214 protein-coding genes, 3 tRNA genes, 1 other RNA gene and 1 pseudogene (2 of these 219 only partly in view) are annotated in these 230,686 nt (G+C 53.1%); 65 read left to right on the top strand and 154 right to left on the bottom strand.

Translation table 11 applies throughout. From position 1 onward, the window contains the following. Nucleotides 1-1,120, bottom strand: the 5' portion of a protein-coding gene (locus ARCH_RS03875; protein WP_013169993.1) for a DNA gyrase/topoisomerase IV subunit B. Its footprint begins 986 nt before the window's first position; 1,120 of the gene's 2,106 nt are visible here — the first part of the coding sequence; the start codon lies at nucleotides 1,118-1,120; its stop codon lies beyond the left edge, outside the window. A gap of 86 nt (nucleotides 1,121-1,206) precedes the next feature. Continuing rightward, on the bottom strand, nucleotides 1,207-1,410 hold the full coding sequence (locus ARCH_RS03870; RefSeq protein ID WP_013169992.1) for a DUF7455 domain-containing protein: 204 nt from the start codon (nucleotides 1,408-1,410) through the stop codon (nucleotides 1,207-1,209). A gap of 88 nt (nucleotides 1,411-1,498) precedes the next feature. Here ARCH_RS03870 and ARCH_RS03865 point away from each other — a divergent pair, with 88 nt between their 5' ends. Beyond that, a complete protein-coding gene (locus ARCH_RS03865; RefSeq protein ID WP_013169991.1) occupies nucleotides 1,499-2,101 on the top strand; it encodes a 3'-5' exonuclease in 603 nt (200 codons plus the stop codon). 39 nt (nucleotides 2,102-2,140) lie between these two features. On the opposite strand, the gene ARCH_RS03860 is transcribed toward ARCH_RS03865, so the two are convergent. The 3 genes from ARCH_RS03860 to ARCH_RS03850 form a co-directional block, all read right to left on the bottom strand. After that, on the bottom strand, nucleotides 2,141-3,673 hold the full coding sequence (locus ARCH_RS03860) for an RNA polymerase sigma factor (RefSeq protein ID WP_013169990.1): 1,533 nt from the start codon (nucleotides 3,671-3,673) through the stop codon (nucleotides 2,141-2,143). Nucleotides 3,674-3,827: 154 nt separating this feature from the next. Further along, a complete protein-coding gene (locus ARCH_RS03855) occupies nucleotides 3,828-4,226 on the bottom strand; it encodes a hypothetical protein (RefSeq protein WP_013169989.1) in 399 nt (132 codons plus the stop codon). A 78-nt stretch (nucleotides 4,227-4,304) separates the two neighbouring features. Continuing rightward, nucleotides 4,305-5,366: a DUF4192 family protein gene (locus ARCH_RS03850; protein ID WP_013169988.1), complete on the bottom strand. Its 1,062-nt coding sequence runs from the start codon at nucleotides 5,364-5,366 to the stop codon at nucleotides 4,305-4,307. 107 nt (nucleotides 5,367-5,473) lie between these two features. Here ARCH_RS03850 and ARCH_RS03845 point away from each other — a divergent pair, with 107 nt between their 5' ends. After that, nucleotides 5,474-6,526, top strand: a complete 1,053-nt coding sequence (locus ARCH_RS03845; RefSeq protein WP_013169987.1) for a polyprenyl synthetase family protein — start codon at nucleotides 5,474-5,476, stop codon at nucleotides 6,524-6,526. On the opposite strand, the gene ARCH_RS03840 is transcribed toward ARCH_RS03845, so the two are convergent. Then, entirely contained in the window at nucleotides 6,523-6,885 is a 363-nt protein-coding gene (locus tag ARCH_RS03840; protein WP_013169986.1) for an Rv2175c family DNA-binding protein, read from the bottom strand. The genes ARCH_RS03845 and ARCH_RS03840 overlap by 4 nt on opposite strands. Before the next feature lie 132 nt (nucleotides 6,886-7,017). On the opposite strand from ARCH_RS03840, the gene ARCH_RS03835 reads away from it, so the two are divergent. Both ARCH_RS03835 and pknB read left to right on the top strand, forming a co-directional pair. Further along, complete coding sequence (locus ARCH_RS03835) at nucleotides 7,018-8,031, top strand: lytic transglycosylase (protein WP_013169985.1); 1,014 nt, start codon at nucleotides 7,018-7,020, stop codon at nucleotides 8,029-8,031. An 80-nt stretch (nucleotides 8,032-8,111) separates the two neighbouring features. Next, complete coding sequence (pknB, locus tag ARCH_RS03830) at nucleotides 8,112-10,037, top strand: Stk1 family PASTA domain-containing Ser/Thr kinase (RefSeq protein ID WP_013169984.1); 1,926 nt, start codon at nucleotides 8,112-8,114, stop codon at nucleotides 10,035-10,037. Between the two features lie 2 nt (nucleotides 10,038-10,039). Here pknB and ARCH_RS03825 read toward each other — a convergent pair whose 3' ends face one another. Next, entirely contained in the window at nucleotides 10,040-11,305 is a 1,266-nt protein-coding gene (locus ARCH_RS03825; protein ID WP_013169983.1) for a 3-deoxy-7-phosphoheptulonate synthase, read from the bottom strand. 137 nt (nucleotides 11,306-11,442) lie between these two features. Then, nucleotides 11,443-12,663 carry a pyrophosphate--fructose-6-phosphate 1-phosphotransferase gene (locus tag ARCH_RS03820; protein WP_013169982.1) on the bottom strand — a complete coding sequence of 407 codons (1,221 nt, stop codon included), beginning with the start codon at nucleotides 12,661-12,663 and terminating at the stop codon, nucleotides 11,443-11,445. Nucleotides 12,664-12,761: 98 nt separating this feature from the next. Here ARCH_RS03820 and ARCH_RS03815 point away from each other — a divergent pair, with 98 nt between their 5' ends. Next, complete coding sequence (locus ARCH_RS03815; protein WP_013169981.1) at nucleotides 12,762-13,127, top strand: hypothetical protein; 366 nt, start codon at nucleotides 12,762-12,764, stop codon at nucleotides 13,125-13,127. A gap of 44 nt (nucleotides 13,128-13,171) precedes the next feature. Next, nucleotides 13,172-14,965, top strand: a complete 1,794-nt coding sequence (locus ARCH_RS03810) for a DEDD exonuclease domain-containing protein (RefSeq protein WP_013169980.1) — start codon at nucleotides 13,172-13,174, stop codon at nucleotides 14,963-14,965. On the opposite strand, the gene ARCH_RS03805 is transcribed toward ARCH_RS03810, so the two are convergent. Further along, nucleotides 14,966-15,361 carry a response regulator transcription factor gene (locus ARCH_RS03805; protein ID WP_013169979.1) on the bottom strand — a complete coding sequence of 132 codons (396 nt, stop codon included), beginning with the start codon at nucleotides 15,359-15,361 and terminating at the stop codon, nucleotides 14,966-14,968. Nucleotides 15,362-15,584: 223 nt separating this feature from the next. On the opposite strand from ARCH_RS03805, the gene ARCH_RS03800 reads away from it, so the two are divergent. Further along, nucleotides 15,585-16,202, top strand: a complete 618-nt coding sequence (locus ARCH_RS03800; protein ID WP_013169978.1) for a superoxide dismutase — start codon at nucleotides 15,585-15,587, stop codon at nucleotides 16,200-16,202. Nucleotides 16,203-16,264: 62 nt separating this feature from the next. Here ARCH_RS03800 and ARCH_RS09325 read toward each other — a convergent pair whose 3' ends face one another. From ARCH_RS09325 to ARCH_RS03780, 4 genes are all read right to left on the bottom strand, one after another. Continuing rightward, entirely contained in the window at nucleotides 16,265-17,191 is a 927-nt protein-coding gene (locus tag ARCH_RS09325) for an FKBP-type peptidyl-prolyl cis-trans isomerase (RefSeq protein ID WP_013169977.1), read from the bottom strand. 58 nt (nucleotides 17,192-17,249) lie between these two features. Further along, complete coding sequence (erpA, locus tag ARCH_RS03790; protein WP_013169976.1) at nucleotides 17,250-17,591, bottom strand: iron-sulfur cluster insertion protein ErpA; 342 nt, start codon at nucleotides 17,589-17,591, stop codon at nucleotides 17,250-17,252. 69 nt (nucleotides 17,592-17,660) lie between these two features. Next, the gene (locus ARCH_RS03785) at nucleotides 17,661-18,734 is read right to left on the bottom strand and encodes a hypothetical protein (RefSeq protein WP_041640353.1); all 1,074 of its coding nucleotides are present in this window, start codon (nucleotides 18,732-18,734) and stop codon (nucleotides 17,661-17,663) included. Then, a complete protein-coding gene (locus ARCH_RS03780) occupies nucleotides 18,735-20,066 on the bottom strand; it encodes a dipeptidase (RefSeq protein ID WP_197712414.1) in 1,332 nt (443 codons plus the stop codon). It lies immediately after the preceding gene. An 89-nt stretch (nucleotides 20,067-20,155) separates the two neighbouring features. On the opposite strand from ARCH_RS03780, the gene ARCH_RS03775 reads away from it, so the two are divergent. The 6 genes from ARCH_RS03775 (at nucleotide 20,156) to ARCH_RS03750 (ending at nucleotide 26,464) form a co-directional block, all read left to right on the top strand. Continuing rightward, nucleotides 20,156-20,824: a DUF3043 domain-containing protein gene (locus ARCH_RS03775; protein ID WP_013169973.1), complete on the top strand. Its 669-nt coding sequence runs from the start codon at nucleotides 20,156-20,158 to the stop codon at nucleotides 20,822-20,824. Nucleotides 20,825-20,895: 71 nt separating this feature from the next. Beyond that, a complete protein-coding gene (locus ARCH_RS03770; protein ID WP_170121750.1) occupies nucleotides 20,896-22,320 on the top strand; it encodes a leucyl aminopeptidase in 1,425 nt (474 codons plus the stop codon). A gap of 410 nt (nucleotides 22,321-22,730) precedes the next feature. Next, on the top strand, nucleotides 22,731-23,645 hold the full coding sequence (locus ARCH_RS03765; RefSeq protein WP_041640352.1) for an ABC transporter substrate-binding protein: 915 nt from the start codon (nucleotides 22,731-22,733) through the stop codon (nucleotides 23,643-23,645). A gap of 24 nt (nucleotides 23,646-23,669) precedes the next feature. Beyond that, nucleotides 23,670-24,677 (top strand): FecCD family ABC transporter permease, encoded by a 1,008-nt coding sequence (locus tag ARCH_RS03760; RefSeq protein WP_197712415.1) that lies wholly within the window; start codon nucleotides 23,670-23,672, stop codon nucleotides 24,675-24,677. A gap of 3 nt (nucleotides 24,678-24,680) precedes the next feature. Next, nucleotides 24,681-25,658, top strand: a complete 978-nt coding sequence (locus ARCH_RS03755) for a FecCD family ABC transporter permease (RefSeq protein WP_013169969.1) — start codon at nucleotides 24,681-24,683, stop codon at nucleotides 25,656-25,658. Next, nucleotides 25,655-26,464, top strand: a complete 810-nt coding sequence (locus ARCH_RS03750; RefSeq protein WP_197712416.1) for an ABC transporter ATP-binding protein — start codon at nucleotides 25,655-25,657, stop codon at nucleotides 26,462-26,464. The genes ARCH_RS03755 and ARCH_RS03750 overlap by 4 nt, the downstream gene beginning before the upstream one ends. A 3-nt stretch (nucleotides 26,465-26,467) precedes the next feature. Here ARCH_RS03750 and ARCH_RS03745 read toward each other — a convergent pair whose 3' ends face one another. Further along, nucleotides 26,468-26,770 (bottom strand): hypothetical protein, encoded by a 303-nt coding sequence (locus ARCH_RS03745; RefSeq protein WP_013169967.1) that lies wholly within the window; start codon nucleotides 26,768-26,770, stop codon nucleotides 26,468-26,470. A gap of 192 nt (nucleotides 26,771-26,962) precedes the next feature. On the opposite strand from ARCH_RS03745, the gene lpdA reads away from it, so the two are divergent. The 5 genes from lpdA to glnA all read left to right on the top strand — a co-directional run bounded on the left by lpdA (nucleotide 26,963) and on the right by glnA (nucleotide 33,888). Further along, entirely contained in the window at nucleotides 26,963-28,339 is a 1,377-nt protein-coding gene (gene lpdA / locus ARCH_RS03740; protein WP_013169966.1) for a dihydrolipoyl dehydrogenase, read from the top strand. 17 nt (nucleotides 28,340-28,356) lie between these two features. Continuing rightward, a complete protein-coding gene (gene sucB / locus ARCH_RS03735) occupies nucleotides 28,357-30,051 on the top strand; it encodes a 2-oxoglutarate dehydrogenase, E2 component, dihydrolipoamide succinyltransferase (RefSeq protein ID WP_013169965.1) in 1,695 nt (564 codons plus the stop codon). 245 nt (nucleotides 30,052-30,296) lie between these two features. Further along, on the top strand, nucleotides 30,297-31,562 hold the full coding sequence (locus tag ARCH_RS03730) for an MFS transporter (RefSeq protein WP_013169964.1): 1,266 nt from the start codon (nucleotides 30,297-30,299) through the stop codon (nucleotides 31,560-31,562). Nucleotides 31,563-31,634: 72 nt separating this feature from the next. Beyond that, the gene (locus ARCH_RS03725; RefSeq protein WP_013169963.1) at nucleotides 31,635-32,345 is read left to right on the top strand and encodes a DUF4191 domain-containing protein; all 711 of its coding nucleotides are present in this window, start codon (nucleotides 31,635-31,637) and stop codon (nucleotides 32,343-32,345) included. 115 nt (nucleotides 32,346-32,460) lie between these two features. After that, entirely contained in the window at nucleotides 32,461-33,888 is a 1,428-nt protein-coding gene (glnA, locus tag ARCH_RS03720) for a type I glutamate--ammonia ligase (protein WP_013169962.1), read from the top strand. Between the two features lie 61 nt (nucleotides 33,889-33,949). On the opposite strand, the gene ARCH_RS03715 is transcribed toward glnA, so the two are convergent. The 3 genes from ARCH_RS03715 to ARCH_RS03705 are packed head-to-tail and all read right to left on the bottom strand — an operon-like array spanning nucleotide 33,950 to nucleotide 38,713. Then, entirely contained in the window at nucleotides 33,950-34,552 is a 603-nt protein-coding gene (locus ARCH_RS03715) for a histidine phosphatase family protein (RefSeq protein ID WP_013169961.1), read from the bottom strand. A gap of 19 nt (nucleotides 34,553-34,571) precedes the next feature. Then, nucleotides 34,572-37,385 carry a bifunctional [glutamine synthetase] adenylyltransferase/[glutamine synthetase]-adenylyl-L-tyrosine phosphorylase gene (locus ARCH_RS03710; RefSeq protein ID WP_013169960.1) on the bottom strand — a complete coding sequence of 938 codons (2,814 nt, stop codon included), beginning with the start codon at nucleotides 37,383-37,385 and terminating at the stop codon, nucleotides 34,572-34,574. Then, nucleotides 37,385-38,713: a glutamine synthetase family protein gene (locus tag ARCH_RS03705; protein ID WP_013169959.1), complete on the bottom strand. Its 1,329-nt coding sequence runs from the start codon at nucleotides 38,711-38,713 to the stop codon at nucleotides 37,385-37,387. Before ARCH_RS03705 ends, ARCH_RS03710 begins: the two co-directional genes overlap by 1 nt. Nucleotides 38,714-38,830: 117 nt before the next feature. Between ARCH_RS03705 and panB the strand changes: the two genes are divergently transcribed. Genes panB through ppgK form a run of 3 tightly spaced genes read left to right on the top strand, consistent with a single transcriptional unit; the run spans nucleotide 38,831 to nucleotide 41,329 of the window. After that, nucleotides 38,831-39,631, top strand: coding sequence for a 3-methyl-2-oxobutanoate hydroxymethyltransferase (gene panB / locus ARCH_RS03700; protein ID WP_013169958.1), 801 nt, complete (start codon nucleotides 38,831-38,833; stop codon nucleotides 39,629-39,631). Between the two features lie 9 nt (nucleotides 39,632-39,640). Beyond that, on the top strand, nucleotides 39,641-40,522 hold the full coding sequence (gene map, locus ARCH_RS03695) for a type I methionyl aminopeptidase (protein ID WP_013169957.1): 882 nt from the start codon (nucleotides 39,641-39,643) through the stop codon (nucleotides 40,520-40,522). 36 nt (nucleotides 40,523-40,558) lie between these two features. Beyond that, the gene (gene ppgK / locus ARCH_RS03690) at nucleotides 40,559-41,329 is read left to right on the top strand and encodes a polyphosphate--glucose phosphotransferase (protein ID WP_013169956.1); all 771 of its coding nucleotides are present in this window, start codon (nucleotides 40,559-40,561) and stop codon (nucleotides 41,327-41,329) included. Nucleotides 41,330-41,583: 254 nt separating this feature from the next. Here the strand turns inward: ppgK and rnpB are convergent. Further along, an RNA gene (rnpB, locus tag ARCH_RS09525) (RNase P RNA component class A) lies at nucleotides 41,584-41,935 on the bottom strand. Between the two features lie 42 nt (nucleotides 41,936-41,977). On the opposite strand from rnpB, the gene ARCH_RS03685 reads away from it, so the two are divergent. Further along, entirely contained in the window at nucleotides 41,978-42,751 is a 774-nt protein-coding gene (locus ARCH_RS03685) for a YaaA family protein (RefSeq protein ID WP_013169955.1), read from the top strand. Here the strand turns inward: ARCH_RS03685 and ARCH_RS03680 are convergent. From ARCH_RS03680 to ARCH_RS03670, 3 genes are all read right to left on the bottom strand, one after another. After that, complete coding sequence (locus ARCH_RS03680) at nucleotides 42,723-43,469, bottom strand: zinc ribbon domain-containing protein (RefSeq protein WP_013169954.1); 747 nt, start codon at nucleotides 43,467-43,469, stop codon at nucleotides 42,723-42,725. The two genes, ARCH_RS03685 and ARCH_RS03680, sit on opposite strands and share 29 nt — an antisense overlap. Before the next feature lie 15 nt (nucleotides 43,470-43,484). Continuing rightward, nucleotides 43,485-44,282, bottom strand: a complete 798-nt coding sequence (locus tag ARCH_RS03675) for a Nif3-like dinuclear metal center hexameric protein (protein ID WP_013169953.1) — start codon at nucleotides 44,280-44,282, stop codon at nucleotides 43,485-43,487. A 104-nt stretch (nucleotides 44,283-44,386) separates the two neighbouring features. Beyond that, nucleotides 44,387-47,134, bottom strand: a complete 2,748-nt coding sequence (locus ARCH_RS03670) for a family 20 glycosylhydrolase (RefSeq protein ID WP_013169952.1) — start codon at nucleotides 47,132-47,134, stop codon at nucleotides 44,387-44,389. Between the two features lie 564 nt (nucleotides 47,135-47,698). Between ARCH_RS03670 and ARCH_RS03665 the strand changes: the two genes are divergently transcribed. Beyond that, nucleotides 47,699-47,920 carry an NAD(P)H-dependent oxidoreductase gene (locus ARCH_RS03665; RefSeq protein WP_049765816.1) on the top strand — a complete coding sequence of 74 codons (222 nt, stop codon included), beginning with the start codon at nucleotides 47,699-47,701 and terminating at the stop codon, nucleotides 47,918-47,920. Between the two features lie 188 nt (nucleotides 47,921-48,108). Here ARCH_RS03665 and ARCH_RS03660 read toward each other — a convergent pair. After that, nucleotides 48,109-48,181 (bottom strand) — tRNA-Val (locus ARCH_RS03660). 44 nt (nucleotides 48,182-48,225) lie between these two features. Continuing rightward, complete coding sequence (locus ARCH_RS03655; protein WP_013169950.1) at nucleotides 48,226-48,639, bottom strand: DUF3052 domain-containing protein; 414 nt, start codon at nucleotides 48,637-48,639, stop codon at nucleotides 48,226-48,228. 290 nt (nucleotides 48,640-48,929) lie between these two features. Between ARCH_RS03655 and aceE the strand changes: the two genes are divergently transcribed. From aceE to ARCH_RS03640, 3 genes are all read left to right on the top strand, one after another. Continuing rightward, on the top strand, nucleotides 48,930-51,683 hold the full coding sequence (gene aceE / locus ARCH_RS03650; RefSeq protein ID WP_013169949.1) for a pyruvate dehydrogenase (acetyl-transferring), homodimeric type: 2,754 nt from the start codon (nucleotides 48,930-48,932) through the stop codon (nucleotides 51,681-51,683). Nucleotides 51,684-51,814: 131 nt separating this feature from the next. After that, nucleotides 51,815-53,569: an ABC transporter ATP-binding protein gene (locus ARCH_RS03645; RefSeq protein ID WP_081440753.1), complete on the top strand. Its 1,755-nt coding sequence runs from the start codon at nucleotides 51,815-51,817 to the stop codon at nucleotides 53,567-53,569. After that, on the top strand, nucleotides 53,566-55,368 hold the full coding sequence (locus tag ARCH_RS03640) for an ABC transporter ATP-binding protein (RefSeq protein WP_231957956.1): 1,803 nt from the start codon (nucleotides 53,566-53,568) through the stop codon (nucleotides 55,366-55,368). Before ARCH_RS03645 ends, ARCH_RS03640 begins: the two co-directional genes overlap by 4 nt. Here the strand turns inward: ARCH_RS03640 and ARCH_RS03635 are convergent. From ARCH_RS03635 to ARCH_RS03625, 3 genes are read right to left on the bottom strand one after another with little or no spacing between them, the layout of a single operon-like run. Beyond that, nucleotides 55,346-56,059, bottom strand: coding sequence for an HAD hydrolase-like protein (locus ARCH_RS03635; protein WP_013169946.1), 714 nt, complete (start codon nucleotides 56,057-56,059; stop codon nucleotides 55,346-55,348). The genes ARCH_RS03640 and ARCH_RS03635 overlap by 23 nt on opposite strands. 14 nt (nucleotides 56,060-56,073) lie before the next feature. Further along, nucleotides 56,074-56,700, bottom strand: coding sequence for an L-threonylcarbamoyladenylate synthase (locus ARCH_RS03630; RefSeq protein ID WP_013169945.1), 627 nt, complete (start codon nucleotides 56,698-56,700; stop codon nucleotides 56,074-56,076). Between the two features lie 33 nt (nucleotides 56,701-56,733). Beyond that, nucleotides 56,734-57,336 (bottom strand): hypothetical protein, encoded by a 603-nt coding sequence (locus ARCH_RS03625; RefSeq protein WP_013169944.1) that lies wholly within the window; start codon nucleotides 57,334-57,336, stop codon nucleotides 56,734-56,736. Nucleotides 57,337-57,390: 54 nt separating this feature from the next. Between ARCH_RS03625 and ARCH_RS03620 the strand changes: the two genes are divergently transcribed. Continuing rightward, nucleotides 57,391-57,717, top strand: a complete 327-nt coding sequence (locus ARCH_RS03620) for a hypothetical protein (RefSeq protein WP_013169943.1) — start codon at nucleotides 57,391-57,393, stop codon at nucleotides 57,715-57,717. 4 nt (nucleotides 57,718-57,721) lie between these two features. Here the strand turns inward: ARCH_RS03620 and ARCH_RS03615 are convergent, their stop codons facing one another. Together ARCH_RS03615 and ARCH_RS03610 are read right to left on the bottom strand one after the other, a co-directional pair. Continuing rightward, a complete protein-coding gene (locus ARCH_RS03615; RefSeq protein WP_013169942.1) occupies nucleotides 57,722-58,228 on the bottom strand; it encodes a DUF3145 domain-containing protein in 507 nt (168 codons plus the stop codon). 118 nt (nucleotides 58,229-58,346) lie between these two features. After that, the gene (locus ARCH_RS03610; RefSeq protein WP_013169941.1) at nucleotides 58,347-59,288 is read right to left on the bottom strand and encodes a TIGR01777 family oxidoreductase; all 942 of its coding nucleotides are present in this window, start codon (nucleotides 59,286-59,288) and stop codon (nucleotides 58,347-58,349) included. 207 nt (nucleotides 59,289-59,495) lie between these two features. On the opposite strand from ARCH_RS03610, the gene ARCH_RS03605 reads away from it, so the two are divergent. Next, complete coding sequence (locus tag ARCH_RS03605) at nucleotides 59,496-60,236, top strand: CDP-alcohol phosphatidyltransferase family protein (RefSeq protein ID WP_013169940.1); 741 nt, start codon at nucleotides 59,496-59,498, stop codon at nucleotides 60,234-60,236. 448 nt (nucleotides 60,237-60,684) lie between these two features. Here the strand turns inward: ARCH_RS03605 and ARCH_RS09320 are convergent, their stop codons facing one another. The 9 genes from ARCH_RS09320 to dnaG all read right to left on the bottom strand — a co-directional run bounded on the left by ARCH_RS09320 (nucleotide 60,685) and on the right by dnaG (nucleotide 67,688). Continuing rightward, on the bottom strand, nucleotides 60,685-62,301 hold the full coding sequence (locus tag ARCH_RS09320; RefSeq protein WP_013169938.1) for a cutinase family protein: 1,617 nt from the start codon (nucleotides 62,299-62,301) through the stop codon (nucleotides 60,685-60,687). 107 nt (nucleotides 62,302-62,408) lie between these two features. Beyond that, nucleotides 62,409-62,852: a hypothetical protein gene (locus ARCH_RS03595; protein ID WP_013169937.1), complete on the bottom strand. Its 444-nt coding sequence runs from the start codon at nucleotides 62,850-62,852 to the stop codon at nucleotides 62,409-62,411. Between the two features lie 82 nt (nucleotides 62,853-62,934). Next, nucleotides 62,935-63,006: transfer RNA gene (locus ARCH_RS03590), tRNA-Asn, on the bottom strand. A 119-nt stretch (nucleotides 63,007-63,125) separates the two neighbouring features. Next, nucleotides 63,126-63,644 (bottom strand): hypothetical protein, encoded by a 519-nt coding sequence (locus ARCH_RS03585; protein WP_013169936.1) that lies wholly within the window; start codon nucleotides 63,642-63,644, stop codon nucleotides 63,126-63,128. Beyond that, nucleotides 63,625-63,879, bottom strand: coding sequence for a hypothetical protein (locus ARCH_RS03580; protein WP_013169935.1), 255 nt, complete (start codon nucleotides 63,877-63,879; stop codon nucleotides 63,625-63,627). Before ARCH_RS03580 ends, ARCH_RS03585 begins: the two co-directional genes overlap by 20 nt. 9 nt (nucleotides 63,880-63,888) lie before the next feature. Beyond that, the gene (locus ARCH_RS03575; protein WP_013169934.1) at nucleotides 63,889-64,662 is read right to left on the bottom strand and encodes a PKD domain-containing protein; all 774 of its coding nucleotides are present in this window, start codon (nucleotides 64,660-64,662) and stop codon (nucleotides 63,889-63,891) included. A 2-nt stretch (nucleotides 64,663-64,664) separates the two neighbouring features. Further along, entirely contained in the window at nucleotides 64,665-65,240 is a 576-nt protein-coding gene (locus ARCH_RS03570; protein WP_013169933.1) for a DUF6318 family protein, read from the bottom strand. A gap of 360 nt (nucleotides 65,241-65,600) precedes the next feature. After that, a tRNA-Ile gene (locus ARCH_RS03565) sits at nucleotides 65,601-65,674 on the bottom strand. A 52-nt stretch (nucleotides 65,675-65,726) separates the two neighbouring features. Further along, nucleotides 65,727-67,688 carry a DNA primase gene (dnaG, locus tag ARCH_RS03560; protein ID WP_041640347.1) on the bottom strand — a complete coding sequence of 654 codons (1,962 nt, stop codon included), beginning with the start codon at nucleotides 67,686-67,688 and terminating at the stop codon, nucleotides 65,727-65,729. 86 nt (nucleotides 67,689-67,774) lie between these two features. On the opposite strand from dnaG, the gene ARCH_RS03555 reads away from it, so the two are divergent. After that, the gene (locus ARCH_RS03555) at nucleotides 67,775-68,122 is read left to right on the top strand and encodes a rhodanese-like domain-containing protein (protein WP_013169931.1); all 348 of its coding nucleotides are present in this window, start codon (nucleotides 67,775-67,777) and stop codon (nucleotides 68,120-68,122) included. 79 nt (nucleotides 68,123-68,201) lie between these two features. Here the strand turns inward: ARCH_RS03555 and ARCH_RS03550 are convergent, their stop codons facing one another. The 4 genes from ARCH_RS03550 to ARCH_RS03535 all read right to left on the bottom strand — a co-directional run bounded on the left by ARCH_RS03550 (nucleotide 68,202) and on the right by ARCH_RS03535 (nucleotide 74,079). After that, nucleotides 68,202-69,860: an ABC transporter permease subunit gene (locus ARCH_RS03550; protein ID WP_013169930.1), complete on the bottom strand. Its 1,659-nt coding sequence runs from the start codon at nucleotides 69,858-69,860 to the stop codon at nucleotides 68,202-68,204. A 10-nt stretch (nucleotides 69,861-69,870) separates the two neighbouring features. Further along, the gene (locus tag ARCH_RS03545) at nucleotides 69,871-71,379 is read right to left on the bottom strand and encodes a sugar ABC transporter ATP-binding protein (RefSeq protein WP_013169929.1); all 1,509 of its coding nucleotides are present in this window, start codon (nucleotides 71,377-71,379) and stop codon (nucleotides 69,871-69,873) included. 90 nt (nucleotides 71,380-71,469) lie between these two features. After that, the gene (locus ARCH_RS03540) at nucleotides 71,470-72,702 is read right to left on the bottom strand and encodes a substrate-binding domain-containing protein (RefSeq protein WP_013169928.1); all 1,233 of its coding nucleotides are present in this window, start codon (nucleotides 72,700-72,702) and stop codon (nucleotides 71,470-71,472) included. Nucleotides 72,703-72,828: 126 nt separating this feature from the next. After that, a complete protein-coding gene (locus ARCH_RS03535) occupies nucleotides 72,829-74,079 on the bottom strand; it encodes a deoxyguanosinetriphosphate triphosphohydrolase (protein ID WP_013169927.1) in 1,251 nt (416 codons plus the stop codon). A 36-nt stretch (nucleotides 74,080-74,115) separates the two neighbouring features. Here ARCH_RS03535 and ARCH_RS03530 point away from each other — a divergent pair, with 36 nt between their 5' ends. Then, on the top strand, nucleotides 74,116-75,126 hold the full coding sequence (locus ARCH_RS03530; protein ID WP_013169926.1) for a hypothetical protein: 1,011 nt from the start codon (nucleotides 74,116-74,118) through the stop codon (nucleotides 75,124-75,126). A 41-nt stretch (nucleotides 75,127-75,167) separates the two neighbouring features. Here the strand turns inward: ARCH_RS03530 and dusB are convergent, their stop codons facing one another. The 3 genes from dusB to ARCH_RS03515 are packed head-to-tail and all read right to left on the bottom strand — an operon-like array spanning nucleotide 75,168 to nucleotide 78,984. Continuing rightward, nucleotides 75,168-76,391, bottom strand: a complete 1,224-nt coding sequence (dusB, locus tag ARCH_RS03525) for a tRNA dihydrouridine synthase DusB (RefSeq protein ID WP_013169925.1) — start codon at nucleotides 76,389-76,391, stop codon at nucleotides 75,168-75,170. Further along, nucleotides 76,392-77,600 carry a YibE/F family protein gene (locus tag ARCH_RS03520; RefSeq protein ID WP_013169924.1) on the bottom strand — a complete coding sequence of 403 codons (1,209 nt, stop codon included), beginning with the start codon at nucleotides 77,598-77,600 and terminating at the stop codon, nucleotides 76,392-76,394. Next, nucleotides 77,590-78,984, bottom strand: coding sequence for a glycine--tRNA ligase (locus ARCH_RS03515; protein WP_013169923.1), 1,395 nt, complete (start codon nucleotides 78,982-78,984; stop codon nucleotides 77,590-77,592). The genes ARCH_RS03520 and ARCH_RS03515 overlap by 11 nt, the downstream gene beginning before the upstream one ends. A gap of 160 nt (nucleotides 78,985-79,144) precedes the next feature. On the opposite strand from ARCH_RS03515, the gene ARCH_RS03510 reads away from it, so the two are divergent. The 6 genes from ARCH_RS03510 to ARCH_RS03485 are packed head-to-tail and all read left to right on the top strand — an operon-like array spanning nucleotide 79,145 to nucleotide 83,235. Next, complete coding sequence (locus ARCH_RS03510; RefSeq protein WP_013169922.1) at nucleotides 79,145-80,362, top strand: metal ABC transporter substrate-binding protein; 1,218 nt, start codon at nucleotides 79,145-79,147, stop codon at nucleotides 80,360-80,362. Between the two features lie 4 nt (nucleotides 80,363-80,366). Then, a complete protein-coding gene (locus ARCH_RS03505) occupies nucleotides 80,367-81,086 on the top strand; it encodes a metal ABC transporter ATP-binding protein (protein WP_013169921.1) in 720 nt (239 codons plus the stop codon). Continuing rightward, nucleotides 81,079-81,945, top strand: a complete 867-nt coding sequence (locus ARCH_RS03500; RefSeq protein ID WP_013169920.1) for a metal ABC transporter permease — start codon at nucleotides 81,079-81,081, stop codon at nucleotides 81,943-81,945. Before ARCH_RS03505 ends, ARCH_RS03500 begins: the two co-directional genes overlap by 8 nt. A gap of 40 nt (nucleotides 81,946-81,985) precedes the next feature. After that, nucleotides 81,986-82,384 (top strand): Fur family transcriptional regulator, encoded by a 399-nt coding sequence (locus ARCH_RS03495; RefSeq protein WP_013169919.1) that lies wholly within the window; start codon nucleotides 81,986-81,988, stop codon nucleotides 82,382-82,384. Next, nucleotides 82,385-83,011: a DedA family protein gene (locus ARCH_RS03490; RefSeq protein WP_013169918.1), complete on the top strand. Its 627-nt coding sequence runs from the start codon at nucleotides 82,385-82,387 to the stop codon at nucleotides 83,009-83,011. It begins immediately after the preceding gene. Next, nucleotides 83,008-83,235, top strand: a complete 228-nt coding sequence (locus tag ARCH_RS03485) for an RNA-binding S4 domain-containing protein (protein ID WP_013169917.1) — start codon at nucleotides 83,008-83,010, stop codon at nucleotides 83,233-83,235. The genes ARCH_RS03490 and ARCH_RS03485 overlap by 4 nt, the downstream gene beginning before the upstream one ends. Before the next feature lie 65 nt (nucleotides 83,236-83,300). Here the strand turns inward: ARCH_RS03485 and dnaE are convergent, their stop codons facing one another. The 23 genes from dnaE to dinB form a co-directional block, all read right to left on the bottom strand. Beyond that, nucleotides 83,301-86,849, bottom strand: a complete 3,549-nt coding sequence (gene dnaE, locus ARCH_RS03480) for a DNA polymerase III subunit alpha (protein ID WP_013169916.1) — start codon at nucleotides 86,847-86,849, stop codon at nucleotides 83,301-83,303. A 55-nt stretch (nucleotides 86,850-86,904) separates the two neighbouring features. Next, nucleotides 86,905-87,093 carry a GNAT family N-acetyltransferase gene (locus tag ARCH_RS03475; protein ID WP_049765814.1) on the bottom strand — a complete coding sequence of 63 codons (189 nt, stop codon included), beginning with the start codon at nucleotides 87,091-87,093 and terminating at the stop codon, nucleotides 86,905-86,907. A gap of 51 nt (nucleotides 87,094-87,144) precedes the next feature. Next, nucleotides 87,145-88,065, bottom strand: coding sequence for an RluA family pseudouridine synthase (locus ARCH_RS03470; RefSeq protein ID WP_013169915.1), 921 nt, complete (start codon nucleotides 88,063-88,065; stop codon nucleotides 87,145-87,147). Then, nucleotides 88,065-88,553, bottom strand: a complete 489-nt coding sequence (gene lspA / locus ARCH_RS03465; RefSeq protein ID WP_113722526.1) for a signal peptidase II — start codon at nucleotides 88,551-88,553, stop codon at nucleotides 88,065-88,067. The genes ARCH_RS03470 and lspA overlap by 1 nt, the downstream gene beginning before the upstream one ends. 84 nt (nucleotides 88,554-88,637) lie before the next feature. Continuing rightward, nucleotides 88,638-89,216, bottom strand: a complete 579-nt coding sequence (locus ARCH_RS03460) for a DivIVA domain-containing protein (protein WP_013169913.1) — start codon at nucleotides 89,214-89,216, stop codon at nucleotides 88,638-88,640. A gap of 171 nt (nucleotides 89,217-89,387) precedes the next feature. Then, nucleotides 89,388-89,681: a YggT family protein gene (locus ARCH_RS03455; RefSeq protein ID WP_013169912.1), complete on the bottom strand. Its 294-nt coding sequence runs from the start codon at nucleotides 89,679-89,681 to the stop codon at nucleotides 89,388-89,390. A 2-nt stretch (nucleotides 89,682-89,683) separates the two neighbouring features. Then, nucleotides 89,684-90,094, bottom strand: a complete 411-nt coding sequence (locus ARCH_RS03450; RefSeq protein WP_013169911.1) for a cell division protein SepF — start codon at nucleotides 90,092-90,094, stop codon at nucleotides 89,684-89,686. 57 nt (nucleotides 90,095-90,151) lie between these two features. Next, complete coding sequence (locus ARCH_RS03445; protein ID WP_013169910.1) at nucleotides 90,152-90,922, bottom strand: polyphenol oxidase family protein; 771 nt, start codon at nucleotides 90,920-90,922, stop codon at nucleotides 90,152-90,154. 83 nt (nucleotides 90,923-91,005) lie between these two features. Then, on the bottom strand, nucleotides 91,006-92,223 hold the full coding sequence (gene ftsZ, locus ARCH_RS03440; protein WP_013169909.1) for a cell division protein FtsZ: 1,218 nt from the start codon (nucleotides 92,221-92,223) through the stop codon (nucleotides 91,006-91,008). A 119-nt stretch (nucleotides 92,224-92,342) separates the two neighbouring features. Beyond that, a complete protein-coding gene (locus ARCH_RS03435; protein ID WP_013169908.1) occupies nucleotides 92,343-93,320 on the bottom strand; it encodes a cell division protein FtsQ/DivIB in 978 nt (325 codons plus the stop codon). Further along, complete coding sequence (gene murC / locus ARCH_RS03430) at nucleotides 93,317-94,669, bottom strand: UDP-N-acetylmuramate--L-alanine ligase (protein ID WP_013169907.1); 1,353 nt, start codon at nucleotides 94,667-94,669, stop codon at nucleotides 93,317-93,319. Before murC ends, ARCH_RS03435 begins: the two co-directional genes overlap by 4 nt. Further along, complete coding sequence (gene murG, locus ARCH_RS03425) at nucleotides 94,669-95,775, bottom strand: undecaprenyldiphospho-muramoylpentapeptide beta-N-acetylglucosaminyltransferase (protein ID WP_013169906.1); 1,107 nt, start codon at nucleotides 95,773-95,775, stop codon at nucleotides 94,669-94,671. The genes murC and murG overlap by 1 nt, the downstream gene beginning before the upstream one ends. Continuing rightward, on the bottom strand, nucleotides 95,775-97,004 hold the full coding sequence (locus ARCH_RS03420; protein WP_013169905.1) for an FtsW/RodA/SpoVE family cell cycle protein: 1,230 nt from the start codon (nucleotides 97,002-97,004) through the stop codon (nucleotides 95,775-95,777). Before ARCH_RS03420 ends, murG begins: the two co-directional genes overlap by 1 nt. Before the next feature lie 2 nt (nucleotides 97,005-97,006). Continuing rightward, on the bottom strand, nucleotides 97,007-98,488 hold the full coding sequence (murD, locus tag ARCH_RS03415; protein WP_013169904.1) for a UDP-N-acetylmuramoyl-L-alanine--D-glutamate ligase: 1,482 nt from the start codon (nucleotides 98,486-98,488) through the stop codon (nucleotides 97,007-97,009). Next, on the bottom strand, nucleotides 98,485-99,570 hold the full coding sequence (gene mraY, locus ARCH_RS03410) for a phospho-N-acetylmuramoyl-pentapeptide-transferase (protein ID WP_013169903.1): 1,086 nt from the start codon (nucleotides 99,568-99,570) through the stop codon (nucleotides 98,485-98,487). The genes murD and mraY overlap by 4 nt, the downstream gene beginning before the upstream one ends. Further along, nucleotides 99,571-100,974 (bottom strand): UDP-N-acetylmuramoyl-tripeptide--D-alanyl-D-alanine ligase, encoded by a 1,404-nt coding sequence (locus ARCH_RS03405; protein ID WP_223804419.1) that lies wholly within the window; start codon nucleotides 100,972-100,974, stop codon nucleotides 99,571-99,573. A gap of 12 nt (nucleotides 100,975-100,986) precedes the next feature. Further along, nucleotides 100,987-102,465: a UDP-N-acetylmuramoyl-L-alanyl-D-glutamate--2,6-diaminopimelate ligase gene (locus ARCH_RS03400; RefSeq protein ID WP_013169901.1), complete on the bottom strand. Its 1,479-nt coding sequence runs from the start codon at nucleotides 102,463-102,465 to the stop codon at nucleotides 100,987-100,989. After that, a complete protein-coding gene (locus tag ARCH_RS03395) occupies nucleotides 102,462-104,279 on the bottom strand; it encodes a peptidoglycan D,D-transpeptidase FtsI family protein (protein WP_111724908.1) in 1,818 nt (605 codons plus the stop codon). The genes ARCH_RS03400 and ARCH_RS03395 overlap by 4 nt, the downstream gene beginning before the upstream one ends. An 88-nt stretch (nucleotides 104,280-104,367) precedes the next feature. Then, nucleotides 104,368-104,766 (bottom strand): hypothetical protein, encoded by a 399-nt coding sequence (locus ARCH_RS03390; RefSeq protein ID WP_013169899.1) that lies wholly within the window; start codon nucleotides 104,764-104,766, stop codon nucleotides 104,368-104,370. Continuing rightward, nucleotides 104,763-105,773 carry a 16S rRNA (cytosine(1402)-N(4))-methyltransferase RsmH gene (gene rsmH / locus ARCH_RS03385; RefSeq protein ID WP_013169898.1) on the bottom strand — a complete coding sequence of 337 codons (1,011 nt, stop codon included), beginning with the start codon at nucleotides 105,771-105,773 and terminating at the stop codon, nucleotides 104,763-104,765. The genes ARCH_RS03390 and rsmH overlap by 4 nt, the downstream gene beginning before the upstream one ends. A gap of 114 nt (nucleotides 105,774-105,887) precedes the next feature. Beyond that, nucleotides 105,888-106,319 (bottom strand): division/cell wall cluster transcriptional repressor MraZ, encoded by a 432-nt coding sequence (gene mraZ, locus ARCH_RS03380; RefSeq protein ID WP_013169897.1) that lies wholly within the window; start codon nucleotides 106,317-106,319, stop codon nucleotides 105,888-105,890. Nucleotides 106,320-106,794: 475 nt separating this feature from the next. Then, entirely contained in the window at nucleotides 106,795-107,190 is a 396-nt protein-coding gene (locus ARCH_RS03375) for a DUF3040 domain-containing protein (protein WP_013169896.1), read from the bottom strand. Between the two features lie 62 nt (nucleotides 107,191-107,252). Continuing rightward, complete coding sequence (dinB, locus tag ARCH_RS03370) at nucleotides 107,253-108,479, bottom strand: DNA polymerase IV (RefSeq protein ID WP_013169895.1); 1,227 nt, start codon at nucleotides 108,477-108,479, stop codon at nucleotides 107,253-107,255. Between the two features lie 60 nt (nucleotides 108,480-108,539). Between dinB and ARCH_RS03365 the strand changes: the two genes are divergently transcribed. Then, a complete protein-coding gene (locus ARCH_RS03365; RefSeq protein WP_013169894.1) occupies nucleotides 108,540-109,361 on the top strand; it encodes a spermidine synthase in 822 nt (273 codons plus the stop codon). Here ARCH_RS03365 and ARCH_RS03360 read toward each other — a convergent pair. Then, complete coding sequence (locus ARCH_RS03360) at nucleotides 109,358-110,380, bottom strand: PAC2 family protein (RefSeq protein ID WP_013169893.1); 1,023 nt, start codon at nucleotides 110,378-110,380, stop codon at nucleotides 109,358-109,360. The two genes, ARCH_RS03365 and ARCH_RS03360, sit on opposite strands and share 4 nt — an antisense overlap. Before the next feature lie 157 nt (nucleotides 110,381-110,537). On the opposite strand from ARCH_RS03360, the gene ARCH_RS03355 reads away from it, so the two are divergent. Next, entirely contained in the window at nucleotides 110,538-112,793 is a 2,256-nt protein-coding gene (locus ARCH_RS03355; protein WP_013169892.1) for a HelD family protein, read from the top strand. A 97-nt stretch (nucleotides 112,794-112,890) separates the two neighbouring features. Next, the gene (locus tag ARCH_RS03350; RefSeq protein ID WP_013169891.1) at nucleotides 112,891-114,930 is read left to right on the top strand and encodes an AMP-binding protein; all 2,040 of its coding nucleotides are present in this window, start codon (nucleotides 112,891-112,893) and stop codon (nucleotides 114,928-114,930) included. A gap of 93 nt (nucleotides 114,931-115,023) precedes the next feature. On the opposite strand, the gene nrdR is transcribed toward ARCH_RS03350, so the two are convergent. Together nrdR and ARCH_RS10100 are read right to left on the bottom strand one after the other, a co-directional pair. Beyond that, nucleotides 115,024-115,500 (bottom strand): transcriptional regulator NrdR, encoded by a 477-nt coding sequence (nrdR, locus tag ARCH_RS03345; RefSeq protein WP_041640342.1) that lies wholly within the window; start codon nucleotides 115,498-115,500, stop codon nucleotides 115,024-115,026. Between the two features lie 52 nt (nucleotides 115,501-115,552). Beyond that, the gene (locus ARCH_RS10100) at nucleotides 115,553-115,798 is read right to left on the bottom strand and encodes a LysM peptidoglycan-binding domain-containing protein (protein WP_187286517.1); all 246 of its coding nucleotides are present in this window, start codon (nucleotides 115,796-115,798) and stop codon (nucleotides 115,553-115,555) included. Nucleotides 115,799-116,299: 501 nt separating this feature from the next. On the opposite strand from ARCH_RS10100, the gene lexA reads away from it, so the two are divergent. Then, entirely contained in the window at nucleotides 116,300-117,088 is a 789-nt protein-coding gene (gene lexA / locus ARCH_RS03335) for a transcriptional repressor LexA (RefSeq protein WP_013169888.1), read from the top strand. 9 nt (nucleotides 117,089-117,097) lie between these two features. Here the strand turns inward: lexA and ARCH_RS03330 are convergent, their stop codons facing one another. Beyond that, nucleotides 117,098-119,041 (bottom strand): ATP-dependent DNA helicase, encoded by a 1,944-nt coding sequence (locus tag ARCH_RS03330; protein ID WP_013169887.1) that lies wholly within the window; start codon nucleotides 119,039-119,041, stop codon nucleotides 117,098-117,100. After that, complete coding sequence (gene hflX / locus ARCH_RS03325; protein ID WP_013169886.1) at nucleotides 119,034-120,614, bottom strand: GTPase HflX; 1,581 nt, start codon at nucleotides 120,612-120,614, stop codon at nucleotides 119,034-119,036. Before hflX ends, ARCH_RS03330 begins: the two co-directional genes overlap by 8 nt. A 29-nt stretch (nucleotides 120,615-120,643) precedes the next feature. Here hflX and ARCH_RS03320 point away from each other — a divergent pair, with 29 nt between their 5' ends. Then, nucleotides 120,644-121,276 carry a class I SAM-dependent methyltransferase gene (locus ARCH_RS03320; RefSeq protein WP_013169885.1) on the top strand — a complete coding sequence of 211 codons (633 nt, stop codon included), beginning with the start codon at nucleotides 120,644-120,646 and terminating at the stop codon, nucleotides 121,274-121,276. Here ARCH_RS03320 and miaA read toward each other — a convergent pair. The 9 genes from miaA to ARCH_RS03280 all read right to left on the bottom strand — a co-directional run bounded on the left by miaA (nucleotide 121,248) and on the right by ARCH_RS03280 (nucleotide 130,314). Next, nucleotides 121,248-122,195 carry a tRNA (adenosine(37)-N6)-dimethylallyltransferase MiaA gene (miaA, locus tag ARCH_RS03315; protein ID WP_013169884.1) on the bottom strand — a complete coding sequence of 316 codons (948 nt, stop codon included), beginning with the start codon at nucleotides 122,193-122,195 and terminating at the stop codon, nucleotides 121,248-121,250. The genes ARCH_RS03320 and miaA overlap by 29 nt on opposite strands. After that, nucleotides 122,196-123,740, bottom strand: a complete 1,545-nt coding sequence (miaB, locus tag ARCH_RS03310) for a tRNA (N6-isopentenyl adenosine(37)-C2)-methylthiotransferase MiaB (protein ID WP_013169883.1) — start codon at nucleotides 123,738-123,740, stop codon at nucleotides 122,196-122,198. It abuts the gene before it with no gap. 96 nt (nucleotides 123,741-123,836) lie between these two features. Further along, nucleotides 123,837-124,424: a regulatory protein RecX gene (locus ARCH_RS03305; RefSeq protein ID WP_013169882.1), complete on the bottom strand. Its 588-nt coding sequence runs from the start codon at nucleotides 124,422-124,424 to the stop codon at nucleotides 123,837-123,839. A gap of 88 nt (nucleotides 124,425-124,512) precedes the next feature. Continuing rightward, nucleotides 124,513-125,559 (bottom strand): recombinase RecA, encoded by a 1,047-nt coding sequence (gene recA / locus ARCH_RS03300; protein ID WP_013169881.1) that lies wholly within the window; start codon nucleotides 125,557-125,559, stop codon nucleotides 124,513-124,515. A gap of 301 nt (nucleotides 125,560-125,860) precedes the next feature. Beyond that, nucleotides 125,861-126,088 carry a DUF3046 domain-containing protein gene (locus ARCH_RS10460; protein WP_013169880.1) on the bottom strand — a complete coding sequence of 76 codons (228 nt, stop codon included), beginning with the start codon at nucleotides 126,086-126,088 and terminating at the stop codon, nucleotides 125,861-125,863. Nucleotides 126,089-126,090: 2 nt separating this feature from the next. Further along, nucleotides 126,091-126,444, bottom strand: coding sequence for a helix-turn-helix domain-containing protein (locus ARCH_RS03295; protein ID WP_223804438.1), 354 nt, complete (start codon nucleotides 126,442-126,444; stop codon nucleotides 126,091-126,093). A gap of 195 nt (nucleotides 126,445-126,639) precedes the next feature. Further along, a complete protein-coding gene (locus ARCH_RS03290) occupies nucleotides 126,640-127,119 on the bottom strand; it encodes a CinA family protein (protein ID WP_013169878.1) in 480 nt (159 codons plus the stop codon). Between the two features lie 6 nt (nucleotides 127,120-127,125). Continuing rightward, nucleotides 127,126-127,734, bottom strand: coding sequence for a CDP-diacylglycerol--glycerol-3-phosphate 3-phosphatidyltransferase (pgsA, locus tag ARCH_RS03285; RefSeq protein WP_041640341.1), 609 nt, complete (start codon nucleotides 127,732-127,734; stop codon nucleotides 127,126-127,128). 48 nt (nucleotides 127,735-127,782) lie between these two features. Further along, entirely contained in the window at nucleotides 127,783-130,314 is a 2,532-nt protein-coding gene (locus ARCH_RS03280; protein WP_013169876.1) for an FtsK/SpoIIIE family DNA translocase, read from the bottom strand. Nucleotides 130,315-130,448: 134 nt separating this feature from the next. Between ARCH_RS03280 and ARCH_RS03275 the strand changes: the two genes are divergently transcribed. The 6 genes from ARCH_RS03275 (at nucleotide 130,449) to ARCH_RS03250 (ending at nucleotide 137,494) form a co-directional block, all read left to right on the top strand. Beyond that, nucleotides 130,449-131,357 (top strand): 2-hydroxyacid dehydrogenase, encoded by a 909-nt coding sequence (locus tag ARCH_RS03275; protein ID WP_013169875.1) that lies wholly within the window; start codon nucleotides 130,449-130,451, stop codon nucleotides 131,355-131,357. 98 nt (nucleotides 131,358-131,455) lie between these two features. Then, on the top strand, nucleotides 131,456-132,229 hold the full coding sequence (locus ARCH_RS03270; RefSeq protein ID WP_013169874.1) for a sensor histidine kinase: 774 nt from the start codon (nucleotides 131,456-131,458) through the stop codon (nucleotides 132,227-132,229). Nucleotides 132,230-132,247: 18 nt separating this feature from the next. Beyond that, the gene (locus ARCH_RS03265) at nucleotides 132,248-132,934 is read left to right on the top strand and encodes a response regulator (RefSeq protein ID WP_013169873.1); all 687 of its coding nucleotides are present in this window, start codon (nucleotides 132,248-132,250) and stop codon (nucleotides 132,932-132,934) included. Between the two features lie 467 nt (nucleotides 132,935-133,401). After that, nucleotides 133,402-134,454, top strand: a complete 1,053-nt coding sequence (locus ARCH_RS03260) for an ABC transporter substrate-binding protein (protein ID WP_013169872.1) — start codon at nucleotides 133,402-133,404, stop codon at nucleotides 134,452-134,454. 33 nt (nucleotides 134,455-134,487) lie between these two features. Further along, nucleotides 134,488-136,278, top strand: coding sequence for an ABC transporter permease (locus ARCH_RS03255; RefSeq protein ID WP_013169871.1), 1,791 nt, complete (start codon nucleotides 134,488-134,490; stop codon nucleotides 136,276-136,278). Nucleotides 136,279-136,369: 91 nt separating this feature from the next. Further along, nucleotides 136,370-137,494 carry an ABC transporter ATP-binding protein gene (locus ARCH_RS03250; protein WP_013169870.1) on the top strand — a complete coding sequence of 375 codons (1,125 nt, stop codon included), beginning with the start codon at nucleotides 136,370-136,372 and terminating at the stop codon, nucleotides 137,492-137,494. A 154-nt stretch (nucleotides 137,495-137,648) separates the two neighbouring features. Here the strand turns inward: ARCH_RS03250 and ARCH_RS03245 are convergent, their stop codons facing one another. After that, on the bottom strand, nucleotides 137,649-139,322 hold the full coding sequence (locus ARCH_RS03245) for a ribonuclease J (protein WP_013169869.1): 1,674 nt from the start codon (nucleotides 139,320-139,322) through the stop codon (nucleotides 137,649-137,651). Nucleotides 139,323-139,410: 88 nt separating this feature from the next. Between ARCH_RS03245 and ARCH_RS03240 the strand changes: the two genes are divergently transcribed. Continuing rightward, a complete protein-coding gene (locus ARCH_RS03240; RefSeq protein WP_013169868.1) occupies nucleotides 139,411-139,992 on the top strand; it encodes a hypothetical protein in 582 nt (193 codons plus the stop codon). Between the two features lie 168 nt (nucleotides 139,993-140,160). On the opposite strand, the gene ARCH_RS03235 is transcribed toward ARCH_RS03240, so the two are convergent. From ARCH_RS03235 to ARCH_RS03105, 28 genes are all read right to left on the bottom strand, one after another. After that, nucleotides 140,161-141,192 carry a M16 family metallopeptidase gene (locus ARCH_RS03235; RefSeq protein ID WP_138975085.1) on the bottom strand — a complete coding sequence of 344 codons (1,032 nt, stop codon included), beginning with the start codon at nucleotides 141,190-141,192 and terminating at the stop codon, nucleotides 140,161-140,163. Then, the gene (locus ARCH_RS09900; protein WP_138975084.1) at nucleotides 141,189-141,482 is read right to left on the bottom strand and encodes an insulinase family protein; all 294 of its coding nucleotides are present in this window, start codon (nucleotides 141,480-141,482) and stop codon (nucleotides 141,189-141,191) included. Before ARCH_RS09900 ends, ARCH_RS03235 begins: the two co-directional genes overlap by 4 nt. Nucleotides 141,483-141,517: 35 nt before the next feature. Then, a complete protein-coding gene (locus tag ARCH_RS03230; protein ID WP_013169867.1) occupies nucleotides 141,518-142,723 on the bottom strand; it encodes an MFS transporter in 1,206 nt (401 codons plus the stop codon). A 122-nt stretch (nucleotides 142,724-142,845) separates the two neighbouring features. Next, nucleotides 142,846-145,227 (bottom strand): polyribonucleotide nucleotidyltransferase, encoded by a 2,382-nt coding sequence (locus tag ARCH_RS03225; protein WP_041640339.1) that lies wholly within the window; start codon nucleotides 145,225-145,227, stop codon nucleotides 142,846-142,848. A gap of 310 nt (nucleotides 145,228-145,537) precedes the next feature. Next, nucleotides 145,538-145,807: a 30S ribosomal protein S15 gene (gene rpsO / locus ARCH_RS03220; RefSeq protein WP_013169865.1), complete on the bottom strand. Its 270-nt coding sequence runs from the start codon at nucleotides 145,805-145,807 to the stop codon at nucleotides 145,538-145,540. Nucleotides 145,808-145,973: 166 nt separating this feature from the next. Further along, nucleotides 145,974-146,753, bottom strand: coding sequence for a heme ABC transporter ATP-binding protein (locus ARCH_RS03215; RefSeq protein ID WP_013169864.1), 780 nt, complete (start codon nucleotides 146,751-146,753; stop codon nucleotides 145,974-145,976). Then, nucleotides 146,750-147,814, bottom strand: a complete 1,065-nt coding sequence (locus ARCH_RS03210; RefSeq protein WP_013169863.1) for a FecCD family ABC transporter permease — start codon at nucleotides 147,812-147,814, stop codon at nucleotides 146,750-146,752. The genes ARCH_RS03215 and ARCH_RS03210 overlap by 4 nt, the downstream gene beginning before the upstream one ends. Nucleotides 147,815-147,817: 3 nt before the next feature. Next, a complete protein-coding gene (locus ARCH_RS03205) occupies nucleotides 147,818-148,894 on the bottom strand; it encodes a heme/hemin ABC transporter substrate-binding protein (RefSeq protein WP_013169862.1) in 1,077 nt (358 codons plus the stop codon). 93 nt (nucleotides 148,895-148,987) lie between these two features. Continuing rightward, a complete protein-coding gene (locus tag ARCH_RS09315) occupies nucleotides 148,988-152,122 on the bottom strand; it encodes an HtaA domain-containing protein (RefSeq protein WP_013169861.1) in 3,135 nt (1,044 codons plus the stop codon). Between the two features lie 789 nt (nucleotides 152,123-152,911). Continuing rightward, on the bottom strand, nucleotides 152,912-153,076 hold the full coding sequence (locus ARCH_RS10095) for an ABC transporter family protein (RefSeq protein WP_013169860.1): 165 nt from the start codon (nucleotides 153,074-153,076) through the stop codon (nucleotides 152,912-152,914). Between the two features lie 24 nt (nucleotides 153,077-153,100). Continuing rightward, nucleotides 153,101-154,096 (bottom strand): bifunctional riboflavin kinase/FAD synthetase, encoded by a 996-nt coding sequence (locus ARCH_RS03190; RefSeq protein ID WP_013169859.1) that lies wholly within the window; start codon nucleotides 154,094-154,096, stop codon nucleotides 153,101-153,103. A gap of 3 nt (nucleotides 154,097-154,099) precedes the next feature. Then, nucleotides 154,100-154,282: a hypothetical protein gene (locus ARCH_RS03185; protein ID WP_041640337.1), complete on the bottom strand. Its 183-nt coding sequence runs from the start codon at nucleotides 154,280-154,282 to the stop codon at nucleotides 154,100-154,102. Between the two features lie 181 nt (nucleotides 154,283-154,463). Continuing rightward, a complete protein-coding gene (locus ARCH_RS03180) occupies nucleotides 154,464-155,687 on the bottom strand; it encodes an ABC transporter permease (protein WP_041640336.1) in 1,224 nt (407 codons plus the stop codon). 16 nt (nucleotides 155,688-155,703) lie between these two features. Then, nucleotides 155,704-156,369, bottom strand: a complete 666-nt coding sequence (locus ARCH_RS03175; protein WP_013169857.1) for an ABC transporter ATP-binding protein — start codon at nucleotides 156,367-156,369, stop codon at nucleotides 155,704-155,706. Continuing rightward, on the bottom strand, nucleotides 156,366-157,493 hold the full coding sequence (locus ARCH_RS03170; RefSeq protein WP_187286516.1) for a peptidoglycan-binding protein: 1,128 nt from the start codon (nucleotides 157,491-157,493) through the stop codon (nucleotides 156,366-156,368). The genes ARCH_RS03175 and ARCH_RS03170 overlap by 4 nt, the downstream gene beginning before the upstream one ends. Before the next feature lie 116 nt (nucleotides 157,494-157,609). Continuing rightward, nucleotides 157,610-158,557 (bottom strand): hypothetical protein, encoded by a 948-nt coding sequence (locus tag ARCH_RS03165; RefSeq protein WP_013169855.1) that lies wholly within the window; start codon nucleotides 158,555-158,557, stop codon nucleotides 157,610-157,612. A 30-nt stretch (nucleotides 158,558-158,587) separates the two neighbouring features. Continuing rightward, entirely contained in the window at nucleotides 158,588-158,980 is a 393-nt protein-coding gene (locus ARCH_RS03160; protein WP_261974474.1) for a peptidase inhibitor family I36 protein, read from the bottom strand. Between the two features lie 150 nt (nucleotides 158,981-159,130). Next, the gene (locus ARCH_RS03155; RefSeq protein WP_013169853.1) at nucleotides 159,131-160,096 is read right to left on the bottom strand and encodes a hypothetical protein; all 966 of its coding nucleotides are present in this window, start codon (nucleotides 160,094-160,096) and stop codon (nucleotides 159,131-159,133) included. Between the two features lie 8 nt (nucleotides 160,097-160,104). Further along, a complete protein-coding gene (locus ARCH_RS03150) occupies nucleotides 160,105-160,530 on the bottom strand; it encodes a peptidase inhibitor family I36 protein (RefSeq protein WP_013169852.1) in 426 nt (141 codons plus the stop codon). A 113-nt stretch (nucleotides 160,531-160,643) separates the two neighbouring features. Continuing rightward, nucleotides 160,644-161,096 (bottom strand): hypothetical protein, encoded by a 453-nt coding sequence (locus ARCH_RS03145; RefSeq protein WP_041640333.1) that lies wholly within the window; start codon nucleotides 161,094-161,096, stop codon nucleotides 160,644-160,646. Next, nucleotides 161,096-161,590, bottom strand: coding sequence for a hypothetical protein (locus ARCH_RS03140; protein WP_138975072.1), 495 nt, complete (start codon nucleotides 161,588-161,590; stop codon nucleotides 161,096-161,098). Before ARCH_RS03140 ends, ARCH_RS03145 begins: the two co-directional genes overlap by 1 nt. A 161-nt stretch (nucleotides 161,591-161,751) precedes the next feature. After that, on the bottom strand, nucleotides 161,752-163,635 hold the full coding sequence (locus ARCH_RS03135; protein WP_013169851.1) for an HAD family acid phosphatase: 1,884 nt from the start codon (nucleotides 163,633-163,635) through the stop codon (nucleotides 161,752-161,754). 164 nt (nucleotides 163,636-163,799) lie between these two features. Next, entirely contained in the window at nucleotides 163,800-164,780 is a 981-nt protein-coding gene (gene truB / locus ARCH_RS03130) for a tRNA pseudouridine(55) synthase TruB (protein WP_013169850.1), read from the bottom strand. Nucleotides 164,781-164,825: 45 nt separating this feature from the next. After that, on the bottom strand, nucleotides 164,826-165,314 hold the full coding sequence (gene rbfA / locus ARCH_RS03125; protein ID WP_013169849.1) for a 30S ribosome-binding factor RbfA: 489 nt from the start codon (nucleotides 165,312-165,314) through the stop codon (nucleotides 164,826-164,828). A 16-nt stretch (nucleotides 165,315-165,330) separates the two neighbouring features. Beyond that, complete coding sequence (infB, locus tag ARCH_RS03120) at nucleotides 165,331-168,246, bottom strand: translation initiation factor IF-2 (RefSeq protein WP_013169848.1); 2,916 nt, start codon at nucleotides 168,244-168,246, stop codon at nucleotides 165,331-165,333. 114 nt (nucleotides 168,247-168,360) lie between these two features. Continuing rightward, on the bottom strand, nucleotides 168,361-168,684 hold the full coding sequence (locus tag ARCH_RS03115) for a YlxR family protein (RefSeq protein ID WP_111724911.1): 324 nt from the start codon (nucleotides 168,682-168,684) through the stop codon (nucleotides 168,361-168,363). A gap of 95 nt (nucleotides 168,685-168,779) precedes the next feature. Beyond that, nucleotides 168,780-169,757 (bottom strand): transcription termination factor NusA, encoded by a 978-nt coding sequence (gene nusA, locus ARCH_RS03110; protein WP_013169846.1) that lies wholly within the window; start codon nucleotides 169,755-169,757, stop codon nucleotides 168,780-168,782. After that, nucleotides 169,757-170,227 carry a ribosome maturation factor RimP gene (locus ARCH_RS03105; RefSeq protein WP_013169845.1) on the bottom strand — a complete coding sequence of 157 codons (471 nt, stop codon included), beginning with the start codon at nucleotides 170,225-170,227 and terminating at the stop codon, nucleotides 169,757-169,759. Before ARCH_RS03105 ends, nusA begins: the two co-directional genes overlap by 1 nt. A 103-nt stretch (nucleotides 170,228-170,330) precedes the next feature. On the opposite strand from ARCH_RS03105, the gene ARCH_RS03100 reads away from it, so the two are divergent. Then, nucleotides 170,331-171,206: a hypothetical protein gene (locus ARCH_RS03100; RefSeq protein ID WP_013169844.1), complete on the top strand. Its 876-nt coding sequence runs from the start codon at nucleotides 170,331-170,333 to the stop codon at nucleotides 171,204-171,206. Nucleotides 171,207-171,473: 267 nt separating this feature from the next. Here the strand turns inward: ARCH_RS03100 and ARCH_RS03095 are convergent, their stop codons facing one another. The 11 genes from ARCH_RS03095 to ARCH_RS03045 form a co-directional block, all read right to left on the bottom strand. Continuing rightward, entirely contained in the window at nucleotides 171,474-173,261 is a 1,788-nt protein-coding gene (locus tag ARCH_RS03095; protein WP_013169843.1) for a proline--tRNA ligase, read from the bottom strand. A 96-nt stretch (nucleotides 173,262-173,357) separates the two neighbouring features. Continuing rightward, on the bottom strand, nucleotides 173,358-174,209 hold the full coding sequence (locus tag ARCH_RS03090; protein WP_013169842.1) for a GNAT family N-acetyltransferase: 852 nt from the start codon (nucleotides 174,207-174,209) through the stop codon (nucleotides 173,358-173,360). Between the two features lies 1 nt (nucleotide 174,210). After that, nucleotides 174,211-175,371 (bottom strand): flavodoxin-dependent (E)-4-hydroxy-3-methylbut-2-enyl-diphosphate synthase, encoded by a 1,161-nt coding sequence (ispG, locus tag ARCH_RS03085; RefSeq protein WP_013169841.1) that lies wholly within the window; start codon nucleotides 175,369-175,371, stop codon nucleotides 174,211-174,213. Between the two features lie 29 nt (nucleotides 175,372-175,400). Next, nucleotides 175,401-176,642: a M50 family metallopeptidase gene (locus ARCH_RS03080; protein WP_013169840.1), complete on the bottom strand. Its 1,242-nt coding sequence runs from the start codon at nucleotides 176,640-176,642 to the stop codon at nucleotides 175,401-175,403. Between the two features lie 15 nt (nucleotides 176,643-176,657). Further along, nucleotides 176,658-177,881 (bottom strand): 1-deoxy-D-xylulose-5-phosphate reductoisomerase, encoded by a 1,224-nt coding sequence (gene dxr / locus ARCH_RS03075; RefSeq protein WP_013169839.1) that lies wholly within the window; start codon nucleotides 177,879-177,881, stop codon nucleotides 176,658-176,660. Beyond that, the gene (locus tag ARCH_RS03070) at nucleotides 177,881-178,432 is read right to left on the bottom strand and encodes a DivIVA domain-containing protein (protein WP_013169838.1); all 552 of its coding nucleotides are present in this window, start codon (nucleotides 178,430-178,432) and stop codon (nucleotides 177,881-177,883) included. The genes dxr and ARCH_RS03070 overlap by 1 nt, the downstream gene beginning before the upstream one ends. Beyond that, nucleotides 178,432-179,712 carry a 23S rRNA (adenine(2503)-C(2))-methyltransferase RlmN gene (rlmN, locus tag ARCH_RS03065; RefSeq protein ID WP_013169837.1) on the bottom strand — a complete coding sequence of 427 codons (1,281 nt, stop codon included), beginning with the start codon at nucleotides 179,710-179,712 and terminating at the stop codon, nucleotides 178,432-178,434. The genes ARCH_RS03070 and rlmN overlap by 1 nt, the downstream gene beginning before the upstream one ends. 37 nt (nucleotides 179,713-179,749) lie before the next feature. Beyond that, nucleotides 179,750-180,643, bottom strand: coding sequence for a phosphatidate cytidylyltransferase (locus ARCH_RS03060; RefSeq protein ID WP_013169836.1), 894 nt, complete (start codon nucleotides 180,641-180,643; stop codon nucleotides 179,750-179,752). A 2-nt stretch (nucleotides 180,644-180,645) separates the two neighbouring features. Then, nucleotides 180,646-181,203, bottom strand: a complete 558-nt coding sequence (gene frr / locus ARCH_RS03055; protein ID WP_013169835.1) for a ribosome recycling factor — start codon at nucleotides 181,201-181,203, stop codon at nucleotides 180,646-180,648. 9 nt (nucleotides 181,204-181,212) lie between these two features. Further along, on the bottom strand, nucleotides 181,213-181,953 hold the full coding sequence (gene pyrH, locus ARCH_RS03050; protein WP_013169834.1) for a UMP kinase: 741 nt from the start codon (nucleotides 181,951-181,953) through the stop codon (nucleotides 181,213-181,215). A 36-nt stretch (nucleotides 181,954-181,989) separates the two neighbouring features. After that, on the bottom strand, nucleotides 181,990-182,373 hold the full coding sequence (locus tag ARCH_RS03045; RefSeq protein ID WP_013169833.1) for an RNA-binding S4 domain-containing protein: 384 nt from the start codon (nucleotides 182,371-182,373) through the stop codon (nucleotides 181,990-181,992). Nucleotides 182,374-182,562: 189 nt separating this feature from the next. Between ARCH_RS03045 and ARCH_RS09895 the strand changes: the two genes are divergently transcribed. The 4 genes and pseudogenes from ARCH_RS09895 to ARCH_RS10455 all read left to right on the top strand — a co-directional run bounded on the left by ARCH_RS09895 (nucleotide 182,563) and on the right by ARCH_RS10455 (nucleotide 184,354). After that, nucleotides 182,563-183,150 carry a site-specific integrase gene (locus tag ARCH_RS09895; RefSeq protein WP_138975066.1) on the top strand — a complete coding sequence of 196 codons (588 nt, stop codon included), beginning with the start codon at nucleotides 182,563-182,565 and terminating at the stop codon, nucleotides 183,148-183,150. Nucleotides 183,151-183,173: 23 nt separating this feature from the next. Further along, nucleotides 183,174-183,503 (top strand): transposase, encoded by a 330-nt coding sequence (locus ARCH_RS03040; protein WP_081440746.1) that lies wholly within the window; start codon nucleotides 183,174-183,176, stop codon nucleotides 183,501-183,503. Between the two features lie 155 nt (nucleotides 183,504-183,658). Continuing rightward, a complete protein-coding gene (locus tag ARCH_RS09890) occupies nucleotides 183,659-184,120 on the top strand; it encodes a DDE-type integrase/transposase/recombinase (protein ID WP_138975065.1) in 462 nt (153 codons plus the stop codon). Between the two features lie 6 nt (nucleotides 184,121-184,126). Continuing rightward, a pseudogene (locus tag ARCH_RS10455) lies at nucleotides 184,127-184,354 on the top strand (integrase core domain-containing protein). Between the two features lie 122 nt (nucleotides 184,355-184,476). On the opposite strand, the gene ARCH_RS09875 reads toward ARCH_RS10455, so the two are convergent. The 3 genes from ARCH_RS09875 to ARCH_RS03020 form a co-directional block, all read right to left on the bottom strand. Further along, the gene (locus ARCH_RS09875; protein ID WP_138975064.1) at nucleotides 184,477-184,734 is read right to left on the bottom strand and encodes a hypothetical protein; all 258 of its coding nucleotides are present in this window, start codon (nucleotides 184,732-184,734) and stop codon (nucleotides 184,477-184,479) included. A gap of 238 nt (nucleotides 184,735-184,972) precedes the next feature. Further along, nucleotides 184,973-185,596: a hypothetical protein gene (locus ARCH_RS03025; protein WP_145961617.1), complete on the bottom strand. Its 624-nt coding sequence runs from the start codon at nucleotides 185,594-185,596 to the stop codon at nucleotides 184,973-184,975. Between the two features lie 238 nt (nucleotides 185,597-185,834). Beyond that, a complete protein-coding gene (locus ARCH_RS03020; protein WP_013169830.1) occupies nucleotides 185,835-186,179 on the bottom strand; it encodes a hypothetical protein in 345 nt (114 codons plus the stop codon). 173 nt (nucleotides 186,180-186,352) lie between these two features. On the opposite strand from ARCH_RS03020, the gene ARCH_RS03015 reads away from it, so the two are divergent. Continuing rightward, complete coding sequence (locus ARCH_RS03015) at nucleotides 186,353-186,658, top strand: hypothetical protein (RefSeq protein WP_041640329.1); 306 nt, start codon at nucleotides 186,353-186,355, stop codon at nucleotides 186,656-186,658. 47 nt (nucleotides 186,659-186,705) lie between these two features. Here the strand turns inward: ARCH_RS03015 and ARCH_RS03010 are convergent, their stop codons facing one another. Next, nucleotides 186,706-186,951: a MerR family transcriptional regulator gene (locus tag ARCH_RS03010; RefSeq protein WP_041640328.1), complete on the bottom strand. Its 246-nt coding sequence runs from the start codon at nucleotides 186,949-186,951 to the stop codon at nucleotides 186,706-186,708. A 145-nt stretch (nucleotides 186,952-187,096) separates the two neighbouring features. Here ARCH_RS03010 and ARCH_RS03005 point away from each other — a divergent pair, with 145 nt between their 5' ends. The 3 genes from ARCH_RS03005 to ARCH_RS02995 all read left to right on the top strand — a co-directional run bounded on the left by ARCH_RS03005 (nucleotide 187,097) and on the right by ARCH_RS02995 (nucleotide 190,610). Then, entirely contained in the window at nucleotides 187,097-187,435 is a 339-nt protein-coding gene (locus ARCH_RS03005; protein ID WP_181461391.1) for a helix-turn-helix domain-containing protein, read from the top strand. 32 nt (nucleotides 187,436-187,467) lie between these two features. Then, nucleotides 187,468-189,009, top strand: a complete 1,542-nt coding sequence (locus ARCH_RS03000; protein ID WP_013169827.1) for an MFS transporter — start codon at nucleotides 187,468-187,470, stop codon at nucleotides 189,007-189,009. A gap of 173 nt (nucleotides 189,010-189,182) precedes the next feature. Next, complete coding sequence (locus ARCH_RS02995; protein ID WP_013169826.1) at nucleotides 189,183-190,610, top strand: amino acid permease; 1,428 nt, start codon at nucleotides 189,183-189,185, stop codon at nucleotides 190,608-190,610. Nucleotides 190,611-190,990: 380 nt separating this feature from the next. On the opposite strand, the gene ARCH_RS02990 is transcribed toward ARCH_RS02995, so the two are convergent. The 6 genes from ARCH_RS02990 to rpsB form a co-directional block, all read right to left on the bottom strand. Further along, nucleotides 190,991-191,293, bottom strand: coding sequence for a ferredoxin family protein (locus ARCH_RS02990; protein WP_013169825.1), 303 nt, complete (start codon nucleotides 191,291-191,293; stop codon nucleotides 190,991-190,993). Continuing rightward, nucleotides 191,293-192,594, bottom strand: coding sequence for an FAD-dependent oxidoreductase (locus tag ARCH_RS02985; protein ID WP_013169824.1), 1,302 nt, complete (start codon nucleotides 192,592-192,594; stop codon nucleotides 191,293-191,295). The genes ARCH_RS02990 and ARCH_RS02985 overlap by 1 nt, the downstream gene beginning before the upstream one ends. 9 nt (nucleotides 192,595-192,603) lie before the next feature. Continuing rightward, nucleotides 192,604-193,488 (bottom strand): electron transfer flavoprotein subunit alpha/FixB family protein, encoded by an 885-nt coding sequence (locus ARCH_RS02980; protein WP_013169823.1) that lies wholly within the window; start codon nucleotides 193,486-193,488, stop codon nucleotides 192,604-192,606. Nucleotides 193,489-193,502: 14 nt separating this feature from the next. Beyond that, nucleotides 193,503-194,264 carry an electron transfer flavoprotein subunit beta/FixA family protein gene (locus tag ARCH_RS02975; protein WP_013169822.1) on the bottom strand — a complete coding sequence of 254 codons (762 nt, stop codon included), beginning with the start codon at nucleotides 194,262-194,264 and terminating at the stop codon, nucleotides 193,503-193,505. Between the two features lie 230 nt (nucleotides 194,265-194,494). Further along, the gene (tsf, locus tag ARCH_RS02970) at nucleotides 194,495-195,361 is read right to left on the bottom strand and encodes a translation elongation factor Ts (protein WP_013169821.1); all 867 of its coding nucleotides are present in this window, start codon (nucleotides 195,359-195,361) and stop codon (nucleotides 194,495-194,497) included. A 30-nt stretch (nucleotides 195,362-195,391) separates the two neighbouring features. Then, entirely contained in the window at nucleotides 195,392-196,207 is an 816-nt protein-coding gene (gene rpsB / locus ARCH_RS02965; protein WP_013169820.1) for a 30S ribosomal protein S2, read from the bottom strand. A 331-nt stretch (nucleotides 196,208-196,538) separates the two neighbouring features. Here rpsB and ARCH_RS02960 point away from each other — a divergent pair, with 331 nt between their 5' ends. Next, on the top strand, nucleotides 196,539-197,108 hold the full coding sequence (locus ARCH_RS02960) for a M23 family metallopeptidase (protein ID WP_049765812.1): 570 nt from the start codon (nucleotides 196,539-196,541) through the stop codon (nucleotides 197,106-197,108). Nucleotides 197,109-197,212: 104 nt separating this feature from the next. Here the strand turns inward: ARCH_RS02960 and ARCH_RS02955 are convergent, their stop codons facing one another. The 14 genes from ARCH_RS02955 to rpsP all read right to left on the bottom strand — a co-directional run bounded on the left by ARCH_RS02955 (nucleotide 197,213) and on the right by rpsP (nucleotide 209,131). After that, nucleotides 197,213-197,752, bottom strand: coding sequence for a hypothetical protein (locus tag ARCH_RS02955; RefSeq protein WP_013169818.1), 540 nt, complete (start codon nucleotides 197,750-197,752; stop codon nucleotides 197,213-197,215). A 22-nt stretch (nucleotides 197,753-197,774) separates the two neighbouring features. Further along, on the bottom strand, nucleotides 197,775-199,697 hold the full coding sequence (locus tag ARCH_RS02950; protein ID WP_013169817.1) for a S8 family serine peptidase: 1,923 nt from the start codon (nucleotides 199,695-199,697) through the stop codon (nucleotides 197,775-197,777). Nucleotides 199,698-199,953: 256 nt separating this feature from the next. Further along, the gene (locus tag ARCH_RS02945) at nucleotides 199,954-200,895 is read right to left on the bottom strand and encodes a tyrosine recombinase XerC (RefSeq protein ID WP_013169816.1); all 942 of its coding nucleotides are present in this window, start codon (nucleotides 200,893-200,895) and stop codon (nucleotides 199,954-199,956) included. Beyond that, nucleotides 200,892-202,046, bottom strand: coding sequence for a DNA-processing protein DprA (dprA, locus tag ARCH_RS02940; protein ID WP_013169815.1), 1,155 nt, complete (start codon nucleotides 202,044-202,046; stop codon nucleotides 200,892-200,894). Before dprA ends, ARCH_RS02945 begins: the two co-directional genes overlap by 4 nt. Then, nucleotides 202,046-203,560: a YifB family Mg chelatase-like AAA ATPase gene (locus tag ARCH_RS02935; protein WP_013169814.1), complete on the bottom strand. Its 1,515-nt coding sequence runs from the start codon at nucleotides 203,558-203,560 to the stop codon at nucleotides 202,046-202,048. Before ARCH_RS02935 ends, dprA begins: the two co-directional genes overlap by 1 nt. Then, complete coding sequence (locus ARCH_RS02930) at nucleotides 203,557-203,928, bottom strand: YraN family protein (RefSeq protein WP_013169813.1); 372 nt, start codon at nucleotides 203,926-203,928, stop codon at nucleotides 203,557-203,559. The genes ARCH_RS02935 and ARCH_RS02930 overlap by 4 nt, the downstream gene beginning before the upstream one ends. Before the next feature lie 114 nt (nucleotides 203,929-204,042). Then, nucleotides 204,043-204,354, bottom strand: a complete 312-nt coding sequence (locus tag ARCH_RS02925) for a DUF2469 domain-containing protein (RefSeq protein ID WP_013169812.1) — start codon at nucleotides 204,352-204,354, stop codon at nucleotides 204,043-204,045. Nucleotides 204,355-204,366: 12 nt separating this feature from the next. Beyond that, nucleotides 204,367-205,041 carry a ribonuclease HII gene (locus tag ARCH_RS02920; RefSeq protein WP_013169811.1) on the bottom strand — a complete coding sequence of 225 codons (675 nt, stop codon included), beginning with the start codon at nucleotides 205,039-205,041 and terminating at the stop codon, nucleotides 204,367-204,369. Between the two features lie 6 nt (nucleotides 205,042-205,047). Further along, a complete protein-coding gene (gene lepB, locus ARCH_RS02915) occupies nucleotides 205,048-205,878 on the bottom strand; it encodes a signal peptidase I (RefSeq protein ID WP_013169810.1) in 831 nt (276 codons plus the stop codon). A 188-nt stretch (nucleotides 205,879-206,066) separates the two neighbouring features. Further along, nucleotides 206,067-206,420, bottom strand: a complete 354-nt coding sequence (gene rplS / locus ARCH_RS02910; protein WP_013169809.1) for a 50S ribosomal protein L19 — start codon at nucleotides 206,418-206,420, stop codon at nucleotides 206,067-206,069. Between the two features lie 131 nt (nucleotides 206,421-206,551). Then, a complete protein-coding gene (trmD, locus tag ARCH_RS02905; protein ID WP_013169808.1) occupies nucleotides 206,552-207,862 on the bottom strand; it encodes a tRNA (guanosine(37)-N1)-methyltransferase TrmD in 1,311 nt (436 codons plus the stop codon). Between the two features lies 1 nt (nucleotide 207,863). Continuing rightward, complete coding sequence (rimM, locus tag ARCH_RS02900) at nucleotides 207,864-208,397, bottom strand: ribosome maturation factor RimM (RefSeq protein WP_013169807.1); 534 nt, start codon at nucleotides 208,395-208,397, stop codon at nucleotides 207,864-207,866. 66 nt (nucleotides 208,398-208,463) lie between these two features. Then, a complete protein-coding gene (locus ARCH_RS02895) occupies nucleotides 208,464-208,700 on the bottom strand; it encodes an RNA-binding protein (RefSeq protein ID WP_013169806.1) in 237 nt (78 codons plus the stop codon). Continuing rightward, entirely contained in the window at nucleotides 208,700-209,131 is a 432-nt protein-coding gene (rpsP, locus tag ARCH_RS02890) for a 30S ribosomal protein S16 (protein ID WP_013169805.1), read from the bottom strand. The genes ARCH_RS02895 and rpsP overlap by 1 nt, the downstream gene beginning before the upstream one ends. Nucleotides 209,132-209,425: 294 nt before the next feature. Here rpsP and ARCH_RS02885 point away from each other — a divergent pair, with 294 nt between their 5' ends. The 5 genes from ARCH_RS02885 to ARCH_RS02870 all read left to right on the top strand — a co-directional run bounded on the left by ARCH_RS02885 (nucleotide 209,426) and on the right by ARCH_RS02870 (nucleotide 213,533). After that, nucleotides 209,426-210,370 (top strand): cation diffusion facilitator family transporter, encoded by a 945-nt coding sequence (locus tag ARCH_RS02885; RefSeq protein ID WP_013169804.1) that lies wholly within the window; start codon nucleotides 209,426-209,428, stop codon nucleotides 210,368-210,370. A 966-nt stretch (nucleotides 210,371-211,336) separates the two neighbouring features. After that, entirely contained in the window at nucleotides 211,337-211,645 is a 309-nt protein-coding gene (locus ARCH_RS10450; RefSeq protein WP_389400987.1) for a hypothetical protein, read from the top strand. Between the two features lie 153 nt (nucleotides 211,646-211,798). Then, a complete protein-coding gene (locus tag ARCH_RS10445) occupies nucleotides 211,799-212,032 on the top strand; it encodes an integrase core domain-containing protein (RefSeq protein WP_081440744.1) in 234 nt (77 codons plus the stop codon). A 551-nt stretch (nucleotides 212,033-212,583) separates the two neighbouring features. Continuing rightward, entirely contained in the window at nucleotides 212,584-213,144 is a 561-nt protein-coding gene (locus ARCH_RS09310; RefSeq protein WP_013169802.1) for a phospholipase A(2), read from the top strand. Continuing rightward, nucleotides 213,144-213,533 (top strand): hypothetical protein, encoded by a 390-nt coding sequence (locus ARCH_RS02870; protein WP_013169801.1) that lies wholly within the window; start codon nucleotides 213,144-213,146, stop codon nucleotides 213,531-213,533. Before ARCH_RS09310 ends, ARCH_RS02870 begins: the two co-directional genes overlap by 1 nt. Before the next feature lie 100 nt (nucleotides 213,534-213,633). Here ARCH_RS02870 and ARCH_RS02865 read toward each other — a convergent pair whose 3' ends face one another. The 9 genes from ARCH_RS02865 to ileS form a co-directional block, all read right to left on the bottom strand. Next, complete coding sequence (locus ARCH_RS02865) at nucleotides 213,634-214,665, bottom strand: amidohydrolase family protein (RefSeq protein WP_049765809.1); 1,032 nt, start codon at nucleotides 214,663-214,665, stop codon at nucleotides 213,634-213,636. A gap of 57 nt (nucleotides 214,666-214,722) precedes the next feature. After that, a complete protein-coding gene (ffh, locus tag ARCH_RS02860; RefSeq protein WP_013169799.1) occupies nucleotides 214,723-216,264 on the bottom strand; it encodes a signal recognition particle protein in 1,542 nt (513 codons plus the stop codon). A 51-nt stretch (nucleotides 216,265-216,315) separates the two neighbouring features. After that, a complete protein-coding gene (gene ftsY / locus ARCH_RS02855) occupies nucleotides 216,316-217,503 on the bottom strand; it encodes a signal recognition particle-docking protein FtsY (protein ID WP_013169798.1) in 1,188 nt (395 codons plus the stop codon). 46 nt (nucleotides 217,504-217,549) lie between these two features. Beyond that, nucleotides 217,550-217,888 carry a hypothetical protein gene (locus tag ARCH_RS02850; RefSeq protein ID WP_013169797.1) on the bottom strand — a complete coding sequence of 113 codons (339 nt, stop codon included), beginning with the start codon at nucleotides 217,886-217,888 and terminating at the stop codon, nucleotides 217,550-217,552. A 63-nt stretch (nucleotides 217,889-217,951) separates the two neighbouring features. After that, nucleotides 217,952-221,506, bottom strand: coding sequence for a chromosome segregation protein SMC (gene smc, locus ARCH_RS02845; protein ID WP_013169796.1), 3,555 nt, complete (start codon nucleotides 221,504-221,506; stop codon nucleotides 217,952-217,954). Nucleotides 221,507-221,511: 5 nt separating this feature from the next. Then, nucleotides 221,512-222,108, bottom strand: a complete 597-nt coding sequence (gene dhaL, locus ARCH_RS02840; RefSeq protein ID WP_041640715.1) for a dihydroxyacetone kinase subunit DhaL — start codon at nucleotides 222,106-222,108, stop codon at nucleotides 221,512-221,514. An 11-nt stretch (nucleotides 222,109-222,119) separates the two neighbouring features. Beyond that, nucleotides 222,120-222,536 carry a nucleoside-diphosphate kinase gene (ndk, locus tag ARCH_RS02835; RefSeq protein WP_013169794.1) on the bottom strand — a complete coding sequence of 139 codons (417 nt, stop codon included), beginning with the start codon at nucleotides 222,534-222,536 and terminating at the stop codon, nucleotides 222,120-222,122. Beyond that, the gene (locus ARCH_RS02830) at nucleotides 222,536-224,053 is read right to left on the bottom strand and encodes a bifunctional folylpolyglutamate synthase/dihydrofolate synthase (RefSeq protein ID WP_013169793.1); all 1,518 of its coding nucleotides are present in this window, start codon (nucleotides 224,051-224,053) and stop codon (nucleotides 222,536-222,538) included. Before ARCH_RS02830 ends, ndk begins: the two co-directional genes overlap by 1 nt. Next, nucleotides 224,054-227,233 (bottom strand): isoleucine--tRNA ligase, encoded by a 3,180-nt coding sequence (ileS, locus tag ARCH_RS02825; protein ID WP_013169792.1) that lies wholly within the window; start codon nucleotides 227,231-227,233, stop codon nucleotides 224,054-224,056. Between the two features lie 578 nt (nucleotides 227,234-227,811). Here ileS and ARCH_RS02820 point away from each other — a divergent pair. Beyond that, entirely contained in the window at nucleotides 227,812-229,515 is a 1,704-nt protein-coding gene (locus ARCH_RS02820) for an ABC transporter ATP-binding protein/permease (RefSeq protein ID WP_013169791.1), read from the top strand. Next, nucleotides 229,512-230,686, top strand: the 5' portion of a protein-coding gene (locus ARCH_RS02815; protein WP_013169790.1) for an amino acid ABC transporter ATP-binding/permease protein. The gene runs 499 nt beyond the window's last position; only the first 1,175 of its 1,674 coding nucleotides appear in the window; it begins with the start codon at nucleotides 229,512-229,514; its stop codon lies beyond the right edge, outside the window. Before ARCH_RS02820 ends, ARCH_RS02815 begins: the two co-directional genes overlap by 4 nt.

Raw genomic sequence — 230,686 nt, 5'->3', positions numbered from 1 at the left:
CGGCGACGACGGCGCTCAGGCCGGCAAGAATATCGTCTTTTTCAATACGTGGATCGCGAGCCGTGACCTTCAACTGACGTGATTTTTGATCTATCGCGGTACGAAGAACTTTCACCAAACCTTGTTCAAAACCGGTAACGTGGGTTCCACCCTTCGGCGTGGCAATGATGTTGACGAACGATTCTTCAATCGTTTCGTAGCCGCTACCCCATCGCAATGCAATATCAACAACACATGTGCGTTCGACGTCGGACGCCTTCAGGTGGCCGCTCTTCTTATCGAGAACCTGAACGGTTTCAGTAAACGTACCTTCACCTGTGAGATGCATCGTAGATGTCACGGCCGGATCGGAGGCAAGGAAATCGACGAAATCGACCACACCACCGTTGTACGTAAACTCTTCTTCAACTGGTTCTTCCCCACGCAAATCGCTCACGCGAATAGTTAGCCCAGGAACCAAGAAGGCTTTTTCACGCACGCGTTCAATTAACGCATCGTAGGAGAACTGCGAATCTGACGGGAAAATCTGTGGATCGTACCAGTACCGCACGCGAGTACCAGTGGTTTTCTTCGCAACTTTTCCAGTGATACGAAGTGGGGATTCATCCAATGCTGGCTTAAACGTAGCATCCGGGCTTGGGTTACCCGAATCGTCAAACATGCCAGGTTCACCGCGCTGGAACGAAATTTCGTGAACCTTACCGTTACGCTTCACGGCCACATCGAGGCGTTGCGAAAGCGCGTTCACCACCGACGCACCCACGCCGTGCAAACCGCCCGACGACGAATACGAACCGCCCCCGAATTTACCGCCCGCGTGCAACTTTGTGTACACGACTTCTACGCCAGAAGCGCCAGTTCCGGGAACTTCATCTACTGGAATGCCACGGCCATCGTCACTCACTTCAACGGACGTATCTGGATGCAACGTAATCGAAATAGATGTTGCAAAGCCTTCGGTTGCTTCATCAACCGCATTATCGATAATTTCCCAGGCACAGTGCATGAGCCCGCGAGAATCAGTAGATCCAATGTACATTCCCGGGCGTTTACGGACTGCTTCAAGCCCTTCAAGAACCGAGAGGTGGCGGGCTGTGTATTCTTCTTTGGTCTGTGGCACGTCTTATATTTTACCGGTTCTTCCGGAAGATAGAGGGGAAGGGACGTGCGAGGTTAATCGCACGTCCCTTCCTTTTAAGGCTTACGTTATCGGGCAACCATCTCAGTTTCGTCAATAACCGATAGTGCCACTTCACTAATCTTGGAGCTGAACTTCCGTGCGTGATGAGCACAGAACATGAGCTGCCCCGCTTCCATATCAACACGGACGTACGCTTGCGCCCCGCAGGCATCGCATCGGTCAGCAGCAGTAAATGTTGATCGTGTTGTTTCTTCAGTTAGCGTTGTCATGACTATTATTTTGTCAGACTTCTTGGCTTTGGGTACACAACTTTCGCGTCCGGCAAAATAACCGTAGTGTTAACGCCAGGAGGAGAGTATGACGTATGCAGTAGTAGATGTGGAAACCACCGGGCTTGATCTAGCAACTGATCGGATTATTGAGATCGGTATTGTTCTTTTATCTGATTCTTTGGAGCAATCTGGTTATTTTCATTCTCTCATCGATCCGCAGCGTAGTATCACCGCACAACACATCCACCATATTTCATCAGCCATGGTGGCAGATGCCCCTTCATTCGCTCTGGTTGCTGAGCGTGTGGCTAAGGTGCTTGACGGCCAGATTATCGTGGCTCATAATGCTCCGTTTGATCTGGGATTTCTTAATGCCGAATTCGCGCGTGCTCAAGCAGGAATATCAATCGATCGAGCGAATGCAGTCTGCACACTCGATCAATCACGTATTTACTGCCCAGAAGGTAGCCACTCCCTGATTGGACTAGCTGCCCGCCTGGGAATTGAAACTCCTGTGGCACACCGTGCTCTAGCCGATGCCCTCACATGTACTGAACTTTTCCGCCACTATCATGCATGCGAATCTCGGGGGCACAGGTGCGTTGATCACGCAGTGAACCGACACGGTGATGTGGTGACTCCATGCGAGTGGGTGTGGGCACGCCCTTGGCATGCCCACACCCACTGATGCTTTTATATGCGGCAGATGCGTGTTCTGCCGCGTGTATTAATCGAGGTAATCGCGCAACACCTGTGAACGGGACGGGTGGCGAAGTTTCGACATGGTCTTAGATTCGATCTGGCGGATACGTTCACGAGTAACACCGTAAACCTTGCCGATTTCATCTAGAGTCTTTGGCTGGCCGTCAGTTAGGCCAAAGCGCATGGATACCACGCCCGCTTCACGTTCAGAGAGCGTATCGAGCACCTGGTGGAGCTGTTCTTGAAGCAAGGTGAAGCCAACTGCATCTGCTGGCACAACTGCTTCCGAATCTTCAATAAGATCACCGAATTCAGAATCGCCATCTTCACCGAGCGGGGTGTGTAAGGAAATTGGTTCACGGCCATATTTTTGAACTTCGATAACCTTTTCTTCGGTCATATCAAGTTCGTGTGCCAGTTCTTCAACCGTAGGTTCACGGCCAAGATCCTGGAGCATCTGACGTTGAACACGAGCCAACTTGTTGATGACTTCAACCATATGAACAGGAATACGGATCGTACGCGCCTGATCTGCCATAGCGCGGGTAATTGCCTGGCGAATCCACCATGTCGCGTATGTAGAGAACTTGTAGCCCTTGGCGTAATCAAACTTTTCAACTGCACGGACAAGACCCAAGTTCCCTTCCTGGATCAGATCCAAGAAAAGCATGCCACGGCCGGTGTAACGCTTAGCGAGCGAGACAACCAAACGAAGGTTTGCTTCCAGTAGGTGGTTCTTTGCTTTGTGTCCATCGCGGGAAATGATTTCCAGTTCGCGGCGCTTGCGAGGATCGTCAATCGTGGTTGTTTCCAGAATGTGTTGTGCGAAGAGGCCAGCTTCAATTCGCTTGGCAAGTTCAACTTCCTCTTCTGCGTTCAACAGTGCAACTTTACCGATCTGCTTCAAGTAGTCTTTAACAGGATCTGCGGTTGCACCGGCAACGTGGACGCGCTGAACAGGTTCATCAGTATCATCCGAATCGCGCACGATAAACGCACCCGAACGCTTAGCGGTAGTTTCTTTAACCGCTTCATGTTCTTCATCGGCTTCATCCGCACTGCCTTCTGATTCATCATCGTCAGATTCATCATCAGGATCTTCATCAGAATCATCTAGATCATCGCCATCCAGATCGACATCTTCTTCATCGTCTAATGAATCTGGTTCATCTGGCGATTCAAGAGTTTCATCAAGATCTTCGGCGCTATCTTCAGGTGTGGCTTTATCCCCATCCGCATCGGCAGCCTTTGCTGGTTTGGTAGCTGCTGGAGCGGCAACCTTCGACGTGGCAACTTTAGGAGTCGCTGGTTTAGTAGCTGCACGCTTAGTTTTCGTAGCAGGTTCTTTAACGCTTTCTTCGCGTGTGCTTTGCGCGCCTGCCACAGCAGCCACGTGCTTCATAATTGCATCAATGTAGGCAGCCTTAACCGCTTTGGATGGTAATGATAGACCAAGCTTCTTAGCAACCGTTTTAAGTTCAGACACTCGATACTTAGCGAGCTCGGAAGCGTCAGTGAGCGGCCTAAGATTTTCAGAGGGACGAGAAGAAGCAGCCACGTGGTACCTTTCATATTGAGGCAAAAGCCAATAAGCCCTTACATTATAGCCCGAACGTCACCTATAATCCGCATTGGGCACACTAACAGAACGTTAACAATGGCCGTTTTATTCCATAAAATCGTGATTTAACAAGAGAATTCTGCCAAAAATCCTAGGAATTGTTGGCTGTATCTCTCATCACGAGCACTTCGCATGGAGCATCAACAAGCAACTTTTGAACCTGATGCCCAAGTTGGTATGAACCGTGATGCGGTTTTGGAGCCAGTGAAATAATGATGATCGATGCCTCAGATTCGATGGCAGTTTCCCGGATTTTTGTTGCTAAATCAGCATTATCGAGTCGGGTAACGATACGAAAAGCGACGTCCTTTTCATCAAGAAGATCAGTGAGGTGATCGATTTCATCATCAATGTCATCTTGTGTTGTGGTATCGAGTGACGTTGAGAGCAGTACAACTACAGGTACGTCATGACTTTCGGCGAACGCTATTCCCCGATTGATAATCTGACTACAGCGATTTCCTTGGACGATCGGTACCACTACGCTCATCTTCGAACTCCTACAGGTTCAGCGTGGACAAAAGTTCTTCAGTGCCGAATTTACCCTTTTATCCTCACATTTCACAATTTACTCCTCACTGCTCATCCAAGGCGGCATGATTCTTCCGGCAAGAATGGCGTTCATAAGCCGTGACAATCGATATTCTGAATCAGAGGACAGCGCTATCTGCATTGCTGCCGCCGCCATTTGAGTTCTACCGATCCACCAATACACATACGATATTGCCGCGTAGGCGCACGGGGAATCGTCTGCCGAAAAACTTGCACACGCGTTTAAGATAGTGATCGCTTGATAGGCGCGCTGTGGCAGTTCGGGAGTCATAGGGGCGTTGCGCATGAGGGAGAAACAATCATCCCATTCCACGGCTTCGTGCAGATCAATCCCTGTGATAGCCCAGAGCAAGATCCGGTCCCGGATCTTCGGATCGTACAAACTAGCGTTGAGTTTCCCGATCCGAGCCCGTCCCCCTAAGAAATCAACGGCGGTCCCAGGCGTAAGTGCTTGTGGGTGTTCGCGCAGTTTTTCTATCGTGTTATGCCATAGCCTTCCTGCTCGCAGGAGATCAGGCATATCACGTAAGCGTTTTTCCACAGCGATGCTCGCTTCCCGCCTGCGTAATGCTGTTCTCCCCCAAATCCCTTCAAGGAGAGGTTTATCTTCGAGCATGAGTTGGCAGGCAAAGGGGCTTTCGCGTAGGGCTTGGTAGGAAAATCCTTCACCGATCGGAGTATCATCTTCAGGTTCCATCAGCACTCCCCACCGGTTGTAATCCGTATAGAGTGGAAGGGATAGCCGGATATCTGACTCCGCTTGCTGTAGCCATCCCCTCACATGTTGGATGATCTGTGTGGTGATTTCGGCAGGAGCGCCAAACGGGATATCCGGCCCATTGAATTGATTAACTGCAATGAGGTCTGCTTGGAGATCAACGATAAATTCATCAAGGTCTTGGTAGATCTCATGAGGTATGGCAGTTTCCAGATCGATCCGCGCCAGTGCGCACACCGCAAACCCTTCTGCTTCGCGAGCAAGTGCTGTAACTACCACATTGTTACGAGGTTCTTCTCCTAGGATATGAGGGATGAGGACGAATAATTCTGCCGGGTGTTGTATTGAGTAATGTTTCATAGAATCCAGTCAAGCAGGTTCGTTAGGGCTCGCGTGCCGGGGAATAAAAACCTGTGGATAGTCGAAATATTGGCGATACTTGTGGACAACCCGGTAGGCTCGTTCTCATGGGTTATTCTGATTTCCGCCACGCTGTATCCTCACGTCTTACCGATGTGCTTTCTGTGGTCCCACCGTTTAGTGAAACTGCCCGGGATTCTGAGTTGTTCCAGGAGTTCATTGCTCCAGCAGTTGCGTTGAGTTCGGGTGGGAAGCGCACGCGCGCTTTATGTGTGGCTGGCGGTTTTGAAGCGATTTCCCGCCAGACTCAGGATCTTCCGCTTCATGCTGCGGTTGCGGTTGAGTTGTATCAGGCATCGGCTCTCGTTCACGATGACATCATTGATGACGCCGAAACCCGCCGCGGCATTCCCGCTCCTCATCGTTTGTTTGCGGCGCAGCATGAGCAGTTGGGTTTTATTGGCGAGGCTGCTTTGTTTGGTCAGCATTCGGGCGTGTTGCTTGGGGACTATTTGTTATCCTGTGGCGGGGAAGAGTTTGCGAAGCAGGATGCGCCTGATGGCGCGTTTCGCCGTGCGTTTGCGCTATTTAACGAGATGGCATCTGAGACCGCGTTTGGCCAGTATATGGATATGCGCGCAGAATTTACTCCGTTGAGTAACGATGCCGATTGTGCAGTTGACGATGCGTTTTTGGTTTTGTTGCACAAATCGGCACGGTATTCGATTGAGTTGCCTGTGTTGATTGGCGTAGCACTTGCCGGAGGGGACGACGACGCGGCGGCACGCCTCACGCTCTTTACCCGTCCACTTGGGGAAGCATTCCAATTGCGGGATGATGAGCTGGGTATTTTTGGCGATCCTGCCGTAACGGGTAAGCCTGCCGGTAGCGATATTTCTGAAGGGAAACGCACAGTGTTGTTAGCATTGACGCGGCAAATGTGTACTCAGGCAGAACGAACGTTCATTGATCAACGGCTGGGTAACGCCGTAAGCGATACTGATCTGGCTGAGATTCAGGCGATCATGAGATCTTCGGGTGCATTTGAACGCCATGAAACGTTTATTAGAGACCGTGAAGATCGGGCACGTGAGCATATGCCTGAGCACGCGACGATCTTGCGGGATCTCGCGTGCTCATTAGCGGAACGTAGATTTTAGAAGGCTAAGCCAATGATGACACGTCGAACGGCGTGCGTTTTTCCGTCTCTCAACGCGTGAAGAGGGGCGCATTCGAGTTCTTCATCGTGACGAAGAAGCCATGCAAGAGATTCGTCAGAAGAAAAGCCAGCATCTTGGAGTGCGATAAGCGTGCCGTGGAGTGACGGCAAAATTTTCGCTTCTCCATCTTTTACGATGATTTGGCCGCCGTTAATCGCCCATGCATTATTTTCACCACGGCGAATCGCAACGAGGCGATGATCAGCTACAGCTGTACGCACATCACGTTGGCGTAAGTTAAGGATGTCTGCAATTTCAGGAATGGATAACCATTCGTCATACCCAGGTTCTTTAATCACGTGGCGATACTAGCCCACAAAATTGCGAAATAACTGGCGACACGCTCATTTATCCACTAGTCTCATTTATAACAATTTTATCAAATTCACCATCAGTAACATCTTGCACAGATGGACGATGCGGAGGGCTTTATGTCAAAGTGGATGTCGCGTTCTAACGCTGCACTCGCAACAGCAACTGCTGTCTCACTCCTCGCGCCTGCAGCAGCTAGTGCTGCACCGCAAACCACTCACCACGCCATACCACAAGGCCTGATGATGTCGTACCAGGTTCGCCCAGGCGATACCGTTTGGGGCATCTCTCAGCGCACTGGTATTCCAATTCCAGACATTATTCGCGTGAATAACCTCGGGCCAACGGCGTTGATCCGAATTGGCCAACGCCTACAATTACCTGCACAAACGCCAGTGGTTCGCGATACGCCACAGGTCAACACACCAGCTCCGGTTCCAGCACCAGCACCAGCCCCAGAGGCAGCCTCTTCCCAGTATGTAGTTCAGGCTGGCGATACCTTGAGTGCGATCGCGGCTCGTTTCAACACCACGGTTTCTGCTATTGCGGATAGTAACGGAATTTCTAACCCGAACCTTCTATTCCCTGGCCAAGTGCTCAACCTAAGTGGCGCAGCCACTGCTCCTACCCCAGCACCTGCAAAGGAACGCTTAGTTGACAACAACTTCCCTGGATACACCTACGCGGATGATGTTGTAGATGCGGCAAACAACAACAAGCATTCGTTGATAACAAAGGAACTTCCTTCACGCGCAGAAGTCCAGCGCATGGTACGCGAAACCGCAGTACAGATGGGCGTAGATCCCCGCCTTGCTCTTGCCCACGCTTACATCGAATCTGGATTTGATGCGAGTGCAGTTTCTCCTGCCAACGCTATCGGTATTATGCAAGTTATCCCATCCTCAGGCGAATGGGCTGGCACACTGGTAGGCCGAAACCTTGATCTGCTCAACCCACAAGATAACATCGTTGCAGGTATCGCAATTATCCGCTACCTCCACAATGCTGCAGATAATTTTGACGATGCAGTTGCAGGCTACTACCAAGGCCTAGGTGGCGTGCAAATGTATGGCATGCGCCCAGATACAGTTGCCTACGTTGCCAAGATCAAGGCCGCAATGAACCGGTTCTAAGATCATTCCCACACCGACACGCAAAAGCCGACCACCAATGTGGTCGGCTTTTGCCATTATTGTGCGATATTCTGGAGGATGTGAATCTAGATCCACTCATAAACACAGTTATCGATGAACGCTACGCCATTACGTCTCGCTTAGCTCGAGGAGGCATGGCGAGTGTCTATCGCGCCCACGATAAACGTCTAGAACGCGATGTGGCTGTAAAAATCATTCACTCACATCTAGCCGAACAACCAGATTTTGTGGATCGTTTTATTCGCGAAGCTCGATCAGCAGCTAAATTGGCGAGTCAACACGTTGTCAATGTCTACGATCAAGGCGTGGCACACACTCCGCTCGGCGATCTCCCATACCTGGTCATGCAACTCATCGATGGTCCAGATCTACGCTCCCAGCTGAACCTCAACGGATCTCTCCCTCTTGGCACAGCTTTATCTCTGACACGTCAGGTCCTTTTGGCCTTGGCAACCGCTCACCGAGCAGATGTCATCCACCGTGATGTGAAGCCAGAAAACATTCTGCTTTCAGCACCGCTTTCCGCTACATCAGTACTCGCCCCTGCCCACGTCCAAGCACAAGTCGCCGATTTTGGTTTAGCACGTGTAGCATCAAGCTCCACGCAAACATCCACAGTGCTTGGAACCGTAGCCTACGTCGCGCCAGAACTCGTCACTTCGGGAACATCCTCCCCAGCAGCAGATATCTATGCGACTGGCATCATGCTCTACGAACTCATTGCAGGTTCACTCCCATTCACCGGCGAAACCCCACTTGCAATCGCCTACCAGCATGTGAATAACGATATTCCACAGCTCAGTGATCTCGCAGAATGGATACCAGCCGGAATCGATTCCCTCATCCGGCTATTCACCGCAAAAGATCCACAGAAACGCCCACAAAATGGCGATTCTGCGTTAGCAGCATTAGATGACATCGTCGAATCGATTCCTGAAGATCTCCTTATTCGCCGTATTCCCGTCTTCCCACCCCAACAAGCTGTCGCAACGCCACACACTACTCAACTACTCGATAGTAAACAGCCACCGGTATACGGAACTCAAAAAATCGATACTCTCCCCCAGGCAACGCAAGTTCACGCGCAAAAACAGCCCCGCCGCCGTCGTTGGCCAATCGTTCTTACACTACTCATGGCGCTCGCCGTTATCGCAGGAAGTATCGGATGGTATTTTCTCTACGGTCCGGGCCTGCGCATAACAATCGCAAACGTTACCGGCCTCTCCGTACAAGACGCCCAGAAAACCCTAGAAAAACAAGGTTTCTCCGTGGTAACCAACCACGAATTTTCAGATACGGTGGATAAAGACCGCATCATCACAACAAAACCCGAAGCGGGAACGCGAATCCACCCAGATTCACGCGTCACAATCGTGGTATCAGACGGAATCAAACGCCTCACCGTACCAACCCTCACCGGGCTCAGTGCAGAAGACGCCGTACAAACCCTCAAAAAAGTGGGCTTCTCAAACACATCCCACACATCCGAATACTCAGACACCGTGGAAAAGAACATCGTAATCTCACAAAACCCTAACGCCAAAACTTCGTTGCCACACAACGCAAAAATTTCGTACGTGATCTCGAAAGGGCGCGCACCAGTAAAGGTGCCAGACCTCTCGCAAGTGACGCGTGACCAGCTCGAAGCAACAGTCAGCGAAACTGGACTCAAACTCGTCATCACCGAAGAATTCTCCGATACGGTAGCTGAAGGTAAAGTGATCTCCCAAACGCCAAAAGCCAACGCGGATGCTCACAGACTCGACGAACTGCACGTCACAATCTCGCGCGGGCCAGAGCTCGTACCCATTCCAAAAGTTGTCGGGCAACAACGCGATGCCGCTATCGCGGCACTCAAAGCAGCCGGATTCGATGTCAAAGTGGAATCGATCCTTGGCGGATACTTCGGAACAGTGCGCCTTCAAAACCCAGATGGCGGCGAAAAAGCCAAGCGCGGAACCACGATCACAATCACCGTGGTCTAAGACTAACCGCGCGTCAACAAATCCGCGGTCAAGAACGCAATCCGCAACACTTGTTGCGGATTCAACCGCGGATCAACCAGCGATTCGTCAGTAGAACGAACAGCAACGTCAGACATGGCACCGTCAATAATCTCGCACACATTTTCTTCCGAAAACTCAATATGCAAGCCACCAGGAACAGTGCCCGTACGCGCACAAATGGCAAAAAACTGGCGGATCTCATCCTCAATATCCGCCACGTAACGCACCTTCCGCCCACAGCTCACTGTAGAATTTCCGTGCATCGGGTCCAACACCCACGTAACAGGGCACCCAGAATCCGCAACAACCCGCATCAGCTCTGGTAGCTTCTCCCCAATCAGCTGAGCACCAAAACGCGGAATAAACACCAACCGGCCAGGAATATTATCCGGATTCACGTGGGCCAGTAACCCACGTACGTCATCTGCGGATGCGGCAGGGCCAAGCTTGATCCCAACCGGATTATCAATCGACGCTAAGTACGCAACATGAGCCGTATCGAGGCCGCGCGTGCGCTCTCCCACCCACACCATGTGTGCCGACGTGTTGACGCGGCCATGCGGCGCTGTGTGAGCCGTGCGCGTGAAGGCCTCCTCATAGCGCAACAAAAGCGCTTCGTGAGAAATAAAAGGTTCTACAGCATACTCACGTTGCGTGCGGGATGCCGGTGCCTGAACGAGAGCACAAAACCGCTCATACTCCTCCGATCCAAACGCCGCATTATTCCACTGCGAAGCGCATGCAGAGGAGAAAAAACCCTGCGCGCGAAGATCAGTAATATGCCTGTAGGTTTCAGCAGCCGTTTCCGCCGCACGCACAAGCCGCTGCGGATCAGGAGTGCGGGCTTGGGCCGTAAAAACGTGCGAATTCACCGCATCGCCTCGGTACGACGGAAAGGTAACGCCACCACGAGTTTCGGTATCATTCGTGCGCGGCTTCGCATATTGGCCGGCGATCCGGCCAATCATCACAGGAGTAACACCCGCACTTTCAGCGATCACGCACGCAATCTGGCGCAAGGTGCCAATCTTCGCTTTCGTGTGTGATCGAGTGGCATCAGCAAACGTTTCAGCGCAATCTCCACCCTGAATGATAAACGCTTCTCCGCGTCCTGCCGCAGCCATGTGGCTACGAAGACGTTCAACACTGGCCGCATCCACGATCTCTGGGCGCCGCCTCACATGGGCAATCGCCAGATCTTCTTGTACGGGATCAGAGTAAATCGGCTGATATTCGCGCTTATTCACCTGAAAAGTACATCCCGTCTTTGATTCGCTACGTATAAAAACTGTGTAATCGTGCCCGTTGGCCCCAAAGCTGTTGGCCGGCCTCCCCTAATTCTTAAGGAGGACCGGCCAACACTATCACATCGGTTAGCTAAACATCACTTAGCTGGCTTTGGTTCCCATTCTTGGCCGATGGCATCCATGATCTCATGGAACCATGGCTGGGACACGTCGAATGCCTTGTGGCCGGCGATGCGCGTGAAATCGATAGCCTTCAAGGTATCGTTATCTTCTTCATCGTGGCCGATAACACCGGAAACGCCTTCCTGAGCAGACTTGACTGCCAGTTCAACCATCGATTCGATGAGTTCCAGATCCTTTGCGTTGGATGCTGCGGAACGGGAGAAGTAACCGGACTTTTGAACCATAACCTTCTCAGCGCCGATGATCTTGGCGAACTGGTTAGCAAACCACTGACCTGGGTTGATGGTGTCCAGCTTCACGTGGCCGAATGGATCACGCTCAACTTCGATGCCATCTTCAAGCATCTCTTCAATGATTTCCTCAACACCAGCGCCTTCAGAAAGGAAGATGTTAACGTTGCCCTGTTCGTCCATGATCTTGCGAAGGCGGGAACCTTCAACATCCAGATCGAACGTGATTTCTGGCAAGTAAACGCCGTGAACATCCCAGCGTTCCTTCGACAGGCCTGCGGATGGAACCCATTCCTGTTCGTTCAACCATTCGCGATAGTACTGGGTTGCCTGTGCGGTGAGGTAGCCACATGCGCGGCCCATGACTTCGTGAATGATAAGCATGCGTGGGTTGGAGCGGTGTTCGCCGATCACGTTCTGTGCAAACTTTGCAGCCTGTTCCGCAGCGGTGTATGCACCGAGCGATTGGCGGATTGGCACGATGTCATTATCGATGGTCTTTGGCAAGCCAACAACGGTGAGTTCGTAATCGTTTTCGTGGAGGTATGCTGCGAGATCTGCAGCGGTGGTGTTGGTGTCATCGCCACCGATGGTGTGCAAAACGTCAACGCCATCCTTGCGCAGCTGCTCTGCTGCGACTTCCAGCGCGTTTTCGCCTGGCTTAATCAGGCCGCGATCCACGAGGTTCTGCGAGTTGGTGAGCTTCACACGTGAGTTGCCAATTGGCGAGCCACCGAACTTCTTCAAGGTTGCGGCGTTGGCGCGTGCGTCGTCGTCAAAAACAACGAAGTTGCCAGTGAGCAAACCGTGGTAACCGTACTGGTAGCCAATAATTTCGGCTTCCGGAAGCTCCTTGGTGTAGTGCTCGATAAGACCGCCAACAGCGGTAGACAGGCATGGTGCGAAACCGCCTGCGGTGAGAATTGCTACGCGACGGATAGTCATCCGTGTCCTTCCTCTAACTTGCGATGCGGGCTACTCCCGCGTCTCCGTATCTAGTCTACCGGTTGTATTCTAGGACCATGGGACATGATAGGAATGACATGGGCAACCTTTCTGGTTGGGACGCCGATTCAGAATGGCAAGAGTTTGTACGAAAACCGCGTGGTGGTGCGTTTTCTGGGCCACGGGATTGGGTTGCGCCCGATGACGATACAGTTTTTGATTCTCGCGATTTACCTGTTTCTGTTCTGCAACCTGAGGCTGGTTTCCCGCGTGCCGCGTTTTTCTTGTGGGGCGTTTGCGCGTGCGCGATTGTGGTGTGCGTTTTGGGATTTTTCGGTGTGGTTGCGATGCCTTCTGCTGTTTGGATTGTGTGCGCGCTGGTTGCGTGTGGGTGTGCTGCAGGCGCGGTTGTGTTGCATGCTCCGCGTGAGAGGGATTGGGACGACGACGGGGCGCGCGTCTAAGTGTCTATCATAGTTTGTGGGAGCCCGGCTTTAGGCTGGTGATTATGAAAGCAATTCGAACGGATCGGCCAGGTGCACGCATCGATACTGATGCTGGCGTGCCACATCGGCGTGGGAAGATCGTGCCGGAAACGGAACAGTTGAGTTTTGATGATCTCGGATTACCATTGCACGATGCCACGTTTTTAGTGGTTGATGTGGAAACTACTGGTGAAAAACCGGGGTTGCATTCGCTTACTGAAATCGGCGCGGTGAAAGTACGTGGCGGCACTGTTATTGGCGAATTTGGTTCGCTCGTTAATCCGGGTGTTCCTATTCCAGCCTTTATTACCCGGCTTACTGGGATCACTACCGGAATGGTTGCTACTGCCCCATCGCTCGGCGAAGTGTTGGTGTCGTTTATCGAATTCGTGGGCGGGGATCCCGATCTGATTTTTGTGGCGCATAATGCTCCGTTTGATATGGGTCAGCTCCGTGGGGCTGCTAGTGCGTTGGGGCTGGCTTTCCCCAACCGGAAAGTTATAGATACGGTGAAGCTTTCCCGCAGAGTGTTTATGAAGGATGAGGTTCCTAATCACAAACTCTCTACGTTGGCTCGGTTTGTGAATGCCACTATTTCGCCATCTCATCGGGCACTGGACGATGCTCGAGCAACAGTTGATGTTCTGCATGCGATATTAGGGCGGCTAGGTTCGCTTGGTGTGACGCATGTTGATGATCTGATGGTGGCTCATTCGCGGGTGCCTGGAAAACGCAGAATGAAGGCACGGCTTGCGGATGATCTACCTGCTGGGCCTGGAGTGTATCAGTTTATTGGGCCAAACGATGAGGTGTTATATATTGGCACGTCATCCAACGTTTATAAGCGCGTTCGTTCGTATTTTACCGCTGCGGAAAAACGGAAGCGTATCGGTGAAATGGTTGATCTGGCCACGCGCGTGGACGCGATTCCTACCCATACTGTGTTGGAAGCGCAGATCCTGGAAATTCGGCTTATTCGCGATATTCAGCCACCGTATAACCGCAGATCTAAACCACGCTCTAGGTATTGGGTTACGTTAACGGATGAACATCATCCTCGGCTTTCTATCACTAACGTGGCTACGTTTGGCGAACTAGGAAATATTCTTGGGCCGTTCAACAGGAAACGTCATGCACTTGGCGCCGGTGAACTTATCGCAGGATATTCGGGTATTCGTACCTGTACGCAGATTCTCCCAGCAGTTCCTGCACGTATTTCTGGTTGTCACCTGGCGGAGTTTGGGGCGTGTTCCGCGCCGTGTGTTACGGGGCGGGTACAGGAAGATTCTCTTACCAAAGTTCGAACGGTGTTACATGGAGATCTTGACGATCTTTATGAAGCAACGTTGGAAAAGATGCAGCATCTTGCTTCTGCTGAACGTTTTGAAAGTGCAACAGATCAACGTGAACGGCTCTATGGAACTGTTGGCGGAGCAGTTGCTCAAGCTAAATATGTGCCGCTTATCCACGCGGGAAGAATTATCGCGGCAGCCCCTGCCGAACGGCCGGATTCATGGGAAGTAATCGTGGTTGATTACGGCGTTTTTAACACGTCAGCTATCATCACTAGTGTTGCGGGGATTCATGCGTTCGCGGATCATTACGATGCGGAGCATCCGTTGCCCCCGGCACCTGATCGGCCTTTCGATCACACGTCTACAGATGAATTGGGATGCTTAAACGCATGGCTGTGGCGCGATGGAACACGGATAGTCCGTGTATCCAATCCGGAAGCGCTATCTGTGCCTGTTAACCATGCACAAAAAATTAACCTCCCAATCATTCCTGGATTAGATCCAGCGATGTGGGAGGTATGATCAGCCGATAAGCGATTCTACAGAAGTGGTGAGCTGCGGGAGATCTGTTGGGTAATTGAGGATAGCTTCTGGGCGTGCAACCCGTGCAAGCCACTCATCTTGTGGGCGTGCGATGAGCACGATGTATGGAATCTCTTCATTGATTTCATCGCGTACCATCTTGCCCAACCCGATACCGCCAAGCTTTGGAGTTTCTGCATCAAGAATAAGAAGATCGAAGGGTTCACATGCTTCTTCTGCTTCACGAATCTTCAAAATCGTGCCATCTGGAGTTGCGCCCTCAACCCATTCGATCGGAGTGGATGTGTGGCCAACTTTCCGGCCTACAGCACGCTTCACAGATTCGCGAACATCAGAGTTATCTGAGTAAACCAGAATCTTCTTAGTGGTATCCATTCCGTCCTCCAAGTCTTACGGCAATTTTTTCACCTCTCATAAGTCTACGATGTTTGCCCGTTCGCAACGAATCGAAGCGGAAGGTGATTCCACATTGAAGTTTTTATGAACTGTCATTCCGTTCACTGTTAGGAATATCGTCTGCACACACACTGCATTCGGGTGCATAATTAAGGATGTACGACGGACTTTGGTCCCGAACGAACGATTATTGGAGGTCGTCATGTCGATTTACACCCTTCCAGAGCTTCCCTACGACTACTCAGCTCTAGAACCACACATTTCCGGTAAGATTATGGAGCTTCACCACGATAAGCACCATGCCGCGTACGTCACCGGCGCAAACGCTGCACTTGAAAACCTCGCAGCAGCACGCGAAGCAGGCGATCTTTCCAAGGTCAACCAGTTCTCCAAGGATTTGGCATTCAACCTTGGTGGCCACACCAACCACTCCATCTTCTGGAAGAACCTTTCCCCTCAAGGTGGCGGCGAACCAGAGGGCGAACTCCTTGAAGCAATCAAGGATGCATTCGGTTCGTTCGATGCATTCAAGAAGCACTTCACCGCAGCAGCAACTGGCATCCAGGGTTCTGGCTGGGCAGTGCTCGCATTCGATACCATTTCCGGCAAGCTCAACGTGTTCCAGCTTTTCGATCAGCAGAGCAACGTTCCAGTAGCAACCGTTCCACTCTTCATGGTTGATATGTGGGAGCACGCCTTCTACCTTGATTACCTCAACGTCAAGGCTGACTATGTGAAGGCAATCTGGAACCTTGTGAACTGGGAAGATGTTGCTGCTCGCCTTGAAGAAGCCAAGCAGGCAAAGATCGTTCTTGGCTGACTGCACCAGAATTAAAAATATGGAGGCCTTTCGGCCTCCATATTTTTATCGTCAGTTAACGTTTAGTCAACACCAAGCACATCAACAACAACCGCATAACCAGGCTGGTTAGCATCTTGGCCCTTTGCTGGTGCCATGATGAGAACGCGCGATCCTACAGGGACACCTTTGAGACCATCGAAGATCGATCCGCGTCCGATCGTGGAACGGATAGGACCGGATTCTCCATAGCTCTTTTCCGCTTTGGAATTATTAACAAGAGACATCGCGTACTGGATGTAGAAGTTAGATCCTTCACCGCCAATTTCCGGCCCAGAACCGCGTGCAATCACAGTGGTAGAAACTTCGGTTGGGCTGGCTACGCCATCTTTAACCTTAACGGTAATTGGTTTACCAAGTTCACCCGTAATTTCTACTGGTAAAGATGCTACGTCTGTTTCAACCTTAGCGTTTGGATCGCCAGCTTGGTTTACACCGTAGGCCGCCAAGATCTCAACGTAGAACGCGATCGTATCGTCTTTACCGATGCCAGCCTGTGCGTTACCGCCCTGGGGACCGTATCCCATTTCTGATGGGATAGAAAGAATCACCTTGGCGCCTGGCTTCAAGCCTGCAAGACCTTTAGTCCAGCCTGCGATAACTTGCTGGAGTGAAAAACCCGTTCCTTCACCACGTGTGAATGACGAATCGAATGGTTTTTTATTCCCCCACACTTGGCCAACATAGTTGGCAACCACAAAATCGTTTTCTTCAATAACGCGCCCTTCGCCTTCAGCAATAACGGTTTTTTGAAGGCCCTTCGGCGGATTCGATTTAGGGAATTCGAGGCGAGTTTCCTTACCTGCTTCTTTGACAGTTGGCATTTCAGTGCCAGGCTTCTTATCAGCCGCGCTCTGCGATGAACCGGCCGTAGATCCGGCAGGATCCGAACATCCGGACAAGCCCAGCATGGCGGCAGCGAACAACGCAATGATGGATCGCTTCTTCACGTATTTTCTCCTTAAAAAGGTGCGTGGATGCCCTGCTGGGGCATCCACGCAAAGTATCTCAGTGGAAAGATTCACCGCATGCGCAAGAACCTTGGGCATTTGGATTGTCGATTGTGAATCCTTGGCGTTCGATCGTGTCCGCAAAATCGATGGTTGCGCCATCGAGGTATGGGACTGACATACGATCAACAACAACCTCAACACCATCAAAGTTTACAACGGCGTCGCCATCCAGCAGGCGCTCATCGAAGTACAGTTGGTACATCAGGCCAGAGCAGCCGCCTGGCTGGACTGCTACGCGCAAGCGCAGATCGTCACGGCCTTCTTGTTCTAGCAAAGACTTAACTTTGACTGCAGCAACATCGGTGAGGTTCACTGCGTGTGTTGCGATTTCGCTCATCTTTTCCTCCAATTAAAAACAGACACGCTAAGACTATCGGGTTCCCTTACGTCGTTCCAAATAGATACGCTAAGAGCTATCCCACCCCCAGGTGGTAGCAAGTCGCGTGGAAAGGTTCCGTATTTCTTGCGAGGATATATGGTCGGTGCTGATTCGATACAGCCCGTGGATACCCAGTTTGGGAAGTTCGCCGCGCACCAGTTGACTGTTAGATACGATCGCGATCGCTGGCGCTCCGTATTCTTCTGCGCGCTCTGCCATGAGAGTGAGTCCGCGTGGAATATGAAGGTCGATTTTTTCTGTGACATATATATAGAGGTCAGCGATGTCTTGCGGAAGCCTGAGTTCTTCTCCGATCACTCCCAGTTTGGCACGGAGCAGATAGAAGATTTTTCCAAGTCCGCCACCGATTCCGTCGAATCCGTGGCGGGACGCACCAGCAGCAGTGAGGAGTGGCGCGTTCAGCGCAGTTTCTGCGTGGTCCAGTAGTTGGATGGTGTGTGCATCGGCAGCACCGGTGGCTTGCGCAACGTCCGGAGCCATTCCGTAGCGTTGCCATGCGCGTGCGAGCCCGTCGATTCCGCCGAGGTTTTGTTCGTGAGGGTACGTCACGTAGAGGCTCATGTCCGCAAGAAATTCGCGTGCCTGCCGAATCGCCTGATACAACGTAGATTCAGGCACGTCACGAACGATTGGCACGCCAGAAATTTCGGTGAGAAAACCCCGCCCCAGGTCGCTGTAACACATGAGGGCTGGCAGGTGAAGATGCAGGTTACGTACGTTTTTTGCTTTCAGGTACGCCAGATCGGTTCCGAGGAACGACGACGATCCGCGCGGATCAACTCCCCCATTCCACGTTGCTGCCTCTGCCAGGTCTATCAGAGCCGAATGCGAATCGTGATCGACCCAGATGATGCGGTGTGGGCCGCCGCCATGCCGTTCATAAGCCACCGCGTGCGGATGGTTTTCCTGGAAAACTACGGCCAGCCCAGTTCCAACGTGAGGAACAATAACGCCATCAGACGAGACCACAACATCAACCGCGTCTAATGGACGCACATCCTTCCATCCGTCACGGATAGCCGTTGCCACGGCACCAGGCTCTACACCAGCCAGTGCCGTGGCAACACAACAGATACGCACTTACTCTGCCAACCGGGACATGAGGAGAGCCTGCGCAACAATCGCATTCCGGAAATCCTCAATGTGCAACGATTCGTTCGCAGAGTGCGCACGAGTATCAGGATCTTCAATACCCGTCACAAGAATCTGTGCCCGCGGGAACGCCTTTGCCAAATCGGCAATGAACGGAATCGAACCACCCTGGCCGATATCCACAGGATCTACACCCCACGCTTCTTTCAACGCCCAGCGTGCCATCTCAGTCGCTTCAGTATCCTCACCTGCAGAGAATGCCGAACCCGCCTCAGCGATCGTCACCTCAATCTGGGCGCCAAACGGCACATGATCACGCAAATGCTGAGCCAACAATTCAGCCGCCTCGCGCGAATCCTGGCCCGGTGCAACGCGCATAGAAATCGCCAAATCAACAGACGGAATAATCGTATTCGATGAAATCGCAACAGGAGTTACATCCATACCGATCACAGAAATTGCTGGCTTCGTCCACAAACGCGACGTGAACGAACCCGAACCCGCCAACTGCACGCCATCCAAAACGCCTGCATCACGGCGGAAATCATCCTCAGGATAATCAACCTGAGTCGAATCTTCTTGGAGAAGGCCAGCAACAGCGACGTTACCGGCGTCGTCATGCAACGTAGAAATCAAACGCGACGCAACCACAACGGCGTCGAGAACCGGACCACCAAAGAAACCAGAATGCAACGCGTGATCCAATACCTTAATCGACACCTCAAGCTGGACAACGCCACGCAACGAGGTAGTCAACGCAGGAACGCCAACCTTCCAATTCGACGAATCGGCCACCACAATAACGTCAGCTTCCAAACGCTCACGATACTTCTCCAAGAACGCAACAAACGTTGGAGAACCAACTTCCTCTTCGCCCTCGATAAACAGACGAATACCAACGCCAGGTTCCGCAGCCTCAATCGCCGCCAAATGAACCAAAACCCCAGCCTTATCATCCGCAGTACCACGGCCATACAAACGCCCATCGCGCTCAACCGCATCAAACGGCTCCGAATCCCACTCAGACAACTCGCCCACAGGCTGAACATCGTGGTGAGCATACAACAAAACCGTAGGCTTCCCAGGCTCTGCCGGACGCGACGCAAGAATAGCCGGACGCCCAACCAAACCATCCTCAGTCTCAATCTGAATAACCTCAGTATCCAAACCCAACTTTTCCACCCGCGAAGCAATCCACGCAGCGGACTCCTTCAACGTATTCTGATCAAAAGACGACGCCGAAATCGACTCAATTGCAACGAATTCCTTCAACTCGTCCAAAATTGCTGGCATGGCGTCATCGACGCGAGAACTAATCATGTGCTTATCCATACCCACTAGCCTACGCTTAAACACACAAATGCCGGTAAACTAGCAACAGAAATTTCATTACACGTGAAGGAAGATCTGTGTTCGGTCACAAAGAAGACTCTGCGCAACAGGCCATGACGCCTGATACCACCGCCCCAGAAAAGGGCCGTACCCCAGGCAAAGGCGTCCCAACGCCCCGCCGAAAAGACGCAGAAAAAGCACGCCGCCGGCCAATCGTTGCTTCAACCGCAGCGCTCACCAAAGAAGAAAAGCGCAAGCTCAAAGCAGAAAACCGCGCGAAGAACAACGAACTGTACTACAAGCAGCAAACCGCTATGCGCACAGGCGATGAAAAGAACATGCCGCCAGCACACCGCGGGCACGTACGCAGATGGGGCCGCGATTACATCGACGCCGCCGCCCCACTCGGCCAATGGTTCATGCCGCTGGTTATCCCGCTACTCTTGCTTGCCGCATTCATGTCATACTGGCCACTCCTGGCTTTCTGGGCCACAATCGGCATCTACATCATCTTCCTGCTCATGGTGATTCAACTGGCATGGATCGTGCGCAACGCTAAGATCCTGGCCGCCCACAAGTTTGGGAAAGAAGAAATTCCAAACGGGTTCGCCATGCAACTCTTCTCCCGCGGAATGTACATGCCACGCTGGCGGCTTCCTTCGCCGCAAGTCAAGCGCGGCGAATATCCAGCAGGCGCAACTGCCGCTGATCTAAGTGCGGCAAAGGCCGCAAAAAAGACGCGCTAATCTGCGCCAACCTAACTCCTAACATGAGCCCGGCATACGAAACATGCCGGGCTCACGTTATGATAGTAGGTATGACTACTTTTGAATTTTCAACACAATTAGATCTGAACTCTAACCTTGCACTCGCTGTGACCACGAAAGATGACGCCCTCACGGTTGTCTCCCCAGTTGATGCAGAATTTGGCGCGAAGGTTGTTCAGGCACTCGAAACCCTCGATTTCTGTGGCAAGCCACTTGCTACTACCACCATTGTGAACCCAGCCGATCCAAGCAAGATCGTTATTGCCGTTGGCCTGTGCGAAGAACACGAAACTGAATCACTTCGCCACATGGCTGGTGTTGCCGGGCGTGCGGCGGCTGGCCGTGATTCGCTGGTTGTGTGCTTCCCGCACTCCTCTGAAGCACAAGCTCAGGCAATTGTTGAGGGTGGAGCACTCGGCGCCTACGTGTTCGATTCCTACAAGAAACCAGCCAAGGCTCCTGTAGAAAAGATCGTTGTTGTTTCTGAAGCCGGCACCGATTCGGCCCTCGAACGCGGCATGATCCTCTCCGAAGCCGTGAACGCCGTTCGCGATCTCGAAAACACCACGCCAAACTACCTCAACCCGGTGACCTTCGCAGAGAAGGCCGTTGAAGAAGCCGAAGCCGCTGGGCTCAGCGTTAAAGTTTACGCAGGCGACGAACTCGAGAAGGAAAAGCTTGCTGGTTTGATTCAGGTGGGCCGCGGATCCGAATCTGCCCCACGCCTTGTTCGCATAGAGTACTCCCCCGCAGATGCCGAAGGCTTCACCACACTTGTTGGCAAGGGCATCACCTTCGATACCGGCGGTTACAGCCTCAAGCCCTCCTCCGCTATCACCGAGATGAAGACTGACATGACAGGCGCCGCCACCGTGCTCCACGCCGTGATCGCCGCCGCGAAGCTCGGACTCAAGCGCCGCGTTGTGGCATGGCTGTGCTTAGCAGAAAACATGGTATCCGGTGCTGCTGGCCGCCCAGATGACGTGATCGTGTACCGCAACGGCATCTCCGTGGAAATCAACAACACTGATGCTGAAGGCCGCCTTGTTATGGCCGATGGGCTTATCATGGGCTGCGAAGAACAGCCAGATGAAATCATCGATATCGCCACCCTGACCGGAGCCCAGATGGTTGCCTTGGGCAACCGCACCACCGGCATCATGGGCACCGAAGCCGTTCGCGATTCCATCGTTGCTGCCGCCAACAACGCCGGAGAACCTGCCTGGGGCATGCCGCTCCCAGCAGAGCTTCGTTCTTCCCTCGACTCCGATTGCGCAGACATGAAGAACTCCGGCTCCCGCTACGGCGGCATGCTTGTTGCTGGCCTCTTCCTCAAGGAATTCGTTGGCGAAACACCATGGGCGCACATCGACATCGCTGGTCCATCATTCAACCGCGAAGCCGCATGGGGCTACCAGCCAAAGGGCGCAACCGGTGTTATGCTCCGTACCCTGGTTGAGCACTTGGGGCGCTGAACGTGGTTGACTGAAACCGAACGTCTCAGATCAAACCGATAGCAGGTGCGTGTCTTAACACAGGTGGTCGAGAATTTTTCTCGGCCACCTGTGTGTTGGGGGCTGACTATGCGGTGGTGACACCTGCATTTTCACAGAGAATACGGCACGGTCTTGCCGCATATTGCAGGGCGTGCCGGATCCCCAATGTTTTTGCAGGAACCTTCTTCTCAAGTGGGCTTGGTAACAAGCTCAACATAAAGATGTCGCCATTTTAGCTATAGAAATTTCCCAATTTTCCACTGGGAAATAGCCGTTTCACTTCAATATTCCCTACCCCATCTGGCATTTACTACACACAATGTCGCAAAGACTTTTCCCAAACCAGCATATAAGGTTAGGGCGTGCTAACTAAAACAAATATCACTGTCATGTCCACTCCAACCCAGCAGCGTACCTTCTCATTCGCTGCCATTATCGCAATGTTGGTTGCAGCAGCCTTCCTCCTTGTTGGCTGCTCAAGCGCCACGCCAGCAAAGGATTCCACGAAACCAGATGTCTCATCGTCGGCAACAGAAACCAAAAAGTCAAAGCAACCAAAAGCCACCAAAATTGTGGCTCTCGATTGGCGCTATGAAGAAATCTTGCACGCGCTCGACGTGAAGCCAGTAGGCATTGTCGAAATCGGCAAGTCGGCCGAACCAGCCACGCTCAAAGGCAAGTTGAGCGGCAGCACCTCGGTTGGCCAAGCAAAGCAGCCAAACCTGGAAGTGATCCAGTCCCTCGAACCTGATCTAATCTTGGCTAGCCCAACTCGCCATGCTGCAATCATGGATCAGCTGAAAGAAATCGCCCCAACCGAAGCCTATTCGGACGCAACATACAGCGACGTACTCGATTCGATGGATGCAATCGCAGCGAAGGTGGGCGCAGAAAAGAAGGCCACCGAAGTCCGCAAGCGTATCGAAGATAAGATCGCCAAGGCCCATGCCAAAGTGAAGCCGGGTACGCGTGCGGCGCTTATCGGCTGGTCAAAGAACACGCTCTACACCTGGATCAAGGATTCATTCGCAGGCTCGCTCCTCACCGCCGCAGGATACGATTACGGTTACGACGGCGAAAAGTCCGCCATCGAATCCAAGACAGACGTTGCCGAACTCACCGGCGATAAGCTCCCAGAAATGAAACTTGACGTCATGTACCTCTACAACGATATCGAAGGCTTCCGTTCCAGCCCATATGCAGGTGTGGTTCCGCAGATCGTGGATGTGGAGCAGGATACGTGGTCGCGTGCTCGTGGTCCGCTTGCTGCAGAGGCCATGCTCGATCAAATTATCAATCAGTAACACTGCTCTTCCATGATGCGTGTAATGACACCACGTCGCTATCGCGGGCAGGGTACTCCTTATTTTTGGGGTATCCTGCTCGCGTGTGCGTGCATGATTGTCACGCTGTGTGCATGGCGGCTCCACGCGGTGGCTCCCCCAGCTGATGCACCCTGGCTTTACAATGAAGTGTGGGCAGTGGCGCGCGATCGGCTTCTTTCCGCCGTTATCATCGGGGCGGCACTTGGCACTGCCGGCGTTTTGCTTCGCACGGCCACGTCGAACCCTTTAGCGGATCCACACGTGACCGGCGTGAATTCCGGTGCCGCGTTCGGCGCGGTGGCCGCGAGTTTTGTGGGTGGTTCCTACAATGGCGCGCTCCTCCTTCCCGCTGCACTGATAGGTGCCAGCGTTGCCGCCTTTTTGGTGATTTCCTTGAGTCTACGCGGCGGCTCCACGGATCTTTCTGGCGCTATGTCGATTCAGAAGATGGTGTTGTTGGGCATTGCGGTTTCTGCCGTTTTTAGTGCACTGACCTCAATTGTTTTAGTTCTTGACGAAGCCCAGCTGACCACCGTTTTGGCGTGGCTAAACGGCCGCCTAGGTGGTGTGCGGTTGCCAGATATCGTTCCCGTAATCATCGCTTTCACGCTCCTCTTCCCCGCAGTTCTGGCGTACGGCCGCGTGTTTGACGTATTGGCAACCGGCGAAAGCATGAGCCGTTCTGTGGGCGTTGATCCGGCGCGGGTACGCAAAAGTGCCGTTATTGCGGCAGTAGTGTTAGTTTCGGCGTGTGTTGCAGCGGCGGGTCCGATCGGTTTCTTGGGTTTGCTTTCTGCTACGTTCGCGTACCGGCTGTGCGGCCCACGCCACCGGCGCGCGTTCGCCTTGGCCTCCGTGATTGGTGCGTTGGCCTTGCTGGGTGCCGATTCGATCGGGCAAGCATTGTGGGCGCCTGCCGAAACTCCAGTTGGCATTTTGACTGGTATTGCTGGGATTCCTCTGCTGTTGTGGGGTATCCGTCAGCCTACAGCCCAGGGAAAGCGTGGGTGACGTATGCGTACTCGTTTTGCACTTGTTCTCACCATCGTTTGTGTTTTCCTTGTTGTGGCCTGCATTGTAGGCCTGTCGATTGGCGCAGTTCAGAAGTCTTTTTCTGAGGTTGTTACTGGCTTTTTCGCCGGCGAAAGTTTGTATTGGCGCTACCGGATGCCTCGCGTTGTGGTTGGCGTTCTGGCTGGGTGCGGTATGGCGATATCTGGGTGTTTATTGCAGACTGCGTTGCGCAACCCTCTGGCTTCTCCCGATACGTTGGGTGTGACCGCAGGTGGCGGTTTGTTTGCTGTGATTGCATTGTTGGGCGCGGGTTCGCTTCCGGCTACGATGCTCACGTCGATCGCCTTTGTTGGTTCACTTGTGGGAGCCGGTTTAGTTTTCTTGGCGGCGGGTAAGGGCGTAAACGATCCGGCCCGTATGGCATTGACGGGCGTTGCAGTCTCGGTTGGTTTGGGCACCTTAACCCAGTTGCTTTTAGTTCGAGCCGCGCCGGAAGCTGGCGCCGCGATGACCTGGTTGAAGGGTTCGTTGTATGCTCGCACGATGTCCGATGCAGCTACAGTCGCACCGATGGTCGCCGTAGGTTTCGTAGCAGCGATTGCGTTGTCACGTCACTTGGATGCCCTCGTGTTGTCCGATGAGACGATGGCCGGGATTGGTGTACGCACAAAAACGTTGCGTTTGAGCGCATTGGCGCTGGCAGTGTTGTGTGGTTCTGCAGCGGTTGCGGCAGCGGGTGTGCTAGGTTTCGTTGGGTTGATTATCCCGCACGCGGCAAAGTTACTGGTGGGGCAGGCTTTGTCTCGCCAATTACCAGTTGCTGCGATTGGCGGGGCTGCGTTGGTTGTTGCCGCCGACGCCGTTGGCCGCTGGTCTTTTGCCCCTACGGAGATTCCGGTGGGCGCGTTGATTGCATTGGCTGGCGCACCTTACTTTATTTATTTGGTTATGAACGTGACGAGTATTGATAGGACATGATGGCTGTGGATTCTGGAGTGATTGAGTGTGCAGGTTTGTCTGCAGGGTACGGTAACGTTCAGGTTCTTCACGACGTCGATGTGACTATTCCTGCCGGAAAAGTCACTGCGTTGATTGGGCCAAATGGGTGTGGAAAATCGACCCTGTTGCGCGTGCTGGGTAGGCAGCTAGGTATTCAGAGTGGTTCAGTGACGTTACGTGGAGCCGCTGTTGATAGCTTTCCTGCGCGTGACTTTGCGCGGATTTTATCCTTTTTGCCTCAGCAACCGAGTGTGCCGGAAGGAATGACTGTGCGCGAGCTCATTGCGTTTGGCCGGTACCCATACACCGGCGCTTTCGCGTCGTTATCCCCTACCGATCAGGATATTATCGACCAGGCTGCGGCGCAGGCGAACGTCGTCGATTTTCTGGATTCTCCAGCCATGGTACTTTCGGGCGGACAACGGCAACGGATGTGGATTGCCATGACCTTAGCACAGCAAACAGACATCATGCTGCTCGATGAGCCCACAACATATCTTGATCCCGCGCATCAATTAGCGATTCTGGATTTGGTGTCTGATCTGAATCAGCAAGGGCGCACAGTTGTGATGGTGATTCACGATATGGCTCATGCAGCAAAGTATTCAGATCACGTTGTTGTGATGAAAGAAGGCCATGTGCTTGCGCAAGGGCCTACTGAGCAGACGCTTACTGCGGATGTCATCGCACAAGCGTTCGGAATTGCAACTGTCATGGTGACCGATCCAATCACACAGCGGCAACTACCCATCGCCTATTCTGCCAGTGGAAGCACAGCATTATAGGACTTACTTATGCCGGGCATTCCATTCACGAACAGACCGTGGATATCCGGTACGCGCAACCTCATATAGTGGAATCCCGAGTTCTGCGCTGAGTTTCGCAGCATCGGCTAGACTTGGGACTTTTCTCCGTGTCCATTCGCCATCGTGCGCTACAAGCATAATCGACGCTGGTTCACGAGGCGTTTCCGCTTCAAAATATGCTTCAACATCCGTACGCGAAGCGCAAAAATCTTGCACGTACTCATACGTCTCTTTGCGGGCAACTTTTGCACTTTTCCCGCTACTACGCTTAAAAAACCACACCATGTCCCCTATTCTACGCAACCGGCAAGAAAAGTTACAGATCTACTGGCAAGCCAAGGCTCAAGAAGCATAAACGTAATGTTCCTAACTCAAATCTTTTGCATAAGAATGAGCAATATCTCCATCGAAGTGGGACAATATACCTAAGGGTCTGGGCGAGCCAGAACCCACAACGCCAACTCGAGGGAGAGGTAAGTGTCAGACACTCAGGAATACGACATTGTCATTCTCGGTGCAGGTTCCGGTGGTTACGCCACGGCTATGCGCGCCGCACAGCTCGGTCTTTCGGTCGCGCTGGTTGAAGGCGATAAGGTCGGTGGAACTTGTTTACACCGTGGTTGCATCCCAACCAAGGCTCTACTCCACGTTGCTGAAGTTGCAGACGAAATGCGCGAAGGCGCACACATCGGCATCAAGGGTAGCTTCGATGGAATTGACATGGATGCGCTGAACGCCTACAAGGATGGCGTTATCACCAAGATGTACAAGGGCTTGACCGGTCTTATCGATTCCCGCGGAATCGAAACCATCAATGGCTGGGGCCGCTTGGTTTCCCAGGACACCGTTGAAGTTAACGGCCGTCGCTTGAAGGGCAAGAACATTGTTCTTGCTTCTGGTTCTTACTCTAAGACCATCGGCCAGACCATCACCGATCGCGTTATCACCTCCGAACAGGCGCTCAAGCTTGATCGCGTGCCTAAGTCCGTCGTCGTCCTTGGCGGTGGCGTTATCGGTGTTGAATTCGCGTCCGTCTGGGCTTCATTCGGTACCGAAGTAACCATCATCGAAGGTCTCGATCGCCTCGTTCCAAACGAAGATCCAGCCATCTCCAAGTTGCTCGAACGCCAGTTCCGTAAGCGCAAGATTGCGTTTAAGACCAAGACCATGTTCGATCGCGTCGAAGAAGATGAAAACGGCGTTCACGTCTTTACCCAAGACGGCAAGCAGTTCGATGCCGATATGCTCCTCATCGCTATCGGCCGTGGCCCAGCCACCCAGAACCTTGGCTACGCAGAACAAGGCATCAAGCTTGATCGCGATTTCGTTATCACCAATGAACGCCTCCACACCGGTGTTGGCAACATTTATGCAGTTGGCGATATCGTTCCAGGTGTCCAGCTCGCACACCGCGGGTTCCTCCACGGCCTCTTCGTTGCTGAAGAAATCGCCGGCATGAATCCAAAGGTTGTTGACGAAAACCTCATTCCTAAGGTGACCTTCTGTGATCCAGAAATCTCGTCCGTTGGCTTGACTCAGCCTAAGGCTGAAGAAAAGTACGGCAAGGAAAACGTTGACGTTGCAGAGTTCAACCTTGCTGGTAACGGCAAGTCTCAAATGCTTGGTACCACTGGTTTTGTTAAGCTCGTTCGTGAGAAGAATGGTCCAATCGTTGGTTTCCACGCTATCGGCGCTCGTATGGGCGAACAGGTTGGCGAAGGCGAACTTATGGTTGCCTGGGAAGCATTCCCAGAAGATTTCGATGGCCTGATTCACGCTCACCCAAGCCAGAACGAATCACTTGGTGAAGCCGTTCTCGCGCTTGCTGGTAAGCCACTCCACACCCACAACTGAGACAGAGAGTTCCAGAAATGTCTGAAGAAATTAAGATGCCCGCCCTGGGCGAATCCGTAAATGAAGGAACCGTCACCACCTGGCTCAAGCAGGTTGGCGAATACGTTGAAGCTGACGAACCAATCGTTGAAGTCTCCACCGATAAGGTTGACACCGAAGTTCCAGCTCCAGCAGCAGGCATCCTCGAAAAGATCGTTGTTAATGAAGACGAAACCGTTGATGTAGGAACCATTCTTGGCTACATTGGCGATGGTTCCGCCGATGCTCCAGCAGCAAACGATGGTTCTGGCGAAGGTTCCGAACCACTCCCACAGGCTGAAGCTGAAGCCGCAGCTCCAGAACGCGAAACCCCAGCTCCTGCCGGCGGTGGCGAAGGCGTTGAAGTCCTCATGCCGGCACTCGGTGAATCCGTGAACGAAGGCACCGTTACCACCTGGCTCAAGCAGGTTGGCGATACCGTTGAAGAAGACGAACCAATCGTTGAAGTCTCCACCGATAAGGTTGACACCGAAGTTCCAGCTCCAGCAGCAGGCGTTATCACCAAGATCATCGTGAATGAAGATGACACTGTTGAAGTTGGCACCGTGTTGGCAATCATCGGCGGCTCTGTTGAAGAAGCAGCTCCAGCGGCTACTCCTGCCGCTGCTCCCGCTCCTGAAGCACCAGCTGCTCCAGCAACTCCAGCTCCAGCGGCTGCCCCAGTTGCTACCCCAGCGGCTGCACCAGTTCCTGCTGCAGGCGATGACGGCAAGTCCTCCTATGTGACTCCAATCGTTCGTAAGTTGGCTAAGGATCTCGGCGTTGATCTGGCATCCGTTTCCGGTACCGGCGTTGGCGGCCGTGTTCGCCGCCAGGATGTGGAAGCCGCAGCAGAAGCCGCTAAGGCTGCCTCTGCAGTTGCACCAGCCGCTCCGGCTCCAGCTACTCCAGCTACTCCAGCCGCTGATGGTTCGGTCAAGTCCGCTTTGGCGTCCAAGGCTCAGGAAGCCGCAACCAAGCGTGGCACCCGCCAGAAGATGACTGGCCTTCGTAAGACCGTTGCCAAGCGCATGGTTGAATCGCTCGAAACCTCGGCTCAGCTCACCACTGTGATGGAAGTTGACGTCACCCGTATCGTTAAGCTCCGCGCTGCAGCTAAGGATGGCTTCTTGGCTCGCGAAGGTGTCAAGCTCACCTTCCTGCCATTCTTCATCCAGGCAGCAACCGAAGCATTGAAGGCACACCCAATCATCAACTCCTCTGTTGAAGGTAACGAAATCGTTTACCACAACGTTGAACACGTTGGTATCGCAGTGGATACGCCAAAGGGTCTCTTCGTTCCAGTCATCAAGAACTGTGGCGATCTGAACATTGCGGGCATCTCCAAGGCTGTTGGCGATCTCGCAGCTCGTACCCGTGATGGCAAGGTTGGCTCCGATGAACTTACCGGCTCCACCTTCACTATCACCAACACCGGTTCGATCGGCGCTCTCTTCGACACCCCGATCATCAACCAGCCAAACGTGGCAATCATGGGTACCGGCGCAATCTTCAAGGCTCCAGCAGTCGTGAAGGATCAGGATGGCAACGAAGTTATCTCCATCCGTTCCAAATGCTACCTCTCTATCTCCTACGATCACCGTATCGTTGATGGCGCAGATGCTTCCCGTTACCTCCGTGACGTCAAGCTCCGCTTGGAAGAAGCAGATTTCGCAGGTGAGCTTGGCCTCTGATTTCTGATCAGTTTCTAAGATGTGGCTGGTATAACTCACCAGCCACATCTTTGTCTTCTCTCCTTCTCCATGTGCATTCAGTTTGCATTTTCAGCGAATTCTAGGCAGATGAAGGGGCTTTTGATCCGAAAATGCAAACTCGGTGCACAGAGTCGGCCAAGCCAGGTCCGGGCAGGAGGTGACTGCTCCACGAGCAGTGCCGTGCCAGCCTTAGCACGGTGGTGGGAACGGACCAAAGATGCGATGTGGGCGGCGAACGACGTAAAATCAAGAATGGCTCTGCGGCGCTTGGCGTCACCTTAGCCTTCATCTCTGATTGGAGTACCGTGAATAGTTTTTCCGGCTACCGTGAACTTCCTCGTCTGACCGGAATTGGATATATCCTCACCTCGTTTATTGGGCGTTTCCCTACATCGATGACTGTGATAGGTGTCCTCACCCTCGTCACATCAATCACTGGATCGGTAGCACGTGCATCGCTCGCATCTGCAGGCTTAGCAATTGCCAGTGGTATTGCCAGCCCAACGATTGGCCGCCTCACCGATAATTACGGCCAACGCGTCCCACTTTTAATTATTGCCCCGCTCAACATCGTCGCATTGTTGGCTCTAGCTTTCTTGATAACCCCAACAACGCCTGTATGGGCCATCGTTCTTCTGGCAGCATTCGTGGGGATGACAACCATCCCATTGGGTGCACTGGCCCGTGTTCGCTGGTATACGATTACTCGTGGCCGCCACGATCTAGCGGCTGCCCTATCATGGGAATCTGTTGCAGATGAAATGGGCTTCGTTTTCGGCCCTGCGATAGTTGGACTTTTGGCTTCATTCTTCACTCCAACCACCCCAATCTTGGTTGCTGCAGTTATTGTGCTTACCTGTGTGATCCCATTCGCGCTCTCACAGTTTTCCGTGGGTCCAGCACTCCGCGGCCATGATGGCAAAGCGCCATCAATTGTTCGAGTGCTGCTGAAAGTACGCACCCCGCTTCTCGCCATGCTCGCGCTCGGCATGTTCTTTGGAGCGGCTCAAACGTCGGTAACGGCATTCGCGCAACAGGCAGGCGCTCCAAGCGAAGCAGGATTGGTGTATGCCACGATGGGATTAGGTGCCGCAATCACGGCACTTGCATCGGTTGGTTTGCCCGAACGCTTCACACAAACGGCACGTATTGTTGTAGGCGGAACAGGGCTGGCACTGGGATCACTGATATGTTTGCTCGCTCCGTCACTGATCGTTCTGTCTGCCACCGTTTTTGTTGCTGGTTTGGCCATTGGCCCGGCATCGGTTGCTATTTTTACGTTGGCGGGCGAACGTTCTCCGCAAGGAGGCGACGCCGTGGCAGTCACCGCGCTTGGATCAATGAACGTTCTTGGCGTGGCATCGTCTGCTGCGCTCACGGGCCAGATTGTTGAAAGTTCCGCATCGTACGGATTCTTGATCTCTGCATTCTGTGGTTTACTGATCGCTGCCGTCACAATCTCAACGGATCTTAAAAATCTTCGCGCCTAGCGCGTTGGAGGTTTAACGTTATCTGCCGTAAAATCAGCACTAGTGCCCTTACGAATAAGATAAAGGATAGTCATGGTAAAAGAGCGTAAAGAAGGCAAGGCAAAGCGGCCAAAGAAGAAGCGCTGGTATTCATACCTCGGTGAAGCCTACGCAATTTCTCGCGAAACGTATTCGTGGACTCCGTTTGCCGTGTTCGGCCCTATCCTCGGTGGTATCGCCCTTGGTGTGATCCTTGGTTTGGCAACGGATCGTTGGATCCTCTGGCCGGTTATGCTCACCCTCTTGGGTGTTACAGCAGCCATGTTTATTTTGGTTGAGCTCGTCAAGCGCGCATCTTACGCAAAGATCGATGGTATTCCAGGTGCGTCGGCAGCCGTCCTCGGCCAGATCAAGCGCGGCTGGATTGTTCCTCAAGAACCAGTTCGTTTTAACCCACGTTCGCAAGATATGTTGTTCCGTGCAATTGGCCGCCCAGGTATTGTGCTTGTCACGGATGGCGATCAAGGCCGTAGCGCAAAACTCGTTGATGAAGAACGCCGTGCCCTCAAGCGCGTTGTTCCAGGCGTTCCAATCCATGTTATTTCCGTGGGTAACAATGAAGGTCAAACACCGTTGCTGAAGTTACAGCGCGCAATGAAGAAACTGCCTAAGACTATTACAAACCAGGAAGTTCAGGCTGTCTACCAGCGTCTTGATGCGGTCAAAACTAACAACATTGGTATCCCAAAGGGGGTTGATCCAACCAAGGCCCGCCCAGATCGGCGTGGCATGCGCGGGCGGTAAGTCTCACGATAAACATCACACATGTCTCACAATGCGGGGGCGGTTGTTCAAAGCAACCGCCCCCGCGTTAGGCTTTAAGGTAAGACAGAATCATCCTTTGGGAAGGACTTACCGTATGTTCTCATCAACTCAGCAGGCACGTGAATTCATCGCGTCAGAGGACGTCAAATTCATCGATATTAGGTTTTGTGATTTGCCTGGGTTGATGCAGCACTTCACTATCCCTGTTGATGCTTTCGATCCAGATTCGCTTGATCAAGGCATTATGTTTGACGGCTCCTCGATTCGTGGTTTTACTGAAATCCACGAATCAGATATGAAGCTGGTTCCGGATCTTTCTACGGCGTTTATCGATCCGTTCCGCAAGGCGAAAACGCTAGTCATCAACCACTTCGTTGTGGATCCGTTTACCAACGAATCGTACGATCGCGATCCTCGTGTGATCGCCCAGCGTGCAGAAGAATATGTTCGCTCCACTGGCATCGCAGATACTGTGTACATCGGCGCAGAAGCAGAGTTCTTTGTGTTCGATGAGATCCGCTATGAGAACTCTCCACAGCGCTCATTCTTCTCAATCGATTCTTCGGAAGCCTTCTGGAATACAGGCCGTAAAGAAGATGGCCATAACCTGGGTTACAAGACTGATCAGAAAGCCGGCTACTTCCCTGTTGGCCCACACGATCAGATGGCAGACCTGCGCGATACTATGACTCAACTTTGCCAGCAGGTTGGCTTGCAGGTGGAACGCGCTCACCACGAAGTCGGCTCTGGCGGCCAGCAGGAAATCAACTACCGCTTCGATACGCTCTTGAGTGCCGCAGACGATCTGATGAAGTTCAAGTACGTCATCAAGAATGCAGCCGTTGAAGCAGGAAAGACCGCCACGTTCATGCCAAAGCCTCTCTTCGGTGATAACGGTTCTGGTATGCACTGCCACCAGTCGCTGTGGAAGAACGGCGAACCACTGTTCGCTGATGAACGCGGCTACGGCGGCTTGTCCGATCTTGCCCGCTGGTATATTGGTGGCTTGCTTGAGCACGCCCCGTCACTCCTGGCTTTCACCAACCCATCAGTGAATTCGTTCCATCGCCTGGTTCCTGGTTTCGAAGCCCCAGTGAACTTGGTCTACTCGGCTCGTAACCGTTCGGCATGCATCCGCATTCCTGTTTCCGGCGGCACGTCTGCCAAGGCTAAGCGTATTGAATACCGTACGCCTGATCCATCGGCGAACCCATATTTGGCGTTCGCAGCCCAGGTGATGGCAGGGCTTGACGGCATCAAGCGCCGCATCGAACCTGCTGCCCCAATCGATAAGGATCTCTACGAACTTCCGCCAGAAGAACACGCTTTGATTCCACAGTTGCCACCAACGTTGGAGGATGCTTTGCGTGCGCTGGAAGAGGATCACGATTACCTCACTGAAGGCGGGGTTTTCAGTGAGGATCTGATCCGTACGTGGATTGATTACAAGATGAAAATGGAAATCGAGCCTTTGCGCCAGCGCCCACACCCGTTCGAATTCCAGCTTTACTACGGCCTCTAAGCCTTGGGGCTACAGGCTGTGTGTTTTGCGGCCTGTAGCCGCACCTTCACTTGCATGTATCTTACGGCCGGTGAACGTGCATCCACCTGTGGATGCTGTAGCCGTCCGCTAGGCTCCCCTCCAGAACTGCGATTCCTGTGTTCTGGAGGCGGAGCGCACGCATCTCATCGGTGATGTCGTGTGCTCGCATCCCCACCCAGTAGGTGATGATGGCTGCGTGTGCGAATACCACGGCGCACGATACGCCACTTTCTTCAATTTCTTTGATGACGTTATCGAATCGTTCGATTGTTTCTGCGCCTGATTCTGCGCCGCCGAGCCGCAAATCGAGGTTCCCGTCTACCCACGCCCGCATGGTTCCAATGTAGCGCGCCATGGATTCGGGATCGGTTTTCCCTTCGTACTCCCCTGCCGTGATTTCGCGCAGACCTGACCGTACGTTGGGTGTGAGACCGAGTTGCGTAGCAAGTGGTGTTGCGGTTTGTTCGGTTCGTAGCGTATCTGAACGCCAGATTGAATCGGGTTTATAGGTAAGAAGATCAGCAACAACCGTGTTCGCCTGGGCCCATCCCATTTCAGTGAGTGCTTCGCCGGGAATGATCGTGTCGATTGCGCCGCGTTCATTCGCGTGTGTTTGTCCGTGACGGACGAGTATGAGTTGCACGTTCGTTCTCCTTCACTTGTTAGTTTTCCTCATAAAATAGCTTATTCGTCACGGTCCGGGCGCGTCTAGAATCTCGCAGATACGTTTCAGGGATGTCGTGGCTTTCGGTTTCGGGTTTGCCTGCGATAGCGGCGATGAGCCGGAGAGTGTGGGGATCGTCTGGCATGATATCTACGGTTGTCCCGGTTTTTCCTGTGGCCAGGAAATTCAGGTCTCGTATGAGTGACGCATGCTTCCAGGCTGAGGTGAGTTTGCGTGCCGAATCAAGATCGATGAGTCCGCATTCAGTTGCGTTGTGGATAGCGCCGATCGTGTTGGTTTGTTGCAAATTTTCGTTGCGTCCAGCGTAGGTGAGTTGAGAGAGTTGGATAGTCCATTCGACGTCGGTGAGCCCGCCGCGTCCAAGCTTGACGTGCCTGCTGGGGTCAGTTCCGCGTGGGAGCCGTTCATTTTCCATGCGGGTTTTGAGTATACGGATGTCCCGAATCTGTTGGGGTGATAACCCGGCAGGCGGGTATCTAAACGTAGATATTCCATCGGTCCATCGCTTTGCCATATCTTCATCTCCGGCGCAGAATCGAGCACGCAACAAGGCTTGCCGTTCCCATGTTTCCCCCCAACGTTCGTAGTAGGCCAGGTAGGAAGAAACCGATCGAGTGATAGCACCGTGTTTGCCTTCCGGACGGAGTTTAATATCCGCGTCAATCGCCGGTTCAGCTCCGGCTGTTTTCAGGAACGCCAACGTATCCGTGGTTACTCGTTGGGCTTCCCTATAGGCATCGTCATCCGATACACCATCTGGAGCTTCATAAACGAACATCAGATCGGCGTCCGAAACGTATCCAATTTCGCGCCCACCCAGCCGGCCCAACGCAATCACCGCGTGGCGAAGCCCCAACGGATTATCGCCCACGGCCGCCCGCAACGCCGCAGATACAGCCAAATCCATCACATCGCTCAAGGCTTCGCGCACCTGTTCCGGCGATACAGCCCTGAGCACCTGCCCAATCGCCATACGCAACATTTCGCGTCTGCGCAGATAGCGCCCAGCCATCGCCTGATCGCGTGGATCACTACGCCGCTTCATCAGCGCATCGAGTTCAGAGACCATATCGGCACGGTGGCGAGGTGCCAGCAGATCGTCGTCGTCAAACCACAAAATCGCATCCGGCAAAGTCGGAAGCATCTGTGCAACGTAACGCGACGTGGAAAGAACATGGGCAAGACGCGGCGCCACTACCGCGCTGTCACGCAACAAACGCATATACCACGACGTGGAGCCGAGCCGCTCCGACACGTCCCGAAACGCATTCAACCCGTGATCTGGTTCAACGGCCTCAGCCATCCACCCAATCATCGCAGGCAACACGTGCCGCTGAATCACCGCAGTACGGGACAAACCCGAACTCAACGCATGTAAATTACGCAACGCGCGTGCAGGATCCCGAAAACCAATCGCGGCCAGGCGCTCCCCCGCGGCTGCTTCTTCCAACACAACGTTATCCGCATCCAACGATGCCAATGACGGAAGCAGCGGATGATAAAAAATCGCTGTATGAAGCTCACGCACGTCAGCGCGAACTTTCTGCCATCTGCGCTCCAGCTCTGGCGCGTCCATCCCCATCGACGCCGCAATCCGCCCCAACGAACCCACCGGCGGAACCTCATGGCTCCGGCGCAACCGCTGCAACTGGATACGATGCTCAAGAAGTCGCAAAAAACGATAATGCTCTTCCAGCCGCCCGCCGGCCTCACGCCCAATATAGCCGCCGTGAACCAAAGCGCCAATCGCCTCAATCGTGCCACGCACACGTAACGATTCATCCGTGCGCCCATGCACCAACTGCAACAGCTGAACCGTGAACTCGATGTCACGCAAACCCCCAGCTCCTAACTTGAGCTGACGGTTAGCGCGAGCCCGCGGCACATGAGCTTCCACCCGTTCGCGCATCCGCCGCACGCTCTCCACGAACCCATCACGATTCGCCACATCCCACACCATAGGCCACATCTGCGCCATGTATGCATCGGCAAGCGCCAGATCCCCTGCGATCGGGCGTGCCTTAAGTAGCGCCTGGAATTCCCACGGCTGAGCCCACCGATCATAGTAGGCCTTGTGCGAAGCCACTGTACGAACAAGTGGGCCGTTTTTCCCTTCCGGGCGCAAGTTCGCATCCAACTCCCACAAGGCAGGGACCGGGCCAGGCGCACTCACCGCGTGCGAAATCCAGGTTGCCATCGCGGCACCGATACGTGCCGACTCTTCTTCCGACGTCTGTGCATCGCGCGGTTGCGCAACATAGATCACGTCAACGTCAGAAATATAATTCAGTTCCGCCGCGCCTGTTTTCCCCATCGCAATAATGGCAAAATCGATCCGCTCTGATTCGGGAACGAACCGGCGTGCCATCCCTGTGGCCGCATCTAACGTGTGCCCGGCAAGGTCAGCCAAAGCGCGCGCCACATCGCTCACGTAATCTTCCGGATAATCATGAACCAGATCCGTTGCCGCAATCGCGATCAATCGCCGATAGTAGGCCAAGCGTAGGGCGTCGATCTGTTCGCGTTCCTCCGCGTATTCGGGAACCTCCAGCCGCGCATCGATCCTCTCATCTACTGAGCCCACGAGTTCCGGGTGAACGATCACAATATCCGCGAGCGCACTAGACATTCCCATGATGGCGCCGATTCGTGTAGCGGTGTCTGGTTGTTTGTGGAGTGTGTGCCTAAATGCGCTGGGGTTTGGGTGGTTTTCTTCGAGGCGTTCGATTGCGGCGCGGGCGATGTGGAGATCTGCGGCGCGCGTGTAGAGGGCGTTGGGGTGGGGTTCCATCAGTATTGGACTTTGCGTTCGAATGCGGTGACTTGTTGCCGATAATCGTGCCATTCGCGGAGTTTGTTGCGGAGGAAGTAATCGAAGGCGTCTTCTCCGAGTGTGGCTGCGATGAGTTCTGAGTGTTGGGCGAGTGTGATGGCTGAGTGGAGGGAGGATGGGAGTTCGTCGATTCCCATGATGTGGCGTTCGCGGTGGCTTAGTACGTTGATGTTGGTGTCGATGGATTCGGGGACGTCGTAGTCGTGTTCGATTCCGGCGAGTCCTGCGTTGAGGAGTACGGCGAAGGCGAGGTATGGGTTTGCCGCCGAATCGAGTGCTCGGTATTCGATTCGGGCGCTGTGGCCTTCTTTAGATGAGAAGGTGGGGACGCGGATGAGTGCGCTGCGGTTTGTTTTGCCCCAGGCTATGTATGCGGGGGCTTCGTCTCCTGCCCAGAGGCGTTTGTAGGAGTTGACGTGTTGGTTGGTGACTGCGGAGATTTCGCGTGAATGGTGGAGTATTCCGGCTACGAATTTGGTTCCGGTTGTGGAGAGACTGTAGTCGCGTAGCGGATCGAAGAAGGCGTTGCGGTTTCCTTCGAAGAGGGACATGTGGATGTGGAGCCCGTTTCCTGGATGGTTGATGAGTGGTTTGGGCATGAAGGAGGCTTCGATTCCTTGGGAGATTGCGACGTGTTCGACGACGGCGCGCAGGCTCATCAGGTTGTCTGCCATGGTGAGGGCATCGGCGACCCGGAGGTCTATTTCGTTTTGGCCGGGACCTGCTTCATGGTGGGAGAATTCTACGGGGATGCCGAGGTGTTCGAGGTCGCGTACTGCTTGGGCGCGGAAGCTTTGTGCGAGTGGGCGCGATACGTGATCGAAGTAGGAGCCGTGATCGATGGGGATGGGTTCTCCGTTAGTATCGGTTTCTGGGCGGAAGAGATAAAATTCGACTTCTGGGTGGACGTGGAATGTGAAGCCGAGTGATGCTGCGCGTTCGAGTGCACGCTTGAGTACGCCGCGCGGATCGGAGCGTGCCGGCTGACCATCTGGCGTTTGGATGTCACAGAACATGCGTGCGCAGGCGTCCCCTGATTCATCCCATGGCAGGATGTGAAATGTGGAAGCATCGGGTTTTATCACCATGTCTGCTTCATGGATGCGGGATAGGCCTTCAATCGCGGACCCATCGAAGCCGATTCCTGTGGTGAACGCACCTTCAAGTTCTGCAGGCGGAATAGCCACAGATTTGAGTGTTCCAGAAACATCCGTAAACCATAGGCGGATAAACCGCACCTGATGCTTTTCAACTTCTGCTAAGACGTGTTCTTGTTGCCGATCCATGCTTCCTCCCGCACACTTTTGTCTTTATTCCATTGTGCCATTGCCCTCCCACAGGCTACATCTTCACGCTCAAGTTGGATTAGAATAGTGGAGCTAACAAGGAAAGGTTTTTATCTTATGGCTATTAAGCGTGTACGTGCCCATCACCTTGCACAAATGAAGGCAGAAGGCACTCCCATCACTATGCTCACATCCTACGATGCTCTCACTACTCGCATCTTTGATGAGGCAGGAACCGATATGCTCCTTGTTGGCGATTCCTACGCCAACGTGATGCTCGGTTACGATTCCACAACCCAGGTAGGAATCGACGACATGGTGTTGGCAACCGGAGCTGTTGCTCGTAACGCAAAGCGCGCCTTCGTCGTCGCTGATCTTCCTTTCGGTTCCTACGAAACGTCCCACCAGGATGCGATCGCAAACGCGGTCAAGCTCATCCGTGCAGGCGCCTCCGCCGTCAAACTCGAAGGTGGCGTACGCATGGCTTCAACGATCCGCGCCATCGTTGAAGCCGGAATCAACGTGGTGGCACACATCGGATACACGCCACAATCAGAAAACGCACTCGGCGGGCCACGCGTCCAAGGCCGCGGTGACGGCGCCGATCACGTACGCAAAGATGCGGTAGCTGTAGCAGAAGCTGGCGCGATCGCCGTCGTGCTCGAACTCGTCCCAGCCCCAATCGCAACCGAAATCACCGAAGCCATCTCCATCCCAACCATCGGAATCGGTGCCGGCGAAAACACTGACGGCCAAGTACTCGTGTGGTCAGACATGGCAGGAATGACCAACTGGCAACCATCATTCGTCAAAGTCTTTGGCGAAGTCGGAACCGCACTCAAAAACGCCGCCACCGCGTACAACGAAGCCGTACGCAACCGTTCCTTCCCAGACAACGATCACCGTTTCAACCAGTAAGGAAAAATAATGCCACTCGTTCCTGGCACGCTCTCCCCACAACGCAACGTCCCAGACTCCATCGAACGCCCCGAATACATGTTCCATGACGGGCCCGAAGTAGTCACCGCATCAGACGTCAAAGACGCCGAAACAATCGAAAAAATCCGTATCTCGTCCCAGATCGCAGCCGATGCTCTCTATCTAGCCGGCGCGGCCGTACGCCCAGGCGTCACCACCGATGAACTCGATCGGATCGCACACGAATACATGTGTGACATGGGAGCCTACCCATCCTGCCTCGGCTACATGGGCTTTCCCAAGTCCATCTGCACCTCTATCAACGAAGTGATCTGCCACGGAATCCCCGACTCCACCGAACTCCAAGAAGGCGACATCATCAACTTAGACGTCACCGCATACAAAAACGGAGTCCACGGCGATACCAACGCCATGTTCTACGCAGGAGAAGTCGATCAAGAATCACGTGACCTGTGCGAACGCACCTATACGGCAATGATGCGCGGCATTAAAGCAGTCAAGCCGGGCCGCCAAGTGAACGTGATCGGGCGCGTGATCGAATCCTACGCAAAACGCTTCGGATACGGAGATGTGGAGGATTTCACCGGGCACGGCGTGGGCGAAGCCTTCCACTCCGGCCTGATCATCCCTCACTACGATGCGGCGCCAAACTTTGACGACGAAATCCAGGTAGGCATGGTCTTCACCATCGAACCAATGCTCACACTCGGCACCCAGCGTTGGGATCAATGGGACGACGCCTGGACCGTCGTGACCGCCGATCGTAAACGCACCGCACAATGGGAGCACACCATCGTGGTCACGGAAACCGGCGCAGAAATTTTAACCTTGCCAACTCAAGGACAAACCTCACCTGCAATGCCCGTATAAGGCATAATGTTCTTGTCGTGTTCATAAGGAGAAACAATGTCCCATCAGCTAGCAAAAGTTGCTATCGGAGTCGATATCGGCGGATCAGCCATCAAAGGTTCGGTTGTCAATCTAGAAACCGGAGAATTCGTTGGCGAACAAAACAAAATCCCTAACCCCGCCAATGCCACCCCACAGCAGGTAGCCAGCATCGTTGCCCAGATTGTTGAGAGCTTCGATGTTCCTGCCGATACCCCGGTAGGCGTCACATTCCCAGCCCCCATCATCAACGGCGTATGCCCCATGGTGGCAAACCTCAACCAAGATTTCACGGGCATGGATATCGCGGACCTGATGAACACCACCGTTGGCCGGCCAGTCACCGTGCTCAATGATGCCGATGCAGCCGGAATCGCCGAAGCGGAATACGGCGGAGCCCGCGGGCGCAAGGGCACCATCATCGTGCTCACGCTCGGCACCGGAATCGGATCCGCACTGGTTCGCGATGGCGTGCTTGTGCCAAATACCGAAATGGGGCACCTGCTTCTACCAAACGGTTTAAAGGCAGAAAAGTGGGCCGCATCCTCCATCCGCACCAAGGAAGAACTATCCCTAGAAGAATGGGCACACCGTTTGCAAGATGTTCTTGACGCGGTAGAAATGCTCTTCTCCCCCGATACGTTGATCTTGGGCGGCGGCATCTCTACACGGTTCGATGAATTTTCAGAGTTTTTGACAGTGCGCGCCGCGATCGAACCTGCTCGCCTGTTCAACACGGCAGGAATCGCGGGGGCTGCCCTGGTTGCGGCGCAATCAGGGCAGGCGTAACGCTCTCTATCTAAATTCCGCTGGTTAAGTAAAGAGGGTTACGATATCAATGCCATGGGCTCAATTTGGTGCACAACCCCTTGGGCATCCTGAATGGTTAACGAGGTTTTCAACCGATCGTTGCATAAGTAATGATTCATCAGCTCACGCTTAAAGTGATCTGCTCCCCATTGGTTGGACTGAGAAATCAGAAATCTATCGATGGGGAGCATTTCCATGAGGATGCATACTATTCTATCCAGCCTTATGTTAGGCGAATGAGTTAGCCGATACGCCGGGTTTTGTCCGCTCGCATAGTGCAAGCGTGGCGACCATCCATCTAGGCTTACCGTTACCGATAAGCTCAAGCAACCTACCCGCGTGCTCGACGGGACGCCTCAACGCACGCTGCTCGGTCTTGCTCCCGGTGGGGTTTACCATGCCGTCTCGATCACTCGCGACGCGGTGAGCTCTTACCTCACCCTTTCACCCTTACCTTAACGGCGGTTTACTTTCTGTGGCACTGGCCTGCGGGTCACCCCGAGTGGACGTTATCCACCACCGTTCCCTGTGGAGCCCGGACGTTCCTCGGGAACCATTGGTTCACGCGGCCGCCTGGCTAACTCATTCGCATGCCAATCTTACCGCACGTTTGAGTAAACTAGTGGGGTGCGCATTTTATTACCACCGTCCGAAGGCAAAGAACGCCCACTATCCGGCCCAACGCTCAACCTAGATTCGCTCAGTTTTCCTGAGTTATCGGTTCACCGTAAGGCACTACTCGCTGAACTTACCGCAGTTTCTGCCCGTGACGATGCCCTCACGATTCTCAACGTGGGCAAAACCGTTGCCGATGAGGTCTACGCGCAACAAGATATTCTCAATCAACCGTGCGTTCCTGCCCACCAGCTCTACACTGGCGTGCTCTACCACGCGATGAATCTCCAGAACCTTACGGACGCCCAGTTGGCTCACGCCGCCGATCACATTCTCATTTTCTCTGGCCTGTTTGGAGTCAATCGTCTCACAGATCTGATCCCGTCGTATAGGTTGGCGATGGGCGTGGCGCTCCCCCAGGCCGGCAACACAAAAACGTTCTGGAAGAAAGCGTTGGCAGGATCGGCGATTGCTGGCGATGAACTGGTGATCGATGCGCGTTCAGGCGGCTACCGTGTGTGGGATCCGCCGAAGGGCGCAGAACATGTCACGATCAACGCCGTACGTATTAAGCATGGCGAACGCAAGGTGGTGTCCCATAACGCCAAACATTATCGAGGCTTGCTGGCAGGCGAATTGATCCGCAGTTCCACGGTTCTTGACGATGCCGAAGAGCTGGCCGAATTCGCTCATATCCTGGTGGATCGTGGTGCGATCACCAGTGTTGAGTTGGATCCGCCGGATAAGATCCGTGCGCTTACTCTAGTGGAAAATCAGGATCTCTAATCACAACGCAGCCGTAATCGTCACTGATGTGGAATTCATCTGGGGCTGAGTGACGAATCTGGCTGATTTCGATTGGAGAAAGGGCCACGCCACCACTAGTTGACCCGTCTGGCCGGAGCGCGATGACGCTGAGTCCACCGCCTGCTTTCGCGTGTTCGTATGCGCGCTTGAGGGCATCCGCAATCGGGTTGTAGATGGATTCGCGGCGCAGTTCGATATCGGAGATATCCCGGTGTATGAGCCCAATCGTTTCTTCGAGTTCGTTACGTTGGGTGACGAGTTGCGCGTTGAGGTACGTTTGGCGTTCTTTCGCCGCGGCGAGTTCCTTTTCCGCTGCTTCTACGGCTTCGAGTGCCGCAAATTCTGCGGTTTCGAGTTCATCCAAACGCGCCTTGTTCGCCTCAATTTCACTTTGCAACGTCAACAGTTGGCGCGAATCCATACCGGCGCCGGAGTTGAATCGTGTTTCTTTTTCGCCGACGACGGCGCGCACGCGCTCGCTTTCTTCGCTTGCGTGGTCGAGTTCTTCAGTAGCGTGTGCAAGGGCGGATTCTGCCGCCGTGATGTCACGGCTTGCCGCAGCTACCAGATTCATTGTTTCGCCCACATCAGCGCGCAAAGGATGTTGTTTATCGTTGCGCTTGAGCCGGTTGATCTGTGCATCGAGTTCAGCAACATCAAGCAGGGCGAGCTGATCAGGACGTGGTGCTTGGTACATGGCGGTTTCCTTGTGTTAGAGGCGGATAGTCCACGGATCGGTGACGAGTGTAGAAATATAGGTATCCACACCAAGTTCTTTCACAACCCGTTCCATAGGTGGCAAGACTGGCCATTCTGATGCGAAATGAGTAAGCCCGATCAAACCACATCCTCCGCCCCACAGGTGATCGCTAGCCGGGTGGTGGCGCAGATCGGCAGTTACGTACACATCAGCACCAGCATGATTTGCTGCGTTCAGGAACGAATCACCAGAACCAGGTGATACCGCAACGGTCCGAACAATCCGTTCTGGATCTCCCCCAATGAGCACGCTAGCAGCAGTTTCAGGAAGCACGGCTCGCAAGCGTTCACCGAGTTCTCGCACGGACATGGTGAGCGGCAGTTCTCCAACGCGCCCAATTCCGAGTTCTGGATCACCAGGGTTAGGATCGAGTGGCCTCATATTGTCTAACCCAATCAAGGAGCCCAAAGCTACAGCGGAACCGGTGGCAGCGGCGTCGGCATTCGTGTGCGCGGCAAACAACGCAACGTCATTCTTAATCAAACGATGAATCCACGAACCCTTCGGCGTCGTTGTAGCAACACTGGATGTGCCACGCAAAAACAGCGGATGGTGAGTAATCAGCATCTGAGCACCGCGGGCAATCGCTTCCTCAACCGTATCCGGGGATGGATCCACCGCGAATCCCACCTTAGAAACGGGCGCATGCGGATCCCCCGCAACCAAACCTACCCGATCCCAATCTTCAGCAAGGCGGGCAGGAAAAGCGCGCTCCATAGCGGCCATAACATCAGCAACTGTTGTCTTCATGATTCTAGACTAGCTTACCTGGGGCGCGTTTCGGCGGTGCCGAAACGCGTGTGGCCGCAATCTTTGATTGCGGCCACACGTTGTGCTCCTAGAAGCTGAGATGGCTATTTCTTACGGCGTGTTAGAAGAGTTCCTCCGATTCCGGCGGCTATTGCGAGGCCTACTAGGCCAAGTACACTTGCGCCGGTGTGGGCAAGTCCGCCTGTTTTCATGGCAGGATTTTTGATGACTTTCGTGTTCGTTGGATCTGGTTGCGGCACAGGCTTGGGCGCCGGTTCAGGTTTAGGTTCGGGCGCCGGTTCGTCGTTTCCTACCGTATAGGTAATATCGCTCGTGTCTTCAGCAGTGGCGATTGCACCGTAGTGGGCTTGGCCTCGAAGTTGGGCTTTCAACGGATTAGCGGAGCTAGAGTTGTGGGTTGCGATTCCGGCCCAGGTTAGTTCCAGTGAGCTTCCTGGTTCGAGGTTTTCTTGCCATACGAGGTCGCCGTCAGGGGTGAGTATTGGAGCGGAGGGCGCAGCCTGGCGTTCGGCGGTAAGTGCTTCGACTTCGAAAAGCGAAGCTCCCCATTCTGTTTTGCGTTTGTCTGCAATGATTTTAATTGCGGTGACGTCTTTTCCTTCTGTAGCGCTTAGGGTAATGTCGTCCCAGGCGGCTGTGTTTTTGCCTGCTCCTTTACCGTCGAAGTTTTGGCGTTTATACGTTGTTGTTTTCCCATTTTGATGTGAGATTTCAACTGTATAATCGGTTGCGTATGCGCCTTCCCAGCCAAGCCGCACCTTAGTAATATCGGTTGCTTTCGCTAGGGTCACGTTTAGCCACTCGCCGTCTTTATATTGGGATGCCCACCGGGACTCCGCACTAATTTTCCCGTCGATCGTTTTTTCTGGGCCGAACTGGGCTGCTTCGGTCGATGACGCCGTTGCTTTCGCTCCAGCGCTGGCAAGCGCTACGTTCTTCCCAGGAAGGACAATCGGGTGTCCGTCTTTATCGAGTATCTTCGTTGTTACGTTATCGGGGTTAATGGTTCCGAAGGATTCTTTCGCGTTGAGGGTTACGTTTACCGGGACTTTTTCCGACGACGTATTGGTTACCTTACCCGTGAATGTGACTTTATCGCCTTTCTTCACTGCTTTCTGAACGTCGGTTTGGGAAGCAAGGTGAGTTTTTACGCCTACTTTGAGGTTGGATGGGACTGCCGGAGCTGGGGCAATCTTTTGTTCAGCTGCAGCGAACTGTGCGTAGTCTCGACTATCTCCCGCATACCAGACTCGGTTAGCGAAAGCCACGTATGGCATCTTTGAGTTTTTTAGCACTTCTTCTTGTGTTTCGAGTTTCGCGTTGTCAGACCAGACGGCAAACGATGCTCCGGTAAGCCAATCCGGGTACTGTGTATTACTAGCTTTCTTTGGGGCATCCTGTGGCCAGGACGATTGCGTCTTATGGTGGTTCGTTGGGAAACGGCCCGCGTGGAATTCGTTATGGATCTTATCTGCAGGAACTCGGGTACTGTAAGCTCTTCCCGGATAATACAGCACGTAGTACATGTAGGCATCGTTGTAGTTGATTAACCGGTAGCCCTTGTCAACAAAATCTTTCACGTCGGCCATATGCCTATCCCAAGCAGTCCAGTAATCGATCGTGATGTTTTTATCCAGCTCAATGTTCTGTTTAAGATCGTTACGATAAAAGGCATCGTTCCAAACCCGAATATCGGTCTTCCCTAACGTCTTCATGTATGCAGCCATGTCGTTAATGAAATACACGAAGCCATCAGCAAAATTCTTCCCTTCACCGAGCTTCGCATTATCCTTAATACGCTTCATCATGTCTGGATAATGCATAGCCGCTTTAGGGAAATCAACAAATTCATCCGAACCTAGATGCCACTTCGTACCAGGAAAAGCCTTCGCGTAATCGGCAACAAGATCCTTCATGAAGGCAACCGCTTCAGGATTCGTGAAGTCTAAACCACGCCGCATCTCACTGTTAGGATTTTGCGCTCCAGAACCGTTCGTCGTCGGCAATCTAAACTCCGGATGCTTATCCAAAATATGCCGCAAATGCCCTGGCATATCCAACGCCGGAACAACCTCAATATGGTACTTGTGAGCCTCCGCAAGAATCTCCTTTAATTGCTCGCGCGTAATGTAGCCATCCTCAGAAAGCAGATTCTTAAACCGAGCATCCGCAGGTTCCAAGCGGAACCCCTCATTTTCCGAAAAATGATACTGCAACGTATTGAGCTTGTGATAACTCATCTCACGAATCAACTCACGGAAGAAATGGATATCGTAAAACTTACGCGCCGCATCCAGATGGAACGAACGTTCAGAAACATCAGGCCAATCCGTCACCTCACCTGCCTGCGCTCCACGTGAATTCGCAACCGATTGTACAAGCGTGCGGGTGCCCCAGAACGCCCCTTGAGCGCTCTTGCCAATAATTTTCACCTGCTTATCTGAAATCTTTAGCCGATAGCCTTCATCCTTTGGAACACCGGCCAACTGAGGATCAACCGATAAGATCACATCCCCTTCGTCAGCAAGCGATTCACTACCCACAGCTACTTCAGGGTGAATATTTCCCTTGATTGCAAGGTCTAAAGCGAGCTGGCGAGCGTCGTCTGCTAACTCTTGAGGCGCCACAATCTTTGTTTCGCTGGAAAGCATCCAGGGCTTCCCCTGACTCTCCGTAAGTTGGCGAACTGCTGGAACAACTCCAGTCAACCCACTACCATGAAGCTGATCCTGCGAGTCTTTTTCGTCAACAGCCCACGCTGGAATAGCCAATGCGGTTGCACACAGTGCAACGGTTGCGCAACTACCAATTTTTCGTAAGGGGATACGCATACGATTCTCCGTTCAACACATACGCCCAACCTTTTCTTGTAAAACTCAACATCATTGTCTTAACGCAACAAGGTCTACGGACAGCGTTGTCCAGGCAGGCATATTTTCGTTATATGTATGGTCATCTCTAGTGATGCCTGCTAAACAGTAACACCTAAAGCGATACCAAGGTATCAAGACCTTAACTCCACGTCAATGCATTTTTTCATTTTAGTAGCAACTAAAATCTAAAATCGACCATAGGGAATAAACCTAATTAAAAGGCTGCGAATCGAGGCAATGGGCAAAGTACTCCTTTACGGAAATTCAACGCTTTCTTGTTTGGTATGGGAACCCTCGATATATCAAGAAGTGGTTGAATGGAGCATGAGTTCTGCCCAGTGCCCGTCAGCCCAATTTCACTCTCCGTGTGCTTCAGATCACATCCGGTTGAGTAGCGATCGCAGTCAGAAGTAATAGGACGTTGAGCCATAGCTACTGCGGTCTCTTTAAATATTCCGCCCACACACGCGGCCAATCACTGGCCTTCCATTTATTTAGTCATCGAATTGAGGAACGTTTGCCGTGCTTACCCATGCGCTCTTGACGGGGTTTCCTTCCCCGGAACTGGAAGCTGTATTCGATCAGGTGGCGAAAGCAGACGCGATTGTGGCTGTGACGCCCGCATACAACGCCTCGTATTCAGGCTTGTTCAAGATGTTCTTCGATGTTCTTCCGAAGGCTGCGGCAGATTCTGATGGAGCAGGCGGCAGAGCCCGTACGCGAGGCTGCTCAGGACAGCGCTGATGCCACGGTATTCTTCTGTGATTTCGTTCCATTCGATCAGCTCGGATAGCCTACCGCAAACCTACGTTCCAGTAATGCTGACCATAGCCGGAATAGTGGCAATATATGCCACTATTCCGGCTATGGTCACGGTTGCAATGACGACATGAAGGGAGGCCCACCTTAACAGGTGAGCCTCCCTTTGCAAGTGGACCCTACCGGGCTCGAACCGATGACACACGCGGTGTAAACGCGTTGCTCTACCAACTGAGCTAAGAGTCCGAGAGATAGCTTAGCCCGAACTCGAAGCTATGTCAAAATCAAAATCAACGAGACCGCGAAACTGTGACGCGGTACGCAGTCCAGTGCACTCCAACGCCCATAGAACGAGTCACGGACATCCCAGCAGTTTTCGCAGCATCATTGACATCATCGGTTGGAACATGGAGCTTTTCACGCGCGGCGGGAACAACCAGCCACACAACTGCCCCATCAGAATCCAAAGAAGCCGCAACATCAACTAAATAATCAGTGAGATCATCGACGTCCCCATCATCAGAACGCCACCACGCAAGCACGCCATCGGCGGCACCGCGGTAATCTTCATCTTCAAGTTCAACACCAGTGGCAGTTTCGATGCCTTCGCGAAGTTCGAACGCAACGTCGTCGTCATAACCAAACTCTTGAACAATCGCACCCTGAGTGAAACCGTAAGCCTCGCCGGCAGTAGACCCGGACACCGGACCTTCCTTTCATTTTATGGCTAAATAGCCTGCGCAAACATACAGGTGTATGCCCGCTCACCATTCTAGGCAACGAATAAGACGTTCCGCATCTCCACACACACCAAAAATGCGAGAAAGGCAACAACGAAACATGGAATGATCTGCGGACGTGAGCGGTATCCCAACCACAATTCACCCGTACACCTAGGACTGAATGCCTATTTCCGGTAGATTAGTAACCAGCGCATCGAAGCACGATCAATCCACCGCGACGATGCAGGATAACAACTACCGAGGGAGATGACGTGAGCTCACAGCCCACTCGGCCACTACTTAACGGCCTCTATAACCACGTTCCAGATATCGATCCCGAAGAAACTCGGGAATGGATCGATTCTCTTGATGGCTTGATCGATGAAAAGGGTGGCCCACGTACGCGCTACCTGCTCATGGAAATGAAGCGCCACGCCCACGAACGTGGTATTCAGGTTCCACACAACATCGTCACCCCATATATCAACACGATCGCAGCGGAAGATGAGCCTTACTACCCAGGCGATGAAAAGCTCGAACGTGAATTCCGCCGGTGGACCCGCTGGAACGCAGCCGTTCAGGTCACACGCCAGCAGCGTGCAGGTATCGGCGTTGGCGGCCACATCTCCTCCTACGCAGCGCAAGCAACCCTCTACGAAGTGGGCCACAACTGGTTCTTCCGCGGCAAGAATGCTGAAGGCGGCGGCGATCATATCTTCTTCCAGGGCCATTCCTCACCAGGCAACTACTCTCGTGCTTATCTCGAAGGCCGCCTTACCGAAGCCGATTTGGATTCGTTCCGTCAGCAGGCATCCCGCCGCTCCGGTGGCCGCGGTATTCCGTCTTACCCACACCCGCGGCAGATGGACGATTTCTGGGAGTTCCCAACCGTTTCCCTCGGCCTTGGCCCAATTTCTGCTATCTACCAGGCATGGTACAACCGTTACCTCGAAGGCCGCGGCCTCAAGGATACGTCCAAGCAGCACGTCTGGGCGTTCATGGGCGATGGCGAAATGGACGAAGTCGAATCGCGCGGCGTGCTCCACTTGGCAGCATCCCAGCAGCTCGATAACCTCACGTTCGTTGTGAACTGTAACTTGCAGCGTCTGGATGGCCCAGTGCGTGGTAACGGCAAGATCATCCAGGAGCTTGAAGCTTCCTTCAAGGGCGCTGGCTGGAACGTTATCAAGGTCATTTGGGGCCGTGAGTGGGACGAACTGCTTGCAGCTGACAAGGATAACGCCCTTGTTAACATCATGAACGATACTCTTGACGGCGATTACCAGACTTTCAAAGCTAACGATGGTTCCTACATTCGTGAACACTTCTTCGGCCGTGACCCACGCACCAAGGCTATGGTTGCAGACTGGTCCGATGAAAAGATCTGGAAGCTCAAGCGCGGTGGCCACGATTACCACAAGGTTTACGCTGCCTACAAGGCCGCTACCGAACACAAGGGTGCACCAACTGTTATTCTTGCGCACACTGTTAAGGGCTACGTGCTCGGTTCGAACTTCGCTGGCCGTAACTCTACGCACCAGATGAAGAAGCTGAACTCTGACGATCTGAAGCTCCTGCGCGATACCCTCCAGTTGGATATTCCAGATGCTCAGCTCGACGATCCATACAACGCACCGTATTTCAAGCCAGATGCAAACCACCCGGCTATGCAGTACATGCAGGAACGCCGCCGCCAGCTTGGTGGCTATGTTCCAGAACGCCGCGTCATGGAACAGGGCATCGCTACCCCACCAGAGAAGCCATTCAACGGCATCCGCTCCGGTTCTGGCAAGCAGAAGGTTGCCACCACCATGGCATTCGTTCGTATGCTCAAGGATCTGTTGCGTGATAAGGAATTCGGCAAGCACATTGTTCCGATCATTCCTGATGAAGCCCGTACGTTCGGCCTGGATGCTATCTTCCCATCTGCGAAGATCTTTAACGTCCAAGGCCAGAACTACACCGCGGTTGATTCGGAAATGCTCCTTTCTTACAAGGAATCAGATGCCGGCCAGATTCTGCACACAGGTATTACCGAAGCGGGCTCTGCCGCTGCGTTCACCGCAGTAGGTACCTCCTACGCCACCCACGGCGTGCCAATGATCCCGGTGTACATCTTCTATTCGATGTTCGGCTTCCAGCGCACTGGCGATCAGTTCTGGGCAGCAGCAGATCAGTTGGCTCGTGGCTTCATCATGGGTGCAACCGCTGGCCGTACCACCTTGACTGGTGAAGGCCTGCAGCACTTGGATGGTCACTCGCATGTTCTCGCATCCACCAACCCAGCAATCGTCCAGTACGATCCTGCATACGCATACGAAGTCAGCCACATTGTGAAGGATGGCATCAAGCGCATGTACGGCGATGGTTCGGATGGCCGCGATCAGAACGTCATGTACTACCTGACCGTCTACAACGAACCAATCCACCAGCCAGCAGAACCAGAAGGCTTGGACGTTGATGGCCTGCTCAAGGGCCTCTACAAGCTGGATGAAGCTGAAGGCGAAGGCCCAGAAGTTCAACTCTTCGCTTCCGGTGTTGCTGTTCCATGGATCCGCGAAGCTCGTGAGATGCTCCGCAACGATTGGGGAGTTAAGGCAGCTACCTGGTCCGTCACCTCGTTCTACGAACTGCGCCGTGATGGCCTTGCTGCTGATGAACACAACTTCCTCCACCCAGAAGAAGCGCCACGCGAAGCCTACCTCACCTCGGTTCTCAAGAACACCAACGGCCCAATCGTGGCTACCTCGGACTTTGAAAAGCAGGTCCAGGATGCGATTCGCCCATGGGTTCCAAACGATTACTACGTTTTGGGCGCCAATGGCTTCGGCTTCTCGGATATGCGTGCAGCAGCCCGCCGCGAATTCAAGATCGATTCGGCATCCGTTGTTGTCCGCGCACTCCAGGCGCTGGCAGACCGCGGCGAAATCGATCGTTCCGTGGTGAAGCAGGCAATTGACAAGTACGATTTGTTCAATGCCAACGCTGGCACATCCGGAATCTCTGATCCGAATGAAGTTGCCTAACATTACATGATCCCAGTGTGGGGCTAGGAACGATATTCTCGTTCCTAGCCCCACACACACATGTACACTCCTCCAGATTCATTTTTAATCACACACCCACGCACGCGGAGGCAGGCTTGATTCTCATATCTATGGCCAAGAATTTTTTGGCAGATAAGAAAATGATCATCGGAACGATTATCGTGTTGCAGCTTTCACAGGTGCTATTTAACTTGTGGTTGCCAAACCTCAATGCTCACATTATCGATAACGGGATTGTTGCCGGCAACCAGCCGTATATCTGGCGCACTGGCCTGTTGATGATCGGCGTCTCTTGCCTGCAGATTATTTCTTTAGTGACCGCGATGTATTTGAGTTCGCGCCTGGCAATGGCAATGGGCCGTGATCTCCGCCTGGCCGTGTTCCGCCACGTCCAACGTTTCTCTTTAACGGATCAGCAACGTTTTGGTGCCTCTACATTGATCACTCGGGCCACAAATGACGTCACCCAGATCCAAAGGATCGTCATGGGCGCCCTGTCCTTTTTCGTCATCGCACCGCTCCTTGGGGTCGGTGGCATCATCATGTCGGTAATTGAAGATCCTCAGCTCTCTTTGCTTCTCCTTGTGGTTGTCCCTTTGCTTGCTGTGCTGATTTTGGGAACGATGCGCGCACTAGTTCCGCGTTCTATTCTGCAACAGGAACGAATCGATCGAATTAATACGTTGTTACGCGAACAGCTTGCTGGCGTCCGCGTGATTCGTGCATTCATACGCGAACGTACGGTGGCAGATAAGTTTACTGATACGAACCAGCAGCTTCGTGACGTCTGGTTGAGTATTGGGTTGCTGTGGGCGTTCATGTTTCCTACGGCTCAGTTGATTGTGGGTTTTTCTTCCGCGGCTGTGGTGTGGTTTGGAGGGATTCGCATCGCTGCAGGAACGATGAACATTGGCGCGATTACGGCGTACATTTCTTATTTGACGATGATTTTGGGTGCAGTGATGCTCTCTGGTTTCATGGTGATGCTTTTTCCACGAGCTCAGGTGGCTGCGAATCGTATTCAAGAAATTCTCGACACGGTTCCGGCGATATCCTCTCCTGTCTCTCCACACGTGTTTCCACAGCGGCCGCTCCGTTTCGTGGCTCACGATGTGAGTTTACAATTCCCTGGGGCTCAAGAGCCCGTGGTGGATCACGTTTCGTTGGAGCTCTCCCCCGGTTCTACAGTGGCGTTGATTGGTGCTACAGGTTCCGGAAAATCAACAATTTTAAGGCTTTTTCCACGTTTACTTGATCCTACGAGTGGAACGGTTACGATCAATGGTGTAGATATTCGTTCGCTTTCTCTCGCTGAGGTGCGTTCTTGCATTGCCTACGTTCCGCAAAAGACGTTTTTGTTTTCTGGCACAATTGCTAGCAACGTTGCCGGTTTGGTACAGGTTAATGAACAAGGTATCGACGACGAACGCGTGCGTCACGCTTTACAGATCGCGCAAGCATGGGACTTCGTTGAAAAATTAGAGAACGGGATCGATGCGGTTGTGGAATCCGGTGGTATGAACTTTTCGGGTGGCCAACGGCAGCGTTTAACGATTGCACGCGCAGTTTATCGTTGTTTGCCTGACGTATCAGGAAACCGGCAAGCTGATCTGATTATGTTTGATGATTCTTTTTCAGCTCTTGATTACGCTACTGATGCTCGTTTACGCCGTGCTCTCCAGTCAGAGTTGGACGTGGCGGTTTTGATTGTTACTCAACGTGTTTCAACGGTTCGTGATGCTGATGTGATCCATGTGCTCGATTCGGGCCGTATCGTTGGCTCTGGTACTCATGATGAACTTCAGGATTCGAATCAGACCTACCAGGAAATTATCGCCTCACAATTGAAGCTTAAGGAGGCATGATGCGCCACGGTTTGTCATCTCATGATAACGATTCTGCTCAAGATATGAAGGGTGCGTTACTTCGGCTTGTTCGTATGTTACGGCCCGAATCTGTACGAATTGCAGGCACCGTCATTTTCACGTTGTTTGGCACTGTAGCAATGGTTGCGGCGCCGAAGCTCCTGGGCGACGCCACGAATGTGATTGTTGACGGCGCAGGGGCTGGCCGGATCGATTCGCAACTTTTGGCTTCGTTATTGCTGATCGTGTGCGGATTGTATGTTCTTCACGCGGTGACGAACATTATCGGCGGAGCCTTGTCCCGCATTGCGGTACAAAATCTTGGGTATCGGTTACGTATGGAGGCTCAAGCTAAGATCGATCGGCTTCCGTTGAGCTATCTGGATCAGCACAAGCGTGGTGATCTTTTATCGCGCGTCACGAATGACATTGACAATATCGTTCAGACTCTCATGCAAGCGTTGAGCCAGTCTATCGTTGCTGTCTATACTGTGATCGGCATTCTTGCATTCATGTTTTATCTCTCATGGTCGCTCGCTCTTTGGTCGCTTCTTGTATTGCCTTTTGGGATGCTTGCAATAGTGAAGATTTTGCATGTAGCTGCACCTGCGTTCCGTGAGCAGTCAAAAAAGACTGGTGAAGTATCGTCAGTTATCGACGAATCTTTCAGCGGCCACGACGTCGTGAGTGCCTTTGGCATGGAGAACGACGTCAACGACGTTTTCGACAATGCCAATAACTCCCTCTTCTCCGCCGGTTTCCGCGGCTATTTTTTATCGATGTTGGCGCAGCCGCTTACGGGGTTCATAACAAATCTTTCGTTCGTGATCGTGGCGGTAATTGGCGGTATCCAGGTTCTTAACGGCACGCTGACTATCGGCGGGATTCAGGCGTTTCTTCAATACTCACGCCAGCTGAATAACCCGGTGGGCACGATCGCTTCGATGTCTAGTATGCTTCAGTCATCCGCAGCGTCTGGTGAACGTATTTTTGATTTCTTGGATACTCCAGAGATGGAGCCAGAGACTGGGGATACAGTTGCGTTGCCCAGCACGATTTCTGGTGCTGTCACGTTTGATCGCCTCACTTACGGTTATACACCGAATAAACCAGTGATTCAGAATCTTTCGCTTCACGTCCAGGGTGGCCAGCAGGTTGCGATCGTGGGGCCAACGGGCGCCGGGAAAACCACGTTGGTGAACCTTGTGATGCGTTTCTACGATCCTGATTCGGGCACGATTTCGCTTGACGGACGCGATATTCGTACAATCCCAAAGGCAACGTTGCGTTCGCGCACCGGCATGGTTTTGCAAGATACGTGGCTTTTTGACGGCACGATTGAAGAAAATATTGCTTTTGGGAGGGAGGGTTCTTCTTACGACGACGTGGCGGCGGCCGCACGCGCTGTTGGTATCGATCGGATGATTCGCCAGTTGCCCGATGGATACGATACTCGGATTGATGATGAAAGTGGAGAGCTCTCACGTGGCAAAAAGCAGCTGGTCACTATCGCGCGTGCTTACATCTCGCAGCCGGATATCCTCATTTTGGATGAGGCAACCTCTTCTGTTGATACCCGTACCGAAATGTTGGTTGCGCATGCAATGGGTGAATTGCGGCACGGGCGAACGTCGTTCATCATTGCTCACCGGCTCTCCACCATCAAGGATGCTGACGTGATTCTGGTGATGGTCGATGGCAACGTCGTCGAACAAGGAACCCACGAAGCGTTGCTAGCGCAACGCGGCCACTACTATTCTCTTTACCAATCCCAGTTCAGTACGAACGAAGAAGAGTAACCAGTTCGTCCATCGTGTGAACGTGACGCCACGCCTGAGCCTTCTCCGTGGCGTCACCTTCGCCCCAATCCACAAGGATCGTGGCAATACCGTGAACTGCGGCTCCAAACGTATCGAAATTACGATCCCCCACCATCACAACGTCACTGCGCACAGGGTAATCTTGCCAATTCGTTCCAAGCGGCTGAACTGGACGCCGGTCACACGGATCAAGAACGCCACGTTCTTCAAGCTGAGTGAGCGCATGATCGATAACGTGATGTTTGTGTGAACGGCCAAGGGCCGCATCTGCACCACAAATCACGTCAATATATGGAGTCAAGCCCGTAACATCACACACTGCTTTCGCAACTATTTCAGACTTGGACGTGGCTGTAGCAATGGTGAACCCGGCTTCACGAACACTCGCAAGCATCTCACGAACCCCAGGAAACAATGGAGTCTGATCTAGGAACTGATCGTAGAATGCGCGGTATTCGCCGATATACTGTGCAATTTCTTCTTCTGGCACGCCCAACTCAGCAAACGTATCTTCCAACGGAGGCCCCACGTACTTTGTGTACGCAACTTCAGGCTGATCGAGGCCAAGCTTCGTTTTCATCAGCGTTGCCATTGTGCGGCGAATCAGCGGGCCGGAATCGGTCAGGGTGCCATCAACGTCAAAAAGGACAGCACGGAGCGATGAAACCATAAAATAAAACTCTCTTATCTAACGTCAAACATGGAGGTATCGCCGGCGCCAACGCGCGCGATCGTGACGTTGCCGTCACTCATATCCAGAACGGTTGTTGGGCCGTCCACGCCCACTGGGCCTTCAACTACTACGTCCACCGCATTCGTGAGCAGATCTGCGATTTCCCACCCTTGGCTCATCGGTTCGCTTTCACCCGGCATAATCAGGGTGGAAGACAACAGCGGTTCGCCCAACGTATTCACGATCGCCTGGGTGATCTTGTGGTCAGGGATTCGTACGCCAACCGTGGCCTTCTTAGGATTCAAGGTCATCCGTGGGACTTCTTTTGTGCCCTTCAAAATGAACGTGTATGGGCCAGGCGTTAACGATTTCACTAGGCGGAACACCGCGTTATCAACGATCACCAACTGGCCAAGCTGAGCAAAATCATGGCAGAGCAACGTGAAGTGGTGCTTATCCCCCACTTGGCGAATGCGGCGAATCCGTTCCAGACCATCCTTGTTCGCCATCATGCAACAAATGGCGTAACCCGAATCGGTTGGCATCGCGATCACTTCGCCACGCCGCAACCGATCCACCACCTTATCCACCAGCCGTTGCTGAGGATCTTCAGGATGAATGTCCACATACCATGCCATCAGAATTCGCCTTCTTTCACCGTAAAGGTTGTGTTATAAGTCTGCTACCGCATCACGAAGATCGAGCACATCGTGATTGCCTGGATAACGCTTCACCAAAATCTCAACACATCGTTTAGCATCTGCTATTTTTCCTGCAGCAAGAGCAGCCTTTGAGAGTTCGATTCCTACGCCAACACTATGTTTATCTGGATTCCATCGGCCAATCCCGACTTGAAGAGCAGTATCGATGTGCCCAGCATCTACCAAAATCTGGATACCTGTTTCTAGCGCGAGCCCGCTTTCTTCGCGCCCTGTTGCCACATCGATGTGATGGACAGCCCCGGCGGGATCATTTTCAACAGCTAACTTGGCAAGTTCTAGCAACGGGTACCACGCGCGTGAATCGGACGCCAAATCCTCTGCTAGCGCCCACAACACCAAGTGGGCTGGAGTTTTGCGAGGCTGATCATCATCTGCTGTAAGAGGATCTACAGTTGGCTGTGATTGCCCTAGCTTTCTAATGATCGATGCGAGTTCCTCAAACGATTCGGCATCGTTCGGATCGGCTGCAAGGGCAACGCGAAGTTCCCCTGCTCGATCAATGAGCGGCGAGGATTCATCGGCCAGTTGCTGAATAAGATCTATAAAAGCCATACATACAGCCTATAGTATTTAGAGCGGTGAGTAGTTGATATACGAGGAGGAACAATGGACAATACAGACCCGCGCGATCTTGCGCTGGCTCAGATTCGAGTAGCACTGGACGATATTGCGCCAGAAATTAACGACGACGAGATCGTGCCAGATGCTCGGCTTGTCGATGATCTTGGGCTCGATGAGGTGAGCGTATGGGCGCTGGTAACAAACGTTGAGATGATAAGCAAAAAACACGTTGCCGATAGTGCTATACACGCGCTCTCGAGTGTCGAAGATCTGATGGTTCTGATCATGGATGAACCAGCCACATCGCAGGAGGACGATGCTCAGGATCTCGCATCAGCAGCAGCCGATCTGGCGTCACTTTTTAATCGTTAAAAGCTTAGCCAACCCGGTGTAGCCATCGCACAGGAGCACCGGCACCCGCGTAACGGAACACTTCAAGTTCTTCATCCCACGCTGTTCCCAACGCGATATCGAGCATGCGGCGAATTTCGCGCGGATCATCGCCAGCTTGTTCCAGTGCAGCACGCACCCGATTTTCAGGAACAACCACGTTACCTAGAAGATCCGTTTGCGCGTAAAAAATACCGAGGCCCGGTGTGCATGACCATCTGCCACCATCAGAAATTGGAGATGGTTCTTCAGTCACTTCGAAGCGCAAATGTTCCCACCCGCCAAGGGCTGATGTGATAGCTGCGCCGGTTCCGACGTCACCAGTCCATGACACTTCGCCCCTGTTCATTGACGGAACAGCAGGCTGGGCAGTCCACTCAAATTTAACCGGATATCCGAGTATGGAAGTAACCGCCCATTCAACATGAGGTTGAACGGCCGGTATTACCGAGTGGATGAATATGACACCACGCGTCGTGTATTTATTTTTCACCGTGACCTCCTGAATCTAGGTGAGATTCCCCGTAACACCTAAAAATGAGGCCACTTGATACATCAACTATGCCACACAAACCTTGTATTTTCTAGTGAAATATCGAGTGAAATCTAGATCATCCACGCTTCTGCGGAAGGATAGAATTGAAAATATCTGCCACGTGAGGAGCCGTGAAGATAAAACCGGCATCGAGTAACCTAATAGGTAATGCACGTTGAGAGGCGAGCACCGTTTCTCCAACCGCATAAGGGAACAACGTAGCGAGCGGACCACACGGAACACGAAGCACAGCAGGACGTTGTAGATGACGCCCAAGCAAACGGTTCCACACCTTATTTTCACATGGCTCAGGGCAGGTCAGATTCACAGGACCTTCAATATCGTCACGCGCCACAAGGAACAAAATCGCACGAACATGATCGATAACAGAGATTGTGGACATCCAGGCCTTGCCATCAGACAATTGCCCGCCCAGCCCCGCACGATACAGATGTTGCAGGATACCCAGCAGACCGCCGTCGGCCCCCATAACAAGCCCCGTACGCACAGAAACGGTACGCACGCCAGCTTCTTCAGCGCAACGCTGTGCACAACTCTCCCACGCGCCACACAACTCTGCTAAGAATCCTGCGCCCTGGCTGGAACCCTCATGCAACACGGCGTCCCCACAATCGGGACCGTAAAAACCAATCGCGCTACCCGAGATGAAACATGCTGGGCGATCATCGGCTGGCAAGCGAACAATCGCATCCACAATCGTATCCACCGAATCGATCCGTGACTTCCACAAGGTCTGTTTATACGATCGTGTCCAGACTTTCCCAACAAGCGGCGCCCCGTTCAAACACACAACGCCGGCGGCGCCCGCAAGCACGCGTTCGTCAAGATCGTGTGCGGAAGGATTCCACACAACGTCCGTGCAGTGTTCCGGAACCTCACGAGGCAACGACCGTACCAAACGCGTGACCTGATACCCAGCGGCGATTGCAGCCTCTACCAACCGAGTCCCAATAAAACCGGTGGCACCTGCGATAACTAAAGATGGCCTTGTGGACATGAGAGCTCCCCTTCCTCCAAGTTGTCTCATCTCATATTCTTCCACACACCCACCCCACTTGCCCTTAGAAATCGAACTATTCCTCTGTAATGACAGGACAATTAACTGTTTTGTTCTAAGCATATTACGCCACGAAAACACCCACTGTCTTCCCTTCCTCCGGTAGAATTAGCCCGTAAAACGTAGACAATCCATAACGGAGCAATCATGACCAACACCAATGGCCCATTCCCGCTCACGCGATACGTTCAAGCATGGGCAGTCCATGCGTTCACAATGACTGGCGTTATCTGGGTTATCCTCGCTACTCGATCCCTCATTCTTGGCGACTACAAAATGATGTGGCTGTGGCTCGGAATTTCCTTGGTGGTCGATGCAGCCGATGGCCCGCTTGCACGCAAAGTTAAAGTCACTGAGGTGATTCCCTGGTTCTCCGGGACGATGATGGACAACATTGTGGACTACATGACCTGGACCATGGTTCCGGCAATCTTCATGGCTCAAGTCCTCCCGTTCGGCGGCGAATATGCGGCGATCGTAGCGGCAGGTCTTGCCACCATGTCCTCCATGTTCTGTTACGCAAACACGCTGATGAAATCGTCTGATTGGTACTTCGTTGGGTTCCCTGCCGCGTGGAACGTGGTGATCGTGATTATGTGGCTGTTTGGCACGAATGCGTACATAAACTGGATCGTTGTTCTCACATTCTCGATCTTGGCACTCATCCCATGGAAGTGGGTGCATCCATTCCGCGTGAAGCACCTGCGCACATACAACGCCATCGCCGCGATCGTGTGGGTTGTAGCCACCGCCGTATGGGTTGCCGTTTTCCCAGCCGCTCCACTGTGGATCACGATTCCTTGGTGGGTTTCTGGTTTGTGGCTGATAGTTGTGGGTGCCGTTCGCACGTGGCGCGATAAGCCAGACGTAGAGGTACTGAACGCATGAGCATATGAAAAAGAAGTGGCGCCCGTGTGTGCAAGCGCCCTGTGGCAACTGCTCACCGGCGTCCGTAGCCACATGGACAGGAACAACTCGGGTTGTAGTGCGATCCTTATTCTGTGACTTGGATACGCACGTGATAATCGCCGGCTCGAGGGTATAAAAAATGCGCACCCCATTGTGCGCCTTCTTATGGGAGACTTTCTCACCATGCACGAGTATCGAATGCGAAATCGATATCCTTTGCGCGAGCTTCAACGATCAATGCGTTGGATGCTTCACGGGTGCGGAACAAATTCTTAAGCTTCTTCATTTTTCACCTCCTGGTGCGTTTCCTTCTATATCTTTGGTACATGCATAATTTTACGCCCGTTAGGCCTTAGTTCCTAGTTTTTGGAAGTGATTGTGAGGTACAGATCCATCCTTACATGAGATGGATCTGTACCTCTATTTTTCACGGGTTACGATTCGCGAGGAGCGCTCCTTTTTCCTGAAGATACGCGGTTTTATCACCTAAGTAAGCAACTTGCGTTGTGCCTGTAATACTTTCATTTGTTACAGGTTGGATCCCAACTTCCAGTTCAGACGTGTGCGGCAGATCCGAGATCATAATGTTTCGTGCGTCAGGTAACGTTTTCCCGAGCGCCACTCCATTGACGGCGACGATCCAGCCACCTGTTGGTGATTCTGACGCTTCCCACTGCACCTGCACAGCATCCCCCTTCTTGGTGAGAGTGACGTGAGTTGCAGGACGCGGAGCGCCTTCTGTGCCCGTTATAGTGCCAACGTGAACCTGAACCTCACGCTCCACCACTCGCCTACGAGCATCCGTCACCTTAATCTTCGCAGTGTAATCACCTACAGTCTCATAAACATGCTCCACGATGTTCTTATCCGTCGTGAGATCCCAGGTGCCATCGGCGTCGAAATCCCATGCCCATTCAACAAGGTGAGAATCTGGCGAAATGGAAGCAGACGCGTCGAACCGAACTGGTTCTCCAACCGGAACAAAATATTCACTAATCGACAACACGATCATCGGCTGCGACGCACGCTCCAACAACGCATCCTGCTGGGCTTTCTGGGCACGCTTCACAAGATCGTCAATGTCGTCTGAAGAAATCGTGCGCGTGGCACGGGACTCAAACGCAACCGGACGAATGTAGGCACCAGACTTAGGCGAAGAAGTCAACGCTGACGGCGCTCGAGTATTCCCCAGCTTCTCGCCCAAACGCGTCACAGATTCGTTCACGGCCGCAGGAACCGCAGTTTCTCCATACGTCATGTGGCCGTCCGTTTCCCACAAACCAACCGCGGAACCACACACATAATCGCGATCGTTACACCACAAGCCTGTAGTCTTCTCCCAGCTTGGAGGAAGATACGGCTTGCGAGCCCCTAGCGAACCCGTATCCGTATTACAATCAGGAACACTGCGGCGATACACAGAAAGTTCCTTACCAGAACATGCAGGCGCCCAACTCGTCTTGCCAATGAAGAACCCTTCCCCTTCAGGAAGATAAAGCTTCGGATCACCAAACAGGGCGTTGAAGACGACGTGACGGCGAACGTCGTCAGAAAACTTTTCCGTAAACGCCTGGCCAACAAGCTGCGCCCCTTGCGAATAACCAGCCAAAATAAAATTCGGCTTAGTTGCGCTGTTTCGGCACTGAGACAAACGCTTCTCAAGATACGTATTTAGCGAATCGATACCACGATCAACGCTCGCGCCGTAATTCCCCGATTTACCTGCTGATACCCAAGCACCCAGCGTATTTTTCAACGCCGAAGCCCCCACAGCCACCGCAGGATATTCGGACTTATCAAGTTCATGAAAAATAATATCGTCGGACGAAAGTTTGAGTTCTTGCTGTGCTCGTTGCAGGAACAAAGTTTTGAACGCAGACGATTCACGCGCGCCCAATTCTTGGCCTGAACCGCGAGCAAAAACAACATCTACCTTCCCACAATGATCTGATGTTCGTGAAGCGTGCGCCGGACTATCCGGAGCATTCAGCGCGAGCGATCCAACCGCAAGTATTGCGCTGAAAAATCCAACGAACCGTTTCATTCGAGCCTCCCAATCTGTGCATTACCGCAACTCTCACACGTGAGTTACAGACATCAAACTCTACGTAACCGTAGGTTGTCAATCACGAGGGAGAAACTTGCAAAATTTCAGCAACACGCCGCGTCAGCAGGATACATAAAAAGCCGAATAGAACCCCGTGCAGAAGTAAGAGGTTCAAAGTGCAGGTCAGCTGAGAAAACCTGGCCAGACAACCGGATTTTCCCACGCACAGAACAGGCCTGCGAAGCTTGTTCACACGATAGCTGCACATCCCCCAGGTCAAGCACCTTAGAAGCCTCTTGAAGCACCTCCTGCGAAGTATCGAAATCCAGGCGCCACTCTTGATGCAAATATGGGTTAGGCGTTGTAAATGAACCATTAATCCAGGTATAGGGAACGAAGGTTTCTTCAACACGCTCCCAGCCAAGATTTTCAAGCCGTTGTGCTAACGGGCGCATTCCCGGATCAGTTCCAGGAAACCTCAGGGCAATGAAGAAAATAGCACCAGAAATCAGGAACAACACTCCAAGCATCTGAAGAATTTTAGGCATGATCACTCCCCCGCTTCCTTGCGTAAACACTGTTTATATAAACAAAAATCCCGGTTGTTTACACAACCGGGATTTCGTTCTGCTCCCGCAGCTGGACTCGAACCAGCAACCCTTCGATTAACAGTCGAATGCTCTGCCATTGAGCTATGCGGGAAGGCGACTCCTAAAACTATAGAGACTTCATCCCTCAGATGCAAACTCGATTCAAAAATTTGGCACTTTTGTAGCTGGCGTCACTTTTCGAAGGGAGCATTTTACGCATTTGCATACAATTCAGATGCTCATTCCAGCCATATCTCGAAGCTCTGACTCCATTTTTCGCAGAGCAACGGCATCTGATTGGAGCGGTTGAGAATCTACAATGAGTTGAACAAAGAGGGTTTCGTCTGATTTGCGGCGAATTTGCCCGCGGGCATGTGCTCCCGATGGGAGAACGGCGGAACTTCGGCATACGATTGAGCGTTCAATCCGCTCATGAATCATTGTGAGAAGAACCTCATCAGCCCTTTCTGGCAGATGTAGCTCTCGGTTTTGTTGGGAAGAGTCAACAAATGTGAGGCTAAGAAGGCGTGATTCTTGGTCCCATGCTGCCGATTCAAATTCGAACCATTCATAGTCTTGACGGTCACCGGTTGCCGTGACGATGGAAAGGAACGTTGGCCATGCCGCGATCCAGGTTTCTTCAGCAGTGCTGCCCTCTGCTTCTAGCCCGAATACTTGTTGAGCGGCTGTTGGCATACCCGCGCTGGGGTGGTGCAAAAATCGCGGGTAGTTATTGCGCTTCCAGAACATGTTCCTTCACTTCCCAGACGATTGCTGGATCGCCTACCGATGTACTGAAAGATTTCTCTGACTTTTCTTGGGCAAGGTTTTGTCCTGCGAAGAAACCGAAAATAGCCAAGACGATCCCAAAGAGGGCCGCAAAGATCATGTTTCGCTTCTGCGCAGCCTTGAGTTTCGTTAGTTCTTCAGGGGTAAGGCCTGAAGGTGTGGACTGTTCGTTTGTATTGTTTTCTGGTGTGTTCACACGTGTAGTCTACTGTAAACCGTTGGTAAGGACTGCGCGTGCTTCTGATACGCGTATTGGCGAGGCTTGGGCCGAGGTGTTGCCTTCTCCTGGAACTGGAATCCACATACCTTGTGGAAGTTTCATCGAGATACTCCATGTGGTTAAGACAGATGGCTGGAAAGTTCCAGACCGTCTATATTCGTGTGTCACGTCTCCATTTGGCCATTGGCCTCCAGCAGTTTGTGTTGTGAGTTTTGTTCCATCACCAAAATCCCAATGGTAATACTGAGGTAATAGTTTCAGCTTCACAGGTATTTGACCCACTATGACTTCCACCTGATGCGCTTCTGCCGTGCTAAAGAAATATGTTGGTTTGTTGACCAGGACATCCGAGGCTGGCTGTACGTGAACCACTCCAGCTTGAATGATCCGCGATGCATGTTCTCGAATAGCCGCCATAATATCTTCGGTAGACGGGCCAACTGGCTTTCCTTCTTTACAAAGCTCCTCACGATGGCGTTCTAGTTGCGCCACATCTCCCAATCCCCACCCTGTTTTAATCGTGGAGGGAAACTTCTTACCCGCACAAAAATCTGCCATGGTATAGGTCGGTTTGGGGGTGATGATAGCAACTCTGCCGTCTACAGAATTTCCAGATAGAGATGGCGGTGTCTGTGCTTCTATATTCCCTATTCTTATCACGGTGATTTTGTTTTTTACGACATCACTTCGCCATTGGTCCTCTTGTGCTGGAGTTATCATAGTAAAGATCGATAGTATGGAAAATGCTAGTATTCTCATGGCTACTCCTTAGAAAAACTTTCTGGTTTAGCTAACTGAAAATTTGTTATTTTCCAAGAAGATGCGTTTTCGAGAGCAACCACTACCCGGTATTCTTTATCATCAATCCGTTCTTCTCTCGAATCCTTGTGGTTGACCACGCCACTGCGCTTTACCAAGAAATCTATTTCATACTTCTGAGTATTCTCATCCACGATTCCATTAATTTGATCTAGAATCTTTATTTCCCCATCAATCCAGTTCTTATCCAGGCGAGATTTTTCTGTGGAAATCACTTTCTGGCAAAATTCACATTCCGGTGATGAATGCTCCTCCCAATAAGATGTATCTCCAGTTTTGAGCATATAAGGGTAGTAAAGAACAAAATGTTCAGCAACAGAAATTGCATCAGCACGAGGGTCTCCTGTGAGAACTGGTTCAAGAGGTCGATCGAGTTTCGGACGTGGCGGGACCTTGTGTTCCTCGTTTTCTTTCACAGCCTTGTCTGCAGTAGTCTGAGTTTCCTTTTGTTCCGTTGCAGGAGTACACGCAGTCAAACAACATAAGCTTGCAAGCAAAATTCCAATCACACGCTTCATTTCTATCCAAACTCCTTAGTGCTGTTAAGATTTTGCAAAAAATCATCATTGATGTGCACTACAAATCTAACAATTATGGAAGATTTCGCGCGAAAGTTATCCACAACCATTATTTTGCTTGAAATGACTACCTTCCAACCAGATAATTCACAGTACCCGTTCCTTAAAAAGCGGCATAGAAAGCAGCAGTGCCGTATATGAGACTGCTGTTCTCCTGGGCGCCGATCGAACGCCAATCACATCGATACAAGCCAGGTTCACCCGCCCTTTGGGCCTTGTATCATCTAGCTTCCCCTGCCACACAAGAAAAGTCCCTCGGATCTCAACATTTCAGTTGAAAATCCGAGGGACTTCACAACGTGCCCCCGGCAGGACTTGAACCCGCGACCAAAGAATTATGAGTTCCCTGCTCTAACCATCTGAGCTACAGGGGCAACGGAAACTATCGTACCGAAAAGTTACGGATATCAAAAATCGGACGCCTCATCAATCTGCTTCATCGTATGCTCGGCGCGTGGCCTCTAACTTCATGAGCATCTCAAACAGCTCGTTTTGCCGCGGAGAATCAGCATCTATCATACGCATTTCACGCCGTAAATCGGCGATTTGATGTACAATGCCTTGCCGAATCAATGAAAGAATAATCCCGCGAACATACGGCCATGGTTCCTTCTCATCGTTTTCAGGCAACGGCTCCACAGCAAACTGACGCACAGCATTCTTCACCAGATCATCCGCTTGATTTTCCACTTGCTCCACGAACCATGTGCTCGCACGGTTAGAAGCATCCGTCTGAGGCATTCCAGCGGCAGAAAGCTGATCGAATTTAACAACGTAAGCGCTCACTCCCCCGGCGGCACTGATGGCATCAAAAACACTTTGGTGGATCGGCGTACGGAAGGTTCGTGATGGGATCTGATCAGCCAACGCAGCAGCAGCCATACCTGGCAACTGCAGCATGACTTCAAGCGCCTGGCGTTCTACTCGCGCCACAGGATCACGCACAAGATTACGCGGTTCTAAAACAGGTTGCGGCCGTGGAACTTCGTCAGGTTCAACCGGCCCAGCATAACGTGCAGAACGCCCAGCCTGCCGTACCGAATCACGCACAAGCGCCTCATCCATTCCTAGCCAGCCAGCAAGTTGCCGGGAGTATTCGGATTGCAACACGCGATCACGGATTTGTGCAACGATGGGGGCGGCGGCGCGCAGCCCCGCCGCCCGGCCCTCCACGGTTCGCAACGGCAACTGATCCAGCAAGGATCTAATAGCGAATTCGAACAGTGGCCGCCGCCGAGCGATCAGATCCCGAACGGCCGCATCGCCGCCGGCCATCCGCAGTTCGCATGGGTCCATTCCGCCTTCAGATACGGCCACGAAGGTTTGGGCGGCGAAGCTTTGGTCTTCTTGGAAGGCGCGGAGGGCGGCTTTTTGGCCGGCCGCATCCCCATCGAACGTGAAGATGACTTCTCCCCCGAACGCGCGCCCGTTGCTCATCATCACCCCAGCTGCGGGGTTGGCAGAATCGCCCATGAGGCGCCGCACGATTTTGACGTGTTCTGATCCGAATGCGGTGCCGCAGGTGGCTACGGCGTTTTTGACGCCGGCGATGTGTGCCGCCATCACATCGGTATAGCCTTCAACGACTACGATGGCGCGTTCGCTTGAGATGGCTTTTTTGGCTAAATCTAGGCCATATAGCACACCGGATTTCTTGTAGATCATGGTTTCTGGCGTGTTGAGGTATTTTGGCCCTTGGTCTGATTCGAAGAGTTTTCGGGCACCGAAGCCGATTGGATCGCCGGTTATCGATCGGATCGGCCACATCACGCGTCCACGGAAGCGATCGTAGAGCCCGCGTGTTTTTTGGGAGGCCAAGCCTGAGGCGGAGATTTCTTTGTCGGAAAATCCACGACGACGTAGTTCCGTCAGCAACCCGTCCCATGAATCAGGCGAGTATCCTACCCGGAATTCTGCGATCACGTCTGGGCTGAATCCACGTTCGGCTAACATCTTGCGGGCGGGCTCCCCGGCGTCGGTTGCTAGTTGTTGCACGTAGAATTCTTCGGCAACACGGTGTGCATCAATGAGCCGGGTTCGAGTGACGTCACGCGGGCCAGATTCTTCGCGTTTGTTACCGTTTTCTTCATATTCGATGACTACCCCGGCTTTGCGGGCCAGCAATTCGATGGCTTCTACGAACGTCACGTGTTCGATGCGTTCGATGAATGAGATGGCGTCCCCACCTTCGCCACACCCGAAGCAGTGCCAGCGGTTAACGTGTGGACGCACGTGGAATGATGGAGTTTTTTCGTCATGGAACGGGCATAGCCCTTTCATAGATCCGACGCCAGCGGTTTTGAGGGTGACGTATTCCCCCACCACGTCCTCAATGCGCGTCTTTTCGCGCACATCATCAATCACTGATCGTTTTATCATTCCCGCCATACCCTCCATCTTATCTGGCAAACGCTGATGCGTGGGATTTCACCGTTGGCAAGCAAGACCACAGATCCCCCGAATAGAATGAGCGTATGGGATTTTTTGACTTTATTTTTCCGGATGGAAAATCGCCTCAGCTCACCACTGCGCAGGCTTTTGCTGAATGCCAAGAAGGCGCACGCCTCATTGATATTCGGCCATTGTTGGATCGCAATAAGGGGTTCGCGGGCGGCAGTGAGCATATCCCTCAGGCTCGCTTGCTGCGGCCAGATTCGGGCTTGTCTAAAGACGAACGGCTGATTCTTTTGTGTGCAGACGGTGAAACCTCCCTGCGGGTGGCAGCCTCGATGAAGCGCGCCGGCTTCAATGCAATTTCTGTTCATGGCGGCCTAGATAGCTGGCGGCGATCGGGTCTTCCCTATATCGATCCGCGTTCTTAATCTGGCTGTTTCTGCATGAGGGCGGGGATGTATCGAACCCGATACATCCCCGCCCAACATGTTATAAGCGTAGCCGCCTTTACTTCTTCTGAACGTACTTCAGGGAGTCAAGGGTAACTGCTGCCAAGATGATGATGCCTTCGAATACGAACTGGAGGTTGGTATCGATGCCCAGGATGGTGAGCGAGTAGGTCAGACCGGTGAAGATCATGACACCAACAACCACGCCGGAGATTCGGCCGATACCACCGGTGAACGATACGCCACCAACCACACAGGCTGCGATGGCGTCCATATCCCAACCTTGGCCGTAAGCGGCCGAACCGGAACCGAACATACGAGCGGCCTCCAGCCAGGATCCGAAGCCGTACAGGATACCTGCAAGGATGAAGGCCCCCATGGTTACTTTGAATACGGAGATACCGGAAACGGCTGCTGCTTCAGGGTTACCGCCTACTGCGTAGAGGTTCTTGCCGAAGGTTGTTTTGTTCCAGATGAACCACACAACAACGGTGGCTGCAACAGCCCACAGGATGATGGTTGGGAATCCGGAAACGTTTGGCACGATCATGTTTGGAATATCGGGTTCGATGGCGCCGAAGCTGACGCCCTTGGTTGCGTAGGTAACCAGACCGAAAATTATGAGCATATTTGCCATGGTGGACACGAATGGGTGCATCTTAAACCGTGCGGTAAAGAAGCCGGCGATCATTGTGAACAGCGTGGTGGCGATAATACAAGCGATCAGTGCGAAGATGATTCGCCCGCTCAACGGCATCCAGGTGAAGTCGAAGGCGTACCCGAACACACTTCCAGTGTTCGGCCCCTTGTGCATGATCACGGTGGCGATCACCATGCCCATGCCTACCATTCGTCCGATAGACAAATCGGTACCAGTGAGCAGGATCAGCCCGGCCACGCCAAGTGCAAGGAACATGCGTGGCGATGCCTGCTGCAGAATGTTGAGCACGTTTTGGGTGGTGAAAAGATCAACGCTCTTGGTGATCGGAGCCAGGATTGCTAGCGCGATGAAGATCAGCACGATAACAATGTAGAGGCCGTTTTTGAGCAGGAATTGGCGGCGATTGAAGGAGTACCGGTAGTTTTCGAGTTTCTGCGCGAACGATTGCTTCATGGTGAAGTTGGAGTTCCGCAGCAGATCGATCATGTGATACTTTTCAGAAATGGCCGCGTGGCGTCGGTCTTTTGCAGCTTGGAATTTTTGCTGCATGTTGACTTTGGCGTCGTATTGCTTGTTTTTGTAGACGAAGTTTTCGTCTTTGATTTCTTGGTGTAGATCTGGGCCGCCGCTCTTGTTGAGTTCGCGAAGGGTTTGTTCGTGTTCGCGCTTGAGTTCGTCGAGTTGCTTTCCGTATTCGACTTTGGCGAGTTTCTTTTCTTCGCGTACGCTTTCGTCTACTTTGTTGAAGTATTGCTTGTCGAAAGTGCGATCGAGGTACGTTTCGGCTTCAGCGACCAGCTGGGTGATGCGTCCTCGGTTTTTGGATTGGACACGGCGCGCTTCGGCAAGTTCGGCTTCGTCTTGCTTGCGTAGGTTTGCGCGTTCTTCTTTAGTCAAGGTGCGGTCCGCTTTGAGGTTGCGGAGTTGGTGCTGGAGCCGGGTGACTTTGGTGGTGCCGTCTTCACGCAACGTATCGATTTCGTTTTGGATGGCGCCCACGTGGTCTTTGATCGGCGCGAGAAGTTGTTCTTCCTTTTCATAGGTGAGGATAGTCATTGCTGTTCCTTTACAGATACTTTGCGCTGAGCCGCAGGAGCTCTTCTTGGTTGGTTTCTTTTGTATTGACGATTCCTGCGAGCTTGCCGGCAGACATGACGCCAATTCGGTTTGTGATTCCGAGGATTTCAGGCATTTCTGAGCTGACGAGGATGACCGTTTTTCCTTGCTTTGCCATCTTGATGATCAGTTCGTAGATTTCATATTTTGCGCCGACGTCGATGCCACGAGTTGGTTCGTCCATCATGAATACTTTTGGCTCGCGTTCCAGCCAGCGGCCGAAGATCACTTTTTGTTGGTTTCCACCAGAGAGCGCGGAGATGAGTTCTTCTGGCCCTGTCGTTTTGGTGTGCATCGTGCGAATCTCTGCCACGGTTGCGGCTTGCATCTTGCGATCAGACAGCGAGAGGTTCTTTTTGTAGGCAGGCAGGTTGGCAATTGTTGTGTTGAAGGTCAGATCGCCCTTCATAAACAGGCCGTCAGCTTTGCGTTCTTCGGTGATGAGTGCGAATCCAGAATCGATGGCTTCGCGTGGCTTGTTGAAGTTCATGAGTTTGCCACGGTAGTAGACGCGCCCGGTTGCGCGGGTTCGTACGCCAAAGATTGTTTCGAGCAGTTCGGTCCGCCCAGCACCAACAAGCCCGTACAAACCAAAAATCTCCCCTTCACGTACGTCAAACGAGATGTCCTTGATATATGGGGCAAACTTGGTTGAGATGTGGTTAATGGAGAGGATTGGTTCGCCTGGCATGTTATCGACGTCCGGGTACCGGTTATCAAGCGAACGCCCAACCATCGCGGTGATGAGCTCATTCATGTTGGTATCGGCCGTATCTTTGGTCATCACCAGTTTGCCGTCACGCAGAACAGAAACTTGATCGCAGATGTCAAAGATTTCGTCCATTTTGTGCGAAATGTACACAAGGGATATTCCGTTTTCTTTGAGTTTTCGCATCATATCGAAGAGTTTGCGCACTTCGGGTTCGGTGAGGGACGACGTCGGTTCGTCCAGAACGATCACACTGGAACGGTACGAGATGGCTTTAGCGATTTCGCACATCTGACGCTGGGAAACGGACATCTTGCGCATCGGTTGAGTCAGATCGACTGTCATGCCAAGCTGGCGGAACAGATCGGCGGCTTCTTTGCGCATACGGTTTTCGTCGATCGTGCCGATGGCTGTTTTCGGGTATCGGCCGAGGAACAGGTTGTCAACAACGGATCGTTCAAGTGCCTGGTTGAGTTCTTGGTGAACCATGGCGATACCGTTTTCAAGTGCTTCTTTCGGCCCTGAGAAGGCAACTGGACGCCCATCGAGCATCACTTCGCCTTCGTCCTTTTGGTAGGTTCCGAACAGGCACTTCATCATGGTGGATTTGCCTGCACCATTTTCACCCATGAGGCCGATGATGGATCCGCGTTTGACGTCAAAATCAATGTGGTCCAACACTTTGTTGCGACCGAATGATTTTGACATGCCACGGATAGTCAATACAACTTCTTCGTTACTGTCTGACATTGACGTTTTTCTTTCTGAGAATGGGGCAATCAGGATAAGACCTCATTGCCCCATTCACTTATGTTCAAAGTTGAACAGATGAATCACAAATTACTGGTTAAGGAGTGAGGTGTAGGACGATGCATTGTCAGTCTTGACCATGTTGATCGCGAATGCATCGTAGGAACCTGGGTTTCCTAGACGGTTGGTGATGTTGGATTCTGTCTGTCCATCGCCACCGATGTATTCAACGTCAAGGTTGAGTAGCTTATCGTACTTTTGAAGAAGTGGCTGGTAGGTGGATCCAAGGAAGTTATCTGCGGAATTGTAGATGTCCAACCAGACTTTCTTGGTGTCCGCCTTAACCTGCTTGGAGACTGGTTCGTAGGTGACGGTGGAATCGAGGAATTTCTTGTAGTTGTCTGCATTAACTGCCACGTTCAGAGCGTAGAAGGAACGTTCTGATTCTACATACTTGTAATCTTCATCGGAGAGGACGTTTCCGGCTTCGTCAGCCTTGGAGATGCCTTCCATGATGTCTTTGCCATCAAGGGAGTTACGAAGAACACGCAAGGTGAGGTATGCCTGGACATCAGCGTGCTGGGATATGGTGCCGCCGTAACCATCAGCGATTGCGGCAACAGCATCCGAGTTGGCGTCGTATCCAAACGTTGGCACCTTGGCCGATTTAGCCCACTTGTTAAACATGGCCATACCCATGCCGTCATTGTTGGAGATAACAAGATCGATTTGATCGTTGAACTTGCCGCTCCATGCGGTGATGGTATCGCCAGCGGTACCGGCATCCCACGTTGCACCGGCGCCCGTCTTCATTTCCTTGGAAGCAAGTTCAACAACCTTGAAGGAACCAAGTTCGCCTTCCTTCACAGCGTTTGCGTTGGTTTCGGTTGGATCGGAGAGGATCGCTCCACCTTCTTCAACTGCAGTACCAAGTGCCTTACGAACACCGCGGGTACGTGCGATGGAATCGTTGTGTCCTACATCGCCAATTGCCAGAACATAGCCAATCTTGCCATCGCCGTTGCGATCGATCGAATCCTTGTGCTTTTCGATGAATTCGGCAACCATTTTTCCTTGGAGTTCTGCACCTTGGGAGGCATCGAAGCCAACGTAGTACGTCTTATCGTTGAAGTTCAGCGCGTCCTTATCTAGTTCGCCAGTGGACGAGTTAGATGGCTGACGGTTGAACCAGACTAGTGGCTTCTGGTTGTTTGCTCCGCTATTACCGGCCGATGTGCTTGGCGCACTGGAACCACCTGCACACGCAGAGAGTGCCAGGAGGCTTCCTAGCGAAACAGCAATAACCTTCTTCATGTTTTTCATGTTGGACCTTTTCTAGTGTCTCCATTGACATAGTGATGCGTATAAAAGCACGTCATCGTGCATATCACGCATCTAGCTCTTCAAAGGATACAGAATTGATCTAGGTCATAGCAACACGAGAGAAGATCAGTGACGTAGCATTCCGCAGTAGCGGGAATGCCAGCTTCGCGCAGATTGATCGGTAAGTGACGCAATCTGATCCACAATCACCCGCAGTTTCGCGTTCTCATCTGCCGCGTTGCGCCACAGTTCAAGGAACATGGGTTCCAGACGATCTTCTGGGTTTTCCGTGAGAGCATCCATCAGATCGAAAAGAATCGTGCGCTGTTCGAAGTACGGCGCTTCGAGTTCTCGCGGAGCCATGACGTAGTGCACAGCTATACCTTTCACGAACAGGATTTCGAGCGCGGTTTCCCGTGGGACGACGACGTTTCCGCCGTAACGTACCAACGGTTCTGGATGAATCTCCCGGGTTGCGTCAGTGACTGCCGAAATGAACCGGCCGATCAGATCCGATGTGTAGTCTTTCAGGCCAGCCATGTCACGCTGTAATCCAAGGTATTCACGCGGCCACGCCTCCATGGAAAGCACGCGCTGGCCGGCGGCGGCGAGTTCGTCTACCGAACACGATGGCTTATACCAGTTCAGTGTTGATTCAACGACTTTGGCAATTTCGGCATCATTCGCTACAGAAAGAACGCTCGGGTGAACATAGCCAGAAAAAACACCATCTTCTACGTCATGCACCGAATAGCCGATATCGTCAGCTAGATCCATCATTTGCGCTTCAGCAGAGCGTGCAGTTCCATGATCTTGGTGAGCCCATTTGAATGCTGCAACGTCGTCGTCATACGCCCCAAACTTAGGTGAACTCTCCCCTTTCGGACCCGCAAAACGAGTCCACGGATACTTCACGGTGGCGTCCACGATCGCGCGCGTCAGGTTGAGGCCGGCTGGGCGGGCGTCGTCGTGGAATCGCTTCGGCTCAAGCCGCGTGAGAATACGAAGCGTTTGGGCATTTCCTTCAAAACCACCAAACGATACCGCAAGCTCATCAAGCGCCTGTTCCCCATTGTGACCATACGGAGGATGCCCCATGTCATGGCACAAACACGCGGTTTCCACGATATCTTCATCGGCACCCAAATTTTTCGCCAAAGAACGGCCAACCTGCGCAACTTCCAACGAATGAGTGAGGCGTGTACGGATAAAATCGTCAGACTCTGGCCCCATGACCTGGGTTTTCGCACCAAGGCGGCGCAATGCGGCCGAATGCAAGACGCGAGCCCGATCACGTTCGAAATCAGTTCGTGCGGTACTCTTAATTCCTTCGCTCAACCAGCGTTCTTTGTCACTTGCAGTGTAGGCTTGATTCACAGAACCTACCCTACCTTTCAGGACGCTAAGGACACCATGAGCAACACTGAGTTGGACACAGGTGAGACACCTGCCACGCCTCGCAAAGACGCGGTCACTGTTATCCGTTCAACCCCGTCCCCTGCATGGGGAATGCACGCCGTGTGGTATCACGCGTCTGCAGAAGAAGCTGCTACCACTGAACTCATCTTGGACTTAATCTCCACGATGGCACGAATCGGCGCCACCGTAATCACGATTCCTGGAACGCTTGATCGCATCTCGCTCACCGATATCATGGCTAAGGCTAAAAAACGTCAGGTACGGATTCTTCCTGATATTTCACAACTTCACGATGCCCATGATGCGGTGTCAACGTGGCTAGAAGCGGGCGCCTGGGGTGTGGAGCTCGGTGCTCACTGCGTTAATTCCCACGTGTCTCACATCGGCGATCTCACAATTGGGCAACTTCAAGCTTTCGTGTCTATCGCCCATGAAGATGCCGTCCTATCGCTTGGGATCAACGGGCGTTCCCCTGCAGATTTTGCTGAGCTATCCAACCAAGTCCACGATGCCTACGTTCATATCGTTCGTAGCCGCCCGCTCAGCTTCCCGCTGTCAGCCTCCAACTTCGGCCCGCAACTCATCCAACTCTATCGGCTGTTCAACTCTGCCGGCACATTGCCCGCCTGGGATTTGAGCGGCAAATCTATCTACGCAGCAGCCGGGTACATATCCCCTACAGCTATAACCTTAATGACCCTGGCGTTACCTGGCATTATTCACATTGATAGAGAAACAACCGAAATTCCATCATCGATTCGCCACATGCTCCGGTTACGCAACGCTTCCAGCATCACCAACGGCAACATCGGTTTAGATCAGTCCCGTGCAGATCACGGCATCGTACGCATCTTTGTGGATGATATCGAAGTTCGGATCAACTTTGGCACCACACCTGATCTTCTCCCAGCCGATTCTCGTATACTCGCCATCTCAACTGCTGAATTACAGGATCATGGTTCCTTCCTGCTCCCGGCCGGCGAAGTGGCGTGGCTCCGGGCATAATGCCGGAGCCACGCAGATAGGGTGTCGATAAGGTTAAGGTTTCACCCGCCGGAAGTATTCACTTCGGCTTCATGGATCTTTGCTTGTTGCTCTGGTGTTAATTCATGGGAATCTAGCCAGAATTCGGGCAAGTGCGGGCGTTTAGCGCCACCTGCGCGGCCGCGGGGGCCTTCCGCAGCATCCGGGAACGGCTGATCCAAATCCAACGTATCCAGCAAGTCACGCAACTGTTCAACCGATTCGATCAGACCAAGCTGGTGGCGCATCTGGCCACCAACCGAAAACCCACGCATATACCAGCCAACGTGCTTACGCAGTTCGCGCATTGCACGGTGTTCATCACCAAAGTGAGCCACCGAAAGTTCACCGTGGCGCACAATAATATCCGCCACCTCACGTAACGATGGCCGATAACGAGCATCCGAACCATACGATGCCGCGACCAAATCGAAAAACAACCACGGGCGCCCCTGGCACCCACGGCCAACACAGACCCCATCTGCCGCAGTGTGAGCCAACATACGTGCGGCATCTTCTGCTTCAAACACATCACCATTACCGAAAATCGGCAGATTCGATGTAGCTTTCAATTCCCGAATGTAATCCCACTGCGCCTGGCCAGAATAATGCTGCTCGGTTGTCCGCGCGTGTAGAGTTAAGGCCGATATCCCGGCGTCTTCACTCATTTTAGCGACGTCACGGAACGTCGTATGATCGTCGTCGATACCAATCCTAAACTTGGCCGTTACAGGAATCGTGTGAGTACGCCCCGCTTCACGCGACGCGCGTTCCGACGCCGCAACCGCGCCCGTTACGATATCCGAAAACAACTGATGCTTCCACGGCAACGCGGAACCGCCGCCCTTGCGCGTGACCTTCGGAACAGGACACCCAAAATTAATATCAATATGGTCTGCCCAATCTTCCCGAACCAAAATCTCAACTGCAGCCGCAATGTTCTTCGGCTCAACGCCATACAACTGAATTGAACGCACCGGATCGGCCGGATCAGGCTGAATCATAGTCAGCGTCTCAGGAACACGTTCAATCAACGCGCGTGACGTAACCATCTCGCACACATACAAACCCGCATGCGAAACCGTACCCGTGGTATGCCCACTACCAACCTCAGTAACCCCAGCAGCACGTGCTCCTGCTTCACCAAACTCGCGGCACAACTGACGGAACGGCGGATTCGTCACCCCCGCCATCGGAGCCAAAATAACCGGAGATTCCAACGTAACTTCACCAACACGAACGCTCATTTAGTCTTCGTCTCGTTTCTTCGCAGGGGCTACGGGAGCAAAAACACAGGCTATCGCAGTCGTCATCGGAATCGCAAGAACCAACCCAATCGACGCCACAAGCGTACGAATAATCTCCTCCGCAACCTGACCAATCATCAAAAAGTCCACCACGCCACGATCAACAAGCGACGCACTCATCAACAACGGCAACGCAGAACCAATATAGGCAAACGCAAGCGTATACACCGTAGACGCAATATGATCACGGCCAATAACCATCGCCTGCCCAAAAATCTTAGCCCGGCGCGCCTGCGGATTCGCAGCGTGAAGCTCCCACACAGTAGAAACTTGAGTGATCGTCACATCATTCAACGCACCCAAACCAGCCAAAATAATCCCGCACAACAAAATCTGATCCATGCGCAAATACCCAAGCTGACTAAACAACGCCACCGATTCTTCACCAGAAACGCCAGTCAAATGCGCCGAATCAATCGCAAACCAGGCAACCACACCCGTAATCACCAAACCACCCAACGTGCCAAGCACCGCTGTTGTGGTACGAATCGATACGCCATGCGCCAAATAAATCGACGTAAACATCATCGCGGCAGCACCCACCAGCACCACCAGCAACGGAGGCTTACCCGCCATCAACGCCGGCAACATGAAAAAGCCAACCACGGCTAGTGATACGCCCAAGCCCGCCACAGCAGCCAACCCTTTACCTCGGGCTACAACCGCCACCACCAGCACGTATAGCGTTACAAGGATCCAGACGGGGATTGTGCGCACAAAATCAACAAACACATACGGCGTATCCGTATCAACAAGGCCAGGAGAAAAAATCGCCTTAACCTTATCCCCCACATCAAGGCCGTTCTTCACATACTCATATGGAACATGGAGACCAACTTCCACCCCATCCACCAGCATTTTCACTGGCGTTTGGCGGCTGGCATCTGTGGCGCCAATCGAACTGATCTCACCGATTACTTGCGATGCGCCCGGCGCGAATTCAATCTGTGACCCAATCGGAGAACCGCCCCGCGGCCACAACAAAAACAAGCCAATAAGCGTAAGAATCGCCAACGGAACCACAACGGAGGCCAACGATAGGCTGACTCGTTTGCGATCCGCAGGAGAAAGATCCAATCGGCCTGAATGCGAATGCGAATGGCTGGTGGGGAGTTCCTCCCCACCAGCCAAAGAGTGACTAGCAGCCAATGAGCTTTCCTGCCAAGTAGGCTTCCACTTCCGCAAGTGGGATACGAACCTGTTCCATCGTGTCACGATCACGGATGGTCACAGCCTGATCCTCTAGCGAATCGAAATCGACAGTCACACAGAACGGTGTGCCGATTTCATCCTGGCGGCGGTAACGGCGGCCAACCGCACCGGCATCATCGAAATCAACATTCCAGTGCTTGCGCAACTTCGCAGCCAACTCACGTGCCATCGGCGAAAGATCTGCCGAACGTGACAATGGCAGAACTGCAACCTTCACAGGAGCAAGGCGTGGATCGAGCTTGAGCACGATACGCTTATCAACTCCGCCCTTAGTGTTTGGAGCTTCATCTTCTGTATAGGCTTCAGTGAGGAAGGCCATAAGTGAACGAGTCAAACCGGCAGAAGGTTCCACCACGTACGGCGTATAACGTTCACCTGTTGCCTGATCGAAGTATTCAAGCTTCTTACCAGAAGCTTCGCTGTGCGACGAGAGATCGAAATCAGTACGGTTTGCAATGCCTTCGAGTTCACCCCATTCAGAACCCTGGAAGCCGAAACGGTATTCAATATCAACCGTGCGCTTGGAGTAATGGGAGAGCTTTTCCTTCGGGTGCTCGTACAGGCGCAGGTTCTCACGTGAGACGCCCAAATCTTCGTACCATGCAAGGCGAGCATCAATCCAGGACTGGTGCCATTCTTCGTCTTCGCCCGGCTTCACGAAGAATTCGATTTCCATCTGTTCGAATTCACGGGTACGGAAAATAAAGTTACCTGGGGTAATTTCGTTGCGGAACGACTTACCAACCTGGCCGATACCAAATGGCGGCTTCTTGCGTGCAGCAGTGACGACGTTAAGGAAGTTAACGAAGATACCTTGAGCGGTTTCCGGGCGCAGGTAGTGCAAGCCTTCTTCATTATCCACTGGCCCAAGGAAAGTCTTCAATAAGCCAGAGAACGGCTTAGATTCGGTCCACTGACCACGAGTGCCACAGTTCGGGCATGCCACATCAGACATCGAAACCTCTGATTCTGCAACACCCTTCTTTTCTGCGTACTGCTCAATCAGATCATCTTCACGCAAGCGCTTGTGGCAGTGCTGGCATTCAATCAAAGGATCAGAGAAGGTAGAAACGTGACCTGATGCCACCCATACTTCACGCGGAAGAATAATGGAGGAATCAAGACCCACCATATCTTCACGCCCAGTAACATTAGCCTTCCACCATTGGCGCTTAATATTTTCCTTCAGTTCAACGCCCAACGGGCCGTAATCCCAAGCGGAACGAGTTCCGCCATAAATCTCACCACAGGGGAAGACGAATCCACGCCGCTTAGCAAGAGAAATAACATTATCGAGTCGCGATGGGGCCTGCTTGGCCATGCGGCTACTCCTTTCACATGTCTGCATCTGGATGATGCAGTAATCGTTTACATCCCCCATTGTACGTGTATCTTCACCCGAACTCGCCTTCCGTTCCCACCAATCCCATATCACGATAGTTAAAGGGAACACATTATGAGTTCATTAGGGCGCATGACTGATGGCAACTATTCTCAACTGGTGTTTAATAATGATTATGGCTATCAAAAACATCAGTAAAGTTATTGCAATCCTGAGCGCTTCTGCGTTCGCACTTGCCGGCTGTTCACATGCTGCTTCAGACAAGAGCGCATCAAACGGCAAGCTCTCCGTCACAACAAGCTTCTACCCACTCACCTACCTGGTTTCCGAAATCGGAAAGGATCACGTCAAGGTCACCGACCTTACTCCTCCAGGTGCTGACGCCCACGGGGTCGAACTCTCCCCTAAGGAGATCTCCGACATGCAAAAGTCGGATATCGTGTTCTACCTTGCAAAGCTCTCCCCTGCTATTGATGATGCAGTTGCTTCCTCCAAGTCCAACGCCATCAACATCGGCGATTCCGTTCACCTCCTGAAGAATGAAGAAACCGGCGGCGAACACGAGCACGAAGGCCACGATCACGAACACGAACACGAAGGCCACGATCATGACCACGCCGATCACGATCACAAGGCAGAAGGCCACGAACACGAGCACGAAGGCCACGATCATGACCACGCCGATCACGATCACAAGGCAGAAGGCCACGATCATGACCACGCCGATCACGATCACAAGGCAGAAGGCCACGAACACGAGCACGAAGGCCACGATCATGACCACGCCGATCACGATCACAAGGCAGAAGGCCACGAACACCACCATGATCACGGCATCTACGATCCACATTTCTGGACCGATCCAGAGCGTATGGCAGATGCAGCAGAAGCAATTGCCAAGACCTTAAGCGAAAAGGACCCTTCACACGCAAAGGACTTCAAGGCAAACTCTGAAGCACTCGTGAAGCGCCTAACCGAGCTCGATAAGAAGTTCGAATCCGCATTCGCTGGCACATGCGAAACCAAGTCATTCGTTGTAACCCACGCAGCATTTGGTTACCTCGCTCACGAATATGGCCTCAAGCAGATCGGCGTTGCAGGTATCGATCCTGAATTCGAACCATCACCAGCACGTATCGCTGAAGTGAAGAAACTGGTTGAACACGAAAAGATCAACACCATCTTCACTCCCACCACAGGTGAAGCAAAGGTTGCTGAAACCGTTGCCAAGGAAACTGGTGCAAAGTTCGCCGTGTTGGACGTTGCAGCCACTGCAACTGACGCTTCCACCGATTACATCGCTATGATGGAGAAGAACTTGACTGCTCTTTCCGACTCCATGAGGTGTACAAAGTAACACTATGACTAGCCCAGCCGTTAGCGTCCGAGATCTGCACGTAAAACTTGGTGGGAATCCAATCCTCCATGGCATCGATCTTGATATTGATACAGGATCCACCGTTGCGATACTCGGCGTTAACGGCTCGGGAAAGTCCACCCTTATCCGAGCCCTTGTTGGAGCCATTCCTCATTCTCAGGGAAAAATCCATCTTTTCGGTCAACCACTGGGCCGTAAAACACAGTGGCAACGAATTGGTTATGCTCCACAGCGCGTCACTAGCGTTTCCCATGTCCCGGCAACAGCTCTTGAAACTGTCATGTCTGGTTTCATTCATGGATGGAAATTCTGGCTTCCAAAGTCTGCACGAAGCCGTGCCATGGAAGCCCTCGCAACGGTTGGCCTCGCACACCGAGCACACGAATCAGTCCAAACTTTTTCTGGCGGACAGCAACAACGTGTGCTGATCGCACGAGCTCTTGTACGAAACCCCGATCTTCTTGTACTAGACGAACCCTTCGCAGGTATCGATTCTTCTTCTCGTGCTCACATTATCGGCACCCTTACAGCCCTCCGCGCTTCTGGCACCACAATTGTTATGGTGCTTCACGATATCTACAACCTTGATTCCATCATCGATCAAGTCCATATCGTTGCCGAAGGCCGGCTCCAAAAAACCGATCAAACTCTTGTTGCCCACGTCGATCCACTAGCCTGCGAATGCGAGGACACCCATGCTTGATTTCCTTTCATCGCCATTGATGGTGCGTGCGATTATCGTTGCCGTTCTGGTAGGCCTTGCAGCTCCGGTTGTTGGTACTTACTTGGTCCAACGCCGTCTCACGCTTTTGGGTGATGGCATTGGGCATATTGCTCTCACAGGTGTTGCGATGGGCTGGTTGGCTGCAAACGCAGCAGATGCAGCAAATAGAGACGCTTGGGCAGTTCCTGGTGCAATCATCGCCTCGATCTTGGGTGCGCTCTTAATCGAATGGATGCGCAACCGCGGCCACTCCTCCGGTGATGTGGCACTTGCTCTTGTTTTCTATGGAGGCATCGCAGGAGGCGTTATCCTCATTGGGATTGCCGGCGGCACCACGTCGAACCTCACCTCGTACTTGTTTGGCTCCATTTCCACTGTTACAGAATTAGACGTTCTCCTCACAATAATCCTCTGTGTTGTCATTGGTTTTATTGGCTTAGGACTCCGCCCAGCACTGTTCGTTTTGTGCCACGACGAAGAACATGCACGTGCCTCCGGTCTCCCAACTGTTTTTCTCTCAGCATTGATTGCTGTAACCGCAGCACTCACAGTTTCCGTTGCGATGCGGGTAGTTGGCGCACTCCTCGTGTCAGCTCTGATGATCATTCCCGTGGCGATCTCTCACATGATTTCAGAATCATTCCGTGCCACGATGCATATCGCAATGGCGATCGGCGTCGTCGTCGCAACAAGCGGACTCATCACAACCTACTACTACCCGTGGTCCCCCGGCGCAACCATCGTTCTCTACGCTGTGACCCTTTACCTTCTTGTAGCAATCTTCCGTCCCGCTATACTAGGTGTGCTAGGCCAAATACGGCGAAGGGAACGCAACTAGATCATCCCCTCGCTCCACGACACACCAAAAGGGGACACATATGAAACGCATGACGAAACAACGTCAAGCAATCTGGGAACTTTTACGCACTGAAAAAAATTTCCTCTCCGCTCAAGAAGTCCACGATCTTCTCGATCAATCCGGCGAATCCATCGGGCTCGCCACCGTGTATCGGAACCTCCAAGCGCTAGCGAACAACGGTTCTGTTGATGTTCTCCGTCTTGAAAAATCAGAAACCCAACTCTTCCGCTACTGTGCAGAAAACGTTCACCACCACCATATTGTGTGCCGTTCATGCGGAAAAACAGTCGAAATATCTGGTGCAGGAATTGAAGAGTGGGCTGATGGAATCGCAGACGAACATGGCTTTACCCGCGTGTCCCATTCATTCGAAATTTTCGGGCTCTGTTCCGAATGTACCCTCAACGAAAACGAGTAGATGAAGAACCTAATCTCAGATATCACAACCTTCCTCTCAGAAGGCCCGTTCATTGCAGTGTTCGCCTTTCTGTGCGTCGTGATCTTTTTCCGAGCACAAGGCACATATTGGCTGGGGCGCTACGTGGCTCACGTCGTCTATTCTCAGGTGGGAAACCACGCCGAAAAACCGTGGTGTCAACGCTTCGATTCGTGGCTCACGTCCGAACGTATTGTGCGAGGAATTGATACTGTTCAGCGTCGTGGCTGGCCAGTGGTTACGTTTTCTTTCCTCACTGTTGGCTTCCAAACGATCGCGAATCTAGCTGCAGGAATTCTCCGAATGCCATGGATGCTCTACACTGCTGCCATGATCCCCGGCGGCATCGCATGGGCATCGATTTATGCAACGATTGGCTGGACTGTGTGGAAAGCTGCGATGGCATCGGCAACTGGATCTCCATGGGGTGTACTGGTGATAATCGCGATTCTTGGCATCTATGGGGTGTTTGTTATACGTCGGAAACGGGCTGGAGATGCGATCATTGATCATTCCACACATGATAACGTTGAGGAACCTAGCCATCTTGGTGAATTGGCAGATGCTCTTGCCAACGATAACGCCACAACAGTTCGGAGTGCACAATGATTGAAGAATTCGATGTCAGACTTCCCATCCAGCTTGGCCAGTTTGTTAAACTTGCAGGCCTCACAGAAACGGGCGGGCAGGCACGCGAAGTGATCCAGGAAGGCTGGGTTCGCGTCAACAACGAAATCAATACTCATCGTTCCGCCAAGTTAGCTGATGGCGATGTGGTTGACGTGCGTTACCCGAATGGCCCGCGTTTGATGGCTCGCGTCTGCGAAGCTTAATGCACATACGTTGTGGGGAGTGTTTCACAGATCTGTGAAACACTCCCCACTCGCACATCAGCCCTTTACTCCATCAAGAGGGCGTTCTTGCCCAGCAAAACACGTAGGTTGGAGAGCAACGACGGGTTGACGTTCACCTTGTACGAGTTGTGGAGTTGGACCACGGTTGTTTTCCCGAGTTGGCGCACGTGGATACGGATTGGCGCCTTTCCAGGGTATTGGGTGAGGACGTCTGAGAGGCGTTGCATCATGTCTTGCGTAAGCATACGTTCTGGGATTTGAATATCGAGCGGCGTATCTTCGGCAACGCCCGCAAGTTGTGGCACAGTCATCTCCATTGCGTTGAGCTGAACACCGCTATCGCGCACGGACATTCGCGCTTTGATCGTGACCACCGTATCCGGGATGAGGAAGTGAGAAACGGATTGGTAGGTTGCCGGGAAGAAGTTCACTTCGATTGATCCGGTGAAGTCTTCGATGGTTGCGGTAGCCCAGGTTTTTCCGTTCTTTTGTGAGATTCGGGTTTGGACCGAGGTGATGAGCCCAGCCACGGTGACCATTTGCCCATCCACCGGGTTTTCATCGTTTTGGATACCGAGCACGGTGTGGTCCGCTACCCTATCCAGGAACGCTTCGAGCCCCGAAAGTGGGTGATCGGACACGTAGAGTCCGAGCATGTCACGTTCGATATTGAGTTTTTCTTTCTTGTCCCATTCTGGTAAGTCTGGGATTTCCACGTTGAATGATTGGGCGATGGGGTTATTTTCGCCTAGCCCGCCGAAGAGATCGAATTGCCCGCCGGCTTCGTTACGTTTGACCGGTAGGACAGCTTCAATCGCTTCTTCGTGGATAGATACGAGCGCACGCCGCGAGTATCCGAGAGAATCGAACGCACCTGCTTTGATCAGGCATTCTACGGCACGTTTGTTGAGAACAGCGGCTGGCACTTTATCCAGGAAGTCTTGGAAGGACGTGTATTCGCCCTTTTCTTTTCGGGTTTCAATAATTCCATCGACGACGTTTTTGCCCACGTTACGTACGGAGCTCAAGCCCACTCGAACTTCGTTTCCAACAGCGGAATATACGTCCATTGATTTGTTCACATCAGGCACGTTGACACGGATCCCCATACGGCGCGTATCGGCCAGATATGTTGCCACCTTCGTTTTGTTGTTTTGGTTTGAGGTGAGCAACGACGCCATGTATTCACTTGGGTAGTGTGCTTTAAGGTAGGCGGTCTGGTATGTGACTAGTGCGTATGCTTCCGAATGGGACTTGTTGAACGCGTACTGCGCGAACGGAACGAGGATATCCCACAGTGTGTTGATACATTCGTCAGAATAGCCATGATCGCGCATGCCCTGGGCGAAGCCCTTGAACTGCTTTTGCAGAACATCTGCTTTCTTCTTGCCCATTGCTTTTCGCAGAATATCTGCTTGCCCAAGCGTGAAGCCGGCAAGTTTCTGCGCGATACGCATAACCTGTTCCTGGAACACGATCAGGCCGTGGGTATTACCCAAAATATCTTCGAGCGCGGTTGCGAGTTCTGGGTGGATTGGAGTTTTTTCCTGTAACCCATTCTTGCGCAGCGCATAGTTGGTGTGCGAATTTGCGCCCATTGGCCCTGGACGATAGAGCGCAGATACAGCGGAAATATCCGCGAAGGTATCTGGCTTCATCTGTTTGAGGAGTTGGCGCATGCCAGGAGAATCGAGCTGGAAGATACCGAGTGTTTCTGCACGGGCAAGAAGTTCGTATGTTTCCACATCATCTAGTGGAATTTCATCGATGTTCGGCGCTTCTTTACCGTTGTTTCGAATATTGGTGAGAGCGCCTTCGATCACCGTGAGGTTGGACAGGCCTAAGAAATCCATCTTGACCAGGCCCAATTCTTCACATTGTGGGTATTCGAACTGGGTAATGATCGCGCCATCTTGGAGGCGCTTCATGATTGGGATGACGTCAGTTAGTGCTGTGGATGACATGATGACGGCGCAGGCGTGAACACCTGTTTGGCGAGTCATACCTTCCAAACCAAGAGCAAAATCAAACACACGCTTTGCTTCCGCGTTTGAATCAACAAATTCGCGGAACTCCCCTGCTTCGTTATAGCGAGCCGCTTCCGGATTATAAATATCCTTCACAGCAATCGACTTGCCCTGAACATCTGGCGGTAACGCCTTGGTGAGCTGATCGCCCATCTGGAACGGCATACCAAGTACGCGGGCAGCATCTTTGAGAGCCTGCTTCGTTTTAATGGTTCCATAGGTGACAACCTGAGCTACCTTATCGGATCCATACTTTTCTTCCACGTATTTGATTACTTCATCGCGGCGCCTATCATCGAAATCCACATCGATATCAGGAAGGGAGACGCGTTCTGGGTTCAAGAATCGTTCGAACAGCAATTCGTGCTTGATCGGATCCAACTGCGTAATCTCAAGGGCATACGCCACCATCGAGCCTGCACCAGAACCACGCCCTGGGCCTACGCGAATACCGTTCTTCTTTGCCCACTTGATGTAATCGGACACCACCAGGAAGTAGCCTGGGAAGCCCATCGACGTAATAACCCCTACTTCATAATCGGCACGTTCTCGAACATGCGCCGGAACAGTACCGTTGTATCGTTTGAGCAGGCCAGCTTCCACTTGATTGATAAACCAAGAGGTTTCATCTTCACCAGGCGGCACTGGGAATTCCGGCATGTAGCTGATGCCATCGGCAGTAGTTTGGAACGAAACGTTACAGCGTTCGGCAACCACCAGCGTGTTGTCTATTGCTTCTGGAAGATCTTCGAACTGCCTGTGCATTTCTTCCGATGATTTGATGTAGTAGCCATCTCCATCAAATTTGAATCGATCTGGATCCATCAAGGTAGAACCCGAATTGATGCACAACATCGCATCCTGGATGTCACGATCTTCACGCTTGACGTAGTGCGAATCGTTAGTGGCAATCAACGGGGCACCGATCATGCGCGCAATTTTGAGAAGATCGTTTTGTACACGGCGTTCAATGTCTAATCCGTGATCCATCACTTCAACATAAAAGTTATCTTTGCCAAAGATATCTTGGAGTTCACCTGCGGCTTTGAGCGCTTCATCCCACTGCCCTAGGCGTAGCCTGGTTTGGATTTCGCCCGATGGGCAACCAGCAGTACCGATTAGCCCATCGTGGTACGTTTCCAAAAGCTCACGATCCATGCGTGGCCATTTGCCCATCTGTCCTTCTAGAGAGGCCAGAGAGTTCATCCGGAACAAGTTGTGCATGCCGGTGTTATTTTCTGACAGCAAGGTCATGTGCGTGTAAGCACCACGCGCGGAAACATCATCGGATCGTTGCGCTGGAGTTCCCCACAGTTGGCGTGTTTGATCGAAGCGGGATGTGCCGGGAGTCATGTAGGCTTCCAGGCCGATGATGGGCTTGATTCCCGCTGCGGTTGCAGCCTTATACATTTCGTATGCACCAAAAAGATAGCCGTGATCGGTGATTGCCACGGCAGGCTGTTCTAGGCGCGCCACTTCCGCCACGAGTTTATTGATTTTTGCGGCTCCATCGAGCAGCGAATAGTCAGTGTGAACGTGTAGGTGCGCAAAACTTTTTCCAGCCATGCCCCTAGTCTAATGACTGGCTCCCACACGTGTCTGGTTCACCCCACGTTGAGATTCACACACGGGATATTTTTAGGCACATATCCTTGTGTTCGATACCAGCATCGAGATAGATCTCATGATTGACGACGACGTAGCCCAGCTTTTCGTAGAAGCCGATGGCGTGCACTTGGGCTGAGAGTTCGATGGTGACTCCGGGATCGTCCCCAAACTTTTCTAACGCAATCTGCGCCAAATCGTCCATCAGAATAGGCCACAGAAAGATCTGATTCCCAGGTCAATCGTTCTACGCGGATCATAGGATTCCGTCTCGCATCGTATCGAGTGCATGCTGCAGATCTGCCGGATACGCCGATTCCACCTCAATATAGTGGCCTGTTCGTGGATGGTCGAACCCTAACCGAACTGCATGTAACCACTGACGCTCCAACCCAAGTTTCGCAGAGAGCCGCGGATCAGCACCGTACATGTCGTCTCCCACACACGGGTGCCGTAATGCGCTCATATGAACACGAATCTGGTGAGTACGCCCGGTTTCTAAGTGGACTTCTAGAAGGCTAGCACCGGCCATAGCTTCGATCGTGTCATAGTGAGTCACTGAATGCTTGCCGTCTGCACGCACTCCCATCTTCCACTGATGCCGGTGATCGCGCCCAATCGGTGCTTCCACCGTGCCGTTCATTGGATCTGGATGCCCTTGCACAAGTGCATGATAAATCTTGGTAACTGTGCGATCACGGAAAGCGCGTTTAAGCATCGTGTATGCCAATTCGGACTTCGCAACAACCATGGCGCCTGTGGTACCAACATCAAGCCGGTGAACGATACCCATACGTTCTTGCGGGCCTGATGTAGTGAGCCGGACCCCGGCTGCAAGCAAAGCGCCCAGAACATTAGGGCCTTCGAAGTTTTGTGATGCGTGGGCGGCAACGCCTACTGGCTTGTCTACCACAATGATGTCATCATCTTCGTAGAGCACCCCCATTCCTTCTACTGGGGTGAGCTCAGGTTCAACCGATGCCGGTGCAGGAATATTAATCATCACCATAGCACCCGCGTTCACTCGATCAGACTTTCCTGGGATCACCCCGTCAAGGTAGACATCGCCAGATGCAATCAGGTCGGCAATCCGTGACCGAGAAAGCCCAGTCATTTTAGCGAGCGCAGCATCCAACCGATCTCCCGCGAAGCCATCTGGGATGAAGTAGGAATTCATTACTTTTCCTCCTCCACAGTTCGCGCTTCCGGAGTACACAATTCGATGATCAGCATGACAACCACACCGATCACCAGCGCAATATCTGCCACGTTTCCAATAAACCAATCAGAATATTTGATGAAATCAACAACGTGACCGTTAGGAAAACCTGGCGCTCTAAATAATCGATCAATGAGGTTACCTAGTGCTCCGCCCCATATAACAGCGCCAGCTACAAGGAGCGAACGGGTGTGAACCTTACGAATCAAGAACGGCACACCCACCACGAAGAGAGACGCAACAATTGTGAACACCCATGTAGAGTCTTCTAAGAAAGAAAAGGCAGCACCTGGGTTGAATGAGAGCCGCAAGCTAAGAGCATCTCCAAGTATCTGGATTGTTTCGCCGCCAGATAAGGCATGCAAAGCCCAGACTTTAGAGGCTTGATCAAGGGCAACAACAATGGCGGCTACGATCGCCGCGAACATCACATTCTTTTTCGACACTCGGAAAGTCTACCAAACCTTACCGGTGGCCGATAACAACGATGCCGGCACGGGAACGTGCCGGCATCGCTATGCAAGAATAACTTACTGCTGGTTCGAATCCACGTTGTGGAGGAGGGATTCGAGGTAGCTCTTGAGACGAGTACGGTAATCGCGTTCGAAATCGCGAAGTTCTGCAATCTTGCGTTCGATGAGCGAACGCTCTTCTTCCAGCTTGGTGAGTGTACGGTTGTGAATGTCCTCAGCCTCGGTGACGATACGAACTTTCTCAGCTTCACCTTCAGCGATCAGGCGTTCGTTTTCTGCCTTGCCATCTGCAACGAACTTATCGTGCAACTGCTTGGCCATTGCCAAAACGGACGTTGCTTGGAAGGCTTCGTTATCACCAACGGACGCGAAAGATGTGGTAGAAGCAGGATCGGAAGGTGCAACTGCCGAAGCCTGTGGCCCAGCGATACCTTGAGCGTTCTCCAATTCAGTTACGCGAGCTTCTGCACGAGCGAGCTTTTCTTCAAGCTCAGTCTTTTCAGCGGTAAGCTTTGCGATAGTCTCAGCGACTTCATCCAAGAAGAAATCGACATCGTCCTGATCATAGCCTTCCGCGATGGAAGCGGGCTCCTTGAACTGCTTGTTTACGACATCTTGTTCAGTGAGCTGAGCCATTTTTCACCTCGTTAAAAAGTTTCTTGTACTCCGAATTGAGTACCTACCCGATAGATTACTAGAGGATTGCAGTGAGAGTGTAATTAAAATGAGATATTGCAGTATTTTCCATAGGACTAAAGCCCTACCGTCAACTGGTAATTCATCGTAAACCCGCCAAATTGCGCGATTTTAGACCTGTAAGAGAACAATCGCCAGATTTTGAAGCATACGCACCCCGATAAAGAGCACAATAAACCCAAGATCCAACGCCACGCCACCAAGGCGCAATGGAGGGATATACCTGTTAATTATTCGCAGTGGTGGATCAGTGAGCACATAAACCACATTAATGATCACAACAGCCGCACCAGCAGGTCGCCAATCACGCATGACCGACAACACAAGATCTACCACGACGCGGGCGAGCAGAACGAATGTATATAAACTACACGCCCAAATAATTGGATAGAGAATAAACGCCATTATCACCCAAAGTTATGCGGTTCGTCCGTACCCATCGCATCTAGCTTGACAGAGTGCGGAGTAAGCAAGAAAACGTCTTCAGAAATGCGAGAGAACGCACCTTCCAAACCGAACACAAGTCCAAGCGCGAAATCGACGATCCGCTTACGATCATCGTTCGTAGCATCGGAGAGGTTGAGGATAACTGGCAAACCTTGACGGTATTCCGTGGCAAAGTCCTTAACATCCTTGAAATCAGATACCCACACAGTGACGATACGCGCAACTTCAGGCATCGATGGAATCGAATGCAAGGGAGCTACCTCTGTTTCATCTTCATAATAGTTTTCATCACTGTACTGATCGTAGGTTTCGTATTCGGCGTCGTCTTCATAAGGCGTTGCCTTTGCGGCAATCCGATCAAAAATTCCCATTACTCTCTCCTTTGGTCAATAACCTGTCTTAAAACTATGCGCTATGCCTAGAAAATCCTAGTATTTAACGGGTGTGTTGCTTGGTTTGATGCACGCGATACCAGCAAAACGTCCCGTTGTTACCCCCTCATGAGTAGCTCGCCTATGTGAGTAAAACAGGTCATGTTCGTAGGTACACTCACTACTTACGGACACTTCAACATTATACGCTGTAGCTTGCACACGCCCACCTGCAACGACGTCGATTCCACGAGTTCCCCATCGGGTTACGCAACGTGCTTCCATTGGACTGGCCTCGTATACGCCTAGCGAAACTTCATAGCATTTGCCGCATATGTGCGGCCCCATGAGAACGTGAAGATTTTCAGGATGTGAGCCCAATTCAAGAAACCGAGCTATGGCGTGCCGCATCGTCCCTTGTTCCATTCCAGCGCGTCCCATATGGAACACGCCAGCATGGTTCTGTACGCGGTCAACAATGAGGATGGGTACACAATCAGCCACCATAACTGCTAACGCTAGGCCTGTTTCCGGAGCATTCGAGTAGTCAAGAATCATCCCATCCGCGGTGCCAACACTCAAGCTTCCATGCTCATCGCGCCTCATTACCTCTGACTTAACGTTCACTATCTCAACGCCATGAACCTGATCCATCCAGACCACTGGAACGCCTAGAACGCGTTCGAGTATCTGGCGATTAGATGCTACGTGAGATTCAGAATCCCCCACGTGAAAACCAAGATTAGCGCTAGCATATACCCCTTCGGACACTCCACCGTTAACAGTAGTAAATCCGCATGCCACTTCCGGCGTAATCTGTTCTAACATTCCATTCCCTTTCTAGTAGATGCCAAGCGGAGGCTGGGCCATAATGGCACAGCCTCCGCGAAAGGTTGGATGAAAAAGATAACTCAGTTACCGTTGACCAAGAAATCTGGGATGTCTAGATCTGGGCGGCGGTTGTATTTTTCATCTTCAAGTGTTGGGGGAACATCAAGAGATGTTGGTGCTTCTTGAACTGGAGCAACTGGCTGGACAGGGGCAACAGGTTCCTGCTCTGCTGGAACAGAATGCCCAGATACGGTTGGGCGAGCAACTTCTTCACGTTGTACAGGGGCTTGTTCAGACATCATGTGCTTGGCGCGAACTTCACCTGGCTTGTGAGCAGGCATGGCAGGAAGAAGGTAATCATCTTCCTGATCGAAACCAGCCGCAATAACAGTGAGGCGGACTTCATCGCCCACGTTTTCATCAAGCATGACGCCTACGATGATGTTGGCATCGTCAGCAACAGATTCCTTAATCATCTCTGATGCCTGGGCAAGTTCAGCCAGCCCGAAGCTCTGGGAAACAGTGTAGGCCAGCAAGACGCCACGAGCGCCATCGATGCGTGCTTCGAGCAGTGGGGATGAAATAGCTGTTTCAGCAGCACGCAGGGCGCGATCTTCACCGGATGCAACACCAATACCCATGAGAGCGGTGCCGGCATCCTTCATGATGGCCTTAACATCAGCGAAATCAAGATTGACCAAACCTGGCTTAGTAATGAGATCAGAAATGCCCTGAACGCCAGAGCGGAGAACTTCATCAGCTAAGCGGTAGGCTTCGACGATAGACAGGGATTCTTCAGAAACCTGAAGAAGCCGATCATTTGGAATAACGATCAGCGTATCAACGGCTTCCCGTAGGGCGGCAATGCCGGATTCGGCGTTGTTTGCGCGCTGGCGGCCTTCGAAAGTGAATGGGCGTGTAACAACGCCGATTGTCAGAGCGCCGAGATCGCGAGCAATCTGAGCAACCACTGGGGCTGCACCAGTACCCGTTCCGCCGCCTTCGCCGGCGGTCACGAATACCATATCTGCATCTTTCAGGGTTTCCTGAATCGTTTCGGCGTTTTCTTCAGCTGCGCGGCGTCCAACTGTTGGATCAGCGCCAGCGCCAAGACCGTTCGACACTTCGCGGCCGATATCGAGCTTTGTTTCCGCTTCCGACTTTGCCAAGCTCTGATTATCGGTGTTAACCGCAATGAAATCGACCCCACCGAGCCCATCTTGAACCATGCGATCAACAGCGTTAACACCGCCGCCACCAACACCAACAACTTTGATGTTTGCATTGCTACTGAACATGTCTTTTGTCTACCTTTCAAAAGCCTCAAGTAGAACTTGAAGTTTTATGATTCCAACCTCGCGGAAAAGGTAGAGAAAACTGACGCATCTTGCAAGAATTTAAGGGGCGTGTTGCTAAATTAGTTGCTTGTCACTGGAGATCCCGGTACGGACAGATCGATGGCTTTGACGTCTTGAGCAACAAGAATCGCCAGAATCTTCGCTTTTCGAGCATTTTCCTCTGCTTTCCCCCACATAACAGACTTGCCGCCCGCTAAATTCAGGGAAATCATCTTATGCCTATCAATAGTGATTTGAGACACAGTTGAACGTATGTTGGCAGGTAACGCATCAAGTGTACCCAACATGTACGTCAGGGCAGATTCACGATCGATTCCCTCTGGGAAGTCTGAAATCTTTGGCAAAGTAGCGAGTTTATCAGCAGGCACAGTGAGTACAGTTCCATCTTTTGCCACGGCTTCACACACGTCCTTCTTCACTACGCACGCAACAGGAACATGTTCCGTTACAGTGAACGTACGCGAGCTTGGGAATGAGTACGACGACGAAATATCGGCAACTTCCGGCACTGCCTTCTTTATATCGCTTTTCAGCGCCTTGTCATCAAAAAAGAAAACCTGTTCCCCATTGTGTTTTTTTAGCGCTTCTCCGAGCTTTGTTCGATCAACGATGGAATCAGCTGACAGGCCTTGAATGTCTGAAGATACGAATTCGTATCGAAACAATGGTGACAGCATGATCAGCCAGATAACAAATACTGTGCTCATAAGGCTTCCCAGCCCGATCAAGCCGCGTTTCGCCCAAATCTTGCGCCGTTCCGCACGCCGTTCTTGGCGGCGTTCGCTGAGCTGCACAGGCGCTAGAACCGGACGTTCAGGTACTTCTTGACCCCGCTGAGGTTCTTCTTCAAGAACACACGATTCCGCATAATCATCATAATCATCTGGAAAATCGAGCGGATCAACAGGGGCTGTTGGCACAAAATCTTGCCTGCGATCTGGGATCACATACTGTTTCCCTTCGCCTCCATGCGTACGCGTAGCCGGCGTACTTGATTGGAGAGATGTAGGTTTACGCGGCCTGCCCGGTGTTCTCATTGTGCTAATTCTTTCACAATCACAGGGGCCACAGTTGTGATGCTTCCAGCCCCCATGGTCATAATCAGATCACCCGGGTTGGAATCTGCCGCGATAGCGCATGCAGCGTCAATCATGTCCGGAATGTAGCGTGCTTTATGAGAATGCGCCACAATCGCATCACCTTCTACCCCATCGTTAGGGACTTCACGCGCCGCATACACCGAGGTCACGATGATATCGTCAGCCGTATCGAGTGCATCGGCAAAAGCCCGCGCAAAATGACGAGTACGGGAATACAAGTGAGGTTGAAACACCACTTTCACACGGCCAGTTGTGACTGAACGCGCTGTTCTCAACGTGGCTTCAACTTCTGTTGGGTGGTGAGCGTAATCGTCAATAACACGCACACCGTTGACTTCACCACGCAACTCAAACCTACGCCCGGTTCCAGTAAAAGACGCTAGCGCGCTAGCAGACTCTGCAGCGTCAAAACCAAGATCACAGCACACGATCCACGCTCCCACGGCATTCATCAGCATGTGGGTTCCATGCACAGAAAGACGTATGTGTGCCTCCTGATCTCCACGGCGAACATGAGCCTCGACTCCATTCGCGCCAGAAACCACACCAGAAATCATTGTGTGATCTCCTGGCATCGGTTTCATGCCGTAGGTTGCGATACGCACGCCGTGCACCTGAGCAGCCTCTGCCAAACGCGCCGCCCCCGGATCATCCGTACAGCACACAAGCAATCCCCCAGGAACAATCTTGCCGGCGAAATCAACAAACGCCTGATCGAACGCCTCAGCCGATCCATAATGATCCAAATGATCCGGTTCCACGTTCGTCACTAAAGCAATACGCGGACGATAGTTGAGGAACGAACCATCAGATTCGTCAGCTTCAGCAACCAGCATCGAACCTGAACCCAAGTAACCACCAGGCAACCCGCCAGCCAAATGGCCGCCAATCGCACGCGATGGATCAGCATCCAGCGTATCCAACGCCACCGAAATCATGCCTGATGTTGAGGTTTTCCCGTGAGCACCCGCAACCGCAATAAAATCGCGCTCCCCCGCCGCAAATGCCAACGCCTGCGAACGATGCCAGATGTCTTGCCCACGTTCAATCGCCACGGCATACTCCGGATTAACCGGCTTAATTGCAGAAGAACGAACCACAATCGCATCCGCTGGCACGTGCCGTGCATCATGCCCCACGAAGGTCTCAACACCCAGTTCTGCCAGTTCATCCAACACATCAGAAGAATCCCGATCCGATCCAGACACAGTGTGGCCTTCTGCGATTAACAATCGCGCCACCACATTCATGCCAGCACCGCCAACGCCAATCAAATGGAACTTCATCACTTGCCTCCCAGATCCGCCGCGAACTGAGCCAACTTCATCGCAGCATCAGACGGAGCAACCTTCCGAGCCGCTTTGCTCATCTCTTGCTGCCTCTGCGGATCCAACAACGCCGGCAGATGTTCGGTTGCCCACTCCGGCGTGAAATCGGCGTTATCCACCAAAACCGCACCCCCCGCCGCAACCACGTCACGAGCATTGCGCGCCTGCTCGCCATTACCAATCGGCAACGGCACAAACACAGTTGGAATCCCCAAAGTTGACGCTTCAGAAACCATACCTGCCCCCGACCGCGCAACTAGCAGATCGGCCAACGCGTACACATCCTCCATCTCAGTCACATAATCCACCACAACATATCCCGGATGATCCTGGGTAGCGGCACGAACGTCGTCGTCCTTCCCCTTCCCCGTGATATGCAAAACTTGCGCATCCAACGAAACCCCAGCCACCTGCATGGTTTCGTTCAAACGCACCGCACCAAGCGAACCGCCAGTAACCACCACGATCGGGCGCGACGCATCCAGCCCAAAACGCGCAGCAGCTGCTTCCCGGCGCAACGCACGCTCCGCACCATCCGCCGAAGCCAACGCAGCGATCGCAGGCCGCAACGGCAAACCAACCGTGACCGTCTCTCCCTTACGAGCACGCAACGATGTGGACGGGAACGTTAACGCAACAATGCGTGCAAACCGAGCCCCCAACTTATTCGCCATACCTGGAACGGCGTTCGCTTCATGAACGATCACCGGAATCCCCAACGCAGCCGCAGCCCGATACATCGGAGACGACGCATAGCCGCCGAAACCGATAACACAGGTGGCATCCGCGTCGGCCAAAATCGCACGCGACTCACGCACTGCCTTACGGAAACGCATCGGAAAACGCAACGCATCCCCATTCAACCGGCGCGGAAACGGCGCCCGTTCAACCAAACGCAAATCAATCCCAGCGGCAGGAACCAAATCATTTTCCAAACCACGCGCAGTGCCCACGGCAGTCACCCGCACCTCAGGAAAACTCTCACGCAACGCCTGCGCGGTAGCAATCAACGGATTCACATGGCCAGCAGTACCGCCACCACACAACACAACACTCAGCTTCATTACTTCCTCCGAATCAACGCACGCGCCCGGCGAACCAGGCCACGGCGAACCTTAAACGTCTCACGAACTCCAGGAACATCCAACGTTGTTGCCGCAACAACACCCAGCATCCACACCGTAGCCATCATCGACGAACCACCCATCGAAACAAACGGCAACGGAACACCGAAAACTGGAAGCAAACCAACCACAACCCACATGTTCGCAAAAGCCTGCCCACACAACCACAACGCTGCCCCAATCGCAAGCAACTGAGCATAACGATCCGTATGATTCATCGCAATACGCAACAACGCCCAACCAAGCGCAAGGAACAGCAAAATAACAGTCAGCGCACCAATCAACCCCAACTCTTCGCCAATAACCGCAAAAATAAAATCGGTATGCGCTTCGGCCAAATCACGCCACTTTTCCTTACCAGCACCAATGCCCACGCCAGTCACGCCACCAGAACCAAACGCAAACAACGCATAATCAGACTGCGTTGGTGTAATACTATCCGGCAACGTCAACAAATTATTCACATAATCAATCACACGATACAAACGCGACGGGCGAATAACAACCAGCAACGTAGCCGCAAAACCAAACACAACCATCGGCGGAACCAACTGACGGCCAAGCAAGCCAGACAGCCAAAACATGCCAGCACCAATCAGCACAAAAACAAGTGCAGTACCAACATCGCCACCCACAACAACCAAACCAGTAGCCAAACCAAAGCCCACCACCGGAATCACAATCGTGCGGGACTCCTGAATCTCCTTCAGCGTCAACCGAGCCAGCATCATCGCCAGCCAAATCACCAACGCCAACTTCAAAAATTCAGACGGCTGCAACGTAAAACCAGCCACCTTCAGCCAGTTGTTATTGCCTTTAACACCATCGCCACCCTGCGCCAACACCAACAGCTGCAACAAACACCCCAACATCAAGGGCACCAACGCAAACCGTTGCAACAACCGGTACGGAATAAACGCCAACACAAACGCGCCCACAACACCAGCAAGTGCGAACACGAACTGACGCAATGCAACCGCAAAAAGTTGCGTAGACGGATCAGCAGTAACAGCAGAAATGGAGGACGGGGCCGTGGCCGAAAAAACCATGAACACGCCAATCGCAATCAGCATCAACGCCGATGCGACCATCAAAAGGAGAGACTGAAGGATAACGTTGCGCCGCGACAGATCCGTCTTTGACAGGCTCTCACCTGGCACTGCTTCCATTCTTATTCCTCCTCGTGTGACGCCACCAATTCTGCTACAGCCTTCGCGAACTTATCGCCGCGTTCTCCATAGCTCACAAACTGATCCTGGGATGCACAGGCGGGGGCCAAAAGCACTGTTTGCCCTGGGACGGCCAACGCCGTAGCCTGCGCCACCGCTTCTGCCATCGGATCCTGGGCATCAGTATCAATATACGTCACTGGAACATCAAGATGCGCCAAGGCGGCACGCCACGGTTCCTGATCAACACCAATAACAACCACGCCAGCAAGACGATCACGAACGCGCTCCACCAGCGCGTCAAAACACGCGCCCTTTGCTAACCCACCCGCAATCCAAATAGTGGTTGCCGTATCGTGGCCAAGAAGCGACGCTTGGGCAGCATGGGCATTCGTAGCTTTCGAATCATCCACGTATGCCACGCCGTTGACCGTAGCCACGTGAGCGATCCGGTGTGCTCCAGGCGTGTAATCACGTAGACCTTGAGCAACAGCGGAGGCGGGGATGCCGATCGATCGGGCAAGGGCTGCTGCTGCCAGCGCGTCCTTCGCAATATGTGCAGGAAGAGCATATCCTTCTGGCGAAAGATGTTCCAGATCAGCCAGCGTAAACAGTTCTTCCGCATGTGAATGGGCAGTGGCGTTGAAGGCGCGATCCACGGCCACATCTTCCACAAAACCGAGCTGGCCGAGCGATGGAATTCCCAATGAAACACCAATCGCACGGGCGCCTTCGATTACGTCCGCGCTATCCACCATCCCTTGGACCACAGAATCGCCTACGGGATACACACACGCCCGGTGCGTCCGTTCATAGATCGTTGCCTTCGCATTCGCGTACTCTTCGCGCGTGCTGTGCCATTCTAAATGATCGTCTGCCAAGTTCAGCACGATCGCTGATGTTGGTTCCATCGAGTAAGTGGCAGCCAACTGGAACGAAGAAAGTTCGCAGGCGAACACTTGCGGTGCGTTAGCAGACGTATCCGACACGGCTGTTACAGCCGGAACGCCAACGTTACCCACTGCCAGCGCACGCAAGCCTGCAGCCTGCACAATCGATTCAACCATTCCAACCGTGGTGGTTTTGCCGTTTGTGCCGGTAACGCACAGCCATGGAGCATATGTACCATCGTCTGCTTGCGCCCGCAAATGCCACGCCAATTCGATTTCAGACCACACGCGGATCCCGCGCGCACGCAACGTAGCCCACTCGTAGCCACTTTGCCTAAAACCAGGCGCAATCACCACGATATCCGGGCCCCAACCAAGCAAGGATTCCATCAGCTGTGCAGGATCTGCAGATGCGTATACTTCTTCGAGGGATGAACGATCAAGCGAATCGATCGCAGCCGTAGACGAATCCCAAGCCCCCAAACGTGCAGCGGTGTGAGCACGGAGCGCCTCAATCGCTGCGCGGCCGGATTTTCCAACGCCAAGAATCGCAACGTTCAGCCCATCAAAGCGATGAGCCCCAGGGATGATCATTGCTGTGCCAACCATTCTGCGTAGAACAAGAACATGCCAGCAGAAATAAAGAGCCCTTGGATCAACCAGAAGCGCACAACGATCGTGACTTCCTTCCAGCCCTTCAGCTCAAAATGGTGATGCAACGGCGCCATTCGGAACACGCGCTTGCCAGTGAGTTTGAACATGCCGATCTGGATAACATCAGAAATCACGATCACCACGAACAAGCCACCAAGTAGCACTGCCAAGATTTCAGTACGAGTAAGGATTGAGACGCCCGCGAAAGCGCCACCGAGCGCCAGTGAACCGGTATCGCCCATGAAAATCGCTGCCGGAGAGGTGTTGTGCCACAAGAAGCCGAAACATGCCCCCACGATGGCCGCACAAATAATGGCAATTTCGCGCGGATCGCGCACGTCATAACATCCGGGGCTGGCCGCAACCACGGATTCGCAGCTTTGGTAGTACTGCCAGATTCCCACGATCGTGTAGGCACCAAACGCCAGCATGGAAGCACCCGCGGCCAAGCCATCAAGGCCATCGGTTAGATTCACGCCGTTAGACCACGCGCTGATCAAAAAGTTGGCCCACAGCACGAACAAAACAATGCCCACGCCATATCCGAGATAGCTGAAGTCCACTGGCAGATCGCGAACGGCGGAGATGGCGGTAGATCCAGGCGTGCGGTTTATGTCATTAGGGAACTGCAAGGCCAGCAACGAAAACACGATACCAACAGTGCCAAGACCGATCATTTTCGCACGCGGAGTCAGCCCAAGCGAACGTTCTTTGCGGACTTTCGTAAAATCATCGAGGAAGCCAACCATACCCATGCCCATCATGAGGCCAAGCAGTAAAAACCCAGAGATTTGAGGTACACGTTGCGTGGTGAGGTTTGCAACCGCCCATCCAATAATGGTTGCCGCGATGATAACCACGCCACCCATCGTGGGTGTTCCGCGTTTAACCAGGTGGGTGGTAGGCCCATCTTCACGGATAAACTGCCCGTATGAGCGCTTTTCCAACACCTTGATAAAAAATGGTGTACCTAAAAGCGCGATGATCAGCGCCGTTCCTAGTGCAATAAGAATCGCAAGCATTTAGCGATCGTTCTCCTTTAAAGCGTCTGCGAGCCGCCACACCCCAGAACCGTTAGAACCTTTAAGCAAGACTACGTCACCTTCGGCAAGAAGGCCGGTAAGCAACTGAGTTGCTTCTGCCACGTTGAGGGTTTCGTGGACTTCTACCCCGCCTTGGCGTGCTGTGAGTATGGTTGGGGAGAGTCCTGGGCCTACGGCGATGAGAGTATCGATACCGAGTTGCGCCACGAGTTCACCGATGTGTGCGTGTTCCGCTTCCGATTCTTCGCCAAGTTCGAGCATTGTTCCAAGTACTGCGATCTTACGGCGATGTGTTCCTAGGTGAGCTAGCGCAGTGAGGCCAGCTTTCATTGAATCCGGGTTTGCATTGTACGAATCGTCGATGATTGTAGTTCCGTTGCGTTCCCACACATCCATGCGGTGTGGGCTTCCTGCGTTTGCTTCAGTGAGGAGGCGCGCACAGTCGTCCAGTTCGATTCCACACACGAGTGCCACGGTTGCTGCGGCAAGCGCGTTTGCAACGTGGTGAGCGCCGATAAGTTTGAGTTCTACGCGAGATTCGGATTGTCCGTAGTGGAGGATAAATGAGGCTTGGCCGGTTTTGTTCAGAGTCACGTCCGATGCCCACACTCCGTCACGGCACGCGCCGCTTGCAGAAAAATAGACGACTTTTCCAGGGGCCAGTTTCGCCATATCCCGCACGCGTTCGTCATCATAGTTAAGGACGACGACGCCGCCTTCTCGCGTTCCTTCCACAAGCTCAGATTTGGCGCGGGCAACGTTTTCAATGCCACCAAATTCGCCTAGGTGGGCGCGGGCAACCGCAAGAACAACCGAAACATCTGGTGCTACAATACCGGTAAGGTACGCGAGGTTACCGATATGATCGGCCCCCATTTCCAGAACCAACGTTGACGTTGATTCGTCCGCACGAAGCACAGTCAGAGGCATCCCCAACTCATTATTGAACGATCCCGGAGGCGCAATAATCGGGCCACGCTGCCCAAGAAGATGAGCGAGGAGGTCCTTCGTCGTCGTCTTTCCAACCGAACCCGTCACACCAATAACCTGGAAGTTTTCAGCGCCACACTTCCGCACAATGTGAGCCTGTTCGTGGGCCAACCTGCCAAGCGCAACGATCGGATCGTCAACTGCAATCACGCGTTCAGGCGCAGCTCCCGTAGCACACGCAGCCGCCGGATCCGCCGTTAACACTGCCACAGCTCCAGCGTCCAAGGCCGCCTGAGCAAACCGATTTCCGTCAACCCGTTCGCCCGCAATAGCAACAAAGAGTTCACCACCAGAAATCGTACGGTTGTCAGTTGCAATGCTTGTCACAAGCGAATCGGCAGGTTCGGTGCTGATTGTGCCATCAACGCACGTCGCTACCTGTTCTATCGTCATCCCGATCATCTTTTATGCCCTTCGCTTCGCGTGTGCTTCACGCGCAACTTCTCGATCGTCAAGGTTAACCAGAGTCCCATTCATATCCTGGATAGTCTCATGCCCCCGACCGGCAATAAGTATAGTATCTTCCGCACAGGCATCCGTGACCATCGCAGTGATCGCTTCACGGCGATCAGCAATCTCAATCCAGTTCGTATCCGTTGGTATTCCGGCGATCAAGTCCGCTCGGATGTGCGCTGGATCTTCCGAATGTGGATCATCGTCTGTGATAACCAAAACATCTGCGCGTTCCGCAACAGTCTTGGCCATAAGCGGGCGCTTCGTGACGTCACGATCGCCAGCCGAACCTGTAATAACAATCAGATTCCCTTGCGTACTTGGGCGCAATGCCTCAATCGCCTTAGTTAATGCATCTTCATTGTGTGCAAAATCGACAACGATTCGTGGCGCCTCCGCCACAACTTCCATCCGGCCTGGAACCTGCGGATTCACCCCATTACTGGCTAATAACGCCGCCGAAATCGCCTCTGCCGAATAGCCGGCCTTTGCCACCATTGCTATAGCAAGAGCCGCATTGGCAATGTTGAAATCGCCTGGAAGATTCGTTGACGTGGTGATAGTCCCCCAGTTTTCCCCACGAAGCGTCAACGTTCCGTCCGCCTGCCCAGTGAAGCGCCAGCCGGCAGGCTGATCCGGCTGCGATGCGAGCGCAGCAACCCTTTCATTGCCACGTTTTACCAGCTCTTCTCCCCATGGAGTATCCGTGATCGCAACGCCTACTCGTGAGAATTTTTCGGTGAAAAGCAGAGCTTTCGCCTCAAAATATTCCGTCAACGTGTTGTGGTAATCCAGGTGATCCTGGGTGAGGTTCGTGAACCCGGCAACCGAATAATTAATCGATTCGATTCGGCCTTGAGCAATCGCATGGGACGATACTTCCATCACCAAACTAGTACCGCCGCGCTCTACTAGCGCAGCTAGCATGGCTTGAAGATCGGCTGGTTGAGGAGTGGTGAGTTGGGCGGGAATTTCTTGTCCAGCAATTTTCACAGCAACGGTTCCGATAAGTCCCGTTGTCTCCCCTAACGTATTCAAGATGTGATCGATCATGAAAGCCGTGGTAGTTTTCCCATTCGTACCAGTGACGGCGTAGGTCGTAAGCTTCTGCGCAGGAAAACCATACACAGCTGCCGCGATATCTCCAACGTGGCGTGCTACATCCGCAAGAATGATCACGGGAACATCTGCAGTCACGAAGTCTGCTCCGTCTGTATCCGTGATAACGGCAACTGCGCCTGACGCCACTGCACTATTCGCGTAGCGTGCCCCGTGTGCTGTGGCACCCGGGATTGCAAAGAAGAGATCGCCAGGCTCTACCTGGCGATTATCCGCTGTCGCACCTGTGATGGCAACGTCAGCATATTCTGCTGGGCATGAGGCAATCAGTTCGCCTAGACGTGTGGACGTAACGTGGACGGGACGAATCATGGTAACTCACTTTGTGTCCACGGGAATTTGACCAGTGGTTCAGTTGACGGTGCGACGCCCAAGGAGCGCATCGCAAATTTTCCAATTTCTGCAAAAACAGGAGCTGCTGTTGTAGAACCGTAGCCTGGGCCAGACGCATTGTAGATAACTGCAGCAATAGCCACTTGAGGCTTTTCCGCGGGAAGTAACCCAACGAAGGTCCCCACACGCTTGGTCAGATTTCCTGATTCATCAGGAACTTCTGCGGTACCAGTTTTTCCCGCCACGTTATATCCGGGAACCCGTGCGAGCTCGCCTGTTGAATCTGAACGCGTCACCCCTTGAAGAATCTGGTTGGCTGCCCTGGCGGCGTCAGGAGAGATAACTTGTTCAGATGCACCGATCACGGTTGGTGTGAAATTACCGCCATCTGTATAGGTTCCATCCACAATATGGAGAGGAACTTTCACACCATCATTTCCGATGATTGAAATCATTTGCCCTAGTTGAAGTGTGGAAGCAGCCCAGGCCTGACCGATCATTGTGGTGTAACGCGTGCGTTCGTCCCAGGATTCGTACGGATTCAAAATACCAGCGGTCTCCCCTGGTAGTTCAATTCCGGTTTTAGCACCGATACCGAATTTTTGGAGCATAGAGTAGCGGTATTTATCTTTGATCCGGTCACCTATTTGTACAAGTCCGGTGTTATACGATTTCCCGATGATACCTGCAACAGTCATCGTTTCGGTTGCGTGGTTATCGTTATCTGAAATCTTTTGGCCATTTGGCATTACAAGCGTATCGGGAACCACGAAGGTATCGGTTGGGTGCACCGCCCCTGCATCAAGTGCCGCTGACAGCGTGATAACTTTTCCACTCGATCCCGGTTCAACAACCGCTTGAACGGCGCGCGAATTCCAATCGTTTGGGTTGACGTGTTGCAGGTTGGAAGGATCTGGCGCAGACGAATCACCTAACGCCAGAATTCGCCCAGTTCCGATTTCAATGACGACGGCGGAGCCCCACTCTGCTCCCGTCTTCTTGACTGCTGAATCCAATGCTTCTTGAGTGGCTAACTGAAGATCACGATCAATCGTGAGCTTCACTTTTCCACCATCTACTGCGGGCGTCTCTTTTTTTGGCGCCTGCGGGAAGACGGTGCCCGATGGACCAGCTTCGATCTTCAGCGTGCCGTTCTTACCGGCGAGCAATTCGTTATATGTGGATTCAATTCCGGCGCGGCCAGCAACAGTATCGTCTTCTGCAGTTACACCTGTATAGCCGAGAATATTTCCGGCCACGTATCCGTTCGGATAGAAACGTTGCATATAGCGTTCAGGGTAAATTCCATGGATCCCTAAATCGTTAATTTCCCGCCATTTATCCGGGGAAATATCACGTTTAATCAGTTCCCATTGATATTTTTCCTGCCCGCCAAGGAAGCGCCCGGCAAGTTCAGCTTCATCCATACCCAGCACTGGTGCCAGCTTTTTTGCTGCAGCTGCGGCGCCTGTGCCAATCAGCTTGTCATTCTTGTCATATTCACGATATGACTCAAGTTCAACCTGGTTAGCGCGAACGTTATACCGTTCCACAGATGTGGCAAGGATATTGCCATGCACATCCACGATGTCACCACGTTTGGCTTCAAGATTGATCGTTTGGCTACGGAGACTACTAGCAACATCCGCCAGATCCGACGCACGGAAAACCTGCAAGTAAACAAGACGCGTCAATAACAGAGAGGCTACGGCAAGAACGATCACAATCGTTACTGATAGCCTCCGGTTAGTGTATTTCCTGGCTACGGCTCCACCGCCACGGCCTTCGCCCATTCCACGCCGATAGTTACTGGCTATACGTTGTGTGAGTGAGGCGGGCTCATGTCTCCTATAATCCGCCACGTTCCTTCCTCCTCACCACTCATTCTGCATTATTGGATGGCCCAGTGATCGCTCCAGTTTCAGTATCAACATACAGCATAGAGGTTGCGGGAACCATACCAAATTTCTTGGCCAAGCTCCGCAGTTGATCTGGGGATGAATTTGTGTTTACTTCACGTGACAACGTGGCTTCACGAGCTGATAACGCGTTTTGTTCAATAGTGATGTCTTTAAGTTCGTAGGCCCCGGCAACCATCAACGTATTCAGGTAGAACGCGGTGCCGAGCGATCCAAGAAAGATCGTTGCGCATAGAAGGACAGTCCCGAAAAAGCCCCGTGCTGGAGCTGGAGTTGGAACGACGTGGAGTCCCGGAGCCTCGATAATCGGGCGCGATGATGGGACAACGTTGAGTTTTCGTACCTGTGCAGTGGAACTCATAACGCACTTCCTTGCCTGCGGAATGGCTGATCAATGTGTGAAGGTGTGGGGCGGAGACGTTCCGCACCGCGAAGACGTACTGATGCGGAGCGCGGATTGAGCTCTTGTTCGGTCCGATCAGCTTTGAAAGCGCCGCGCGTAAGCGGTGCTAGATATGGGGCATGGTCAGCAAGTTCTATTGGGAGACCCGCTGGAGATGTGGACGTGAGTCCAACATTAAAAGCATCCTTGACAATCCGATCTTCAAGGGATTGGTACGATTCCACGGCAATACGTCCGCCAACCCGCAGTGCTTCTAATGCCCGTGGAACAGCTGCTTCCAAAACATCCAGTTCATTATTCACAGCAACGCGCAAGGCTTGGAACGTGCGTTTAGAAGGATTACCGCCCTTACGCCGTGCTGGAGCAGGAATCGTATCGCGAACAAGATCAGCCAACTCACGTGTGCGTTCAAGCGGATGATCCTCACGCCGTTTAACAATGGCACGCGCAATCTGAGAAGCGAACTTTTCTTCACCATAAACACGCAAAATACGAGCAATTTCTCCATGCGAATACGAGTTGAGCAATTCGCCTGCTGTCATGCCTTTGCTTGTATCCATACGCATATCAAGCGGAGCGTCTTGCGAATATGAAAAACCGCGGTCCACTTCATCCAGCTGCAGTGAAGACACGCCAAGATCCATCAAAATCGCATCCACACACCCAGACTTTCCATAGGTGAACGCAACCCGATCGACGTCGTCATACGTGGTGTGAACCGCCTGAAAACGATCCCCAAATGGAGCCAACCGAGCACTAGCCAACTCAATAGCCTGCTCATCACGATCAATGCCAATCACACGTAACGAAGGGAAGGTACGCAAAAACGCTTCACTATGCCCACCCATACCAAGCGTGCAATCGATCAACACGGAATCGCCTTCCAAGGCAGGCCCGAGCATATCAATAATTGGCTGGAGCAGCACGGGAACGTGCAACGCATTATTATCGGCAGTTTTCGACACTTCACGTTCCTTTCATAAAACGCTCACACCCAGCGCATCTACGCCACACAGGTCCCCCGCTAGCCGCCTGAAGCTGGGGAATTGCCTCAGGAAACTAGAAGAGGGCCAACGCGGCTAGAAAACACCAGGAATAAGTTCTTCTTCCCTGTCAGCGAATTCATCTTCACTTGTTGTTAGGAAGGTGTTCCATGCTTCCGCATCCCAAATTTCTACATGATCACCTGAACCAATAACGGCCAGTTCACGATCCAGCCCTGCATAGCTACGAAGCGCAACTGGGAGTGTAATGCGCCCTTGTTTATCAGGAACTTGATCGTTCGCTCCAGACAGGAACACTCGAGTGTACGTTCGAGCTTCCTTGGACGTCATCGGCGCTTGCCGTAACCGTTCCAAAACCTTTTCGAACTCTGCAAACGGGAACACGTATAAACAGTGCTCCTGACCTCGCGTTACTACCAGACCGTTAGCTAATTGATCACGAAACTTGGCAGGAAGAATGAGACGCCCCTTGTCATCAAGCCGTGGCTCGTAGGTACCAAGGAACATCGTTCACCCCCCTTCATGCAACGTTGCCTCCACTTTACCCCACAACCCACCACGTTTGGGATTGAAAAGGATATTTGCCGCGCAGAATTATTCTAAAATCGCCAAAAAGTAAGTGGAGTGAATAACGTTACTACAGGTGCTTATGTCCATAAAATCCCTTAGATTGGCTGATATTTGCTATCTACACAGCCATGAAAACCTACCTGTGGAGCAAAGTGGAGGGACATTCAGCCGACTCCGCTTCTCGCCTGGCGCACCTGCAAAAACCTTGAAAATCCGACACGCCCTGCAACATACAGCGAGCCCGTGCCGGATTTCCTATAAAAATGCAGGTGCCGCGAGGCACTGCGAGCCACCGCGAAGCGCTACGAGCCACCGCGAGGCACTGCACTGCTACATATAGTCACAGACAAAGGCATACAAAAATGGGAGCAGGCAACCTGCTCCCATCACACATATTTCAACAAAGACCTTGCTAGAATCCGCCTTCTTCACGGCGCTTCTCGAATGCGCGCTTTTGGCGCTCCAAAAAGCTTTCAACAGCACTACCGCTCTGTGGCTTCGGCCCTGGCGCAGCACCCGCTTCAACTGGAACTTGGGACATGCCTTTAAGAATATACATGAGGCCAAGCCACACAACCACGGCCCCAGCTACACCAACAATAATTAGTTCGGTAGCAACGCCTGCCAAAACCACACCCAAACCTGAGACAGCAATAATCAGCCCCAGCACAAGGTGGCGCGCGGATAGGGCCATGCGGGTCTGGTTAGGATCTTCCGGAGCCAACGATTCAGCAAGCTTTGGATCCTCACCTTTGAGTTGTGCTTCGAGCTGTTCTAGCATTTGACGCTCGTAATCTGACAGAGCCATAAATGGTTCCCTTCTCATGCTGTTACATCTTCACAATACCGGAACTATCCCCAAGGTCAAGATCAGAGCGAATCTGATTCGTTCTTTCGCACCAACGATCCCTGTTGAAGCGATCCACTTCCGAACTTTTGCCGCACAAGATCCATGGCTTCTTCGGCTCGCGAGCGCCGCCCGTCGTCTCCGAGGGTGAGTTGGAGGCCGTCGTTTTGGTGTGAGAGTTGGCCGGCGCGAACGCCAAGTAGTCGGATTCCTTTGTTTCCGATGGGAAGTTGTGTGAGGAGTTTGGTGGCGGCGTCGTAGATGTCTGCGCCAGTGTTGGTGGGGGCGCCGAGGGTGATGGAGCGGGTGAGTGTGGTGAAGTCGGAGTAGCGGACTTTGATGGATATTGTTCGCGCGTAGGTGTCTTGGGCGCGTAGGCGGCGGGCGACGTCGTGTGATTGGTAGAGGATTGCTTTAAGTGCGTCGGTTGTAGAGGTGACGGGATCGAAGAAGGTGTGTTCGCGGGAGATGGATTTTTCTTCGTGTTGGGGTTGGACGTTGCGGCGGTCGTCTCCGATGGCAAGCCGGTAGAGGTGGTTGCCTTGTGCTTGCCCGAGGATGGTGACGAGCCGTTGTGGTCCGATTGCAACAACGTCTGAGACGGTGTCGATTCCTTTGCGGTGGAGGAGTTCGCGGGTTTTGTCGCCTACTCCCCAGAGTGCGCCTACGGGGAGGGTGTTGAGGAAGTCTTGGGTGCGGTGGTGGGGCACGAGGAGGAGGCCGTCTGGTTTGGCGTGGGCTGAGGCGATTTTTGCTACGTGTTTTGTGGAGGCGATTCCGATGGAGGCTGGGATTCCTTCGTTGGTTCGTATCCATTCGCGTATGGTGGTGGCGATGTGGGTTGGGGTTCCGAAGAGTTTGCGTGCTCCGCTCACGTCTAGGAACGCTTCGTCTACGGAGAGTTGTTCCACGGCGGGCGTGATGGTTCGCAGGTAGTCCATGACGCGTTGTGAGATGGCGGCGTATTTGTGGCGGTTTGTGGGGAGGATGATGAGGTGTGGGCAGCGCCGTTTTGCAAGGCCGACGGGCATGGCTGAGTTCACGCCGTAGGTTCGGGCTTCGTAGGAGGCGGCGGAGATGACGCCGCGTTCTAGCCCGCCAACGGCTACGGGTTTCCCGATGAGTTCTGGGCGTTCGAGTAGTTCTACGGAGACGAAGAAGGCGTCCATGTCCATGTGAAGGATGGGAGTGTGGGTGTCGTCGTCGCCCCAAAAACGGCGCGCGGCTTGCGATCGTGGTGCTTTGGACACGTCTTCCCCTCCTTTTCGTTTCTTTTAGCGTAGCGTGGTTGTGCCGGTTATGCTGAAGCAATGGCACGTAAATCTCAGGCTTCAGGTTCGCTCACATTTCAGACGTCGATGGCGTGTGTTCGTATCGACACGAACGATTCGCTTCGTACGCTTTTTATTGACGACGCCGAATCCACGGCTATCGATCTCAATGATCCGTTGCATTTGGAGTTCGAATATATGCAACATGTTCGCGAGGCAATGAACGTTGTGTTTGCGCCAGATGCGCCGTTGCGGATTCTTCATTTGGGTGGGGCTGGTTGTGCGTTGGCGCGTAGTTTTGCGGCGCAGCGCCCAGGATCACGCCAGTTGGCAATCGAAATCGATCCGGAGTTGGCAACGATTGCCCGGGAGTATTTCGATGTGCCGTCCTCCCCTGCCGTGCGGATTCGTACGCAGGATGCCCGCACCACGTTGGATACGAACTCTGGTTCGTGGCATGTGATTATTCGCGATACATTTATCGACGGCCGGGTTCCGGCTTATATGGCTTCGCAAGAGGCTTATCTTCGTGCTGCGAGTTTGCTGGCGGAAAGCGGCATTTATTGTGTGAACGTTGCGGGTGAACGCGGGCTTGGCCCCGTCTATCGGGAAGTTCAGGGAGCACGCGCCGCATTCGCCCACGTCGTTGCGATCGCTGATCCGGCGATTATGAAGAAGCGCCGGTTTGGGAACGTTATCCTAGTAGCGTCGCATGTTCCGTTGGATACAGATGCACTCGATCGCTTGTTGCGTAAGTTGCCGATGCCCGCGCGGTTCATTAATGAAACCGATCTTCTGCGCCAGTCTGCAGGAGAATCTGCCGTAACTGACGCAGAGGCCGGGTGGCCGCGTGCTGATTAGTTGCCGTGTTTACGGTTGAACAGTTGGGATAGCGAATTCTTGAGTTGGGTGCGCAGGTCCTGCGCTTGTGCAGGTTCTGCCGCTTTCGTCTTTTCTTTTGGTGCGCGTTCAGGCTGGGTGACGATCCCTTCTAGTGGGTTCGAATCTTGCATGGCTAAGAATCGTTCAACCGCAGCGCCAATTTCATCTGGCGTTGGGAGTGGCCCCGATTCTTCATGTATTTTCACGAAGCCTTGGTCAGATGAATCGTATTCTTCTTCAAATTGGGCTATCATGCGTGCGAATTGTTCGTCTTGTTCGGCTACGCCGACGAGTTCCACCGCTTGCTGATCTTCGTGTTGTTCCAGATCTCCAAGTGGGATTGTGGGGCCGCCGAGCGTTGCCAGTTGCCGTACAACCGCGAGCGCACCGGAGAAGAATGGCATATCTGACCTGGACATATATAGTGGCACACGCACGCGAATGTTCGTTGCTTTGTAGCCTTGGGTTCCAAGTTGATATTCCGCGTAGTCGGATAACGACGCCGGATGGCTGGCTTGCCCGTGAACAATCGCAGGGTTTTCTACGTGTTGCGTTGTTCGGATAAGCATATCTGCCGGGCGCGTATGCGGGATCGGCGCTGGCATACCGTTGATAGAGAAGATGTGTTCGACTCCGAAACGGGACACGATTTCCAAGATGTCTTCTGTGAGGCGTGGCCAATGAAAATCAGGTTCTGTTCCATGCAAGTAGAGGAACGGGTTGCCGTTGACATCAGTGACGAGCACAAGTGACATTCCTGGTTCAAAACTGGAGGCAAGAATCCCATCAACATAGGTGACGATTGGCCGCTGTGCTCGATAATCGTAGAGAGGATCTGCATCAAAAGTCGCAACCTCAACAGAATCGAGCAAATCAATGCACGCATTGACGGCCTGCCCTATGGCACCAGGATCAACTAAATGATCAACTAGTCCAATCAGCAACGTTGGAACTGTTACATCCCCTAGGTTCTCAGGATATGTCACAAAGTTAGCCATCAACCCTCCTCAAGTATTCATCACTCTTAACTGTAGAACATCATGCCATTAGTATGCTGGTCTCGAATAGCGATAGCGTCACATCGTCAGTCAGGTGTGCATCTGTGCTCAAAATAAGGAATAATTATGGGACTTGATTTTTATTCGGAGGGCACACGTGACCGATCAAACGGAACTTACCGCGCAGCACAAAGCCATCGCAGAAGAACAGACGTTCGTCTCGCAAGCGTATGATGCGCTCGATGCTCAGCGAGCATACTACGCTGATCAACTAACGAAAGTTCGTGCACAAGGCGGCCGCGGAACCCCAGGTCAAGTCTCAGAACGTGACTCGTTTGCAACACATTATGAAGATAACCTTGTGCGGTTACGCAATGTAGAAAATCGGCTCGTGCTTGGCCGCCTTGATACTCAAGACGGCAAAATTCACCACATCGGCCGAACCACACTTCGCGATGGTAACGATGACATCATTTTAACCGATTGGCGCGCCGCCCAATCCGAACCATTTTATCAAGCAACAGCAGCTCACCCAGGAAACGTGCGCCGGCGTCGTCATATCCAAACTCGGCTCCGCACAGTGATTGGAGTGGAAGACGAACTACTTACCGATTCCGATACCCACTCCGATGATCTCAACCTCACCGGTGAAGGCGCGCTCTTCGCCGCGATGAGCAAAGCGCGTGACGGGCGCATGGGCGATATCGTTGCCACAATCCAAACCGAACAGGATCAGATCATTCGCTCCGATGTGAACGGAATCCTCGTTGTGCAGGGTGGGCCAGGAACCGGCAAAACCGCCGTAGCGCTCCACCGCGCCGCCTACCTTCTCTATACATACCGTGAGCGTCTCTCACGCTCCGGCGTCCTCATCATCGGGCCCTCCCCAATCTTCTTGCGTTACATCGATCAGGTGCTTCCAGCGCTCGGTGAGTCCGACGTCGTCTCAACAACTGTCGATGATCTGTTACCAAACGTGCGCGCAACAGCCACCGAACCAGCAGACGTCGCCGCGCTGAAAGGCGATACTCGCTGGGCCGAATTCGCCAAGCGCGCAATCCGCAAAATCGTGGAAAAGCCGCGCCGGGACACCGCAACCATCGTTATCAACGGGAAAAAACTCACACTCACCCCCAAAATGGTAGATGCGGCACAACGCAAAGCCCGCCGATCTGGCAAACCACACAACCAAGCCCGCGAAATCTATGCAAAACGCCTAGTGGAACAACTCGCGCAGCAGCTCGCAGATGCACTCGACATCGATCTCGTCCACAACGATTTCCTCTACGGAGACGTGATCGAATCGATCGATGCCCGCCGTGAAATCAACCTGCACTGGCTACCGTCGTCGGCAACTACGCTCCTTGCGCGAATCTACCACTACCCCGAACTGCTGGCGCGAATCGCACCCGAACTCACCGACGCCGAACGCGCGCTCCTACACCGTGATCGTTCTTCCGGATTCACCCGCGCCGATATCCCTATCCTTGACGAACTCGCAGAACACCTCGGCGAATTCGCAACCGACGCGGAACGCGCCCAAGAACGCGCACTCGAAAACCAGCGGCGAACCCACGATTCCTACGTCTCTGACACGATGGATGCGATGGGGCTCGGCGGCGGGATCGTTAATGCAGGCGACGTCGCTGAACGCCTCTACGGCGGCGATAGCGCAGATACACTCGCGGAACGCGCCACAACCGATCGCACCTGGACCTACGGGCACGTAGTTGTTGACGAAGCCCAAGAACTCTCCGACATGCAATGGCGGATGATCGCACGGCGCAACCCGTCACGCTCTATGACAATCGTTGGGGACGTCGATCAGCGGCCGGACGGCGCGCCAAGCGGCGGCTGGAAGCAGGCGCTTGGCGCACTTGGCGAGTTCACACGGATCGATCAACTCACCATGTCCTACCGCACGCCATCATCATTGCTCGATCGGGCGTGTGCGGTGATGGGCAACATTGGGCACCCGGTGCGGCCAGTACGCGCCGTACGCGATCTGCCAGATACCTACGTGGCAGATTCGGTTGAGACTGCCACATTGTTTGATGCTCTTGTGGCACGGACGGGCGCCGAATGCGAACGGCTCGATTCCCAGTATGGGCAAGAGCACGGTACGTTGGCGATCATCGCACCAAACTCCCTGCTGGCGCGCACGAAAGAAGCCATTGTTGGCAATCCTGCGTTAGATGCCTGGAGCATTGATAACTCTGGCACTGACGTCACGAAGCGTATCCGAGTCATGAACGCTCGCGATTCAAAAGGCCTAGAATTCGATTCCGTGATCGTTGTGAATCCGATGGGGATCGCCAAGGAAGGCCCGGGCGATCTTTATGTGGCAATGACTCGCGCAACCCGCAGGCTAGCTGTGGTCACAGATGCGCCGTTGCCGCCAGCTCTTTCGTAACACGCCGCACAACACACCACATATCAACCTACGGTCTGGTAGCTTTACGATTAGACGATCAGTTTATCCACTCGCGGTCACTAAAGGAGAGACGGATATGACCAACATGGAACGAGCACACGAACACTACCTCAATGGCGTACCTACATCTATCGACATCCCCAACACCACGGTAGAACGTATGCTCATTGACGCGGTAGCAGATTACCCGAACCGCGTGGCCATCGACTTTTTGGGACGCGAATGGACTTACGAACAGATCACCTCCGATGTTGAACGCGCGATCACTGTACTGAAAATGTGTGGCGTGCGCGAAGGCGACGTCGTCTCCGTCATCCTCCCCAACTGCCCACAGCACTTCACCGCGTTCTACGCCATCACTGCACTCGGCGCTACCGTAGCAGAACACAACCCACTAGCCCCGTTGGCCCAACTCAACGACCAGCTCGATCTAGTCCAATCGCGAGTAGTTATCGCCTGGGAGCAAACAATTGAAAAGCTCCTGCGAGATGGAGATTTCCACGGCCGCACCTACCTCTCAGTCAATCTAGTCAAAGCTCTACCGTCCAAATCCCAATTCCTTTTGCGGCTGCCAATCAAGGCTGCGCGCGAACAGCGCGCTAAACTCCGCGGCAACGTACCGGCAGGCGTCCATTCGTGGGACAATCAAGTAAAGTTCGCTGATCCATCCAACATCACTACCGCCTCTTATGTATCACCAGATTCGATCGCTGTCTTACTTCAAACCGGCGGCACTACTGGCACACCTAAGGCAGTCAAACTATCCCACCGGAATATCGTTGCGAACGCCAAGCAAACCGAAGCGTGGCTTTTACACTTCGAACGCGGTAAGGAAACAGTTGCCGCCGTGCTACCGTTCTTCCACGCCTTCGGCCTTCAACTATCGTTGAGCGTATGCGTCAATTCCGCCGCCACCATCGTGATGACTCCATCGTTTGACGTAGATATTCTACTGGCCGGCCATGCCCGCCATCCGATCACCTTCTTTGGTGGCGTGCCTCCAATGTACAAGCGTATTCTGGACGCCCTTGACAAGGGTAAAAAGGCAGACCTCACGTCGATTCAATATTCTGTTGCTGGAGCGATGGCGCTTGATCCTGGACTTGCCACCCGATGGGAAAAAGCCACCGGCGGCTACATTATCGAAGGCTATGGCATGAGCGAGGCCTCCCCTGTCCTTTCTGGCTCTCCCATGTCACCTGATCGTCGCCCATCCACCTTAGGCATCCCATTCCCATCCACCGAAATGAAGATTGTGGATCCAGAAGATCCTTCACAGATCATTACTCGGGATGGAGACGTAGGTGAGATTTGCGCACGTGGGCCACAGATTTTCCAGGGCTATCTAGGTAACGACGAAGAAACGGCTCACGCATTCTTAGAGGGCGGCTGGCTTCGTACCGGCGATCTTGGATTCTGGGACGACGGCTTTATCGTGATGGCCGATCGCAAGAAGGAAATGATCATCAATGGCGGCTTCAACGTCTACCCTTCCCAAGTTGAGGATGCTGTACGTCAAATGCCAGGCGTTGTTGATGTTGCCGTGGTAGGTATGCCAACCGATTCTTTCTCAGAATCAGTTGTTGCCGCGCTAGTTTTGGAACCTGGGGCTGTTGTGGATATCGACGCAGTGCGGAAGTGGACTGAAGATAAGCTCTCCCATTACGCGATGCCTAAATCGATCGCGATTCTTGACGAACTTCCTCGTTCCCAAATCGGCAAGGTGATGCGACGTGCAGTGCGTGACAAGCTTTCTTCGTTTGAACTTAACTCTGGCCAGTGGCGTGAGAAGCTTTCGGAAGCTTCTACGAATGCTTCTTCATTAGTTGATGAATATTGGGTGGCATTGCGCGAACGTGCCGAAGCTTCTAAAGAGGATTGGAAAGATTGGACCGAACAGAACGCTGAAAAGTTCGAATCTTTCCGGCTTAAGTTTATGGATCGCATGTCGAATGGCACTGACCATGCTGAACTTACAGAAGAGATGGAATCATCTGCACGTCAATCTGGACTTTCTGTGGATAGTTTCAAAGCATGGGTGAGCCAATATCGCGGCGGGCTTTTATCCTCTAAGCACGGCACTGAGCAGCGTAAGCCTAAAGATTCACAAGAGTAAAAGTAGATTGTAGATGTTGTCAGAAACCCCAGTACAGAAATCAAAGTTGCTGTACTGGGGTTTTGCGTTAATAGATTATTGGCGGCGCTCCGCTTAGTTTTCTTCACAATCGGCTCGCAAAACTTCCCAATCGGCTCGCAAAACATCAATTGCTTTTTCGAAATCTTCAAGCGAATCGAAGTTCGAATAAACGGATGCAAAACGCAGATACGCGATTTGATCGAGGTGCCGTAGAGGTTCAAGGATCTCCAGACCGATATCATGCGCATCAATCTGTGCGATTCCTTGAGCCCGGATGCTTTCTTCTACTTTCTGGGCAAGCACGGCAAGTTGATCATCAGTAACCGGCCGCCCCTGACACGCTTTACCGACACCAGCGGCAATTTTTTCACGCGAAAAAGGTTCCGACGTACCTGATCGTTTCACAACCATGAGTGTTGCAGATTCAGACGTAGAGAAACGACGTTTACACTGTGGGCATTCGCGACGGCGCCGGATGACTGTTCCATCATCAGACGTACGAGTATCAATCACGCGCGAATCGGCGTAGCGACAGAAAGGACAATGCATAGTCCAACAGTAGCGCGTTAGAGACATCTTTCGCAGAACAAACTACTAAAATTTAGTATCTAGGTAGAATAAGTTTCTGCCCAGGACGTACAACTCCCCCATCAATCACATTCAATGCGTAGATGTCTGAGACCACACGTGAACTTTCTACCGGAGCATCGAGAGATTCAACAATGGAAGCAATCGTATCCCCTGGCTGCACAACAAGAGACTCACCTGCTTGCGGGGCTAAACCAAAGAACGATGCAACTAGAACAGCAGCAAGGATTGACGTAGCAAAAAGAGTAATAGTATACACAACACCACGAAGCCGTATGTTTTTTACACCCGTCCTAAGCACGGCAAATCCTTCACGCATATACCCCCATAATTCCAAACTAGCTGCCGGTTCAGCAGATACTGCGCTACGGCGCTGATTGTCTAACCGCCATTCTATAGAGCCTCGACTATCGAGAATACGCGCAGGAGATGCCGCGCTAGGAACAGCATACAGAGACCGCTTACCATCACTGCGCGGCATATCTGGCCGAACAGCAACACGTAGCCGGGAATTACGCACAGAAGCAGGATCTTGTATGCCACCCGCTACCCGCATCACGGGCTTTACTGTGCGAGTTGCCTGGATACCACGATCTCTTATCTCCACAACAGACATCATCGACTCCTTCTGCCATTCATTCGAACACCTGTTCTAATAATAGCCGAACGCGAGCGCCGTGTCTAGAACAAACGTTCGAATACATCCGAACATGTGTTTGATTGTTACGCCTGCCTACATTAGGCTTAATACAAGGAGATCATGCGGCTCCCACATACTTTGGTGAACACTTCTCCAGCTCGTTCACTCAACGCAGGCCCCGCATTCACACATCTCAACGAAAGGGAACCAATGCCTCGGCAACCTCAATTGACTCCACGGCAACTCGCCATAGTTGATACCGTACGTTCCCTTCTCGCTTCTCGCGGTTACCCACCTACTGTGCGCGAAATCGGAGATTCAGTCGGTCTAAAATCTCCATCATCCGTTAAACACCAACTTGATTCACTCATTCAACTTGGCATCTTTAGCCACGATCCACGCAGATCACGCACACTTGAAGTAACCCCACTGGGGATGAGCCTCGATACGGAAACTGGGGAATATACGCGCTCCTCCATCCTTCACTCGCTACCATCTTCTGCCAGTGAATCATCAGAATTCGCCCCTGCTACTGCCACGGTTTCCGTGCCACTCGTTGGCCGTATCGCGGCAGGCGCACCTATCCTCGCAGATCAACATATAGAAGATGTGTTTGCACTTCCTCGCCAGCTCACAGGCTCTGGCGAACTTTTCATGCTCCAAGTCAGCGGTGATTCCATGGTCGATGCAGCAATCTGTGATGGAGATTGGGTTGTCGTACGCCGCCAACCCAATGCCGAACAAGGTGAAATAGTGGCAGCAATGATCGATGGAGAAGCCACAGTCAAAGTTCTCTCCCGAACCGATGGCCACCAGTGGCTCCTACCACGAAACCCTGATTACTCGCCAATCCCAGCAGATAACGCACAGATAATCGGGCGCATCGTTACCGTCCTACGCTCGCTCTAACCACAAGCGCTAGCTTTCCGAACCCTCGCTCGCTAACCGCTGCAACACTCCACGTACGATCTGCGGATCCGTAGTCGGCCACATCTTCGGCATCGATGCCAACAAAAAGCCCGAATATCGTGCCGTCCGTAACCGCGGATCCAGCACAGCCACAACACCACGATCAGTGGACCTACGCAACAAACGCCCAGCCCCCTGCGCCAATAAAAGCGCAGCCTGAGTTGCAGCAACATTCATAAAACCATTCCCGCCACTGTGAGCAACAGCCTGCGAACGTGCCTGCATCAACGGATCATTCGGCCGCGGAAACGGAATCCTATCCATAATCACAAGACGGCAGGTTCTACCCGGCACATCAACACCCTGCCACAGAGAAATCGTGCCGAACAGGCACGCGTCGTCGTCGTCAGAAAACAACGAAACCAAGGTTGAAAGCTGATCTTCGCCCTGAACAAAAATCGGAACCTCAAGCCGATCCCGTGCAAACTCTGCCGCCCGAATCGCAGCCGCCTTGGACGTAAACAACACCAACGCACCGCCACCCGATGCCTCGATTAACTCAACCATCTCGGTGAGCTGTTCGTCCCCATAACCCTCTTTCCCCGGGATCGGCAGGTGCTTCGCAACATACAAAACGCCCTGCTTTTCGGGAGTAAACGGACTCCCCACGTCAATACCCTCCCACGGGCCTTGGCTGGGAAAACTCAACCCCACGCGGGCAGCCATCACGTCAAACGAATCGTTGATCTTCAACGTAGCCGAGGTCAAAATCGTGGGCCGGCCATCAAACAACTCATCGGCAATCGCGCCCGCAACGTCCAACGGCGCCGCATAAAGCGCGCCTGTTCCGTCAGCAAACTCGGCCTTCCACGCAACCAAAGTCTCGTTCTCAATCGCGCCGGAGAGCAGATCCTCGCACAACTCCCCCACTTCAACAAGCCGCGAACGCAAAATCTGCTTCGCGATCGTCTGATCCTCATCTTTTCCAGACATGCCCGCAACATTTTCCCCCGCTTCGGCAACGCGGCCAGAGAGGCGGGCGATCGCATCGAACAGTACTTGTGAAAACTTAACGATGCGCCCTTCGGGAACGTCCGTGAGAAGTTCCGCGATCTCATCTGCGGATTCGTCCAGATCAGAATCGTCTAGGCCAGAGCTCCGCATCATGCGCGCAATCCCGGCCACGTCGTACTTGGACAGTGTGCGGGTGAGCTGGTTCGTGACGCGATCAACAAGTTCGTGGGCTTCGTCGATGATGAAGGCCTGCGTTTCGGGCAACACAGGCGTGCCGGTGGCGGCGATCCCAAGCATGGCGTGGTTGGTCACTACCACGTCGGATTCTTCTGCCGCCTCACGCGCTAGATACGGAAAACAACTTTGCCGAACAGGGCATTTTTCACCAATACATTCACGTTTGGGAACGGAGACTTGCCCCCATACGCGGTCGGTTACGCCCGGCACCAGATCATCGCGATCCCCGGTGTCCGTGCTCATCGCCCATTCACGTGCCCGTATCACTTCTTCGCCTGTGGCCGTTGCCCCCACTTCGCCTTCGGCCCGCGAAAGCAACGTGCCTTCTTCCGGATAGCCGCCTGTGGCTTTCCGCAAACACACATAGTTATGCCAGCCTTTGAGGAGGGCCACGTTCACGTGTGCGCCAAGTTCATTATGGATCGCGTCCTTTACGCGCGGCGCATCATGCAACATAATCTGACGTTGCAGCGCCAGCGTTGCCGTAGAAATCACTGCGCGTTTCCCCGTTGCGGCCGCCCATGCCATCGTTGGCACAAGATAGCCGAATGATTTTCCGGTGCCTGTTCCGGCTTGCACCAGCAGGTGCCCGTCCGATTCCAACGCTTCAGAGACGCGTTCAGCCATCTCAATTTGGCCTTCGCGCGGGCTCCCGCCCACGGATCGCACGACGGCGGAAAGCAACGCGTCCAGATCACTCACGGTTCATCAGCCCTGCATCCTGGAGCATGCCGGCGATTTCTTCGGTGATGTGTGCGGTAACGTGTGTGCCTTCTTCGGTGAATGATTCGGAGAGGATTTCGCCGTCATCGTGGATCCGGGACACCAGATCGCCACGCGAAAATGGAATGGTGAGATCGATAAGGATCTGTGGACGTGGCAGGAGCTGATCGATCCGCTCTTCAAGTTCCGCGATGCCTTCGCCCGACACCGCAGAAACGAGCACCGAATCCGGGTAGCGGGAGCGCAGCGCGGCCACGTCGATCGGATCGGCCAGATCGGCTTTGGACAAGACGATGAGTTCGCGCACGGTATCTGCCCCAGGCACGTCCGCAAGCACGCTGCGCACGGCCTGGATCTGCCCTACGGGATCATGGTGGGAGGCATCTACAACGTGGAGCAACAGATCTGCTTGGCCAACTTCCTCCAGCGTGGAGCGGAACGCCTCCACCAACTGGGTTGGCAGGTTGCGCACGAATCCAACCGTGTCCGTGAGCGTATATTCGCGCCCATCGGCAGTTTGCGTACGGCGCACGGTAGGATCCAGCGTTGCGAACAGGGCGTTTTCCACCAGCACGCCTGCGCCTGTGAGCGTGTTGAGGAGCGAGGATTTCCCGGCGTTCGTGTACCCCACAACAACAACGGCGGGGACGGCTTTTTTGGTGCGCGATGCGCGGCGGGTAACACGGGCTGGTTCCATTGCTTTGATATCTGCGCGCAGTTTCGCCATGCGGGTTCGGATACGGCGGCGGTCTAGTTCGAGCTGTGTTTCACCTGGACCACGCGAACCGATACCAGCACCGCCGGCAACACGGCCACCAGCCTGACGTGACATCGAATCGCCCCAACCACGCAGGCGTGGCAGGAGGTATTCGAGTTGTGCGAGTTCTACTTGGGCTTTGCCTTCGCGCGATTTGGCGTGCTGAGCGAAAATATCGAGGATGAGCGCGGTGCGGTCGATGACTTTTACCTTCACCACGTCTTCCAGCGCACGGCGTTGCGATGGGGCAAGTTCCGAATCGACAATCACGGTATCTGCCCCGTGGAATTCCACGATTTCCGCAAGTTCTTTTGCTTTTCCGGATCCTAAGTATGTTGCGGGATCGGGTAGTTGGCGCTTTTGGATCAGACCATCGAGTACGGTGGAGCCTGCAGTTTCTGCGAGCGCTGCGAGTTCACGTAGCGAATCTTGGGCGGCTTCGTATGGCCCTTCGCGCCACAGCCCAACAAGTACTACGCGTTCGAGGCGCAGTTGCCGATATTCAACGTCCACCTTATCGTCACGTTCGGTGGCCAAACTGGTAACGCGGCGGAGCGATGAGCGTTCTTCACGTTCGAGCGATTCGCCTGCCCACGCACCTTCGTAGGCGGGGTTTTCTTGGAGTGCGGTACCTTCGTACGTGCTCAGATCGACGTGATTTTCCCCAAGTTTAGTGTTTTTTGGGGTGTGGTTATGCTCGGTTGGCTTGTGTGCAGAAATCTTCGTATCTCCTTTTACATGATGGTGTTTTATTATCTCACTTCTGGCGTGGTTTATCCATGGTGACGTAGACATTTACTGGGGAGCCACGTATCGTTGAGTGGGTGAACAGCCACTATTTTTCTACAGTTCCTGACGTTTCCTCCGCCCCGCACAGCCTGACTTACTCTGCGTTCGATCGCGAGTGGACAGTCACGGTTGATTCGGGCGTGTTTTCTCCGTCCGGTTTGGATAAGGGGACGGCCGTGTTGTTACATAAGGTTCCGATTTCTGACCTGGAACCTGGATCCGTGGTTGCGGATATTGGGTGTGGTTGGGGCCCGATCACGTTGGCGCTTGCAGATACGTATCCAGATGCGCGGGTGGTTGCGTGTGACGTGAACGAACGCGCGGTGGCTTTGGCGTCAAAGAATTGCTCTGATCTGGGTTTTTCCAACGTCCAGGTAGGTTTAGCTGACGACGTCGTGGCCCAGCTACGCGATGAGATCTCACGTGGCGTCCATTCTGGGATTGATGTGTTGTGGTCTAACCCGCCGATTCGTATTGGCAAAGACGAATTACACAAGTTGCTACTGACCTGGCTTGGTTTGCTGTCTCCTTCTGGCCACGCTTACATGGTGGTTCAGAAGAATTTGGGTGCAGATTCGCTTGCGAAGTGGATTGACGCTCAGGGTTTCCCAACAGAAAAGATTGGTTCTGCGAAGGGTTTTAGAATTCTTCACGTGCGGAAGCGATAAGTTCTCGTGCTTGGTTGGTTGCGGTATCGATGTCTGCATTAACGACGTCGATCCATGCGATGCGTGGATCTGGCCGGAACCAGGTGCGTTGTTTTTTGGCGAGCCTGCGGGTGTGAAGCGCCACTGATTCGATCGCTTCTGGAATGCTAAGGCGCTCATCAATAACATCGATGGCTTCCGCATATCCGGTGGCTTTCGATGCTGTTGGGCTACCTCGTAATCCTTGATCTAGCAGGGTTAGCGTTTCGTCGATGAGCCCTGATTTAAACATGGTTTCAGCCCGATGCCCGATTGCTTCGTTGAGTTCATCGCGGTCACGCCGAACCCCGATATGGAGTGTATTGGTGTAGTGGCTGGTGTGCCGTGGGAATATTGGCGTGTATGAATGCCCGGTTAACCGCACGACTTCAAGTGCACGAATAACCCGCCGGGGGTTGGCAAGGTTAATTGTTTCAGCTGACACTGGATCTTTGTCAGCTAGTTCCGCGATAAGCGGTTCTAGGCCGTGTGTTTCCCAGATGTCTTCGAGTTCGCGCCGAATCTGGGGATCTGTGCCGGGGAAATCGAGTTCATCAAGGAGCGCACTGATGTAGAGGCCGGATCCACCAACAACAAGCGGAATCCGCCCACGTCCATGGATGGCAGCTATATCTGCGCGTGCATATTCTTGATATGCGGCAACTGATGCTGGTTGGGTGACGTCCAAAACATCGAGTTGATGGTGTGCGATTCCAGCGCGTTCTTCTTCTGTTATCTTGGCCGTGCCAATATCCATTCCACGATAGAGCTGCATGGCATCGGCAGAGATGATTTCAACATGCTCTGCCCCACCGAGCGTATGCGCCAGGCGGATAGAAAGGGCCGTTTTACCGGAGGCGGTAGGCCCAACAACAGCAATAACAGGAAGATTCATGCGCATTCAGTTCTTCCGAATTGGGATTCCTGGGATACCAAGAGCAACCGGAGCACGCCCAGCAGCTTCTTCAGCGAGCTGTGCCTTACGGCGTTCGCCGGCTTCGTAGGCATCTCCCGCGCGAGTCTTCCGAATTTCAAAGAAGCCGCCTTCTAACGCCGAATCAGCAACAAGATGATACGGAGCAGCGTGAGTAACAATTGCCGAAACCATATCGCCTGGACGTGGTGTTTCTTCAAGGCCTTCTGGCAGAGCGATATGGACGAGCCGGTTGTCTGCAGCACGGCCTGTGATACGGGACGTACTGGCATCTTTACGGCCGCCATCGCTAGAAACAAGCACATCCACGCGTTCACCAATGAGCTTCTGGTTTTCTTCCAAGGTGATTCGGTTTTGCAAAGCGATGAGGCGCTGATAACGTTCCGATGCAACATCTGCTGGAACCTGATCTTCCATATCTGCTGCAGGAGTTCCTGGGCGTGGCGAATATAAGAAGGTGAAGGCAGATGCAAAACGGGACTTTTCAACAACATCAAGTGTTGCTTGGAAATCTTCTTCCGTTTCCCCTGGGAAGCCCACAATAATATCCGTGGTGATCGCGGCGTTAGGGATACGTTCCCGAACTCGATCAAGAATTCCAAGGAACTTAGCCGAACGGTACGATCTACGCATGGCGCGAAGTACCCGATCCGATCCTGATTGGAGTGGCATGTGCAAGGTTGGCATCACGTTTGGTGTTTCGGCCATGGCATCAATGACGTCATCCGTGAATGCAGCCGGATGCGGGGACGTGAAACGTACGCGCTCTAGACCATCAATATCACCACATGCACGGAGCAGTTTAGCAAATGCTCCACGATCGCCGAAGCCAACGCCATAGGAGTTCACGTTCTGACCTAGGAGGGTTACTTCGATTGCGCCTTCTGATACCACTGCTTCAACTTCCGACAGGATTTCACCAGGCCGGCGATCGCGTTCTTTACCGCGAAGATGAGGAACAATGCAGAATGTGCACGTGTTGTTGCATCCCACGGAGATCGATACCCATGCGGCGTATGCCGATTCACGATGTGTTGGGAGCGTTGACGGGAATACCTTCAACGATTCTTCAATTTCAACGGCAGCTTTCTTGTTATGGCGTGCACGCTCCAACAAGGCCGGAAGAACATCTAAGTTGTGAGTGCCAAGAACAACATCAACCCATGGGGCGCGTTTCACGATGCCGTCGCGCATCTGCTGCGCAAGGCATCCGCCAACGGCGATCTGCATATCAGGGCGGGCATCCTTCACTGCCTTGAGCTGGCCGAGGTGTCCGAAGAGCTTATTTGCCGCATTTTCACGAACCGAGCAGGTGTTAATCACTAACACATCTGCGCCTTGATCACCGGCTTCGGTTGCACGTGCAGCCTTTTCTGGAACGAGTTCCACAGGAACAATTCCAGCCTGATCAAGAAGGCCAGCCATGCGTTCAGAATCATGGACGTTCATTTGGCATCCGAGGGTGCGCACAGCGTACGTTTTAATATCCGTTGCCTTGAGTTTCTCGTTCATAAAAGCCCTTACGTGTGAATGTTCTTCAACCGGCAAGTTTAATAGATTCGTTGTATTGATAGCATTGTGGAGCGGTGGGTGTGATACGCATATCCCCTATTCCGGCTCTTCTTCCAGCGATTCCAAAGCTGAGTTCACGGCGTTGCGGATCTGATCAGGGTTGAATCCTCTTCGTGCTAAGGCGCCGTACAAGCGCCGCCGAATTACGTCCTTCTCTAAACCGCGCATTGTCCTAACCTTTCGAACCGCGAAATCGCGAGCCGCTTCGTATTCATCGTGTGAATCGATCTGTTCAAGGGCGTGTTCAATCAACGAATCAACAATTCCGCGCCGTTTAAGTTCTTCTTTCAGTCCCCTGCGCGAGATCGTTTTTTCAGCAAATTTCGATCGCACAAACATGTGGGCAAACCGTGAATCATCAACTAGCCCTGCGCCTTCGAATGCGTGAAGAGTAGACTCAATGATTTCTTCTGGAACAAGATTTCGAACCATGGACTGCCGTAACTGTTCAACAGACCGTTCCATCATGCCCAGCTGGCGGTAGCATAGATCTTTCGCGTACTGGATCCATTCTTCTTCTGTACGTGCCGCAGCACGTTCAGCCTTACGCTTCGCAATATCTGCCGCAGAACGATAAGCCTTCTTGCGCGGGCGAAAATCTGCATCTTCAGCGTAATTAACCATGATTATTTATTGCCCCTGCACCTGCCCTAGATGCCATCCGGTGTGGGGCGAGAATCGCCCCACACCCAAGGTGTACATTTTCCGTGTTTTAGACTTCCGGTGCTTCTTCTGGTTCTTCCGCCGGCGATCCATCCTTATTGATGCCGATGGTAGCAAGAACCTTACGTTCGATTTCATCAGAGATTTCAGGGTTGTCCAGAAGGAATTGACGTGCCTTTTCCTTGCCCTGGCCAAGCTGATCGCCTTCATACGTATACCAGGATCCAGAACGGCGAACAATACCGGTATCTACCGCAAGATCAATAATGCCACCTTCGGTGGAAATGCCCTTGCCGTAGAGGATATCGAATTCTGCCTGCTTAAACGGCGGAGCCATCTTGTTTTTTACAACCTTCACGCGGGTGCGGTTACCCACTGGTGTAGAACCTTCTTTAAGCGTTTCAATGCGGCGCACATCCAAACGAACCGACGCATAGAATTTGAGTGCCTTTCCACCCGTGGTGGTTTCAGGATTGCCGTAGAAAACACCAATTTTTTCACGCAACTGATTAATAAAAATCGCGGTAGTTCCGGCAGCAGACAACGCACCAGTGAGCTTACGCAGTGCCTGCGACATCAAACGTGCTTGAAGGCCAACGTGGGAATCACCCATTTCGCCTTCGATTTCAGCCTTCGGAACAAGAGCTGCCACGGAATCGATCACGATGATATCTAGTGCTCCAGAACGAATCAGCATATCGGCAATTTCAAGAGCCTGTTCACCCGTATCTGGCTGGGAAACAATCAACGCATCCGTATCAACGCCTAGCTTACGAGCATATTCAGGATCCAGCGCGTGTTCCGCATCAACAAATGCTGCAATACCGCCAGCCTTTTGAGCGTTCGCTACCGCGTGTAGCGCCACTGTGGTTTTACCGGAGGATTCTGGCCCGTAGATTTCCACCACACGGCCGCGAGGGAGCCCACCAATACCCAACGCAACATCAAGCGCCAGCGATCCAGTTGGGATCACAGAAACGCGCTGCGGTGGAGCATCCCCCAAACGCATGGCAGAACCCTTACCAAACTGACGATCAATTTGCCCCAAAGCAGTTTCTAGCGCCTTTGCACGCGCATCTTTTTCTTTAGCAGCCATCTTCAAGCTTCCTCACAATCATGTAGTAAAAATATCGAACAGAACAGGTCTAGTTAACACGAGATCTTCTCTCCGAATACCTCATGAGAACAGCTTATGACCGACCTCCGACATAAAACGTTGGCACCTGCATTTCCGTGGAAAACTCCTACACCAACGTGTTCTGTGGACAACCTTATCCGAACGCCTGTTCGATTTCCACACGACACCCATCGCTCTAACAACCACGCAGCCACGTCCGCTATAAATACTGGCATTAGAATAAAAACTGGTGGAAGGCATGCCTCCCACCAGTTCCTCACTATTTTAGATCCCGAGGATTGATCTTATGTAAGTATTCAAATCTTTCCGGAAGATCTATGCTACGCCGTAACGCAGACCAGACCCGTTGAGGATCTTCACGATCTTCCAGCGCTTGTTCCGCAGTGCGCGATCCTAATTCAGGAATCACCAAATCCTTCACTAAACCATGCCCTAACCCACCAGGGAAAGCACGATCTACACACTGCCAGAACTCAGTATGCTTCACAATCAGCCACGCATAGCAGCCAGCTCAGCACGAACAAGAGATTCTGGAACAGAATCTGGGATACGCGGCTTACGCATCATTGGCGGAATACGACCTTCAGCAAGATCGGTACGATCTGCTACCAAACGCAAAATGTGACTCATCGGAACATTGAGCGCCACCGAAATCGACTGCAACAGTTCAGAGGACGCTTCCTTCTTACCACGTTCGACTTCGGACAGGTAGCCTAACGAAACACGGGCATCGGAGGACACTTCGCGAAGGGTACGCCCCTGCCGCTGACGGTACTCACGAAGCACTTCACCAAGTTCATGACGGAACAGGACGTTTTCGCGGGTCATGTCATTCATTGTCATCTTCTTCAAACCTCTTTTCACCAAGTTCAAGCTCTTGGCTTTAGCTTTCATCAAATAGCTCAACGCATCTTGATGTAAATATCTTCCCAAGCTATCCTGTGAATTTACTGGATTTCCTCTGCGCACCGCCTTACAGATCCATAAACCGCAGTAAAACACTACTCAAAGTAGTATCCAGTATATTATACCTCACATTTACTTTTCTTTGATTAAACGCAGGATTGTTTCCAACGCCTTATCCACAGTCTGGCATCGCACAGTAGCCCTATCACCAGGGAAAAGAAACTGCTCCGCACCACTTTCACCCTGATACCACCAGCCAATCCATACACATCCAGCGAGATGCCCATCGGATGGCCCAGGGCCAGCCACGCCCGTCGTCGAAACCCCAAAATCTGCCCCAAAAAGTTTCGCAACACCCGCCGCCATCTGGCAAGCGACATCGTGATCAACAGGACCCGTGACTGCCAAACGCGCCTCACTCACGCCAAGCACCGAAGCCTTCGTGTCAGCAGCGTACGTCACTGCACCACCACGAAAAATAGTCGACGCTCCAGGCACGTCCACAATCGAACTAGCCAACGCACCACCAGTCAACGATTCAGCAACGGCAACACATACGCCACGCTCACAGCACTCCGAAACAACCTGACGCCCTAAGCTCTCCGCTGCCATCAGGCCCTACTCACCTGCAGAATCAGCGCGCGGTTCAACTTCCGCAGAAATCTTACGCGCCTCAAGAACATACTCAACAGCACTGCTAATCGCGAAAACCAACGCAATTCCCATCAACGCATAGGAAGCACCAACCAAGATTTCAGCGAACGTCTCAGGCAAGAAGGTAAACCACGGAAGAATCAAGCCCGCAATCCCAAACGATTGCGCCATCATCTTCGCCTTACCACCCCAACCGGCAGCCATCACCTTCTTCTTCACCATAAACATACGCATTAATGTAATGCCCAGTTCACGAGCGATGAAAACGATAGTCATCCACCACCACAGGCGCCCATGCCACGAAAGCAACACCAGACCAGAAATAATCAGCGCCTTATCCGCAATCGAATCCGCCAACTTCCCAAAGTCAGTAATCAGATTATACTTACGCGCAAAATGCCCATCGAGCTTATCCGTAATCGCAGCAACAGCGAAAATCGCCCAGGCCAACCAGCGCCGCCCATCCGTGTCACTCAAAAACGCGACAATGAAAACCGGCACCAAGACCAATCGAAGGACGGTCAAAACATTGGCAATGTTGAAATTAGAAATTCGCTGTTCGTTCACCCTCATATCATAAAGGTTTTCTGGCAAAAGTGGCGCCTGAAAAGCAGTTCAGGTTCATCTACCAGTTAATTGCCAGGCATCTTCGCCAGATTCGCCTTCCCCGTCAAGTTCGTCATCATACCAATTGCGCGCAACATCGCCCTCTGCCCCACCAGCCAGCGGATCCGTTGCATAACGGTTGGTTGGCATAACAACCGTACCGTCATCATCTGCAGCATACTGTGCACTATCAACGATCTGTGTGGCACCAGGATCTTCTGCCGGCGCAGACAGATCCACATCTTCACCCTTGATCAACGCAATAACATCCGGCAACTGTTCAGGAGTCACAAGAACATCACGCGCCTTGCCACCCGTGCCCGGCCCCACGATTTCACGCGATTCGAGCAAATCCATCATACGGCCCGCCTTTGCAAAACCAATACGCAACTTGCGTTGCAACATCGACGTGGAACCAAACTGCGTGTTCACCACAAGCTCCGCGGCCTGCAACAAGACGTCCAGATCGTCACCGATTTCTTCGTCAATCTTCTTAGCTTCAGCCTTCGGAATCACATCTTCACGATACGACGGCTGCATCTGAGCCTTCACATGCTTCACCGTGGCCGCAATTTCTTCCTCATCCACCCACGCACCTTGCACACGCATCGGTTTCATCGAACCGGCAGGAGCAAACAACGCATCACCCATACCGATCAATTTTTCGGCACCAACCGAATCAAGAATCGTACGCGAATCGGTAGCCGACGAAGTTGAAAATGCCAAACGCGACGGAACATTCGCCTTAATCAAACCAGTCACGACATCCACAGACGGGCGCTGCGTTGCCAACACCAAGTGAATACCCGCAGCACGTGCAAGCTGAGTAATACGCTGAATCGACGCTTCCACATCACGCGGCGCCACCATCATCAGATCCGCCAATTCGTCCACAACCACCAGCAAATACGGGTACGGCTGCAGATTGCGCTGAGAACCTTCATGGGCAGTCACTTTTCCTTCGCGTACTGCCGCATTGAAATCATCAATATGCTTAAAACCATATGCCGCCAGATCGTCATACCGCTGATCCATTTCACGAACCACCCATTCAAGCGCCTCCGCAGCCTTCTTCGGGTTCGTAATAATCGGCGTGATCAGATGCGGAATCCCCGCATAAATCGTCAGCTCCACACGCTTCGGATCAACCAGAATCATGCGCACCTGATCCGGAGTGGAACGAATCATGATCGACGTAATCATCGAATTAATAAACGACGATTTACCAGCGCCCGTCGCACCTGCCACCAAAAGGTGGGGCATCTTAGCCAAATTCGCAACTACGTACTGGCCGCCAACATTCTTGCCCACGCCTACCACAAGCGGATGCGTTTGCTTGAGCGCCACAGACGATCGCAACACGTCGCCCAACATAACCGTTTCACGATCAGTATTCGGAATTTCAATACCAACCGCCGATTTACCAGGGATCGGAGACAAAATACGAACATCCGACGACGCCACTGCATACGCAATGTTCTTCGATAACGATTCGATCTTATCGACCTTCACACCAGGCCCAAGTTCAACCTCATACTGAGTCACTGTTGGACCACGCGAAAAGCCCGTCACTTCCGCATTAACCGAAAACTCCGAAAACACGCGCGTCAACGCCTCCACCACATGATCGTTCACTTCCGAACGCTCCACATGCGGAGGCCCCTGCTTCAAGAATTCCATAGACGGCAACGTGTACGTGGCATTAGATGCCAACTCAATCTGCTCAATCCGTTCCGGAACCGGTTCCGGCTTCGCAGCCTTACGTTCCGGTTCAGCATGCGGCCGAGCCGGAACCTGCTTCGGCGCCATCACACGAGTAGGCTCCACAGCAGGACGCTTCTTTGGTTCTGCAGGCGGTTGCGGATCGTGGGCTTTCATCGCGATACGACGCAGGCGCGAGACGGGAGCCTCGTCGTCGACTTCTTCTGGATGATCAAACGGAACCGACGCCGAATGCTCCGGCTCAAACTCCGCGCGCGCCGCACGCTTATCCGACACCCACTCTACAATGTCCTTCACAGACGTGCCGGTAGCATACAAAACCGCATAAATACAAACAAAAATCAAAACTGGGATCGCGCCCCACACGGACAAAAGCTTCGCCAAACCGGACCCCACCAGGAAGCCAACAAGACCACCCGCGGCCTCCACAGCAGCAAACCCAGCAGTTACCTGTGGTTGCCCCATAAAAATATGGATCATCGCAGTCAACGCAACCACAATCAGCCCAACGCCAACAAGAAAACGCGGCGTAGCCTCAGAATCAGACGCGCGGAACAACTTCACCACAATGCCAACCAGCAGGACAGGAACAAAAACAGACAACACGCCAACGACACCGGCGGTCGCATGATGAATAACCGGACCAATCGCACCCGAAAGCCCAAACCACTCCCGCAACGCAATAATAATCGCCAAACCAATCAACATGAAAAGCCGGCCACCATTACCACCCAAAATGCGCTCAGACGCACTTGGCGCCACCGGCTCAGGGGCAGACTTCTTAGGTTTCCGTGCCGGATTTTGTGCAGATCCAGAGCGTGCCACTTGATTCCCTCCTTGCACTATGCAACAGGCATAGATAAAACAAGCCTAGAACGAAACACCCGCTTCTTCACACCTGGCACGCCAATACCTTTATATTGCGACTCAGATCGCTAGAGCTGTACTAGGCTAGAAGCATGACACTTATAGTTTCTTCCCCGAATAATACAGTCCGTGCAAGCCTCGAAAAATTTGGCGCTGACGTGGAGATAGTCGATTGGGATCTGCGTGGGCCGGCGCCCGCGGATCGAATCGACATGGTTGTGACCCCGCTCCTCAACGGCAACCCCGATTACCGCCATCTTGATGGGCTGGATTTCGATTACGTCCAATGCTCCACTCTTGGATACGAACCGATCCTCCCACACCTCGCGCCCCACCACGTGCTGGCCAACGCGAAAACAGTTCACGAAACGTCCACTGCCGAATTGACGCTCATGCTCACGCTGGCGATGCAACGCGATGTGAAACGGTCCATCGCCGCCCAAGCCCGCGGCGAATGGGACACCTTCTTCTCCCCTGGCCTGGCCGATAAGCGCGTGGTGCTGGTGGGCGTTGGTGGCGTTGGGAAGGCGATCGCACAACGTTTGGCACCGTTCGAAGTGGATCTTGTGCGCGTGGGCCGCACCGAACGCGACGATGCGGACGGGCATGTTTATTCCACCGCTCAACTCCCCGATTTGCTCCCTGATGCAGACATCGTGATCCTCATCGTGCCCGCAACAGATGAAACGCGCGGCCTAGTTGGCTCAGAATTTTTGGGGCGGCTCAAGGATGGCGCCCTGGTTGTGAATGTGGCGCGCGGGGTTGTTGTTGATACGGATGCTATGGTGGCCCACGCCGATCGCCTCCGGTTCGCGTTCGATGTTGTTGATCCCGAACCACTCCCGGCTGGCCATCCACTGTACTCCCACTCGAATGTACTGATTTCCGCACACAACGGCGGCTATTCCAAGGCGCTTGCCCCACGGTTGCAGCGGCTGGTTGAGCGCCAGGTGCGGCATTTGCTGGCCGGCGAAGAGCTGGAGAACGTGATTGCCCGGTAGCGGGCGTGCATTCAGTTTGCATTTTTGGCCGCAACCGGGCCTGAAACCCCGGTTTTACTCCGAAAATGCAAACTGAATGCACAGATGAAGGTTTACCCATGCTTATTTCCCTAATTTTGCTGCCTCTCGCGGGATGGTGGTGGACCTACCGCCAACTTTCCCGCGAGCGCTCGCGAAATGATGTGCTGCAACAGCGCGTGCTCACGAATTTGGTGTCGCCGGCTTATCTGTCACACGAGATCCGCACGCCTTTGACGGTGATCAAGGGCGCCGCGGAGATCCTCACGGACGGCGATCTGGGCCCGATTAGCCCTGCTCAACGCCAGTTTTTGGAGACTATCGCCGAAAATTCTGCAACGGCGTGTGCTCTGGCAGAGGATTTTTTAGTGCTGTTTAGTATGGAGAAATCTTTGGCCCAGCTTCACTTGGTCAAAACGGATGTGCGGCAGTTGATGCGTGAGGCTGTGCACGAGTTTCGCATCATGCACGCCTGCGATATTCGGCTTGATAATCACGGGGCTCCAGTTTTTGTGGACGCCGATCCGCGGATGCTCAAGCAGGTTGTGTGGAATTTATTGACGAATTCGGTGCGGCATGGCGGCGAGGGAACACATATTGTTATGCGCGTTTCTGCCGACGATGGCATCGCTTTGATTGTGGTTGAGGATACGGGGATTGGCTTGCTTTCTTCTGCGGCGGATGATGATCCGGTTCGGGTGTCGGTTGGCGATTTGCCGCAGTCGGGTTCTGGGATTGGCATGAAGGTTGTGGAGCATATTATTTCTGCGCATCGTGGCACGTTGGTTGTGGATGCTACGTTGGGTTTTGGCACGCAGGTGTATATTCAGCTTCCGGTGCGCGGGTTGGGTTGAGGGACGAAAGGGTGAGCGATGAGCGTTGTGTTGGTTGTGGATGATGAGCCGCAGATTCGCGCGATTATTGGGTACGTTGTGGAGTCTACGGGGCGTGAGTGGATTGGTGCTGGGAGTGCTGAGGAAGCTCGCGCCGTGTTGCAGGAACGTAGCGTTGAGCTGATTTTGCTTGATGTTATGTTGCCTGGTGCGAGCGGGATTGACTTGTGTGAGGCGGTGCGGGCTTCGTCGTCAACTCCGGTGGTTTTGTTGTCTGCGTTGGGTGACGAAGAGGATCGTATTCGCGGGCTTGAAGCCGGCGCGGACGACTATATTACGAAGCCATTTTCCCCGCGTGAGGTGGGGTTGCGTATTGAGGCGATTTTGCGGCGGCACGGGGATACGTCGTGGAGTGAGGCGGAGGGTATTCGGATCGATTCGGATACGGGTGAGTTGAGTTTTGAGGGTTCGACGACGCTGTTGCCGGCCATGGAGTCTCGCGTCTTGGAGCAACTCTTGCATCATTACAATCGCACGGTGAGTTTTCATGATCTGTTGCATAACGTGTGGAATACGGATGAGAGCGTGGGCGGGCGCGAAATGGTGCGGATTACGGTGCATCGGTTGCGTGCGCATTTGAAGGCCATTGGGGTGCGAGAGAATCTGATTGAGACGGTGCGTGGAACGGGATATCGGGTGCGCCAGCAGTCCAGCAAGGAAGATTAGTCCTGCTGGTTAATCTGGTCTCCTAATAAATATGGCAATCGGACGCCCATCGCTGACCCCATCAAGAACCTGGCCAGTGAGGATGATCAAACAATGCGGGCATACTGGCGCTCGATCATTCTCAAAGAGCGAGCGGCCCGATAAGCACATATAAAACGGATATAAGAATACTTGGAGTTACCACCGCACAAACGGCTGTCGATGCTATGCGGGAGACTTTCTTGTAACCGTGCCGTCAGTTGCACGATATTTTTTACGGTACTCTTCGTATCTGCTACTGCCCTTTCTGCGTTTCAAGAAGGCGTGACCAAGCCGATTCTGGAACAAAACATTCATCTTTCGTGCCTAAGTATTCGCACGTGTAACACACTTGTAATGGTTTGTAACAGAAATTTGCTCGCGTTAGCACGGTCACATGTGAGACGGTGAAGTTATCACAACGATGTGACACTGCAAAGGAGCAACCAATGTCATCGACGTTCAAAAAATCTCTCGGCATCGTCTCCGCGCTCACCCTGGGAGCCATCTCCCTCAGTGGCTGTGCGGTAGAAGAAGGCAAGCAGGCCGAAGGTAGCGGTAGCCTGACCGTTGCTTGTGGCGCACTCGATCAGCTCTGCCAAAAGTGGACTGAAACATTCCAAGAAAAGACTGGCATTCCAACAAAGTTCGTTCGTCTTTCCTCAGGTGAAACCGTAGCCCGTCTTACTGCTACCAAGGGCAATCCTGAATTCGATATTTGGCACGGCGGCCCAGCCGATGGCTTCGGCGCAGCCAACAAGGAAAGCCTGCTCGAAACCTACCAATCCCCTGAAGCAAAGAAGATCCCAGCCGAATACAAGGACGAAAAGGGCACCTGGACCGGCGTCTACATCGGCGTTCTTGGCTTCTGCTCTAACCAAAAGCAACTCGACAAGCTCGGCTTGAAGGCCCCAGAAACGTGGGACGATCTCTTAAAGCCAGAACTTGCACAACAAGTTGAATCCGCACACCCATCCACTTCCGGTACGGCATACACCACCCTCTGGGCACAAAACCTCCGGTTGGGCGGCGAAGATGCAGCAATCGACTACATGAAGAAACTCTCCGGAAACATTCTCCAATACACCAAGTCTGGTACAGCACCTGGCCAGGCAGCAGGCCGCGGCGAAGTCACCACAGGTATCTCCTTCATCCACGATTGTGCCCTCTACAAGGAACAAGGTATGAGTGACATGGTGATCACCACGCCAAAGGACGGCACCGGATACGAAGTCGGCGGTGTTGCCATCATCAAGGGCACAAAGAACCTCGATCTTGCCAAGAAGTACGTCGATTTCGCCATCTCCGCCGAAGCACAAAATATCGGCCCAGAAGTCGGCTCCTACCAGGCACACACCCACCCAGATGCCAAGGATGATCCACGCATCACCAAACTCGATGAGGTCAACCTCCTGAAGTGGAACTTCACCGAAGCTGGCGAAAAGCGAGCAGAGTTCACTAAACGGTTCGACAACGAAGTCGTCGCACCGCCGTCGAAATAATCCTCCACAAGAAAAGGGAGTGAGACGAAAACTATGAGTACTGCACCAATCGCGGGGGCCATGCCGCCGCAACCAGGCACAGAAAATACCGCAACCGCGCGCGAAATTCGACGCACGATACGCAACAAACGCAAACACGGACGGGACGTGCCAACGTTAATCATTACCATCGTTGTCGTCTCAATCCTGCTTCTCCTCACAGTGTTCCCGCTGATCCGAGTCTTTTCGGAAGCGCTCGGGGAACGCGGACTCGAAGTCCTCACCTCAATGGTGTCCGATCCATACCCACGGCAGATTATTCTCAATACGCTCGTGCTCGGAATCGTGGTCGGATTAGCGGGAACACTCATCGGATTCCTCCTGGCGTTCGCACACGTACGCCTCGATTTCAAAGGGAAAAAACTCCTCAACCTGTTGGCACTTATCCCCATCGTTGCCCCACCGTTCGCGGTAGCAACCGCAGTTATCACACTACTGGGGCGCAACGGCATCATCACCAACGGGCTGCTTGGACTCGACAACTTCAACATCTACGGCCTGAAGGGTATGACTCTTGTTCTCACCCTGTCCTTCTTCCCAGTGTCCTACATGAATTTTCGAGGCCTTCTCTCCACCCTCGATCCGTCATTGGAAGAAGCCGCCGCGGATCTCGGAGCCAGCAAATGGAACATCTTCACCCGCATCACCCTACCTCTCATGTTGCCAGGGTTTGCGGCGTCGTTCCTGCTGCTCTTCGTTGAAGCGATCGCTGACCTCGCAAACCCGTTGGTGATTGGTGGCGATTTCACCGTGCTCTCCTCGCGGGCATACATCGCCTTCACCGGCGAATACGATATCCCTGCTGGCGCCGCCTATTCGCTGATTCTGCTGGTGCCGTCCATTCTTGTGTTTGTGATCCAGCAGTACTGGGTGGGCCGCAAAAACACCGTAACCGTAACCGGCAAACCCGCCGGCAAAAAGAAGCTCATCACAGATAACTCGTGGCGCATCCCGATCCTCACCATGGTTGCCTTCATCATGGCCGTGATCATCACGCTCTACGCCACAGTGATCATCGGATCATTCGTGAACATTCTGGGCGTGGACAACACCTGGACACTGGCGAACTACCGCTACGTGCTCTCCGGAATCGGTAACGAAGCCATCCTCGACACCACCATCATGGCACTCATCGCCACCCCGATCGCCGCTTTCCTCTCCATGGTGATCGCCTGGCTGGTAGTCCGCAAACTCAAGCATGGACGCGGAATCGTTGACTTCATTGGCATGTTGGGCCTGGCCGTTCCAGGCACCGTTGTTGGTTTAGGGTACGCGATCACGTTCAACAACCCGGTGATCTTCGGCGGGCGCATGTGGCTCCCCGTGCTGGGCGGCGGCGCGGCCATCTTCGGCGGCGCAATCGCCATCATCATGGTGTACGTGATCCGTTCCGTGCCATCCGGCCAACGCACCGCGATCGCCACCTTGCAACAAATCTCGCCGTCCATCGAAGAAGCCTCCGCATCCCTTGGCGCCGATTCGTTCAAGACCTTCCGCAAAGTCACATTGCCGCTGATTAAACCGGCGCTCGCGGCTGGTTTGATCTACGCGTTCGCGCGAGCCATGACAACCCTCTCCCCTGTTATTTTCCTGGCCACCCCAGACGTTCAAATCATGACCAAGAAAATCCTGGCCGAAGTTGATGCCGGCCGATTCGGAAACGCGTTCGCATTTTCCATGGTCTTGTTCCTGATCGTGATCATGGTGATCGGAATTATCGAACTGATCATGGGCGATGGTTGGACCAAGCTCAAGAAGAAACTGGCTCGCGGAAAACAGCACTGATTGCTGTTGTGCCCGCGTGTGGTTGCATAACGTTACGCACCTCTAACATTTGCCTTTAGTTACCTGCTTTAGTTGAGAAAGAAGACTCCTCATGAATAAGAAAATGACGTCACCTACAGGCCCGCAAGGACGCGTGGTCTTACGGGACATTATCAAGGAATTCCCCACGGATCACGGCGTTTTCCGCGCGGTTGATGACGTAAACATTGAGATTGAGCCGGGCGAGTTTCTGACCTTGCTTGGTCCTTCTGGTTGTGGAAAGACGACGACGTTGCGCATGGTTGCCGGTTTCGAAACGCCTTCGTCTGGTGCTATCGAACTCGATGGCAAGGACATCGTGGCTGTGACTCCGGAGAAGCGGCCAATGACTATGGTATTCCAGTCTTACGCGCTCTTCCCGCATTTGAGTGTCCGGGAGAATATCGAATACGGCTTGAAGATTAAGAAAATGAAGCGCCCCGAGATGGATTCGGCAGTGGATGCTGTGCTGGCGTCGATGAGTTTGACTGGTTTGCAGGATCGTGCGCCGTCTCAGCTTTCTGGTGGCCAGCAGCAGCGTGTGGCACTGGCGCGTGCGATTGTTATGCAGCCAAAAGTGTTGCTGTTCGATGAGCCGTTATCGAACCTGGATGCGAAACTTCGTGAGCGGATGCGGATGGAGTTGCGGCAGATGCAACGCCGGCTGGGAATCACTTCACTTTATGTGACCCACGATCAGTCTGAAGCCATGACGTTGTCTGATCGCGTGCTCGTGATGAATAACGGGAAGATTGAACAAGTGGCTTCTCCTGAAGAAATCTACCGCCACCCGGCTACCGTGTTCGTGGCAGACTTTATCGGGCGCGCGAATTTCTTGCCGTGTGACGTGCTGGAACGCGGAACCGATCAGGTTCGTGTGAATGTGTTGCATGAAGAACTGACAATTCCCGCTCACAGTTCCGTTGCGGGAAGCGACGATACCGTGGTGTTGGTTCGGCCTGAATCTATGCGCCTCGTAGGACTTGCCGATAGCGATCCACGAGCAATCGCTGGCCGCACAGTTCGCGTGCTCTCCACCGTGTTCTTTGGCGATCACGTTGAATACGAAGTTGAAAGCGAATCCGGAACGATTGTTGTAATCGAGTCTGATCCAGATATTGACAAGATCGCTGCCGAAGGCGATTGGGCAAAGATCTCCTTCGATCCGCGTAAGGCGTGGGCGCTTCCGGCGGCATAGCTCCTCCCCTGTGCATTCAGTTTGCATTTTCGGCAACAATCCACCTGAAAACACCTGTTTCGTGCCAAAAATGCAAACTCGGTGCACACTAACCCTATATCAGAGAAGAGCGGCGGGAATCCCCGCCGCTCTTCTGCTATTAGATCCTTGGATTTTACGCTTCAATCACCGTTGGGATGATCATCGGCGATCGGCGCAATGACTTAGCAGCCCACCGGCCAAGGACTCGGCGCATCGCCTGCTGCATCTGGTAGCTGGTGGCGCCTTCGGAAGCAACGGCTTCTTCGAGTGCTTGGGTTACTTGTGGCAGGATATGATCGAATACGGAATCGTCTTCGGCCATGCCGCGGGCTTGGATGTGTGGCCCAGCAATGATTCGGCGCTTTTGTCCATCTACCACGGCGAACACGGCGATAAAGCCTTCTTCCCCAAGGGTTAGGCGATCGGTGAGTTCGGCTTCGGTGATTTCGCCAACTGAAGAGCCGTCAACGTACACATGCCCGCATGGCACTTCGCCAACGATCTTGCACTTGCCTTCGTGCATATCGATCACAGATCCATCCTCTGCGAGCAGCACGTTTTCGGCTGGCACGCCAGTTTTCACAGCAATCGCCCCGTTGGCAACCAGGTGGCGTGGTTCGCCGTGCACAGGCATCACATATTCTGGTTCTACGATGTTGTAGCAGTAGAGCAATTCGCCTTGAGCAGAGTGCCCAGAAACATGGACTTTCGCGTTCCCTTGATGCACCACGCGGGTGCCAAGTTTGGTTAGCCCGTTGATCAGGCGGAATACCGAGTTTTCGTTGCCTGGTATTAGCGAGGATGCGAAGATAACCGTGTCATTTGGCCCAACGGTGATGGACTTGTGGGTGCCGCTAGCGATCCGGGAAAGCACAGCCATCGGCTCCCCTTGCGAACCGGTAGACATGTAGACGATCTGCTCCGGCGCCACGGAATCGGCTTTCTTGAGGTCCACCAGGATCCCGTCCGGTACGTCCAGATAACCGAGTTCTTCGGCGATCCCCATGTTGCGTACCATCGAACGCCCAACGAAGCACACTTTCCGGCCGAACTTCGCCGCAGCATCGAGTACCTGCTGCACACGGTGAACGTGCGATGCGAACGACGCCACCACGATCTGCCCGCTGGACTGCGCAAAAACATTCTCCAACACGGGCCCGATTTCACCTTCGGACCGCACGAACCCCGGCACTTCGGCATTGGTGGAATCCACCATGAACAGGTCAACGCCTTCATCGGCCAGGCGCGCGAAGGTGCGCAGATCGGTGATGCGTCCGTCCAACGGCAACTGGTCCATTTTGAAATCGCCGGTGTGCAGGATAGTTCCGGCTACGGATTTGATGGCTACGGCCAGGGCGTCTGGGATGGAGTGGTTGACGGCCACGAATTCGCATTCGAATGGGCCGATTTGTTCCACGTCGCCTTCTTCAACAACCATGGAAAATGGCTTGATGCGGTGTTCGGCGAGTTTGGCTTCAACGAGCGCTACCGTGAGTTCGGAGCCGATGATGGGAATATCTTCGCGTAGGCGGAGCAGGTATGGGACGGCGCCGATATGATCTTCGTGGCCGTGGGTGAGCACGATGCCGTCGATTGCGTCCATGCGGTCGCGTATGTAATCGAAGTCCGGCAGGATAAGATCTACGCCTGGTTGGGATTCTTCTGGGAAGAGTACGCCGCAATCGACGATGAGGATGCGTCCGTTGAGTTCAAAGACGGTCATGTTTCGGCCGATTTCGCCGATTCCGCCTAGTGGGACGATGCGTACAGTATCTGGTTGAAGTTCGGGAGGCAGTTGTTCATTCACGTTTTCTATTATCTCACGGTTTTGGGTTTTATGCGGTGGGCGTGATGCCTGACTCGCGGTTGGTTTCGTATGTTGAGAGAATGGGAGGGTGAGTAAAGATAAGTTATCGGTTCGCCCCGCGGTTTTGTCCGATGCGTTGGCGATTGGTCAGGTTCAGTCTGAGGCTTTGTTGGAGGCGATTGGCGCGGGGCTTGGCCGTATGCCGGGGGCTTCGGCGCGTATGGCTCTTGACGTCGGTTCGCTCACCTCTGTGTGGCAGGATACGTTGGTTCGGCCTGCGATTTTGGGGCATCATGTGTTAGTTGCGGATGCGGATGGTCGTGTTGAGGGTTTAGTTGTGCTTGCGCCTGCGGATCCGGTTGTTATGGACGACGACGATCCTGCCGGTCTTGATGCTGAGTCTGGCCAGCCACGTATCGCGTTCGAAATTCAGGCGTTTGATGTGCCGTCTCGGTTTGCTTCGCAGCAGCATGAGCCACGTATGTTGGCGGCAGTGACTGATATTGCGAAGGATGCTGGTGCTACGGAGATTCACATGTGGGTGATTGCTGGGCACGATAAGATGACTAATCTTCTGTCTCAGTGTGGCTTTAGGGCGCGTCCGTTGCGTCGAGTGGCTCAGGTTGATGGCGGCGAGGTGGCCGAATTTTTGTGGTGGGCTTTACTCTAGCCGCCGTTCTTTGACCAATGCCCATAGGAGTCTTCTACCTATACGGTTCCTTTTCGCCGTAACATGTTCATGAAAGGCATGCGGATCACGCAGTGGATCTTGAGATCTTCAAAGTTGATCGAATAAATCGAGGGGGATGTAGAATACGTTTCAAATCCCCCTCAGTGCTTAGCGCATGGCCTGCGGCCCAGCTATCACGAGTGAACGTGGGCGTTCGATGATCTCTAGCGCAAGCTGCTGTACCTGGTCAGCGGTTACCTTACGCGATGCTTCCAAGGAATGTTCAATGGACCAGATATCGCCGCGGAAGATTTCTGATTGGCCCAGCCGTGATCGCCTAAATCCATTTGCTTCCGACGAAAAGACGAGTTGAGCACGCCGCTGGTTAAACGCAGTCAGCATCTCCTGCTGGGTCACGCCCCTGCGCGCGATATCATCCAAGCACTGTGTCATGATTCCAGCAACATCATCCGCGTTTTCTGGCTGGCATTGCGCTTCCAACAAAAAAGCCCCGCCTTCAGCAGAATTCATTTGCCACGCATACGTAGAATACGCCAAGCCACGCTTCTCACGGACTTCCTGGAAGAGACGCGACGACGGGCCGCCGCCCAAGATCAACTCCAACGCCATCGACGCATGTTCGCGATCATCGTCAATCGTCAGCCCCGGCCACCCGAGCGCCACGGCCGTCTGCCGGCCCGGGCGCTCCAAGCGCAATTCGCCGCCAATAGCCGGATATACAATATCTGCCACACGCCGGCGCGGCGCAGGTAGAAGGTCGTCGTTAAGAACCCAACCGCCACCAAGCAACAAAGCCTGAACAAGTTCGCAAAAATCACGATGGTCAACATCGCCAACTGCCGTAAAAATGATCTCGTGCGGCTGATAATTCATACGGTAGTGATCGATCATCTGATCGTGACGCAACCCACTCACCGTCTTAGGCGTACCACCAACCGGGCGTGCCAACGGGTGATCCCCCATCACCAACGGAAGCAACGCGTGCTCGGCAACGTCGGTGACGTCATCTTCAGACGCGGCCAACTCCTCCAAAATCACGCCACGCTCAGTCTCCATCTCCCCCGCATCCAACGTAGAACGCGTGAGCATATCGATAAGCAGCTCCATCAACTGCGGCAAATCTGCCGCAAAAACGCGCCCATAATAGGAAGTGTACTGGCGCGCCGTAGCAGCATTCAACGTACCCCCAAAAAATCACCCAACGCAGAAATATCAGCAGCACTCTGCGTATCAGTGCCCTTAAACAGCATGTGCTCCAAAAAATGGGTAGAGCCTTCGTGCCCCGCCTGTTCATCACGCGAACCGGCACTCACCCAAAAACCAGCAGAAACCGAGCGCTGGCCGGGAACCTTCTCCGTCAAAACACGGACGCCACCAGGCAAAATCGTACGCTGGCCAACAATCCCATCCTCAACGAACGTTATCGTCTCATGCCTATCCATCGGCAAATGCTGGATCGTGAAGGTCACGTCAATTCCCCCTTATCGAAACCACAAACACTGCTCTATCTTACGTCACCAGAGCCTGGAAAGACTCTTCTATCAGGCATCCGAACTGACAAAAATGCGATAACCACAGCGCACAACGTCACCGCGAGGTTAAAATACAACATCGCACTCATGCTTATGTACTGCAAAATCCAGCCGCCAGTCAAGGAAGCTAACACGGTAGATGCGGGCATCATGCTGGTCATAAACGCTTGGCCCGTGGTCTGATCTGCTTCCTCAACGTAAATCCCCGTGTAGTACACAGAAGCAGCCGCAAGAATCGCAAAACTACACATCTGTGCGAACTGCGTGGCATACAGCATCGGGATACTGCCAGAAGCAAGATACATGAGCGCACGAACGATATAACCAAAGCCCGCAAACAGCATCAACTTCTTCACCGCGAAATAGCGCATCAGCAACGAAAAACCAAATAACACCGGGATTTCTACTGATGCCTGGAGCGCCAGCGCCGTGCCCAAATGCGAACTATCCCCACCTAACGATTGCACCACTTGGAGAAGAAAAATGCTCAACAAATTATGGGAGAAATACATGAGAAGCACTGCCAGTAGCATCATGGAAAATGTTGGGTACTTACGCAAAAAGTTCACCACGTTCACGCGCGAATGAGGCACATGATGGCCTGTACCCTGTGGGGCCGAATCCAAGTAAGGGAGCCAGAGGGTTACGAGCATGAGGATGATCGATACGGCCGCACCGAACACCGGGATTGCTCGCGGCCCCGATTCTTGTGCCACACTACCGATAATCAGTGCAAGCATCGCGAAAGCTGCCGAACCCGCCCCGCGCGCAATACCAAAATTAATATAGTAGCCGCGGCTCGAATAATGATAGTGGGCACTGTTTATGAACGGCGCGATCAGGTTACCTAAGAAATACAGCGTGCCAAGCAAAAACACGTTGATCAGCTTGTGCGGAACCGCGATCATCACCAGGCACACCAGGAAATATGCGGCGGTTAGGCCGAACGTGACGCGCTTCCAGGTCAGGGCCGAATAATGGTCACTCAAATTTCCTAGCACCGGCTGCATCAGGAAGGTCAAACCACAAAAAATCGCGGTAGCCACCCCGATTTGCGCGTCCAACAATCCCATCGCCTGCAGATAGAAGGAAATGAACCCAACGCAAACGCAAAAAACCATCCAGTAACTGGCTTGGAACATCACATATTTCATGTTCATCGTACGTGCGTCCATCATTCCCCTTCCGTGGGAATTGACGATAGCCGGCAACCTGATCGTTGCCGGCTATCATTCACTTGTTAATGCAAGTATGTGCTACTCACACGTTCTTGTGATCGTTTTGATCAATCAAAAAGCGATCATTCAGCAGATTCAGCTGATTCTGGAGAATCTGTGGCTTCTTCAGCCTTGCGGGTGCGGCGGCGTGGGCGGCGTTCGCCACGCTCACGGCGCTCTCCACGATCGCGGCGGTCATGGCGTTCGGAACGCTCACCGCGTTCACCACGCTCTGCACGCTTGGCCTTGAACTCTTCTTCAGCAGCCTTTTCAGCCTCAAGTTGTTCTTCAGTGAGAACCGCGTGGAGCGAAAGCTTACCGCGCTGATCGATTTCAGCCAGTTCAACTTCAACCTTATCGCCAACGTTAAGTACATCTTCAACGTTCTCAACGCGCTTGCCGCCAACCAAACGGCGAATCTGCGAAATGTGGAGCAAACCATCCTTGCCTGGAGCCAAGGAGATGAACGCACCGAAGGTGGTTGTCTTAACAACCGTTCCAACAAAGCGTTCACCAACTTCTGGCATGGTTGGGTTAGCGATCTGGTTGATGGTCTGACGTGCAGCTTCAGCAGACGAACCGTTGGTTGCGCCGATGAATACTGTGCCGTCTTCTTCAATCGTGATCTCAGCGCCAGTATCGTCCTGAATCTGGTTGATCATCTTGCCTTTAGGTCCAATGACTTCACCAATCTTGTCCACTGGGATCTTCACGGAGATGATACGTGGAGCGGTTTCAGCCATATCGTCCGGTTCTGGCACGGCTTCTTCGATCAAATCGAGGATTGCCTGGCGGGCATCGTGTGCCTGGCCAAGAGCAGCAGCCAAAACTTCTGCTGGGATACCATCGAGCTTAGTATCAAGCTGAAGTGCAGTCACGAAGTCTCGAGTACCTGCAACCTTGAAGTCCATATCGCCCAGGGCGTCTTCTGCACCGAGGATGTCGGTCAATGCCACGTAACGCTGTTCGCCATCGATTTCACCGGAAACCAAGCCCATTGCGATACCCGCAACGACAGCTTTCAGCGGAACGCCTGCGTTCATCAACGAAATGGTGGATGCACACACGGAGCCCATCGACGTAGAACCGTTGGAGCCGAGCGCTTCGGAGACCTGGCGGATCGCGTATGGGAACTCTTCACGGGATGGGAGAACTGGCACGAGTGCGCGTTCTGCGAGCATACCGTGGCCGATTTCGCGGCGCTTTGGCGAACCAACACGGCCGGTTTCACCGGTTGAGTATGGTGGGAAGTTGTAGTGGTGGATGTAGCGCTTGGCGGTAACCGGGGAAAGGTTATCGAGCTGCTGTTCCATCTTGAGCATGTTGAGCGTGGTCACACCCATAATCTGGGTTTCGCCGCGCTGGAACAAAGCGGAACCGTGGACGCGTGGAAGAATATCAGATTCTGCCGTGATGGTACGGATTTCCACTGGGGTACGGCCGTCCATACGCTCACCGGTGGTCAGTACGCGTTCACGCATGGCCTTCTTCCAGTGAGCGTTCACTGCCAACGCAAGAGCCTGTTCGCGTTCTGGGAATTCTTCACCCAACGATTCAACGATGTCAGTGGTGAGTTCGTTGAGAGCATCGTCGCGTTCGTGCTTGTCGGTGATGCCCCAAAGTTCTTCAAAACGGCTGCCGATCTTGCCGCCAACTGCGTCGTATTCAGCATCTTCGTACGATGGGAAGAGTGGGTATTCTTCGGTTGGCTTTGCTGCCTGAGCAGCGAGTTCCTGCTGTGCTTCACAAAGGGTACGGATGAAGGTCTTGGCAGCTTCGAGGCCCTGTGCCACAACTTCTTCGGTTGGCTTCACGCCACCCTTGGCAATGTTTTCGACGGCGTTTTCGCCACCTTCTGCTTCAACCATCATGATGGCCACGTCATCGCCAACAATACGGCCAGCAACAACCATGGTGAAGGTTGCGCGTGGCATTTCGGACCAGCGTGGGAATGCAACCCACTGGCCATCGATGAGCGAGATACGAACACCACCGATTGGTCCCGAGAATGGGAGACCAGAGAGCTGGGTGGACATGGATGCGGCATTGATTGCCACCACGTCGTAAGCATCATCTGGGTGAATGGTGAGCACGGTTGCCACAACCTGAACTTCGTTACGCAGGCCCTTGACGAATGCTGGGCGAAGCGGACGATCAATCAAACGAGCAGCCAAGATGGCGTCAGTTCCTGGGCGGCCTTCACGGCGGAAGAACGATCCTGGAATACGGCCGGCAGCGTAGGAGCGTTCTTCAACATCCACAGTTAGTGGGAAGAAGTCAAAGTGTTCCTTTGGCTGGCTAGATACTGCGGTGGCAGAAAGAACGGTGGTTTCGCCGTCAAGGTAGGCCAACGCACAACCTGCAGCTTGACGAGCCAAAAGGCCAGTTTCGAAACGAATGGTACGGGTGCCGAAAGAACCGTTATCGATAACGGCTTCAGCAAATTTAACGTCTGGACCCTCCATGGGATCTCCTTTACGGGTTTGCGCCCGGGTGCGGTCATCGATTCTCATGAACGGGTTCCTGGTGTGGCATCCGTTCACCACAACCGAGGACCGAACCGAAACGGGCATCTTCTTTTCTTCAGTGCATACCTGCTTCGGTACGCGATTTTTCGTTGGGCGCGAGGCGCCGCGTGCGCGTATAGCGCATAGTTTTGACGACGACGTTCGCCGCCAGTTACGTAAACAGTCTACGCTCTTTTATGCTTTCGTAGGTGAAAGCAGGAAGTAGAGTTATCGGCCCGAACCGTTAGGCCGGGCCGATAATCTTGCGTCAGCGGCGAAGGCCGAGACGGGAGATCAAGGAACGGTAACGCTCGATGTCTTCTGCTGCCAAGTAGGCGAGGAGACGCTTGCGCTTACCGATGAGAAGCATCAGACCACGACGTGAGTGGTGATCGTGCTTGTGGGAACGGAAGTGCTCTGTCAGTTCCTTAATGCGGGCAGACAGAAGTGCAACCTGAACCTCCGGAGAACCGGTGTCACCTTCGTGAGTTGCGTATTCCTTCATGATCTCGTTCTTACGCTCTGCAGAAAGAGCCATACGATCACTCCTTTTCTCTAGTTGCACGGAGCCCGGGGCATGTTCTCCCGAGCGATGACACTCCGTGGCCGATCCAACGGCTGTTCAATTCTATCATGGTCATCATCTTCTCCCACGTTTCAGCGTGTGAGATTAAGTACCCATACTCCGTATCAGTATCGCCGTTTTACCTATGGGTGCGCGATGGCAACACCACGATCCGATCCCCCACAGTAGCCACATCAATAGGCCAACTGTAAACATCTGTTAACAGTTGAGCAGTCAGCACTTCCGTTGGAGTACCCAGGCGAACAATACGCCCTTCGGACATTAAAGCAATCCTGTCGCAGTATGATCCAGCGAGCTGCAGATCGTGCATCACAGCAACCACAGCATGCCCGGCATCTGCCAGTTCCCGGCACACTGTCATTGTTCGTTCCTGGTGAGCAATGTCGAGCGCCGCCGTCGGCTCATCTAAGAAAACCACCCCCGCCTGCTGAGTGAGCACCCGAGCAAACGTCACACGAGCCTTTTCTCCCCCAGACAGCCGGGTGACGTCCCGTTCGTCGTAACCACAAATATCGGTTTTCTCCAACGAAGAATCAATAATCGAATCGTCTTCTTCCGGTGCAGTATCCCAACAATGGCGACCCATCGCCACAATGTCACGCACCGTATACGAAAACGGAAACTCAGTCACCTGCGGCATAACCGAACGCGTCCGAGCCAACTCTTTCCGGCCGTAATCTTGAACCTTCTTGCCCTGGTATTCAACGTAACCAGAATGTGCGCTGACGTCGCCAGCCATCACAGCCATCAACGTCGACTTGCCAGTGCCGTTAGGCCCCAACAACCCCACTACCTCGCCAAACCGAACGTCCAACGAAACGTCACGCAAAATCGGGCGTTTCCCATACGCAAAATCGATGCGATGCGCAGCTACCGCCGAACGAAAACACTCACTCATCTCGTCTGTCCAATCCGAACTCGGGTACGAAGCAAAATAAAGAACGTCGGGCCACCAACAAGCGCAGTGAAAATACCTATCGGCAAATCAGCAAACGGAATCAACGTACGCGCAGCCAAATCCGCAACCGTAATCAGCAGCGCACCTGCCAGCATCGAACCGGGTAACAAATACGTGTTTCGTGGCCCCAACGCAAGCCTCATCACGTGCGGAACAATCAACCCCACAAACGCGATCACGCCAGCGTAAGAAACAGCAGCAGCAGTCAACAATGTTGCCAACGCGATCGCCACTACGCGCAACCGGCCCACGTTCACGCCCACATGCCCGGCAGCCTGCTCCCCCAACGATAAGGTATCAAGCCGATACGCCAGCAAATGCGCCCACGAAATACCGAATACAACAACGATCCCCACGATCGCCACGTGTTTCCAAACGGTGCCGTTCAGTGAACCCATCTGCCAAAACACAATATGGTCACGGGTAGTTGTTGGTGCCAAATAGGTGGCGATTGAAGCAAGTGCAGAACACACTGCAGTCACTGCAATGCCCGTCAGCACGAGCACGATAACGTCAGCTTTCCCTTGGGTACGTGCCAAAACATACACGAGGAAAGCAGCCAGCAAGCCCGAACCGAACGCAGCCAACGGAACCGAAAAACCAGCCAACGCGTGCGGCGCATACACCAACGCCAATGCGGCCCCCACCGATGCTCCCGAAGAAACACCGATAATTCCTGGCTCCGCTAGCGGGTTCGAAAATACTGCCTGCATGAGCGCGCCGGCCACCGCCAATGCGGCCCCCACCAAGAGCCCTAACGCAATTCTCGGGAAACGAATGTTCCACAGAGTGGAAAATGCTAAGGGATCTTGCGGATATTCAGCTAACCCAAGGGGTGCGAACAGTGCCCGGTACACGTCCCCCACGCTCACCTCGTATTGCCCGAGGAGGGCCGAGGCGAGCGTGGCAAACACCAGCGAGATACTCACGATCAAGAAAACGGTGAAGATCCGTAGGTTTTTCTTGACGTGACGAGGAGGAGTTTTATGTGTGGTTGTCATACGTTACTTTTCAGGGACGCTGTAGAGGGCGCGGGCAACAGCTAGGAGGGTTTCGCCGGTTTGTGGACCGAAGGAGAGCGAGAGGCCGTCTGGGATTGCGATGACGCGTTGTTTCTTTCCCGCGCGAGTATCGGCTACGCCTGGGCGCTGGAGCAATCCGTCGAGTCCTTCGGCTGATTCGAGCCCGCCGCTCATAGTGAAGATGACTTCAGGGTTGAGTTTGACGAGTGCTTCCGCGTTTGCTGGCGTGACGCCTTTGATGCCGTGTTCTGTTGCAAGGTCTTTGGCTCCAACCGAACGGATGAGTGCTGTTGCGCCTTCTTTTTCTCCGAGGATGAAGAATACTCCGCCGGTGCCGCGAACGTAGAGGAAGGCCGCTTCGATTGGGTTGGCGGGGATCCATTCTTTGATTTGTTCGAGGGCTTCGCTGGTTTGTTTTTCGGTGCGTTCTGCGAGTGCTTTTCCAGCGTTTTCGCAGCCAAGTGCGCGCGATACGGAGAGGATAAGGTCCGTATTTTTTTCGATTCCGCGGGCAGGATCTACGAGCACGATCGGGATTCCAGCCGCGCGTAGTTGTTCGATTGCTTCTGGCGGGCCGATACTTCTATCGACGAGAATTACTGTGGGTTGCAGTGCGAGGATTGCTTCGACGTTGAGTGTGTGCCCGTTTTGAGTAACGACGGGGACCTCCGCGAGCTGCTTTTCGGTGGAGGATACTGTTTTGCCGACGATGTTGGCTCCGTATCCGAGGGCTATCACAGTTCGTGAGAGGGTGCCTTCAAGGTCCATGGCCAGGATGCGAGACGTATCGGAAACTGTTACTGAGTTCCCTTCGAAGTCTGTGACTGTTGCCGGCAGGGTTTGTGGGAATTTGCCGCTTATAGGTTCTGGATCAGCGATATCTGGAACAACTGTAAGGCCGGTAACTTCGTGTGGGTCTGGAAGTGTGGGCTTCTTTTCTTCAGCTGACGTTGAGCTTTTTGCTGCTGGCTGTACTTTTTCATTGGGGTGGGTTGGAACGCTGCAGGCGCTGAGGGCAACCAGTGCGCTAAGGACGAGCGCTGGGATCTTCAGTTTCATAGTTTCCTTATATATAGGCGACGATACGGAGCGCGAGTGGATGCGCTCCGTATCGTCGTTGATCACTTAATCAAGCAAGATAAACACGTTAGCTTAGAGGCTAGAGGTGGTGTCTGCTTCATTGTTTGCGATTTTGTTCTGGCGAACTCGGTAGGCAACTACTGCGCCACCACCGATAGCCATCAGGCCAAGGGCAACCACGACGAGGGTTGATAGTTCAACACCTGTCTTGGCCAGCTTGGATCCGAAAGCGTCGTATTCGATGAGTTCACCGGTTTCTGAATCGCATGCGGTTGCTGGGACGAGCTTAGCGGTACCTGAAAGTGGTGCTAGTGGTTCGCCGGCCTTGTAGAATCCTGCGAATGCCTTAGCGCCTTCAGCCGTAAGGTTGACGCTTGCACCCTGGAAGCTGAGTGCGTTATCGGTGGCTGATAGACCGTTAGCGAATCCAACATTTGCGAAGTGGACACGGCCGAGGTTGAACTTCTTGCCGCTCATGTCCGATCCGAGGACATCCATGTAGAGGGAACCGCTGTTGCCCTTGATGACCAGTGCTGGGTTGGAGATCTTCAAATCGAGGATTCCATCGTGACCGTAGAAGTGGACAGCGCCGCCGTAGTAGATGGTGCCGGACTTGGTGGACGTGTTGTAGAGACCACCGGTTGCTCCGAAGTTGAAGCTGCTTCCATCCCATGATGCGCCAACGAGGTTCCAGCCACCGTGTGCAACCGAGCTACGGATGTAGGTGGTGAAGGAAGAGCGAAGGCCCCAGCTGAGGTTTCCTGCAGTGACGCGCTTCTTGTGCGGATCAATCTCGCACTTCTTGACTTCTGGCTTCTTATCGGTTTGTGTCTCGTTTGGAGCTGGCGCTCCCTTTTTCTCGCCAGCGTTCTGTTCGGGGTTCTTCTCAGGTTCCTTGCCTGGGTCGTCCTTGCCGTCATTCTTCTTGATGATGACGGTTACTGGATCGAGCTCTTGTCCTTTTTCGTAGAAGTTTGCGAACGAGTTAGCACCTTCATCAGTGAGCTTCGCGGTACCAAATTGAAGTTTACGAATATCGCCTTCCTTGATTTCCTCTGGCTTGGCCAAAGTGGCCAGGGTCACTCGCTTTGTTTCGATCTTTGTTGGATCAATCTTCATTTCGCCCCTGAGGACCTTGCCCACATTCTTCTTATCGAATGGGTTAACTGCAATGGTTGCAACAAGATTCCAACCAGTGTTGGTCTTTTCGATTGTTGGTTCGGAGATTGTTAGATCGAGAAGACCGTGATGTCCAGTGAAGTGCACCTTGCCACCGAATTCGAGTTTGCTGATGTCAGCGTCATTCTTGAACTTGAGAGCATCCTTGAGTGGGAAGTCGAAGGCTCCGGTTACGCCATCAGAAAGTTCCCACTTGCCTTCAGCAAAGCCCGAAACATACTTACGGAACGATTCCTTGACGCCCCAGTTAAGCGCAACCTTGTATTCGGCTTTCTTAGTTTCGTCCTTTGGCTTCTGGGAACTGGAATTGATGTTCTTTTCGCGTTCACGCTGCTGAGCCTGCTGCTCTTCAATTTCCTTTTCGGAAGCAACGTACTGATTATGAAGCTTCTTGGCTTCTTCTACAAGAGCTTCACGTTCAGCGTCTGCCTTTGCATCTGCAGCGTCTTTTTCCGCCTTTGCTTCTTCTTTGCTCTGCTTATTTAGATATTTTTCGATGTCTTCCTCATTGCGAGGAAAATCTTTAATAATTTTCGGGCCTTTTTGACCGGAATAATCCACGAATTCTGTGTCAAACACTTCCAAAGACTTCCAGTCTTTGATCTTGTTCGCATTTAGTTTTAGAGATCTAATCTGTTTCTTCCAATCAGCATCAGCTAGAGAAGAAGGATCTTTAATAAAGTTATATTCTAGATTTAGTTCCTGAATTGCCCGTTTACGCGGAAGCGTTCCCACATCTTCAATCAAGTTATGCGAAAGGTTTACTTTTTCAGCAAACGGTAAGTCTTTATATCCACTAAGGTCTGCGATCTTATTATGTGAAAGATCTAAAGTATTCAGTGTTTCGTCAGCTTGAACTGCTAGTTGTGATAAATCAGAAATCCGATTGTTTGAAAGAGAAAGCCAGTTTAGTTTAACAAGCTGTTTTACAAGTGGGATTGTCGATAACTGATTATTGTCAGCATCAAGCCTGTGTATTTCAGGAGAAGATTCTAGCCCTTCTAAAGACGATAATTTATTAGTACTAACGTTTACGTCTTTTAGTTTCTTCAGCGACTTCAAAGGAGTCAGATCAGTTAACTGATTTTTATAAAAATTCACCGTCTCAAGGTTAGTAGCGTATTGCAAACCTTCAATACTCTTAATGCCACGTTCCTGGCACTTGAGTTCTTGCAAACCTTCAAGGTGCTTATTCGTAATCGGAACATTTTCCAGCAGATCATACTGGTGACGAATACATTTACTCAGATTTTCATCTGGAATACGAACTTCCTTAGTTGGAGCATCGCTATAAACTGGGCCATTCTGTGGATTCTTGAAGACGTTCGGGAAGATCTCCCATAAAACCGGATCCGGAGCACCATCTTCAGTCTTATCTAGTGGAATAGTCGCAACGAAAGGCTCTCCCGTTTCGCCTTCATAGAACCCAACGAGCGATTTCACGTTAGCATTAAGTACAGGGTTCAATGAGGAAATTACTGCGTACCCATCCCGGACTTCTACTTTTAGATCCTTAAGCTCTGCAAGCGGCTGACGTTCTAGCGTAACCTTCCCGGCTTTTGCCATAGTGCCCGCAGTGTAGGCATCAACCAGAAGTTGCTTCTTTTCAAAATCGATCGTTGGATTAGCAATCCAAACGTCTAGAATGCCACCATACTTTTTCCAAGAAACTTTGCCTTCAAACTTTAGCTGACCAGTTGTGCCACTGAGGTCTAGCTTTTGCCCTGGAGCTACTTTCCAGAGAAGATTCCGCCCTTTGTCAAGTAGTTTTACCTTGTCTTCTAAGTATTCACCTTCGCCGTTTGTTGCCGGGAAGCCCACATATTCGCGGAACGAACGGCGGAAATCCCAGTTCGCCAATGCCTCGGTAACTTCGATAATCTTCTTGTCAGCGGCCACAGGAGCAGCACCGCCCTGTGAAGTTCCTGTAGCAGGAGCATCTGCAGCAAATGCAGGAACAACGTTACCTGCCAACAATCCTGCCGTTAGCACTGTTGCAGTCAGTGCCCTCTTAAATGACATCCCCATGTAGTAAAGCCTCCTTGGCTCAGGGAAAGAATGAACTATAGCAACGTTTGGAAATCCTTCTTAGGTTTACCTAACATGGATATTTAACTAAACATCCAGGAAATTATCAACTAGGTTTGATAACTACGTCCCAAAGAAATATTACAAAAATTTCACGCCCATCACTAGACAGGCTCAGGCCTATAGTCAACGAATAACAGAACATAAAGCTTTCTTAATAGGACCAAGAACCCAATAATTCCAGAAATATCACGGTGTCCTACATCGCAAAACGGAAATAGCAAGATGAAATTACGAGAAATATTTCACCCACCCAAACGAACGCCTAAACCCCCAGAAGACACCTTGTATATAAAGTGTCTCTAAAATTATCGTTGCGACACCTGAGCGTTCAGTCTCTTACTAGCGAGGATTTCCAGATCCATAAACATAGGGTGAAGGCAACGAAAATAATACTTGGCACTGCCGTGCCAAAGCGGTGATTAACCGTACTAATCCAGCCCATGCAGGAACCTGATCTACTCGGCAACATGTTGGCCAATGCCCAGATGACGTAACTGGCTCAAACGCCATCGGTATCACCATCCACAAGTATCCCGTCACTAACGCCACCGGAACCGCGGCAAGAGATGGGAAAACAAACGCTGCAATCGCCCCACAGCAAGCATCTGAAACAATGAACCTGTAGAAACCAAAGTAAGGCGGGCATCCGGCGTCGAAAAACCAGACAAAACCCAGGCACAGCTCATAATGAACAGCCAGCCCACCATGGCAGGAACTACAAGAGCATCACTCATAATCTGCACAGAAGAACGCAGCCAACGACGCGCAAAAATATCCGCTTCCTTCAACCGCCCCACGGAAACAGAACAACAAACTCTTCAAACGTTCATATTCCACAACATCCAAACCAGCTGTAGGCTCGTCCAGAATCAGTAAAATAGGCCGTCCCATCAACGCCCTGGCGGAGCGATAAGACTATTTGGCCGTCACTGATCCTGGATCCACACGCGTTGCTACCGGGACCGACAAAATATCGGCAGCTGTACGCAAATCGTTATCCATCTGAGAAAGGAGCTGCTCAACGGCGTCGAAACTCATCATCGGCCGCACATAATCAATGAAGTCGATTGCGACTTCTTCCCCATATAAATTCAGATCGCTACGGCCCAACACATGAGCCTCAACAGTGCGCTCTACGCCTTCGAACTGCGGGTTTGTTCCGATTGAGATAGCCGCTGGTAGGTGTTCGGTTGCCTGCGTTTCAGGAATTGTGCGCACAAGCCAACCGGCGTACACGCCGTCGGCAGGGATCTCCCCCACGCCAACTCCCGGCAAATTCGCGGTTGGGAAGCCGAGCTGCCGCCCGCGTTTAAAGCCATGCTGAACGTTCCCGCGAATACGGTGCGGGCGCCCAAGAATCTCCGCCGTTTTACGCACGTTTCCAGCTCGCAACAAATCACGAACCCACGTAGAAGACCAACGGCGGCCGCCGTGTTCGTCGCATACGTCGTCGAGAATCACGATATCTGTTCCGTGCGCTTCGCCAAGGCGACGCAACGCGTCCGCATCCCCTGCGTTGTTCTTGCCGAAACGGATATCCTCACCGCCAACAATCGCAACCGCGCGGAGCATACCAATCAACTGGTGCTCAACGAAATCTTCCGCACTTTGCTGGGCGTAATCGAGCGTATAATGTTGAACGAAAACCGCGTCCATCCCAGCCGTTTCAAGGCGCTCAAGCCGATCCGCAAGCGAAGCAATCAAATGCACATCCGAATCTGGGTTATGCACGAGTCGCGGGTGCGGATCAAACGTCAACGCTACGGCAGGAAGGTTGCGTTCGCGCGCGATCCGCACCGTTTCTCGCACAACCTCTTGATGCCCACGATGAACACCATCAAAAATACCAATAGTAAGAACTGATGCTCCGAAATCCGCTGGGACATCGGAGCTACTGTGCCACACCTGCATTATTTAGATGCCACGCAATCCGAGCTGCTTGCGGCCCTGCGATACATCATCCGGCGCGCCGGCTGGAGTATTTTCAGTGCGCACGCCGTGATGCCGTCCTTTACCACCGCATCCACACCCGTGCTTCACTGGTGCAACTTTTGGCTTTTCCCCGCCACATCCACAACTTTGTTTGTTCTCAGTCATGGTGCCTATCTTAATACGGCTCTAGGGATATTTTCACCGTGGGTACGTTGGTTGTGCATTCAGTTTGCATTTTGGGTCAATTAATCGCAGTTTTACCCCCGAAAACACCGAAAATGCAAAGTGAGTGCACAGGCGGAGCCACAACCCCACAACCACAGCCACAACCCCACAACCTATGGCATTAATTTGATCGAACAGCAATCGCAGGGTGGATGAGCGATGCACGCGCCGCAGGGTAGGCCGAAGCCACAATACCTACGGCGGCCCCCAGTAAAGGCCCCAGCAGAATCCAGCCGATATTGAGCACGGCAGTCCATCCGCTAATCGCAGATACGCCCACGATAATAACTGCGGCTACTGCGCTGCCAACAAGGCCTCCGAGCGCTCCGGTTACTGCTCCTTCTACCCAAAAGACTGCGGCCACTCGCCCGCGTGAACTACCCAGCGCACGCCGTACACCAATTTCTGTGGTTCGTGCTGTGACTGAGACGATCATGGAGTTTGCTATGAGTAGCACGGTAAGGACGATAAGAAAGGCACCTACCCAGGCTGCTTGTTGAGCGAGTTGCCCGGAGACGTTTTCTCGTATGCTATCGACGGATACTACTTGGGAGACGCTGAGTTTTTCTGGCGTGTTTGGCATGAGTGCTACTCGAGCAACATTTGATACTTGCGATCCTGCTCCGATTTTGCTGCGGATAAGGATTTCGCTTCTCCTATCTCCGTGTGCAAGATGGAAGGCAGTTTTGAGTGGCAAGACGATGTCATTTTCTAGCGGTTTTCCGGGGAGGAATCCGGCTACGGAGTATGCCATTCCGTTGATGATGACTTTCAGGCCACGCGTATCGCTGGTGATGGGGATATCGAGTTTTTCGGCTGCGCTGTGCCCGAGGAAAACAACATCGTAGCCTTGGTCCAGCATCCATGCTTGGTCGGGTTTGGCCACTTTCGCTGCGTCGAGATAGGACGAATCGGCACCCATAATACTGGGGCCGGTGATCGTTTTCTTCGTTACGGGATGGGTGATTTGGGTGGGGATTGCTTCTTGTAGCCGCGATTTTCTTCCTACAGCGGCCACAGTATCAATGGTGAGGAGTCGTTCTTTGGCGTCAGCAGGATAGAAATATATTTCTTTGTCTGGCGATTGTGGTTCGTCGGAGTCGTTTCCTACGTTTTCTTCTGTTTCGCTAGCTCTTTTGATGAGGATTTGATCAATGGTTGAGGCTGCAATATCGGCTTCAACTTGGTGGGCAGCGTTTTGGGCTATTCCTACGGAGGCGAGGAGCGCTCCTGTACTCAGGGCGACTGCTGCCATCATAAGGACGGTTCGTGCCATACGGGCCCGTAACTCGATAGCTACATCCGCAAGGAGATCTGTGGAGACGGCACGTGTTTTTCGGAGCATACTTTTTGCGTGTATTTTATTCATAGATTTTTCCGTCCTTGAGGCGCAGGACGCGTTGTGCCCAGGAGGATAGTCGATCATCGTGGGTGATGACGACGATCGCGACGCCGTTTGCTGCTTGTTGGTCGAAGAGATCGAGAACGGTTTTAGCGTTGACTGAGTCGAGGTTTCCTGTTGGTTCGTCGGCGAGCAATACTCGCGGGTGTGTGATGATTGCGCGTGCGATGGCTAGGCGTTGTTTTTCGCCGCCTGAGAGGAAACGTGAAAGGGAGTCTTTTCGTTCTGTAAGTCCCACATTGGCAAGGGCTTCGTCTACAACACTGTCACGTTCGGAGGGGTCAACTCCTGCGATGGCAAGTTTAATATCGAGGTTTTCTCGCACAGTTCGGTGTCCGAGAACATGATAGTCCTGGAATACGAATCCGAGCACATCTGCACGGAGTTTGTCGCGTTTGCGCGCACTTAACTTGGAGGTAAGGTGCCCGTCAAGTTCGTATTCTCCTGACGTTGCTTCATCCAGGAGTCCCATGATGTTAAGGAGGGTGGATTTTCCGGCTCCTGAATATCCAACAATTGCAACGCGTTCTCCGGCTTCTACGTCAAGATCAACGCCGTGAAGTACAGGGACGGGTGGATGTACATCGTATGTTTTGCGGATGTCACGCAGTTTGAGTACGCTCATTGGGCTAGTACCACGGTGTCGCCATCATGGAGTTGTTCGCTATTTACAAGAGCAAAACCATCAAAGGTTCGCCCCACAGTAACATCTATTTTCTTCACTCCATTAGGTTTCACGGCTGGGTCTTTGACTAGCACGTATGTTTTCCCTGTATCTTCACGTAGGGCACTGAGTGGGACAGTGAGTCCCGATACTGCTTGCCGTTCAGTGTTAGCAATAGAAAGGGTGACGTCTTGCCCATCGGTGTAGCCTTCGGCTGGTAGATTAACGGTAACGTCGTGTCCTGGAAGCGGAGATTCCGAGTTCTCTTCTGGGTTCTTGAACTCACTTATTGCTGTGATGGTGGCGTGTTGTTTGTCTACTGATCCGGTAGAGGTGAGGTCGACGGTAGCGCCAACGCTAAAAAGTTCCTTATCCCCTACGCCTACTCGTGCAACTGCTACTGCTTGTCCGCTGCGTAACTTTGCAAGTGGTTTTTCTGCACTGATTCGGGTATTGACGGGAGCAATTTCGATGAGATGTGCGCTTCCCGATGTTAGCGAGACGATCTCATTTGCTTTAATGGTAGGTAGATTTGGTTTTCGGGGGGCAGGTTTGGCCGGTTGTTCTGCGGCTCCTTCTATGTTTTGTTTATCTTGGGGCTGGTTCTGTGCTCCGGCTGATGGGGTTTCTGTTTCTTGTGACGCTTCTGGTAGTACTGCCCCAACTCGCTTGTAAAGATTCTTTACACTATTGGCTGTGAGTTGGCCGTATTCACCATCAATGACTCCATGGTAGAGACCAAGGCGCATAAGTGCTCGCTGTAGTTCTTTAACGTCCGCTCCAGTATCGCCTGTTTTGATGTCTCGGTACATGTCAAACGGCAGATCCAATGCAATAACTGGGCGCCCAGATACGTATGCGATGAGCTCACCTGATGAGATGGTGTCCCCTACGGAGCGCGGGGTTGCGGTAACGATTGCTTGCCCACCTTCACCGGCAGTGACGGTGACGGGGAAGGTGGACCCTAAATGGACTTTTCCTTTTACTTCGGTGGGTTCAGCCGGAAAATCGCGGTTTTCTACTTTAGCTGTTATTTCAGGCTTATGTTGTGCATTTCCGATTGCTTCATCGTTATTTGAACGCACAAATCTACCAAGGAGAAATGTGGCAACGAGTACCGCTATAGCAGTGATAACTGTGGCAATGATCCACATGTAGCGTCTTTTGTGTGATTGTGTTGTTTCTTCGCTGTTCATATTTATTATTCTTTTGGTAGTTCTAGTAGTTCAGGATGGTCATGAATATACTTCTTAGCCTCGGCGATACGTTCATCAATCACACGCCGCTGAGCCACCAATTCCTTGGCATACTTTTTAATAATAGGAGCCTGTAAATCAGCCCACACCTGCGCCAACCGAGGAGTAGCATCAGTCTCTTCTTGGCACTCTGCTGCCTTCAACGCAATCCCTATAGTTTCCTGCGTAGGCTCAATAAAACTATCCACGCCCTCAACAAAACCCGGAACCTCAGAACTCGTCTTCAACCCCTTCTTCACGAAACACGCATCCAACTCACCAGCAATCGCCTTCGCCCGCGGATCATCAAACAACACCATCCGAGTATTAGACAACTCAGCCTTCCACGGCCCCGAATCATCCAACTCTTTAACCGCAAACTTGGCAACAAGCGGATAGGAATCACAAGTGCTATGAATCTTTTCCCTAGCTTTTTCAAGCATTTCAGTATTCGATTCTGACCGGCTCTTCCAAGCTTCTTTATTTTCTGCGCTTCGCGCTTGGAGTCCACGGCCAGCAATCGGTTTACCCGAATCAGCAACCCGCGTAAAACCAAACTGTTGCGCCATCTCTTTACGCCACGGACCAAACTCACTAAACACCGGAGGATTAACCGACATAAGCACCTCAGGCGGAAACCCCGTCCACGCTACCCCATCCAACTTAGTCCGAGTACACTCCGCCAACGCCATCGAACCCGCTGACAGCAAATAATTTTGATCTTCTTCCGTAAGCTTATACCTATCCCACGGCAACTCAATCATCCACGAATCACGATCAATCTTCGCAGAAACATCCACCCCAGATGGTGAAGCAGAACCATCCACTCCACCATCCGAAGCAGCAGGAGAACACGCCCCACATACTAACAACACACCCAAAAGCACACCCACAACAACACCACGTCTATACACAGAACGCCCCTCCCTAGCAAACATCAACAATTAGTCACACACGTACGTAATTCGACTAACCCTATTTTCCCAGTTCTCATGTGCATAATCACCAACACCAGCCCCATTAGACAGGTCAGGATCTCGATAATTCGTACCTACTATCGATTCGCTATGCAGAATGAAGAAACTACCCGAATTACCCCACGTGTAATCATAAAACCTCGTTTTCTTACAAGTTGCCCCGTTTGCAGCAGCAGACTTTCCTTGATTATTAATACTCTCATGTACTGGAGAGGAATGATCATAATTCCGCCCCTTAATGCCGGTGTAACCTTTCCCCGTCCACACGCAAGAAGCACCAACAGGGCATGAACTATCCGAAGCCTCGGCCGCTGGAATCGTAGCAACAAAACTGGTCCCACCAAGAGCCAACACAGCCATCAAGGAACCTAAAACTTTCCGAGATTTCATCATACTTTCCTTCATAAACTCGTTTTATATCAAACTTCATTGTTTGACACACAAATCGCAACACTTGTATTTTTGAAAAAACAAGAATTTCTTGTAACTAAAACCTAAACTACTTAATCCTCATTTACTAGGAGGTTCTAGCAATTCAGGATGAGCATGAACATACTTCTTAGCCTCGGCGATACGCTCATCAATCACACGCCGCTGAGCAGCTAATTCCTTGGCATACTTTTTAATAATAGGAGCCTGTAAATCAGCCCACACCTGCGCCAACCGAGGAGTAGCATCAGTCTCCTCCTGACACTCCACCGCCTTCAACGCTGCCTCAATACTCTCCTGCGTAGGCTCATCAAAACCATTAATACCATCGACATAACCAGGGGCCTCAGAACTCATCTTCAACCCCTTCTTTACAAAACACGCCCCCAACTCACCAGCAATCGCCTTCGCCCGCGGATCATCAAACAACACCATCCGAGTATTAGACAACTCATTCACCCATGGCCCATCCTGATTAACGGATTCAACATTAAATTTCTTCACCGAAGGATGATCACCGCATTCTTTCCACATCTTCTCCATCTGCGCATCCGTATATTTAGAATTTGCATCCATTGCTCGAAAACTTTGTTCCCTCGCTCCTGGAACAATATCCACCGCACCAGACTTTCCTTTCGCCTTATGTCCAATATATGGACTCGTAAAACCATAACGACTAGTGGTTTCCTTAACCCAAGGACCAAACTCAATGAAAATATCTTCTGGACGAGAATACAAAATTCCCGACGATTGCCCAGTCCAACGAATATCTAAGTCCTTATCGCGAGTACATTCAGCCAACGCAACAGACGTAGCCGAAGTCAAAACTTCCATTTCCTTTTCGGTGGCCATGTAACGCTCAGAAGGAACGATGATTGTCGAAGCCTTTCGATCGACATCTATACCCACGTTCACGCCTGGTGAGGAAACATGCGTTTCCCCACCAGGCAAACTGGTAGAAGAACAACCACCCATCGCCGTTACAACAGAGACAGCTACTACTCCAATTATTCTATTAAACAACTTAGACGACTTATCCTCTACCACAGTTCCCCCTAACGACAATCAGAAAATGTTATATTACTTACTTGATTTTCCCAGTTCTGATAACGATATTTCCCGATACCAGCCCCATTGGAAAGATCAGGATCCCTGAAGTTTGTCCCAATTCGGGTTTTACTGTTGAGAATGAAATAACTACCGGTACGACCACGATAGAAGTCATAAAAATAAGTCGCACTACATGAAGCACCGTTAGCCGCTGCCGATTTCGACTTGTTGTCTATTGATGAATGAACCTGAGATTCTGGGTCTTCATTCCACGCTTTGAACCCATTGGAATCATAATCTGACCATAAGCATGCCGCTCCCAGCTGACAGTTCTCCACCCCGGCACTTGTGATTGGAGCCAATGCGATAAGGCCTGTTGAGCTTACTGCAAGCGTGGCAAGTACAGCACCAATGCTTTTCTTGAGTTTCACAATATTCTCCTTTGAATACGGTTTGAACTGTAGACGAAATCGCCTACAAGAAACAGAATAAAATATGCCCCCGAAAAACAAGCATTTTTATCAAAACACAAAATAGTCAACCGTTATTTACTAGGAGGTTCTAGCAATTCAGGATGAGCATGAATATACTTCTTAGCCTCTGCAATACGTTCATCAATCACACGCCGCTGAGCAACCAACTCCTTAGCATACTTTTTAATAATAGGAGCCTGTAAATCAGCCCACACCTGCGCCAACCGAGGAGTAGCATCAGTCTCCTCCTGACACTCCACCGCCTTCAACGCGGCTTCAATAGTCTCTGGAGTCGGGTTACGTTGTGGACTCACCCCTTCTATATAACCGGGGATGCCCTCAATAGGCTTAAGCCCTTTCTTGATAAAACACTGTGCTAATTCGGCAACGATTTCTTTACCACGGACATCTTCAAAAATTTGATCGCGAGTATCGGATAAAGGTTTTGTCCATGGACCTTGTGAATCAACTTGTGCAATAGCAAATCGTTTAACTTGCGGATAAGAATCGCATTTTTCATGCATCAGCTCGCGGTCTCGTTCTGAAAAGAGGCATTGCTCTTCATGCCTTTAACTTCTTTTTCACGCTGCTTTTTACTTTTAGGCTTAAGATCACGTCCCAAAATTGGCGTATCAGAGAATTCAGCAGAAGAAAACCCGTATTGTTGCGCCATTTCTTTTGTCCACGGCCCGAACTCCATAAACACATGGGGATTAACACCTTTTAATGCCTCAGGCAATGTTGCAGTCCACGCAACACCTTCCCCATTTTTACGTGTACATTCCGCTAAACCAAATGTTTCAGCAGAAGCAAGAATAATGCGTTCTTCGTCTGTCATCGTATACCGATCCCACGGCAACGTCACCGTCCACGTATTCTTATCAACCTCAGCGCTAAGATTAAGCCCAGATGACGAAACGGAACCTTCAGACGCGTTATCTGCCGAGTCCCCGATTGCACCACACGCGCCTAAACCAACCAAACAACATACCGTAACGATGCTAATTCTTCTTTTCATTCTTTCTCCTATGTTCTACTCACCACTGAGTAAAACCGAGTCACATTTTTATCTTTTATTATCATCTAAACCTTAAAATATGTCTATGCTCTATATAAAGGAAAGCGGAGCAGATACCACCTGCTCCGCTTTCCTTTATATCCACCTATATACGCGCTAAATCACGGCAAATAATAGGTTGGGTTCGGTAACTTGTAGTGGGCGTCCGCGTATCCCCCGATCAGATCAGAATACTGATCCCCAAAGTTTCCAACGATCCGGTATCCGAGATCGTTTTCAATATGCTTGCGCACAGATGACTTAAACTCGATCGTTGTGCACTTTTCCTTCGCACAACTCACCCATGCTGGAAGTTCTGCCAGTTTCGATGACTTCTTCGTGAAGTAAATACTCGGATCAATGGCTGGATAACCAACTTCTTCAAGGTTACGTTGGGTAACTTCCTTCAAATCATCAGATCGTCCGGTAAGCCCAATGACCTCACAGCCTGCTGCCTTTGCTGCTTTAACCAGGTTCACCATTCCTGGAACTGCTGGAAGCGCGTGATAGTTGGTCTTGAGGTATTCGTCTTGTTTCTTTGGTGTGAAAGCAAATTCCATCCATTCTTCCATGTCATACGTCCACAGGGTTGTATCATCGGCATCCACCGTGATGGCTGGCTTTTCGCCGCGAGCGCGAGCCGCCTGGCATTGCGCAACAACTTCTTGCTGAGCCTTGCCAGTCACAGCAGTAAGCTCTGCGACGTATGGGGATTCTTCCTTGTTGGATACATACTGCTTGAGATTCTTATCTTCTGTGGCCTTGTAATATTCGCGCAACGTCTTTTTCACGATATCCATGTTTGGAATATCAGTATCCTTCACGCCCGGCTTAGAGCCAGAGGAACCATCTGGAGCAACAACATACGTGGCTTCATCTGGTGCCATCCCGGCAGCTTTATCGCGTGCTTCCCATTCTTCGTCCAGGTTGGGGCTTGGCAAATAGTATGTAGCGTTTGGCAACTTCACCCATGTTTGAGCTTGGCCACCCTGGAGATCTGACCATTGATCGCCAAAGTTTCCAATAATCGTATAACCCAGATCTTCCTGGATATGTTGGCGTGTTCCAGCCTTGAACTGGACAGTTGTACACTTCTTTTCTGCTACGTTGCAACGGCCCTGTTTCACCAGATAATCCGGCATTGGCCCGTCCTTGAACTTAGTGAAGAAGAAGTCATCAACGAAAAGTGGCTTTCCGGCTTCATCAACGTATCCGGCGTGCTCAAGGTTTGCGATCGTATATGCCTGCTGGTTAGTTTTCCGGCCGGTCAAGCCGATGATCTGGCAACCTGCCTTGTGGACTTTCTTGACGAGATCTACCATTCCTGGCGTTGCTGGCATGTAATTTCCTGCATCAAACCAGGCTTGTTGCTTGGCCGAGGTGAAGGCGAAGTTCATGAAGTGATCTTCCATGTCATACGTCCACAAAGTCGTATCATCTGAATCGAACACTGCGGCAGGCTTCTTACCTTCGGCTACTGCGGCTTCACATTGTGCCGCAACCTTGTCGGCTGCATCACGAGCAATCGAGGTGACGTCTCGAATATATGGTGAATCATTTTTATCTGCGATTCCTTCTTTAGACGCGTTCATGTATGCGCGAAGAGTCTTCTTAGCAACATCCCAGTTGATCAATTCTTCACCTGACGCAGTTTTCCCTGTAGAACCATCTGCCTTCATCGTGAAAGTTGTGCGTGGAGCCATCCACGATTCGTCGCTTGCAGGACGATCGATACCAGCCTTAGCTTCAGGCTGAGCTGACTTATCCTTAGACGCATCGTAGTGATACCCTGCTGGGCACTGTTTTGCTGTGGCCGCAAACGTTTGAGTTGGCAACGCCGCGCCACTGACCACAAGTGCCATACCAAGAACAATTGCTGTCCCGCCACGTTTCTTTCGGACAAGGAATGCTAAGCCGACAACCACTGCAACTGCAGCGATTACAGATAATAGAACAACGCTTGATCCGGTTTTGGCCAGATCAGGAACACAATAATCTGGAATCATATTTTCTCCTCATTGAGAATAAGACCTGGCAAGTTTTGCCAGGTCTATATGGTAGCGCAGGTAGCATGCCAACATGCGTGCATTCAGTTTGCATTTTGGGGCAATTAATCGCAGTTTTACCCCCGCAAACACCGAAAATGCAAAGTGAGTGCACAGAGGTAAGGTTACAAACGAATCTGCAAATCAGGTTTCAACCGTCCGGAACGCGGCGAAACAACTGCCACTGCCCGATCGCCAAGAAATGCGCACGCCGGCCACTTGTTAGCCCCAGCGATTTGTTCGGGATCGCGCCGTTCAATAAAAAGGCCACGCGCCAACCGCTCAGCCTCATCAGAATCGATAGACAGCCGGGAGAAAGTCTGAGTACATACCTCATCAACACCAATAATAGGGAGTTCTCCCCCGTCAGTGATGAGATCGCGCAGTTCTTCAACAGAAGATGCAGTGCAAACATCCCACCGGCCCACATGGGTACGACGCAACATGTTCAAGTGTGCACCAACACCAAGCTTTTCGCCAAGATCCCGTGCTAGCGCACGAATATAGGTGCCGGACGAAACACATGCAACGATATCGAATTCAACAGTGCCGTACGAACGATCACCGACCACGTACTGGACGGATGTCACATCGGACGTGCGTTCAAAACGAGAAATAGTAACTGCCTGGGCAGCCAATTCAACAGTTTGCCCGTCACGGACCAAATCATGCGCACGCTTACCCCCGATCTTCTTTGCTGAAACAGAAGACGGCACTTGCATAATCTGGCCTGTCAATGAACGAATCGCAGAATCAATCTGCTCCGCGTCCACATCTGAAAAAGCCCGAATCTGATCCTCGCTAGGCCTGATCGCGTTGCCGTCGGCATCGTCAGAATCAGTACCTACACCCAACACGATGCGGGCGATATAGGTTTTGTCAGCGCCCGTCAGATACTGCACCAGTTTGGTGGCGCGCCCAAAAGCCACTGTCAGCAAACCGGTAGCCATCGGATCCAATGTTCCTGTATGCCCAACTTTGCGGGTTGCCCCCAGGCGGCGCATTGCTCCCACAATATCATGGGAGGTAACCCCTTGAGGCTTGTCGATTAACAACAAACCATCTGAGGCTTCATGTTCTCCACGCGGGAGATCGCCCCACGGCATTACACGCCGGGGGCGATCATCTACGCGTCGTTCTTTACGAGCCACTCACTCCGCCAGTTCAGCAGACTCAGCAGGCTCGACCGATTCAACAGAAACCACAACTTCCGCGTCATCTTCTTCGCGAGGCTTGCGGTACGGATCAGCATCGCCGGCATAAACAGCGCCTTGCGCCGATTTGCGGATCTGTTCATCACGGAACCGAGCCGCAACAAGCAAATCTTCAATCGACTTGGCCGATTCAGGCAACGCGTCCAAATGGAAGGCCAACGTTGGGGTCAAACGTAACCCTAGCTGCTTGCCCACAGCCGAACGAATCATTCCAGTGGCAGACTTGAGCGCTGCCCCAGAATTCTTCGCATCATGCTCCGAACCGAACACGGTGTAGAACACGTCGGCATGCTGCAAATCGCCAGTAACTCGCACATCGGTGATGGTTACCATGCCCAGGCGCGGATCCTTGATCTGCTTATCGAGCATTGAGGCAACCACTTGCTGGATTCGCTCCGCAACTTTCGCTGCTCGTGGATTAACCATGTTTCCTCACTTCAGATTAGTCGCGTGGCTTTTCACGCATCTCGTAGGTTTCGATCATGTCGCCTTCGGTGATGTCCTTGTAGCCAAGGGTGATACCACATTCGTAGCCTTCACGGACCTCGGTCACGTCGTCCTTTTCACGGCGCAAGGAGACGATCTCCAAACCTTCGGTGATCACCTTTCCGTCGCGGATCAAGCGGGCCTTGTGGCCGCGGCGGATCGCGCCGGAGCGGACGATCGAACCAGCGATCAGGCCGAACTTGCCAGACTTGAATACCTGGCGGATTTCGGCGGTGGCAACCTGAACCTCTTCGTAGATTGGCTTCAGCTTGCCCTTCATGGCTGCTTCGACTTCGTCGATCGCATCGTAGATCACGGAGTAGAACTTCATTTCTACGCCTTCAGAATCGGCCAGTTCGGTGACGCGTTCTGCTGGGCGCACGTTGAAGCCAATGATGATCGCGTTGTCCACGGTTGCCAAGTCCACGTCGGACTGGGTGATTGCACCAACGCCACGGTGAATGACGTTAAGCTGGACTTCGTCGCCGCCAACCTCGATATCGAGCAAGGAGGCTTCCAGCGCTTCAACTGAACCGGAGGAGTCACCCTTGATGATGAGGTTGAGGTTTTCGATCTTACCTTCTTCAATGGCTGCGTTGAGATCGTCAAGCGAAACACGCTTGCGGCGCTTCGCCAAGGTGGCTGCACGCTTGGCAGCTTCGCGGCGTTCCGCGATCTGGCGGGCCGTACGATCATCGTCCGCAACGATAAGTTGATCGCCTGCGCCTGGAACCGACGTCAAACCAAGTACCTGGACTGGGCGTGCTGGGCCTGCTTCTTGCAAACGGTTTCCGTGTTCGTCAACCATTGCGCGGACGCGGCCGTATGCGGTGCCAACCACGATTGGATCACCGATGCGCAGGGTACCTTCTTGAACGAGCGCTGTAATAACAGAGCCGCGGCCCTGATCCAGCTTCGCTTCGATGGCAACGCCACGAGCCGGCTTGTTCGGGTTAGCAGTTGGGTTAACCAGAATATCGGAGGTGGCCAGCACCGTTTCGAGCAGGGCTGGGATGTTGATGCGTTGCTTTGCCGAAATATCGACGAACGCCACGTCACCACCGTATTCTTCCGCAACCAGGTTGTATTCAGTGAGTTGCGCACGAACCTTGTCCGGGTTTGCACCATCCACATCGATCTTGTTCACAGCCACGACGATTGGCACGTTTGCTGCCTGGGCGTGGTTAATTGCTTCCACAGTTTGTGGCATAACACCATCGTTTGCAGCGACGACGAGGATCGCGACGTCCGTGATGTCCGCACCACGTGCACGCATCTGGGTAAATGCTTCGTGGCCCGGAGTATCAATGAACGTGATTGCGCGTTCTTCGTCTTCAACCTTGACGTGAGTCTGGTATGCACCAATCGACTGGGTAATACCACCGGCTTCGCCCTGAACAACATCTGCGTTACGAATGGCGTCAAGAAGCTTGGTCTTACCGTGATCGACGTGGCCCATAACAGTAACAACTGGTGGACGTGGCAAACGATCTTCGTCAGATTCGCCGGCGTGTTCGGCGTCGATATCAATATCGAAGGATTCGAGGATTTCACGATCCTCATCCTCTGCACTCATAATCTTGATGTCATAACCGAGTTCTGCACCGAGCAGTGCGAACGTATCTTCATCCAAGGACTGGTTGGCGGTTGCCATTTCGCCCATACGGAAGAGAACGGTAACCAATGCTGCTGGATCGGCGTCAATACGTTCTGCGAAGTCAGCAAGCGATGCACCTGCACGAACACGAACCACGGTGGAACCATCGCCACGTGGAATCTGAACGCCCTGGAGCATTGGAGATTGCTGTTCTTCCCATTCCTGGCGCTTTGCACGCTTGGATTTACGGTTGTTGCGGCCACCACCCTGACGGCCGAAAGCACCTGCAGTTGAACCGCCACGGGCTTTACCACCGGAGCGGGTGAAGCCACCGCGACCACCACCACTGTTGTTGCCGTTGGCACCGCCACCGAAGCCGCCACCACTACCGCCACGGCCACCACGGCCGCCGCTACGTGCTGGTGCTGGCATCTGATCTGGCATCATGTTTGGGCTTGGGCGTGGGCTGGTGCGCTGTGGACGTGGTGCGCCGCCTTCTGGGCGTGGACCACGGTTCTGGCCTCCTTGGCCACCCTGCTTACCGCCGAAGGACGCACCGTTGGACCGCTGACCACGGCCTTGACCGCCTTGGCCGCCCTGACCCCCGCGGCCGCCTTGACCTCCGCGGCCACCCTGACCGCCACGGCCACCCATGCCCTGCTTTGGAGCGAAAGGCGAGTTACCTGGGCGTGGAGCGCCTGGACGCGGGCCACGGCCTGCACTTGGACGGGGTGGAGCTGCTTCACGAGCCGCTTCTGCCGATGCGTGAGCCGAACCTGGCGTAACACCGTGCGCCATTGGGCGTGGGCCTGGAGCTGGCTTCTTGCCAGCAGGCTTGCTGTCAGTAGCCGCCGGCTTAGGCGCAGCAGGCTTGCCTGGAATTGGCTTAGCAGCTGGCTTTGCTGGGGCTGGCTTGGAAGCTGATGGTTTTGCTGCCGGCTTGGATGCGGCAGTCTTCGCAGTAGCCTTCTTCACTGCCGGCTTTGGCGCAGCAGGAGTTGGTGCTGGAGCTGCAGGCTTTTCTGCTGCAACTGGCTTTTCTGGCTGTGCCTGGGCTGCTGGTGCAGGCTTAGCTGCTGGCTTCTTGCCAGACTTCTTAGAATCAACTTCACCTGGATGTGATTCAAAATATTCACGTGCTTTACGCACGACTGGTGCCTCAATCGAAGAGGACGCAGATTTAACGAATTCACCTTCAGATTTAAGCACTTCAAGCAACTTCTTGCTTGTTACACCAATCTCTTTAGCAAGTTCATGGACGCGGACCTTAGCCACATTTCTCCTTATGTTCTGGCCCGCGCATGTGCATGCGTCAGGCCCCTGTTTGGCAGCTCATCGCTGGGTACTCATCGGGTGCCCATCGGCTCTCTACCCGCTTTCATTGGGTTACTAGCACGTAGAACGTACTGATCGAACAAAATCACTCACGTATTCTTCCACCGCATCAACAGAAGCTACAGGACGCCGAAACGCCCGAGCAAACTGAGATGATTTGATAGCACGTGAGACACATTCGGGCTTGGGATGAACCCAAGCTCCCCGCCCATGCGCAGATGCGTACGGATCCGGTTTTACTGAACCATCTTCCGAAACGACGACGCGCACAAGCTCGTTCCTGTGTGCCTTACCTTTGCAGCCAACGCATGTACGAATCATAATCCGATCAAGGCGATCGGCTTCAGACACATGCATCAACGGCTCTGACATAGACATACAGCATTTATTCTACTGCACATCTTGTACATTATTAAACAATATGGTTCGTGCCCCTGCACACACTGCAGGGGCACGAACCATAAGACCAACGATTAGTCAGATTCCCTACGGATATCGATCGACCATCCGGTGAGCTTCGCAGCCAAACGAACATTCTGCGCTTCCTTGCCGATAGCAAGGGACGCCTGATCGTCAGGAACAATCGCACGAGCCTGACGCATATCCCTATTCAAGATCTCCACCTCAGTAACCTTAGCCGGAGAAAGAGCAGCTGCAATAAACTTGGCCGGATCGTCGTCATAATCCACAACGTCAATCTTTTCACCATTCAACTCCGCGGTAACCGCACGAACACGCTGACCATTATGCCCAATCAACGAACCCTTAGCCGCAACCGCATCATCATTCGACCACACCGCAACCTTCGTACGATGCCCCGCTTCACGAGCAAGCGCCACAATTTCCACCGGCCCATCAGCAATCTCAGGAACCTCAGTTTCAAAAAGCTGGCGAACAAAATCAGGATGCGAACGCGACAAGCGAATCGACGCACCACGCGGACCAACCGAAATGTCAAGAACAAGCGCACGAAGCAAATCGCCACGCTTAAAATGTTCCGACGCCACCTGCTCATCCGAACGCAACAAGCCACGGTTTTCACCAAGCTCAATAAACAAATCACGCGATTCCGGATTCGAACCCGCCGTGCCCTCAACAACACCCGACACAAGCTGGCCCTTCTTACCCTGGAACGAACCCAACACACGATCCGTTTCAGCATCACGCAAACGCTGCGCAATAATCGACCGAGCAGTAGACGTAGCAATGCGGCCAAAATCATTCGGCGTATCGTCAAATTCGCCAATAACCTCATTATTTTCATCAACTTCAGGCGCCCACACCGTCACCTTACCGGTAGAACGATTCAGTTCAACACGAGCACCCCTCACAGCACCCGGAACACGGTTATATGCGTGAACAAGAGCTTCCTCAATAGCATTCAGCAGAACATTCAGATCAATACCCAGTTCGGATTCAACAATCCGAAGTTCATTCATGGACAGTTCCATCAGTTCTCTCCTTCTGCCTTATTCAACTCTAAAACGACGTGAGCACGCGCCACGTCCACAACCGCGATTGTACCCGGTTGCCCCGCCAGCGTGATAACGCCATCCGCAACATCCACAATACGTTCCGTGAACTTCGTATCATCACTCAACTGGAAAGCAACCTTCCGGCCAATCGCACGCGAAAAATGGCGTTCTTCAGAAAGTTCACGAGTAGCACCCGGAGTAGAAACCTCAAGCGTGTATGCGCCCTTAATCGGATCCTTTTCATCCAACACCACAGAAACCGCACGCGACACGTCCATCAACTGCGTGGAATCCACACCACCAGGCCCAGACGGCAGATCAACAGTCACACGAACAACCGTGTGCTTCCCTGCACCTACAACACGAACAGTTTCAAGCCATAAACCCGATTCCTGCACAACAGGATCAAGCAATTGCGCAATCTGCGCCGAAACATTGTCAACCATACTCACAACAGTACCGGCAACTCCCCAACCGTGTCATGGCACTGAAGAAAAATCACGTCAACCCACTTGCACACTCTCACTACCCCTATGGCAAAGTAGGAGTATGACCAAACGTTCTACCACCATGTCCACAATCGCATCATGGCTACACTTCAGCGGCATCATCATCGTCCTATGCTCGCTCTTCGCACTAGGCCTCGTCACCATGGACACCCGGTGGGAAAACGCCTCATTAGCCCCCGATGCACCGTCAGATGCAGAAAAAGAACGGCAAGAGATCGCCGTCGTCGTCGCTCAAACCAATAATCTCGCCCACAAACTCAACCAAACCGCCACCGAAACCGCCACCCAACAATGGCTAGATACACTCGGCGGCGTGTGGGTGCCATGGCCAAACGGCGCGCCACGCGGATACAAAAACCCACCACTTAACCTGCAACCTGAAACCGCTACACCCGAAACCCTTGCGGCCAACTTGCAAGACATCAGCAAAAAAGCCGTTGCAGCACGAGAACTCGACAGCATGCTAGCCACCTCCATCGCCACAGGCGCACGGCAACTCGCCACGCAACTCGGCGGCGATTATCACGACGTATGCCAAACCCCAGACCTCCCTGCACTTGCCAAACACCTCAGTAAAACCAGCAGCCTAGCCGCCCTAGAAACCGCACGCCAATGGTACGAACACCAAGCCGCCACCACAGCCGAACGGGCACGGGCAATCGAAAAAGTCAATCTACTCACCCGCCTTACCGAAAACATGATTGACTCTGGCACTCCTGACTCCCGCGCGGCACTCGCCCCTACCGAGGCCGCCGGGACCACTCCAGCACAGCTCGTCACCGCCACCTTAATCAAACATGCCGAAAACGCGCCCGCGAAAATACGCGAAGCCACCGCGGCATTTTTGTGCCGGATTTCAGCAGGCACCACGCCTGAGGCGCTCCCTGGTCTAGTGGTTGAGAATTCAGGGAAGTAGGCTTGGGGGAAGGCTGCTCGGCCCAACTCTGATTATTTCGAGGATAGTGGCAAATATTGCCGTAAGGTTCAGATATGTCGCATATAACGTCTACTAAACCAGGTTCATAGAACGTGAACACCTGCATTTTGTTTGAGGATCCGGCGCGGGTGAATGATCTCGCAGGGGATGTCGGATTTTCAATGGTTTTGCAGGTCGGCTGGCAAAGGCAGGCCGGCGGCGAAGGCAGATCGGCGGAGAGTTAGCCAAAGCCAGCCAGAACCCGCCTTACTTCGCCGCCGCCATCACGGAATCGAGGGTAGCCAGAGCGTCGCCAACTGGGACTTCCACGTTTTCGCCGCTGCGGCGATCGCGGATTTCCACCTTGCCGTCCTTCAGGCCGCGGCCCACAACGATGGCGAATGGGACGCCGATGAGTTCGTAATCTGCGAACTTCACGCCAGCGGAAACCTTCACGCGATCATCGTAGATAACCTCCACGCCCTGCTCAGAAAGTTCAGCAGCGAACCGGGAAGCGGTGTCGAAAACAGCGTCATCCTTGCCGGTGGCGATCACGTGAACGGTGGCAGGTGCGAGGTGTGCTGGCCAGGCCAGGCCCTTGTCATCAGAGTTGAGTTCGGCCAACGCAGCCATGACGCGGGAAACACCGATTCCGTAGGAGCCCATGGTGACAACAACGGCCTTGCCATTTTGATCGAGCACCTTGAGATCGAGTGCCTTGGCGTATTTGCGGCCTAGCTGGAAGATGTGGCCGATTTCGATGCCGCGTTCGATGCTGAGTGGGCCGGAGCCGTCTGGGGCTTGGTCGCCTGCACGGACTTCAACGGCTTCGATGGTGCCGTCGGCTTCGAAGTCACGGCCGTACACGAGGTCAAATACGTGTTCGTCCACGGCGTTGGCGCCGGAGATCCAGCGGGATCCGCGGGCAACGTGTGGATCCAGCAGGTAGCGCACGGAACCAGATGGAATGCCGTCGGCGTCAACAACGCGCGTCTCAGCGTTTGGCCCGATCACCTGCGGCCCAATGTAGCCAGCTACGAGTTCTGGATGCTTGGCCAGATCTTCTGGGGTGGCCATCTCAACTTCGGCTGGGGAAACACTGGCTTCTACGCGTTTGAGATCGACTTCGCGATCGCCTGGCACGCCGATTACTACGACTTCGCGTTTGCCGTCCGGGTGGACGAATGCCACCACAACGTTTTTGAGGGTGTCGGAGGCTTCCCATGCGCGATCGGCACGTGGCGCGTTGGCGTTGGCGAAGTCCACGAGCGAAACGATGGTGGTTGCGCCTGGGGTTGGCACGATGTGTGGGGCTGGCACGCCGCTGAAGTCTTGTTCTGGCTGTGGCGGGGTAGTCACGGCTTCGGTGTTGGCGGCGTATCCGCCGGCGGATTTAACGAAGGTGTCTTCACCGATGGCGCATGGGGCCAGGAATTCTTCGGAACGGGATCCGCCCATGGCACCGGATTGCGCGGAGCAGATGACGAATGGCACGCCGAGGCGGGTGAAGATGCGCTGGTATGCGTTGCGCATGGTTTCGTAGGAGTGGTCCAGGCCGGAGTCGTCGATATCGAAGGAGTAGGCGTCCTTCATGATGAATTCGCGGGTGCGGATGATTCCGGCGCGTGGGCGGGCTTCGTCACGGTATTTATGTTGAATTTGGTAGAGGGAGACGGGAAGATCTTTGTAGGAGGAGTACATGTCTTTGACTGCCAACGTGAACATTTCTTCGTGGGTTGGAGCCAAGAGGTAGTCGTTTTCGCGGCGGTCTTTGAGCCGGAAGAGGTTGGGGCCGTATTCTTCCCAACGGTTGGTGGCTTCGTAGGGCTCACGTGGGAGGAGGGCTGGGAAGTGCATTTCTTGCGAGCCGGCGGCGTCCATTTCTTCGCGGACTACGGCTTCGACTTTGCGGAGTACTTTCAGGCCGAGTGGCAGCCAGGTGTAGATTCCTGGGGCTGCGCGGCGTACGTATCCGGCACGCACAAGGAGTTTGTGGGAACGGACCTCTGCGTCGGCCGGATCGTCGCGGAGGGTACGGACAAAGAGTTCAGACATTTTTAGCACGTTCCCAGTCTAACGGTTTCGGCGCGCGAGCCCTATTTTCTCAAGGTTTCGCCCGGGGTTTGGGACGTGGCGTTCACAACACTTGTGTTATGTGAGGAGGATTGTTGCGTATTCGCCGACGACGTCGAAGCCCGCTTTTTCGTATGTTCGCACGGCTGCAATGTTGTAATCGTTGACGTAGAGGGAGATTGTTGGGGCGATGGCGGTGGCGAGGTGGGCTACGTGGGCCATGGCGGGGGCGGCGATTCCGTGTCCGCGGAGGTCGGGGTGTACCCAGACGCCTTGAATTTGGGCTACTCCTCCGGCGAGTGCTCCGATGTCTGCTTTGAAATCGACGCGGGGTTGCCCGCCGTGTTCTCCCATTTTGAGGAAGGTTCGGCCTTCACGTACGAGTGTGTGGACGCGTTGGGCGTAGGCGGGACCGTAGATGGTTGGATCGTATCCGACTTCTTCGATGAACATGGATACGGAGGCGGGGACGACGAGGGTGCCTTCTCCGAGCTGAGCTGGCCGCACATCTAGATCAGGCACACAGTGTGGCGTTCTGCCCCACACCATGGAGAGTTGGTGTTCACGGATGTCGCGTGGTGGTGCATAGTGTTCTTGGATTCGTTCCCATAGGCCGAGTACTTGATCGGCGGGGCCTACGATCGAGTTGGCGATGCGATCGTGTTTGCGCACGTATGTGGCGAGTTGATCGAGTCCTGCTTCATCAAATCCGAGCGGAATGATGTTGGCGCCTACCCAGCATAGGGACTGGATTCGCCCGTCGGCTGCCGCGATGCCGACTGCGTGGGCGGGCCGCCGGGTTCGGGCTTCGATTGCTACTCGTGCGAGTATGGACTCTACCGGCTCGCGATTTAGAAAATCGCGAGCCGCCTCCGAGTCGCTTGATACCAACCGGCGTAGGTGGCCCTGGCGCCGGAGAGGCCATATCATGTCAGACGATCACTTCTGGTTGGGCGTTTGGATCTTCGGCTAGGCCGAGTTCTTTGGCAACGCTTCGTGCGCGGGCGATGAGTGTTGGCACGATGTCTGCTTCTGGCACGGTGTCAACTACTTTGCCACGTACGAAGATTTGGCCTTTTCCGTTGCCGGATGCCACGCCAAGATCGGCTTCGCGGGCTTCCCCTGGGCCGTTCACAACGCAGCCCATCACTGCCACGCGCAGTGGGAAGGATACATCCTTCAGGCCTTCGGATACTTGTTCGGCCAGCGTGTAGACGTCTACTTGTGCGCGCCCGCAGGATGGGCAGGAGACGATTTCGAGTTTCTTCGGGCGGAGGTTGAGCGAACGCAAGATGGCTTCGCCTACCTTGACTTCTTCTACTGGCGGAGCGGAGAGCGATACGCGGATCGTGTCTCCAATTCCCTGCGATAACAATGCACCGAAGGCCACAGACGATTTCACAGTGCCTTGGAAGGCTGGCCCGGCTTCGGTAACGCCTAGGTGGAGTGGCCAGTCCCCTGCTTCGGAGAGCAGCTGGTAGGCCCGAACCATGGTTACAGGATCGTGGTGTTTCACGGAAATGGCGAAATCGTGGAAGCCGGCGTCTTCAAACAAACGGGCTTCGTTTACGGCAGATTCTACGAGGGCTTCTGGGGTGGCTTTGCCGTATTTTTTGAGCAGGCGCGGATCCAACGATCCGGCATTGATTCCGATTCGCATGGCGGTGCCGTTGGCGTTAGCGGCAGCGGCGATTTCTGGAATTCGATCGTCAAATTTTTTGATGTTGCCTGGGTTCACGCGCACGCCACATCCGGCATCGATTGCTGCAAACACGTAGCGTGGCTGGAAATGGATATCTGCGATCACTGGGATCTGGGATTTTGCGGCGATGATGGGCAGCGCATCGGCATCTTTATCGGTTGGGCATGCTACGCGGATGATGTCGCATCCGCTCGCAGTAAGTTCAGCGATTTGTTGGAGTGTTGCGCCAATATCGTGTGTTTTAGTGGTTGTCATTGACTGGACGGACACGGGCGCGTCTCCTCCAACTTTGACGTTTCCTACCTGGATTTGGCGTGTTTTTCTGCGCGGTGCAAGAACGGCTTCTGGTTCTTTGACTGCGGGTATTCCTAAGGCAACTGGCATATTCACGTTTTTATTATTCCACTCTTGAGGTAATCTCACACAACGGGATTGACGATGTCTACCACAATCAGCAGAAGTGTCATGAAAATGAAGAAGGTGATCATGCCGTAACTGAGCGGCAGGAGGCGTGCGGTATCGAATGGTCCGGGATCGTTTTTTCCGCGCCGGAACGCAAGATGGCGCCGGGTTCCTTCGATGATTGATCCGATGATGTGCCCGCCGTCGAGGGGCAGGAGCGGGATCATGTTGAAGATGAACAGGGTCATGTTCAATCCGGCCAGGAGCATGGTGAGATCGGCTAGCCTGTCCCAGAATCCGTAGTTGTGGGCTTGTGCTGCGCTGATTGATCCAGCCATGTCTGCGATTCCAACGATTCCGACTACGGAGTCTGGTGTGCGGCGCTCCCCTGTGACGAGCGTGGCGGCCGCGTCCCAGAGCTTGACGGGTAGTTGTGCGAGGATCGCAGTGGTTCCGGCGGCAACGTTCCAGGCTTGCACGGGCACGTCGGCGATTGATCCTTGTTTGCGTTCGATTGCGGGGCCGATTCCTACGTAGGGTTTGGTGATGCTTGCGCCTTTGCCATCGCTAAATTCGCGCATCACTGGGGTTACGGTGAGTTCGGTAGTTTTTCCGTTACGTTCTACAACGACTGTGGTTGGGGTGGTTCCGCCTGCCGCGATAGCCTGTTGGATTTCTGTCCAGGAGTTGACGTTTTTCTCGCCCCACTTACGGATCGTGTCGTTACGTTTGATGATGTTGTGGGCAGGGGCTGGTGTGCAGGTTCCAGAGCTTTCTACACATTCGGCCACGTTTGCGATGGTCGTGGAGAGGTGCGGAACGCCGATTCCAACGGTTACGCCTGCCATGAGGAGAACGCTGAGTACGAGGTTTGTGAGGGGCCCTCCGAGCATGACGATGAGTTTCAGGCGCGCGGGTAATCGCCAGAATGCGCCGGGTTGGCTGGGATCGGTGAATTCTTCGGCGGATTGTTTCCGAGCTTCTTCTGCGAGGGTTGGGCTTCCGTCTTTTTTGGTGGTGGGTACCCCTGGTTTTGCGGGTGGAAGCATTCCTGCGATGGAGACGAATCCGCCGAGTGGGATTGCTTTGATTCCCCATTCGGTTCCGTTTTTATGCGTTGACCAGAGGGTTGGACCGAAGCCCACGAAGTATTGGGTTACTTTGGCGCCAAATTTTTTGGCGGGGATCAGGTGGCCAAGTTCGTGGATTGCTACCGATACCACGAGCCCGAGGATCATAAAAAGGATTCCGGGAAGCATTGCTCTCCTTTGGGTTTAGTTTCGCGTGCGCATGAGTTTGTGGGCGAGCATGCGGGCGCGCCGTTCCATATCAAGCACCGTTTCGACGTCGCGTTCCGCAGGGATTGAGATGGTATCAAGTACGTCGCGTACCGTATCGATTATTCCCAGATACGGCAGGTTTCCTGCGAGGAAAGCGTCTACGCACTCTTCGTTTGCGGCGTTGAGTACGGCAGGATGGAGTGGCGACGACGCGACGGCGGCGCGGGCCATCTTGACTGCCGGGAACACGTCATGATCGAGAGGTTCGAAGGTCCACGATACGGGAGCGTCCCATGCGTTCGGGGTTGCTACGTTGGTGAGTCGTTCTGGCCAGGAGATGCCCAGCGCGATCGGGAGCCTCATATCCGGTGGCGACGCCTGGGCGATCGTAGATCCGTCTTGGAATTCCACCATGGAGTGGATGACGGATTGTGGGTGGACAACGGGAACGATCTGTTCTGGCGCAACGTCAAAGAGGTAGGCGGCTTCGATCAGTTCCAGGCCTTTGTTCATCAAGGTAGACGAATTGACGGTAACAACTGGCCCCATAGCCCATGTGGGGTGATTCAATGCGGCTTTAGCTGTCACATTTTCTAGATCGCTACGCTTTTTACCGCGGAACGGGCCGCCGGAGGCGGTCAAGATGATTCGGGATACTTCGCTGGTGCCGTCAACGATCGGTGAGGTTAGGCCTTTGCGGTGCCGGCCGGAACGCAACGCTTGCGCTATTGCGGAATGTTCCGAATCAACGGGCACGATTTGGCCAGGCCACGCCATTGCGTCGGCAACCAGGCCGCCGCCAACAACCAACGATTCCTTATTCGCCAACGCCAACGTAGCACCAGAACGAAGCGCGGCCAACGTAGGAAGCAAACCAACCGATCCGGTAATTCCATTCACCACCACGTCAGAAGAATCGCTTGTGCCGCTCCCCAGGCCAGCAAGGTTCGTCATGGCATCAGGGCCAACAACAAGGTCAGGCATGGAAACCGAACCGTACGCATCGTTCCATACGGAACGGAACGTAGCCACGGCGGCGTCGTTCGCTAAACCAACAACCGGAACATCGAAATCGTGGGCCTGCGCCACGAGCACATCGATACGCGAACCGCCAGCACCCAACGCACGCACGCGAAACGAATCGCGGTGGCGGGAGATGACGTCGAGGGTCTGGGTGCCAATCGAACCGGTGGAACCAAGAACAATAACGTCACGCATTATTCAACGCTCATCAGCACAGAAACAACGCGATCGAGGAAAACATCAACAACGGCTTCATCGTAGGCGTTGGCGCCCTTAGCAGAAGTGAACATCATCTGGCGAACTTCAGCAGACGTCAACGGTTCAGCCTTGTCGAAGAAGGCGATCACGCGATCCATCAACGCATCCACTTCATCAATCGCATAGCCACGCCCATCCGCATGCGCAAAACGCTGCCCTGCCGGCCGGCGAAGCCGCGGATACATACTCGTGGCGCGCTCATACGTGCTACGCAACCACGCATCTTCGCCTTCCTCATGAACTCGCGCCGCACGGCGGCGCTGCGTGAATGCCTGTTCCAAACGATCAAGCGCAGCATCCACCAACTGGGCATGATACCCGTTGCGCACCCATGGGAAAGAAGCGTGGCGAACCATGTCTTCGTTAGCCTGATGATCGACGTCAGCAGAAACATCGTAGGCAGACTTTGCGTTTTCTAAAAACTCATCAACTTTAGCCGGATCGTATCCGTGCCGGAACCATCCAACCCGCGCAAACGTTTCTTTCATTAGTTTTCTCCTTCTCCAGAAGCAGCAATCGCCGCCAATGTTGAATCAAAATCAATCGGTTCGCTACGATGCGATTCAATGCGTGCATCAACCGCCGCCTGCGCTTTCGCTGCACGGCGTGACACGTGTTCACGATCAACCACTTCGGCTGCCAACTGGCCACATGCGCCGTCGATGTCAGAACCGCGGGTGTCACGGATCGTCGTCGAAATCCCTGCATCACTCAACGTACGCACAAACGTACGGGTAGTTTCCGGCGTAGAACACGTCCAAATCGAACCCGGCGTGGGATTAAGCGGAATCGGATTCACGTGCGCCCAACCGTGCCCGCGCGAATTCAACTCGGCCGCAAGCAACTCAGCGCGCCATTCGTGATCATTCATGTCCTTAATCAGCGCATACTCAATCGAAACCCGGCGGCCCGTACGCACAAAATAATGCCGCGCTGCATCAAGCAACTCGCCCACCTTGTAGCGCGAATTGATCGGAATCAGATCGTCGCGCAAGGCATCGTCAGGCGCGTGAAGCGAAACTGCCAACGTAACCGGAAGCCCTTCATCAGCCAACTTGTTAATCACAGGAACCATGCCAACCGTAGACACCGTGATGTTACGCGCAGACATACCAAAACCTTCAGGAGCCGGTTCGATCATCCGGCGCAAAGCGCCACGAACCGCAGGGAAATTCGCCAACGGCTCCCCCATCCCCATAAACACAACGTTCGTTACCCGCACAGGTTCGCCAAAAATACCACTCGCAGCCAGTTCGCGCGCATAACGCAACTGTTCAATAATTTCTGCGGTAGAAAGATTGCGGGTCAAACCAGCCTGGCCGGTTGCACAAAACGGACACGCCATACCGCACCCAGCCTGGGAAGAAATACACAACGTGGCACGCTGCGGATACTTCATCAGCACAGATTCCACAACGGCGCCATCAAACAACTTCCACAAGGTTTTGATCGTAGCGCCCTTATCGGCAACCTGATCCTTCACCTTAGTCATGAGCTGCGGCAACAACACCTGGGTGATTTCTTTACGTTGCGCGGCCGGAAGATCTGTCATCTTTTCCGGATCTGCACAATCATGTTCAAAATAATGCTTCGAAATCTGATCCGCACGGAACTGCGGATACCCCAAATCGGCTACCAGCGCGCGGCGTTCCGCGCGCGTCAAATCCGCCATGTGTTTTGGCGGTTTTCCGTGCCGTTGAGCCGTAAACGACAGCGACGGCCGCGGCCCCTGTTCCACGCGAGGCAAAACCTGTTTAGTCTTCTTCATTCCAGTCCTTGTAACAAGCCGAATGCGCGCGCCCGGCCTAGTTTAAACCAAACCCATACGTGAGGATGACATACAAAATCGGCGCACAAAACAACAGCGAATCTACCCTATCTAACACGCCTCCGTGGCCTGGGAAGATCGATCCCATATCTTTAACGCCAAGATCACGTTTCAAGAGAGATTCAGCAAAATCGCCTGCCGTAGCAAAAATCGGGGTAACTGCACCAATAATTACGGCCGCATACCACGGTAGCCCAAGCCCGAACCACACGGTAATAAACGCTGCCAGTAGCGCGCCCGCCACGGAACCCGCAAATCCTTCCCACGATTTCTTAGGCGAAATCGACGGGGCGATCGGGTGCTTACCGAACGTAATGCCAGCCAACCAGCCGCCTGTATCTGATGCCACCGGAAGTAAAACGAGCGCGGCCACGGCTAGCGCCCCTTGCGATAGCGCCGCCAGCCCCACAGCAAACATGGCGAACACGCCAATCCACGCTAGAGCGAACACGCCGGCGATCGCGTCTGTGAGCGCGTTATCGGCAGTCATATACGTACGCCACAGAAGAGAAACTGCGGCAGAAACAAGGAACACGATCAGGCCGTGTTCTATCCCCCACGCCCAGGTGGCCAGCATCATGCCAGCGCCGCCAGGAAGCAGTGGGATGAGTGGGATGCGAATATTGCGGGCCAGGAATGCTCCCGCAATTTCCCACAGGCCAGCCAGCACGAACACCGTTACTAGCCCAACGAAAACTTCAATCTTGTAGGCCAGGGAAAGGCCCACCAAGCCCAACAAAACCGCGGCCGTCATTACAGCGGCTGGCACGTTGCGCCCGGCGCGCGAATTGACCTCTTGCGGCGGGCGCGGCGGGTGTGGTGCCAGAATGCTCAGCAGGGACCGGGATTTTGTTGGGCTTGGAGTAGACAAGATCAGATCTCCATCAATTCCTTTTCCTTGGATTCAAGGAGAGAATCAACGTTTTCAACGAACTTCTTGGTGAGGCTTTCGAGTTCTTTTTCTGCGCGCTCTACATCATCTTCGCCAGCATCGCCATCCTTCTTAATCTTGTCAAGAGTTTCCTTGGCCTTGCGGCGGATCGCGCGGATGGAAATGCGAGCATCTTCAGCCTTGCCTTTGGCAAGCTTCACGTATTCACGGCGGCGTTCTTCGGTGAGCGCTGGAAGGTTGATACGTAAAACCTGGCCATCATCGGTTGGGTTCACGCCAAGATCCGATTCCTGGATTGCACGTTCAATATCCTTCATTGCGGAGCGATCGTATGGGGAGATCAGAACGGTGCGTGCTTCTGGAACGGACACGGTTGCCAGCTGCTGAAGTGGTGTTGGCGCCCCGTAGTAGTCCACAACAAGGGAGGTGAACAGTTCTGGGTTGGCGCGGCCGGAGCGAATCTTGGAGAAATCGCTTTGGGCTACCTCAATGGCCTTGCCCATTTTTTCTTCTGCTTCAAGGAGTGTTTCGTCAATCATTCTTGTTCCTTAGCTTTTCGGAGTTGATGTCACTAGGGTACCGATCTTTTCCCCGCGGAGTGCGCGAGACACGTTTCCTGGTGTACCCATTCCGAAAACGCGCATGGTCATCCCATTATCTTGGCAGAGTGCGAACGCGGCCGCATCTACAACTTTTAGCCCATCGTGAAGTGCTTGGCTGTATGTGAGCGATTCGAGCATGATGGCTTCTGGGTTTTTACGTGGATCTGCAGTGTACACGCCGTCCACACCGTTCTTTCCAACCAGAAGTTCGTTACAGCGCAGTTCGAGTGCGCGTTGTGCGGAGACTGTATCTGTGGAGAAGTATGGCATGCCTGCGCCGGCACCGAAGATCACTACGCGGCCTTTTTCTAGGTGGCGGATGGCCCGCAGTGGTATGTAGGCTTCAGCAACTTGACTCATGGTGATCGCGGTTTGTACACGCGATGGGATTCCTTCGTTTTCGAGGAAATCTTGCAAGGCTACGGCGTTGATGACTGTTCCGAGCATTCCCATGTAGTCTGCTCGCGCACGGTCCATTCCACTTTCTTGCAGTTCCACACCGCGGAAGAAGTTGCCGCCTCCAACAACGATTGCTACTTGAACACCGGCACGTACTGCTTCCGCAATTTCGTTCGCTGTTCGCCGTAGAACCTGGGTATCTAGGCCGATTTCTCCGCCTCCGAATACCTCACCGGACAGTTTCAATAGCACACGGCGCACGCCGTGTGCGGCCATATCAGAAGACATGGTGCACCTTTCATCTTAGTTCGCGCTACACAGATTCTACCCCATGTGGCCATGGTTGGAATCACGTCCGAGCATCCGGTCAAGTTCGCGTCGTTCTTTCTTTGTGGGGCGTCCGGTTCCGCGGTCGCGTGTGAAGATGGGTAGGTAGACTTTGGGGCGTTCTGGTGTGAGATCGATGTAACAGGCTTGCGCTAGTGGCGCGGAGGTTCGTTTGGTGATGAGTCCGGTGACTTTGAGGATCCGATCAAAGCCTTGGAATCGGTAGCGTACTTCGTCACCTATTTTTAGGGGCGACGATGCTTTTGCCACGTTTCCGTTGATCCGTACATGGCCTGCTTTGCATTCTGATGTTGCTAGACTGCGGGTTTTGGTTTGCCGTACGGACCATAGCCACACGTCGATTCGTACCGTTTCACTCATATGTTACACCCTAAATGGTCACTAAGATCACCACAAAACTGTGACCTCCGGTTTGCCACGAGTAAACGAAATGGATTTCTGGTATTATTTACGTCCACTCGATGACACGATAGGCTTGGTTGCCTGATGTTTACCAGCCAGATTCCGAATACACGATATTTGACTTTCAAAACGGCGATAAAATACCACATGGCTCTTTCAATGTTACCTATTCCCGAAGACTGGGAAGAACCCTTAATTCTTTGGGAACAATTCCTTCATGCAGCTAACCAACGTCCACGAACCATAGATTCACGAATCCGTATCATGCGTAATTTCGCTCGTGGGGTTATGCTTCCTCCTGGAAAAGTCACCGAAGACGATATTTTCACTTGGGCAGGAGCACACTCATGGGCACCAGAGACCCGACAGGCACGGTATGTATCTTTACGCGGATTCTATGAATGGTATTCACACAAGTACGGCAGTGATAATCCTGCGACGAATCTTCCGTCCGTACGGCGAGTAATACCACCTCCCCGCCCCACTCCAGAACATATTTACGCTCAAGGAATTAAAGAAAGTCGCACTGATCGTGAAAAACTCATTCTACGTTTGGCTGGGAATTTAGGGCTGCGAGCTGATGAAATTTCCCGAATCAATGCACACGACGTCGTGCCCGATCTTTTCGGTCATAGCCTCAGAGTGGTTGGCAAAGGCGGAACAATCCGATACCTGCCTTTAACTACCCAAATGTATGAAGACATTCTCACCCAAGCTGACCCTGGAGTGCTCTAGGTTTTTAGGTCCAGGTGACTTGAGTGTTGTCCATTGATGCCCTGCCTGTGGGTGGGGAGAATGGGGCAATGGTGAAGAAATTCAGCAAGCATACTCCCGAGCAGATTGTTCGTAAGCTCGATAAGGCGCGGGAATTGAAGGAATCGGGATCAACTACAGCTCAGATCCTGACCACGTTGGGGATTAGCGAAGCCACGTTGAACAGGTGGCAGGCTACCTATGGGGCGATGACCAAGAGCGAGGCGAAAGAGCTCCAGCGCCTGCGCGAGGAAAACACGCGCCTCAAACGCCTCCTAGGTCAGGCAGAGCTGGAAAAGGCTGCGTGGAAAGAATTGTCGGAGGGAAACTTCTAAGCCCAGCTCGCCGCCATGATGCCCTCTGGCATCTGGTCGGGCTGGGCTATTCCCAAAGACTTGCCTGCCAGATTGTTGGGCTCTCTCGCAGCGCTTACCGGCGCGCTAGGACCCACTCGCCCAAGCCGGATAAGTACGCGGACCTACGGGCATGGATGCACGACTTCGTTAAGGATCATCGCCGGTGGGGACACCGGCGCGCCTGGAGAAACGCCCTCGCCGAAGGGTACGGGATATGCCGCGAGACTTTCCGCAGGATCTGGCGTGAAGAGGGCTTGCGTGTCTTGCCTCGGAAGAAGCGCAAGCGTCTAGCTGCCGATACCCATCGTGATATTCCTGCCGGCCAGTACCCGAACGACGTGTGGGCGTTGGACTTCCAGTTCGATTCAACCTGGCACGGCAAGACAATCAAAATCTGTAACATTATCGATGAATACACCCGCGAACACCTCGCCTTCACGGTCGACAAGAACATTAACGCGGTCTCGGTGACCGAACTCCTTGACGTGGCTTGTCTGGAGCACGGCGGGCGCCCGCGGGTGATCCGGATGGATAACGGGCCCGAGTTCATCGCTCATGCGCTCCAGGAGTGGGCAGCCGAGGATGAGACAATCTAGGCGTTCATCCCACCAGGCCAGCCCTGGCATAACGGGTTCGTTGAGTCTTTCCATAACCGGATGAGAGACGAACTCTTGGAGGACAACAGTATCGAGAATCTCTAGCATGCCCGCCTACTCGTGGCCCAATGGTCATCACGTTACAATAACTTCCATCCGCATTCCTCACTCAGCTACCTCAGCCCACGGAAATACGCGGAACAATGGAAACAAGAAAACACGGTCAACACTTAAACCGAGTGGGCCTAATTCTTAGGCCACTCCACCATTTAGGAATGTCAGGATCGCATAGCGTATAAGATTAATGGCTGTCTCTCCAAATTCACAAACTTTGGAGAGACAGCCATTAACTGAAATCAGGCGAGTTGTTCCGCAGATGACTCGCTGTGTTTCGGTAAGGATGACCATGCTTCCATAATGAGCCCACGTCCTACTACGACACTACCGATGAGCAGAACAATCAGCGGCAAAGTAATTTCTTGCCAGTAATCGGTGAGGAGGTTAGGGATCGCGAGCGTAGTTGCACCCATAACTACAGCCCCGATGCAGAAAGCAAGACCGAATACTCCAATGGAGAATTGTGCAAGACGGACTAGAAAGCGAGTTCTTTGCATAGACACAAATTTGCGCCAAACTTCCAGAAGCACGATAGCTGTAACTGTTATACCGATGCCAACGGTTGCCACTCGTAGAGGGTTAATTTGGGCAGTCAAGGTCTGGTACCAGCACCATGCAAGAAATAGCAGCCAAGGTAGTTGAGTCCATGGGGAATATTGTGACGAGTTCATGGAAAAATCTCTTTTCTTAGTCGAAGTCGCTCATGCATACGGTCTTGCAGCAGGGAGCAATATACTACGCAGCTGTGGCTGTTATGCAGGCGACTTGTGCCGCATGTGAAGGAAGCAGACCGCATGTGGCCATTGCCCATCCTGGTGCGGTCTTTTTGAGGCAGTTCCATTCATACGTGCAATGCGGAGTTTGCCCTGCCGGACAGGGCTGGGCGGCCGCAGGAGCACTCGTAACTTTGGAAGAAATTCTTGCCCTAGATTGTAGCGATTCTCCATTATCAGTAACAAGGAACGTCTTAGCGAGCTGCTTCTTTCCATCTAGGTCGGTGTATCCTGTAATCACATACTGATTTCCGAACTTCGCGTAAATCATCGTTTTGGTTGCATGTTTTCCAGCTATCGTTGACGATGCTGTAAATCCTCCCAAGATTCCAGACTGATGCTCTAAAAGCAAGTTGACATCAATCCTAGTTTCTCTTGAAGTATCAGTTGTTTTTAGAAGCTCGTCGAGAATGTTGACAGTTCGAATTAAGTCGTCTTTTCCGATGGCGACGGGTTTGTTTTCCGCATATTCACAGGGGGTGGAAGTGCTGCCAGCAAATCCTATATTAGGACTTAGAAAAAGAGCAAGAAGAGCAGCTAATAGACAAGAAATAGTCTTAAGACCAAGCGGGGATGTCTTCATCATAATCTCCTTTTCGATGTCATAAGAATGACACTTTCATGATAAGTTCTGGAAACCGATATCATCAGCTTTTTATGGAAGACTTTTTTCAAGAATCTTTGCTCTTGATGCACATTTGTGCATAGTTTTTTCTTTGGTTTCGCTTGTTTCGGGGAACATTGAGTGCGGATCAAGTGATGGATGTATTCACGTCGCGAACACAAATAAACCTTTCGACAAACTACCAAGTGTGGGCGTTATTTTAGAATCCTTCGCTGGTGTTTTCTGTATCAGCAGATTGATGCTCATCACGGGATTCAACTTGTGCAGCGCATGTATCATTGTGTGCGCGGTGGGTATATGTTTTCGTGCGCAGGATTTTACGCAGATTACTATCTGTGCCGAACGCTGTAAGTAAATCGTTTTTGTTTACTCCTGTTTCAAGGAGTTGATCACGCGTGGCGATAATATCTTGTTCAAGACGATGATATTTGTCGACTAGTTGGGCAAGTTTTTTGAATGCACTTTTTTGGATTTTGAGTTGTTCTTGCTGGTGCGCAAAAAATTCTTCGCCGATACGAAGAGCATCATTTTCAGTATTTTTCATTGGTCATCACATTCTTTGTTATCGATGCGATGAAAAGGCCACAGGTTCACAATAACAGATAACCGTATTTTTATTGTCATTGTGCGCACTGTGTGCGCTTGTTTTTTGACACATGCGTCAAAAAATGCGTGCCAAAACTGATACAGTTTTGGCACAATAACAGACACGCTTGCATGTCCGTACTTAAACTCTGGATTGATGATATCTTCACAATAAAAGGAGCATGGATCATTATCCGCGAGCCGACCAACACAGCAGCGGAAAAGATTAACCAACACACCCGCCATGCGCTTTTGCCAGCGGGTAGTGGACTGGTTCTCGAAATACCCTACAGCCAAACGCCCATTCAATACCCAACTATCTTCCCGATCCCACAAGGTCGTTTCGTGATCAAAATCTTGCCCGAATGCAAGCGGACAGAACTACGTATCGGTAGCCAAAGTAAGACCAGTAACAGGATCGAGTGGATACGGGTATAACACATGCTGATTCCAAGGATCACAAGGTAGCACCATAGGCATTGACATCACCCCTCCATCCCAGGTAGAGGAACATCGGAAAAAGAATCAGCTAATCCGCTAGCATCCTCAGCTTCTATTTCTGACGGAGTGAATGGAGTGAGAATCTTTTCGACTTCTTCACGAGGAATACGAAACTGCCCAGAAGGCAAAACAACATAAGCCAATTTGCCTGATTTAACCCAGTTATAGACTGTTTGCCATGAAACTCCTAAAGCCTTGGCAAATTCTCGAGTCGAAAGATAAGCATACACGTAATTTTGCCTTTTCCGATTAAGTTAAATTTAACTTCTTTATATAGGCTATTCTAATTTTAGAATAATTGCAAGCCTTTAATGCTTGATCTTTGGTTTACCAATTAGACATAATTTAACCATGACGATAATAATTGATTCATACATGGAACAAATGACTACCAATCAGATCATTGGAGAACGAGTCTTAGCCTGGTTGCGCAGGCGAAACGTCATGCAACGCGATCTCGCCAAGAAATTAGGATTAACCGGTGCTGCGGTTTCAGGAAAAATTGCAGGAAGAACCGCCTGGTCAGCAGAAGACCTGGTAAAAACTGCTGCTTTTCTCGATGTGTCCATCGCCGATTTATTACCCGAGGAAACGGTTGAGATAGAAAAAGCAAAATCCCCGGACTCTGTTGAGTCCAAGGATTCTGGTGTAGTTGCGGGGACAGGATTTGAACCTGCAACCTCAACATTATTAGTTGAAAACGAAAAGGACTAGGATCAACGAGTAAATATATAGAAAGAATATTAATGAAAAGAACACAATCTCTAACTCCTGATCATCATGCTTTTACTGTGCCAGGTTCAGATCGGATTTATGATCGCCGGCAGTTGTTGGCGGTTTTGCTTGTGCCGTTGATGATGGCTCTTGTACAGGTGAGCTCCGTGAATAATGCTCTGCCTGCGTTGAGTGAAGCGCTTCAAGCTTCTGAATCTGGTTTACAGTGGGTTCTTTCTGGGTATGCGTTGGCGATTGGAATTGTGCTTGTTCCTTCTGGGCGGTTGGGCGATATTTTGGGCCGTTCATCGTTGTTCGTGGTGGGGCTTTCTATTTTCACCTTGGCATCGTTGGCGTGTGGACTTGCTTCTAACGTGGTGATGCTCAATATTTTCCGCGTGTTCCAGGGGGCTGGCGCGGGTATTCTTTCCCCGCAAACAACTGGTTTGATTTTGCAGTATTTTGCTGGCCAGGCGCGGGCTAAGGCGTTTGCCTTGTTTGGTCTTGTTGTGTCTCTTTCTGTTGCTATCGGCCCGATCCTGTCTGGTTTTTTGATTGGCTGGTTGGGCAATGATTGGGGTTGGCGTGGCGGCTTCTTTGTGAATGTGCCGTTGGGATTAATCGGTTTAATCATGGCGATTCGCTGGTTACCATTCGGGAAGGAACGCCGTACAATCGGCCCGAACCATGAACAAGTTCAGCGTGAATTTGAAGAGCAAGCTGCACGAACTGGTGAAAAGGTTGTGGTTAAACGCGGCAAGATTGATATTGATCCTGTTGGTTCTGCTCTTCTTTCGCTTTCTGTTCTTCTTGTTATGCTCCCGTTCATGGCAGCTACGAATCCTCTGGCATGGGGCCTAATTCCGTTGGGTTTGATCCTGGTTACCGCGTGGATCTATTGGGAAAAGCGTTATAAGGAACGCGGAAAGTTCCCAATGATGGATCTTGCTCTTTTGAAACTTCCTAGCTATTCTTTGGGCACGCTTACGGGTTCGCTGTTCTTTTTGTCTGGCCCTGCAGTCATGGTTATTGTGATTATCTATTTGCAAAATGGCGTGGGAGTTCTTGCCCTCTGGGTTGGCCTGCTCACGTTACCTAACGCTGCCGCATCTGCCTTGGGGGCTATGTGGGGCGGTAAGCATGCGATTGCTCACGGTGGAATGATTCAGGTTCTGTGTGCCGTTCTTCTTATTATCAGCACGGCTGGAATCGGAGCTGTGGTGTGGGGAATTCATTCCGGGTTGAATTATTGGTGGATGGCAGTTCCGCTGGCGATTAATGGTTTTTCGTTTGGCGCATTCGGTTCTGCTAACCAGACTCAAACAATGATGGATGTTCCACATGCTCATGGCGGCACTGCTGGCGGGTTTTTACAAACCGGCCAGCGTGTGGCAACTGCGATTGGCATTGCGATGGTTACTGCCGTGTTCTTTGCGGGGCAGCATATGGGCGCGCCGGAACAACATTGGCTTAATGGAATGGCCTTCGGCCTTGGCTCGGTAATTATTTTAAGCTCAATTACTTTGGTTTCCGCCCTATTTCTCGTTCGTTCCCAACGTAAGAATCTGGCATAATCTAGCTCATTCGATGCCGCAAACGCATCGCAAGTTAACGGAAAAAGTCTCAGAATGTGTCCGGATCGATGGTCACTTTTGACGTTAAGATGCTAGCGATTAAAATATACACGTTCAGTAACTACTCCGCATTGATGTTCACGGAGCATAGTTGGCTCCGTTGAAAGGAAAACATGGAATCCCACGAACAGATGCGCGAGCATCGGAAGTCAGGCCCAAAACTACAGCGCGGGCTGTCAAACCGTAACATTCAGCTTATTGCGTTGGGCGGTGCTATCGGCACCGGCTTGTTTATGGGATCCGGTGCTACTATTCGCCTCGCGGGGCCGTCCATCATTCTGGTGTACTTAATTATTGGTTTCGTGTTGTTCCTTATCATGCGGGCGATGGGAGAAATTCTTCTTCACAACTTGCATTACAAGTCCTTCCAGGATTTCACTCATGATCTGGTTGGGCCATGGGCTGGGTTTGTGACGGGATGGACGTACTGGTTCCTCTGGGTGGTGATTGCGATTGGGGACATGATCGTGATTACTGGATACTTTGATTTCTGGATCGGAAATATGAATATTTCGATTCTGTGTACGCTTGCTCTTTTGGTTGTATTGGTAGCCGTCAATCTTCTCACCGTTAAACTCTTTGGCGAAGTCGAATTCTGGTTTTCCCTTATTAAGATTTTCGCAATTATTGCGCTGATCCTGGTTGGCGGAATCATGATTGCGGGCGGTTTTCATGGCCCTGAAGGCGAAGTAGCATCATTTGCGCACTTGTGGAATCATGGTGGCTTCTTCCCTACTGGGATAGAAGGCTTCCTGGCTGCGTTCTCTATTGCTATCTATTCTTTTATTGGTACTGAATTGATTGGTACAACTGCTGCCGAAACCCAGGATCCGGAATACACGATTCCTAAAGCAATCAACCAGGTTCCAATCCGTATTGCTATTTTCTACGTGGGTGCACTTTCAGTCATTATGGCGATTACTCCGTGGGATGTGATCAATCCGGAGAAGTCTCCGTTCGTTTCTGTGTTTGCCATGGTTGGTTTGGCAGGCGCAGCATCAGTAATGAACTTCGTGGTGCTTACATCGGCTGCTTCTTCTGCTAATTCGGGCATTTTCTCTTCGTCCCGAATGATGTACGGCTTGGCTAACCAGCATCAGGCTCCGAAGAGTTTTGCGAAGCTTTCGAAGCATCAGGTGCCGTGGCGTGCACTGATCGTCATTGGTGCTCTTATTTTGATCTATCTGCCAATTTTGAAGGCAGGTGGAAGTGTGATGCAGGGTTTCCAGCTTATTTCTTCCGTGGCAACTACCCTGATTTTGTTTATTTGGGGCCTAATTCTGGTCTCTTATATTCGCTATCGTAAAACTCACCGTGCGGAGCATGAGGCATCCTCGTTTAAGCTTCATGGGGCTTCTTGGACTCCTTGGGTGGGGCTTGCGTTTATCGTGTTTGTTGCGGGTGTTTTGGTCTACTTCCCTGCAACGCGTCTTCCTGTGCTTCTTACTCCTGTATGGTTCGTTATCCTTCTTGTTACCTGGAAGATTCGTAAACATCGGGGTATGGTATCTGATTTTTCAGCGAAGGATCTGTTGAAGTAAGTTAACTAAACTGCACGCGTATGAAAGTAAGCAAGTTTCGGATAGATGCAACGGCTGTGGTCTTCTGCGGCGCGAACTATGCGGCAACACCAGAACTCGACAAACCTTGAACTGTGAATAAGGAGCAGTTTTCAACGCATGAGCTTCACTAAGTTGCTCGGGACAAGGAATTATTGGCTCTGCGGATCCAGAGTAGCGATTATTTGATAGGCTTTCCGAGATCAGCAATCGCTGCTGGATCCTGGCAAACGTTGGCCTTTCCCTCTGTAACCTTTGCTACGAACCAGTTTCTAGACAAACCTTCGACTCGAAAAGGGCATATATCGCACGTAGCGCTTGTCTCAAAAAGTGTTAAATCACAGGAAACATACAGGAAATTATCAGCCTTCTCTATATGAGATTCCCATACCCGAATTCGGGTAATGCCAGCTAAGCGTACCCTCCGGAGCAGCAGCCAAGCATGTGCCGCATTCCAAGCAGGCAGCATATTCTACTGCCACCGTGTTATCTGGGTTTTTAGAGTAAACATGTGCTGGACAAATACGAATCAACGTATCAGCAAAACCACTGGCAGCCATTTCTTCCTGATGAACTTCAATATGCGATTCTTCATCATCAGTCATATACGAATTACCTGCCAAGCGGCGATTCAACGGCTCTAACGAAAACGATCCATCAACCATCAGAGCGCCCCCTTCGCTTTGCGCACGATCTTCAACAACTGCCAAGCAGACAGCGGCGACTTCTTCAACATCGCTAACGCGAGCGAAACGATTCGGCGGCGCGGAGTAAGATCCATATTGTAAACACCGTGAAGAACATCAGCCGCATATTCACCAATCTGGCCATACATTTGCGGCGTTGTAGCCAAGAAATCAGGAGCCTTCTTAAAAGTCTCCATATCCTTCCCCAACCACGAATCAGCCACATTGCGTTCGTATGCCTTCAATGCGTTGACAGAATAGTCTTCCGCTTCCAACGCATCATGAACAGCCAACGCAGCACAACGAGCAGATTCAGCCGCCAAATCCATACCACGAATAGCAAACCCATTATTGATCGTAAAACCAGCAGCATCACCAACAATAACCGCACCATCAAACGCGATCTGACCAACCATCTTCTGGCCGCCCTCAGCAACCAGATGAGTACCATACTCCAACAATTCGCCACCAGCCAGCAACGGCTGAACAAACGGATGATTCACCAAGTGATCGTGAAGCTCAACAGCAGAATGCTCCGACTTAGCCAAATCCTCAACATTCACCACAATACCCAAGCTCACCGAATCCTTGTTTGTGTACAAAAACGCACCACCAGGAACGCCCTTCGTAGCATCGCCAACGATGGCGTAGGCAGCGCCGTCGTCGTCACTCACCCCAAAACGCTGCGAAACCGCATCCGTTCCAATCCGCACAACCGACTTCACACCCACGCCAAGCGTGACCGGAGCCGGCGCCGAACGTAATCCAGCCCCACGCGCCAAAAACGAATTAATCCCATCCGCAAGAACCACAACCTTCGCGTGCAACACGTCCTCACCAGCGCGAATACCACACACCGCACCCGAATCGTTCAACACCAACTCATCGACCTTAACGCCACTCATCAACGTCACGCCAGCCTCTTCCGCCTGCTCCGCAAGCCACGGATCCAACCGAGCACGTAACACCGAAAAAGCATTACCCGAATCTGCCAAACGCGAATCCCAATAATCCAACGAAACCGCAGAATCGGCATTAAGCAACGTCAAAATATTGCGCGAAATCCGGCGCTCAACCGGAGCAGAAACCGAAAAACCCTCAAAAATCTCATCCATCACACGCGAATAAAATACGCCGCCAGAAAGATTCTTCTCCCCCGGTTCCCCACCACGCTCAGCAAGCAACACCTCATGGCCCCGCTGAGCCAAAAGAAAAGCCGCCGTAGAACCAGCAACGCCAGCCCCAACAACAATGACGTCAAAATCGTAATCGATGCCCATAACGCACTTTCAGTCAGACAAAGCCGCAGTCAACTCAGGGAGAACATCATACAAATCCCCCACAATGCCATAATCAGCAAAATCAAACATCGTAGCCAACTCATCATTGTTAATCGCAACGATAGTCTGCGAATCAGTCACGCCCGCCGTATGGTGAATCTGGCCCGAAATACCAACCGCAACATACAACTCAGGCGCCACAATCTGACCCGAAATACCAATGTACGATTCACGAGGCATCCAGCCATACCCCTCAGCCAGCGGACGCGACACACCAAGCTCAGCACCCAACGCTGTTGCCAAATCCTGGGCCAACGCCAAATCTTCCTTCGCCTCAAAACCACGGCCAGCCGCAACCACGCGCGGGGCGCGAGCGATATCCACACTAGGGGTGGCACTGATGTTTTCGGACGTGATCTGGGCGGTTGTTGCGGTTGTTGCTGTTTCTGTTACTGGGGACTCTGGGGAAACGGAGGAATCGGCAGAATCGGAACCGCCGGCCATAATCGCAACCGCAACCCCGCTGAACGTGACGTCCTCAAGCGTAATCGCACCAAAACGAGCCAAGCGAGCCGTGCCCATACCAATCTCACGCGCACCAAACAACACCGGCGCATCAAACTTCGCGGCAACCGCGCCAACCAGCGCGCGTTCCGCAGAACCTTCAGGCGCCACAACCAAATCCGTGCCAGACGCCTCCACAACCTGAGCAACAGCCGGAGCCAGGATTTCAACCGGCTGGCCCGCCGCAACAGGAATACGAATAAGCGAATCAACGCCGGAAACCTGAGCATCACCCAACACAACCGCCGTTACGGAATCGCCACGGTTACGGCCAAGCGCAATCAGATCAGAGACTGATCCAGTGGTGGTCACAATCCACGTAGTAGACATTCTTGTTCCTTCCTTCACAGCACGCCATCAGCGCGGAGCGCCACAACAAGTTCATTAACAGCATCTGGGCCAGCGAAAATCGTGCGCTTACGTTCACGTTCTGCCGGCTTTTCGTTGCCCGCGTGCGTGAGACCAGCTGGCGGGGCGGCCATATCTGCCAACGCCAGAACCTCAACAGGAGTCTTGCCAGCCGCCAGAATCTCCTTCATCGACGGAGCCGGAACACGGGCCGCATCGGACGTTACCGCAACCACCACCGGGCCGGAGATATCGATCGTGCGCGTACCGCCAGGGATCTGCTGAGTGAGGCGCAGGCCCGCTTCAGCTACTTCAATCGCTTCCACCTGCTGGAAGGTTGGCCAACCAAGGTAGCCGCCAAGAACCGCAGAAGTCATAGATGCACCATTATCGATCGATGCATCACCAGTAATAACAACCTGAACGCCACTAATACGCTCCACGAGCTGAGCAAGAACGTGCGCATTCTGAGTTGGATTAAAATCTGTAGCCGCATCATCAGCCACAATCAGGCCACGCGAAAAGCCCTTCGACATCGCGTTCTTGCGCGCCATCGAACCACCGATCACGGCCGGCCCCACGCTAATACCAATCGATTCGGTACCCATCTGCGTGGCCAATTCCTTACCCACCTGAGCCGCAACCGGATCATAATCACTCATCGCGGGCTTCGCACGGGACCAATCAACCGTGCCATCTGCCCCAACCCGAGCATCCTGCGGATTGGTTGTGTACTTATACGCTACAACCACACTCATGAATACACTCCTATGTATCTCAGTTAAAACCACCCCCATTCTATCGGTTTCACAAGGGCGCTTGGAATGGTGATGCGGTGGGATTAGTCGCTAAAAGGATAGCCGGCAGTGAGCTGAAAATTGGGCAGAAGGCCAGGAAAAAGGTGCAAGCAGAAGATGCGAAGAAGCGGCGAGGGAATACCCCGCCGCTTCTTCTAGATTCTTAGCTGAATCGTGGAGTTATTAAAAACTCACTCAGCTTCGGCTGCAGCAGCAGCTGCTTCACCAACGCGAACGCGCTTGAAGCCGGTGACCTTACCGCCAGCAGCTTCAACAACCTGGCCAACCGAAAGCTTTGGATCGCGAGCAAATGCCTGGTCAACCAGAGCAATCTGCTTGAAGAAGCCCTTGAGACGGCCTTCAACGATCTTTGCAACAGCAGCTTCTGGCTTGCCTTCAGCAATAGTGATTTCGGTAGCGATGCGACGTTCGTTTTCCACAACTTCAGCTGGGATTTCATCTTCGTTGAGGAACTGTGGGTTCATAGCAGCGATGTGAACTGCGACATCGTGTGCAACCTTGGAGCCGGCTTCGTCAGTAGCAACGAGAACGGCAACCTGTGGTGGCAGATCGGTAGCAGTGCGGTGCATGTAGGACTCAACATGATCGCCGGAGAGAACTTCGAGGGAGCTAACAGCAAGCTTTTCACCGATAACGCCGGTGAAGTTGTCGATACGATCCTTGACGGTGCCTTCAGCGAGCGCAGCTTCGAGCAGAGCTTCAACGGAGGTAGCCTTGGAAGCAACAGCGGCTTCAAGGATCTCCTCAGCGAAAGCAATGAACTTTTCGTTCTTTGCAACGAAGTCAGTTTCCGAGTTAACTTCGATGATGTAGCCGGTCTGGCCTGCTTCGGAGTCAACAATCTTGGAAAGAACCAAGCCTGCGCTTGCGGTACGGCCTTCGCGTTTTGCAGCAACCTTCAGGCCCTTGAGGCGCAACAGCTCTTCAGCCTTGGCGGTATCGCCTTCGGCATCAGCAAGAGCCTTCTTGACGTCCAGCATGCCGGCGCCCGTCTTCTCACGGAGAGCCTTGATGTCAGCAACAGTGTAGTTTGCCATGGATTTTAAACCTTCCCTGTAAGCCTAGAATCAGGCTTCGGACTCTTCGGTGGTTGCTTCAGCTTCAGCGGCTGGAGCTTCTTCCTTAGCTTCGTCGGACGCGAGCATTTCGCGTTCCCACTCTGGCATTGGTTCAGCTTCGGTGTTCTTACCGCCGCCGCGAGCCATGAGGCCTTCAGCAACTGCGTCTGCAACAACGCGGGTAAGAATTTCGATGGAGCGGATAGCGTCATCGTTGCCTGGGATGCCGTAATCAACGGAATCTGGATCACAGTTGGTGTCAAGAACAGCAACAACTGGGATGTTGAGCTTCTTAGCTTCAGCAACAGCGAGGTGTTCCTTGTTGGTGTCAACGATCCAGATTGCGGAAGGAACCTTTGCCATATCGCGGATACCACCGAGGGTACGCTCAAGCTTTTCCTTCTCGCGGCGCATCATCAAGAGTTCCTTCTTGGTGAACTTGGAGCCTGCGACGTCATCAAAATCGATGATTTCGAGTTCCTTCAAGCGCTGGATACGGGATGCAACGGTGGTGAAGTTGGTGAGCATGCCGCCCAACCAGCGTTCGTTCACGTATGGCATGCCAACGCGTTCAGCCTGTTCGCGAATTGGCTGCTGTGCCTGGCGCTTGGTACCAACGAAGAGGATGTTGCCGCCGTGTGCAACAGTTTCCTTAACGAATTCGTAGGTTTTGTTGATATCTTCAACGGTCTTACGAAGATCGATGATGTAGATGCCGTTGCGTTCGGTGAGGATGAAACGCTTCATCTTTGGGTTCCAACGGCGGGTCTGATGACCGAAGTGGACACCAGCTTCAAGCAGCTGGCGCATAGAAACGACTGCCATGGTCGTCCTTTCAGGCGCGGTTTCCCACGCATAGTTACGGTTGATGCCTGTTAACGGGATTGTCAATAGGCCCTGGCGCGCCTTCCATCGCAACAATTGCACCGATGCGGTGGAGGCCTTTCGGCGTTCGCGCGCGCGTATTTGCTACACGCGTAGCTTGTTTATTCTACCGGAAAGTCGCGATTTTTTGCGAGTATCGCGCGTTTGATTGAAGGTGGGATTAGTGACATTTTATCGACGACGAGTTCTCCACATTTTTCCTATCTCACAAGTTTTCCACTGATTTTTATGGCTGGTGCAGAGCGTCTTTTCATCGGATCATAATGAGGGCATGGCGAAGATGACGATTATTTTAGGTATGGCTGTGGCTTCGATAGCGGCGGCCGGTTTCATGCTTTCTCCTACCCCAGCGAATGCCCCTACAGAGGTAAGTTCCGGTGGGCACGCGGACTCCGTGCTCATAGGCATGGAGTCCGCCAATCATAGAACAGCATTCGTATCACGTGACTACGGATGGCCATCAGGCAAACCCGTCAAAATATTAAAAACATTCCATGTTGGCGCTCATCCATGGGATCCCGGCCACCGCGGAGTTGATCTGGATATGGCGGAAGGCGGTGCAGTGTATGCGGCTAATGATGGGGATGTGATCTATGCAGGCCTGTTAGTTGATCGCCAAGTCGTCTCTATCCAACATCCCGACGGGATCCGAACCACCTATGAGCCGATCATTCCACTGGTAATCCAAGGCCAACACGTTACTCGCGGCACGATCATCGGCACCGTAGATGGAACACATTGCGCTCCTCGATCCTGCCTGCACTGGGGAGCTAAGAAAGGAAAGAAGAACTACATCAACCCGCTATCACTACTAGAGGGGCAGATCGTGTTACTTGAATGAGCGGCGTATATTTTCCTTGACTTGGGCTAATAGCATGTACGGGTGTGGGGTAGCCCAATTTTGGACTACCCCACACCCGGGATGTAGAAAATACTATTCTCTACTTATTTAGTTGCAGTCAACACGGGTTCTGCGAATGAGACATTATCTCCATCGCGGATTGCAGATAGGAGCTCGTCAACCTTGCCCTCATCTACTTCCCCTGAAAGGACGATCGCAACAGCACCACCAGAATTGGCGTCTGTTCTCTTAACAGTGAGGCCCACAGTTGAGAAGATCTTTGAAATCCGGTCAGCTTCACCTGCTGGGAGAAGTTCGTCAATTTTCCCCGTAGCAGGACCACCATCAAGCTTTTTCGCTATCTCGCTGTCTTCCTTGTAGCCAACGATAAACTGATCGGTATTTATTGCCGATGCTGGAGTTTCTCCCTTGCCAGGGCCTTCATTATCAGCTTCTCCCTCATCAGAAATGCTTCCGCCTTTGACTGTATCAATTGGTGGTACTTCAGGCTTTTCCGGTTGAGTTACGCTAGTTTCTTTCCCGGCACTTTCTTTGCTTCCTTTGCTAGACGCTGCGTCTGCTCCACAAGCCACTAGAAGCGGGAAGACCAAACTAGCCACGATCACTCGTTTCATGTTTTTCATTGTTTATTTTCCGTAACAATTATTAACGATTATTGGAGTAGAAGCGAACACCCGCGATCTTTTGGGATGTCTGCCCCTTAACGTAGATCACGTGGAAACCGTATGACAACGAATTACCTGGTATGAACGTTGCTCTACGAGTACCGTTGGCATCAATCGTTAGCTTACCAATTGGGTTGTTGAAGTTGTCAACGTACACGACTGCTTCTTCCCCAGCGGTTAAACCGGCAACGGTCAAAATTGCCTTTTCATTGCCCTTGAGCCAAGTTTTGTCCATCCGTACAGTTGTGCGAACGTAAGGTGTAGATTCCGTTGGCTCTGGTTTCTTTACGTCGTCAACAGGGACTGGAGCTGGAGTTGGTTCTGGGGCTGGCTTAGGAGTTGGCTCAGGCTTACCTGGCTTTTCAACCTTTTCGTTTCCCTCAGATACAGGTTCACTAGGCGCAGGAGCATCCTTCAGCCTCTGCTTCATGATACGTGCTGCTTCACGCAGTGCGCCTGGAGCATTCAAAATACCCTTGCCACAACCGCCGACCTGGCAGCTCTGAACTGGCTTGACAGATCCAAGAAGTGCACTCTTAACCTGTTCTGGGGTCATATTCGGGAACTGAGACTTCAGCAGTGCAGCAACGCCAGCAACGTGTGGAGTTGCTTGGGAAGTACCGTTCATGTGGATGAAGTTAGGCTTGCCGTCTGGACGGAAGTGTGACTGGTTTGCGGCAGAAAGAATCTGGCTTTCTCCCCATCCGTTTCCGCCTGGAGCGGACAGATCAACACGTGGTCCGTAGTTGGAGTAGCTTGACTGTTCTCCCCTAGGTCCAGTTGCACCAACGGTGATGACACCCTTGCAGTTTGCTGGCGTAGCGCGGCGAGCATCGGTGTGTTCGTTACCTGCTGCAACAACAATTGTGGTTCCGCGAGCGATTGCCGCATCAATTGCGTCTTGGTAGACGCGGGGGCACTGTAGTGCCCCGCCACCAAGGCTCATGTTGATAACTTGTGCTGGGTGTTCGTTGCGTGGAAGGCCTGGAACGTCACCACCGGATGCCCAGGTGATACCTGCAGCAATATCAACAGATGTACCGCCGCACTTACCGAGCACGCGAATCGGTTCGATCTTGACGTCAGGAGCAACGCCGTCAACACCTTGACCATCCTGGCGTGCACCGATGATACCGGCTACGTGTGTGCCGTGCCAGGAGGATGCCTGATCTTGACGTGGGCTACCGCCACCACATTCGCCCGCGCGCATCCAGTCGCCTTCATCGCGCGGGTTGCTATCGCGGCCGTTGTTGTCACGGGCACGATATGGATCCGAAATGAGGTCGATTCCCTGAACTAGCTGGCTATCGAGTTCTGGGTGGGAAACAATACCGGTATCGAGAACCGCAACGGTAACTCCCTTACCACGGCTGTTCGCCCATGCTTCCTTTGCGTTAATTCCACCTACACCGTTTTGTAGGTTCCACTGGTAGCTGGTGTAGATACCGCGGCGGACTTCGTCTTCGTTGATGTCAAGTGCGTGTGCGATATAGACAGGTTCGACGAATTCCACGTCGGGATCTTTTTCGAGTTCGTCTACAAGAGCTTCACTGCTTTCCTTGGTGAGCTTCTTGTTGAGCGAGATTGCTGCAGCACCGTTGGCTGTAGCGCGAGATTCTGTAACTTGTACGCCTTCGCCGGTAACAGCGTCGTCAATGCGCTTCTGTTCATCGTCAGGTAGGCGTTCTTGAAGTCCGTCGACTTCCTTAGATTTTTCGATTATTTCAGCGGCATCGGTGCCGTCTTTATATTTGATAACAAACTGATCAGTTCGTTCTCCTTGAACTTGCTGATCTGGTACGTTGGCGGCTTCTGCTACTGAGTAAGCGCCGACACTTCCAATTACAAGCGAGGCGGCTGCTGCACATGAGCCGACAAGTTTGATGATTGACTTTTTCCGCACAGTCAATCTCCCTTTCCATGCTTTACGGGGGTGTGTATATACTTCTAACCTGCACTGCGATTAGTGTTGCTAGGTTACCATTTTCGAAAATACGCCATGGCACATTTTTGTCATACTGTGGGATGATTTTACAAAACGTTGATATATAAACGTTTTCCTACCTAATACAAGAATCTGCACCTTTTCTATGAAGATGCATATTTTATTTTTCCCTGTACAATTCGTCCAGCATGAAACGTTTACTTTAGTAGAGTTTTTACGCGCGTGGGTGTGCTTGCCCGAATGCGGCGCGTAGCCGTTCTGCACTCACGTGAGTATAGCGTTGCGTCGTACCAATTGACGAATGCCCCAGAATTTCTTGCACTGTACGCAAGTCCGATCCCCCGTCCAACAGATGTGTTGCGGCCGAGTGGCGCAGATCGTGCGGAGTGATATCTGGTAGTCCTGCCGCTTTCGTCAGTTGTGTAAGAAGGGTGCGCACGGTTCGTGGATCGATACGCTTTCCGCGCGCCCCCACGAATAGCGCCTGTTCAGTTGGGTTTTTCTCCAGGAGTGTTCCACGCACGTCCAGCCACGCCATCAGTGCGTTTCGCGCGGGTCTGCCGAACGGCACGATTCGTTCTTTATCCCCTTTTCCGATCACACGGAGGTTCGACGACGGTGAGACGTCACTTACATCCGTCCCAGTCAGCTCACTCACGCGAATCGCTGTTGCATAGAGCAACTCCACGATAGCGGCGTCTCGGATCGCGAGCGCGTTCCCATCTGCTGTTCGTTCTTTTGCTACGCGCAAGAGTTCACGTGCTTGTTCGACGGTGAGCACGTGTGGCAATTCGTTGGAGACTTTCGGGGATTTGAGTTGGGTGCCGGGATCGGCGGCGGTGTAGGCGTTTTTGAAAAGCCAACGTGTGAAGGTACGAATGGAGGCGGAGTGGCGGGCAATGGATGCTCGCGAATGGCCAGCTTGTTGGTTATCTGCCAACCATAATCGCATATCCCGTATGTCGATTTCTGGCAGGGACGTTGCGGGATCGTCGCTGTGTTTGCACACAAACTCTAAGAGTGAACGCGCTTCGTGCAGGTAGGCACGGCAGGTATGAGCCGATAACCCACGCCGGAGTTCGAGTTCACGCTGGTAGCGTTCCAGGATCTGTTCGAACTGCGTGGGGAAATGATCGGTTTCATGGCTCTTCGTCATTTCTTCATCCTAGCCCGCTTCCATCCATTCGCACAGTGCACTACCCTTCCTGCCAGGGCAAGGAGCGAGAGTTTTCGCAGGGCTTGTGCTTCAGCTACTCCCGCCGTTTTAGCGATCGATGCCGCGGAGGCTGCACGTGATAACGGCGTACATTCCCAGACTCGTTCCTGGAGCGGGTCATATCCATCGGCTGGCATCGTGAAGATATCGCGCCCGGATTCATCAGTGAGGCTAAGTTGTTCCCAGGATATAAGTTCGCGAATATCGGCGCTGTTTCGGATCAGTGTTGCTCCATCACGGATAAGCGCATGGCATCCATCAGAAGAAAGCGAATCGAGCGAATTGGGGCAGGCCCCTACCGGCCGCCCACAATCAATCGCGTGCCGTGCAGTTGAGAGGGCACCGGAACGGATCGGGGCTTCTACCACAATAGTTCCGGCGCCTAGCGCCGCAATGATTCTGTTGCGGGAGAGGAATCTGTGGCGGTGTGGAGCTGCGCCCACTGGTGATTCAGATACCACTACCCCGTTCTTTACGGTGTTCGTGTAGAGATCTGCATGAGATAGCGGGTAGGGCCGATCAACGCCGCCGGCAGAAACAATCAGTGTTGGCTTCCCATTGTTAAGGGCAGCTTGATGAGCGCTCACGTCAATTCCAAAAGCACCACCGGAAACGATTACGTGAGAATCTGACATGTCACAGGCAAGGTTGCGGGTAAGCCGCTGGCCGTATGGTGTGGCTGCTCGTGATCCAACAAAGGACAGGGCTGGTTGATCTAACACGTCGATCATGCCTCGCACCCACAGTCCATACGGCGCGTCGGTGAGATCGTTTAGAGCTTCTGGCCAGTGCGGATCTTCTGGAATGAGGAACTTGATCCCCATTCGATCCATTGCCATCTGGCTTAACTCCTCATACGATTCCAGCCGTATCTTCCACGAATCCAATGCCTGCTTCACGTACGATTCGCGAGCGCCAATCTGTTCTATCGTTGCAGAAAAATCGCTGGGATATGTGTTGGTGCGCGCATATTCCCGAACCCACTCTAGTGCTATCTCATAGGATGATGTGTCAATCAAGGCAAGAGCTAACGGGTGGCGGGCTTCTGCAATGTATGTCCAGGCTTGTGCCGATCGGTGTTCGGTATCCATCAGTGTGACTCCAAAGTTGTTCGTAGGGTGAAGGCGAGCGCCACGTCGTCGTCCGTTGGCGAATCGTGCCCAGCAAGATCAGCAAGGCTCCATGCCACTCGTAAAATTCGGTCAAAACCGCGCATAGAAACCTGCCCGGTTCGTAATTGTTTTTCGATAAGGGCGGCCATCGTGGCGCTCAGTCCTGTGTGTTCGCGAAGCCAAGGGCCCGGAAGTTGGCTGTTCAACCCGCTGCCTCGTGCCCGTTGCCGCTCTCGCGCGGCGCTGATACGTTCCTTCATCGCCGTGCTTGTTGTGGTGGGGCCGTGTTGAATATCGGCACGAGTGGGGCGGTTTAACTGGATCGCTATGTCAATACGATCCCGAACAGGCCCACCCAGCTTTGATCTGTATACCCGCAGTTCACGCGGAGTACACGTACAGGCTCCCACACCTTCCAGCGCCCGCCCACATTTACACGGATTCGACGCGGCCACCAGCTGGAATCGTGCAGGAAAGCGGACCACCGCATTTGCTCGAGCAATATCGATAAACCCGTTTTCTAACGGCTCACGCAGAGCTTGGATCGCGCGCGGGGAAAATTCAGCGAACTCATCGCAGAACAAGATTCCGCGATGGGCAGCGGTGATTGCTCCTGGACGAGCAATCCCGCTGCCACCTCCCACTAGCGCGCTCACAGATGCAGTGTGATGCGGAGCGGCCAACGGTGGGCGGGTATGAAGGCTGGATAAGCTTTGGCCGCGGATTGATCTGATCACGGCAACTTCAAGTGCTTCATCTGGAGTCAGCTCTGGCATTACTCCCGGCATTCGTTGCGCGATCATAGATTTGCCCACACCAGGAGCGCCGATCATCACGGCATGATGCCCACCAACTGCCGCCACTTCTATTCCGATCAGGGCAGTTTCTTGGCCGTAAACATCAGCCATATCTGGCTGTTCTTCAGGCTTAGGCACAGTGATCACGTTCTTTGGATCTGGCACATACGGTTCAGATACGGCAATTCCCATCCATTGAGCCACCTGCGCAAGATGACGTACCGGTTGAATAGTTATTCCTTCTACCAGCCTAGCTTCATGCGCATTCACCCACGGCACAAGAACCGTATCAAACCCATATCGTTTAGCCGCTGCCACGCTAGGCAAGATCCCACGAACACCGCGCACAGATCCATCCAGTCCGAGTTCGCCTACTGCCACTACTTTGTTATGTAGTGGCTTCCACCCTTGCGCCTCCAACAACGCGATAGCCACCCCCAGATCCAGCCCAGTTCCTGTTTTCGGCAAGGCAGCAGGAGAAAGATTGATCGTTACCCGTTCGTTGGGCCACGGCAACCCTACATGAGCGAAACTTGCACGCAACCGTTCCCGGGCCTCATTAACCGCAGTATCAGCCAAGCCAACCAGCGAACAATGAGGCAATCCCGGAAACACCGCTGCTTCAATCAACACCGGACGAGCATCTACCCCTAACAGAGTCATCCCTGTACAACGTCCCACAATTCCTTTACTCATGCCGCATCCTTTACATGGTTGAGCCGAAAATCAGATGCCGAATGAGCAGTTATCGCGATCACGTCAAGGGCAAGATGCGCCGCACGGCGTCGATTCTTCTTCAGCCATGCAACGAAAGCAGAACGCATACGATCCATCTTTCGCGCCGTCACCGCTTCCTCCGGAAAACCATGACTGACCGAACGGCGCGTTTTTACTTCAACTGCAACAATCGCGTCACGTAACGGATCGAACGCAACAATATCCAGCTCCCCAAACGGGCAGCGCCAATTCCGATCCAAAATAGTCCACCCGTGCGATTGAAGATAACGCGCAGCAGTTTCTTCGCCCCACGCACCAACCGTTTGTCGATCATGTCGTATATCCATACGTCAATGGGACCAAAAAGAAAGAGGCTCCCACAGCGCAGAAAATAAATCTGTGGAAAGCCTCTTTTACTCGCACTTTTTGTGCCAATAGAAGTTCACAATGCGAACACGCTTTTACGACATCTCAAGTTCATGAGAAATATCTGGCTTATTCAGCTCCTCAACGTTCACATCCTTAAACGTGACCACGCGCGCTTCACGAATAAACCGCGACGGACGGTAAATATCCCACACCCACGCATCCTTCAACATAACCTCGAAGAAAATATCCCCCGCGGCCGATGCGCGAACCTTCACGTCCACGTCGTTCGCCAAATAAAAACGCCGCTCCGTTTCCACCACAAAACGGAAGAGATTAACAACATCGCGATACTCACGGTACAACGCAAGTTCGGATTCGGCTTCGTAGTTCTCCAACTCACCCATCACGTCTCTCCTTTACTTCGTGTGGCCAATACCCGGTAGCTTCCAAGCCGTACGATGGAAAGCCGACGCTCCCAACGTTTCCAGCCCATGAATATGTTCAGCCGACGCGTATCCCTTATTTCGTTCAAAACCATATCCGGGAAAAGCTTCAGCAGATTCCACCATAATGCGGTCACGTTCCACTTTCGCTAAAACACTTGCCGCCGCAACCACGGCGCACCGAGCATCACCCTTCACTTCCATTCGCACAGGCAACACCGGCAAGGTGGCACCGGCGTCAAACAAGCCATCCGAACTCCACCAATCGTGGCTACCATCCAATAACACGCCAGCGATCTCAAAACCATCAAGTTGTTCCAACGCCCGCGCAGCAGCGATCCGCAACGCACCCAAAATCCCGGCTTCGTTCACATCTTGAGGGCTAGCATGGCCAACCGCGTATGCACTCACCCACTCGTGAACCGGCTCCACCAACGATTCGCGCACGTGCGCAGAAATCATCTTCGAATCGCGAAGTCCCACCGGAAATTCGTCAACCGTATCCGTATTCACCAGTGCGATCCCCACTGATGCAGGGCCTGCAATAGAGCCACGGCCAACTTCATCTACTCCAGCCAGATACGTTCCAGCCGGCAGCTGTGCAAGCAGTTCGCGTTCCACCGTGCGATCAGGGCTTATCACTGCCATCAGAAATCACCGTTTCGGGGCGGGAACGCCCTCAAAAACCTGAGATTCATCAGGTAACAAGCCAAACCGGTTGAGCGGCAAAATACGCGCCCACGCCCGGCCTGCAATGTTGCGGATCGGCACAAAACCAGAACCTTCAACACGATGGTGGTAGCGGGAATCGCTAGAATCTGGCCGGTTGTCACCCATCACCCACACGTGGCCGCGAGGCACAGTAACATCAAACCGTTCCTCCGATGGCGCCACGCCAGGCTTGAGGTACGTTTCATCAATACCCTTGCCATTGACGGTAACACGGCCCTTATCATCACAACAGGCAACATGATCCCCAGGCAACCCGATCAAGCGCTTAATCAGATGACTTCCAGCATTCTTCGGGAACAACCCCACGGCTTCCCCAACCTTCTGAATACCCGATTGCCACGCCGAAAGTTCCGGAACCGGTACGTTCGCCAGCCACTGCCCCGGATCCACGAACACCACAATATCGCCACGATGCAATTCATCCGCGCTATCAGCAAGCTTGTTCACAACCACGCGATCATCCTTGATGATCGTATCCTCCATCGAACCAGAAGGAATTTCAAACGCCTGCAAAAAGAACGTTTTCAACAGAATCGAAAACAAAAGCGCAATCGTCAAAACAGTGCCGATTTCCAAGATAGACGATAGGAAACGCCGCCCACGCGATACCTGCTTTTCCTCTGCAGGCCGCACAAGACGTAGGCGTTGTGCACGCGCTTCTTCAATAGATTCAGGCTCAAAAACGGGTGGCATAACTTCAGGGGCCGGCGCGTACCGCTCGGCTTCAAACTCAGCACCGTTGTCCGATGGCATAGCTCTCCTGACGTCTGGTTTCAACTCTTCTAAGATTACATAAACGCAGCCGCTAGCGCTAAGGGAAGCGTCTGCGATTTCCGTATCAGTTCGATCACAATAAGACCTGATGCTCGTGAAAACATAGGATCTCCCCCCACACATACAAAATGCCCCAGCCGAAGCTGGGGCATTTTGCGCAAAAATAATCAGCGAGCGTCGAAACGCTTCTCCTTGATCTTGGCTGCCTTGCCGCGCAGGTTGCGCAGGTAGTACAGCTTTGCACGGCGGACGTCACCACGGGTAACGAGCTCAATCGAATCCACATTTGGGGAGTGGAGTGGGAACGTACGCTCCACACCAACACCAAACGAAGTCTTACGCACGGTGAACGTACCGTTCACGCCGGTGCCGTTCTTACGAGCAATAACCACACCCTGGAAAACCTGGATACGGTGACGGTTACCTTCAACAACCTTCACGTTGACCTTGACGGTATCGCCAGCGCGGAATTCTGGGCGCTCGGTGAGCTGGGACTCAGTAATCTTCTTCAGAAAATCCATGACTCTCTCAACCATTCTGCACGCAGGTCAGAATGCTTTCAGGGGTTTCCCCCGTTCGTATTTGCATTGCACTTGCCTCACATACAGCCCCCTGCGGCAGGTATATGTATGCGCGTTGTGGCAAGCTTTTCCTATTCTGCCAGATTCACCGGCGCGGCTAAAGTGACATCGCTATTATCCACGTCACCAACAGTGAAGATTCGGGTTCCGATCGCGGTAAAACCGGCCTTTTTATAGGCTTTGATCGCGCGTCGGTTCGATTTATGGGTTCCCACCCAGACATTCTGAGCGTCAAGCTCTGCCGCTTTCGCAAATGTTGCGTCCATGAGCAGCGCCGCGGCTCCGCTGCCGCGCCATTCGCGTCGGAGATAAAACTTTGAGAGGTATGCGAGGTCTGGCAAGTCCGGTTGCCCCGGTTCAGTATGCGTTGTGACCAGGCTATATCCGATTGTTTCACCGGCCACGTCCAGAAGAGTTACGCGCGCCTGCGGATCCGCGATCCAGCCAGCCACCGTTTCCGCCGTGAACGTTTTAGCAATATGCGTTGCGATCGCTTCCGCCGGAAGATCCTTCGGGCACGCATCGGGGAACGTTTCAGTTGCGATGGCAACAATCCGTTCGACGTCGGACTCCACTGCCTCCCGCACACTCACCTCGCGTACTGGTTGTGTTGATTTAGCTGGGCGAATCCACCCCAACCGAGCCAACGTTGCACAATCTTTTTTATCCAGATTCTCCAGCTTGGCTACCATATCCGGCCGGCGCTGCGCAGTACGCTCCAACGCCCGATCCCGACGCCAACGAGCAACCGCTCCATGATTACCAGACGTCAACACATCCGGAACCGCAATCCCCCGAAAATCAGCAGGCCGCGTATACACAGGATATTCCAACAATCCTGCCTCACCATGAGATTCTTCCACCAACGATTCAGGGTTCCCCACCATGCCAGGAACAAGCCGCCCCACCGCCTCAATCAGTGCAATAGCCGCGACTTCGCCTCCATTCAACACGTAGTCCCCCAACGAATACTCATAAACCGTAACCCCCGGCTGGGTTGCATAATACTCCGCCACCCGCGAATCAATACCCTCATAACGGCCGCACGCAATAATCATGTGATCCGCCTGAGCCAACTCATAACACCGCTTCTGTGTCAGTGGTTCTCCAGAAGGAGTCGGGATAGCCAGCACGCACGTGCTCGCATCGTGAGCACGTGCTCGAACGTCGTCAATCGCCTCTCCCCACACGTCAGGCTTCATAACCATGCCAGCACCCCCACCAAACGGAGTGTCATCAACCGTGCGATGAACGTCCCTAGTCCAAGAACGAACGTCATGCGCCTCGATATCAATCAAGCCACGCTGCCGCGCCTTCCCAACCAACGAAACATCCAAAACCCCGAAGAATTCCGGAAACACGGTCATGATGTCAATACGCATATTAGGCGATCTCTCCGTCCTCAACGATCTCGTCTTCAGAAAACAACCCACGTGGAGCATCAATCACAACACAGTGATCGTCCACATCCACCTCGGTCACAATCGCCTTCACAAACGGAACGCGCGTCATGATTCCGTCTGGTTCTCGCACGATAAGATAATCGTGCGCCGGGCCGGGTTCTAGACCGGCGACTTCGCCGAGTTCGTAGCCGTCTGGATCAAGGGCTTCTAGCCCAATAAGTTCGTGGGCGAACCAGGCGTCCTCTTCGACGTCGTCTTCGTCAGTTTCGATCACAAGCTTAACTCCGCGCAATGCTTCAGCTCCGGTACGGTCAGCATATTCGGCGAAAGTAACGAACGTGGATCCTTTATAGTTACGCACGGAAGCTAAAGTGACCGGCCCAAGCTCTGCAGGCTGCGTTTCATACATTGCGCCAACAACAAGCCGGCGTTCTGGCGAATCGGTACGGACGTTCAATTTAACTTCGCCTTTTAGCCCGTGCGGCGCACCTACAATAGCAACGGTAAGTAGCATAATGATCCTTTCTTGAAAAAACAGACCCGCCCTCGGTATCCAAGGGCGGGTCTGCTACACGTAATATCAGCGATCAGTTTCGATCACATCAACGCGAACGGAACCGTTCGTCGCCAGTGCGCCCATAACAGAACGCAACGCCTTGGCCGTGCGGCCATTACGGCCAATCACGCGGCCCAAGTCCTCCGGGTTAACACGAACTTCAAGAAGTTCGCCGCGACGGTTGGTACGGGATGAAACCTCGACTTCATCGGGGTTATCCACGATTCCACGGACGAGGTGTTCCAAGGCATCGGCTAACATCAGGCTTCCTCGGTCTCTTCGGCTTCGGCAGCAGCCTTAGCTTCTGCTTCTTCACGAGCCTTAGCCTTTTCAGCACGGCGCTTTTCGGCTTCGTCCTGAACAGCCTTGATGGCATCCTCACGAGCCTTCTGCGGATCGACCTTTTCAACAGTCTTCAAGGTGGAGCCACCTTCAAGACCCTTGGCTGCCTGCCAATCACCGGTGATCTTCAACTGAGCAAGCACGGATTCGGTTGGCTGAGCGCCAACGCCAATCCAGTACTGAGCACGCTCAGAGTTGATATCGATGGTGGAAGGCTGCGTGTTCGGGTTGTAGTAACCGATCTCTTCGATGACGCGGCCGTCACGCTTCTTGCGGGAATCGACAACGACAACACGGTAGTGAGCTTCACGGATCTTACCCATGCGCTTTAAACGAATCTTGACTGCCACGGTAGTGGTCACTCCTGGTTCTTTAGTTGGGCGAAAAAGCACGCATCATCGGTGGGAAATACACGAATCCGCGAACCATCTCTAACTGAGAACTCCATCCGGTGAGAGGCCCGAATTTCATTCTGAGTACAACGAACTATTGTGCCAGAGTTGGGCGTGTTTGACCATTCTTTCAGTAGAAAGTCGCGGGTGGCGTCGCTCACCTGAATACGTCAACTACGACGGCAAGAGGTGTGATGCTTCACGCAGGTTTTCGCGTAACCGTTCCGGCGACTGGAGGCTGACAATAGGGTTATGACTACTTCGCATTCTACGGCCCAAGAATCGCCACGCGATCTCTCCAAGTTCGCCTGGTTTTCAGTGGGGGCTGCCATCTCCACCATCGCACTCAAATACATTGCCTACGAAGTCACAGGATCTGTTTCCTTACTTTCTGACGCTATGGAATCCGTGGTCAATCTAGTTGCGGCGATCGTTGCACTGATCGCTCTCAAACTTGCTGCTAAGCCAGCCAATTCCCGCTACACGTTTGGGCGTTCCAAGGCCGAATACTTTTCTGCCGCCCTTGAAGGCGCCATGATTTTCGGCGCGGCCGCATTGATCATGTTCGCGGCCATCGGACGCTTGCTGCGGCCTGTTGGTGTGGAAAACCTCGGCATCGGTATTGTTATTTCTATTCTGGCTGGACTTGTGAACGCCGGCGTAGGCTTAGTGTTGTTACGCGCCGGCAAGAAGTACAACTCTCCTACTCTTACCGCAGATGCGAAGCACCTGTTCACAGACATCATCACATCCGTTGGCGTGGTGATCGGCGTTGGGCTCGTTGGATTGACCGGCTGGACGCGGCTGGATCCAGTTATCGCTATCATTGTTGCACTCAACATTATTTACGTGGGTACTGTACTGATGCGGGACGCTCTGGCTGGCCTCATGGACGTGGCTCTTCCAGACGAAGAAAACAACCTCATCATCTCCGTGCTCCGTGAACATGCCGAAACTGAGAAAATCACCTTCCATGGTTTACAAACTCGCGTTTCAGGGCACGCCCGCCACATCAAGTTTGATGCTCTTGTGCCAGACAACTGGACCGTAAAGCAGGGGCATGATTTTGCCGAACACCTGGTCACCCATATCCAAGAAGTCCTCGATGACGCAATTGTTACCGTTCACATCGAACCTATCAACGATCCCGAATCATACAAGGACATTCCGCAGGGCTTCATTCCGCTTGGGGAGTGACAAACCATTACACAAGAGCTGAACTTCAGCCTGAAGCTAAAACGACTCTTTACAGAACGTATCTTGCTACACCCCATATATGAGAGACAATCCTCCAAATCTCTACGAAAACGCAATGCCTATCTATAGACTGCACAACGGATGGGGATTTTTGTGGTGGTTGCAACGCCAGCCTTGGAAAGGGTTGGTTGTTCTAGCATGGGAGTATCATGGTGAGGTATTTGCCTCTCAGCCTTTGATGTGCGTGGCGTGCAGGGCTCATTGTGGAGAGTTAGTGACCCTAGGATTGAGCTTCACTGAAAGTTACTTATGCAGTTGGAGTGTCTAAGCGAACGGATAAATTCAGCGTAACGGTACAACGTACGCTTCGAGTCTTGACAAAACTACGAGTACGGATCGGCAGCATCTTCGGTTTGAAAAGATACATGAGTGCTCTCGGCTGCTTGGGTGGTCCTGTGCTGATCAAGGCGGTAAGATTCTGTGGCGAAAAGCATTGTCCACCTGTACATATCAGTGGCGCACTGAAAAAGATATATTGAAGCGGTCCGGGTTTTCTTCCGTTTGAGTAGATAGGAAAATTTGGATTATGCCGAAGAGACCTGTTCAAGTTACCAAGGAACGTGTGGTTCATCTTGTAAAGAACCCGATTCTTACCGAGGGCCTATCAATGCAGGCCGCCTGCCAGATGGTCACACCCACGCTGACTATCTCGTGTCATACGGCCAGGCCGTAGCCCAATACGCACGACTCTCAGGTACGGTCCATTGAGTTGAGGAGGACCCGATAACGAAATACGCCAGTTACGGCACGAAGTTCAAGAGCATACATGATACAAATGGAACGTGAGGGAGGATTTATCTCCTCGCGTGGGTATCGCGAGACGAAGAACCGTCAACCTCAGCCCGCAAACTTCGCGATCAGCAGCTCGTTGCGCTCATTGGCCAGATTCACGCATCGAATTATTTGATGTATGGGGTGAGGAAAATATGGTACGCCCTCAAACGCCACGGTAGTGAGGTCGGCCACGAGCAGAGCCAGAGGCTTATGCGTTTGGCAGGTGTGAGTGGCAAAGGCAAGGGAATATCACCTGTCATCACGCGTCAGGCAAAGCGACTGGAAATCTGCCCGGTTCTGGCTAAACACGAAGTCACTGTAGCAGATGCGGACCGATTGTGGGTCGCAGACATCACGTATGTAAAAACACGTAAAAGGTTCGTGTGCGCCTCCTTCGCGACTGGTGCGTTTCCGGCAAAAATATGGGTTGGTGCCAGCTGATTCGATGCGAACTGAGGCGCTGGCCTTACGAGCATTAAATCAAGCGATCACCAATTCCTGCTCAGCGGTGGGAATCTCCCGCCGCTTTGACCATAACTCGTATTATGTGTGCTTGTTCTACCATGAACGTCTCGCGGCGGCTGGGATTAGCGAATCGACAGGCATGGTGGGGAGTCTTATGAGAACGCACTAGCTGAAAACGCCAACGGATCCCACAAGAACGAACTCATTCACGTTCGCTCGTGGAATGACGTCCGTGAGGTCGAGATCCTGACCTTTGAATGGGTGACCTGGTGGAGCACCAGCCGGCTCCACGAGAGACTCGCCTATCACACGCCAGAAGAAAACGGGAACGATACTGGCAGCAACACGAGCCGTAAGCGATAATAGGAGCCAGGGTACCCACCTATAAACAAACCCGAACCACTTCACCTACCAGAACACCACAACCCTAACGCCATAGAAGAAGTGATCATCCACGAGATTGCGTAACCTACCAGCAGTTTTACATAGCACATTACAAGGCAGTGAAGTGGCTACCCATCAACGCGCTCTTCAGCTTCTTATCTGCATAAATATTTCCGTGCCCCACCCTCCCCACGCCAACACGAACACAACGAACATACCGGCGGGATACTTACCCTAACTATCCCCCTCAACGCACCAACTTTGGCGTCTACTCCCGCAAACCTACCTCAACACCGTTGCCCAAGGACTCAACAACCAACCACGTAAAACTCTCAACCGGAACAGATCCGGCTATGACGCACTAAAGTCCATCACCTAAAATACGGATACTATAACCACTGCAGGAATCCTCATCCGGAAACAATAAGAACCGACATCAACATATCGCACGTATGGTATACTGATATCACCCTATAGGGGTATAAGCACTACAAAGAGACGCTTGCGCCTTCTATTACAATGGAGTAAATATGAAAGCTAACCTGGTCCTTAGTATCTCATTCCTCACCTTACTTGGCAGTATTGGCTTCCCAGCCGCATCCGGCCAGTTGTCCACAAATCTCGATTCGAATCAAGAAGAAACCTCCTTTTCGCACATTAACGAGCACCAATACGAAGTTTTAGCATCGGAGTTTACATTAGAAGAAATTCAAGAAATTGATAAAGTATCAAGCGAGTACGAGGTATGGGAACTGACTCAAGCTATCGAAGATCCGCAACAATATATCGCCAGAAAGCATTCCTTCTTCAGAGCTGCAACAAATGGTTGTTCTTTCTCCCCTGACAGGTGGGGGAATGCTAACTTTAAGCCAGCCTGCGATAGCCACGACATTTGCTATTCATCCTCAAGTCACGCAGATAGATCAACATGTGATCGAGCTTTCCATGCATCGTTAACAAGAATATGCTCGCTCTCATACGCGCGTGGGACCGCTGGGCGTTCAGCATGCAATGGCATCGCAAACGTATATTACAATGCTGTTCGTAAATTGGGCTCGTCGTTTTATGAGGGGAAAGGAAGGAATGATTAATGAAGAAAGCACTGACTTTGACGTCATTTGGTAGCTTGCTACTGGCGGCGATGATCTACGTGGTATTCGCTTCTCCGCTAGTATCAGGAACCGGTTTTCCATTCCTGCCGATGATCATCGCATTCTTGTTGACCCTCGTCGGTATTGCAGCGCTGAATGCTCTGCTGGTGTCGTCCACCTGGAATTCTGAGTCACGTAATCTCACCATCGCATTTTTGCTCGGCGAATTCTTGTTGCTCCTCGCACTCTACAACGGTGTTGTGAATATTGAAAAATATCCGTCAATGCTGAACTATCTTGCAGGCACGCCACTGTCGGCAGTTCTGAGCATTGCGGGTATCACGATCTGGCTAGGCACGCTGGGCATGTATACAAAGCGATCTCGCTAACGTACCTAGAACAAGAGATCTGCAGCTGAAGCTGTATGATGCTAAAAACTCGAGGCTCAATCTACTCAGATGTAGATTGAGCCTCGCGCTATATGATCGATTAATTCTTCCCCTGGAACCGAATCCCATCAATAAAAACCGAGGCAGGCCGTAACGTATGGGCGATATTTTCTTCTGGATCGTGATCGTACACCACAAAATCGGCAGGCTCTCCCGCCTCCCAGTTCGAAAAACCAAGCCGTGCCCGGCCGCCGTAGCTTGCGGCCTCCATCGCTACCGAGGCAGGAATCCCATCGGCCACCGCATCAATGAGTTCGTGCGGCATAGACAACGTATCGACGTTTTCTGACGTATCAGTTCCCATCAGGAGAGGCACCCCAGATTCAACGATCATCGCTAGATGCTCTTCGCGTCGCGCATCCATCCCTAACATTCGGCGCGCATAGTCAGGAAACCGCGAACCAGCTTCAGCAAATTCAGGGAAGCGCCGGACCTGATGGACTGTTGGGGTCAAAAGGATCCCGCGCCGCGCGGCCTCATCCACATGATCGCGGGTCATACCCGTGCCATGTTCGATCCCATCAACGCCCGCGTCAAGAAGATCGTCAACGGTTTCACGGCAGAAGGTATGAACGGTGACTTTGCCACCACGTTCGTGAATCGCCGTCACGGCATCAATTAGCACATCACGCGGCCACACTGGCAGGTTGTCCCCTGCCTCCCGATCAATCCAATCGCCAACCAATTTGATCCAACCATCAGACTTTTCGTATTCCTCGATGGCCGCAGCAATCAGCTGATTAGGTTCAACTTCGCGTGCAAGATGCCGAGTGTATCGCTTCGGCCGCGAAATATGTTGCCCACAGTGAAGCACACGCGGCAGCCCATCGCACCGGTCGTCGTTCGGATTCTGCTGACCGCCACAATCGCGCACAGCAGTAACACCCCATCCACGCAATGCTTCTAACCGCCGCCGAACCTCGTGCCGGTTCAACATGTTGCCGTCACGGTTCAAGCCCGGATGGGTATGCGCATCCAGAAGCCCCGGATAAATGTATCCGCGCACGTCGATTACTCGAGTGCTCGGCGCATGATGGGAAATCACCCCATCAACGATCCACACTTCTGCCATTCGTGTGCCTCGAAGCGCACCCGTAAGCCGATAATTCGCCATTTTCTCAACAATCAGTTATCGCAAAAACTTAGCCAGATCGTCCATATTCACATCCGGCTTTGCCTGGCCGGCTCCGAACGAGCTCCCAGCCGATTTCTTCGATGCCTCTAGTTCCTGCTGGCGGCGCTTTGCTGGATTACCCGAGCGTCCCTTCTTCGAACCACTCTTCTTCTTGGCCTTCTTGTTCTGCTTCTTGGTGTAGCCGCCGCCCTTCCCAGGCATCCCTGGGATTTGTGGCATTCCTGGCACGCCACCTCCGCGAGCCATGGAGGTCATCATTTTCTTTGCCTGTTCGAAGCGATCCATCAACGAGTTCACTTCTTGCACGGAAGTGCCGGAGCCCTTGGCGATACGCAGGCGGCGGGAACCGTTGAGGATCTTGGGGTTGGCGCGCTCCTTCTTAGTCATCGAGAGCACGATGGCTTCTTGGCGGTCAATTTCGCGCTCGTCAAAGTTATCGATAGCTTCACGGAATTGCCCCATACCAGGAAGCATACCCATGAGTTTCTTCATAGATCCCATCTTGCGCATCTGGTTAAGCTGGGCCAAGAAATCATCAAGAGTGAAATCGCCACCGGCCATCTTCGCGGCCAGATCTGCGGCTTCTTCTTCGTTCCAGGTGCGTTCGGCCTGCTCGATGAGCGTCAAAATATCGCCCATATCCAAGATGCGCGACGCCATACGATCCGCGTGGAATCGCTCAAAAGCGTCAAGCTTTTCGCCGGTAGAAGCGAACAACACTGGCTGCCCGGTCACGCCACGAACAGAAAGCGCTGCACCACCGCGCGCATCGCCGTCAAGCTTAGACAAAACAACGCCAGTAAACCCAACGCCGTCCCGGAATGCCAGCGAGGTGTTCACCGCGTCCTGGCCGATCATCGCATCCAGCACGAACAGGACTTCGTGTGGGTTCACGGCGTTGCGGATGTTGCGCGCCTGCTCCATCAGTTCTTCGTCAATGCCTAAACGGCCCGCGGTATCAACCACAACCACGTCAAACCCGGCGGAACGCGCGTGCTCCACGCCAGACTTCGCCACCTGCACCGGATCGCCGATCCCGTTGCCTGGTTCTGGCGCCCACACGTCCACGCCAGCCTGCCCGGCCACAACGGTCAGTTGCTGAACCGCGTTCGGGCGCTGCAGATCAGACGCCACCAGTAGCGGCCGCTTGCCGTTTTCGCGCAGCCACCGGCCGAGTTTTCCAGCCAGCGTGGTTTTACCTGCACCTTGCAGACCGGCCAGCATGATCACGGTTGGCTCGCCGTCGGCAGCCCAATTAATATCGCGTGCTTCCCCGCCCAGAACTGAAATAAGTTCGTCGTTAACGATCTTCACAACCTGCTGAGCTGGGTTGAGTGCCTGGGACGCAACGGCCCCCACGGCCTTCTCGCGTACCGCGGCGGTGAACGCGCGAACTACTAGGAGCGCAACGTCCGCGTCAAGCAGTGCGCGGCGGATATCTGAGATGACCGCTTCCACATCCTGCTCAGATAGTCGGCCCTGTTTGCGCAGGTTGCGTAGTGAGCCGGTAATACGATCGGAGAGGGAGTTGAACATGAGGAACCTTTCAGGGAATATTTTTCAGCCTGGTTGGGCAGGGTAATAGTTTTAGGCGAGCAGGGAATCGACGAAAGTTGAAGGATCGAATGGCGCGAAGTCATCGGCGCCTTCGCCAAGTCCCACGAATTTCACTGGAACGCCTAGGGCGCGTTGGACTGAGATCACGATTCCGCCCTTGGCACTTCCGTCCAGTTTGGAGAGTACGATTCCGGTGATTCCGGCCGCTTCTGCGAACACTTCGGCTTGGCGCATTCCGTTTTGGCCCGTGGTTGCGTCCAGGACAAGGAGCACTTCGCCGGTTGGCACGGTTTTTTCCATGACGCGTTTGATTTTGCCGAGTTCGTCCATGAGTCCGGCTTTGTTTTGGAGGCGCCCTGCAGTATCGACGATGACGACGTCCACGCCCGCATCCGCACCTTGCTTGACAGCTTCGAACGCTACCGACGCCGGATCGGCACCTTCGCGATCGGAGCGCACCACGTCTACTCCAACACGTTCGCCCCAGGTGCTGAGCTGATCTGCGGCTGCGGCGCGGAAGGTATCGGCGGCGCCCAGCAAGACGCTGTGTTCTTCGGCAACGAGCAGGCGGGCCAGTTTGCCGGTAGTGGTGGTTTTTCCGGTGCCGTTCACGCCGACCATCAAGATGGTGGACGGTGCGGCACCCAAGTTGAGGGAACGATCCTTGTCAATGTGAACGGCTTTGAGTAGTTCGGTGCGCAAGAGTGCACGGACGTCAGCATCTGACCCTGCAACCTTCACGGCTGTGCGCAGGCTGTCCAAGATGTCGGTGGTGGCATCCAGGCCTACGTCTGCCATGAGCAGTGTTTCTTCGAGTTCTTCCCAATCGGCGGCAGAAAGTTCACCGCGGGAGAGAATACTCAAGAGAGCCTTGCCTAGCCCGCCCGAGTTCGCCAACCGTGCACGCAAACGTTGCATACGTGATGTTACGGATTCCGGAACATCCAGTTCTGGCTGTAGTTCTTCAACCGCAGGCATAGCAACAGCAACATCAACCGGCTCAACTTCCGGCGCTTCAATGGCAACCGGAGCCGCAGCCGATTCTGGCACGTCGCCTGCAGTATCCGGAGTTGGGATAGTGTCTGCTTCTTCTGGCGAAGGAAGTGATGGGTGCTGCGCTGATGGCAGTTCGTGTGTTCCTCGTTTAGTGAGGTAGAGGGCAACCCCGCTGATCAGTACAACCGCGAGGAGGGAAATAGCAACATAGACAAGAACCATAATATCCACCTGTCAATCTTCCCTTAGAATCGCGGAAAAATAAACTTTAGGCGGCGTGATGTTCTTTCTTTAAAAGATCAGCAACGCGTTTTACCTGCGCAGCACCAGGCGCAGTGGCGATATCCGACACGGCAGCATTGAGTTCATCTGGGGTTACGTAGGCTTCACCGTCGAACGGGGCAAACGTAGAAAAAACGTCGTTTAACGAAACGTCACGATGCTCGACGTCGAACTCTTTCGTTCCTAACCGGTCAGCACGGTAGGCTTTCACGGAATCTACGTAAGATTCCACGAAGCCTTCAGAGAGACTACGGCGCGCTACCAGCGAAATCACGCCAACTGCGCACAATAACAGAACACACAAAACAATCAACGATAACCACACACCTCTAGTGTGCCCGTATTCTCCCCAAAATTCGCATAGCTGACGCTATTTCGTCAGTCACAGTTAGGTTGGCTGAACGTCGTCGATCCGCTGGGAAATAACTGAGGTGACGCCACTTTCGCGCATGGCCACGCCGTAAAGTGCGTCGGCGATTTCCATGGTGCGTTTGTGGTGCGTGATCACGAGCAACTGTGATGTGTGCTTCAGGTCGGAGAAGATGCCGAGTAGACGTTGCAAATTCACGTCGTCCAGTGCGGCTTCCACTTCGTCCATGACGTAGAACGGCGATGGGCGCGCCATGAAAATCGCGATCAGGAACGCCACCGCGGTGAGGGAGCGTTCGCCGCCGGACAACAGGGACAGCCGTTTCACGCGTTTTCCTGGCGGGCGGGCTTCGATGTCAATTCCGGTGGTGAGGATCGATTCAGGATCGGTGAGCACGAGTTTTCCTTCGCCGCCTGGGAAGAGCCGTGCGAAAATCACGGTGAATTGTTCGGCCACGTCTGCGAACGCGGACGTCATTACCTCGTGTACTCGCGCGTCAATATCTTTCACGATCGTCAGCAAATCGGAGCGGGATTGGCGCAGGTCAGCGAGTTGTTCGGAGAGGTAGCGTTGGCGTTCTTCTAGCGCGGCGTGTTCTTCAAGCGCAAGCGGGTTGATTTTTCCAAGGCGTGCCAAATCGCGTTCGGATCGCGCCAGCCGTTTTTCTTGTTCAGCGCGCACGTACGGCCGGCTTGTTGGTTCGTCACCGTCCGTGTCGGGAACCATGCGGTGTGGCCCGTATTCCTCAATGAGTGTGGCTGCTTCCATGCCGGTTTCAGACAGCGCCGAATCTGCCAGTTGTTTGTAGGTGAGGGTGATTTCTGCAAGCAGTAGTTCGTGTTGGTGGCGGCGATCGTCAAGGTACCGTTGATCTGCGAGCGCCTTTTCTAGCGTTTTCCGCGCGGCCACAATATCGGCTTCACGTTGGGCGTGGGCGCGCCCACATTCGGCACGTTCGTCGGTAAGTTCAGTAACGACGCGCCTACTCGCCTCCGCCGCGCGCTCTGCGATTTCGTGCACGTTGTGGGCGATCTGCGCGGCTTCTTTGCGGCGTTGGGCGGCGCGTTGTTCTTGGGCGATTCGGTGTTCGATGTTGGTGGCTGTGTTGTCAAGGGCATCTGCACGGCCGGCGATCGCCCGGAGCCGTTCTTCATGGGTGCGAAGAGTTAGGCGTGCTTCGGTTTCGGCACTGCGGGCGACGATGGTGGCTTGGTGTGCTAAGTCGCGCCGCTGGTTGAATACGCGAAGGTTTGTATCCGCATCATCTGGCTGTTCAGCGTACAGATCATATTCTGCTTGGAGCAGTTTCTGTTGGGCGCGTAGCGCGGTGTGGTCATCGCTGATGCGGTCAAGCCGTTCATTGGCTCGTGCTTCGTCAGCACGCGCGGCAGCCGCGCTCTGGCGAAGCACGCCGAGTTGCGCCGTGATGGCCGCAACTCGCGAATCGCGTGCGGTGAGTTGGGCGGCTACGTGATCGTAGGCGGTTTGCGCGGTTTCTTGAGCTGCAATCGCACGGGCAACGTGTTCCTGGGCGCGGGTTTCATTTTCTTCGGCGGTGGCTGCTTGCCGGGTGGCGTCGTCATAGAGGGCTTGTTTGGCTAGCAGTGCACTGTGCTCTGCTTCGCCGCCGCGTGCACTGGTTGGGGTGAAGAGATCGCCGTTCACGGTTGCGACGCGCTGTGCTCCAGCCCGCAGAACACGTCGAGCCACGCCCAAATCGCGCACAATAATCGTGTCATGTAGCAACGCACGTAGCGCCTGCGCCACCTGGTTTTCACCCAGGATAAGCCCCTGTGCTGATCGCGCTTCGCTGGCCTCTACCCCAGCGGCTTCAATAATCGCTGTAGTGTTTTCGTTCCCCTCACCGTCTGCGGTTCCTACAAGGAACTCCACATGCCCGGCGCCACGTTCACGCGCGTTTCGGATGGCATCGATCGCCAGGTCGATATCGTCGATAATTGCGCCGTCTGCAATTCCCGCCATAGCGGTTTCGATTCCTGCTTCCCATCCGGGTTCGATTCTAATGGAATCACGTACGAGCCCCCGAATCCCTGGTTGGGTTTCGATTACCCAGGCGGTGGCATCTTCTGGCGCGAGTGAAAGCTGCAGTGTTTCTGCTTTGGTTCGCCAGGTTATGGTGTTCGCTTGAGCGGCCGTGAGTTCCGCGCGCGCCTTATCGAGTTCAGCCTTCGCTGTGGCGAGCGCGTGGGCTGCGGCTTCACTTCGGGTTTCGAGCGAATCGTCTGGTGCTCCCCCAGCTTCGCGTTCGAGCGCGTTTATCTGATTTTCTGTGCTGGTGGCACGTTCCTTTGCGGCCGTGACAGCCTGGGTAGTGCGGATCCGTTCTGATTCGAGCACCTCGATTTTCGAGGTGACGGTAGCGATTTTTCCGCCGATTCTGGCGATTGTTTCGCGCCGGTCTGCCACGGCTCGATTGTGGACGGCAAGTTCGTGATCGCACGTGCGTTGGGTACTTTCGGCGTCTTCACGTGCGGTGATTGCGGCAGAAAGAGCATCGTGTGCCTGCTGAACCGCTGCACGGAGTTGTTCTTCCTCAGCCCGCGCGGTTCGTGCCCGTTCCCGCAAGGAATCCGGTGATTCGCCACGGTGCTGTGGTGTAGCGGCGTGGATGAGCGAACGGTAGCGTTCTTCCGCCAGTGCGCAGAGCGATGAGTAACGTTCAGCAAGCGCCGTTGCTTCTTGCCACGTATCGTTCAGATTCGCGAGTTTCGGAGTGAGTACGGCCAGGTCACGTTCGCATCGTTCAACGTCCGCCCGCGCCTGGGTAACGGCAGTTGCGGCGGCTTCGCGTTGCGAATCGATCGTGGAATCGTTCGCAGTTTGCGTTGCGAGCCGCGCGTTGAGTTGTGCCAGATCGTCAGCAAGAAGGCGGGCTTTTGCATCAAATACAGTTTGTTGGATAGCTTGCGCCCGGCGTGCTGTGGCGGCTTGGCGCGCGAGCGGCCCCAATTGCCGTCGCAGTTCCGCCGCGAGATCGTCGATTCTAGTCAAGTTTGCTTGCATTGACTCCAGTTTGGAGAGTGCTTTTTCTTTACGACGACGGTGCTTGAGCACCCCGGCAGCCTCTTCAATAAAGGTACGGCGTTCTTCTGGAGTCGCAGTGAGTACATGATCGAGCCGGCCTTGCCCGATAATGACGTGCATCTGCCGTCCCATACCCGTGTCAGATAGCAACTCTTGGATATCGAGTAACCGGCAGGTGTTTCCGTTGATCGCATACTCAGATCCGCCCGCGCGGAAGAGAGTACGGGTGATCGTCACTTCGGAATAATCAATAGGAAGTTGGCCGTCTGAATTATCGATGGTCAACGATACTTCGGCACGGCCCAATGCTTGGCGGGAGGCGGTTCCTGCGAAGATCACATCTGCCATGTTCCCACCGCGCAGGTTCTTTGCTCCTTGTTCACCCATCACCCACGCCAGGGCATCAACCACGTTAGATTTGCCCGATCCGTTCGGGCCCACAACGCAGTTGATTCCTGGTTCGAAGTGGAGCGTGGTCTGTGATGCAAACGATTTGAAACCACGAAGTGTGAGGGTTTTGAGGTGCACGTCTTTTACTCTACACAGTCAAGCAACGCCTGAAGGATAAGGCTAGATGAGGCGGCGCCTGGATCTACATGGCCGATCGTGCGCTCCCCAAGATAGGACGCACGGCCCTTAGTGGCGATCATTGGCGCGGTTGCCTGTGCAGCGGCCGTGGCCGTTTCTGCTAGAACATCGCAGATCACGGCCATATCGGCCCCCTGATCAACAGCGTCATTCACGGCGTCTGCCACCGGAAGCCACACATCAACCATGGTCTTCTCCCCTGCCTGGGCGTGGCCGCGAGCCTGAATCGCGGCCACGCCACGATCAAGCATTGATGCCACAACGGCAGGAGTCAGATCGTCCGCTGCCACATCTGCCATTCTGATGAACGCCGAACCGTACAACGGCCCGGAAGCTCCACCAACATTAGAGATGAGCGTAAACCCGACTCCACGAAGAATCGCATCTGCATGCGATTCTTCGTTCCCATCCAGGTAGTCCACAACCGCACGGAATCCGCGATCCAGGTTTTCGCCATGATCGGCATCTCCGATTGCGCGATCCAAACCAATAAGGAATTCGCGATTCTCAGTGATCTGGTGTGCTGCGCGGTATGCCCACATCCGTGCCCACATTAGAACCACACATGAATTTCGTGTTCGGCCGATTCGGGAGAATCAGATGAGTGGATGAGATTTTCGATGGCGTCAGATCCGGTATCGCATCCGAAATCACCACGAATCGTTCCTGGTGCAGCCACAGTTGGATCGGTTGCTCCGCTGAGCGAACGCACGCCTTCGATCACGCGGTATCCGCTGATCACAGCGGCAACGATCGGACCGGAGGTCATGTATCTAACGATTCCTGGATAGAACGGCTTATCCACGTGTTCGTGGTAGTGGGCAGCCAACTGTTCTTCAGATGCGGTAAGCATACGCATAGATTCGATTGTGTACCCCTTGGCCTCGATACGAGCCAAGATCTGCCCAGTGAGGTGGCGGCGCACACCATCGGGCTTCACCAAAATGAGAGTCTGTTGTTTCATAGTCATCAGTTTAACCCCGAATCCACTGCGGCTGCACCGAGAAGTTCACGCGCTCGCCCGCCCAACATGATCGAACCCAAAATAGTCACGGATGCTGGAGCAATCGCATCCGGATCCACAGTTTCAGCCATGTCCACCGCAACCGCGATCGCATCCAACAATTCAGTTTCTACCCGCACGCGATCTTCACCGAAAATATCGGTGGCGATCTCTTGCAGATCCTCAATATCCATGGCACGATCGCCAGGCATTTCCGTCACAACGATTCCGGCAAAGGCAGGTTCAAGTTCTGTGAGGATACCTTCCACGTCCTTATCAGCCATCGCGCTGAACACGGCAACACGCGGGCCAGGGAAGTATTCTTCCAAACCTTCGCGAGTAACCTTCGCGCCGGCAGGGTTGTGGGCCGCGTCCACAATAATCAGCGGAGAGGACTTGACAACTTCCAAACGGCCTGGAGAGGATGTGGACATGAGGGCGTGTTCAACCACGTCACCATTCAGTGCTGCCCCACCGAAGAACGCCTCAACTGCAGTCAGGGCAGCAGCCGCATTGTGAGCTTGGTAGGAACCGAGCATGGCCAGCGGGACGTCATCATACACCGCAGCCGGAGTACGTACCGAAATGAGCTGGCCGCCAACAGCGGCTTCGTGGCTCAGCACGTCAAAGTTTTCTACCACAGTAGCGTGGACTCGATGTGCGTGTTCGTATGCCATCGCACGCACATCCGGATCTTGAGGCGCCAACACCAGCGTGGAGCCTGGCTTCACAATACCGAGCTTTTCAAACGCGATATCGGCCAGTTCATGCCCCAGCCACTTTTCATGATCGTGCGAAATTGGCATGATCACGGCAACATCTGCGTCAATCACGTTCGTGGCATCCCAACGGCCGCCCATTCCTACTTCTATAACGGCAACATCCACAGGAGCCATCGCAAAAGCCGAATACGCCATCACGGTAAACACTTCAAAGAAAGACATCCGTGGGCCGCCAGCGGCAGTTGATTCGTTATCAACCATCTCGATAAACGGCGCCACATCTTCCCACGTCTGCACAAAATCAGTAGCAGTAATCGCAGCGCCATCAATCGACATACGTTCGCGCACGTTACTCAAGTGAGGTGAGGTAAAACGGCCAGTACGCAGGCCGCGTTCACGTAACAGGGCTTCAACCATGCGCGCCGTGGACGTTTTACCATTCGTGCCCGTGATGTGAATGACCCGGAAGGATTCTTGCGGATTGCCCATCAAATCAAGTGCGCGGCGCACCCGATCCAACGATGGCTGAATCTTATGTTCTGGAGCACGCGCCACAATCGCCGCATAAATCGCGGCCACCTGCGCATGAACCTCAGATTCTTCCACCCATTGAGCCGTTTCGATTTCTTCCGAACTCTTCACATCCGAAACGATGCTCGGATCCGGCCCCGCGAACAAGGGCGAGGCAAACAGCGCAGCCAACGCTTCGCTTGTTTCGTCAACTTCTTCCGGCGTAGGAGCCGAATCCAGAGCATCATTCATTTAGTTCACCTTTTCTACCATGACTGTGAAGTCACCTGTGAGAACTTCAGATTCTACCGCAAGTGTTTCCGCCATGATCATCTCGCGATGAGTCTGAACAGCCTCAACGTGTTCTTCCGGAACGGTCAGAGTCAAACGAATCCGATCAGCCACGTGCAGACCGTCAGCCTTACGCTGATCCTGAACCGCACGAATCACGTCACGCGCGTAGCCTTCCGCTTCCAGTTCCGCATCCAGCACGGTATCGAGCACCACGAACGCACCGGAAGCCAACACCATCGCAACCGAGCCTTCGTCCGCGGACACCGACGTCGTTAATTCATACTGATGCGGAGCCAACTCCACTGGAGGCTCAATAAGCATCCGCACGCCACCATCGATCTCTTCCCACGCACCAGACTTCGCAGCCTTAAACAACGCAGACGTAAACTTACGAACTGACGGATCCAGCTCGCGTGGCAACACGGCCAAATCGGTAGACACTTCCAAACCGGATTCGGACGCAGACTGAATCTGAACGCCCTTCACGTTCACTTCACTCTTAATCAACTCGGTGTATGGAGCCAAATCAAGATCCGTCACAACGGTGAGCGTACGCAACGGCTGGCGAACACGAAGCTTGTGAGCCTTACGCAACGAATGCGCAGCAGACACAACGTTACGGACTTCGTCCATCACCGCAACCAAATCAGTATCGATCGGGCCTGCTTCAGGGTAATCGGTCAAATGAACCGAACGCCCACCCGTAAGCCCGCGCCAAATCTCCTCCGAAACCAACGGAAGCATCGGAGCCGCAACACGCATCAACGTTTCCAACACGGTGTACAACGTATCGAACGCCTGCGTATCCTCATTCCAGAAACGATCACGCGATGTACGAACATACCAGTTCGTGAGCAAATCAAGGTATCCACGAATCGCCTGGGTAGCGGCCGGAATATCCAAGCCATCCAAGCACTCGCGAACCTGGTTGACCAACATGGCAGTACGCGACAGAAGGTAACGATCCATCACGTCAGTAGGTTCGGAGGTAAGGCCCTTCGAAACGTAACCTTCGCCGTTGTTCACCGTGCCGGCGTACAGCGCGTAGAAATACCAGGTGTTCCACATCGGCAAAATAACGTGACGCACCGCTTCACGGATACTCGCCTCATCAACAACCAAGTTGCCGCCACGCAACACCGGCGAACTCATGAGCATCCAGCGCACAGCATCCGAACCGTACGAATTGAACATCTCCATCGGATCCGGGTAGTTACGCAGAGACTTCGATGCCTTACGGCCATCGTTACCCAGCACAATACCGTGAGAAATACATGACGTGAACGCCGGCTTATCAAACAACGCCGTAGCAAGCGCATGCATCACGTAGAACCAACCGCGAGTCTGCCCAATGTATTCCACAATGAAATCGCCCGGGTAGTGGCTTTCAAACCAATCACGGTTCTCCATCGGGTAGTGAACCTGCGCGTATGGCATCGAACCGGAATCGAACCAGACGTCAAGAATGTCCGTAACGCGTCGCATCGTGGACTGCCCCGTAGGATCATCTGGGTTTGGCCTAGTCAGATCGTCAATGAATGGGCGGTGCAGGTTCGGTTCGCCATCGCGGCCACGTGGAAGGCGGCCAAAATCGCGCTCCAATTCTTCAAACGAACCGTACACGTCAATGCGTGGGTAGGCTGGGTTGTCCGACTTCCACACTGGGATCGGGGTACCCCAGTAGCGGTTGCGGGAAATCGACCAATCGCGAGCGCCCTCCAGCCAGTGGCCGAAGATGCCGTCCTTGATGTGTTCTGGCTGCCAGGTGATCTGCTGGTTGAGTTCCACCATACGATCGCGGAATTGGGTGACGGCCACGAACCACGACGTCACGGGCTTGTAGATCAGCGGCTTGCGGCAGCGCCAGCAATGTGGGTAGGAGTGGACGTAGGACTTTTCTTGGATCAAGCGGGCGCGTACGGCTTCTGGGCGGCGGGCCAGCGGGCCGGTGCCGTCGCGCAGATCGTTGATGATCGGGCGGTTGGCATCGAACACCTGGGTGCCTGCGTAATCAGAGACGATATCGAAGAACTTACCGCCAGCGTCCACAGGTTCGATCACGTTGATCCCGGCTGCGGAGAGTACGAACATATCGTCTTCACCGTATGGGGCGATGTGGACCAGGCCGGTGCCGTCTTCGGTGGTCACGTAGTCTGCACAGCGAACCTGCCACGCGTTGGCGCCTGGGGCGTCATCTTCGCGTGAGTAGTAATCGAAGATTGGTTCGTAGCGCAGGCCTTCCAGTTCGGAGCCCTTGAGTTCGCGTAGGATCATTGGTTCTTCGCCCAGTTCCTTCGCATAGGCGGCCAGGCGATCACGGCCAATGATCACGTGTTCGCCGGCAAAGTCACCTTCAGTTGGTTCCACCACGAGGTAATCGATCGTTGGACCGACTGCGATGGCCAAGTTCGATGGCAAAGTCCATGGCGTGGTTGTCCAGATGAGGGCCAGTTCGCCGGTTTCGGTACGCAAGCCCACAGTAACCGTTTGATCTTGGCGGTCCTGGTAGACGTCGTCGTCCATCTTCAGTTCGTGGTTCGATAGTGGGGTCTGATCGTTCCAGCAGTACGGGAGAACGCGGTAGCCTTCGTACACGAGACCCTTATCGTAGAGCGCCTTGAAAGACCAGATCACGGATTCCATAAAGGTTGGATCGAGGGTCTTGTAACCGCCGTCAAAATTCACCCAACGCGCCTGACGGGTAACGTATTCCTTCCATTCGGAGGCGTACTTCATCACGGAGGAACGGCACGCATCGTTGAAGGTTTCGATGCCGAGCTTTTCAATCTCGGATTTATCTTCGATGCCCAGGATCTTTTCGGCTTCAAGTTCTGCTGGCAGGCCATGCGTATCCCATCCGAACACGCGCTCCACGCGGTTGCCGCGCTGGGTTTGGTAGCGTGCCACCAGATCCTTCACGTAGCCGGTGAGGAGGTGACCGTAATGTGGGAGGCCATTAGCGAATGGCGGGCCATCGTAGAAAACAAATTCGCGGCCGTCGCGCTGATCGATGGAGGCCTGGAATGTTTCATCCTTTTCCCAGTAAGCCAAAATGTCTTCTTCGAGGCTTGGGAAATTCGGTGATGCCACCACATCGTTTGCGCGGTGGAGCGGATAGCGGCTAGACGTAGCGCCCATAAGAGAACTCCTCATGATGTTTGGTCAGGCGAGGACGCATATTCCACCTTGGAGTGTTTACGCGCGGTACCACCTCGCTTGCCAAACCAAGGACTTGCCCCGCGGGGTGAAGTTCTGTGGCGTGGCCGCTCATAGTTAGGCGATCACGAGCCTATCCGTTCGGTTCTAATGAGCCCTGCCCCGCTATTGGGGTGTGGTGCCGTTCTTCCGAATGCTCCCCGGTGATTGCCGGATCGTTGCAGTTTCAGATTTTAGTAAACGCTAGAGCGGTTTTCTAGGTGTGGCGGGGTGATGTGTAACGCCTTACGTTTCTGGCTTCCTTACCCGGATTTTCAGTTCTGCTACCCCCACCTCACGAAGTACTTGAGAGGCATATCACAACACTGTTCCCACAAATACACAAACCCACCCTGTCGCTTTCAATCCCCAGCACACCACCTTAATAAACACCCCAGCCACGAAGTGTCTCTAAACTCGAGCATTTCCCACCCCGCCATACACAGTCTCACCCCTAGCCCCACAGTTTTAGTCAGGGTACCCTTAGTTTCAGTTTTATTATCTATCCTCGGAGTTTCACCGTGCCTAGACAACGTTCTTCGGCCCCGCGAGTCATTTCCCCGGAAGGCTCGCGCGGCACACGCATGACCGCGCTTTTGCGCATTTTGGTTGAGCTTTCGATCGCCGCCGCGCTGATCGTGCTGGGACACCAGCTTGCTTACTATATTGGCGGAGATGCGGTTCCAGTTTCCGGCTGGGTACTGGCCGCGGTTTTCGCCGTGCTTGCGGGCGTGTGCGGCTTCTTCGAAATTACGGTGGGAGCGGCAGCCGCGCGCGCGGAAGAAAAACGTATTCGTACAGTGCTTCTAACCCGCGTTTTTGCCTCCAAATCGTTGCCTAAGAACGATTCGGAAGCGTTTTCTGCGCCGCGTTTGATTCAGTTGATGAGCGATAACGCGGAACGCTTAACCGATTTCCGCCAACAGTACTTGGGCTCCACGATCGCTGCATTAATCACGCCAGCTTTGTTGGTTACCTATATTACGGCCGCGATCGATTGGCGTTTGGGCTTAGGGATGGCGATTAGTGTTCCCGTGGTTCCGTTGCTGATCGGCGGTTTCATGCGGTTGTTCCGGGGTATTTCGGCGCGGTCGCGTGCGGAACGCGCCCAGTTGACTACCCAGTATTTGGATGCGATTCGCAACCTCACCACGATTCGTTTGTTCGGCGCCGGCCCGCGTTTGGAAGGCCAGTTGCGCGCACAGGGCGAAAAGAATCGCCGCGCGATCATGCGTATTTTGGCGGGCAACCAGATTGTGATTATTGTGTTGGATGGCGTTTTTTCGCTAATGTTCGTCTGCTGGTCAGTTCTCCTTATTTCTTGGGGTATCGACGCCGGACGCCTCACCTTACCCGGCGCCCTCTCCGCACTTTTCTTGCTGGTTTTGTTGCTTGAACCGCTGAACCAGGTTGCGGGATTCTTCTACATTGGTATGGGCGGAATGGCCGCGCAACGTGCGATTTCACGTTACGTTGCGTCACACCCGCTTCCCGAAACACGCGTTGCGGCCAGCGGTGCGCAAGCTTCCGATTCACGCGCAATTCGTATAGAAAACGTTTCTTATGATTACGGGCGTGGCACCGTGGTTGCGGGAGTGTCATTGGGCGCCGACGACGGGGAGACGATCGCCTTGGTTGGCCCGTCTGGCGTAGGAAAATCAACCATATTGGGATTGTTGAAAGGTGCGCTTCCAGTGCAAGATGGCACCGTCGTCGTCGCCAATAACGATCTCTCCACACTCTCTCCGGCTGATGCGCGAAAACTGGCCGCCTCCGTTTCCCAAACAACGTGGCTGTTCCAGGGCACAATCGCGGATAATCTGCGGCTCGTGCGGCCGGACGCAACCGATACGGAACTCTGGGCCGCGCTGGAACGTGCCCATGTTGCAGACGACGTGCGGGGAATGCCACTCGAACTCAATACGGACGTGGGCGAACGCGGATCGCGACTCTCCGGCGGCCAGGCGCAACGAATCTCGCTGGCCCGCGCGTTTCTTTCCGGCCGCACGATCCTGTTCCTCGACGAACCGACGTCTCATGTGGATGTCGATTCGGAAGCACGAATTATCGACGCAATCGCGGGGATCGGAAAAGACCTCACCGTGGTGCTCGTCACCCACCGCGAAGCGCTCCTTTCGCTCGCAGATCGGGTGTACACAGTGAACAACGGAACCGTGAACGGTGCCGGGAATGGCGTGACGGAACATGAAGGAGAACGCGCATGAGCAACGAACCAACAACCCGCGAACTTTTGAGGTGGCTTACCGGCATCACGCGCCCAGTTCACTCCCCTCTCCTCTTCTCTACATTCTTCCGATTCATTAACCTCTCACTTGACATGGTGTTGTTCGCGTGGGCGGCATGGACCGTTGTTCAAGCTCTGGCCGGCGAAGCAATCGGCTTCCACCTAGGCGGAATCGTGGTGGTAGCCGTTGTGAAGGCACTCGCCTACTACTGCGAACAATTCTTAGGCCACTTCGTGGCGTTCAAAGCGCTGGAGCTTCTGCGCGGATACGCCTTTTCTCAACTGTGGCCGCAAGCGCCAATGATCACTACGCGCACGCGTTCCGGCGATCTCCTAGCATCGCTAACCCGTGACGTGGACCGAATCGAAGTGGTGTACGCCCACACGTTCGCCCCTGTTGTCTCCGCTATTGTTGTGCCGCCAGTGTTCTTGATCGCCGTGGGAGCGAATATCGGCTGGGAAATCGTGGCGATTCCTGCCGTGTGTTACCTGATCGCCATGACCTTCGTGCCATGGCTGGGCGCCCGCGAATCGTTCACCAATACGAACACGCAACTTGCTCACCGTGCCGATCTGGTATCCCACGTCACCGACTCCGTATTCGGCGCCGAAGAAGTTGTGGGCTACGGCCTGGAGGCTGACCGTTTGACCACCATGGATGCGCTGGGCACAACCGTTGCTGGCGACGCGGCGCGGGCCGCGCGTTACCGCGGCGCCCGCCGCGGAATGAACATTGCCCTTTCTATTCTTTCAGTGATCGGCGTGGCCTTTGGCGGCTATATTGCTGGTGTTGAGCCAGTGCTGGTTGTGGCGTTGGCCGCTGGCTCGTTGCGCATGTTCGAAGCGCCAAAGGGCGTGGAAGATGCCGTGGGCGCGTTGGATGCTTCGTTTGCATCTGCCCGCCGAATCTGGGGAATCGCGCACAGCTCCTACGGCGTTGCCGACGGCGATCAGCCGTTCCCGGTTTCCGGGGGTGCTGGGGCTGGGGCTGATGCTGGGGCTGGCGTATCGATCACCTGGGAAAACGTCACCTACTCCTACCCTGGTATGGAACACGTTCGCCCAGTTCTGAGCGATTTTAATGCAGCTATTCCGGCTGGTTCTCACGCCGTGTTTGTGGGCCGTTCCGGTTCCGGAAAATCCACTGCAGC

It is taken from the genome of Arcanobacterium haemolyticum DSM 20595 (genome assembly GCF_000092365.1).
Taxonomy (GTDB): Bacteria; Actinomycetota; Actinomycetes; order Actinomycetales; family Actinomycetaceae; genus Arcanobacterium; species Arcanobacterium haemolyticum.
This window is presented reverse-complemented; position numbering and strand designations above follow the sequence as displayed.

Bases quoted from the DNA above. Each gene is read 5' to 3' on its own strand.
- ARCH_RS03870 (WP_013169992.1), bottom strand. From the start codon at position 1,410: ATGACAACGCTAACTGAAGAAACAACACGATCAACATTTACTGCTGCT.
- ARCH_RS03865 (WP_013169991.1), top strand. From the start codon at position 1,499: ATGACGTATGCAGTAGTAGATGTGGAAACCACCGGGCTTGATCTAGCA.
- ARCH_RS03855 (WP_013169989.1), bottom strand. From the start codon at position 4,226: ATGAGCGTAGTGGTACCGATCGTCCAAGGAAATCGCTGTAGTCAGATT.
- ARCH_RS03850 (WP_013169988.1), bottom strand. From the start codon at position 5,366: ATGAAACATTACTCAATACAACACCCGGCAGAATTATTCGTCCTCATC.
- ARCH_RS03845 (WP_013169987.1), top strand. From the start codon at position 5,474: ATGGGTTATTCTGATTTCCGCCACGCTGTATCCTCACGTCTTACCGAT.
- ARCH_RS03835 (WP_013169985.1), top strand. From the start codon at position 7,018: ATGTCAAAGTGGATGTCGCGTTCTAACGCTGCACTCGCAACAGCAACT.
- ARCH_RS03820 (WP_013169982.1), bottom strand. From the start codon at position 12,663: ATGACTATCCGTCGCGTAGCAATTCTCACCGCAGGCGGTTTCGCACCA.
- ARCH_RS03815 (WP_013169981.1), top strand. From the start codon at position 12,762: ATGGGCAACCTTTCTGGTTGGGACGCCGATTCAGAATGGCAAGAGTTT.
- ARCH_RS03810 (WP_013169980.1), top strand. From the start codon at position 13,172: ATGAAAGCAATTCGAACGGATCGGCCAGGTGCACGCATCGATACTGAT.
- ARCH_RS03805 (WP_013169979.1), bottom strand. From the start codon at position 15,361: ATGGATACCACTAAGAAGATTCTGGTTTACTCAGATAACTCTGATGTT.
- ARCH_RS03800 (WP_013169978.1), top strand. From the start codon at position 15,585: ATGTCGATTTACACCCTTCCAGAGCTTCCCTACGACTACTCAGCTCTA.
- erpA (WP_013169976.1), bottom strand. From the start codon at position 17,591: ATGAGCGAAATCGCAACACACGCAGTGAACCTCACCGATGTTGCTGCA.
- ARCH_RS03780 (WP_197712414.1), bottom strand. From the start codon at position 20,066: ATGATTAGTTCTCGCGTCGATGACGCCATGCCAGCAATTTTGGACGAG.
- ARCH_RS03770 (WP_170121750.1), top strand. From the start codon at position 20,896: ATGACTACTTTTGAATTTTCAACACAATTAGATCTGAACTCTAACCTT.
- ARCH_RS03765 (WP_041640352.1), top strand. From the start codon at position 22,731: ATGTCCACTCCAACCCAGCAGCGTACCTTCTCATTCGCTGCCATTATC.
- ARCH_RS03760 (WP_197712415.1), top strand. From the start codon at position 23,670: ATGACACCACGTCGCTATCGCGGGCAGGGTACTCCTTATTTTTGGGGT.
- ARCH_RS03755 (WP_013169969.1), top strand. From the start codon at position 24,681: ATGCGTACTCGTTTTGCACTTGTTCTCACCATCGTTTGTGTTTTCCTT.
- ARCH_RS03750 (WP_197712416.1), top strand. From the start codon at position 25,655: ATGATGGCTGTGGATTCTGGAGTGATTGAGTGTGCAGGTTTGTCTGCA.
- ARCH_RS03745 (WP_013169967.1), bottom strand. From the start codon at position 26,770: ATGGTGTGGTTTTTTAAGCGTAGTAGCGGGAAAAGTGCAAAAGTTGCC.
- sucB (WP_013169965.1), top strand. From the start codon at position 28,357: ATGTCTGAAGAAATTAAGATGCCCGCCCTGGGCGAATCCGTAAATGAA.
- ARCH_RS03725 (WP_013169963.1), top strand. From the start codon at position 31,635: ATGGTAAAAGAGCGTAAAGAAGGCAAGGCAAAGCGGCCAAAGAAGAAG.
- glnA (WP_013169962.1), top strand. From the start codon at position 32,461: ATGTTCTCATCAACTCAGCAGGCACGTGAATTCATCGCGTCAGAGGAC.
- ARCH_RS03710 (WP_013169960.1), bottom strand. From the start codon at position 37,385: ATGGAACCCCACCCCAACGCCCTCTACACGCGCGCCGCAGATCTCCAC.
- ARCH_RS03705 (WP_013169959.1), bottom strand. From the start codon at position 38,713: ATGGATCGGCAACAAGAACACGTCTTAGCAGAAGTTGAAAAGCATCAG.
- panB (WP_013169958.1), top strand. From the start codon at position 38,831: ATGGCTATTAAGCGTGTACGTGCCCATCACCTTGCACAAATGAAGGCA.
- map (WP_013169957.1), top strand. From the start codon at position 39,641: ATGCCACTCGTTCCTGGCACGCTCTCCCCACAACGCAACGTCCCAGAC.
- ppgK (WP_013169956.1), top strand. From the start codon at position 40,559: ATGTCCCATCAGCTAGCAAAAGTTGCTATCGGAGTCGATATCGGCGGA.
- ARCH_RS03680 (WP_013169954.1), bottom strand. From the start codon at position 43,469: ATGTACCAAGCACCACGTCCTGATCAGCTCGCCCTGCTTGATGTTGCT.
- ARCH_RS03675 (WP_013169953.1), bottom strand. From the start codon at position 44,282: ATGAAGACAACAGTTGCTGATGTTATGGCCGCTATGGAGCGCGCTTTT.
- ARCH_RS03670 (WP_013169952.1), bottom strand. From the start codon at position 47,134: ATGCGTATCCCCTTACGAAAAATTGGTAGTTGCGCAACCGTTGCACTG.
- ARCH_RS03645 (WP_081440753.1), top strand. From the start codon at position 51,815: ATGGCCAAGAATTTTTTGGCAGATAAGAAAATGATCATCGGAACGATT.
- ARCH_RS03640 (WP_231957956.1), top strand. From the start codon at position 53,566: ATGATGCGCCACGGTTTGTCATCTCATGATAACGATTCTGCTCAAGAT.
- ARCH_RS03635 (WP_013169946.1), bottom strand. From the start codon at position 56,059: ATGGTTTCATCGCTCCGTGCTGTCCTTTTTGACGTTGATGGCACCCTG.
- ARCH_RS03630 (WP_013169945.1), bottom strand. From the start codon at position 56,700: ATGGCATGGTATGTGGACATTCATCCTGAAGATCCTCAGCAACGGCTG.
- ARCH_RS03625 (WP_013169944.1), bottom strand. From the start codon at position 57,336: ATGGCTTTTATAGATCTTATTCAGCAACTGGCCGATGAATCCTCGCCG.
- ARCH_RS03620 (WP_013169943.1), top strand. From the start codon at position 57,391: ATGGACAATACAGACCCGCGCGATCTTGCGCTGGCTCAGATTCGAGTA.
- ARCH_RS03610 (WP_013169941.1), bottom strand. From the start codon at position 59,288: ATGTCCACAAGGCCATCTTTAGTTATCGCAGGTGCCACCGGTTTTATT.
- ARCH_RS03605 (WP_013169940.1), top strand. From the start codon at position 59,496: ATGACCAACACCAATGGCCCATTCCCGCTCACGCGATACGTTCAAGCA.
- ARCH_RS09320 (WP_013169938.1), bottom strand. From the start codon at position 62,301: ATGAAACGGTTCGTTGGATTTTTCAGCGCAATACTTGCGGTTGGATCG.
- ARCH_RS03595 (WP_013169937.1), bottom strand. From the start codon at position 62,852: ATGCCTAAAATTCTTCAGATGCTTGGAGTGTTGTTCCTGATTTCTGGT.
- ARCH_RS03585 (WP_013169936.1), bottom strand. From the start codon at position 63,644: ATGTTCTGGAAGCGCAATAACTACCCGCGATTTTTGCACCACCCCAGC.
- ARCH_RS03575 (WP_013169934.1), bottom strand. From the start codon at position 64,662: ATGAGAATACTAGCATTTTCCATACTATCGATCTTTACTATGATAACT.
- ARCH_RS03570 (WP_013169933.1), bottom strand. From the start codon at position 65,240: ATGAAGCGTGTGATTGGAATTTTGCTTGCAAGCTTATGTTGTTTGACT.
- dnaG (WP_041640347.1), bottom strand. From the start codon at position 67,688: ATGGCGGGAATGATAAAACGATCAGTGATTGATGATGTGCGCGAAAAG.
- ARCH_RS03555 (WP_013169931.1), top strand. From the start codon at position 67,775: ATGGGATTTTTTGACTTTATTTTTCCGGATGGAAAATCGCCTCAGCTC.
- ARCH_RS03550 (WP_013169930.1), bottom strand. From the start codon at position 69,860: ATGACTATCCTCACCTATGAAAAGGAAGAACAACTTCTCGCGCCGATC.
- ARCH_RS03545 (WP_013169929.1), bottom strand. From the start codon at position 71,379: ATGTCAGACAGTAACGAAGAAGTTGTATTGACTATCCGTGGCATGTCA.
- ARCH_RS03540 (WP_013169928.1), bottom strand. From the start codon at position 72,702: ATGAAAAACATGAAGAAGGTTATTGCTGTTTCGCTAGGAAGCCTCCTG.
- ARCH_RS03530 (WP_013169926.1), top strand. From the start codon at position 74,116: ATGAGCAACACTGAGTTGGACACAGGTGAGACACCTGCCACGCCTCGC.
- dusB (WP_013169925.1), bottom strand. From the start codon at position 76,391: ATGAGCGTTCGTGTTGGTGAAGTTACGTTGGAATCTCCGGTTATTTTG.
- ARCH_RS03515 (WP_013169923.1), bottom strand. From the start codon at position 78,984: ATGGCCAAGCAGGCCCCATCGCGACTCGATAATGTTATTTCTCTTGCT.
- ARCH_RS03510 (WP_013169922.1), top strand. From the start codon at position 79,145: ATGGCAACTATTCTCAACTGGTGTTTAATAATGATTATGGCTATCAAA.
- ARCH_RS03505 (WP_013169921.1), top strand. From the start codon at position 80,367: ATGACTAGCCCAGCCGTTAGCGTCCGAGATCTGCACGTAAAACTTGGT.
- ARCH_RS03500 (WP_013169920.1), top strand. From the start codon at position 81,079: ATGCTTGATTTCCTTTCATCGCCATTGATGGTGCGTGCGATTATCGTT.
- ARCH_RS03495 (WP_013169919.1), top strand. From the start codon at position 81,986: ATGAAACGCATGACGAAACAACGTCAAGCAATCTGGGAACTTTTACGC.
- ARCH_RS03490 (WP_013169918.1), top strand. From the start codon at position 82,385: ATGAAGAACCTAATCTCAGATATCACAACCTTCCTCTCAGAAGGCCCG.
- ARCH_RS03485 (WP_013169917.1), top strand. From the start codon at position 83,008: ATGATTGAAGAATTCGATGTCAGACTTCCCATCCAGCTTGGCCAGTTT.
- dnaE (WP_013169916.1), bottom strand. From the start codon at position 86,849: ATGGCTGGAAAAAGTTTTGCGCACCTACACGTTCACACTGACTATTCG.
- ARCH_RS03475 (WP_049765814.1), bottom strand. From the start codon at position 87,093: ATGGACGATTTGGCGCAGATTGCGTTAGAAAAGTTTGGGGACGATCCC.
- ARCH_RS03470 (WP_013169915.1), bottom strand. From the start codon at position 88,065: ATGAATTCCTACTTCATCCCAGATGGCTTCGCGGGAGATCGGTTGGAT.
- ARCH_RS03460 (WP_013169913.1), bottom strand. From the start codon at position 89,216: ATGGCTCAGCTCACTGAACAAGATGTCGTAAACAAGCAGTTCAAGGAG.
- ARCH_RS03455 (WP_013169912.1), bottom strand. From the start codon at position 89,681: ATGGCGTTTATTCTCTATCCAATTATTTGGGCGTGTAGTTTATATACA.
- ARCH_RS03450 (WP_013169911.1), bottom strand. From the start codon at position 90,094: ATGGGAATTTTTGATCGGATTGCCGCAAAGGCAACGCCTTATGAAGAC.
- ARCH_RS03445 (WP_013169910.1), bottom strand. From the start codon at position 90,922: ATGTTAGAACAGATTACGCCGGAAGTGGCATGCGGATTTACTACTGTT.
- ftsZ (WP_013169909.1), bottom strand. From the start codon at position 92,223: ATGTTCAGTAGCAATGCAAACATCAAAGTTGTTGGTGTTGGTGGCGGC.
- ARCH_RS03435 (WP_013169908.1), bottom strand. From the start codon at position 93,320: ATGAGAACACCGGGCAGGCCGCGTAAACCTACATCTCTCCAATCAAGT.
- murC (WP_013169907.1), bottom strand. From the start codon at position 94,669: ATGAAGTTCCATTTGATTGGCGTTGGCGGTGCTGGCATGAATGTGGTG.
- murG (WP_013169906.1), bottom strand. From the start codon at position 95,775: ATGAAGCTGAGTGTTGTGTTGTGTGGTGGCGGTACTGCTGGCCATGTG.
- ARCH_RS03420 (WP_013169905.1), bottom strand. From the start codon at position 97,004: ATGGAAGCAGTGCCAGGTGAGAGCCTGTCAAAGACGGATCTGTCGCGG.
- murD (WP_013169904.1), bottom strand. From the start codon at position 98,488: ATGATCATCCCTGGGGCTCATCGCTTTGATGGGCTGAACGTTGCGATT.
- mraY (WP_013169903.1), bottom strand. From the start codon at position 99,570: ATGCTTGCGATTCTTATTGCACTAGGAACGGCGCTGATCATCGCGCTT.
- ARCH_RS03405 (WP_223804419.1), bottom strand. From the start codon at position 100,974: ATGACGATAGAACAGGTAGCGACGTGCGTTGATGGCACAATCAGCACC.
- ARCH_RS03400 (WP_013169901.1), bottom strand. From the start codon at position 102,465: ATGATTCGTCCCGTCCACGTTACGTCCACACGTCTAGGCGAACTGATT.
- ARCH_RS03395 (WP_111724908.1), bottom strand. From the start codon at position 104,279: ATGGGCGAAGGCCGTGGCGGTGGAGCCGTAGCCAGGAAATACACTAAC.
- ARCH_RS03390 (WP_013169899.1), bottom strand. From the start codon at position 104,766: ATGAGTTCCACTGCACAGGTACGAAAACTCAACGTTGTCCCATCATCG.
- mraZ (WP_013169897.1), bottom strand. From the start codon at position 106,319: ATGTTCCTTGGTACCTACGAGCCACGGCTTGATGACAAGGGGCGTCTC.
- ARCH_RS03375 (WP_013169896.1), bottom strand. From the start codon at position 107,190: ATGGCTCTGTCAGATTACGAGCGTCAAATGCTAGAACAGCTCGAAGCA.
- ARCH_RS03365 (WP_013169894.1), top strand. From the start codon at position 108,540: ATGGCACGTAAATCTCAGGCTTCAGGTTCGCTCACATTTCAGACGTCG.
- ARCH_RS03360 (WP_013169893.1), bottom strand. From the start codon at position 110,380: ATGGCTAACTTTGTGACATATCCTGAGAACCTAGGGGATGTAACAGTT.
- ARCH_RS03350 (WP_013169891.1), top strand. From the start codon at position 112,891: ATGACCAACATGGAACGAGCACACGAACACTACCTCAATGGCGTACCT.
- nrdR (WP_041640342.1), bottom strand. From the start codon at position 115,500: ATGCATTGTCCTTTCTGTCGCTACGCCGATTCGCGCGTGATTGATACT.
- lexA (WP_013169888.1), top strand. From the start codon at position 116,300: ATGCGGCTCCCACATACTTTGGTGAACACTTCTCCAGCTCGTTCACTC.
- hflX (WP_013169886.1), bottom strand. From the start codon at position 120,614: ATGTCTACGTCACCATGGATAAACCACGCCAGAAGTGAGATAATAAAA.
- miaA (WP_013169884.1), bottom strand. From the start codon at position 122,195: ATGCGCATGAATCTTCCTGTTATTGCTGTTGTTGGGCCTACCGCCTCC.
- miaB (WP_013169883.1), bottom strand. From the start codon at position 123,740: ATGAACGAGAAACTCAAGGCAACGGATATTAAAACGTACGCTGTGCGC.
- ARCH_RS03305 (WP_013169882.1), bottom strand. From the start codon at position 124,424: ATGGTTAATTACGCTGAAGATGCAGATTTTCGCCCGCGCAAGAAGGCT.
- recA (WP_013169881.1), bottom strand. From the start codon at position 125,559: ATGGCTGCTAAAGAAAAAGATGCGCGTGCAAAGGCGCTAGAAACTGCT.
- ARCH_RS03295 (WP_223804438.1), bottom strand. From the start codon at position 126,444: ATGACAATGAATGACATGACCCGCGAAAACGTCCTGTTCCGTCATGAA.
- ARCH_RS03290 (WP_013169878.1), bottom strand. From the start codon at position 127,119: ATGGCAGCGGAGAGCTTAGGGCGTCAGGTTGTTTCGGAGTGCTGTGAG.
- pgsA (WP_041640341.1), bottom strand. From the start codon at position 127,734: ATGAGGGTGAACGAACAGCGAATTTCTAATTTCAACATTGCCAATGTT.
- ARCH_RS03275 (WP_013169875.1), top strand. From the start codon at position 130,449: ATGACACTTATAGTTTCTTCCCCGAATAATACAGTCCGTGCAAGCCTC.
- ARCH_RS03270 (WP_013169874.1), top strand. From the start codon at position 131,456: ATGCTTATTTCCCTAATTTTGCTGCCTCTCGCGGGATGGTGGTGGACC.
- ARCH_RS03265 (WP_013169873.1), top strand. From the start codon at position 132,248: ATGAGCGTTGTGTTGGTTGTGGATGATGAGCCGCAGATTCGCGCGATT.
- ARCH_RS03260 (WP_013169872.1), top strand. From the start codon at position 133,402: ATGTCATCGACGTTCAAAAAATCTCTCGGCATCGTCTCCGCGCTCACC.
- ARCH_RS03255 (WP_013169871.1), top strand. From the start codon at position 134,488: ATGAGTACTGCACCAATCGCGGGGGCCATGCCGCCGCAACCAGGCACA.
- ARCH_RS03250 (WP_013169870.1), top strand. From the start codon at position 136,370: ATGAATAAGAAAATGACGTCACCTACAGGCCCGCAAGGACGCGTGGTC.
- ARCH_RS03230 (WP_013169867.1), bottom strand. From the start codon at position 142,723: ATGATGGACGCACGTACGATGAACATGAAATATGTGATGTTCCAAGCC.
- ARCH_RS03225 (WP_041640339.1), bottom strand. From the start codon at position 145,227: ATGGAGGGTCCAGACGTTAAATTTGCTGAAGCCGTTATCGATAACGGT.
- rpsO (WP_013169865.1), bottom strand. From the start codon at position 145,807: ATGGCTCTTTCTGCAGAGCGTAAGAACGAGATCATGAAGGAATACGCA.
- ARCH_RS03215 (WP_013169864.1), bottom strand. From the start codon at position 146,753: ATGAGTGAGTGTTTTCGTTCGGCGGTAGCTGCGCATCGCATCGATTTT.
- ARCH_RS03210 (WP_013169863.1), bottom strand. From the start codon at position 147,814: ATGACAACCACACATAAAACTCCTCCTCGTCACGTCAAGAAAAACCTA.
- ARCH_RS03205 (WP_013169862.1), bottom strand. From the start codon at position 148,894: ATGAAACTGAAGATCCCAGCGCTCGTCCTTAGCGCACTGGTTGCCCTC.
- ARCH_RS09315 (WP_013169861.1), bottom strand. From the start codon at position 152,122: ATGGGGATGTCATTTAAGAGGGCACTGACTGCAACAGTGCTAACGGCA.
- ARCH_RS10095 (WP_013169860.1), bottom strand. From the start codon at position 153,076: ATGGGACGGCCTATTTTACTGATTCTGGACGAGCCTACAGCTGGTTTG.
- ARCH_RS03190 (WP_013169859.1), bottom strand. From the start codon at position 154,096: ATGCAGGTGTGGCACAGTAGCTCCGATGTCCCAGCGGATTTCGGAGCA.
- ARCH_RS03185 (WP_041640337.1), bottom strand. From the start codon at position 154,282: ATGACTGAGAACAAACAAAGTTGTGGATGTGGCGGGGAAAAGCCAAAA.
- ARCH_RS03180 (WP_041640336.1), bottom strand. From the start codon at position 155,687: ATGCTCCGAAAAACACGTGCCGTCTCCACAGATCTCCTTGCGGATGTA.
- ARCH_RS03175 (WP_013169857.1), bottom strand. From the start codon at position 156,369: ATGAGCGTACTCAAACTGCGTGACATCCGCAAAACATACGATGTACAT.
- ARCH_RS03160 (WP_261974474.1), bottom strand. From the start codon at position 158,980: ATGGCTGTGTTGGCTCTTGGTGGGACCAGTTTTGTTGCTACGATTCCA.
- ARCH_RS03145 (WP_041640333.1), bottom strand. From the start codon at position 161,096: ATGCATGAAAAATGCGATTCTTATCCGCAAGTTAAACGATTTGCTATT.
- ARCH_RS03140 (WP_138975072.1), bottom strand. From the start codon at position 161,590: ATGAAAAGAAGAATTAGCATCGTTACGGTATGTTGTTTGGTTGGTTTA.
- ARCH_RS03135 (WP_013169851.1), bottom strand. From the start codon at position 163,635: ATGATTCCAGATTATTGTGTTCCTGATCTGGCCAAAACCGGATCAAGC.
- truB (WP_013169850.1), bottom strand. From the start codon at position 164,780: ATGCCGTGGGGCGATCTCCCGCGTGGAGAACATGAAGCCTCAGATGGT.
- rbfA (WP_013169849.1), bottom strand. From the start codon at position 165,314: ATGGTTAATCCACGAGCAGCGAAAGTTGCGGAGCGAATCCAGCAAGTG.
- ARCH_RS03115 (WP_111724911.1), bottom strand. From the start codon at position 168,684: ATGTCTATGTCAGAGCCGTTGATGCATGTGTCTGAAGCCGATCGCCTT.
- nusA (WP_013169846.1), bottom strand. From the start codon at position 169,757: ATGGAACTGTCCATGAATGAACTTCGGATTGTTGAATCCGAACTGGGT.
- ARCH_RS03105 (WP_013169845.1), bottom strand. From the start codon at position 170,227: ATGGTTGACAATGTTTCGGCGCAGATTGCGCAATTGCTTGATCCTGTT.
- ARCH_RS03100 (WP_013169844.1), top strand. From the start codon at position 170,331: ATGACCAAACGTTCTACCACCATGTCCACAATCGCATCATGGCTACAC.
- ARCH_RS03095 (WP_013169843.1), bottom strand. From the start codon at position 173,261: ATGTCTGAACTCTTTGTCCGTACCCTCCGCGACGATCCGGCCGACGCA.
- ARCH_RS03090 (WP_013169842.1), bottom strand. From the start codon at position 174,209: ATGATATGGCCTCTCCGGCGCCAGGGCCACCTACGCCGGTTGGTATCA.
- ARCH_RS03080 (WP_013169840.1), bottom strand. From the start codon at position 176,642: ATGCTTCCCGGAATCCTTTTTATGATCCTCGGGCTCGTGGTATCGGTA.
- dxr (WP_013169839.1), bottom strand. From the start codon at position 177,881: ATGCGTGACGTTATTGTTCTTGGTTCCACCGGTTCGATTGGCACCCAG.
- ARCH_RS03070 (WP_013169838.1), bottom strand. From the start codon at position 178,432: ATGAAAGAAACGTTTGCGCGGGTTGGATGGTTCCGGCACGGATACGAT.
- rlmN (WP_013169837.1), bottom strand. From the start codon at position 179,712: ATGAAGAAGACTAAACAGGTTTTGCCTCGCGTGGAACAGGGGCCGCGG.
- frr (WP_013169835.1), bottom strand. From the start codon at position 181,203: ATGATTGACGAAACACTCCTTGAAGCAGAAGAAAAAATGGGCAAGGCC.
- pyrH (WP_013169834.1), bottom strand. From the start codon at position 181,953: ATGTCTTCTGATATGGCCGCACACGGCGTGCGCCGTGTGCTATTGAAA.
- ARCH_RS03045 (WP_013169833.1), bottom strand. From the start codon at position 182,373: ATGAGTGAAACGGTACGAATCGACGTGTGGCTATGGTCCGTACGGCAA.
- ARCH_RS09895 (WP_138975066.1), top strand. From the start codon at position 182,563: ATGGCTCTTTCAATGTTACCTATTCCCGAAGACTGGGAAGAACCCTTA.
- ARCH_RS09890 (WP_138975065.1), top strand. From the start codon at position 183,659: ATGCACGACTTCGTTAAGGATCATCGCCGGTGGGGACACCGGCGCGCC.
- ARCH_RS09875 (WP_138975064.1), bottom strand. From the start codon at position 184,734: ATGCAAAGAACTCGCTTTCTAGTCCGTCTTGCACAATTCTCCATTGGA.
- ARCH_RS03025 (WP_145961617.1), bottom strand. From the start codon at position 185,596: ATGATGAAGACATCCCCGCTTGGTCTTAAGACTATTTCTTGTCTATTA.
- ARCH_RS03020 (WP_013169830.1), bottom strand. From the start codon at position 186,179: ATGAAAAATACTGAAAATGATGCTCTTCGTATCGGCGAAGAATTTTTT.
- ARCH_RS03015 (WP_041640329.1), top strand. From the start codon at position 186,353: ATGTCCGTACTTAAACTCTGGATTGATGATATCTTCACAATAAAAGGA.
- ARCH_RS03005 (WP_181461391.1), top strand. From the start codon at position 187,097: ATGGAACAAATGACTACCAATCAGATCATTGGAGAACGAGTCTTAGCC.
- ARCH_RS03000 (WP_013169827.1), top strand. From the start codon at position 187,468: ATGAAAAGAACACAATCTCTAACTCCTGATCATCATGCTTTTACTGTG.
- ARCH_RS02995 (WP_013169826.1), top strand. From the start codon at position 189,183: ATGGAATCCCACGAACAGATGCGCGAGCATCGGAAGTCAGGCCCAAAA.
- ARCH_RS02990 (WP_013169825.1), bottom strand. From the start codon at position 191,293: ATGGTTGATGGATCGTTTTCGTTAGAGCCGTTGAATCGCCGCTTGGCA.
- ARCH_RS02985 (WP_013169824.1), bottom strand. From the start codon at position 192,594: ATGGGCATCGATTACGATTTTGACGTCATTGTTGTTGGGGCTGGCGTT.
- ARCH_RS02980 (WP_013169823.1), bottom strand. From the start codon at position 193,488: ATGTCTACTACGTGGATTGTGACCACCACTGGATCAGTCTCTGATCTG.
- ARCH_RS02975 (WP_013169822.1), bottom strand. From the start codon at position 194,264: ATGAGTGTGGTTGTAGCGTATAAGTACACAACCAATCCGCAGGATGCT.
- tsf (WP_013169821.1), bottom strand. From the start codon at position 195,361: ATGGCAAACTACACTGTTGCTGACATCAAGGCTCTCCGTGAGAAGACG.
- rpsB (WP_013169820.1), bottom strand. From the start codon at position 196,207: ATGGCAGTCGTTTCTATGCGCCAGCTGCTTGAAGCTGGTGTCCACTTC.
- ARCH_RS02960 (WP_049765812.1), top strand. From the start codon at position 196,539: ATGGCGAAGATGACGATTATTTTAGGTATGGCTGTGGCTTCGATAGCG.
- ARCH_RS02955 (WP_013169818.1), bottom strand. From the start codon at position 197,752: ATGAAAAACATGAAACGAGTGATCGTGGCTAGTTTGGTCTTCCCGCTT.
- ARCH_RS02945 (WP_013169816.1), bottom strand. From the start codon at position 200,895: ATGACGAAGAGCCATGAAACCGATCATTTCCCCACGCAGTTCGAACAG.
- dprA (WP_013169815.1), bottom strand. From the start codon at position 202,046: ATGGATACCGAACACCGATCGGCACAAGCCTGGACATACATTGCAGAA.
- ARCH_RS02935 (WP_013169814.1), bottom strand. From the start codon at position 203,560: ATGAGTAAAGGAATTGTGGGACGTTGTACAGGGATGACTCTGTTAGGG.
- ARCH_RS02930 (WP_013169813.1), bottom strand. From the start codon at position 203,928: ATGGATATACGACATGATCGACAAACGGTTGGTGCGTGGGGCGAAGAA.
- ARCH_RS02925 (WP_013169812.1), bottom strand. From the start codon at position 204,354: ATGGGTGAGTTGGAGAACTACGAAGCCGAATCCGAACTTGCGTTGTAC.
- ARCH_RS02920 (WP_013169811.1), bottom strand. From the start codon at position 205,041: ATGGCAGTGATAAGCCCTGATCGCACGGTGGAACGCGAACTGCTTGCA.
- lepB (WP_013169810.1), bottom strand. From the start codon at position 205,878: ATGCCATCGGACAACGGTGCTGAGTTTGAAGCCGAGCGGTACGCGCCG.
- rplS (WP_013169809.1), bottom strand. From the start codon at position 206,420: ATGGATTTTCTGAAGAAGATTACTGAGTCCCAGCTCACCGAGCGCCCA.
- trmD (WP_013169808.1), bottom strand. From the start codon at position 207,862: ATGCGTATTGACATCATGACCGTGTTTCCGGAATTCTTCGGGGTTTTG.
- rimM (WP_013169807.1), bottom strand. From the start codon at position 208,397: ATGCTACTTACCGTTGCTATTGTAGGTGCGCCGCACGGGCTAAAAGGC.
- ARCH_RS02895 (WP_013169806.1), bottom strand. From the start codon at position 208,700: ATGTTAGCCGATGCCTTGGAACACCTCGTCCGTGGAATCGTGGATAAC.
- ARCH_RS02885 (WP_013169804.1), top strand. From the start codon at position 209,426: ATGACTACTTCGCATTCTACGGCCCAAGAATCGCCACGCGATCTCTCC.
- ARCH_RS10450 (WP_389400987.1), top strand. From the start codon at position 211,337: ATGTATGGGGTGAGGAAAATATGGTACGCCCTCAAACGCCACGGTAGT.
- ARCH_RS09310 (WP_013169802.1), top strand. From the start codon at position 212,584: ATGAAAGCTAACCTGGTCCTTAGTATCTCATTCCTCACCTTACTTGGC.
- ARCH_RS02870 (WP_013169801.1), top strand. From the start codon at position 213,144: ATGAAGAAAGCACTGACTTTGACGTCATTTGGTAGCTTGCTACTGGCG.
- ARCH_RS02865 (WP_049765809.1), bottom strand. From the start codon at position 214,665: ATGGCAGAAGTGTGGATCGTTGATGGGGTGATTTCCCATCATGCGCCG.
- ffh (WP_013169799.1), bottom strand. From the start codon at position 216,264: ATGTTCAACTCCCTCTCCGATCGTATTACCGGCTCACTACGCAACCTG.
- ftsY (WP_013169798.1), bottom strand. From the start codon at position 217,503: ATGGTTCTTGTCTATGTTGCTATTTCCCTCCTCGCGGTTGTACTGATC.
- dhaL (WP_041640715.1), bottom strand. From the start codon at position 222,108: ATGTGGGCATACCGCGCAGCACACCAGATCACTGAGAATCGCGAATTC.
- ndk (WP_013169794.1), bottom strand. From the start codon at position 222,536: ATGACTATGAAACAACAGACTCTCATTTTGGTGAAGCCCGATGGTGTG.
- ARCH_RS02830 (WP_013169793.1), bottom strand. From the start codon at position 224,053: ATGAATGATGCTCTGGATTCGGCTCCTACGCCGGAAGAAGTTGACGAA.
- ileS (WP_013169792.1), bottom strand. From the start codon at position 227,233: ATGGGCGCTACGTCTAGCCGCTATCCGCTCCACCGCGCAAACGATGTG.